Annotated in this window: 172 protein-coding genes and 1 riboswitch (1 of these 173 cut by a window edge); of the genes, 100 read left to right on the forward strand and 72 right to left on the reverse strand. The window is 70.6% G+C overall.

Annotated features, from left to right (window positions below):
* The 4 genes in view from K8625_RS27565 to K8625_RS27580 are tightly spaced (at most 49 nt apart) and all read right to left on the reverse strand, a layout consistent with a single transcriptional unit that may run on beyond the window.
* Positions 1 to 766 carry the 5' portion of an ABC transporter permease gene (locus tag K8625_RS27565; protein WP_223750021.1) on the reverse strand. 440 nt of this gene lie to the left of the window's left edge, so the window shows 766 of its 1,206 coding nt (coding positions 1-766); its start codon is at positions 764 to 766; its stop codon lies off the left edge, out of view.
* Between the two features lie 27 nt (positions 767 to 793).
* Positions 794 to 2,224, reverse strand: a complete 1,431-nt coding sequence (locus tag K8625_RS27570) for an efflux RND transporter periplasmic adaptor subunit (protein WP_223750020.1) — start codon at positions 2,222 to 2,224, stop codon at positions 794 to 796.
* 49 nt (positions 2,225 to 2,273) lie between these two features.
* Positions 2,274 to 3,008, reverse strand: coding sequence for an ABC transporter ATP-binding protein (locus K8625_RS27575; RefSeq protein WP_223784461.1), 735 nt, complete (start codon positions 3,006 to 3,008; stop codon positions 2,274 to 2,276).
* Between the two features lie 8 nt (positions 3,009 to 3,016).
* A complete protein-coding gene (locus K8625_RS27580) occupies positions 3,017 to 4,501 on the reverse strand; it encodes a TolC family protein (RefSeq protein ID WP_223750019.1) in 1,485 nt (494 codons plus the stop codon).
* Positions 4,502 to 4,991: 490 nt separating this feature from the next.
* On the opposite strand from K8625_RS27580, the gene K8625_RS27585 reads away from it, so the two are divergent.
* The gene (locus K8625_RS27585) at positions 4,992 to 6,236 is read left to right on the forward strand and encodes a sensor histidine kinase KdpD (RefSeq protein ID WP_223750018.1); all 1,245 of its coding nucleotides are present in this window, start codon (positions 4,992 to 4,994) and stop codon (positions 6,234 to 6,236) included.
* 1 nt (position 6,237) lies between these two features.
* Positions 6,238 to 7,584, forward strand: a complete 1,347-nt coding sequence (locus K8625_RS27590) for a sigma-54 dependent transcriptional regulator (protein ID WP_223750017.1) — start codon at positions 6,238 to 6,240, stop codon at positions 7,582 to 7,584.
* A gap of 16 nt (positions 7,585 to 7,600) precedes the next feature.
* Here K8625_RS27590 and K8625_RS27595 read toward each other — a convergent pair whose 3' ends face one another.
* A complete protein-coding gene (locus K8625_RS27595; RefSeq protein WP_223750016.1) occupies positions 7,601 to 8,182 on the reverse strand; it encodes a hypothetical protein in 582 nt (193 codons plus the stop codon).
* Positions 8,183 to 8,281: 99 nt separating this feature from the next.
* Here K8625_RS27595 and K8625_RS27600 point away from each other — a divergent pair, with 99 nt between their 5' ends.
* Positions 8,282 to 8,746 carry a tetratricopeptide repeat protein gene (locus K8625_RS27600; protein WP_223750015.1) on the forward strand — a complete coding sequence of 155 codons (465 nt, stop codon included), beginning with the start codon at positions 8,282 to 8,284 and terminating at the stop codon, positions 8,744 to 8,746.
* Positions 8,747 to 8,756: 10 nt separating this feature from the next.
* Here the strand turns inward: K8625_RS27600 and K8625_RS27605 are convergent, their stop codons facing one another.
* Positions 8,757 to 9,152, reverse strand: a complete 396-nt coding sequence (locus K8625_RS27605; protein WP_223750014.1) for a VOC family protein — start codon at positions 9,150 to 9,152, stop codon at positions 8,757 to 8,759.
* Between the two features lie 135 nt (positions 9,153 to 9,287).
* Between K8625_RS27605 and K8625_RS27610 the strand changes: the two genes are divergently transcribed.
* Both K8625_RS27610 and K8625_RS27615 read left to right on the forward strand, forming a co-directional pair.
* Entirely contained in the window at positions 9,288 to 10,985 is a 1,698-nt protein-coding gene (locus K8625_RS27610; RefSeq protein ID WP_223784381.1) for a phosphatidylinositol-specific phospholipase C domain-containing protein, read from the forward strand.
* Positions 10,986 to 11,043: 58 nt separating this feature from the next.
* Entirely contained in the window at positions 11,044 to 12,609 is a 1,566-nt protein-coding gene (locus K8625_RS27615; protein ID WP_223784382.1) for a hydroxymethylglutaryl-CoA reductase, read from the forward strand.
* Between the two features lie 50 nt (positions 12,610 to 12,659).
* Here the strand turns inward: K8625_RS27615 and K8625_RS27620 are convergent, their stop codons facing one another.
* Positions 12,660 to 13,427 (reverse strand): ATP-grasp domain-containing protein, encoded by a 768-nt coding sequence (locus K8625_RS27620; RefSeq protein WP_223784383.1) that lies wholly within the window; start codon positions 13,425 to 13,427, stop codon positions 12,660 to 12,662.
* A 59-nt stretch (positions 13,428 to 13,486) separates the two neighbouring features.
* A complete protein-coding gene (locus tag K8625_RS27625; RefSeq protein WP_223784462.1) occupies positions 13,487 to 15,892 on the reverse strand; it encodes an endonuclease MutS2 in 2,406 nt (801 codons plus the stop codon).
* Between the two features lie 75 nt (positions 15,893 to 15,967).
* Here K8625_RS27625 and K8625_RS27630 point away from each other — a divergent pair, with 75 nt between their 5' ends.
* The 6 genes from K8625_RS27630 (at position 15,968) to K8625_RS27655 (ending at position 21,216) form a co-directional block, all read left to right on the forward strand.
* Positions 15,968 to 16,708, forward strand: a complete 741-nt coding sequence (locus tag K8625_RS27630; RefSeq protein ID WP_223750042.1) for a tetratricopeptide repeat protein — start codon at positions 15,968 to 15,970, stop codon at positions 16,706 to 16,708.
* Positions 16,709 to 16,773: 65 nt separating this feature from the next.
* Positions 16,774 to 18,099, forward strand: coding sequence for an adenylate/guanylate cyclase domain-containing protein (locus tag K8625_RS27635; RefSeq protein WP_223750010.1), 1,326 nt, complete (start codon positions 16,774 to 16,776; stop codon positions 18,097 to 18,099).
* A 39-nt stretch (positions 18,100 to 18,138) separates the two neighbouring features.
* Entirely contained in the window at positions 18,139 to 19,320 is a 1,182-nt protein-coding gene (locus K8625_RS27640; RefSeq protein WP_223750009.1) for a DUF1343 domain-containing protein, read from the forward strand.
* 16 nt (positions 19,321 to 19,336) lie between these two features.
* Entirely contained in the window at positions 19,337 to 20,008 is a 672-nt protein-coding gene (locus K8625_RS27645; RefSeq protein ID WP_223750008.1) for a hypothetical protein, read from the forward strand.
* Between the two features lie 14 nt (positions 20,009 to 20,022).
* The gene (gene nadD, locus K8625_RS27650) at positions 20,023 to 20,583 is read left to right on the forward strand and encodes a nicotinate (nicotinamide) nucleotide adenylyltransferase (protein WP_223750007.1); all 561 of its coding nucleotides are present in this window, start codon (positions 20,023 to 20,025) and stop codon (positions 20,581 to 20,583) included.
* A gap of 30 nt (positions 20,584 to 20,613) precedes the next feature.
* Positions 20,614 to 21,216: a hypothetical protein gene (locus tag K8625_RS27655; protein ID WP_223750006.1), complete on the forward strand. Its 603-nt coding sequence runs from the start codon at positions 20,614 to 20,616 to the stop codon at positions 21,214 to 21,216.
* On the opposite strand, the gene K8625_RS27660 is transcribed toward K8625_RS27655, so the two are convergent.
* Complete coding sequence (locus K8625_RS27660) at positions 21,213 to 24,578, reverse strand: hypothetical protein (protein ID WP_370641992.1); 3,366 nt, start codon at positions 24,576 to 24,578, stop codon at positions 21,213 to 21,215. The two genes, K8625_RS27655 and K8625_RS27660, sit on opposite strands and share 4 nt — an antisense overlap.
* Positions 24,579 to 24,663: 85 nt before the next feature.
* Here K8625_RS27660 and K8625_RS27665 point away from each other — a divergent pair, with 85 nt between their 5' ends.
* Complete coding sequence (locus K8625_RS27665; protein WP_141329576.1) at positions 24,664 to 25,980, forward strand: hypothetical protein; 1,317 nt, start codon at positions 24,664 to 24,666, stop codon at positions 25,978 to 25,980.
* On the opposite strand, the gene K8625_RS44575 is transcribed toward K8625_RS27665, so the two are convergent.
* Positions 25,973 to 26,854, reverse strand: a complete 882-nt coding sequence (locus K8625_RS44575) for a Rossmann-like and DUF2520 domain-containing protein (protein WP_223784463.1) — start codon at positions 26,852 to 26,854, stop codon at positions 25,973 to 25,975. The genes K8625_RS27665 and K8625_RS44575 overlap by 8 nt on opposite strands.
* On the opposite strand from K8625_RS44575, the gene K8625_RS27675 reads away from it, so the two are divergent.
* The gene (locus tag K8625_RS27675) at positions 26,829 to 27,272 is read left to right on the forward strand and encodes a hypothetical protein (RefSeq protein WP_223784466.1); all 444 of its coding nucleotides are present in this window, start codon (positions 26,829 to 26,831) and stop codon (positions 27,270 to 27,272) included. The two genes, K8625_RS44575 and K8625_RS27675, sit on opposite strands and share 26 nt — an antisense overlap.
* 106 nt (positions 27,273 to 27,378) lie before the next feature.
* On the opposite strand, the gene K8625_RS27680 is transcribed toward K8625_RS27675, so the two are convergent.
* Positions 27,379 to 29,964 (reverse strand): AAA family ATPase, encoded by a 2,586-nt coding sequence (locus K8625_RS27680; RefSeq protein ID WP_223784385.1) that lies wholly within the window; start codon positions 29,962 to 29,964, stop codon positions 27,379 to 27,381.
* Positions 29,965 to 30,193: 229 nt separating this feature from the next.
* On the opposite strand from K8625_RS27680, the gene K8625_RS27685 reads away from it, so the two are divergent.
* The 8 genes from K8625_RS27685 to K8625_RS27720 all read left to right on the forward strand — a co-directional run bounded on the left by K8625_RS27685 (position 30,194) and on the right by K8625_RS27720 (position 39,396).
* Positions 30,194 to 30,901: a YIP1 family protein gene (locus tag K8625_RS27685; RefSeq protein WP_223750003.1), complete on the forward strand. Its 708-nt coding sequence runs from the start codon at positions 30,194 to 30,196 to the stop codon at positions 30,899 to 30,901.
* The gene (locus K8625_RS27690) at positions 30,898 to 32,241 is read left to right on the forward strand and encodes a TolC family protein (protein WP_223750002.1); all 1,344 of its coding nucleotides are present in this window, start codon (positions 30,898 to 30,900) and stop codon (positions 32,239 to 32,241) included. The genes K8625_RS27685 and K8625_RS27690 overlap by 4 nt, the downstream gene beginning before the upstream one ends.
* Positions 32,238 to 33,506 (forward strand): efflux RND transporter periplasmic adaptor subunit, encoded by a 1,269-nt coding sequence (locus K8625_RS27695; protein WP_223784386.1) that lies wholly within the window; start codon positions 32,238 to 32,240, stop codon positions 33,504 to 33,506. Before K8625_RS27690 ends, K8625_RS27695 begins: the two co-directional genes overlap by 4 nt.
* A complete protein-coding gene (locus K8625_RS27700; protein WP_141328993.1) occupies positions 33,503 to 34,258 on the forward strand; it encodes an ABC transporter ATP-binding protein in 756 nt (251 codons plus the stop codon). The genes K8625_RS27695 and K8625_RS27700 overlap by 4 nt, the downstream gene beginning before the upstream one ends.
* Positions 34,255 to 35,493, forward strand: a complete 1,239-nt coding sequence (locus tag K8625_RS27705) for an ABC transporter permease (RefSeq protein ID WP_223750000.1) — start codon at positions 34,255 to 34,257, stop codon at positions 35,491 to 35,493. The genes K8625_RS27700 and K8625_RS27705 overlap by 4 nt, the downstream gene beginning before the upstream one ends.
* A gap of 4 nt (positions 35,494 to 35,497) precedes the next feature.
* Positions 35,498 to 36,730: an ABC transporter permease gene (locus K8625_RS27710; protein ID WP_223749999.1), complete on the forward strand. Its 1,233-nt coding sequence runs from the start codon at positions 35,498 to 35,500 to the stop codon at positions 36,728 to 36,730.
* 56 nt (positions 36,731 to 36,786) lie between these two features.
* Entirely contained in the window at positions 36,787 to 37,785 is a 999-nt protein-coding gene (locus tag K8625_RS27715) for a cysteine synthase A (protein WP_223784387.1), read from the forward strand.
* A 192-nt stretch (positions 37,786 to 37,977) separates the two neighbouring features.
* A complete protein-coding gene (locus K8625_RS27720; protein ID WP_223749997.1) occupies positions 37,978 to 39,396 on the forward strand; it encodes an RICIN domain-containing protein in 1,419 nt (472 codons plus the stop codon).
* A 15-nt stretch (positions 39,397 to 39,411) separates the two neighbouring features.
* Here K8625_RS27720 and K8625_RS27725 read toward each other — a convergent pair whose 3' ends face one another.
* Positions 39,412 to 40,080 (reverse strand): class I SAM-dependent methyltransferase, encoded by a 669-nt coding sequence (locus K8625_RS27725; RefSeq protein WP_223749996.1) that lies wholly within the window; start codon positions 40,078 to 40,080, stop codon positions 39,412 to 39,414.
* 277 nt (positions 40,081 to 40,357) lie between these two features.
* Here K8625_RS27725 and K8625_RS27730 point away from each other — a divergent pair, with 277 nt between their 5' ends.
* Both K8625_RS27730 and K8625_RS27735 read left to right on the forward strand, forming a co-directional pair.
* Positions 40,358 to 41,671 (forward strand): hypothetical protein, encoded by a 1,314-nt coding sequence (locus K8625_RS27730; protein WP_223784388.1) that lies wholly within the window; start codon positions 40,358 to 40,360, stop codon positions 41,669 to 41,671.
* A gap of 7 nt (positions 41,672 to 41,678) precedes the next feature.
* On the forward strand, positions 41,679 to 42,860 hold the full coding sequence (locus K8625_RS27735; protein ID WP_223784389.1) for a hypothetical protein: 1,182 nt from the start codon (positions 41,679 to 41,681) through the stop codon (positions 42,858 to 42,860).
* On the opposite strand, the gene K8625_RS27740 is transcribed toward K8625_RS27735, so the two are convergent.
* The 4 genes from K8625_RS27740 to K8625_RS27755 all read right to left on the reverse strand — a co-directional run bounded on the left by K8625_RS27740 (position 42,848) and on the right by K8625_RS27755 (position 46,988).
* Positions 42,848 to 44,482 carry an ATP-binding protein gene (locus K8625_RS27740; RefSeq protein ID WP_223784390.1) on the reverse strand — a complete coding sequence of 545 codons (1,635 nt, stop codon included), beginning with the start codon at positions 44,480 to 44,482 and terminating at the stop codon, positions 42,848 to 42,850. The two genes, K8625_RS27735 and K8625_RS27740, sit on opposite strands and share 13 nt — an antisense overlap.
* A complete protein-coding gene (locus tag K8625_RS27745) occupies positions 44,451 to 45,146 on the reverse strand; it encodes a response regulator transcription factor (RefSeq protein WP_223749992.1) in 696 nt (231 codons plus the stop codon). The genes K8625_RS27740 and K8625_RS27745 overlap by 32 nt, the downstream gene beginning before the upstream one ends.
* 472 nt (positions 45,147 to 45,618) lie before the next feature.
* Positions 45,619 to 46,323: a DNA-binding protein gene (locus tag K8625_RS27750; protein WP_223784391.1), complete on the reverse strand. Its 705-nt coding sequence runs from the start codon at positions 46,321 to 46,323 to the stop codon at positions 45,619 to 45,621.
* A 143-nt stretch (positions 46,324 to 46,466) separates the two neighbouring features.
* Positions 46,467 to 46,988 (reverse strand): hypothetical protein, encoded by a 522-nt coding sequence (locus K8625_RS27755; protein WP_074956942.1) that lies wholly within the window; start codon positions 46,986 to 46,988, stop codon positions 46,467 to 46,469.
* 351 nt (positions 46,989 to 47,339) lie between these two features.
* Here K8625_RS27755 and K8625_RS27760 point away from each other — a divergent pair, with 351 nt between their 5' ends.
* Positions 47,340 to 48,347, forward strand: a complete 1,008-nt coding sequence (locus K8625_RS27760; RefSeq protein ID WP_223749990.1) for a hypothetical protein — start codon at positions 47,340 to 47,342, stop codon at positions 48,345 to 48,347.
* A 68-nt stretch (positions 48,348 to 48,415) separates the two neighbouring features.
* Here the strand turns inward: K8625_RS27760 and K8625_RS27765 are convergent, their stop codons facing one another.
* The 4 genes from K8625_RS27765 to K8625_RS27780 all read right to left on the reverse strand — a co-directional run bounded on the left by K8625_RS27765 (position 48,416) and on the right by K8625_RS27780 (position 52,743).
* On the reverse strand, positions 48,416 to 49,240 hold the full coding sequence (locus tag K8625_RS27765) for a hypothetical protein (protein ID WP_223749989.1): 825 nt from the start codon (positions 49,238 to 49,240) through the stop codon (positions 48,416 to 48,418).
* 350 nt (positions 49,241 to 49,590) lie between these two features.
* A complete protein-coding gene (locus K8625_RS27770) occupies positions 49,591 to 50,406 on the reverse strand; it encodes a GNAT family N-acetyltransferase (protein ID WP_223749988.1) in 816 nt (271 codons plus the stop codon).
* Between the two features lie 91 nt (positions 50,407 to 50,497).
* Positions 50,498 to 52,054: a VWA domain-containing protein gene (locus K8625_RS27775; RefSeq protein WP_223784392.1), complete on the reverse strand. Its 1,557-nt coding sequence runs from the start codon at positions 52,052 to 52,054 to the stop codon at positions 50,498 to 50,500.
* A 299-nt stretch (positions 52,055 to 52,353) separates the two neighbouring features.
* Entirely contained in the window at positions 52,354 to 52,743 is a 390-nt protein-coding gene (locus K8625_RS27780) for a hypothetical protein (RefSeq protein WP_223784393.1), read from the reverse strand.
* A 532-nt stretch (positions 52,744 to 53,275) separates the two neighbouring features.
* Here K8625_RS27780 and K8625_RS27785 point away from each other — a divergent pair.
* Positions 53,276 to 54,973, forward strand: coding sequence for a DUF692 family multinuclear iron-containing protein (locus K8625_RS27785; RefSeq protein WP_223784394.1), 1,698 nt, complete (start codon positions 53,276 to 53,278; stop codon positions 54,971 to 54,973).
* A gap of 11 nt (positions 54,974 to 54,984) precedes the next feature.
* Positions 54,985 to 55,623, forward strand: a complete 639-nt coding sequence (udk, locus tag K8625_RS27790; protein WP_074956956.1) for a uridine kinase — start codon at positions 54,985 to 54,987, stop codon at positions 55,621 to 55,623.
* A gap of 10 nt (positions 55,624 to 55,633) precedes the next feature.
* Here the strand turns inward: udk and K8625_RS27795 are convergent, their stop codons facing one another.
* Positions 55,634 to 56,668: an alpha/beta fold hydrolase gene (locus K8625_RS27795; protein WP_223784395.1), complete on the reverse strand. Its 1,035-nt coding sequence runs from the start codon at positions 56,666 to 56,668 to the stop codon at positions 55,634 to 55,636.
* Between the two features lie 51 nt (positions 56,669 to 56,719).
* On the opposite strand from K8625_RS27795, the gene K8625_RS27800 reads away from it, so the two are divergent.
* Positions 56,720 to 57,628, forward strand: coding sequence for a hypothetical protein (locus K8625_RS27800; RefSeq protein ID WP_223784396.1), 909 nt, complete (start codon positions 56,720 to 56,722; stop codon positions 57,626 to 57,628).
* Positions 57,629 to 57,668: 40 nt separating this feature from the next.
* Here K8625_RS27800 and K8625_RS27805 read toward each other — a convergent pair whose 3' ends face one another.
* A complete protein-coding gene (locus tag K8625_RS27805) occupies positions 57,669 to 59,867 on the reverse strand; it encodes a PQQ-binding-like beta-propeller repeat protein (protein WP_223784397.1) in 2,199 nt (732 codons plus the stop codon).
* Positions 59,868 to 59,965: 98 nt separating this feature from the next.
* Between K8625_RS27805 and K8625_RS27810 the strand changes: the two genes are divergently transcribed.
* From K8625_RS27810 to K8625_RS27835, 6 genes are all read left to right on the forward strand, one after another.
* A complete protein-coding gene (locus K8625_RS27810) occupies positions 59,966 to 62,158 on the forward strand; it encodes an HTH domain-containing protein (RefSeq protein WP_223784398.1) in 2,193 nt (730 codons plus the stop codon).
* A gap of 67 nt (positions 62,159 to 62,225) precedes the next feature.
* Complete coding sequence (locus K8625_RS27815; RefSeq protein ID WP_223749980.1) at positions 62,226 to 63,140, forward strand: HEAT repeat domain-containing protein; 915 nt, start codon at positions 62,226 to 62,228, stop codon at positions 63,138 to 63,140.
* Positions 63,118 to 63,771, forward strand: a complete 654-nt coding sequence (locus K8625_RS27820; RefSeq protein WP_223784399.1) for a hypothetical protein — start codon at positions 63,118 to 63,120, stop codon at positions 63,769 to 63,771. The genes K8625_RS27815 and K8625_RS27820 overlap by 23 nt, the downstream gene beginning before the upstream one ends.
* A gap of 108 nt (positions 63,772 to 63,879) precedes the next feature.
* A complete protein-coding gene (locus K8625_RS27825; RefSeq protein ID WP_255666032.1) occupies positions 63,880 to 64,905 on the forward strand; it encodes a biotin--[acetyl-CoA-carboxylase] ligase in 1,026 nt (341 codons plus the stop codon).
* Positions 64,906 to 64,936: 31 nt separating this feature from the next.
* Positions 64,937 to 65,707: a type III pantothenate kinase gene (locus K8625_RS27830; protein ID WP_223749977.1), complete on the forward strand. Its 771-nt coding sequence runs from the start codon at positions 64,937 to 64,939 to the stop codon at positions 65,705 to 65,707.
* Positions 65,704 to 66,846, forward strand: coding sequence for a hypothetical protein (locus K8625_RS27835; RefSeq protein WP_141331228.1), 1,143 nt, complete (start codon positions 65,704 to 65,706; stop codon positions 66,844 to 66,846). Before K8625_RS27830 ends, K8625_RS27835 begins: the two co-directional genes overlap by 4 nt.
* 109 nt (positions 66,847 to 66,955) lie before the next feature.
* Here K8625_RS27835 and K8625_RS27840 read toward each other — a convergent pair whose 3' ends face one another.
* The 4 genes from K8625_RS27840 to ald all read right to left on the reverse strand — a co-directional run bounded on the left by K8625_RS27840 (position 66,956) and on the right by ald (position 71,810).
* Positions 66,956 to 68,728, reverse strand: coding sequence for a response regulator (locus K8625_RS27840; RefSeq protein ID WP_223784401.1), 1,773 nt, complete (start codon positions 68,726 to 68,728; stop codon positions 66,956 to 66,958).
* A 166-nt stretch (positions 68,729 to 68,894) separates the two neighbouring features.
* Positions 68,895 to 69,776 (reverse strand): anti-sigma factor, encoded by an 882-nt coding sequence (locus K8625_RS27845; protein ID WP_223784402.1) that lies wholly within the window; start codon positions 69,774 to 69,776, stop codon positions 68,895 to 68,897.
* Between the two features lie 23 nt (positions 69,777 to 69,799).
* Positions 69,800 to 70,441 carry a sigma-70 family RNA polymerase sigma factor gene (locus K8625_RS27850; RefSeq protein ID WP_223784403.1) on the reverse strand — a complete coding sequence of 214 codons (642 nt, stop codon included), beginning with the start codon at positions 70,439 to 70,441 and terminating at the stop codon, positions 69,800 to 69,802.
* Between the two features lie 244 nt (positions 70,442 to 70,685).
* Positions 70,686 to 71,810, reverse strand: a complete 1,125-nt coding sequence (ald, locus tag K8625_RS27855; protein WP_223749974.1) for an alanine dehydrogenase — start codon at positions 71,808 to 71,810, stop codon at positions 70,686 to 70,688.
* Positions 71,811 to 72,014: 204 nt separating this feature from the next.
* On the opposite strand from ald, the gene K8625_RS27860 reads away from it, so the two are divergent.
* Positions 72,015 to 73,319: a radical SAM protein gene (locus K8625_RS27860; protein WP_223784404.1), complete on the forward strand. Its 1,305-nt coding sequence runs from the start codon at positions 72,015 to 72,017 to the stop codon at positions 73,317 to 73,319.
* 76 nt (positions 73,320 to 73,395) lie between these two features.
* Here K8625_RS27860 and K8625_RS27865 read toward each other — a convergent pair whose 3' ends face one another.
* Positions 73,396 to 74,265, reverse strand: a complete 870-nt coding sequence (locus tag K8625_RS27865; protein ID WP_223749972.1) for a response regulator — start codon at positions 74,263 to 74,265, stop codon at positions 73,396 to 73,398.
* Between the two features lie 170 nt (positions 74,266 to 74,435).
* Between K8625_RS27865 and K8625_RS27870 the strand changes: the two genes are divergently transcribed.
* Genes K8625_RS27870 through K8625_RS27895 form a run of 6 tightly spaced genes read left to right on the forward strand, consistent with a single transcriptional unit; the run spans position 74,436 to position 81,699 of the window.
* Positions 74,436 to 74,918 (forward strand): chemotaxis protein CheW, encoded by a 483-nt coding sequence (locus tag K8625_RS27870; protein WP_141332955.1) that lies wholly within the window; start codon positions 74,436 to 74,438, stop codon positions 74,916 to 74,918.
* A complete protein-coding gene (locus K8625_RS27875; protein WP_223749971.1) occupies positions 74,915 to 75,304 on the forward strand; it encodes a Frizzy aggregation protein FrzB in 390 nt (129 codons plus the stop codon). Before K8625_RS27870 ends, K8625_RS27875 begins: the two co-directional genes overlap by 4 nt.
* A 5-nt stretch (positions 75,305 to 75,309) precedes the next feature.
* Positions 75,310 to 76,566 carry a methyl-accepting chemotaxis protein gene (locus K8625_RS27880; protein ID WP_223784405.1) on the forward strand — a complete coding sequence of 419 codons (1,257 nt, stop codon included), beginning with the start codon at positions 75,310 to 75,312 and terminating at the stop codon, positions 76,564 to 76,566.
* A 39-nt stretch (positions 76,567 to 76,605) separates the two neighbouring features.
* Positions 76,606 to 78,882, forward strand: coding sequence for a hybrid sensor histidine kinase/response regulator (locus K8625_RS27885; protein ID WP_223784406.1), 2,277 nt, complete (start codon positions 76,606 to 76,608; stop codon positions 78,880 to 78,882).
* A 34-nt stretch (positions 78,883 to 78,916) separates the two neighbouring features.
* Positions 78,917 to 79,921, forward strand: a complete 1,005-nt coding sequence (locus K8625_RS27890) for a chemotaxis protein CheB (RefSeq protein WP_223750040.1) — start codon at positions 78,917 to 78,919, stop codon at positions 79,919 to 79,921.
* Positions 79,915 to 81,699 carry a CheR family methyltransferase gene (locus K8625_RS27895; RefSeq protein WP_223749968.1) on the forward strand — a complete coding sequence of 595 codons (1,785 nt, stop codon included), beginning with the start codon at positions 79,915 to 79,917 and terminating at the stop codon, positions 81,697 to 81,699. Before K8625_RS27890 ends, K8625_RS27895 begins: the two co-directional genes overlap by 7 nt.
* 24 nt (positions 81,700 to 81,723) lie before the next feature.
* Here the strand turns inward: K8625_RS27895 and K8625_RS27900 are convergent, their stop codons facing one another.
* Positions 81,724 to 82,044, reverse strand: coding sequence for a polyhydroxyalkanoic acid system family protein (locus tag K8625_RS27900; RefSeq protein ID WP_046713526.1), 321 nt, complete (start codon positions 82,042 to 82,044; stop codon positions 81,724 to 81,726).
* A gap of 107 nt (positions 82,045 to 82,151) precedes the next feature.
* Positions 82,152 to 83,615 carry a deoxyribodipyrimidine photo-lyase gene (locus K8625_RS27905; RefSeq protein ID WP_223784464.1) on the reverse strand — a complete coding sequence of 488 codons (1,464 nt, stop codon included), beginning with the start codon at positions 83,613 to 83,615 and terminating at the stop codon, positions 82,152 to 82,154.
* 182 nt (positions 83,616 to 83,797) lie between these two features.
* Between K8625_RS27905 and K8625_RS27910 the strand changes: the two genes are divergently transcribed.
* The 3 genes from K8625_RS27910 to K8625_RS27920 all read left to right on the forward strand — a co-directional run bounded on the left by K8625_RS27910 (position 83,798) and on the right by K8625_RS27920 (position 87,046).
* A complete protein-coding gene (locus tag K8625_RS27910) occupies positions 83,798 to 85,027 on the forward strand; it encodes a hypothetical protein (RefSeq protein ID WP_223784407.1) in 1,230 nt (409 codons plus the stop codon).
* A 69-nt stretch (positions 85,028 to 85,096) separates the two neighbouring features.
* A complete protein-coding gene (locus K8625_RS27915; RefSeq protein ID WP_223784408.1) occupies positions 85,097 to 86,242 on the forward strand; it encodes a DUF1015 family protein in 1,146 nt (381 codons plus the stop codon).
* A gap of 9 nt (positions 86,243 to 86,251) precedes the next feature.
* Positions 86,252 to 87,046: a tRNA1(Val) (adenine(37)-N6)-methyltransferase gene (locus K8625_RS27920; protein WP_223749965.1), complete on the forward strand. Its 795-nt coding sequence runs from the start codon at positions 86,252 to 86,254 to the stop codon at positions 87,044 to 87,046.
* Between the two features lie 37 nt (positions 87,047 to 87,083).
* On the opposite strand, the gene K8625_RS27925 is transcribed toward K8625_RS27920, so the two are convergent.
* The 4 genes from K8625_RS27925 to K8625_RS27940 all read right to left on the reverse strand — a co-directional run bounded on the left by K8625_RS27925 (position 87,084) and on the right by K8625_RS27940 (position 93,449).
* The gene (locus K8625_RS27925) at positions 87,084 to 90,344 is read right to left on the reverse strand and encodes a fused MFS/spermidine synthase (protein ID WP_223784409.1); all 3,261 of its coding nucleotides are present in this window, start codon (positions 90,342 to 90,344) and stop codon (positions 87,084 to 87,086) included.
* Between the two features lie 162 nt (positions 90,345 to 90,506).
* Complete coding sequence (locus K8625_RS27930) at positions 90,507 to 91,670, reverse strand: hypothetical protein (protein WP_223784410.1); 1,164 nt, start codon at positions 91,668 to 91,670, stop codon at positions 90,507 to 90,509.
* 1 nt (position 91,671) lies between these two features.
* Entirely contained in the window at positions 91,672 to 92,508 is an 837-nt protein-coding gene (locus K8625_RS27935) for a hypothetical protein (protein WP_223784411.1), read from the reverse strand.
* The gene (locus tag K8625_RS27940; protein ID WP_223784412.1) at positions 92,505 to 93,449 is read right to left on the reverse strand and encodes an ABC transporter ATP-binding protein; all 945 of its coding nucleotides are present in this window, start codon (positions 93,447 to 93,449) and stop codon (positions 92,505 to 92,507) included. The genes K8625_RS27935 and K8625_RS27940 overlap by 4 nt, the downstream gene beginning before the upstream one ends.
* Before the next feature lie 249 nt (positions 93,450 to 93,698).
* On the opposite strand from K8625_RS27940, the gene K8625_RS27945 reads away from it, so the two are divergent.
* The 7 genes from K8625_RS27945 (at position 93,699) to K8625_RS27975 (ending at position 100,032) form a co-directional block, all read left to right on the forward strand.
* Positions 93,699 to 93,908 (forward strand): hypothetical protein, encoded by a 210-nt coding sequence (locus tag K8625_RS27945; protein WP_141331311.1) that lies wholly within the window; start codon positions 93,699 to 93,701, stop codon positions 93,906 to 93,908.
* 64 nt (positions 93,909 to 93,972) lie between these two features.
* A complete protein-coding gene (hemB, locus tag K8625_RS27950; protein ID WP_223749961.1) occupies positions 93,973 to 94,941 on the forward strand; it encodes a porphobilinogen synthase in 969 nt (322 codons plus the stop codon).
* 74 nt (positions 94,942 to 95,015) lie between these two features.
* Entirely contained in the window at positions 95,016 to 95,519 is a 504-nt protein-coding gene (locus K8625_RS27955; protein ID WP_223784413.1) for a hypothetical protein, read from the forward strand.
* A 23-nt stretch (positions 95,520 to 95,542) separates the two neighbouring features.
* Entirely contained in the window at positions 95,543 to 96,157 is a 615-nt protein-coding gene (locus tag K8625_RS27960; RefSeq protein ID WP_223750038.1) for an RDD family protein, read from the forward strand.
* Complete coding sequence (locus K8625_RS27965) at positions 96,142 to 98,388, forward strand: ATP-grasp domain-containing protein (protein WP_223784414.1); 2,247 nt, start codon at positions 96,142 to 96,144, stop codon at positions 98,386 to 98,388. Before K8625_RS27960 ends, K8625_RS27965 begins: the two co-directional genes overlap by 16 nt.
* A gap of 104 nt (positions 98,389 to 98,492) precedes the next feature.
* The gene (locus K8625_RS27970) at positions 98,493 to 99,872 is read left to right on the forward strand and encodes a P1 family peptidase (protein WP_223784415.1); all 1,380 of its coding nucleotides are present in this window, start codon (positions 98,493 to 98,495) and stop codon (positions 99,870 to 99,872) included.
* 43 nt (positions 99,873 to 99,915) lie between these two features.
* On the forward strand, positions 99,916 to 100,032 hold the full coding sequence (locus K8625_RS27975; RefSeq protein ID WP_046713536.1) for a hypothetical protein: 117 nt from the start codon (positions 99,916 to 99,918) through the stop codon (positions 100,030 to 100,032).
* 30 nt (positions 100,033 to 100,062) lie between these two features.
* On the opposite strand, the gene K8625_RS27980 is transcribed toward K8625_RS27975, so the two are convergent.
* Positions 100,063 to 100,548: a hypothetical protein gene (locus tag K8625_RS27980; RefSeq protein WP_223749957.1), complete on the reverse strand. Its 486-nt coding sequence runs from the start codon at positions 100,546 to 100,548 to the stop codon at positions 100,063 to 100,065.
* A gap of 102 nt (positions 100,549 to 100,650) precedes the next feature.
* On the opposite strand from K8625_RS27980, the gene K8625_RS27985 reads away from it, so the two are divergent.
* Both K8625_RS27985 and K8625_RS44285 read left to right on the forward strand, forming a co-directional pair.
* Positions 100,651 to 101,820 (forward strand): AI-2E family transporter, encoded by a 1,170-nt coding sequence (locus K8625_RS27985; RefSeq protein WP_223784416.1) that lies wholly within the window; start codon positions 100,651 to 100,653, stop codon positions 101,818 to 101,820.
* A 61-nt stretch (positions 101,821 to 101,881) separates the two neighbouring features.
* Positions 101,882 to 103,639 carry a hypothetical protein gene (locus K8625_RS44285; RefSeq protein ID WP_305070924.1) on the forward strand — a complete coding sequence of 586 codons (1,758 nt, stop codon included), beginning with the start codon at positions 101,882 to 101,884 and terminating at the stop codon, positions 103,637 to 103,639.
* Positions 103,640 to 103,651: 12 nt separating this feature from the next.
* On the opposite strand, the gene K8625_RS27995 is transcribed toward K8625_RS44285, so the two are convergent.
* From K8625_RS27995 to K8625_RS28025, 7 genes are all read right to left on the reverse strand, one after another.
* The gene (locus K8625_RS27995; protein WP_223749954.1) at positions 103,652 to 104,452 is read right to left on the reverse strand and encodes a nucleotidyl transferase AbiEii/AbiGii toxin family protein; all 801 of its coding nucleotides are present in this window, start codon (positions 104,450 to 104,452) and stop codon (positions 103,652 to 103,654) included.
* Positions 104,449 to 105,645, reverse strand: coding sequence for a non-canonical purine NTP pyrophosphatase (locus K8625_RS28000; RefSeq protein WP_223784417.1), 1,197 nt, complete (start codon positions 105,643 to 105,645; stop codon positions 104,449 to 104,451). Before K8625_RS28000 ends, K8625_RS27995 begins: the two co-directional genes overlap by 4 nt.
* Complete coding sequence (locus tag K8625_RS28005; protein ID WP_223784418.1) at positions 105,642 to 106,400, reverse strand: RNA ligase family protein; 759 nt, start codon at positions 106,398 to 106,400, stop codon at positions 105,642 to 105,644. Before K8625_RS28005 ends, K8625_RS28000 begins: the two co-directional genes overlap by 4 nt.
* Positions 106,401 to 106,443: 43 nt before the next feature.
* The gene (locus K8625_RS28010) at positions 106,444 to 106,773 is read right to left on the reverse strand and encodes a Carotenogenesis protein CarS (protein ID WP_223749951.1); all 330 of its coding nucleotides are present in this window, start codon (positions 106,771 to 106,773) and stop codon (positions 106,444 to 106,446) included.
* Complete coding sequence (locus K8625_RS28015) at positions 106,770 to 107,438, reverse strand: DUF1109 domain-containing protein (RefSeq protein WP_141325045.1); 669 nt, start codon at positions 107,436 to 107,438, stop codon at positions 106,770 to 106,772. The genes K8625_RS28010 and K8625_RS28015 overlap by 4 nt, the downstream gene beginning before the upstream one ends.
* On the reverse strand, positions 107,435 to 107,980 hold the full coding sequence (locus tag K8625_RS28020; RefSeq protein ID WP_223750037.1) for an RNA polymerase sigma factor: 546 nt from the start codon (positions 107,978 to 107,980) through the stop codon (positions 107,435 to 107,437). The genes K8625_RS28015 and K8625_RS28020 overlap by 4 nt, the downstream gene beginning before the upstream one ends.
* A gap of 124 nt (positions 107,981 to 108,104) precedes the next feature.
* A complete protein-coding gene (locus tag K8625_RS28025) occupies positions 108,105 to 109,301 on the reverse strand; it encodes a metallophosphoesterase (RefSeq protein WP_223749949.1) in 1,197 nt (398 codons plus the stop codon).
* A 190-nt stretch (positions 109,302 to 109,491) separates the two neighbouring features.
* Here K8625_RS28025 and K8625_RS28030 point away from each other — a divergent pair, with 190 nt between their 5' ends.
* From K8625_RS28030 to K8625_RS28045, 4 genes are all read left to right on the forward strand, one after another.
* Entirely contained in the window at positions 109,492 to 109,983 is a 492-nt protein-coding gene (locus tag K8625_RS28030; protein WP_223749948.1) for an FKBP-type peptidyl-prolyl cis-trans isomerase, read from the forward strand.
* A gap of 155 nt (positions 109,984 to 110,138) precedes the next feature.
* Positions 110,139 to 111,335: a cyclic nucleotide-binding domain-containing protein gene (locus K8625_RS28035; protein WP_223749947.1), complete on the forward strand. Its 1,197-nt coding sequence runs from the start codon at positions 110,139 to 110,141 to the stop codon at positions 111,333 to 111,335.
* Positions 111,336 to 111,802: 467 nt separating this feature from the next.
* Positions 111,803 to 113,911, forward strand: a complete 2,109-nt coding sequence (gene fusA / locus K8625_RS28040; RefSeq protein ID WP_223784419.1) for an elongation factor G — start codon at positions 111,803 to 111,805, stop codon at positions 113,909 to 113,911.
* A 390-nt stretch (positions 113,912 to 114,301) separates the two neighbouring features.
* Positions 114,302 to 115,786: a DEAD/DEAH box helicase gene (locus K8625_RS28045; RefSeq protein WP_223749945.1), complete on the forward strand. Its 1,485-nt coding sequence runs from the start codon at positions 114,302 to 114,304 to the stop codon at positions 115,784 to 115,786.
* A gap of 225 nt (positions 115,787 to 116,011) precedes the next feature.
* Here K8625_RS28045 and K8625_RS28050 read toward each other — a convergent pair whose 3' ends face one another.
* The gene (locus tag K8625_RS28050; protein ID WP_223784420.1) at positions 116,012 to 116,545 is read right to left on the reverse strand and encodes a pyridoxamine 5'-phosphate oxidase family protein; all 534 of its coding nucleotides are present in this window, start codon (positions 116,543 to 116,545) and stop codon (positions 116,012 to 116,014) included.
* Positions 116,542 to 116,967, reverse strand: coding sequence for a PaaI family thioesterase (locus tag K8625_RS28055; RefSeq protein WP_223749943.1), 426 nt, complete (start codon positions 116,965 to 116,967; stop codon positions 116,542 to 116,544). Before K8625_RS28055 ends, K8625_RS28050 begins: the two co-directional genes overlap by 4 nt.
* A gap of 62 nt (positions 116,968 to 117,029) precedes the next feature.
* On the opposite strand from K8625_RS28055, the gene K8625_RS28060 reads away from it, so the two are divergent.
* Complete coding sequence (locus K8625_RS28060; protein ID WP_223749942.1) at positions 117,030 to 117,656, forward strand: TetR/AcrR family transcriptional regulator; 627 nt, start codon at positions 117,030 to 117,032, stop codon at positions 117,654 to 117,656.
* Between the two features lie 18 nt (positions 117,657 to 117,674).
* On the opposite strand, the gene K8625_RS28065 is transcribed toward K8625_RS28060, so the two are convergent.
* From K8625_RS28065 to K8625_RS28085, 5 genes are all read right to left on the reverse strand, one after another.
* The gene (locus K8625_RS28065; RefSeq protein ID WP_223784421.1) at positions 117,675 to 117,992 is read right to left on the reverse strand and encodes a hypothetical protein; all 318 of its coding nucleotides are present in this window, start codon (positions 117,990 to 117,992) and stop codon (positions 117,675 to 117,677) included.
* A 58-nt stretch (positions 117,993 to 118,050) separates the two neighbouring features.
* Positions 118,051 to 121,518: a methylmalonyl-CoA mutase family protein gene (locus K8625_RS28070; protein WP_141325055.1), complete on the reverse strand. Its 3,468-nt coding sequence runs from the start codon at positions 121,516 to 121,518 to the stop codon at positions 118,051 to 118,053.
* A 75-nt stretch (positions 121,519 to 121,593) separates the two neighbouring features.
* Positions 121,594 to 122,577 (reverse strand): methylmalonyl Co-A mutase-associated GTPase MeaB, encoded by a 984-nt coding sequence (gene meaB / locus K8625_RS28075; protein WP_223749941.1) that lies wholly within the window; start codon positions 122,575 to 122,577, stop codon positions 121,594 to 121,596.
* Entirely contained in the window at positions 122,574 to 124,763 is a 2,190-nt protein-coding gene (gene scpA / locus K8625_RS28080) for a methylmalonyl-CoA mutase (RefSeq protein WP_223784422.1), read from the reverse strand. Before scpA ends, meaB begins: the two co-directional genes overlap by 4 nt.
* Positions 124,763 to 126,625 carry a methylmalonyl-CoA mutase family protein gene (locus K8625_RS28085; protein ID WP_223784423.1) on the reverse strand — a complete coding sequence of 621 codons (1,863 nt, stop codon included), beginning with the start codon at positions 126,623 to 126,625 and terminating at the stop codon, positions 124,763 to 124,765. Before K8625_RS28085 ends, scpA begins: the two co-directional genes overlap by 1 nt.
* A 239-nt stretch (positions 126,626 to 126,864) precedes the next feature.
* On the opposite strand from K8625_RS28085, the gene K8625_RS28090 reads away from it, so the two are divergent.
* Positions 126,865 to 127,965 (forward strand): ankyrin repeat domain-containing protein, encoded by a 1,101-nt coding sequence (locus K8625_RS28090; protein WP_223784424.1) that lies wholly within the window; start codon positions 126,865 to 126,867, stop codon positions 127,963 to 127,965.
* A gap of 58 nt (positions 127,966 to 128,023) precedes the next feature.
* Positions 128,024 to 128,557 (forward strand): DUF2378 family protein, encoded by a 534-nt coding sequence (locus tag K8625_RS28095; RefSeq protein WP_223784425.1) that lies wholly within the window; start codon positions 128,024 to 128,026, stop codon positions 128,555 to 128,557.
* 21 nt (positions 128,558 to 128,578) lie between these two features.
* Here the strand turns inward: K8625_RS28095 and K8625_RS28100 are convergent, their stop codons facing one another.
* A complete protein-coding gene (locus K8625_RS28100; RefSeq protein ID WP_223784426.1) occupies positions 128,579 to 132,181 on the reverse strand; it encodes a M1 family aminopeptidase in 3,603 nt (1,200 codons plus the stop codon).
* A gap of 1 nt (position 132,182) precedes the next feature.
* Positions 132,183 to 133,064: an ABC transporter ATP-binding protein gene (locus K8625_RS28105; RefSeq protein ID WP_223749935.1), complete on the reverse strand. Its 882-nt coding sequence runs from the start codon at positions 133,062 to 133,064 to the stop codon at positions 132,183 to 132,185.
* 39 nt (positions 133,065 to 133,103) lie between these two features.
* Between K8625_RS28105 and K8625_RS28110 the strand changes: the two genes are divergently transcribed.
* The gene (locus K8625_RS28110; RefSeq protein WP_223784427.1) at positions 133,104 to 134,345 is read left to right on the forward strand and encodes a cellulase family glycosylhydrolase; all 1,242 of its coding nucleotides are present in this window, start codon (positions 133,104 to 133,106) and stop codon (positions 134,343 to 134,345) included.
* Positions 134,346 to 134,414: 69 nt separating this feature from the next.
* Here K8625_RS28110 and K8625_RS28115 read toward each other — a convergent pair whose 3' ends face one another.
* The 3 genes from K8625_RS28115 to K8625_RS28125 all read right to left on the reverse strand — a co-directional run bounded on the left by K8625_RS28115 (position 134,415) and on the right by K8625_RS28125 (position 137,066).
* Positions 134,415 to 135,200 carry a response regulator transcription factor gene (locus tag K8625_RS28115; RefSeq protein WP_223749933.1) on the reverse strand — a complete coding sequence of 262 codons (786 nt, stop codon included), beginning with the start codon at positions 135,198 to 135,200 and terminating at the stop codon, positions 134,415 to 134,417.
* Positions 135,197 to 136,480 carry a sensor histidine kinase gene (locus K8625_RS28120; RefSeq protein ID WP_046713561.1) on the reverse strand — a complete coding sequence of 428 codons (1,284 nt, stop codon included), beginning with the start codon at positions 136,478 to 136,480 and terminating at the stop codon, positions 135,197 to 135,199. Before K8625_RS28120 ends, K8625_RS28115 begins: the two co-directional genes overlap by 4 nt.
* 106 nt (positions 136,481 to 136,586) lie before the next feature.
* Positions 136,587 to 137,066, reverse strand: a complete 480-nt coding sequence (locus tag K8625_RS28125) for a hypothetical protein (RefSeq protein WP_223784428.1) — start codon at positions 137,064 to 137,066, stop codon at positions 136,587 to 136,589.
* Between the two features lie 117 nt (positions 137,067 to 137,183).
* Between K8625_RS28125 and K8625_RS28130 the strand changes: the two genes are divergently transcribed.
* The 9 genes from K8625_RS28130 to K8625_RS28170 all read left to right on the forward strand — a co-directional run bounded on the left by K8625_RS28130 (position 137,184) and on the right by K8625_RS28170 (position 142,649).
* The gene (locus tag K8625_RS28130; RefSeq protein ID WP_223784429.1) at positions 137,184 to 137,951 is read left to right on the forward strand and encodes a HesA/MoeB/ThiF family protein; all 768 of its coding nucleotides are present in this window, start codon (positions 137,184 to 137,186) and stop codon (positions 137,949 to 137,951) included.
* Positions 137,952 to 138,239: 288 nt separating this feature from the next.
* Positions 138,240 to 138,479: a sulfurtransferase TusA family protein gene (locus tag K8625_RS28135; RefSeq protein ID WP_223749930.1), complete on the forward strand. Its 240-nt coding sequence runs from the start codon at positions 138,240 to 138,242 to the stop codon at positions 138,477 to 138,479.
* Positions 138,480 to 138,486: 7 nt separating this feature from the next.
* Positions 138,487 to 138,759 carry a MoaD/ThiS family protein gene (locus tag K8625_RS28140; protein WP_223749929.1) on the forward strand — a complete coding sequence of 91 codons (273 nt, stop codon included), beginning with the start codon at positions 138,487 to 138,489 and terminating at the stop codon, positions 138,757 to 138,759.
* A 6-nt stretch (positions 138,760 to 138,765) separates the two neighbouring features.
* On the forward strand, positions 138,766 to 139,398 hold the full coding sequence (locus tag K8625_RS28145; RefSeq protein WP_223784430.1) for a ThiF family adenylyltransferase: 633 nt from the start codon (positions 138,766 to 138,768) through the stop codon (positions 139,396 to 139,398).
* A gap of 32 nt (positions 139,399 to 139,430) precedes the next feature.
* Positions 139,431 to 139,817 (forward strand): M67 family metallopeptidase, encoded by a 387-nt coding sequence (locus K8625_RS28150; RefSeq protein ID WP_223784465.1) that lies wholly within the window; start codon positions 139,431 to 139,433, stop codon positions 139,815 to 139,817.
* Between the two features lie 193 nt (positions 139,818 to 140,010).
* Entirely contained in the window at positions 140,011 to 140,802 is a 792-nt protein-coding gene (gene cysC / locus K8625_RS28155) for an adenylyl-sulfate kinase (RefSeq protein ID WP_141323926.1), read from the forward strand.
* A gap of 103 nt (positions 140,803 to 140,905) precedes the next feature.
* Positions 140,906 to 141,799: an ATP-dependent sacrificial sulfur transferase LarE gene (gene larE, locus K8625_RS28160; protein ID WP_223784431.1), complete on the forward strand. Its 894-nt coding sequence runs from the start codon at positions 140,906 to 140,908 to the stop codon at positions 141,797 to 141,799.
* A gap of 56 nt (positions 141,800 to 141,855) precedes the next feature.
* Positions 141,856 to 142,425, forward strand: coding sequence for a hypothetical protein (locus K8625_RS28165; protein ID WP_223784432.1), 570 nt, complete (start codon positions 141,856 to 141,858; stop codon positions 142,423 to 142,425).
* Positions 142,426 to 142,484: 59 nt separating this feature from the next.
* On the forward strand, positions 142,485 to 142,649 hold the full coding sequence (locus tag K8625_RS28170; RefSeq protein WP_074956984.1) for a ribbon-helix-helix domain-containing protein: 165 nt from the start codon (positions 142,485 to 142,487) through the stop codon (positions 142,647 to 142,649).
* 26 nt (positions 142,650 to 142,675) lie between these two features.
* Here the strand turns inward: K8625_RS28170 and K8625_RS28175 are convergent, their stop codons facing one another.
* Positions 142,676 to 143,524 carry a tRNA pseudouridine(38-40) synthase TruA gene (locus tag K8625_RS28175; protein WP_223784433.1) on the reverse strand — a complete coding sequence of 283 codons (849 nt, stop codon included), beginning with the start codon at positions 143,522 to 143,524 and terminating at the stop codon, positions 142,676 to 142,678.
* Positions 143,525 to 143,568: 44 nt separating this feature from the next.
* Between K8625_RS28175 and K8625_RS28180 the strand changes: the two genes are divergently transcribed.
* The 3 genes from K8625_RS28180 (at position 143,569) to clpX (ending at position 146,674) form a co-directional block, all read left to right on the forward strand.
* Positions 143,569 to 144,489, forward strand: a complete 921-nt coding sequence (locus K8625_RS28180) for an AgmX/PglI C-terminal domain-containing protein (protein ID WP_223784434.1) — start codon at positions 143,569 to 143,571, stop codon at positions 144,487 to 144,489.
* A gap of 27 nt (positions 144,490 to 144,516) precedes the next feature.
* Complete coding sequence (locus tag K8625_RS28185; RefSeq protein ID WP_223784435.1) at positions 144,517 to 145,173, forward strand: hypothetical protein; 657 nt, start codon at positions 144,517 to 144,519, stop codon at positions 145,171 to 145,173.
* 223 nt (positions 145,174 to 145,396) lie between these two features.
* Positions 145,397 to 146,674, forward strand: coding sequence for an ATP-dependent Clp protease ATP-binding subunit ClpX (clpX, locus tag K8625_RS28190; protein ID WP_141323921.1), 1,278 nt, complete (start codon positions 145,397 to 145,399; stop codon positions 146,672 to 146,674).
* A gap of 80 nt (positions 146,675 to 146,754) precedes the next feature.
* On the opposite strand, the gene K8625_RS28195 is transcribed toward clpX, so the two are convergent.
* On the reverse strand, positions 146,755 to 152,070 hold the full coding sequence (locus tag K8625_RS28195; protein ID WP_223784436.1) for an ATP-binding sensor histidine kinase: 5,316 nt from the start codon (positions 152,068 to 152,070) through the stop codon (positions 146,755 to 146,757).
* 180 nt (positions 152,071 to 152,250) lie between these two features.
* Here K8625_RS28195 and crtI point away from each other — a divergent pair, with 180 nt between their 5' ends.
* Together crtI and K8625_RS28205 are read left to right on the forward strand one after the other, a co-directional pair.
* Positions 152,251 to 153,747, forward strand: a complete 1,497-nt coding sequence (crtI, locus tag K8625_RS28200; RefSeq protein ID WP_370641993.1) for a phytoene desaturase family protein — start codon at positions 152,251 to 152,253, stop codon at positions 153,745 to 153,747.
* Positions 153,748 to 153,897: 150 nt separating this feature from the next.
* Positions 153,898 to 154,704 carry a hypothetical protein gene (locus tag K8625_RS28205; protein WP_223784438.1) on the forward strand — a complete coding sequence of 269 codons (807 nt, stop codon included), beginning with the start codon at positions 153,898 to 153,900 and terminating at the stop codon, positions 154,702 to 154,704.
* Between the two features lie 63 nt (positions 154,705 to 154,767).
* Here K8625_RS28205 and K8625_RS28210 read toward each other — a convergent pair whose 3' ends face one another.
* Positions 154,768 to 156,957 (reverse strand): carotenoid oxygenase family protein, encoded by a 2,190-nt coding sequence (locus tag K8625_RS28210; RefSeq protein ID WP_223784439.1) that lies wholly within the window; start codon positions 156,955 to 156,957, stop codon positions 154,768 to 154,770.
* A gap of 217 nt (positions 156,958 to 157,174) precedes the next feature.
* Here K8625_RS28210 and K8625_RS28215 point away from each other — a divergent pair, with 217 nt between their 5' ends.
* Entirely contained in the window at positions 157,175 to 159,196 is a 2,022-nt protein-coding gene (locus K8625_RS28215) for a response regulator (protein WP_223784440.1), read from the forward strand.
* A gap of 21 nt (positions 159,197 to 159,217) precedes the next feature.
* Here the strand turns inward: K8625_RS28215 and K8625_RS28220 are convergent, their stop codons facing one another.
* Positions 159,218 to 160,741 carry an Hsp70 family protein gene (locus tag K8625_RS28220; RefSeq protein ID WP_141323915.1) on the reverse strand — a complete coding sequence of 508 codons (1,524 nt, stop codon included), beginning with the start codon at positions 160,739 to 160,741 and terminating at the stop codon, positions 159,218 to 159,220.
* 318 nt (positions 160,742 to 161,059) lie between these two features.
* Here K8625_RS28220 and K8625_RS28225 point away from each other — a divergent pair, with 318 nt between their 5' ends.
* The 6 genes from K8625_RS28225 to K8625_RS28250 all read left to right on the forward strand — a co-directional run bounded on the left by K8625_RS28225 (position 161,060) and on the right by K8625_RS28250 (position 169,508).
* Positions 161,060 to 163,309: a PrkA family serine protein kinase gene (locus tag K8625_RS28225; protein ID WP_223750033.1), complete on the forward strand. Its 2,250-nt coding sequence runs from the start codon at positions 161,060 to 161,062 to the stop codon at positions 163,307 to 163,309.
* Positions 163,310 to 163,434: 125 nt separating this feature from the next.
* The gene (locus K8625_RS28230) at positions 163,435 to 164,310 is read left to right on the forward strand and encodes a serine protease (protein ID WP_223784441.1); all 876 of its coding nucleotides are present in this window, start codon (positions 163,435 to 163,437) and stop codon (positions 164,308 to 164,310) included.
* A gap of 77 nt (positions 164,311 to 164,387) precedes the next feature.
* Positions 164,388 to 164,840, forward strand: coding sequence for a cytidine/deoxycytidylate deaminase family protein (locus K8625_RS28235; protein WP_046713582.1), 453 nt, complete (start codon positions 164,388 to 164,390; stop codon positions 164,838 to 164,840).
* A 246-nt stretch (positions 164,841 to 165,086) separates the two neighbouring features.
* A complete protein-coding gene (locus tag K8625_RS28240; RefSeq protein ID WP_083560397.1) occupies positions 165,087 to 165,737 on the forward strand; it encodes a HAMP domain-containing sensor histidine kinase in 651 nt (216 codons plus the stop codon).
* A 78-nt stretch (positions 165,738 to 165,815) separates the two neighbouring features.
* Entirely contained in the window at positions 165,816 to 167,252 is a 1,437-nt protein-coding gene (gene nla6 / locus K8625_RS28245) for an enhancer binding protein Nla6 (RefSeq protein ID WP_141323913.1), read from the forward strand.
* A 288-nt stretch (positions 167,253 to 167,540) separates the two neighbouring features.
* The gene (locus tag K8625_RS28250) at positions 167,541 to 169,508 is read left to right on the forward strand and encodes an ArsA family ATPase (protein ID WP_223784442.1); all 1,968 of its coding nucleotides are present in this window, start codon (positions 167,541 to 167,543) and stop codon (positions 169,506 to 169,508) included.
* Positions 169,509 to 169,535: 27 nt separating this feature from the next.
* Here K8625_RS28250 and K8625_RS28255 read toward each other — a convergent pair whose 3' ends face one another.
* Positions 169,536 to 170,222, reverse strand: coding sequence for a tetratricopeptide repeat protein (locus K8625_RS28255; protein ID WP_370640405.1), 687 nt, complete (start codon positions 170,220 to 170,222; stop codon positions 169,536 to 169,538).
* Positions 170,223 to 170,322: 100 nt separating this feature from the next.
* Here K8625_RS28255 and K8625_RS28260 point away from each other — a divergent pair, with 100 nt between their 5' ends.
* The 3 genes from K8625_RS28260 to cmk are packed head-to-tail and all read left to right on the forward strand — an operon-like array spanning position 170,323 to position 173,122.
* Positions 170,323 to 171,291: an acetyl-CoA carboxylase carboxyltransferase subunit alpha gene (locus K8625_RS28260; protein ID WP_223749915.1), complete on the forward strand. Its 969-nt coding sequence runs from the start codon at positions 170,323 to 170,325 to the stop codon at positions 171,289 to 171,291.
* A 47-nt stretch (positions 171,292 to 171,338) separates the two neighbouring features.
* Positions 171,339 to 172,430, forward strand: a complete 1,092-nt coding sequence (gene hisC, locus K8625_RS28265; RefSeq protein ID WP_223749914.1) for a histidinol-phosphate transaminase — start codon at positions 171,339 to 171,341, stop codon at positions 172,428 to 172,430.
* Positions 172,427 to 173,122, forward strand: coding sequence for a (d)CMP kinase (gene cmk, locus K8625_RS28270; protein ID WP_223784443.1), 696 nt, complete (start codon positions 172,427 to 172,429; stop codon positions 173,120 to 173,122). Before hisC ends, cmk begins: the two co-directional genes overlap by 4 nt.
* A 40-nt stretch (positions 173,123 to 173,162) precedes the next feature.
* Here the strand turns inward: cmk and K8625_RS28275 are convergent, their stop codons facing one another.
* Positions 173,163 to 175,301 (reverse strand): transglycosylase SLT domain-containing protein, encoded by a 2,139-nt coding sequence (locus K8625_RS28275; protein WP_223784444.1) that lies wholly within the window; start codon positions 175,299 to 175,301, stop codon positions 173,163 to 173,165.
* Between the two features lie 352 nt (positions 175,302 to 175,653).
* On the opposite strand from K8625_RS28275, the gene K8625_RS28280 reads away from it, so the two are divergent.
* Complete coding sequence (locus tag K8625_RS28280) at positions 175,654 to 175,887, forward strand: hypothetical protein (RefSeq protein WP_046713590.1); 234 nt, start codon at positions 175,654 to 175,656, stop codon at positions 175,885 to 175,887.
* Positions 175,888 to 175,968: 81 nt separating this feature from the next.
* Here K8625_RS28280 and K8625_RS28285 read toward each other — a convergent pair whose 3' ends face one another.
* Positions 175,969 to 177,552, reverse strand: coding sequence for a CAP domain-containing protein (locus K8625_RS28285; protein WP_223784445.1), 1,584 nt, complete (start codon positions 177,550 to 177,552; stop codon positions 175,969 to 175,971).
* On the reverse strand, positions 177,549 to 177,893 hold the full coding sequence (locus tag K8625_RS28290; RefSeq protein ID WP_370641994.1) for a DciA family protein: 345 nt from the start codon (positions 177,891 to 177,893) through the stop codon (positions 177,549 to 177,551). The genes K8625_RS28285 and K8625_RS28290 overlap by 4 nt, the downstream gene beginning before the upstream one ends.
* A gap of 134 nt (positions 177,894 to 178,027) precedes the next feature.
* Here K8625_RS28290 and K8625_RS28295 point away from each other — a divergent pair, with 134 nt between their 5' ends.
* Positions 178,028 to 180,646 carry a carboxypeptidase regulatory-like domain-containing protein gene (locus K8625_RS28295; protein WP_223784446.1) on the forward strand — a complete coding sequence of 873 codons (2,619 nt, stop codon included), beginning with the start codon at positions 178,028 to 178,030 and terminating at the stop codon, positions 180,644 to 180,646.
* A gap of 96 nt (positions 180,647 to 180,742) precedes the next feature.
* Positions 180,743 to 181,618, forward strand: coding sequence for a GGDEF domain-containing protein (locus tag K8625_RS28300; protein WP_046717966.1), 876 nt, complete (start codon positions 180,743 to 180,745; stop codon positions 181,616 to 181,618).
* Between the two features lie 45 nt (positions 181,619 to 181,663).
* Here the strand turns inward: K8625_RS28300 and K8625_RS28305 are convergent, their stop codons facing one another.
* Both K8625_RS28305 and K8625_RS28310 read right to left on the reverse strand, forming a co-directional pair.
* A complete protein-coding gene (locus tag K8625_RS28305; protein ID WP_223749909.1) occupies positions 181,664 to 183,322 on the reverse strand; it encodes a lysophospholipid acyltransferase family protein in 1,659 nt (552 codons plus the stop codon).
* Positions 183,323 to 184,113: 791 nt separating this feature from the next.
* On the reverse strand, positions 184,114 to 185,079 hold the full coding sequence (locus K8625_RS28310) for an SDR family oxidoreductase (protein WP_223749908.1): 966 nt from the start codon (positions 185,077 to 185,079) through the stop codon (positions 184,114 to 184,116).
* 101 nt (positions 185,080 to 185,180) lie between these two features.
* Here K8625_RS28310 and mutL point away from each other — a divergent pair, with 101 nt between their 5' ends.
* The 5 genes from mutL (at position 185,181) to K8625_RS28335 (ending at position 189,807) form a co-directional block, all read left to right on the forward strand.
* Positions 185,181 to 187,046, forward strand: coding sequence for a DNA mismatch repair endonuclease MutL (gene mutL, locus K8625_RS28315; protein ID WP_223784447.1), 1,866 nt, complete (start codon positions 185,181 to 185,183; stop codon positions 187,044 to 187,046).
* A gap of 128 nt (positions 187,047 to 187,174) precedes the next feature.
* Positions 187,175 to 187,333: a hypothetical protein gene (locus K8625_RS28320; RefSeq protein ID WP_170300476.1), complete on the forward strand. Its 159-nt coding sequence runs from the start codon at positions 187,175 to 187,177 to the stop codon at positions 187,331 to 187,333.
* 18 nt (positions 187,334 to 187,351) lie between these two features.
* A complete protein-coding gene (locus tag K8625_RS28325) occupies positions 187,352 to 188,080 on the forward strand; it encodes an outer membrane protein (RefSeq protein WP_223784448.1) in 729 nt (242 codons plus the stop codon).
* Between the two features lie 154 nt (positions 188,081 to 188,234).
* Positions 188,235 to 189,203, forward strand: coding sequence for a tol-pal system YbgF family protein (locus K8625_RS28330; protein WP_370640404.1), 969 nt, complete (start codon positions 188,235 to 188,237; stop codon positions 189,201 to 189,203).
* A gap of 88 nt (positions 189,204 to 189,291) precedes the next feature.
* On the forward strand, positions 189,292 to 189,807 hold the full coding sequence (locus tag K8625_RS28335) for a hypothetical protein (RefSeq protein WP_223784449.1): 516 nt from the start codon (positions 189,292 to 189,294) through the stop codon (positions 189,805 to 189,807).
* A 7-nt stretch (positions 189,808 to 189,814) separates the two neighbouring features.
* Here K8625_RS28335 and K8625_RS28340 read toward each other — a convergent pair whose 3' ends face one another.
* The 7 genes from K8625_RS28340 to K8625_RS28370 form a co-directional block, all read right to left on the reverse strand.
* On the reverse strand, positions 189,815 to 191,443 hold the full coding sequence (locus K8625_RS28340) for a carboxypeptidase-like regulatory domain-containing protein (RefSeq protein ID WP_223749903.1): 1,629 nt from the start codon (positions 191,441 to 191,443) through the stop codon (positions 189,815 to 189,817).
* Positions 191,440 to 191,973 (reverse strand): hypothetical protein, encoded by a 534-nt coding sequence (locus K8625_RS28345; protein ID WP_141331004.1) that lies wholly within the window; start codon positions 191,971 to 191,973, stop codon positions 191,440 to 191,442. The genes K8625_RS28340 and K8625_RS28345 overlap by 4 nt, the downstream gene beginning before the upstream one ends.
* Before the next feature lie 80 nt (positions 191,974 to 192,053).
* The gene (locus K8625_RS28350; protein WP_223749902.1) at positions 192,054 to 193,949 is read right to left on the reverse strand and encodes a sigma 54-interacting transcriptional regulator; all 1,896 of its coding nucleotides are present in this window, start codon (positions 193,947 to 193,949) and stop codon (positions 192,054 to 192,056) included.
* 30 nt (positions 193,950 to 193,979) lie between these two features.
* Positions 193,980 to 194,993: a tetratricopeptide repeat protein gene (locus K8625_RS28355; RefSeq protein WP_223784450.1), complete on the reverse strand. Its 1,014-nt coding sequence runs from the start codon at positions 194,991 to 194,993 to the stop codon at positions 193,980 to 193,982.
* Positions 194,990 to 197,023: a serine/threonine-protein kinase gene (locus K8625_RS28360; protein ID WP_223784451.1), complete on the reverse strand. Its 2,034-nt coding sequence runs from the start codon at positions 197,021 to 197,023 to the stop codon at positions 194,990 to 194,992. Before K8625_RS28360 ends, K8625_RS28355 begins: the two co-directional genes overlap by 4 nt.
* A 32-nt stretch (positions 197,024 to 197,055) precedes the next feature.
* Positions 197,056 to 198,153: a 6-phosphofructokinase gene (locus K8625_RS28365; protein WP_223749899.1), complete on the reverse strand. Its 1,098-nt coding sequence runs from the start codon at positions 198,151 to 198,153 to the stop codon at positions 197,056 to 197,058.
* A gap of 141 nt (positions 198,154 to 198,294) precedes the next feature.
* Positions 198,295 to 198,777, reverse strand: a complete 483-nt coding sequence (locus K8625_RS28370; protein ID WP_141330997.1) for a hypothetical protein — start codon at positions 198,775 to 198,777, stop codon at positions 198,295 to 198,297.
* Between the two features lie 173 nt (positions 198,778 to 198,950).
* Here K8625_RS28370 and K8625_RS28375 point away from each other — a divergent pair, with 173 nt between their 5' ends.
* Positions 198,951 to 199,634, forward strand: coding sequence for a hypothetical protein (locus K8625_RS28375; protein ID WP_255653529.1), 684 nt, complete (start codon positions 198,951 to 198,953; stop codon positions 199,632 to 199,634).
* 165 nt (positions 199,635 to 199,799) lie between these two features.
* Here K8625_RS28375 and K8625_RS28380 read toward each other — a convergent pair whose 3' ends face one another.
* Complete coding sequence (locus K8625_RS28380) at positions 199,800 to 200,219, reverse strand: acyl-CoA thioesterase (protein WP_223749898.1); 420 nt, start codon at positions 200,217 to 200,219, stop codon at positions 199,800 to 199,802.
* 125 nt (positions 200,220 to 200,344) lie between these two features.
* Positions 200,345 to 200,583: riboswitch (cobalamin riboswitch) on the reverse strand.
* Positions 200,584 to 200,701: 118 nt separating this feature from the next.
* Between K8625_RS28380 and K8625_RS28385 the strand changes: the two genes are divergently transcribed.
* From K8625_RS28385 to K8625_RS28400, 4 genes are all read left to right on the forward strand, one after another.
* Positions 200,702 to 202,042 carry a S1C family serine protease gene (locus tag K8625_RS28385; protein WP_223784452.1) on the forward strand — a complete coding sequence of 447 codons (1,341 nt, stop codon included), beginning with the start codon at positions 200,702 to 200,704 and terminating at the stop codon, positions 202,040 to 202,042.
* Positions 202,030 to 202,998, forward strand: coding sequence for an FHA domain-containing protein (locus K8625_RS28390; RefSeq protein WP_223784453.1), 969 nt, complete (start codon positions 202,030 to 202,032; stop codon positions 202,996 to 202,998). The genes K8625_RS28385 and K8625_RS28390 overlap by 13 nt, the downstream gene beginning before the upstream one ends.
* A gap of 88 nt (positions 202,999 to 203,086) precedes the next feature.
* Positions 203,087 to 204,190, forward strand: coding sequence for a DUF4130 domain-containing protein (locus K8625_RS28395; RefSeq protein ID WP_223784454.1), 1,104 nt, complete (start codon positions 203,087 to 203,089; stop codon positions 204,188 to 204,190).
* Positions 204,191 to 204,344: 154 nt separating this feature from the next.
* Entirely contained in the window at positions 204,345 to 205,151 is an 807-nt protein-coding gene (locus K8625_RS28400; RefSeq protein ID WP_223749894.1) for a hypothetical protein, read from the forward strand.
* Between the two features lie 16 nt (positions 205,152 to 205,167).
* On the opposite strand, the gene K8625_RS28405 is transcribed toward K8625_RS28400, so the two are convergent.
* Entirely contained in the window at positions 205,168 to 206,148 is a 981-nt protein-coding gene (locus K8625_RS28405; RefSeq protein WP_223749893.1) for an aldo/keto reductase, read from the reverse strand.
* 316 nt (positions 206,149 to 206,464) lie between these two features.
* On the opposite strand from K8625_RS28405, the gene K8625_RS28410 reads away from it, so the two are divergent.
* The 3 genes from K8625_RS28410 to K8625_RS28420 form a co-directional block, all read left to right on the forward strand.
* Positions 206,465 to 211,735 carry a non-ribosomal peptide synthetase gene (locus K8625_RS28410; RefSeq protein ID WP_223784455.1) on the forward strand — a complete coding sequence of 1,757 codons (5,271 nt, stop codon included), beginning with the start codon at positions 206,465 to 206,467 and terminating at the stop codon, positions 211,733 to 211,735.
* The gene (locus tag K8625_RS28415) at positions 211,728 to 223,085 is read left to right on the forward strand and encodes a non-ribosomal peptide synthetase/type I polyketide synthase (protein WP_223784456.1); all 11,358 of its coding nucleotides are present in this window, start codon (positions 211,728 to 211,730) and stop codon (positions 223,083 to 223,085) included. Before K8625_RS28410 ends, K8625_RS28415 begins: the two co-directional genes overlap by 8 nt.
* The coding region (locus K8625_RS28420; protein ID WP_223784457.1) for a non-ribosomal peptide synthetase at positions 223,082 to 229,110 on the forward strand (6,029 nt) is incomplete at its 3' end. The genes K8625_RS28415 and K8625_RS28420, both read left to right, overlap by 4 nt.

Below are 229,110 nucleotides of genomic sequence, written 5' to 3' on the forward strand. Positions count from 1 at the left end.
AGTCCGCCTGCTCCTCGGGGCGCAGCCGGTGCTCGCGGCGCAGCTTGAGGTCGATCTCCGCCATCGCGTCATCCATGGCGCCCTCACCCGAGGCCTGCACGGCAATCGAGCGGATGCGGTTGCTGCCCATCACCCGGAACTGCGCGGTGGCCAGCGGGATGTAGAGGCTCTCGTCCGGGTTGGAGAAGCCCTGCGAGCCCTTCTCTGCGAGCACGCCGATGACCTCGAAGGGGATGCCGCGGATGCGAATCGTCTCGCCCACCAGCGCCGAGGAGTCCCGCACCCCCAGCTGCCCGGCCGCCAGCGCGCCCAGCACCACCACGCGGCGCCGGCCCTTGTCCTCCGCCTCGGTGAAGAGCCGCCCCGAGACGATGTTCGACTCGTTGATGTTGAAGTACGCCGGCCACGTACCGACGACGGACAGGTTCGCGTTGCCTGCGCCGTACTCCACCTGGAAGCGGGACTCGATCTCCGGGGCCACGTTCTGGATGTGCTTGGGGTTGGCGCGCAGCGCCTCCGCGTCGTCGATGGTCATGGTGGCCTGACCTCGGCCGAGACCGCCGGAGAAGGACTGTCCAGGGCGCACGGTGAGGACGTTGGTCCCCAGCGTCTTGAGCCGCTGCTCCACCGAGCGCTGGGCTCCCTCGCCCAGCGCCACCATGGTGATGACCGCCGCGATGCCGATGACGATGCCCAACATCGTCAGCAGGGAGCGCAGCTTGTTGGCGAGGACCGCGTCGAACGCGACCCGGATGATTTCTCCCATGACCTGTCCTCCTCCTCCTGCCGCCGACTACCGTCCGCCGCGCATGCCGCCGCCGCCCGCACCCGGAATCATGCCGGCCGACTGACGCATGCGCTCCGAGCGCTGCTGCTGTTGCTGCTGGAGCTGCGCCACCGACACCAGCATCACCTGGTCGCCCTCCGTCAGGCCGCTCAGCACCTCGGAGCTCTCCCAGTCGCTCAGCCCCAGCGTCACCCGGCGCGGCTCCGGTCCGTTCGGCCCCTTCACGAAGACGATGCCCGGCCGCGTGTCCCCGGTGCCCTGACGACCCTCGCGCCCACCGCCCCGGTTGCGACGGCCGCCACCCTCCGCGCCCGGCTCCGCCGCCTGCGCGCTCACGTTCACCGGCGTCGCTCCACCCGGCGCCACCGCGCCCTTGTCCGCCGCGCCCTCGGGACGCGCCGCCGCGTCACCGCCCGGCGCCCCCGCGTTGCCGCTGCCGCCCGTCGGCCGCATCAGCGAGCGCACGGACTCCTCGGTCAGCCCCACCGCGAGCGCCGCGGCGCGCGCGTCCCGCAGGCCCACCACGGCGGAGTTGGGGACGGTGATGGCGTCACGCCGGCGGGAGATTTCAATCGCCACCTCCGCGTTCATGCCCGGCCGGAGCAGGCCCTCCGGGTTGTCCAGGCGCACGAGCACCGGGAAGAGGGTGACGTTCTGCTCCACCAGCGCCTGCGGTTCGATCTTCACGACCTCGCCGATGAACGTCCGGCCCGGGTAGGCCTCCATCGTCACGCGCGCCTTGAGGCCCGCCTTGAGCTGGCCCACGTCCGTCTCGTCCACCTTGGCGCGCACCTGCATCACCGACAGGTCCGCCATCTTGAACAGCGTGTTGCCGCCGGACACGTTGGAGATGGCCGAGGCGATGATCTGCCCGGGTTGGATCTGCCGCTCCAGCAGCGTGCCCGAGCTGGGCGCGCGGATGGTGACGTCGCGGCTGCGCTCCTTGGCGAGCTGGAGGTTGGTCTCCGCGCGCACCTTGGCCGCCCGCGCCGTGGCGAACGCGTCGATGGCGGACTCGTACTCCTGCTGGGTGACGTAGCCGGACTGCCGCAGCGACTCCATGCGCTGGCGCTGGGCGTCAGTCGTGTTCAGCCGCACCCGCGCGGACTCCACGTCCGCCTGCGCCTGCGCGAGCGCATTCTGCACGTCGCGCGGGTCGATCTCCGCCAGCAGGGCGTCCTTCTCCACCTTGTCGCCGGTGTCGAAGAGCACGCGGAGCACCTCGCCGGAGGCCTTGGACTTCACCTCCACCACGCGCAGGGGCTCCACCAGGCCCGCGGACTCCGCGACGACCTCCATGTCCCGGCGCTCCACGACGGCCACCGCCGCCGAGCGCTCGGGCGTCTTCGGCTGGCTTCCCTGCTGGGTGGCGTACACGCCCGCGCCAATCAGGACCGCCGCGACACCCGTGATGACCACCTTCTTCACCTTGCTCACGACGACCTCCAAATCTTCGTGGCCTTCTCCATCCAGGAGACGGACCTGCTCAGTGCTTCTTCAGCTCGTCCCGCTCGATGACGCCGTCCTTCAGGAACAGCACCCGCTGCGCGTGCGCCGCGATGTCCGACTCGTGCGTGACGAGCATCAGCGTCTGTCCCTGCGAGTGCAGCTCCCCGAAGAGGGCCATGATCTCCTCGCCCGTGCGACTGTCGAGCGCGCCCGTGGGCTCGTCCGCGAGCAGCAGCGCCGGCTGCGTCACCAGGGCGCGCGCGATCGCCACGCGCTGGCGCTGGCCGCCGGACAGCTCGTTGGGGCGGTGGTCCTTGCGGCTGCCCAGGCCCACCTTGTCCAGCATGGCCGCGGCGCGCTCCAGGCGGAGCTTCTTGGGCACGCGCGCGTACACCAGGGGCAGCGCCACGTTGTCGAGCGCGGACGCGCGCGGCAGCAGGTTGAAGCTCTGGAACACGAAGCCCAGCTCGCGATTGCGGATGCGCGCCAGCGCGTTCTCCGTCATGCCCGCCACCGGCTGGCCGTTGAGCCAGTACTGGCCCTCGCTGGGCACGTCCAGGCAGCCGATGAGGTTCATGAAGGTGGACTTGCCCGAGCCGGACGGGCCCATGACGGCCACGTATTCGTTGCGGCGGATGGTGAGGTCCACGCCGCGCAGCGCGCGCACCACCTCCGAGCCCATGGTGTAGTCCTTGCGAAGGCCCTCCACCCGGATGACCACGTCCGCGATGTCGCGCGCCTTGTCGGCCGGTGCTCCCGTCGTGTCGTTCATGGGTGTCGTCACAGCTGCCTCCCGGCGAGCGCCTCCAGCTCCGCGTGCGCGATGCGATAGTCGAAGCGCGAGGACACGAGGTTGATCTCCGCCTGGACCAGGTTCTCCTGGGACGTCAGCAGCTCCAGGATGGTGGTGGCCCCCAGACGGTAGCGCTCTTCCTGCACCTTCAGGTCCTCGCGCGCCACCTCCACCGACTGCTCGGAGAGGCCGATGCGGTCGGCGGACAGGCGCAGCTGGTTGAGCGCCTGGTGGGCACCGGTGCGCACCGCGCGCCGCGTGTCCGCGAGCTGCACCTGCGACACCACCTCCGCCGTCTTCGCCCGCTGCACGCGCTCCTCGCGCAGGAAGCCGTCGAAGATGGGGTAGGAGAGTCCCAGCCGGACGTTCCAGCTCGTCCTGCCGCCATTGAAGCTCGGGTCCTGGTTGAACCAATCGTAGCCGGCGGACAAGCGCACCGTCGGCAGGTAGGTGGCCTTGGCCACGTCCACGCCCGCCGCGGAGGCGCTCAGCGTGGAGGCCGCCGCGAGCACCGCGGGGGCCTGCGCCTCCAGGTCCGACACCAGCGTCTCATCGGAGACGGCGAGCGGCTTCGGGTCCAGGTTCTCCGTGCCCTTGGCCTCCACCGCGCCCTCCGCGCCGATGAGCCGTCCGAGCGCCAGGGCCGCGGAGGCGCGCTGCGTCTCCGCCGTGCGCAGGGCATCGCGCGCCGTGGTGTGGTCCAGCTGCGCGCGCAGCAGGTCCGAGCGCGTCGCCGAGCCCACCGCCAATCGGCGCTGCGCGGCCTCCTCGTTCTGCCGGGCCCGTTCGATGCGCGAGCGCGCCACGTTCTCCAGGCCCGTGCCGCGGAGGACCTCGTAGTACGCGCGCTGCACCTCGAGCACCGCGCTGGCGCGCTGCGCCCTCAGCTGCGCGGAGGCCGCGCCCGACTGGGCCTTGGTCTGCTCGCGCGTGGCGCTGCGCTGGCCGCCGGTGAAGACGTTCCACCCGGTGGACAGGCCCGCGCTGTAGTTGTCGGCCGAGCCGTTGATGACCGCGCCCGTCACCGGCTCGACGCGCTGGGTGCTGGAGAGCGAGCCGCTCGCGCTCGCCGACAGCGTGGGGATGTACGCGCCCACGGCGCTGCGCTCGGCCGCCGCCGCGTTGGTGACGTTGCCCTCGGACTGCGCCACCGCCGGGTTCGTCTTCAGCGCCCGCGCGATGGCCTCCTCCAGCGAGACGCTGGGCACCTCCGGCTGGGCCTGCCTGGTGACGCCCAGGTCCGTGGGCACCGCCTCGCTCGGAGCGCTCGGCTCCTTCGGAGGCGCCGCGGTCTCCGCCGGCGCGGGCACCACGCCCGCCTGGGCGAGGCCCAGGAGGGCGACCTTCGTGGGCGCATCACCCGGCAACAGCGCGGCGCCCTTCGTCGCGCCCGCCAGACCCGTACCGGGCACCACCACCACGCCGAGCATCCCCAGGGTCAGCGCCGTCAGCCGCTGGGGCCGCCTCTTCAACCACGCTTTCCGGAGCATCGTCATCGCCGCCATGTCCCGTTGCAGGCCGGTGCGCTCCTGGCGCTCCGGCGTTCCCAGGCGGGGTCGATTGCATGCACCTTGCCACACTTCAACCCTGCGGAATCACATGGAGAATGTCTCCAGGGACTGCGGGAGTCGCCGGTGGGGTGCGGATTTCGCATGCGCTCGACGCGGCTCGTCATCGAGGGATGGGGCCATGGGCCTCGTGCTTGCACAACGGAGTCTCGAAGAGAGGTGGTGACCCGGCTCGGGCGCCACCCCCAACCCTCGGGGAGAGACAGATGGGCTCGGCAGCGTTCAAGCAAGGAGGAGCCCACGCGGCGCCACGTCGTGACGGAAGGGAGTGCGGATTCCGCATCCTGGATGCAGAGTTCGCAGCGAGTGGAGGAGCCGCATGGAGTGGAAGACACCCGGAGCGAGGGCCGCGTCGATGAGTGGCCCGGCCCGTTGGAGACCGCGGGGTCCCTGGATGCCCTGGGTGGCGGCCGGGCTGATGTGCGCGGTGCTGCTGTCCGCCGTCGTGTTCATCCGTCGCTCGGCGCTGGAGTCGTCCTCGCTGGTGGTGCGCGGCATGGCGAACGTGCTGATGCTCGCCGGCGTGGAGGCCTTCCGGGAGGGCACGGGCGTGCCGAGCCAGCAGGCGCTGGAGGCCTTCCTGAACACCCACCAGGAGGGCGGGCTGCGCTACGTCGCCATCGTCGAGGACGGGCAGGTGCTCGCCTCGGCGGGTGTCGGCTCGTTGGGGAAGATCGAAGACGGCACGCAGCTGCGCTTCGAGGAGGGGCGGGGCCGCTTCATCCACCGGCTGCGCAAGCCGAGGCCGCCGGACGGCCCGCCCGCCGTGAGCGGGACGCCGCCGATGGTGGAGCCTCCTGTCTCGCAGGAGCCTCGCCGCAACCTGCGCATCGGCTACGACTTCGAGCCCGTCACGGCGCTGGAGTTGAAGGAGCGCTCACAGCGGCTGCTGTTCGTGGCCGCGGTGTCATGCATGGGCATCCTGGGGCTGGCGTTCGCGTTCTCGCGCTCGCTGGCGCAGCGTGAGGCGCTGGCGGCGGAGCTGGAGCGTGGGCGTCGGCTGGCGGCGCTGGGCACCATGTCCGCGGTGCTGGCGCACGAGCTGCGAAACCCGCTGGCGTCGCTCAAGGGGCATGCGCAGCTGCTGGCCGAGCGCGTGGAGCGCGACGAGGTGCTGCGTCCCAAGGCGGACCGCATCGTCGGCGAGGCGGTGCGGCTGGAGCAGTTGATGAACGACCTGCTGAACTTCGTGCGCAGCGGCGAGCTGCGCCGCTCGGGCACGGACCCCAACGAGGTGCTGCGCGCGGCGGTGGAGGCCACGGGTGAGTCGAGCGTGGAGGCGCGGTACCTGCCGGGCCACGAGACGGTGGAGCTGGACGCGGGCCGCTTCCAGCAGGCGCTGGAGAACGTGCTGCGCAACGCGGTGCAGGTGAGCCCCGCGGGGCAGCGCGTGGAGGTGGGGGTGGCGCAGGAGGGGCCGGCGCTCGTCTTCACGGTGAGGGACCATGGTCCGGGCATCCCCAAGGGCGACGAGGAGCGCATCTTCGAGCCCTTCGTCACCGGGCGCCTGCGGGGCGTGGGGTTGGGGCTGGCCATCACCCGCCGCATCGTCGAGCTGCATGGGGGCTCGGTGAGCGCGAGGACGCACGCGGAGGGAGGCGCGGAGTTCCGCCTCACCGTGCCGGCGAGGGGGACCTGAGATGGCGCGCATCCTGGTGGCGGATGACGAAGAGGGCGTGCGCTCGTTCATCGCGGAGGCGCTCGAGGTGGAGGGCCACGCGGTGACGACGGCGGCCGACGGCGAGGAGGCCGCGCGGCTGTTGTCGAAGCAGGGCGTGGATCTGCTCGTCACGGACCTGCGCATGCCGGGCATGGACGGGCTGACGCTGTTGCGCAAGGTGCGCGAGGAGCAGCCGGACGTGGAGGTCATCGTGCTCACGGCGGTGGGCTCGGTGGAGAGCGCGGTGTCGGCGATGAAGGCCGGCGCGTTCGAGTACCTGCTCAAGCCCGTGGGCAGTCCCGCGGAGCTGCGGCTGACGGTGGCGCGGGCGCTGGAGCGGCGCGCGCTGCTCAACCTGAAGACGGAGGCGCGCCAGTCCACGAGCGAGGTGGTGCTCAGCTGGGGCGCGCCGACGATGGGCCCGGTGGTGGAGGCGCTGCGCAAGGTGGCGCCCACGCAGGCCACGGTGCTGCTGGTGGGGGAGAGCGGCACGGGCAAGGAGGTGGCGGCGCGCGCGCTGCATCAGTGGAGCGAGCGCTCCGAGGGGCCGTTCATCGCGGTCAACTGCGCGGCGTTGACCGAGACGCTGTTGGAGAGCGAGCTGTTCGGCCACGAGAAGGGCGCGTTCACGGGCGCGGTGGCGCAGCGGCGCGGGCGCATCGAGCTGGCCCAGGGTGGCACCTTCTTCCTGGACGAGGTGGGCGAGCTGAAGGCGGAGCTGCAGGCGAAGCTCTTGCGTGTCTTGCAGGAGCGGCGCTTCGAGCGCGTGGGTGGGACGCGGACGCTGGAGGCGGACGTGCGCTGGGTGGCGGCGACCAACCGTGACCTCAAGACGATGATGGCGCACGGCGAGTTCCGCGAGGACCTCTACCACCGGCTGGCGGTGTTCCCCATCCGGCTGCCCTCGCTGCGCGAGCGACGCGAGGACCTGCGGCCGTTGGCGGAGCTGCTGCTGCGGCGCATCGGCGAGGAGCTGGGACGTCCGGGGTTGAAGCTGTCACCGGAGGCGTCGGAGCGGCTGGAGTCGTTCGCCTGGCCGGGCAACGTCCGGGAGCTGCGCAATGCACTGGAGCGCGCGGCCATCCTCGCGGACGGCGCGGTGGTGGAGTCGCGTCACCTGTGGCTGGACCCGACCAGCGCGCCGACGTCCACGCCGACGCCGGCGGTGGGAGCGCGGCTGCCGGACAAGACGTTGGAGGAGCTGGAGCGGATGGCCATCGAGCAGGCCATCGCGGACGAGGGCGGCAACCGCAAGCGCGCGGCCCAGCGACTGGGCATCGGCCTGCGGACGCTCTACGACAAGCTGCGGCGCTACGGGATGCAGTAGCGCCGCGGGGCGCGGCTCACGGAGGGCCGTAGCCCTGCACGCGGGAGTTGAGCTCCACCGCGGTGGCGTAGATCTGCGCCCACGTGCGGTACTTCAGCCGGTCGCCGAAGCCCTTCTGGTCATTGGCGTAGTCGAACAGGTCCTTGCGGAAGAGCGCGTCGGCGGCCTTGCGCGCGTCGCCGCTCAGGGGCGTGCCCTTGCGGTCGAAGTAGCGCAGCAGGTCGTACCCGTAGTCGTGCGTCTTCGCCGCGGGGTCGAACTCCTTGTCCGGTCCAATCTTGCCGGGCGCGGACGCGGAGCCGTGCGGGTCCTGCATGCGCTGACCGTGCTTCGTCTGGATGGCGAAGGGCTTGTAGCCCATGACCTTCTCGAAGTCGGCCGGAGGAGGACGGGCACCCGTGAGGTACTCCGTCATCAGCTTGCCGTGGTCTCCGGCGGGCGCCTTGCCCACGCGCGCCGTGGCGGCCGTGCCCTTCGTGAAGGTGTCCTCGGTGTTCGGACGGACCAGGGCCGTGTTCTGGGCCTTCTCCGAGGCCGGAGCCTCCGAGGCGGAGGGCGTCTGGCGGCGGGGGGCGACGGGAGCGTTGCGAACGAGCATGAAGGGACCCGGGGGAAAGCTTCTCTCGGGTTGTCGCAATTTGTAGGGTGGAAGTTGCGCGGGTGGGATTGACGCATCGCATTGTGAGAAGGAGAGCACGTGGGCGCGGACCTGTATCGAGACGGAGTGGCTCGGCTGGAGGCGGGGGATGGGCGGGAGGCGGCGCGCCTGTTGGAGGCCGCGCTTCGCGAGGCCCCCGGAGACGTGAAGGTGATGCATGCGTTGTCGCGGGCCCTGGATGTGACGGGCGAGCGGGAGCGCTCCGTGCAGCTCCTGGAGTTGGTTCACGCGAAGGCGCCCTCGGACCCCGAGGCCGCGTGTGAGCTGGCGATGGCCCTGCTGGAGCGCACCGAGGACGCGCGCGCGGCGGAGGTCCTGGCGCCGGTGCTCGCGGCGCAGCCCGACCACCCCAGGGCGAACCTCTGCATGGCCATGGCGCTGGCCAAGACGGACCCGGAGCGGGCGAAGGCTCACCTGAAGCCCGCGAGCCGGAGCGCGGACGCGGACCAGCGGGAGCAGGCGGCGGCGCTGGAGCGCGTGTTGTCGGGACAGTCCCCCGGCTGAGGCCAGGGCCTCACGTCAGCCGGACACAGGCCTCGATGTTGTTGCCGTCCGGGTCCAACAGGAAGGCGGCGTAGTAGGAGAAGCCGCCCTCGCGGACACCGGGGGCGCCGTTGTTCCGTCCTCCCGCGGCGAGGCCCCGCTGGTGGAAAGCGTCCACCACCTCGCGCTCCTTCGTGGAGAACGCGAGGTGGAGCGGGCTGCGCGCCGGCGCGTGCTCGGCCGTCCAGGTCGATGGCCGCAACGTGCCCACCCAGAGGAACGGCGACTTCGCGTCCGTGCCGAAGATGACGAAGCCCTCCCCGCGCTCCAGGACGCCCAGGCCAAGCGGTTTCAGGCACGCCTCGTAGAAGCGCACGCTCGCGTCCAGGTCCGTCGTCACGAAACCGAAGTGGTCGAGCTGGAGCATGCCCGTACGGTGTGGACCCGCCCGTTCCCTCGACAAGCTCCTCCCGGAGTGCCGGGCGCCTGCCTTCCCGCCTGGATAGCGTTTTGAGTGTTATGCTGCTTTTGCGGCTTATCGCTCATCCTTGTCGAGGGCTTCATGTCAGTCCTGCGTCTGCGTCACATCCTCGTGTCCCTGGCGGTGGGGCTGGTGGCGGCGGCCCCCTCCGCGCTCGCGCGAGGGCGCTACTACAACGACTCCGGCAGCATCGAGACGACCCATCCTTCGTGGATGAGCTGGGTGTCGAACTCGACGAGCCTCGCGTCGTTGTCCATCCCCGGCACGCACGACACCATGGCGTATCAGTCGTATGGCGGGAGCCTGACGCAGACGCAGTCGTTGGACCTGCGCAAGCAGTTGGATGCGGGCGTGCGCGCGTTGGACATCCGGTGTCGACACATCGGCGACCGGTTCACCATCCATCACGGTGTGGTGTACCTGCACGTCAACTTCGATGACGTCCTGCGCACCACCATCCAGTTCCTGAACGACAACCCCACCGAGACGGTGGTGATGCGCGTGAAGCGCGAGCACACCGAGGAGGACATCACCCGGAGCTTCAACCAGACCTTCGAGTGGTATCGCGACCAGCCGGCCTACAGCCCGTATCTCTGGCGAGGCTCGCATGTGCCCACGCTGGGCGAGGTGCGCGGGCGCATCGTCGTGTTGGACGACTTCGCGGGGGGCGCTTACGGCATCCCCTGGGGGGCGCTGGAGCTCCAGGATGACTGGACCGTGTCGCAGCTCGCGGACATCGACGACAAGTGGAACAAGGTCCGGGCGCACCTGGACCGGACGCAGGGTGGCGCGCCGTCGAAGCTGTTCGTGAACTTCCTGAGCGGCGCCTCCGCCATGGCGCATCCGCTCCACGTCGCGGGCGGCATCAATGTCCTGGGCATCGGCTATCGCGGGGTGAACGACTTCGCCATCGACCACGTGGTGGGCGGGTACGCGCAGCGCGCGGGAATCCTGATGATGGACTTCCCCGGCGCGGGCCTGATTGACGCCATCCTCGCGCTCAACGTTCGGCTCCTGCCGAGCAGCGCGGCGCTCCCTCCGGACTTCGGAATCATCTTCCGGAACACGGCGCACACGGTGGGCGGTGACGCGGAGGCCCGGTGGCGCGGGACGCGGGCGTTCCTCCAGAACGCGGCGCCGGGGCGGTACTGGCACATCCTGGCGCTGAAGCGGGAGTGGGGCGGCTGGATGCACTACGAGGGCGCGTTCCTCCAGTCCGACTCCATGGATGAGTACACCCACCTGGCCTTCACGACGCGCACGGTGACGAGCGTGGTGGGGCCCTCGTATCTCGCCAGCTACGTGAACGGACAGCTCGGGAGCCTCTCTGGCGGCGCGGGAGATCGGGCCACGCAGCTCCATGGCCGGCTGAGTGCGCGCTTTCCGTTCCAGCTCTGGTCCGTGGTGGTGAAGCGCTCACCGGGAGGCCTGAGCAACTGGGCGTACTCGGACTACGGTCGTGGTTACAAGACGTCGTCGGGTGATTACACGTATGCGGTGCAGGGGTACTCGGCGGGAGACGGCGTGTACCTGCACGAGCACGGGGGCCACGAGGGCAACGTGATGCGGCTCACGTCGAGCGTCGGCAACCTGGGGGACTTCGGCTTCAACGACGTCACCAGCTCCGTGACGGTGCTCGGCTCGTATCAGGCGACGCTGTGTGAGCACGCGTTCATGTCTGGACGGTGTTTCAGCACGTCCTCCAGCATCGACAGTGTCGACTCGGTGGCGGGCGGGCCGTGGAATGATCGCATCTCCTCGCTCGCTGTCTCACGCTAGGGACCCGGGGCCGTGGTCGGAGGTGAGCACGTGAATCATGTTCCCGGTGGGAGGGGACATGAGCAACGAAGGCACCGGCTTGGATGGGGCGGCCCCGATGGTGTTGGGGCCGTGTCTCAGGAATCGACGTGGAGCCGTGGAGGTCTCGCTGACGAACCAGGTCGCGGACCTCCAGCTCATCCGGGTGGGGGTGGTGCGGGTGAACGGGCGGGAGGTTCCGCTGGAGGACATCGTCCTGGTCCCCGAGGAGGGGGCCGTGTGGCCCGGTGTGGACCTGTCGTCCCGGTGTCCGTTCCTCTTCGAGCGACAACGGCGTGTGTGGCTCCGGGTCGGTATTCCGCCGCTCGCGATGGGGGAGCACCGCGTCGAGCTGGAGCTCGAGTGTGGGGTTCATGGCGTCATCCGCGCGGACGTGACCCAGGTCATCGACGAGCCGCATCCGGAGGCGGATGGGCGGATTCCGCGCGCCCCGGATGACGACTTCGCCGAGGGGGTCGTCCGCGCGCGGCGGGCCCACGCGGAGCAGTGGGCTGGGACGCGGCTGAGCCATGTGTCGAGCCCCTCGTTCGAGCCCGCGCATGCGAGGAACGCGTGTGAGCACTTCACCGGGGTGGCGCAGGTCCCGCTGGGCCTCGCGGGACCGCTCATCATCCAGGGAGAGTACGCCCACGGTCCGTACCTGATTCCGCTGGCCACGACGGAGGGCGCGATGGTGGCGAGCTACAACCGGGGCATCAAGCTGCTCAACGCGTGTGGCGGAGCCCGCTGTACGGTGCTGGAGGATGCCATGCAGCGCGCGCCGGTCTTCGTGTTCGACGATGCGAGGGCGGGGCGTGATTTCTCGCGGTGGCTGCGAGCGAACGAGTCCGCCATCGCGGAGCAGGCCGAGGCGACGAGCCATGTGGCGAAGTTGCTGCGCCTGGAGATGTATCAGCTCCACCGGTTCGTCTTCGTGCGGTTCAACTTCGCGACGGGGGACGCGGCGGGCCAGAACATGGTGGGAAAGGCCACGTTCGCGGCGCTGCTCTGGATTCGCGAGCAGTATCCGCACATCCGAGCGAGCTTCCTGGATGGGAACGTCTCCACCGACAAGAAGTCGTCACGGCTGAACATCCTCCAGACGCGGGGCAAGCGCGTGACGGCGGAGGTGGTGGTGCCCAAGGCGCTGTTGCTGGAGAAGATGCGGACCTCCGTGCAGCAGGTCGTCCTGTTGCAGCGGGTCAGCGCGGAGGGCTCCAGCCTCGCGGGGGCGCACAACAACGGGTGTCAGTCCGCCAACGCGCTCGCGGCGTTGTTCATCGCCACCGGCCAGGACGTGGCGACGCTGGCGGAGTCGGCCGCGGGCGACCTGTACATGGACGAGACGCCGGAGGGCGACCTGCATGCCTCCATCACGCTCCCGTCGCTGGTGCTGGCAACACACGGAGGTGGCACGGGGCTGCCCACGCAGCGCGAGTGTCTGGAGCTGATGGACTGCTTCGGGCGAGGCAAGGTGCGTCGGCTCGCGGAGATTGTCGCTGGCGTGGTGCTCGCGGGGGAGCTGTCGCTGGCCTGCGCGGTGGCCTCCGCGTTGGGCTCGGAGGAGTGGGTGACGAGCCACGAGAGCCTGGGGCGACATCACTGAGGGCGCGCCGGCCGCTCGCGAGAGGCCGGCGCCTTGCTGTCTCCATCGTCTCAGAACGGCATCGACTCGATGGCGTCGACCATCTTCCCCACGTCGTAGGCATAGAAGCCCGCGGCGTTGAGCGTGTTGATCTCCCCGACGTGGGGCCGGTGCTCGTGGACGAAGATGTCCAGGGCATAGGCCCTGTCCGGCCCCCACCGCGCCGCCATCCGCTGCGCGAAGGTCCATACGTCCGGCTCCACCTCCGACGAGGAGAAGACCCGGTCACCCAGCTTGTAGCGCGTCCCGGTGACGACGCGGCCATCCACGACCACCATCCGGTACTCGCTCTGGATGCGACGAGGCTCGCTCACGGCGACCCAGGTCTCCGCGGTGAGCTGCGGCGTGTCGCCCACTCGCAACACCTGCTCGCGCCAGGGCTCGAAGTCCTCCCACCGCGCCACCATCCCCGAGAACGCCTTGTCATCGAGGCAGGGGCGGATGAAGAACGCGCACTCCTGGCGAGGCACCTCGGCGAACCGGCAGACGCGCGCGTCCCCGTTCAGGAGGAACTCCCCCAGGTGCTCGCGCCAGACGCGGAAGTCGAACCGCTCGTTGATGAACGCCCCTGGCGTCCATCCGCGCCGCCGCGCGTACCGGGCCAGGCTCAACGAGCCCATCACCATGACGTGCCCGTCCACGTCGACGGTGGGCTCGACGCCCCCGTCGAACGGAATGACCTTCACCAGGGTGTGCGGAATGCCGCCGCGCTCCAGGACCCGCAGCAGCTCGTGGAAGCCGCGCTCGTTGAACAGGTTGTCCTGAACGACCCAGTGCATGACATGGCCCTCCGTGGAACCGCGAGCGCCGGGGACGCTCGGGCTCCACGGGGCCTGACTCAGGAGCGCAGCGCGACCACCGTGACGCCGTCGCCGCCCTCGTGGCTCTCTCCCGGGCGATACATCCGGATGTAGGGCGAGTTCGCCAGATAGTCCCGCAGCGCCTGCTTCAGCGCGCCCGTGCCATGTCCGTGGACGATGAGCGCGGCCTCTTCACCGCTGCGCATGCCCTGGTCCAGGAAGGACTCCACCTCCGCCAGGGCCTCGTCCGCGCGCATGCCGCGCACGTCGCAGCGGAAGTTCATCGCGTCCACCGGCGCGCCCGCCGCCGTGGACGCGCGCTTCAGCGCCGCATCCTGCTTCTGCCGCTCCGGGAACTTCGCCTGCTGCGGCTTGCGCGTGCGAGAGCCCGACAGCTCCGAGGTGGGCACCCGCATCTTCATCGCGCCGCCCGCGGACACCACCGCGTGCCCATCCGCCAGCTCGAGGATCTCCACATCCCGAGCCAGCCCCGAGTGGTGCACCCACGCGCCGACCTTGAGGTTCACCGGCGCCGGAGCCTCCACCTGGAACAGCTCCGCCCTCGCGGCCAGGGCCCGCTTCTGCGCGTCCTCGGCCCGCTGCAGCAACTGCTGCCGCGCCTCCGACAGCGCCTTCTCGTTCTGCTCGGCGCGCAGCTTCGTGAGCAGCTTCTGGACCTCCGTCGCCGCCAGCTCGCTCGCCGCGTGGACGTCCTCGTTGAACTGCATCATCTTCGCGCGGCGCTCGCGCTCGAAGGTCTGCTTCTGCTTCTCCAGCTCCACGCGCAGCGCCTCGGCCTCCTTCGCCGCCACCCGCGCCTTCTCCAGCTCCTCGGAGAGCTTGCGCCGCTCCTCCTCGGCCGCCGCCAGGGCCTGCGACAGGGGACCGCCCGCGTTCATCGTCAGCTCACGGGCGCGCTCGCACACCCTCTGGGGCAGGCCCACCCGCGCCGCGACCTCGATGGCCGAGGACTGTCCCGCGGCGCCAATCTGGAGCCGGTACGTCGGCGCCATGCGCTTCGAGTCGAAGCCCACCCGCGCGTTCAGGAAGCGCGGGTCCATGTGCGCCAGCGCCTTGAGCTCCTCCAGGTGCGTCGTCACCAGGGCCACGGCGTTCTTGGCCAGCAGGTCCTCGAGCACCGCGATGGCGATGGCCGCGCCCTCGCGCGGGTCCGTGTCCGCGGCGATCTCATCGATCATCACCAGCGAGCCCTCGCCGACCTCCGCGATGATGTCGCGCAGCATCACCACGTGCGCGCTGAACGTCGACAGGCCCTGCGCCAGGTCCTGCGAGTCGCCCACCGTCGAGTGCACCGAGCGGTACAGCGGCATCCGCGAGCCTTCGCCCACCGGAATCGGCAGGCCCGCGCGCAGCATCAGCGCGCACAGCCCCACGCCCGTCAGCGTCACCGTCTTGCCGCCCGCGTTGGGGCCGGACACGATGAGCGCCTTCGCCCCGCCGTTGAGCGTCACGTCGTTGGCCACCACCTCGGTGCCTCGCAACACCAGGCGTGGGTGGCGCAGCATCCGCAACTGGAGCTCCGTGACGCCCGCGAACTCCGGCGTCGTCGCGTCCAGGTCCGAGGAGAGGATGGCCACCGCCTCCACCTCGTCCAGCTCCGCCACCGCCTCCAGGCCCTCCAGGATGCGGTCCGCCTCCCGGCCGAGCAGCTGGCTCAGCTCCTGGAGCACCCGCCGCTCCTCCTCCAACACCACCGACTGCGCGATGGCCAGGTCGTTGCCCAGCCCCACCATGGCCTGCGGCTCCATGAAGAGCGTCTGGCCCGTCTGGCTCGCGTTGTGGACGATGCCGTCCACCTCCGCGCGGTAGTTCGACACCACCGGCACCACGTAACGGCCATTGCGCAGGGTGTAGTAGTTCTCCCGCAGCTTGGCGACGAAGCCCTGGTCGTGGAGCATCTCGTCCAGGCGCGACTTGATGCGACGGTGCAGGCCGCGCGCCCTGTCGCGGGCCTCGCGAAGCTCCGGGCTCGCCCGGTCCGAAATCTCACCGTCCGGTTCGAAACACTGGTCGATGCGCCGGGCCAGCGACTCCAGCAGGGGCAGCCGCCGGGCGATGTCCATCAGCCGGGGCACGCGCTCCTTGCGCTCGTCCAGGGCCTCGCGGGTGCGCACGAAGGCGAACAGGAGCTGGGCGCCGTCGATGAGCTGCCGGGGCTCCAGGGTGCCGCCCTTGGCGGCGTGGCCCACGTGGATGCGCAGGTCCACCACGCCGCCGAGCGGGAGGGAGAACTGCTCCTGGGAGAGGGTTCGCGCCTCACCCACCAGGGCCAGCGCCTCCGAGACCTGCTCGGCCGTGTCGAGGAACGGGCGGGCGAGCACGCGCTCCCGGCCTGGCTCCGTCCGACACCGCTGCGTCAGCGCTCGGAGCACATCCGCGAATCCGAGGTCTTCCAGCGTCTTTTGGGATATCTGCACGGTCATGGGTTTCATGCGTGGCCGTCCGGCCGTCAAGAGGATCTATTGAGGCGCCCGGCTCGGCTCTGCTATCTGCCGCGCATGCACTGGGTCATCCTGGTGGCGTGCCTGGCGGGCGCCTCTGACGCCGCACAGCCCTCCGCCCTGACGGGAGCGCGAACCCCGGCCGCCGCCCCCTCGCCCGGCACGCTGTCGGACGCGCTCGCCCTGGAGGCGGGTGGGGACGACGCCGCCGCGCTCCAGGCCGTGGAGGCCCTGGTTCTTAGCCAGCCCCGGTGGGAGCTGCCACGGATGGAGGCAGCCCGGCTGCTCCTGAAGCTGGGAGGCTCCATGGAGCAGGCCGAGGCCCACCTGGAGGTCGCCACCCGCGAGGCCCCCACCAACCCCCGCGCCTGGTACCTGCGGGGGCTCATCTGGGAGGAGCGCGGCAACCCCATGCAGGCGGCCCGCGCCTATGAGACGGCGGTGCAGCACCGGGGCTCCTACGAGGAGGCCCGCTTCCGGCTCGGGGGCCTGTGGGTGGCGCTGGGCGACCTGCTCAAGGCGGAGCTCCACTACCGCTACCTGGCGCGCGCGAAGCCCGAGTGGGTGCAGGTGCGCCTGCAACTGGCGGACGTGCTGGAGAAGCAGGAGCGGCTGCTGGACGCGGAGACGGAGCTCTTGGCGGCGAGGAGCTTCCAGCCGGACAGCCCGTTGGTGCTCCGGCGACTGGCCGACTTCTATGACCGCACGGAGCGGCCCCAGCTCGCGGCGAAGGTGCGCAAGTCCATGGAGCCGCAGGAGAAGCGGCGCATGCGAGCACTCAAGCCGTCGCGTCGCTGACGGTCGACGTCGCGATGCGTCGTTGCGATTGCACCCCAGAGCGTGGCGCATAGACTGCGCGCGCTTTGAAGACCGCCAACCTCGCCATCGTCTTCACCGACATCAAGGGCTTCACCGAGCGGACCAGTCGGCAGACGCTGGAGGAGAACCAGCGGCTGCTGCGCATCCACGGTGCCCTGCTGTCGCCGCTCTTCAAGGCGTTCGGTGGCCGCATCATCAAGTCCATCGGTGACGCGCTGCTGGTCACCTTCGAGTCGCCCACCCAGGCCGTGCTCAGCGGCGTCGCCATCCAGGACCGGCTGTGGCACCACAACCGGGTGTCCCCGGAGGCGGACCAGCTCCACGTGCGCTTCGCCATCAACGTGGGCGAGGTGCGCCTGGATGGCAACGACATCTTCGGCGAGCCGGTGAACATCGCCGCGCGCGTGGAGGGGCTGGCCGAGGCGGGCGAGGTGTACTTCACGGAGGCCGTCTACCTCGCGATGAACCGGGCCGAGGTGCCCGCGCGCGAGGTGGGGGCCTTCGAGCTCAAGGGCATCCCCGGGAAGATCCGCGTCTTCCAGGTGCCGCGTGCGCCGTACCGGGTGGAGGCGCCGTCGGCGGGCGCCATCGCCGAGGCGCCGGGCAGCGAATCGAATCCGCCCTACGGCAACCTGGCCCTGTCGCGGGTGCCGGAGTCCGCGCTGGAGGCGCCCGGCGGAGAGCTGGCGCAGCTGGGCGTGAAGGCGGCGGCGCTGGGCCAGAAGGCCGCGGCGGGCGCGGCGGTGCTGGGGCAGCACGCGGTGGTGTTGGGGCAGCAGGCGGTGGGACTCGGGCGACATGCCACCTCCCGCTTCGAGGAGGTGGGTGGCGTCTCGGGGGCGTTGAGGGCGCTGTCTTCCCAGCGCAAGGCGCTGGTGGTGGCCGGCTGCGTGTTGCTGGCGGTCGCGGTGGCGGGCGTGGGCATGGTGGCGCTCGGTGGCGGCCCCGCGATGCGGGCCATCTCCGCGGTGGAGAAGGCGCCCAAGGCGGAGCGCGACCCGCTGGTGAAGGAGGCGCGCAAGGTCATCGCCGAGGAGCAGGACCCGGGCCAGCGGCTCTACCTGCAGGGGCGGCTGGACGAGGCGATGGAGAACACCCGTCGCTCGCTGGAGGACTACGGGCGCTCGGCGAAGGTGGGCAACCGCGACGCGGAGAAGCGCATCATCGAGTTGCTGGCGCATCCGACCTGCAACGTGCGCGTGGCCGCGGTGGACACGGTGCGCTCGCTCAAGCTGACGAGCGCGGTGTCGGCGCTGGAGGACCTCGCCGAGGATGGCGGCCCGGATGATGGCTCGGGCGGCTTTCTGGGCATGGGGAAGTGTGACTCCCGGGCGTATGCCGAGCACGCGCTCAAGAGCTTCAAGGATTAGGCCCGGGCCCGGATGGGCTCGCGCGAGGAAGGAATCACCGTGACGAAGGTGAAGACGGGACTGGATGTCTGGGTGGAGCAGGGCTTCTGCGCGCTGAAGGGCAAGCGCGTGGGCGCCATCGTCAATCCCACCAGCGTGGACTCGCGCTTCCGGCACCTGGCGGACCTGTTGTCCCAGGCGCCGGGCGTGACGCTGGCGGCGCTGTTCGGCCCCGAGCACGGCGTGCGCGGAGAGGCGCAGTACATGGTCGCCGTGGACGAGGCGAAGGACCGGCGCACGGGCGTGCCCGTGCACAGCCTCTATGGCTCCACCTTCGAGTCGCTGTCCCCGCGCGCCGAGTGGCTCAAGGGGCTGGACGCGCTCGTGTTCGACATCCAGGACGTGGGCAGCCGCTACTACACCTACGTCTACACCATGGCCCTGGCGATGAAGGTGGCGGCGAAGGCGGGCGTGCCCTTCTACGTGTTGGACAGGCCCAACCCGCTCAACGGCGTGGCGATGGAGGGCAACCTGGTGGGGGAGGGCTTCCGCTCCTTCGTGGGCCTGTATGCGCTGCCCAACCGTCACGGCATGACGGCGGGGGAGCTGGCGCGGCTCTTCAACGCGCAGGAGGGCTTCGGCTGCGACCTGACGGTGGTGCCGTGCGAGGGCTGGCGCCGCGAGCAGTTCTGGTCCGAGACGGGCCTGCCGTTCATCTCCCCGTCGCCCAACATGCCCACGCCGGACACGGCGCTGGTGTACCCGGGCATGTGCCTGGGCGAGGGCACCAACGTCTCCGAGGGGCGCGGGACGTGCCGCCCGTTCGAGCAGTTCGGCGCGCCCTGGGTGGACACGGACGCGCTGCTGGCGCGGCTGGCGAAGGAGCAACTGCCGGGGGTGGCCTTCCGCGCGGTGGGCTTCACGCCGACGTTCGACAAGTACCGGGGTGAGTCCTGCAACGGGGCCTTCATCCACGTGACGGACCGGCGGACGTTCCAGCCGCTGCGCACGGGCATCGCCATCTTCCAGGCGTTGCACGACATCGGCCCGGGGAGGTTCGACTGGCGGGCGGACGCGTACGAGTTCGTGGAGGACGTGCCGGCGTTCGACCTGCTGTGCGGGACGGACCAGGTGCGCCGGGGCATCCTGGAGGGGTGGAGCCTGGACCGGCTGATGGAGGGGTTCCAGGCCCAATCCGAGCGCTTCGCCGGGCACAGGGAGCCCTACCTGCTGTACGCTTGAGCGTGGGACCTTCCACGTGATTGGTGTCTTCTCCGACAGCCACGGCGACCTTCAAGCCTTCGATGCGGCCTACGAGCTGCTGCGCTCCCTGGGGGCGCGGCGGTTCCTGTTCACGGGCGCGCGCTACACGGACCTGGACGAGTGGCTGCTCTGGCGCCGGCAGAAGTCGCGCGGCGGCCGGGAGTACTCGGACGCGGACTTCCTGGCGGACGTGAGCCAGTGGCTGGGCAGCCAGGACGCGCTGCCCCGCACGCCGTCCCGGGGCGAGGCCCCCGCGGACGTGGCCTCCGAGGAGGACCGGCGGCTGGTGATGGAGCGCTTCGTGCGCGTGCCGGAGCGGGACTCACTCCAGTATCGGGACCCCGCCATCAACAACAAGGCGATGGACCTGCTGGGCGACACGCTGTGCTGCGTGGTGCACGACAAGAACGACCTGACGCGTGAGGACCTGCTCAACGCGCTGGTGTTCATCCATGGCAAGGACCCGGAGCCCAAGGTGGTGCAGATTGGCCCGCGCTACTTCCTGACGCCGGGGAGGCTGGTGGGCGCGGCGGAGCAGACGTGCGCGCTGTTGGACCGGGTGGACCGGGAGCTGCGCTTCTCCGCGTACCGGCTGGATGGCCACGTGGTGCTGGAGCCCCGCGTGCTGACGCTGGACAAGAAGTCCCCGAAGCTGACCTTGAAGTGATGTGAGGCCCTGACGTGCAGGTCGCGCTGCTTGGAGGCTCGTTCAACCCGCCGCACGTGGGGCACCTGATGGCCGCCTCGTATGTGCACGCGACGCAGGGCGTGGACCAGGTGTGGCTGATGCCGTCCTGGCAGCACCCGTTCGGCAAACAGATGGAGGACTTCGACCACCGCATCGCGATGTGCAAGGCGATGTGTCGGGAGACCTCGGGCTGGCTGAAGACGACGCGCATCGAGAGCGAGCCGGGGTTGACGGGGCGCACGGTGGACACGCTCGAGCTGCTGGTGGCGCGTCATCCGGACGTGCGCTGGTCCATCATCATCGGCAGCGACATCCTGAGGGACCTGCCGCACTGGAAGGACTTCCACCGCATCGAGGCGATGTCGCGCGTGCTGGTGCTGTACCGCGCGGGCTATCCGGCGCCCAACACCGTGGGGCCTCCCTTGGCGGAGGTGTCCTCCACGGAGATTCGCGAGCTGCTGGCCCGAGGCAAGGAGCCCTCGGACCTGGTGCCCTCGGGAGTGCTGGCCCATGCCCGCGCGGCGGGGCTGTACGGGCTGGGCCGCGCGCGGTAGGTCGTGGCGGTTCGCCAGGAATCAGGGCCCGTGCTTGATATGACCGTGGGCATGTCGCTGACGCGTGCCCTGTGCTCCCTCGTGCTTCTGCTGTGTCTGACGAACTGCGCGTCGCGTGCCGTGGATGTGAAGCCGTCGTCGTCCTCCGATTGCGCGAAGGCCTCGCTGTTCGAGCGCTTCGCGCGCGGCGGCATGGTGGCGTCGCTCGCGGGAGGCGACGTTCGCCTGTCGGTGATGGCGGATGTCCACAGCGCGGACTGCGGGACGCCCGACTGCTACTTCACCCGGCTGCAGGCGGTGTTCCGCTTCGAGGCGGGGCAGGGCTGCCGGCTGCGTGAGGTGGACGTCTTCACGGAGGACGGTGGCTGCAACGTGGGCGGCGCGTTCGAGCCTCCGAAGCAGGAGACGTTCTTCCCGGACGGTGCCGCGGACCTGTCCGCGCCGACGCTCGGCCAGCTCACCCTGCGCACGCGTCAGGGAGACCGCGCCCTCGTCCTGGTGCCTCGGAACCTCTTCTACTTCGCGGACGTGAAGCCGGGCGCCCCGCTGCACACGTCGCTCCCCGCGGATGCGGAGGGCGAGGACGCGTGCTGCTGGGGCGCGTCCGTGGCGGAGTCACACTTCCGCGATTAGAGGCCGAACCCCACGAGGTGCAGGTCTCCCAGCCCATCGTCGTAGCGACGGGCGAACTGGTAGAAGATGGAGAACGGCACCGACTGGCCGATGGTGGACTGCAGCGACAGCGCGGTGCCGAAGGCCCCGTGGTTGTCCCGGTTGTCCGTGCGCGCCAGCGTCCCGAAGACCTCGAGCTGGAGGTTGCTCACGAACAGCGACGGGAACAGCCACAGCGCGGAGGCCCAGCCGTAGTCGATGGGCATGCGGTAGCGATACGTCGCCGTGCCGACCATCGCGTTCTTCGCGCGGAGGGTGATGTCCTCGTAGCCGCGCACGTACTCGCTGAAGGCGATTCCGGGCTGGAGCTGGAGGGGGAGGGGGCGCGTCTCCGTGGAGCGGCGGCTGCTGTACCAGGTCTGCCCCGCGGTGAGACCGCCGACCTCCAGCAGGCCCTCGGGCGCGCCGGGCAGATAGCGGCCCACCGCGGAGAGCTGGAGGTGATCCCTCCCGATGAAGAATCCCGCGAGGAACGCGTCCAGGCCCACGCGCAGATCACCCACCGTCGAGTCCAGGGCGAAGGCCCCCGGATAGATGGCGGCGCTCAGGTTGATGCCCAGTCCGCGCTGGAGACCGCCGTAGGACGTCGCATCGCCCGCGAAGTAGGACGTGGAGACCTCCGGACCGAGCAGCCGGGTGACGAGGCCGGGGAAGCGGCCCACGGCGTCGTACTCGCGCCGCAGGGCGAGCACGCCAATCGTCACGGGCGTCGTCCAGAACGTGCGGGACGCGTAGGCCAGGGCCTGCAGGTCCGTGCGCTCGTTCTCGCGCAGGCGCGAGACGGAGGCCTGGAGATACCAGGGCGCCAGCTGCGCGTTGCCGTACGCGAGCGCGACGTTCGGCTCCTTGTCCTGCGTGCTGTAGGCGAAGGACAGCGCGTAGGCGTGGAAGCCGAGCCGGTCCTGTCCCGCGAGCGCGAGGCCGCCGCTGAAGATGAGGTCGTCCGAGTCCTCGCTCTCGGTCGCGAGCCACACGTAGGGCAGACGGAACTCGGGGATGAGGAAGCCCTCGAGCGTCGAGTAGGGCTCATCGCCGAGGACCGTGACGGCCTTGCCGGGGTCCGGAGGCGGCGCGACCACGGGCGCGTCCAGGTCTCCCAGGTCCGCGACGGGCACGGTCGACGGCGGCACCGCGATGGGCGGCGGCGCGGTGGGAACGGTCTCCGCGAGAGGGGCATCGGGCGCGGCGGGGAAGGGCGTTGGCGTGAAGTCGCTCGGTGGTGGCTCGCTCCCCGCGGGTGCCTGTTCGTTGGCGACGGGCGTGTTCGCCGGACCGGGCGGGCTCGTTGCCTCGGACGTCACGTTTCCCGTCTCCGGGGTCGACGCGACCGCTCCCGTTGGCGGCGCTGCATCCGGTGGGGAAGGAGCCGGTGCCGGTGTGACCTCTTGCCCCGGCATCGATGACGCGGCGCCCTGCTCCGACGGCGACGTTCCGGTGGGGGCGGCGGTGAGCGGAGGGGGGCTCATCGGCGAGTCCTCCGAGGTCGCCTCGGCGTGCGAGGACGTCGTCCCCGTGGGGGCAATGACGGGAGCCACCGTGGCCTGTCGCTCGGGGATGTCCACCATGGGCGCGTGGTCGATGGTGAACGCGGTGCCATCCCTGTTCAGGAACGTCACCTCCTTCGTGCCCACGGGATTCACATCCAGCACCAGGAAGGGAGCGTCGGTGATTCGCTCGAACGCTCGCGTGTCGACGTTCATCACGTGCGCCTGGAGGCGCGTCTCGTACTCCCGCAGGAACACGATGCGTTCCGCGTCCAGCCAGCGCGGCGAGTAGTTGAACTGCCCATCTCGCGTCAGCCAGCGCAGTCGGCCATCCTCCTCGCGCATCACCAGGTCCCAGCCCTGGCTCCCGCCGAGCGGGAACACGATGCGCTTCCCATCCGGAGACACGGAGGGCGGCCCCACCGGGGCGCTCGCCTCGAAGCTCGTGAGCGGCTCCTGCTTCCCCGTGTCCAACTCCAGCCGCCGCAGGTTGGCGGTGTCCCCCTCGACGTGGACAAAGACATACGCCTTGCCGTCCGGGGTGATGCTCCCGCCCATGCCCTTCAGGCCATCCCAAACGCGCACCACGTCGCCCGAGCGCGCGTCCACGCGCCACAGCTTCGCATCGTACGCGCCCACCGCGTTCAGGTCCGCCATGACCAGGTACAGCCACGCGCCATCCGCGCTGAACGACATGCCGCTGACCAGCGTGGACGTCCCCAGCACCCAGCGGCGGAAGGGCAGCAACTCCACCAAGGGCCGCTCGAAGCGCACGCGCCCGTCCTTCTCGCGCACCGTCAGCCGCGAATACTCCGTGCGCCCCACGCTCACCAGCGCTGTCGTCCCCGAGTCCGGATGCGAGGCGAGCCGCGAGAAGTAGCCCGCGTCGCGCTGCCACACCGTCTGCGTCGGAGGGCGCTCGCGGACGATGAGCTGCTCACGCAGGTTCTTGGTGAACTCGGCGAACAGCGAGCCGATGTCCCGGCCGTATACCCGCTTGAAGCGCAGCGTCACCGCGATGGGCGGGATGATGGTGCTGCCCTGGTCATCCACCAGCTTCCAGAGCTTCTCCTCGCCGTACTGCGAGGCCAGGTACTCCACGAAGTGCATGCCCGTCAGGTAGTTGCCGCCGAACGGATCCAACGCGCGGTTCTCCGGCGACAGGAACCCCGGGTCCATCCTGCCGTCACGCACCTGCACCACCGATTCGAACCAGCCACGCCACACCGGGCTGTGCGGACGCCCCGTGTCCTTGCCGAAGCGGCCCTCGTAGTACGTGGCCAGGCCCTCCAGGAACCAGGACTCCGTGAAGGTGTTGGGTTGGAACAGGCCCCCCGTGAAGGTGTTGAGGAAACCCCAGAGCCCGTCCGCCTGCTGGAGCTGCACGTAGTGCACGGCCTCGTGGCAGGCCACGTCGCCCACGTCCACCTCGCCCAGCCCGAAGAGGTGGAACAGCTCCAGCGTCATGTGCGCCGGCATCACCATCTGCTGGGGGACGCTGGCGTAGTCCGGGACGACGTACGCGTTGTTGAAGTTCGCGCTCGTCAGGTAGACGAGGACCTTGTCCCTCGGCTTCTGCCGCACGGTGTGGCCGCGCAGCCGCTCCACGCAGCCCTCCAGCCTCGCCGCCATGCGCAACGCGGAGGCGCGCAGGTGCTCCGGGTAATAGAGCTCCAGTGACTCCGTCGTCAGCTTCCGCATCGAGTCGCGCGCGAAGGACGTCTGGATGTCTTGGGGAAAACGGGGTGTGACGGAAGCGCACCCCCAGCATGTCAGCAGGAGACAGACGACCCAGGCGTGCCAGCGGAGGGGCCGGCGGGTAGCAGGCATGGGAGCCATCCTACTGGCCACAATTCGTAGCCACGAACGCGTTTTTCACGGTAAGGGGAGGCCCTCCGCTTCCCTTACGATTTCGGATTCCTCCATGTCCCAACCGGATACCCAGGCGCATCCTGTTCCCCAGCATGTCCACCAGGCGCAGCTCCAGGTCGCCGCGGCCCTCGAGAAGGCCGAGGGCAAGCCGATCGATCTGCTCAAGGCGCCCTGGGCTGATGTGGAGAAGGCGGTCGCGAAGGTGCTCGGTGGCCCGTTCCAGGTGAACCAGCCCGAGCACCAGACGCTGGCGCTGGGCCTGGCAGGCGCCTTCGCCATGCGCCTCATCATGGAGCACCAGGCGTTCTGGTTCCCCAACCGGGACTCGCCCGAGGGCGCCACGCTGGGCTTCCCCGAGGCCATCATCATGCTGTCGCCGTTCGGCGCGGCGATGGACGCGCTGGGGCAGAGCAAGCTGAGCCGGCTGGACGACCTGGCGGGGGACATCCGCCGTTCGCTGGGCCAGGCCCGCTTCGGCACCAACCCGGCCCAGGCGCTGGGGGGGCAGGCCCCCAAGCTGACGCCGGTGGACTACCAGCGGCTGTTCGACCCCGGCTTCCTGCAGTTCGTCGTGGTGGACCCGGCGAAGGCGAAGACGGCGCTGGAGACCAAGCCGGATGTGCTCGCCCGTGACGTGCGCGCCGCCCTGGGCCGCGCGCAGGACCTGCCGGCCGAGGCTCGCCAGCAGTTCGAGGGACAGATCGTCCAGTCCCTGCAGCGATTGGATCCCAGCAAGTCGCTCATCGAGCAGGCCGAGCGCGCCCCGCGTCTGGCGGAGCTGATGGTGCACCTGTTCGCCACGGTGAACGGCACGGGTTCGGCGCCCGAGGACTTCTGGCACGACATCGTCCTGCCGCTGCTCTTCATCGGCGCGCCGACCACGTTCCCGCCGCTGGATGACGAGGAGCTGGAGCTGTTCCGCAACGGCGCGGACCCGCTGCCGCTGTTCGTGGACGTGGTGCCGCACGCGCACAGCGCGCCGGACGAGGGCCTGCTGGGCGCGTTCGAGATGAGCGACATCGGCCTCTTGCACCCGGGCTTCGCTCGGGTGGGCGCGCTGCGGCTCATCCGCATCGACCCCACGCGCATCAAGCCGCTGCTGGCCAGCTTCGACGCGCAGAAGCTCGCGACGAGCATCAAGACGTTCGGCGAGACGGTGGCGACGGCCGCGGGCAAGCCGGTCAACGACACGCCGCAGGGCAAGGAGATGCTCCAGGCCTCGCTCACGCTGCTGTCGGACCTGAAGCGCGGCGTGGGTGAGGGCAAGGGCGAGCTGTGCCTGCGCCGCCTCACCGAGGCCGAGGCCGCCTCCGAGCGCGCCCTGGGTTCGGTGCGCAAGGGCCTTCAGGGCTCGCTCATCATCACCTGAGCCGCTTCTCCAGCGCGGCGCGCGATTCAGGACTGAGTCTCTCCGAGACGAGCTTCAGCGCGCGCCGCGACAGCAGTCGGTAGATGGGGGCGAGGTCGTCCGGGAGCGCATCCAGGTGCGCGCCGACCACGCCCGCATCGCCCCGGACGATGGGACCGGTGAGGCTCCCGGCGAGGCCGCGTGCGTCCATGCCTCGCAGCGCGGAGCGCATCAGGGGCAGCAGGGCGCGGAGTGCTGCGTCGGGCGCGATTCCCGCGGTGCCGAGCGCCGCGACGGCCGCGTCGGCGAGCGCCACGACGAGCCCCGCGCTCATCACCGCGCCCGCGTGGTAGGCGGGGCGGTGAGCCTCGGGGACCTCGATGGCTTCGAGCTTCACGTCCTCGGCCATGTGGCGAAGCACTTCGCGCAGGGGGCTGGAGCGCGTGCTGATGGACGCGGTGTGGCCGGCGAGCGAGTCGTGCGCGGACGACACGGCGCAGAGCGGATGGAACGAGCCGAGGGCGCGGCCTCGTGGCTCGCCGAGGGCTTGGAGTGACAGCGCTCCGGCCGTGTGCACGAGGGCGACGGAGCGGGGCAGGGTGCTGGCGAGCTCTTTCGCGACGCGGGGGACCTCCGCATCCGGGACGCAGAGGAGGATGAGCCGCGCGCGCCGCAAGTCCTCGGGTGTCGATGGCTTCAGGCCGAGTGCTGCGATCCGCCGACGACCTTCGTCACCGCGTGAGTGGAGCGTCACGGGCCAGCCCGTCGCGCTCAGCGCGAGACCGAGGGCTCCGCCGAGGCGACCTGTTCCGACGATGACGACGGGGGGACGCTTCGCTGAGCGTGTGGCTCGTGGAGTCGGTGCGCTGGTGACGCTGCCGGGTGCCGGGCGGATGTTGGTGGTGTGGCTCGCGGAGGTGCTTCGTCGCGGGGGCTTCACGCGCTTTGCGCTGGTGGCGACAGGAGGCGTAGCGGGCGGTGTGACGCGGTTCGCGACGGGGAGTTCCTGCGCTGCCTCCGTGGGCTCGACGCCTGAGGGGGCTGACCGCTTCGCGGTGGCGGTAGCTCGCTTCGCGCCGGGTTTTCTCGATGATGCTTCGGCCTGCGCGGCGCCGGCGGATGCGGACCGCTTCGTGGTGCTGGTAGCTCGCTTCCCGCCGGGTCTGTTCGATGAGACTTCAGCCTGCCCGGTGCCAGTGGATGCGGACCGCTTCGTGGTGCTGGTAGCTCGCTTCCCGCCGGGTCTCTTCGATGAGACCTCGACCTGCGCGGCGCCGATGACGGTCTCGAGGGTCGTCGGAGAGCTCTCCTGATGAGGCTCTATCCCCCCGTCGCTGGCGGACGCGGGGCGCTTCGCGGTCGCGCGGCCCCGGGAGGATTCCTTCCTCGGGGCACTTCGCTTCCGCGAGGCGCGCTGACTCATCGCTCCCGCTGGAACGCGAGCTGTCCGGCGTGGAGCGCGACGCGCACGCGGTCTCCCGCGCCGAACTCACCGGACAGGATGCGCTCGGCCAGCGGACCTTCCACCAGCCGCTGCACCATCTGCCGCATGGGACGCGCGCCGAGCTGCGGGTCGAAGCCGCCCGACTTCAGCAGGTGCCCCACCACGTCGTCGCCCGCCACGTACTCGATGCCGCGCTCGGTCGACAGCCGCTTGCTGCTCTCCTCCAGCAGCAGCGTCGCGATGCGCGCGACCTCCTCCTCCTCCAGCGGACGGAAGGGGAGCCGCTCGTCGATGCGGTTCCACAACTCCGGCGGAAGCGCCCGACGCGCGGCCGACGCCGCGTGCTCCAGCGCGCTCGCCGCGCCCGAGCTCTCCTGCCCGAAGCCCAGCGGACGACCCGTGCGCGAGAACGCCTCCGCGCCCAGGTTGGTCGTCAGCACGATGACGGTGTTCGAGAAGTCGATGTGCCGACCCTTGCCATCCGTCAGCCGCCCCTCCTCCAGGACCTGGAGCAGCAGCAGCTGCACCTCGCGGTGCGCCTTCTCGATTTCGTCCAGCACCACCACGGACGAGGGACGCCGACGCACCGGCTCCGTCAGCTGGCCACCCTCGCCATGGCCCACGTAACCCGCCGGCGAGCCGATGAGGCGCGACACCCCGTGCGCCTCCGACATCTCGCTCATGTCCAGCCGCACCAGCGCGTCGCGGTTGCCGAAGAGCACCTCCGCCAGCCCGCGCGCCATCTCCGTCTTGCCCACGCCCGTGGGGCCCAGGAACAGGAAGCTGCCCATGGGGCGCCGCGACGCGAAGCCCGCGTAGTTGCGACGGATGACCCGCGCGATGCGCGCGATCGCCTCCTCGTGTCCGATGACCCGCTCGCCCAGGTCCTGCTCCAACCGGAGCAGCCGCGCCGAGTCGTTCATGAGCAGCCGCTCCTCCGGAACGCCCGCGAGCTTCGCCACCACCCGCGCCACGTCCGACGGCTCCACCACGTCACGCCCCTCGCGGTGGCACCGGCTCCCCGCCAGGTCCACCACCGAGATGGCCTTGTCCGGCATGAACCGGTCCGTCACGTAGCGGCTCGCCAGCGACGCCGCGGCCTCCAGCGCCTCCGGCCGATAGCGCAGCGCGTGGTGCTCCTCGTACCGGCCGATGATGCCGCGGAGGATCTCCACCGTCTCCGGCACCGACGGCTCGTGCACCACCACCGCCGTGAAGCGCCGCTCGAGCGCCGGGTCCGCGCTGATGAACTTGCGGTACTCGTCGTGCGTCGTCGCGCCGATGCAGGGGAACTCACCCCGCGCCATCGCCGTCTTCAGCTCGTTGGCCGCGTCCTGCGGCCCGTCGCCCGTGGAGCCCGCGCCCACCAGCGTGTGGATTTCGTCGATGAAGACCATCACGCGCCCCTCGGCGCGGCGGACCTCCTCCTTCAACGCGTTGAGCTTCTCGGAGAACGAGCCGCGAAGCTGGGTGCCCGCCACCAGCGAGGCCATGTCCAGCTCCACCACCACCTTCTCCGCCAGCCCGCCACGCAGCCCCAGCAGCCGCTGCGCCACGCCCTCCACCACCGCCGTCTTGCCCACGCCCGCCTCACCCAGGAGGCAGGGGTTGTTCGTGCGGCGCTTGCCGAGGACGTCGATGACCTCCTCGATTTCGCGCGCGCGGCCCACTACCGGGTCCAGCTTCCCCTCACGGGCCGCCTGGCTCAGGTTGCGACCCAGCGACGTGAGCAGCGGGAACGCCTTGGGGTCCAGCGCCATCGAGGGGCCCTTCGCCACCGCCACGGCCGCCTGGGCGGGACGCGCCGCCGGAGCGGGCGCGGGGGGCAGCGTGGGACGCGCCACGGGCGCCGACGTCGGCGCCGGGGGCGTCACGGTGGGCGTGACGCGCGCGGTCGGAGCGGGAGCCGGAGGAGCGGCAGCGGGGGGCGCGGCCTTCTCCTGCGGCTCCTCGTCCACGTCGATGAGGTCGCGAGGCGACAGCGCGGGCGTCGTCGCGCGCGGGGGGGCGGGGGGAGGAGGCTTCGGCGGCGCGGCCGGCATCGGGCGCGGCAGGCTCACCGCCACCGCGGAGAAGGGCAGGGGAGACGGCGGCGCCCCGAGCGGTCGGCTCTGCACCGGCCGCGAGGTGGTGACGTGCGTGCGCCCCGGCTGCAGCTTGCGCGGCATCCGCCCGCTCACGAAGTAGGAGACCGCCGTGGTGCGCAGCGTCGCCAGATCCAGGCCCGCGTGCATCAGCAGCTCCTGGGCCCCGCAGCGCACCCGCGTCACCGCGATGAGCAGATGGAGGCAGTCCGCCTCCTGGGAACCGCAGCTGACCGCGATTTCACGGGCCTTCTCCCGCAGCTCGCGGACCAGGCCGTCGTGCTCGGCGGGGGCGGCGGTGAGCAGCTGGAGGAGGGCATCCTCGTCCACGCCCCGCTCCTTGAGGAGCAGCTGCGCCCGGTTCTCCACCGTGAACAGCGCCAGGAGCACGTGGGCCGAGGTAAGCTTCTGGGCCACGCTCCGGGCAATGTCGTTGGCTTCTTGGAGGACCTGGGCGAGATCCGTGCTTTCGACCATTCGAGCTCCGGCAGGCGTGCAGCCGAGCGGAATACACCCTCTCGATCCCGACGGCAAAATTTCCGCAACAGGTTGCTACAGGTCTGCGGAATCCTTGAAGTAGAAAGCCGCCCGACCTTCCATGCGGATGGAATTCGGCCGGCTGGCTGCCCGTTCACCGCGGAATTTCGACTGGCCGAGCAATTGCCTGAGGGGGACTGCCGTACTTCCCTCCGAGACCACCCACCTTATGACCTCACTCGTCCAACCCGTGCGCGTCTTCATCGACCCTGTCGAGGGGACGCCCGCCGCCGTCGAAGCCCGCCGTTGGGTCTGGCCCCTCCTCATCCTCGCCCTCTGCGTGTCCGCCTCCGGGACGCTGTTTTCCCTGCGCTGGGACGCGACCCCGGATGTCATCCGTGAGCTCCAGTCCTCCGGGGAGATGGCGACCATCTCCGAGGCGGACCTGAGCGACAAGATCCAGACCGCCTCCCGCAAGGCGCTGGTGGGCGGCATCGCCAAGGGCGTCTTCGTGATGCCGTTCATGGCGCTGCTGCTGGCCGCCATGCTCTGGGTCGTGTCGTGGCTGTTCGACCGGCCCGTCCACTTCGAGAAGCTGATGTCGGTGGCGGCCATCGCGCTGCTGCCCATCGCGCTGTACCACCTCATCCTCACCGGCTGCCTCGCGGCGCAGCACACCGTCTCCGTCTCGCGCGTGCTCCAGCTGGTCCCGTCCCACCTGGGCGCGTTCCTGGGGGAGCTGAGCCCGAAGATGGCGCGCGTCGCCTCCACCGTGGACTTCTTCAACCTCTGGAGCACCGCGCTGCTCGGCCTGGGATTCTCCGCCGCCACCGGCATGCCGCGCACCCGCGCGCTGCTGCTGTCCCTGGCGCTCTACGCGATGTTCGCGGGCGTCATGATGGTGGGCTTGCCCGGCTCGGCGGGAGGTGGCCAATGAACGCCCTCATCGTCGCGACGCTCCTGTCCGCGTCCCCCGCGCCCACGCCCATCACCCTGCAGCAGGCCCGCGAGGAGGGCCGCCAGAGCACCACCGCTCTCACGGCGCTCCAGGACCTGGAGGTCAGCCAGCAGGACGTGAACATCCGCCGCTCCGCGCTCCTGCCCCAGCTCTCCATCAATGGCTTCGTGGGCAAGCGTTGGCTGGGCCGCCGGCAGCAGTTCGACCTGGTGCCGGATGTGAACAACCCCGGCGAGTTCGTGCAGATCTCCGTCGAGTCCAAGCCGACCAGCACGGGCGACTACGACCTGGGCGCCGTCCTGAGCCAGAGCGTCTATGACCGCGCGCTCTGGAAGCAGCTGGAGCAGGCCGGAGTGCTGCGCGACGCGCAGGCGAGCCAGGCCAAGGAGGAGGCGGACACCGCGGAGCTGGAGGCCATCCGCCGCTTCTTCACGCTCTTCCGCACCCAGGCCACCCGCCAGGTGCTGGACGCCACCGTCAAGCGCAGCGAGGAGCAGCTCGAGCGTGCCCGCTCCCTGTTCCTGGCCGGCCGCGTGGGCAAGGTGGAGGAGATCTCCGCCCTGGTGAACCTGGGCAATGATCGCATCTCCTTCGTCCAGTCGCTCAGCCAACTCGTCACGGACCAGGGCCAGCTCGCGGTGTGGCTGACGCGTCCGGGCACCCAGCCCGTGGAGGCGGTGGACCCGGGCGTGCTCCAGTCGGAGCCCGGCCCCGCACCCACCATCGAGCAGGCCATCAGCGTGGCCCGCGAGCAGCGCCCGCTGCTCAAGGCGCTCGAGGCGCGGGTGAGCGCGGCGGAGCTGGAGCGCGCCATCGCCCGCGCGGACTACATCCCGAAGCTGTCGGCCCAGGGCCTCTACACCCGCCAGGGCCCGGACGCCGGCCAGGTCTTCACCGAGCCGCGGCTGCAGAACAACGTCATCGCCCGCCTCAACCTGGACTGGAACATCTTCAACGGCTTCATCACCCCCGCGCAGACCAAGCGGGCCGAGGCCAACATCCGCAAGGCCCAGCTGCAGCTGGCGCAGTCCGCGCGGGAGATCGAGGCCGAGGTGCGCACCGCGCACCAGTCGCTGGAGGCGCAGATCGTCGCCGCCCGGCTGGCCGCGGAGAACCGCGAGGCCGCCGTCCAGGGACTCAACCTGGCCGAGGAGCGCTTCAAGGCCGGTGCGGGCTCCACGCTGGAGGTCCGTGACGCGCAGCTCAGCCTCACGCAGGCGGAGCTCAGCTTGTTGGAAAACAGAATCGATGTCGAAATCGCCCGCTTCACCTTGATGCGGGCCATGGGCGCCCTGATGAGCCCGGGAGAGACGAAATGAAGTGGTGGAAGGGTGTGATCGCCGGTGCGCTGTTCCTCGGTGCCGCGGCCATCACGGCGGGAGGCCTGAAGGAGCGTCCCCCGCCGTCCCAGGAGGTGCAGATCGCCAAGGCTCGCAAGGGCACCATCACCCGCACCATCACCGGCGCGGGCAAGGTGCAGGCGGCCACGACGGTGAAGATCTCCTCCAGCCTCTCTGGAGACCTGGTGGAGCTGCTGGTCAAGGATGGCGACGCGGTGAAGAAGGGCCAGGTTCTGGCCCGCATCGACCGGCGCGTCTACGAGGCGGCGCTGAAGCAGGCGATGGCCTCGCAGAACGCGGCGCGCGCCGACGCCCAGGTGGCGGAGGTGGAGGTCAGCCGCACCACGCAGGAGCTCGGACGCGTGGAGGGCCTGGTGACCAAGGGCCTGGCGTCCGGCGCGGAGCTGGACGTCGCCAAGGCGAGCAAGAACACGGCGGAGGCCCGACTCGCGTCCGCCAGGCAGCTGCTCGCGCGCAACGTCGCCGTCGTGGAGCAGGCGCAGACGGACCTGTCGCGCACGACGATGTTCTCGCCCATCGACGGCAACGTCATCGAGCTGTCGCGCGAGGTGGGTGAGCGCGTGCGCGGCTCGGAGCTGGCCGAGGACGTGGTGATGACCATCGCGGCGCTGTCCGCCATGGAGGTGAAGTTCGAGGTGGGTGAGCACGAGGTGGTGCACCTCAAGCCGGGCCAGCCCGCGGACGTGACGCTGGACGCGCTGGAGGGGCAGACCTTCGCGGGCTCCGTGGTGGAGATCGCCCAGAAGGCGCTCATCAAGAACGAGGGCACGGAGGCCGAGGTGACCAGCTTCCCCGTCACGGTGGCGCTGGACATGCGTCCGCCGGGCGTGCTGCCGGGCATGAGCGCGGAGGCCCGTATCTCCGCGGAGACGCGCAACGACGTCGTCCTGGTGCCCATCCAGGCGGTCACGGTGCGTGCGGAGCGCACGCTGCCCGATTACAAGGAGCCCATCGAGGGTGGCGCGCTCAAGGCGCGGCGCACCGAGTCGCTGGCCAAGGTGGTGTTCGTGGTGGACGCGGCGAACAAGGCGCAGGTGCGGCGGGTGCAGACGGGCATCGCGTCCGACACGGAGCTGGAGATCCTCTCCGGGCTGAACGATGGCGACCGCGTGGTGGAGGGCCCCTACCGCACGCTGTCGAAGGAGCTCAACCACGGGGACAACGTGCAGGAGCCCGAGCAGGGCGGCGGTCCGGGCGGCATGAAGGGCGGGCGGAAGTCGTGAGCCACGGCAGCGGCGCCGGCGATGGCCGGCTCATCCAGGTGGACAACATCACCCGCGTCTTCCACGTCGGTGGCGAGGAGGTGCGGGCGCTGCGAGGCGTCACCTTCGGCGTGGGCCGGGGCGAATGGGTGGCCATCATCGGTCAGTCCGGCTCCGGCAAGAGCACGATGATGAACGTGCTGGGCTGCCTGGATACGCCCTCCAGCGGCCGCTACATGCTCAACGGCAAGGACGTGTCGCGCATGAGCGACGACGAGCTGGCCGTCATCCGCAACGTGGAGATCGGCTTCATCTTCCAGACGTTCCAGCTGCTGCCGAAGGAGACGGCGCTGGCCAACGTGGAGCTGCCGCTGGTGTACCGCGGCATGCCCGCCAAGGAGCGGCGGGAGCGGGCGAAGGCGGCGCTGGACAAGGTGCAGCTCACGCACCGCATGCACCACCGGCCCAACGAGCTGTCGGGCGGTCAGCGTCAGCGCGTGGCGATTGCCCGCGCGCTGGTGTCCGAGCCGTCCATGCTGCTGGCGGACGAGCCCACGGGCAACCTGGACTCGGCCACGGGCGAGGAGATCGTCCGGCTGTTCGAGCAGTTGCACCAGGCCGGCCACACGCTGGTGCTCGTCACGCACGAGCCGAAGCTGGCGGCCCGGTGTCCGAGGGCCATCCGCCTGAGCGACGGTGAGATCGTCGCCGACGGGCCGGGGCGCGAGGTGGCGCTGGGCAACGCCGCGGCGATGGCTGCGGGGGGCGCATGAAGCACTGGGCGGGTTTTCGGGTGGACATCCTGGAGGGCGCGCGCATCGCCCTGTTCTCGCTGCGCGCCAACCGCCTGCGCACCGTGCTGACGACGATGGGCATCGGCATCGGCGTGGCCACGCTGCTGGCCATCGTCGGCATCATCCAGGGGCTCAACACGTCCTTCCACCGGCAGCTCGCGAGCTTCGGGGCGAACACGCTCTACGTGAGCAAGTACCCGATGATCATCAAGGGCGACTGGTGGAAGTACCGCGGGCGCAAGAACTTCACGCTCGACCAGGTGCAGCGGCTGCGCTCCATGGCGCCCTTCATCAGCGCGATGTCGCCGTCGGTGTCGCGGCTGGCGGACGTGTCGTACGCCAGCGAGCAGATGTCCACGGTGCGCATCCAGGGCGTCAACCACGAGTACCTGAGCATCTCCGGGTTCGACATCACCAGCGGGCGCTTCCTCACGGAGGCGGACGAAGAGGTGACGCGGCCGGTGGCGGTGCTGGGCGCGGACGTGGCGGACCGGCTCTTCCCCGGCATCAGCCCGGTGGGGCGCACCATCCGCGTGGACAACCGCTCCTTCCAGGTGGTGGGCACGCTCAGCCGCAAGGGCAAGGTGGTGAACCAGAGCATGGACCTGCTCGTCATCATCCCCTTCAAGACCTTCTACAGCAGCTTCGGCAAGGGGCGCCCGTTCGAGATCGCCATGGCGGTGGCGGACGCGGGCCAGGTGCGCGCGGCCGAGGACCAGCTCATCGGCATCCTCCGGCGCATCCGCGGCACGACGCCGGGTGAGCCGGACGACTTCAACATCAACAAGCCGGAGGCCATGGCGCAGACGTACGCGCAGCTCACGGGCGCGCTGTATGGCGTCGCGGTGGGCGTGGGCCTCATCACGCTGCTGGTGGGCGGCATCGGCATCATGAACATCATGCTGGTGTCGGTGCGCGAGCGGACGCGGGAGATCGGCGTGCGGCGCGCGCTGGGGGCGCGCAAGCGCACCATCGTGGTGCAGTTCCTGATGGAGGCCGCCAGCGTGTCCGCGGTGGGCGGCCTGCTGGGGACGACAGTGGGGCTGGGGACGGCCAAGGTGGTGTCGCTGATAACGCCCCTGGCGGCGGACGTGCAGACGGGCACCATCCTGGGCGGGGTGTTCTTCGCGGCGCTGGTGGGCCTCTTGTTCGGCATCTGGCCGGCGGCGCGCGCGGCGAACCTGGACCCGGTGGAAGCCCTCCGGTACGAGTGAGCCGATGCGAGCCTTCTTCGACAACCTCCGGCTGGCGCTGGGCACGTTCCTGGGCAACCCGCTGCGCTCGCTGCTCACGCTGCTGGGCATCGTCATCGGCGTGGCCACGGTCATCACCATGATGGGGCTCATCGAGGGCCTGCGCACCAAGGTGAACCGCGACCTGGGCCGCCTGGGCGCGCACACCTTCCAGCTCACCAAGTGGCCCGCGGGCGGCTTCGGCCGCTTCAACTGGGCCAAGTTCGCCAAGCGTCCGGACATGACCCTGGAGGACGTGCGCGCCCTGGAGCAGTTCTGTCCGTCGGTGGGGCTGGTGGCGCCCTCGGACGACCAGGGCGGGCAGAAGGTGTCCACGGTGAGCAAGGAGACGCGGCCCGCGGTGCTCATCATGGGCGCGTCCACGACGTACCCGGCGGTGAGCGGGGTGTCCGTGCAGTCCGGCCGCTTCTTCAACGAGGTGGAGGGGCTGGACGGCCGCAACGTCATCATCCTGGGCGTGGACGTGGCGGACGAGCTGTTCCCCGGCATCGACCCGGTGGGCTTCGAGGTCCGCCTGAAGGGCCGGCCGTTCCGGGTGATTGGCGTGCTCCAGCGGCGCGGCAGCTTCCTGGGCATGGTGAGCCTGGACAACCAGGCCATGATCCCGCTGCGCGTGTTCCAGCAGCTCTATGGCAAGGAGCGCTCGCTGGACATCGACATCCAGGCGAAGGACCCCGGCCTGTTCCGCAAGGCGCAGGACGAGGTGGCCACGCTGATGCGCCGCCGGCACAACCTGGCGCCCGACGAGGCCAACGACTTCGAGCTGCACACCAACGAGTCGGTGACGGCGTCGTTCAACCAGCTCTCGCAGGTCATCACCATCGCCGGCGTGGGCGTGTGCCTGTTGTCGCTGGTAGTGGGCGGCATCGGCATCCTGAACATCATGTTGGTGTCGGTGATGGAGCGCACGCGGGAGATTGGCGTGCGCAAGGCGCTGGGCGCGAAGCGGCGGCGCATCCTGGGGCAGTTCGCCACGGAGGCGGTGCTGCTGGCGCTGCTGGGCGGCGCCATGGGGGTGGGCCTGGGCTTCGGCCTGGTGTTCCTGGGCGACTGGATGGTGGGCTTCCCCATGTCCGTGCCGCCGTGGGCCGTGGCCCTGGCGCTGTCGATGAGCTGCGGGGTGGGCCTGTTGTTCGGAATCTACCCGGCCGCCCGCGCCGCGAAGCTGGACCCCGTCGAGGCGATGCGCAACGAGTAGCCGCAAGCGGACCTGTCCGGTTGCCTCCCTCCCCGGACTCCATTAGGGGAGGGGGCATGGCGTCTCGCATCGGCTCGCTGTGGGACTCGGTCGGCAACACCCCGCTGCTTCGCATCGGCTCGCTCAGCCGCGTCACCGGCTGCGACATCCTGGGCAAGGCGGAGTTCATGAACCCGGGCGGCAGCATCAAGGACCGCGCCGCCAAGGGGATGATCCGCCGCGCGGAGGAGCAGGGGCTCTTGAAGCCCGGCGGCACCATCGTCGAGGGCACCGCGGGCAACACGGGCATCGGCCTGGGGCTGCTCGGCCGCGAGCGTGGCTACCGCGTCGTGGTGACGATGCCGGACAACCAGGCGCGCGAGAAGTACGAGTACCTGGAGGCCATGGGCGTGGAGGTCCGCAAGGTGCCGCCCGTGCCCTTCGCCAACCCGGCCCACTTCTTCCACCAGGCCCGCGCGCTGTCGGAGGCGCATGGCTGGTTCTGGGCCAACCAGTTCGAGAACACGGCCAACGGCGACTTCCACTACGAGACGACCGGGCCCGAAATCTGGGAGCAGTGCGAGGGGCACGTGGACGTGCTCGTCGCCTCCGTGGGCAGCGGCGGGACGATGTCCGGCGTCAGTCGCTTCCTCAAGGAGAAGAACCCCGCGCTGCGCGTGGTGCTCGTGGACCCGGCGGGCTCGGGCCTCTACTGCTACGTGCGCGAGGGGAAGCTGGAGTCGTCGGGTTCCTCCATCACCGAGGGCATCGGCATCATGCGACTCACCGCCAACTTCCAGGCCGCTCGCGTGGACGAGGCGATGCGGCTGGGCGACGGCGAGATGCTCGACATGCTCTACCACCTGGCCCGCGAGGACGCGCTGGTGGTGGGCACCTCCGCGGCGCTCAACGTGCGCGCCGCGTATGAAATCGCGCGGCAGCACGCGGGGAAGGGCCTGCGCATCGTCACCTTCCTGTGCGACCACGGCAGCCGCTACGCGTCCAAGGTCTTCAACGCGGAGTTCCTCGCGTCCAAGCAGCTCCAGGTGAAGCCGCTGCCCACCGACGCCCGCTGAGGCCCGGCGTGCAGTCCCCGCCGAAAATACGGACGCCCCCGCAAGGGGCTCCAGGCCCTCGCCAAACGTCCGACAGGACTGGATAGTCTTTCTTCGGTTTCTGGAAAAACCATTGTTGCGGGTTTGCGGCGGCGCTACAGGTGCGCGACCCATCCGTCCCGCGTCGGGGCGGGGGCTCACGAGGGAGTCCGCATGTCGCGCACGGGATTCACATCCAGGGCCTTGGTCCTCGAAGCGGTGTTGGCGGTGGTGCTGATGGCGTGTTCAGGGCCGCCGGACGAGGCGGCGCCGAGGGACGCATCGCTGGAGCGACGGGAGGACGCGGCGCTCGCGACGCGCGTGGTCGGCTACTTCCCGACGTGGGCGGGGGACGTCAACGCGATTCCCTACGAGCGGCTCACGCACATCAACTACGCGTTCGTGGTGCCCACGGCGTGGGGTGGGCTGACGGGCCCTGGGGCGACGGATGCGCGGCTGCGCTCGCTCGTCACCGCGGCGCACGCGCGTGGCGTGAAGGTGCTCATCGCGGTGGGCGGGTGGAACAACGGCGACGACAGCGCCTTCGAGCAGCTCGCGGCGAGCGCGGGCACGCGGACCACGTTCGTCAACACGCTGGTGAGCTACGTCACCACGGCGGGTCTGGACGGGGTGGACATCGACTGGGAGTACCCGGACCCGGGCGCGTCCGCGCAGAACTTCGCGGCGCTCATCCGTGAGCTCGGCGTGGCGATGCGCGCTCGCGGCAAGCTGCTCACCGCGGCGGTGGTGGCCAACGGCTACTACGGTGACGGCGTCCCCGCGTCGACGTTCACCGACTTCGACTTCCTCAACATCATGGCGTACGACGGCGGCCAGCCGCATTCGACGTACGACTACGCGGTGCAGTCGCTGAACTACTGGAAGGGGCGGGGGCTGCCCGCGTCCAAGGCGGTGCTGGGCGTGCCGTTCTACGGGCGCTCGCCGTCGTCGTATGTCGGCTACGCGGACCTGGTCGCTCGCGACGCGCAGGCGCCGTACAAGGACAACGTGGGCGACGTCTTCTACAACGGCATTGCCACCATCCAGGCGAAGACGCGGCTGGCGTTGCAGCAGGGCGGCGGGGTGATGATCTGGGAGCTGAGCCAGGACACGCGCAACGACACGTCGCTGCTGCTCGCCATCTACAACGCGGCGCAAGGCAGCCCGACGCAGCGCTACCGCATCGTCAACAAGAGCACCGGGCGGTGCCTGGACATCGACGGGCCCAGCACGGCGGACGGCGCCACCATCCACCAGTGGGATTGCCATACCGGCGCGAGCCAGATCTGGGTGGTGGAGCCCACCGACAGCGGCTACTCGCGCTTCGTCTCCCTGCACAGCGGCAAGGCGCTGGACGTGCGGGACGTGAGCACCGCGGACGGCGCGGGAATCCAGCAGTGGGGTTATGGCGGCGGCGCCAACCAGCAGTTCCGCGCGGTGGCGACGTCCGGCGGCTACGTCCGCATCGAGGCGCGGCACAGCGGCAAGGTGCTCGACGTGACGAACTGCGGGTCGAGCACCAACGGCACCGTGCTGCAGCAGTGGACCTGGTCCAACAACGACTGCCAGCAGTTCCGACTGGAGCCGCGGTAGCGCACGTCCGCGCGCTCAGTGCGGTGCGGAGAATCGCCCGGGCTCCTGGGTCGAGGGGCCCGGGTGTGTCTTGCGGAACACGTAGTAGTCCGCGTGGCGCGTCCACTCGGGGCGGCCCTCGGAGCGTGACGCGCGAGGCCCCCGCGTGGCCTGTCGGGGGACCAGGTACGTGTCGAGTTCCTGGTCGCTGAAGGTGAACTTGCCGCGCAGCTCCTTCACCACCGCGACGAGCGCCAGGTTCTCCTCGGCCGCGGCGTCGGCCGCGTCGCCGTGGTGGTCGTTCGTCACCAGCAGCCCGCCCACCTTGAGGTACTTCCCGCACGCGCGGGCGATGCCTCCGGCGTAGAGCGAGAGCACCAGGTCGAAGCTCTCGTCCAGGATGGGGATGGGCTGCGTGAAGTCCTGCGCGACGAAGCGCACGTAGGCCTTCTGCGCGTACTGCTGCCGCGAGCTGATCTTGCGCAGCACGCCGTCCTTGTTCGCGAAGAAGCCCTGCGCCAGATCGTTGCGGTCCACGTAGACCACGTGCTGGAAGAAGAACGACGGGGTGATGTGCACGAAGCACCCCGGGTACAGCACCGTGTCCACCGCCACGTAACGCTCGCGGAGCACCTCGAAGAGGCCCGCGCGCTCGAGCTGATGATCGACCACGAAGCCCTGGTAGATCTCCTCGACTCTCTCCATTTCCTGGATTTGAGCCCCTTCCTGGGGCGGCTGACAACTTTGTGACAGCGACGGGCGCGGTGCGCGCGACGGGCGCGGAAAGTCACAGTCGGGGCGGCCGGTGTGGTCCGAGAGGACTCCGTCGCGAGGTGTGCTCAGCCGCGTTCGACGCGTGCGGGTCGACGCGCACTCACCTCCGTGCCTGTGACGAGGGCTTGCATGAAATCCGCACGAACATTCCTTGGGAAGCGCACGGGGGCGCCATCCGCGTTGCACGGCGGAGGGAGAGTCTGGGTGCATGAATCCTCCTGCCTTCCCGCCTCGTGCTCCGAGGACGTCCGATGGCCCCATCCGCGGGGCGTTCCGGTGGCTCGTCGCGCACCACGTCTTCGGCAGTCTCTTCATCGTCGTCTTCGCCACCGCGGTGATTGCCGGTCAGGTGGCGGGGCGGACGGACTTCGCGAACTCGGAGCTGGCGGCCGGGGTGGAGGACCGGTGGGGCGCGCCCGTGGTGCAGCCCGCGCCATCGCTGCGCTACGTGCACAGCGGCACCATCTTCACGGAGCTCAAGCCGTTGGCGTTCGACCGTCAGCACGTGGAGGTGCTGGCGAAGATGAACTACCGCAAGCGAGGCCTGCGCTACTTCTCCGGCTTCGACTTCAACCTGGGCGCGGAGTACGCGGTGGTCAACCGCGAGGGCCACGACATCGACGTGGCGTTCATCTTCCCCATGGAGATGGACAAGTCTCAGGTGCTCCTGTCGGAGCTCCAGTTCCTGGTGGACGGCAAGGAAGCCAGCCTGGACCTGGGCGAGTCCGGCAACCGGCTCGTCTGGACGGGCCGCATCGCCAAGGGGGCCACGGCCCGCTTCGTCATCCGCTACCGCGCGCGAGGGCTCGACTCGTTCATCTACAAGTTGGATCCGGCGCTCTCCGCGCGCGACGTGCGCGTGCACCTGGCCGTCGAGGGCGGGGACAACTACGACTATCCGGCGGGCGTGCTGTCCGCGTCGTCCGTGCAGGCGGGCAGCGACACCGTCACGCTGGACTGGGCGTTCCAGTCGCTCGAGTCCGGCGTCAACCTGGGCGTCATCCTCCCGTCGGAGAAGACGTTCGACTCGATGGTGTCGCGCATGGCGGGGCGCGCGTGGGTGCCGTTCCTGGTGCTGGTGGCGCTGCTCGCGGCGCTGGGCTTGAGGCACAAGCGGCAGCTCGCGCTGCATGAGTCGTATCTGCTCGCCGCCGTGTACGGCTTCTTCTTCGTGCTGCTCGCGTACCTGGCGGCCTTCATGAACTTCTACGTGGCCTATGCGGTGAGCGCGCTGGGCCTGGGCGCGGCGGTGGTGGCGTATGCCCGGTGGCTGTTCCCGAAGGAGCGCACGTCGGTGCTCGCGGGGCTGTGGGCCGCGACGCTGCTGGTGCCCACCGGCGCCGTCATCCTGGAGGGCTACACGGGCCTCATCTACACGCTGGAGATCCTCGCCGGCCTGCTCGGGCTGATGGTGCTCTCCACCCGCGCGAGCGTGCGCGCGTTCCTGTCGGACCTGTCCCAGCCCGGCGCGGCCCCGAGCGCGGCCCCCGTGTCCACCCCTGTCACCCCGGAAGCGAGCTGAGCCCATCATGCGGACCTTTTCCCTCGTCGTCGGAATCCTGCTGCTCGCTCCCGAGGCCCTGGGCGCGCCCGAGTCCACTCCGGCTCCCGCCGGCACCGCCACCGTGCCGCTGGAGCAGCTCATCCCGCTGTATTCGCAGCGACAGACACCACCTCCCGCGCCCCCCACCGAGGCGCTGGTGAAGACCGAGCTGAGCGGACGGTTGTCCGCGGACGCGCTGCAAGTGGAGGCGAGCTTCGAGGTGGAGGTGCTCGCGGATGGACGCTGGACGCAGGTGCGCTTGCTGCAACTCGACGCGGACACGTACCCCACGGCCCTGCCCACGCTGGAGGGCGCCACGGTGGGCGTGGTGGATGGCTTCCTGTGCCTGCTCACGCGGAAGGCGGGGCGTCAGAGCTTCGACGTGAGCCTCACCGTGCGCTCGTCGGGCACGGGGCCGGAGCGTCGCGCGCAGCTCCGCTTCGGTCCTCATGCCTCGCCGGTGCCGCTGGCGCTGGAGGCGGACACGTCCGTGTTCACGCTGCTGGAGTCGCTGCCGTCCTCGGGTGAGGGCTATGCGCTCTATCCGGTGCAGGGCGCGCTGCGGGTGGGCTGGAAGGCGGCGTCCCAGGTGGCGCAGGCGACGAAGCCGCAGGTGCGTCCTCCGCTGGAGCCGCGCATTTCCGAGGCCACCGCGACGTGGGTGTCCACGCTGGAAGGCCGCGCCACGCTGCGCGTCGGCTACACGTTGAGCCTGGACCGTGAGCAGGCGCTGGAGCTGAGCATCCCGGAAGGGCACGCATTGGAGCGCGTCACGCTCAACGCCATCCCCGTGCCCGTGGAGGCGGTGACGGATGGGGTGCTGCGACTGAAGGTGGCGCCCGCGCGACTGGGCGAGACGTCGGGTGCGCTCGAGGTGGTGATGACGCGGGAGCTGGGCGTGTTCCACCTGTCCGGTCGGTTGAAGCTGGCGCTGCCGCGCGTCTCGTGGCCGGTGGCGGAGCTGCGAGCCCGCGCGCACTTCCCCGCGGTGTTCAACTACCGGCGGGAGGGCGGCAGCCTGGAGCAGTTCGAGGCGGCCGAGGCCACGAGCCAGGGCGCGACGTTGCCGGGCAAGGTGCTGCACTTCCGTCAATACCTGGTGGCCGCGTCCTCGCCCACGCTCGAGCTGGGCTACTCGGTGGACATCTCCAACAGCTACTTCCGCTGATGCACGGCGACGGCGAAGGCGGAGCCCTTCGTCTCCGGGCTCGCGGGCAGGAGTTCCAGGGTGGAGCCGAACGCGCGCAGCATGGACTGGGAGATGGTGAGACCCAGGCCCGTGCCTCCGCGCTCGCGCGCCGTGGTGAAGAAGGCGTCGAAGATGCGGGCGCGGTTCGACTCGGAGATGCCTCTCCCGTCGTCCCGCACCACGACGCGCACGACGCCGTCCGCCTGCGTCTCCACGGCGAGCGACACGCGCACGTCCTCGCCACCGTGCTGGCGGGCGTTGGTGACGAGCTGCCAGAGCACGTCCTCCATCACCTCGGAGGGCAGGGCCACGGTGAGGCCCTCGGGAACGGGGCCCACGTCCACGCGCTCCAGTCCCTCCGCGTGGGCCCTCGCGGTGACGGCCTTGAGCAGCGGGGCCAGCTCCACCTGGGCGGGCGTGGCGGTGATGGAGTCGGCGCGGGCCAGCTCCAGCAGGCGTTGCACCAGCCGCGTGAGCCGGCGCGCGTCGGCGTCGATGTTGGAGAGGAAGCGCGTGCGCTGCTCGGGTGTCATCGCGTCCGCGCTGTCGCGCAACAGCTCCACCGCGCCCTGGATGGAGGCCAGTGGCGTCTTGAACTCGTGCGAGACGTTGGCCGCGAAGGAGCGGATGTACTGGTTGCGGTCCCTGAGCGCGGTGGCCATGCCGGCGAGCGACTCGGACAGCTCGGCCAGCTCCGCGACGACGGGACGGGCCAAAGGCTCGTAGCCCTCCGGTGCGCTGGCGGCGATGGCGCGCGTCTGCTTCACCAGGGCCCGCACCGGGCGGCCCAGCAGCGCGGCGGCGGCCAGCGACATCAACCCAAGCGCGCCGAGCAGCACCAGGCCCGTGGCCGTCAGGTTCCAGCGGTCCGCGTACGTGGCCTTGGCGAAGGTCATCGGCGTGCGCGCCAGCACCACCACGCCCCAGACGCGCTCGCCTTGAAGGACGGGCAGCGCCACCGAGACGCGGATGCCGGTGTCTCGACTGAGCGAGGCCAGGGGTGTGTCCTCGGCCTCGGAGTGACGACGGCGCAGCACGCTCGCGGGCTCTCCTCGCAGGGCCTGCTGCACCTCGGGTCGGTCGGCCAGCGTCGTGCCCAGCACGGCCGGGCTGCTGCTGGCCACCACCACGCCGCTGGTGTCGACCACGCGGATGCCCGCGAGCGTGGCGGCACGCACGTTCTCCAGGAGCGGGTTGAGCTTCAGGCCCGTCTCCAGGGCCCACGGCTCGCCGGGCACGAGCGCGCGCGGCGGCTCCTCGTCCGCGGGGAGCGGCTCGTCCGAGGCCTTGAGCGAGGGGAGGATGGGCCGCAGCCGCTTGTCATCGGGGATGGGGAAGGGCCACTTCGCCGTGCGAGCCCGTCCATAGTCGCCCTCGCCGACGCGCTCTGCCAGCGTGGCGCGATAGAGCTCCACCACCACCGCGCCCTGCGTGAGCAGCTCCATCTCCGTCTGGCGGATGAGCTGGTTGTCGTAGACGCGCACGAAGGCGAGCCCACCCAGCGTGAGCACGAAGCCGGCGAGCCCCACGGCCGCGAAGACCATCCACAGCCGGGGCTGGGGGCGGCGGCTACGGGATGGCGAGCCGATAGCCGAGGCCATGCACCGTCTCGATGACTTCGCCGCCGACGCCGGCGAACTTCTGCCGCACCCGACGCACGTGGCTGTCGATGGTCCGGTCACTCACCACGCCGTCGTCGTAGACGCGCGTCATGACCTCGTCCCGGGTGAAGACCTTGCCCGGCACGCGCAACAGCGCCGCGAGCAGGTGGAACTCCGTCACGGTGAGCACCACCTCCCGCTCGCCCCACCAGGCACGGAAGCGCTCCTCGTCCAGCTTCAAGGGACCGCGCATCAACGGCTTCGACGCCGCGGAGGCCGGGTTCTCGGGCGCGGGCCGCGCGCGGCGCAGCACCGCCTTCACGCGCGCCACCAGCTCGCGCGGGCTGAAGGGCTTGGTGAGGTAGTCGTCGCCGCCCAGCTCCAGGCCGAGGATGCGGTCCACCTCGTCGTCCCGCGAGGAGAGGAAGACGATGGGCAGTTCGTGCGTGCGCCGCACCTCGCGGCACACCGTGAGCCCGTCCATCTCCGGCATCATGATGTCCAGGACGATGAGCGCGGGGGGCGAGCGCTGGACGTGGGCCAGCGCCGCTCGCCCCTCCGCGGCCTCCTCCACGCGGAAGCCGCCTTGCTCCAGCGCGAAACGGACGATGTCCCGCAGGTGCGGATCATCATCGACGACCAGGACGGTGGGACGTTCAGCCACGCGGCACTCGGGTTGGGGAGGGCGTGGAGTCTACCTCCGACACGCCCGGACCTGGGCGTACAGTCACCTTTCCATTTTTTATTCGGGTCGGACGCAACCCGGTGCGGGCAGGACCGATAACCCCAAGGAATGCGGTCGTCTGGCTTCGGGGGAAGTCAGCGCCACCTGATTGACGGAAGGACGAGCGACCTCGGGGGAGGGGCTCGTCCGGTTCGAGCCGGGGCGGCTGCCTGCGCCCCGGCTCAGCCTGTCAGTGGGCTTCGCGAACCTTCAGTCGCCGCGAGCGCCGTCGCGGGCGACGGATGGCCACCGCCGCCGCGAGCATCAACACCACCGGAACGAACACCAACAACGTTTGAGCCGTCACCGTCTCCCTCCTCCATGCACTATGGCGGAGGGGTCTGACGTTCCTTCTCCGGAAAACCTGAAATACCCCGGACTCCCGGTGTCAGGAGAGGTGTGACGCTCCGGCTCAGGGGATGCTCAGGTCGGCGGGTTCCCGGGGGGCGACCTCGTAGGTCGTTTCGTACTGGGCGGCGAGCCCCACGACGGTGATGCTCTGGCCGAGGGGCAGGGCTCGCAGCGTGTCCGGGTTGAAGCCGGCGGAGGCGTGGACGAACACCTGGACCTCTCCGGACCCATCGTCGATGTAGAGCTTGTACCCGTAGGGCGAGTCATCCTCGAAGGTCTTGGTCACGGCGCCGGTGACGCGGATGAGCTGGCCTTCGACGGGCTCCTTGACGGAGCCGGTGCCGATGTTCTTCGGGGTGGGTGTCTGGGTTCCACTTCGCGTCGACACGTCCGCGGGCACGGCCTTCAGGATGCGGAGCTGGTTCTGCTCGTCGAGCGTCCCGGTGACGCGAACGCGGGCGCCCACGGCGAGCGACAGCTTCTCCTCCAGCTTGACGTAGACGCCGCCGGTGTCGTCCTGCACCGCGAAGCCCTGATCTCCGAGCGCTGAGCTGAAGGCGCCAGGCGGGACGGTGACGTGGCCTTCGACGGTGACGGCCTCGCCGGTGGCGCGTCCGCGCGCCTCGCCGATGGGCGTCGCGGGTGAGGGGTCGTCCGAGTCGTCACACGCCGGAGCGACGAGGGCGAGAATCGCGAGCAGCACCCAGCTCTTCGCGCGGAACACGGAGCGCGAGCTGGTACGGAGCCTTCCAGGGGAATCGAGCATCCCACCTGTCTAGAGCCTTCCGTGCCTCGCATTCAATCCGGGGAGCGCGTGCGCGGTGGCTCGTCGACACCTCGCGGAGGACTGGAGGTACAGCGGGGCAGGGGCTCCGAGGAGCAGCCCTGCCCGGAGGACGTGGCGCGGGACTACCACCGCTCGATGGAGGTGATGGTCAGCGCGAACGGGGGGCCGGAGAAGCTGGAGTTGTTGGTGCAGGGCCGCTCGGCGATGTCACCCAGGTTGGCCGAGTAGAAGCCGAAGGTGGAGCCGTTGCCCTTCTCGTAGAACACGCTGCCGCCGGGCAGGGTGACCTTCCACACGAAGTTGAAGCTGTCGTACCACTTGGGGGACGTGCGGTGGGAGATGAAGCTGCGCACCGTCACCGTCCAGGTCCACGGCGCGGACGCGGGCGCGGCGACCGTCTGCGTGTTGTCCCAGTCGAAGGCGACCCAGTTGTCCAGCCCGCCCCAGCCGTGGATGAGCTCCACCGACGTGCCCCACGGCAGGGAGAGGTTCCGGTACGACATCCGGATCTCCGCCTCGTAGGAGCTGGCGTACAGACAGGAGTGCAGCGACGCGCGGCCATCCGCCCAGTGCTCGATGGCGAAGGACGACGAGGACGCGAGGAACAGCGCGAGGGCGCAGAGCTTTCGGACAGCCGAGGTCATGAAGAGACTCCCAGGTGATTGGTTCGGCGCGTGTCTCTATCACGAGGGTGGGTTCTCGTGAACTCCCTGTATGTCTGTTCACTCCTCCTTTCCCCGGGAGTTGTCGGGTCCGTGAAACATCGTCTCGTGACGTGGGGCGCTTGCGGAGGCATCCGGAATGACCCATCCCTCCCTGGGGCGTGGGCCGGGTGGGCGGTCCAAAACCGACGCGCATGATTTGCGCACGGGTGTCGACCTGGCCCCGGTTGTGATTGTGTCTGATTCCACTTCCGGCGTGTCTGTCATTGTTGCAGGCTGGGGCTCCGCGCACGGCCAGGCGATTCGCGACTGCGTGCGAGAAGGGGAACATCCATGCGCATGGCGAAGAGTGTCTGCGTCGTCGGCTTCCTGCTGGCGATGGTGGTGGGCTGTGGCTCCGGTTCGCAGTCGGGGGCCGTGCAGTTGGTGATTGGCGACCAGGAGGCGGCGGCGACGGAGGCGAGCGTCGTCCGCATCCAGGTGGTCGTCTCCGGCGCGGACTTCGCGGACATCCAGCAGGACCTGGTGAAGACGGGCTCGGTCTGGGGAGGCACCATCGCCGGGATTCCCGCGGGCACCGACAGGACGCTCACGGTGTCGGCCTTCGCGGCGAACAACGGGCTCGAGTACCAGGGCCAGGCGACGGGCGTCACCATCGTCGGGGGCGAGACGGCGCTGGTGGCCGTCACGCTGCATGACATGACGTTCGGCCATCACGACGACAACGACGTGCCCATCATCGACTCGGTGTCGGTGTCGTCGAGCACGGTGGTGGTCGGGGAGCAGCTCACGCTGGGCGCCACGGCGCATGACCCGGTGCCGAACGACCTGCTGTCGTACTCGTGGGGCGCCACGGCGGGGCAGCTGAGCAGCACCACGGTGGCCAACCCCACGTGGACGGCGCCGACGTCGCCGCAGACGGTGACGCTCACGCTGACGGTGCGCGACCAGCGCAATGGCGTCAGCACCGCGCGCCTCACGGTGGAGGTCGTCGGAGCGCCGCCTCCCCCGGGCGGGAGCGCGGAGGTCCACGTGAGCTTCAACAGGCCGCCGCTGGTGCTCTACGTGCACGCGAGCGAGGGCCGGGTGGTGCTCGGACAGAGCACGGCCGTCATCGCGAACGTGTTCGACCAGGAGCGCGATGCGGTGACCTACCAGTGGACCGCGTCCTGCCCCGGCACGTTCAGCACGCCGACCGGGCAGTCCTCGAACTTCACGCCGACGGAAGTGCCGTCCGGCGCGTGCAACAACTGCAGTGTCACCATGACGGCTCGGGACAGCCGCGGTGGCGTCCGCTCCGGCTCGGTGAAGCTGTGCGTCGTCTCCACGCCCGCGCCGTGACTCCGGGCGTCCGCGGTTGAGCGGCTTCACGGGGGCAGGGGATTCCGCCGCTGCCCCCGCGCATGCCTTCAGCGGATGAGCGGGGTGGTGCGCTCCGAGCCGGTCCTCGACACGCGGCGGGTCTCCCGGCCGTTGAAGTCCACGGCCTCGCCTTCGCCCACCAGCGTGCGGATGGTGATGCGCGACAGGCACTGGCTGTCATCCACGGTGTGCGTCACCACGTAGCGCGGCACGCTGGAGGCGGGCTCACCCAGGCGCAGGCGCATCTCCCGCAGGGCGTCGATGTAGCCCGCCAGCGGCTCCATCCTCGCGAGCGCGCGCCGCAGCACCTTGTCCGAGCGCTTGCTCATCACGCGATCCCACACCAGGTAGCCCGCGCCGAGCGTGGCGGAGCTGGTGAAGAACATCACGAAGTTGAGCATCCCCCCGAGCAGCCGGTTGCGGGTGAAGCCCTGCTCGCCCGTCGCTTCGGTGAGGATGTCCTTGAGCGTCTCCACCGCGGACTGGTTCGCCATCCCCAGCCACTCGCGCGCGTCCTTCGGGCTGCCCAGCAGCAACCGGCACAGGCCCAGGTGCAGGGAGATGAGCGAGACGCGGGCCGTGTCGCGCTCGGCGCCCAGCGCCTCCGTGAAGCGGTGGCCCGCGGCCCTGATCTGCTCCAGCCGCTCGTCGCGCGTACACGAGGGCCGGGTGGAGGCCTCCAGGTGCGCGCGCCCGGCGTGGAATGCGCCCTCGCGCAGCAGGTGCGGCTCCCGATGCAGATGGCCCAGCAGGACCAGCTGCTCTCCCTCCGTCCCAAGCAGCGCCTCCTGCAGCGCCACCGGTCCCTCTTCCTGATGCCTGCCGTTCACCTGTCGAGGTGTGGCCAGGATGAGGTCATTCCACGTCGCCATTCGCGGACTCCCGTGTGCTGCGGCGCCTCTTGTCTCCGGCGATCCCCCTGGAGACCAAGTCTGCCACAGCCACGCGGTTTCACGAGCCTGGGTCAGCGCTTCCGCCACCGCCTCTCGCTCTCTCATCCCTGGATGGCCGCGCGCTTTCAGGCCCGGCAGAAAATGGTGCCCGTGTTCTCGTGAGGTCACGTTTCTTCGCGAGGCTGTCGCGCATTGCTGGATTGGTACCGCGAGAATGATGAGGCCTCGGGCCCATGGGTCCTTCGTGCCCTCCAGAGTGGGATTTCGTGCAGAGCCCTCGTTCGCGAGGGAGGGGTGAGGACGTCCTCGTGGCGGGAGCCGCGTGCGTGTCAGGTGCTCCCGGGCGCGGGGGCCTCGTACATTCGGAAGCGCGTCACGGGGCGATAGCCCATGCGTTGATACACGGGCGCGCCGGCGTCGGTGGCGTGGAGCACGGAGCGCTCGATGCCCCACGTGTCGCGAGCCTCGCGCAGCGCGTGCCTCATGACGAGCTCCGCGGCGCCGAGCCGCCGGTGGCCGGGGGACGTGGCGACGAGCGCGATGTACGCGAGGCCGTCCACCCGGAGCACCACGGTGCTGCTCGCGGGAGCGCCCTCGCGGCAGGCCACGAAGCCTCGGATCTCCTCGTCGTACAGGGCCTCCGCGTCCAGGGCCTCGCGCCCCGACTCGCGGCTCACGTCGTAGGCGAGCGAGTTGATGTCGGCCACGGCCTGGCGTCCCCAGGTGTCCTTCACGGGGCGCACGTCGAGCGAGGGCAGGGCGCGCACGGGCTCCGAGAGCCGCTCGCACACCATGCCGGTGACGGTGGTGAGCGGGCGCAGCTTGTACCAGGCGAGGATGGATTCGGCGCGCTCGCGCACCTGGGGCGCGAGCCAGTCGTCCGAGATGACGAACGTCCACGGATGACGGCCGGTGGAGAAGTAGCGGGCCGCGGACGCGACGGCGGCCGAGAGCGCCTGCTCCGTCGTGGCGGGCGCGCGCAGGAAGGCCGCGTTCATCATCGCCCAGGAGACATGGCTCGACGCGATGAAGACCTCGGGGCGCTCCACCACCTCGCCCGCCCTGCCGCCCAGGGCCATCTTCCGCCAGGCGCCTCGGAATTGCGCATGGGACTCGTCGATCTCTGCCTGCGTCGCGGAGTGCATGGAGGGCTCCAGGGGCGAGGGGTGAAGGATCGATTGTACCCCAGGTGCTCCGTCTGGAGGCGCGGTGCCCCCGGTGCCCTCTGTTCCTGACTCAACGCGTGGCCACGTCGCGCAGCAGGTGATGCGCCTCGCCCAGCAGCGCGAGGAACTCCTCACGCTCCTCGTTGCCCGAGGGCGTCGCGGAGCGCGCGATCTCCCGCACCTGGTCCAGGCTCCATTTCTCCGCGTGGGGGCTGCGTCGCAACAGCTCCGCCGCGCCCATCACCGCGGTCGCGAAGCGCAGGTCCGAAGGGGCCTGCTTGAACGAGGGGGAGAGCGCGCTGGCGGGGAAGGGGAAGGCGCGCTCGGAGGCACTCTCTCCACGAGGGCGCTTGGCGCGCACGCGCACCGTGGCCAGACCCTCGCCCGCGCCGGGCATGAGCTCCAGCTCGTACAGCGCGGTGACGGAGTGGCCCGAGCCCAGCTCTCCCGCGTCCACGCGGTCATCGCGGAAGTCCTCGTCCGCGATGTCGCGGTTCTCGTAGCCGACGAGGCGATAGCGGGACACCTGCTTGGGGTCGAACTCCACCTGGAGCTTCACGTCCTTCGCGATGACCTCCAGCGTGCCTCCGAGCTGCTCCACGAAGATGCGCCGCGCGGCCATCAGCGAGTCCACGTAGTGGTGGTTTCCGTTCCCCTGGTCCGCGAGCTGCTCCATCATCGTGTCCTGGTAGTTGCCCATCCCGAAGCCCACCGTGGTGACGGTGATGCCTTCCTTCACGTGGCCTCGGATGGTCTTCAGGATCTCCTCGTGGGAGGTGCTCCCCACGTTGGCGTCGCCGTCGGACAGGATGACGACGCGCGACACCGACTCGCCATCCATTGTCTTCATCGCCTCCTGGTAGGCCAGCTGGATGCCGGAGCCCATCGCGGTGCTCCCGCCCGCGGTCAGGTCCTCGATGGCGGCGTGGATCCGGGCCTTGTGCTCCATGCCCGTGGGCGGCAGGACGCGGCGCACCGCGCTCGCGTAGGTGACGAGCGCCACGGTGTCGCCGTCGCGGAGCTGGTCCACGAGCATCCGCAGGGCGCGTTTCGCGAGCGGCAGGCGGTCCGGCGACTGCATCGACCCGGAGATGTCCACGAGGAAGGTGAGGTGGGCGGGCTTGCGCTCGGAGACGCTCAGACGCTTGCCCTGCACGCCGACGCGCAGCAGGTGTCGTCCGGGCGTGAAGGGGGAGGGCGCGGCGTCGAGGTGCACGGCGAAGGGGCCCTCGTCCGGTGCGGGCGCGGGGTACGTGTAGCGGAAGTAGTTGAGCATCTCCTCCACGCGCACGGCTTCACGCGGCGGCAGGGTGCCTTCCTTGAGCTTGCGCCGTGCCAGCGTGTACGAGGCCGTGTCGACATCCGCCGCGAACGTGGAGAGGCGGTCCTTCTCCGTGGAGACGAAGGGATTCACGCCGTGGTCGCGGTAGCCCTCCTGGCTGGAAGTGGCGTCGGCAGCAGGACCTCGGGACGAGCCCGCGAGGCGTCCGCTGCCGCGACCCATGGTGCCGATACCCGTGATGCCGCTGCTCTTGCCACCCAGTATCGCGACGCCACCGCCACCGGAGCCGCTGCCCTTGACCCCCAGTCCGCCCTGGCCATGGGCCGCGCCGGCCGCTCCGAACATGTTGCCCATCGCGGAGCGCAGGCGCGCGGAGTTCCCGGAGGGCGGGGGCGCCGCGCTCGGTGCGGGGGCAGGTTTTTCGAGAGCGGCGACGGGGGAGGGGGCATCAGGGCTCGTGGTCCCGGCGGCTGGCGCCAGGGCCGTGTCTGCCTGGGAAGGGGGGGACTTGGAGGCCATCTGTCCCGCGTGCGCGTCACGAGGGGCCAGGTTCTTCGTGTCCACGTCCGATGACCGGCACGAGAACACCACTCCGCTCAACGCGAGCGCACACACGACACCCGTGACGGCCTTGAGGTTCCGCCTCATTCACTGCCTCCCTGTTCCTGGATTCGCCAGTGCTCCGACAGCGGTCCGTGGAAAAGGTTCCGCGGATTCACCCGAGGCCTCGCGCTGGTGTCATCCATCCCCAGCTCAGGTCCGCCGTGTAGTTCGGTCGAAGTATTCGCCAGCCTCCTCGCGGAGGACCTTCCTGGCGTGTTGCTCACAGCGCCAGATGGCATGCCTGTGGTCGGAGGCCTGCTGTGGTGCTCGCCGCCCGACATGTCCACGGTGTATTCGACGTAGAAGCCATAGATGAGGGTGGCCAGGTAGTCCTGCCGCCAGTCCCCGAACTCCCCCGTGCTGAGTTCGCCGAGCACCGCCACGGCGAACGTGGGGTAGCCCGCTGTGCCTCTCAGGCCCTGTTTGTTCATCGTCTGCTGTCACAGCGGATGCGTGCAGCCGGAGACCTCCGAGGACTTGGTGCTCCGGCCCTGGTTGGCGCCTGCTCGCGCGCGTTGGAGGACCTCCCGGACGAGGCCGTCCTCGTCATGGACGCTCACCCTCCAGGCCAGGTCTTCCTTTGACGGCGCTCCCTCCGCGGTGCCTCGCAGGCGGACCCTGGTCCGCGAAGGGCGAGTCCGCGCTGGCCTTCCTGGCGTGGAGTACGTCTTGCGCGGACTCGTCGAAGCGGGGACGCGCTTCGTCTCCGTGCAACGCTCGCTCCGGATGGATGCGCTCGAGAATGGAGGGCAGGTTGACTTCAAGGCTGTCTGATTCGTCGACACGGGCCATGTTCGATGTCTGTGAACCCGGCGCTGGGTTGTCATCACGATGAATCACCGAGGGGCCGCTCGATGTTGTTTTTCAAATGCCCACGGAGGGTGTGCGGGCCTCACGCGGGCTCGCCCGGTCGCCCGCAACTCCGAGCACAACAGACGCGAGCGGTGGACTAGGTTGCGCCGCATGACGCAGGCCGTTTCGGACGCATGGACGTTGCCCTGGCGGGGTCTGGGGCTGAGCAGCAACCTGAGCACCGCGGATGTCCCGCAGCCGTACCGGCTGTTGGACGCGTCGCCGGGGCTCTTCGACTTCGTCGAGTACAGCGCTCCGTTGGACCTGGAGGAGGCGCGTGCCCAGGCCTCGCTGTTTCCGGAGATGTGGCGCCGCCGCGCCGACGTGCCCGTGCTCTTCCACCCCGTGCACCTCAACCTGTGGGGGCCGGAGCTGGAGCCCGCCGCCACGCTGAAGGCCCTGGACGCGCACGCGCGCGCCGTGGGCAGCCCGTGGGTGGGCAATGACGTGGGGTGGTGGCACGTGCAGGGCCAGCCGTTCCCCGGCTACCTCTACATCACGCCCCCGTTCAACGAGGCCGGGCTCGCGGACTGCGCCGCGCACGCGCTCCATGTCCAGTCACACCTCTCCATGCCGCTCGTGCTGGAGAACCCCGCGGTGCTGGCGCGCCGAGGCGAGCTGCACGCGCTCGACTTCCTCGCGAAGCTGCACCAGCGCACGGGGCTGCCGCTGCTCCTGGACCTGGGCCACCTGTTCAGCCACCAGCTCTCCGCCGGGCTGCCGCTCGAGGCGGGCCTGGACGGCTTCCCGCTGGAGCAGGTCGTGGAGATCCACCTCGCGGGCGGTGTGGTGACGCGCCGGGGCTCGCGTCGGTTCTACGTCGACGACCACACGCAGCCGGTGCGCGAGGAGCTGTTCAAGCTGTTGGAGTCCTTGCTACCGCGTTGTCCGTCCCTGCGCGCCGTCACCTTCGAGGGCGACGGCCATCCCCCGGAGGTGGCCCGGCTGTCCCTTCGGCGGCTGCGCACGCTCATCCCCCAGGGCCCTCGCGAGCCGTTGACCCTTCGCGCGCCGGATGTGAGCGCGCCTCCGGTGCTCTCGGGCGACAGCCGGCCGTGGGAGCTGTTCGACGCGGGCCACGGTGTGTCGGCCCCGGACGCGAGCGAGGACCCGGAGGGCACCGCCGCCGACCAGGACTTCCGCCTCGCGGTGGTCGCCGAGGCGCTGGACAAGGACTGGCCGCTGACGCGCCTGCTCCTGGCCGGCACGCGCGAGGCGCTGCTCGACTTCACCCGCTCGCGCGAGTACCGCAACCTCTTCGGCGGGGGAGGGCGCTCGCTGCCGCAGGTCTTCTCCGCCTGGGCGATGCGTCGGCTCCGGGAGCAGCCCGACGAGGGCGCCTCCGCCGCGCTGAGCCTGGAGATGCTCGCGCCCACCACCTTCCTCAAGGCCGCCCCGGCTCCGGGCCCCGGCCAGGTGGGGCTCGCGGAGGACGTCCGGCCCGGCAGCTTCCCCGTGGACCTGTCCGAGCTCGTCTTCGCCGCGCGCGCCGTCCGGCGCCACCTCACCGCCCGTGCGTGGGCATGTGGGGCGCTGGAGCTGTCCGGGCTGGAGGCGCTGGCGCAGGTGGCTCGGCGGCCGGGGGGGACCCCCTGGAGCTTCGCCGTGCGACGCAAGGCCCCGGGATTCGAGGTGTCGGGCGTGTCACGAGGGCTGGCCGTGCTGCTCCGGGAGCTGGGCTCCAGGCCCGTGCCGGTGGAGTCGGTGCCCCCGGAGGTGCTGGCGGAGGGGCTGAATCACCGGATGATCCGCCTGGGGGATGCTTCCGGGTTGGACCGAACCCTTGCGCCTGTGCGTCCGGTAGGGTAGGTCGCGCCGCAATGACGTCGTCACCCCTCGTTATCGGCATCGCGGGTGGCACCGCGTCCGGCAAGACCACCGTCGCCCGAAAGGTTCGTGAGGCGCTTGCCGACTGCCGCGTGGCCTTCATCGATCAGGACTCGTACTACCGGGACCTGAAGGACCTCCCCATCGCGGACCGCCGGGAGGTGAACTTCGACCATCCCGACGCGTTCGACACCGAGTTGCTGGTGAGCCACCTCCGGGAGTTGAAGGCCGGGCGGCCCATCCAGAAGCCCGTCTACGACTTCGTCACCTCGTCGCGTCAGCCCCGCACCATGGGCGTGGACCCGGGGGACATCATCCTCATCGAGGGCATCCTCGTCCTGCACATGAAGGAAGTGCGCGAGCTGATGGACGTGAAGATCTACGTTGACGCGGATGATGACCTGCGCATCCTTCGTCGCCTCACCCGCGACATCAAGGACCGCGGCCGCGACTTCGACCACGTCGTCAGCCAGTACCTGCGCCACGTGCGCCCCATGCACATGGGCTTCGTCGAGCCGTCCAAGCACTTCGCGGACATCATCATCCCGCACGGCGGCAACAACGAGATCGCCATCAGCATGCTGGTGGGCGCGCTGCGCGGGAAGCTCTCCGCTCCGCAGCCGCGCGAGTAGCCCCAGCGCCTCAGCCCACGCGCCGCAGGAAGTCTCCGAGTGGCGCGCGCAGGCGCTCGGTCTCCGTCAGGAGCGCGCCATGGTCCCCCGGGCCGGGCAGCTCCACCAGCCGGGCGCTCACGCCCGCGGCGGACAGCAGGTGGTAGGTGTCCCGCACCCGGTTCACCGGCGCGAGCACGTCCGAGCTCCCCGCCACCAGCAGCACCCGCGCCCGGATCTGCGCGAAGCAGTCCGCCACGTCACAGCCCGAGTAGGCCGAGCACAGCGTCGCCCATGACGAAGCGTCGAACGACTCGGAGAAGGCGTCCGCCTCCGCGTCCAGCGCGAGCCTCGCCGCCTCGGCGTCGGCGAAGCGCTGCGACAGGTACTCGCGGCCGTAGAGCAGCTTCTGGAAGTCCAGCCTCAGCCGCCGCATCGTCTTGCGAGGCTGCGCGTCCGGCTCATAGAGGCCCTCGCGGAAGTCCGGGTCCGCGCGCAACAGCTGCCACGCCAGGCCCAGCTTCTCGCGCACGCCCTCCGGCAGCGCGCGCGCCGAGCCGATGGCCACCACCGAGTCGGACAGCTCCGGGAACAGCGCCGCCAGCCGCAGCGCCACCTGCGCGCCCAGGCCCACGCCCACCAGCGCGCGCACGTGGTTCAGCCCCCGGGCTCGCAGCAGCGCGGACACCCCGCGCGCCATGTCGAGCACCGTGAGGGGAGGCAGGCTCAGGCCCAGTCGCTCGCCCGTCTCCCGGTCCATCGACGCGTTCGAGGTGCTGCCGAACGGACTGCCCAAGAGCCCCGGGACGATGACCGGCATGATGTCCGGGTCCAACGGCAGCCCCGGCCCCACCAGCTCACGCGCCCAACCCGACGGCTGATACGCGGAGTCCTCCGCCGGCCCCACCGCCCGGTGCGAATGCGACAGGTCGTGCAGCAGCACCACCGCTTTGCCGTCGCACGGTTCTCCGTACGCCTCCCACGCCACCTGGGGGTTGCGCAGCAGCTCGCCTTCCTCCAGAGGGAGCAGGGAGGTGAACAGGTGGGTGCCGGTGGCCTGGATCACGTTGGGGAATTTTCATATCACTGCCTGCTCCACCGCACAGGAGACTGCCGCTTGAAGCGCTATTTCGGAGTCATTGTCCTCGTCGCTGGTGTGCTGCTGGGCGCCATCATGAGCTACCGCAGCGCCAGTGCCCGCACCAAGGAGGCGCAGCGCGAGGCAGACGTCCAGCGCATCCGCGCGGACTATCTGGAGCGCGTGGCCTGGCTCCGGGTCAATCCGGACGAGAACGCCTATCGCGAGGAGCTCAAGCCGTTCTTCAAGACGTACTTCGAGCAGGTGGATGACCACCTGAAGGCGTTCAACGGGAACAAGAACTTCGACGGCTATCTCCAGGAGCTGGAGAAGCGGGCGGAGAAGGACGAGCGCGCCGGGGACCGCAAGGCGTTCTACGACTACACGCGCAAGGTGTTCGACAGCCTGCGCGAGGGTCGCTACCGCCCGGTGTGGACGGCGACGGACAAGGGCATGCGCCTGGACGTGGTGTCCTCGGACACCATCATGGTGATGGGCAAGCCGCAGATCCGGCTGCAGCTCGCGCTGTGGGGCGCGCAGCGGCAGCTCAAGGACGAGGGCAAGGTCCTCAAGATGCTGACCAGCGCCACGTTCGACACGGTGTGGAAGCTCACCGACGCGAAGGGGAAGCTCCTGGGCGAGATGCGCGGTGGGGATCCGTCGATGAAGATCGACCACCCGGAGCGCTTCATCGCGGAGTTCCCGCCGCAGCTGGTGCTGGGCCACTACGACCTGGACCTGATGCCCAACGAGGTGGCGAAGCTGGACATGACCATCACCGTCTCGTCGCGCTCGCCCTCGGGCGGGGACGCCACGGCCACGTACGTGTGGAAGCTGGACGTGCCCTCGGAGTGGAAGCTGGGCGCGGGTGAGACGTGGGAGGGCGCCACGCAGGAGGAGCGTCCCGAGGAGGAGATCGACCCGGCGAAGAAGGCCGCCGCGAACTAGCGGTGTGTCGGGTGGGGGAGGGCGAAGCGGGTGTTCGCCCTCACTCCACCACGGTGAAGTGGGAGCCCAGCCGGTACGCGGACAGCGCGCCGGTGTCGTCCAGGAAGTAGAGGTTGAGGCGCACGTCGGCCTGGAGCGCGACGAGCCCCGCCCCCGCGCGCACCTCGGCCAGCACCTGGCCTCCTCGAGGGTCCACCGCGCGCACCCGCTCACCCGGCACCAGCGTCACCCCGCGCGCGGTGCGTGCCGGCAGTGCGCCGATGAGCGGCTCCCCCGCGGCGCCCACGCGCCAGTCCACGGTGCCCGACGAGGCCACGCGCGCCGCGGCCCCCGAGGCGCTGGTCACCACCACGGCGCGAGGCAGGGGCGAGAGCGCGTACGGCCCCGGCCCCAGGTTCAGCGGCCGCTCCCACACGCGCTGGCCCTTGGCGTCCAGGCACAAGAGCATGCCTTCGCGCTCGCGCTCCCCGGCGATGAAGACGCGCGAGCCCACCGGCAGCGGCGCCGACGGGTGGGTGAGGTCCGGCTCGTGCGTCCACGCCGCCTCGCCCGTGTGCGCGTCCGCGAGCAGCAGCGCCCAGTGCGAACCCCGACCGAGCAGCGCGAGGAACCGACGACCCCACGGCACCGGAGCGCCGTGGAAGGGCAGGGGCGCGCGCATCCGGTAGCGCACCTGTCCATCCTCCAGGTCGAGCCCGTAGACATAGCCGGAGTCCGTGGTGACGAGGGCGCGGTGGCCCTGCGTCGTCAGCCAGCTTCGCTGCGTGCGCGGAGGGGCCAGCCGCCACACCTCGCGCCCGGTGGCCTCCGCGAAGGCCACCACGGTGCGGTCCTCGGACAGCGTGAGCAAGAGCCCGTCCTTGCGCAGGAGCAGCGGCCCCAGGGGGATGCCGTCGTGGTCATGCAGCCAGCGCGCCCCCGCGCCCCGGCCCGTGAAGCCGTACACGCGGGAGAGGTCCGCCGCCACCGCGTGGCCGTCCGCCGAGGCCGCCACGCCCAGCGCCGCGGCGCGGCGCCACAGCCGAGACCCGTCCTTGCGCGAGAAGGCCACCGCCGCTTGAGGCGAGCAGCACACCGGCCCGTGACGTCCGAGCAGCAGCCGCGACTCCTCCGCGTCCTCGAGCCCGCGCTGCTCCCACAGCCGCTCGAAGCGCAGCCGTCGCAGCCGGCCGGGGACCTTGAGCGGCTTGGAGGCGCTCTCCGTCGTCCGGGTGCGCTTCTCCCGCGCCGCGCCGGACTGCTCGGGGGGCTCCACGGGGCCGCGCAGATGGGAGAGGCCCTCCCGGCAGCGCTCCGCCAGCTCCACCAGGTAGGGGTTGCCCACCTGCGTCCGGTCCTCCTCCGCGAAGGTGGCCGCGAGCGCCTCGCCCAGGTGGAAGAGGCTCGCCGCGAGCTGCATGCCGGTGAGCGGGAAGGGCACGCCCGCGCGGCCCACCCGCGCCTTGCCGGCCTCCAGGTCGAGCAGCAGCGGGGAGCGGGTGCCCGCGGGCTCCAGCTGGAACCGGGGCTCCTTGAGCTCCACCGCCCGAGCCAGCTCCACCGCCTGGCGCGACAGCTCCAGCACCGTGAGGAACGGCGGCGCCTGGACCTTCCACGCCTCCGGCTTGCCGGGCAGGGCGAGCCACACCTCGCCTGGGCCCAGCAGGGGGGCCAGCGTCCCGGACGGGCTCCGCTTGCCTCCGGAGCAATGCCCCCGGGCGCCGGCGTCCCGGAGCTCGAAGCCGAAGCCGGGCGTCTGGGGCGGCTCCACGCGCTTCACCGAGGGGCGGGCGGGCTCCTCATCCGGGGGACGGGAAGGCCTCGCGAGCTGCTTGAGCGGCTCCGCCAGCGCCTGGGCGAGGGGGGCGGAGACGCTCTTGGGGGCCACCTGGGTGACGTCCGCGAGGAAGCGCGCGCCGGTGGCCTTCACGGCCTCGGTCAGCTCCTGGGCGTCCACCCTGACGGGGGGCCGCATCAGCCGGGCGGGGCGGGCCAGGCTCACCACGAGCAGCTCCACCTCGGCGCCCACCCGTCTCAGGACCAGCTCCAGGTGGGCCTCCGCCAGGGAGACCTGGGCCATGGGCCGGCCCCCCGTGCGAAGAGAGGCCACTGCGCGCACCAAAGCGGGCACCACTTCTGCTAAGGACTCCTCCACCGCTCCGGACAGCAGGTCCACGCCGTCCAGTTCCAGTGCGATGGAATCCAGCGGGGAGGCCGAGGGTTCGCGTTTCCAGCGCTGTCCGATGCGTATGCGGGTCATCTTCCGTTCGTTGACAAGCCAGTTTAGCGATGGCTAGCATCCGCCGCCCATACGGACCTACATTTTTGTAACCGTTCGGAATTCTTGGGGAATACTCGATGACATTTTACGAGGCCGCGCTCCGCATCCTGGAGAGCGAAGGACGTCCCCTCCACTTCCTTGAAATCACCGAGAAGTCCATCCAACAAAGCCTGCTCTCCCACGTCGGCAAGACGCCCGAGGTGACGATGCTCTCGCGCCTGGCCGCCATGGCGCGTCGCACGAGGGATCGCAAGGTGATTGTGACGGCGAAGGACACCTTCGCCCTGGTGGATTGGTCGATTCCCGAGGACGTGGAGGCGCTGGCGCAGACAGGCGTAATCGAGCCGAATCCGGAAGAGGACCTGCCGCCGCTCAGGCCGGCGGAGCGCCATCCGGAGCCGCGCACGGACAACGTGCGAGCCGCGGGCCGGGGCAGTGAGCGCAAGCGCCGCCGGGACGAGGACGAGGAGCGGGGTGGAAAGCGCAAGCGCTTCCCGCCGCTGCCGGAGGTGGTGTTCGAGATCCTCAGCGACGCCGACGGTGGGCTGCGCACGGAGGCCATCATCGAGCGCGCCCGGAGCAAGGAGCTGTGCGCCGAGGACCTCACGGTGGAGGCGGTGCTCACGGCGCTCCTGGAGGACAACCAGCGTCGCATCGACGCGGGTCGCCGGCCGCAGTACGCGTTCAACAAGGACTCCGGCGAGGTGACGCTGGAGCGCGCGGGCTCGCCGAGCGAGGCGCCGTCGCTGGAGCTGCAGGCCGCGTTCGCGCAGGCGCTGGGGATTCCGCTGGAGGCGGGCCGGCCGGTGCTGGCGCGCTCCTCGGCCGCGGCGGTCGCGGGCGAGCCGGTGGTGGACGCGGCGCTGCTCACCACGCTGCGCACGTCGCTCAAGGACGCGCGCCGCGCGGTGGCGCGAGGGCTGCGCAAGCGCCTGGGCGACGCGGACGTGGGCACGTTCGAGAAGTCCGTCGTGAAGATGATGCACGGGCTGGGCTTCCGCGAGCTGAAGGTGGCCAAGCGCTCCAAGGAAGGCCCCCTGCTCACCGCGCGCAAGCGCGAGGGCAGCGTGGAGCTGCGCTACGCGGTGCGGATGCTCAAGGGCACGCCCGGCATCGACCGCAAGTGCGTGCAGGAGCTGCGGCGCGACCTGAGCCACTACTCGGCGCAGGTGGGCCTGCTGGTGAGCGCGGGCGACGTGCGCGGCGACGCGCGCACCGAGGCGCAGGCCAGCGGCTCGCTGGTGATGCTGTGGTGCGGCGACGCGCTGGGTGAGAAGTTCCTGGAGGCCGAGACGGCCGTCACCGTCACCCGGGTGGAGCTGTACGAGATCGACGAGCGCTTCTTCGAGGCCGCCAAGCTGGACGCCGAGGAGGCCCAGAAGCGCCGCGAGGAGCGTCAGCGCGAGAAGCAGTCCCGCGAGGACGAGTCCCCCGAGGTCGCCGCGTCGTCGGAGCGCCCGCGCGAGAAGCGTCGCCGCGAGCGTGGCGAGAAGCGCGCGTCCGCTTCGCCTTCGTCCGACGAGGTGGAGGTCTCCTCCGAGGGCGGTGAGGCTCGCGCCCAGGGCGACGTCGCGGTCGAGGCCGCTCCCGCCGTGTCCGCGCCCGCGCCCCAGAACACGGGCTCCGAGGACGAGGAGGGCGAGGACGACGACGAGGGTGATGACGACGACCTGGAGGCCGCGAGCGCCTTCGTGGGGGCCCGTCCGGAGGGCGCCGAAGCGAACGGCGAGCCCGGCCAGGGAGACCGCAAGCGCCGCCGCCGTCGCCGTCGTGGACGTCGGGGTCGTGGGAACCGGGGTGCCGAGGCTGGCGCCACTCCGGCGGGTGGCACTCCGGCGGAGGCCGCGAGCGGCGCCGCTCCCACGGGCGAGGCCGCGAGCGCGCCCCAGGCGCAGGCGGAGGGCGCTCCCGCTCCCGAGGGTGAGGCGAGCATCGCCGCGCCCCAGCCCCAGGCGGAGGGCACCCCCTCTCCCGACGGTGAGGCGGGCATCGCGAAGCACCAGGACCTGGTGGCCGCGCCCGAGGTCAACGTGAGCGAGGCCACCGCGCCGAGCCCGGAGGCCGTCCCCGTGGCGGGTTCCCTGGCCGAGGCGCTGGAGGCCAGCACCCGGACCGAGGGCATCACCGAGCCCGAGGCGCCGGTCCGCGAGGCGCAGGTCCAGCCGGAGGCGGTCGTCCCGTCCGTGTCCGGTCCGGAAGCGGAGTCGCACGAGGTGCGAGAGGATGCGCACCGTCCCGCGAAGAGCCCGTCCGAAGGGGGAGAGGGCTGACACCGTCTGGCGCGGAGGGTGGGAATGGCCGGCGCGGGCCCGCTTCGGGTGTTACCCTGAGGGGGCGATGAAGCCGGCCCTGATTCTCGCCTTCTGCGCCGTCCTCCTCGGCGCCTGCCGCTCGCAGGCGCCGCGCTACCCCGTCTCTCCGGTGGATGTCTCCGGAGCGACGGTGAAGGACAACGCCCTCCTGGGCCTGGCGCCCGAGGGCGTGGCGACGTTGTTCACCCAGTCCCTGAAGTCCTCCGGCCGCTTCGAGCTGAAGGGCGACGAGGTGACGAAGGACGTCCGGCCCTGGCGCCTGACGTTGGACGTGCCCTTCACGCGCGAGGTCCTGAAGGACGGGGATCCGCGCAGCTTCGCCGAGGTGGGCGCCAACCTCGTGCTGGAGCGCTTCGGAGGGGAGCTGCCCCAGCACTACGAGGTGGTGGGACTGGGCGAGGCGCCGGTGATGGAGGACTCGCCCGCGGGCCGGCAGGCCGCCATGCGCGCCGCGCTGGACGCCGTGCTCAAGCAGGTGACGGACTCCGCGGTGATGCAGCTCAACGCGCTGGAGCGCACGGACGACGTGCTGGTGCAGGAGCTGCGCGCGGACGATGCGCGGCTGCGTGAGTTCGCGCTGCGCACGCTGGCCGAGCGCCAGCACCCCGCCGCGGCGCCGCTGCTCATCGAGCGGCTCAAGGAGTCCTCGGACGGGGACGTGCTGCGCAAGACGATTGGCGCGCTGGTGGAGATGAAGGCGCGCGTGGCGGTGCCGGCGCTCATCGACCTGGCGCGCGGCAAGGACAACGGCTTCGTGCAGGAGCTCGTCTTCGCGGTGGGCGAGATTGGTGGCCCGGAGGCGGAGGCGTACCTGTATACGGTGGCCCAGGGGCATGACGCGCCCGCCGTGCAGGCCGCGGCGCAGCAGGCCCTGGAGACGCTCTACGCTTCACGCAAGCACATCACCGCGGAGGCGCGTGGCCGGGACCACGCGGACTGACATCGAGATGAACCGTTCGTTCGGAGTGGGCGCCGCCGCCCTGCTGGCCACGATGATGCTGGGGAGCGGCTGCTCCAAGCGCGTGGAGTCGGAGTCGCAGACGTCGGCCGTGGCCGGGAGCGTGGCGGACTACTACCCGCTCGCGGTGGGCAACAGCTGGACGTACCGGCAGAACGGCCGCGCCGACAAGCTCGTCACGGTGGAGATCCTCAAGCAGGAGGAGGGCTTCTTCCACGACAACCAGGGCGGCCAGCTCGCCGTGGATGCCTACGGGCTGAGGGACCCCAAGCGCTACCTGCTGCGGGGCCCCCTGGAGACCGGGCACGCGTGGACGAACGTGGTGTCGGTGTCGTCCACCGAGCGCTATCGCATCGTCCAGGCGGGCAGCGCGTGTGACACCCCCGCGGGCACCTTCCCGTCCTGCGTGCAGGTGGAGGGGCGCAACCGGGTGGATGCCCAGGCCACGCTCGTCAACGCGATGACGTTCGCGCCGGGCGTCGGGATGGTGCGCATGGAGATCTTCCTGGAGACGGCGAGCCAGCAGCGCATCCCCCAGACGCACCTGGAGCTCACCGCCTACGAGGTGGGTGGGAGTCGTGCCCCCGGGGCGAGCACCCCACCGGCCGGCTGAAGGCCGGGACGGAGGGCGAGGAGGGGCCGCCGAGGGCCCCGGCCCGGCGAGTTGAAAGCCCGGCCGCCGCTCCGTACCCTTGCGCTCTCGTGAGGTGTCGCCGTGGCCCTGGAATCGACCGAGCAGACGCAGGAGGAACTCATCCTCGGGTTCCTCTCCGAGAGTGGTGAGGACTACACCTCCGGGGAGGCCCTGTCGGGCAAGCTGGGGCTGTCCCGCACGGCGGTCTGGAAGCGGGTGGAGGCCCTGCGCATCAAGGGCTATCGCATCGAGGCCATCCCCGCCCGGGGCTACCGGCTGGTGGAGGTCCCGGACCGCCTCACCGCGCTGGAGGTCGCGCCGCTGCTGGAGACCCATGACCTGGGCCGGACGGTCCATCACCACGCGGTGCTGGGCTCCACCAACGAGGTGGCGTTCCGGCTGGCGCAGGACGGCGCCGAGCACGGCGAGGTGGTGGTGGCCGAGCAGCAGACCTCTGGCAAGGGCCGCCGGGGCCGCGCCTGGGTGTCGCCGCCGGGGCTGAACCTGTACTTCTCCGCCATCCTCCGCCCGGAGCTGCCGCCCCAGCGCGCGCCGGAGCTGACGCTGGTGGCCGCCGTCGCGCTGGCGGAGACGCTGCGCGAGTGCGGGGTGGACGCCGCCATCAAGTGGCCCAACGACGTGCACATCGACGGGCGCAAGGTGGCGGGCATCCTCACGGAGCTGTCGGCCGAGCCGGAGCGGGTGCACTTCGTCATCGTCGGGGTGGGGGTCAACCTCAACTGCCAGGACGAGCACTTCCCCGAGGAGCTGCGCGGGGTGGCCACCTCGCTGTCGCTGGCCCGGGGCGAGAAGGTGCACCGCGCCCGGTTCGCCGCCTCCCTGTGGACGCGCATGGAGGAGTGGCTGGACCTGTACCTGGAGACGGGGTTCGACGCGGTGCGCGCCCGGTGGAAGGAGCTGTCGTCCACCCTGGGGCAGGACGTGCTGGTGCGCACGGACCGCAGCGAGTTGCGGGGCCTGGCCGAGGACATCGACCCGTCCGGCGCGTTGCTGGTGCGCACGGAGGGCGGACAGCTGGAGCGCGTGCTGGCCGGAGACGTGGAGCAGCTGCGCCCCAGGCAGTCGCCGCGCTCGCGCCAGACGCCCCGCTGAGCGGCGCCTTCGGAGTAGAGTGCGCGGGGTGATGCTCCTGGCCATCGACGTTGGCAACACCAACACCGCCCTCGGGGTGTTCGAGGGCCGACGGCTGCTCGACCACTGGCGCGTGGAGACGAGCACCCGGCGCACCTCGGATGAGTACGGCATCCTGGTGCGCCAGCTCTTCTCGCACAGCGGCATCGACGCGGCGAAGGTGGGCGCGGTGGCGGTGTCCAGCGTGGTGCCGCCGCTCCAGTTCAGCCTGGAGAAGATGAGCGAGCGCTACTTCCGCATGCGGCCCATGTTCGTGGGGCCTGGCGTGAAGACGGGCATGCCCATCCTCTACGACAACCCTCGCGAGGTGGGCGCGGACCGCATCGTCAACGCGGTGTCCGCGTACGAGAAGCACCGCTCGGCGCTCATCGTCGTGGACTTCGGCACCGCCACCACGTTCGACGCGGTGTCCGCGCGGGGCGAGTACCTGGGCGGCTGCATCTGCCCGGGCATCAACATCTCCATGGAGGCCTTGTTCCAGAACGCCTCCAAGCTGCCGCGCGTGGAGTTCGCGCGGCCGCCGCATGTCATCGGCCGCAACACGGTGCACTCGATGCAGTCGGGGCTCGTGTACGGCTACGTCGGGATGGTGGACGGCATCTGCGCGCGCATGCAGGCCGACCTGGGCCACCCCGTGAGGGTCGTCGCCACCGGAGGGCTCGCGCCGCTGGTGGCCAGTGAATCCAAGGCCATCCACGAAGTGGACGAGTTCCTCACGCTCGAGGGCCTGCGCATCATCTACGGAAGGAACCACGCGACATGACCACCGCCGCCCCCAGCAACGTCCCGGCGCCTCCCCCGGGCTGCCCCTTCAACGCGGAGTTCCTCCCGCCCAACCTGCGCAAGCACGTGGACCCGGCCGCGCCGGTGCCGCTGCGGATGATGGCCGCCAAGTCGCTCGTGCCGCTCAGCCCGTCCGACATGCTGGGCGCGCTGTACATGCTGACGTACGACCCGGACGCGGGCGTGCGCGAGACGGCGGCGAAGACGTCCGCGGGCCTGCCCGAGAAGATCCTCGGCTCCGCGCTGCGCGACGAGGAGGTGCAGCCCCAGGTGCTGGGCTACTTCCTCGGGCTGCTCAAGGACAAGGATGCCTACGCGGAGATGCTCGTCCTCAACTCGAACACGCCCGACGAGGCCGTGGCCCAGGTGGCGCGCGAGTGTGGACCGAAGCTGGCGGAGATCATCGGGCAGAATCAGCTGCGCCTGTTGCGCTACGAGGACATCCTGCGCGGCCTGTGCGCCAACGCCCAGGCGCCGGTGTCCCTCATCGACAGCGTCTGTGACTTCGCGGTGCGCAGCGGCCTGCAGCTGACGGACGTGCCGCAGATGAAGGCCGCGCGCGTGCGCCTGTTCGGCCCCGAGGCCGCCGAGGCGCCGCCGGACCCGGGCCCCACCGCGCAGGAGGTGCTCCAGGAGATGGGCGGCGAGGTGGCGGACGAGAACGCCGCGCCCATGGAGGAGGGCAAGCGCCTGACGCTGGCCCAGCGGCTGATGAAGATGTCCATCGCGGAGAAGATCAAGCTGGCCACGCTGGGCAACAAGGAGGCCCGCGGCGCGCTCATCCGCGAGACGAACAAGCTGGTCGCCGTGGCCGTCATCCGCAGCCCGCGCATCACCGACGGCGAGGTGCTCGCGTGCGCCTCCAACCGCGCGATGATGGATGACGTGCTGCGCGTCATCTACAACAACCGCGAGTGGACCAAGAACATGAAGGTGAAGCTGGCCCTGGTGAAGAACCCCAAGGTGCCGCTCACCGTCACGATGAAGTTCCTCAACGCCCTGCGCGACGGCGAGCTCAAGGACCTGAGCCGCGACAAGAACGTGCCGGCCGCGGTGCAGACGTTCGCCAAGAAGCTGCTGGAGAAGAAGACCGCCCCCAAGAAGACCGACGACAAGTAGACGGGGCGGGGTGGGGGAGCCCTCTTTCAAAGAGGGCTTCGACCCCGGGTTCCACCGCCGCTCCAGCGCCTTGCATCGAGCCAGTGGCGGGAGCGGCGTGGGGGCTGCCTCAGGCCGCCGCTTCGTCGGCGTCGTCGGCCACGGAGGAGGCGTTCTCCTCGAGCAGCTGCTGGGCGATGGCGAGCGCCTTCTTCGTCTTCTCGCGCAGCTTCTCGTCGTTCTTGATGCGCGCGTAGAGCTTGGTGACCCGCTCCTCGTTGCGCACGGCGGTGGCCTCCAGCTCGGCGATGCGGCGGCGCAGCTCGTCGGCCTCCTCGGCCGCGCGGGTGCCCTGCTCGGACAGCTCCGTCTGCGTCTGCTCCAGCTGGGAGCGCAGCTCCTCGGCCTCGCGCTGGGCGCTCTCCACCTGTCCGCGCAGGGTGTCGGCCTCCTCGCGCGCCGTCTGCACGTCGACCTCGAGCTGACCGGTGCGGTTGCGCAGCTCCTCCAGCTCCGCGTTGAGGCCCGCCGTCTGCGCGGCCTGCTGATCCAGCTCCTCCTGGAGCGTCGTCACCTGGGCGGCGGCGCCACGCGCCTCCTCCTTGGAGGTGGCGAGCTGCTGGTCCACGCGCTTGCGCTCCGCCGTCAGCGTGTCCACGCGGGTGGTGAGCGTCTTGATCTGCGCGTCGCGCCGGGCCATCTCCGACTCGGTCGTGCTGGACGCCTGCTCGAGCTCCAGGTGCTGGTCCTTGAGCTCGACGATCTCCTGGTCCTTCTGGTTCAGCTCCGTCTTGAGTCGGAGGATCTCCTTGTCGCGCTTGTTGACGGCGTCGCGCAGCGCGAAGGTGTCCTTGTCGTTCTTGCCGGTGGCGGCGCGGGCCGTCTCCAGCTCGGTGGCCTTGCCCTCCAGCTCGGCCTCCAGCTCACGCACCCGGTCCTCGGCCTGGGAGGCGGTGCCGCGCGAGTCCTCCAACGCGGCCTGCAGCTCGGCCACCTTCGCGCGCAGGCTGCGCAGCTCGGCGGCGTCCGCGGCGGAGGTGACAGGCGCCGCGGCCACGGGCGCGCTGGTGGCCACCGCGGGCGTGCGCGCGGGCGGCGTCGGCGTGCGCGCGGGGGGCGGGGTGGTGGCCTTGGGCGGCTCGATGACCTTCAGCGGGGCGGGCGCCACCGGCGCGGTGGCGACGGGCATGAAGCCCACGACCGTCTTCTCCGAGTCGTCCAGCGAGTCCAGCGCATCGTCCGCGTCCGAGCCGAGCGCGTCCAGGCCGGAGAAGTCCTCCTCCACGCCCTCGACGACGGCGTCGGGCGGGGCCTCCACGGGCTCCTCGACGATGGCGGCGGGCTCGGGCTCCGGCGACGACATGTCGCTGAACGCCGCGTCCAGGTCCAGCTCCTCGCCGGCGACCGCGGGCTCCTCGTCCTCGCCGGTGTCGACGGAGATCTCCTCACCGAAGTCCGCCGTCATCGGCTCGTCGCCGAGCGCGTCCAGCGTGAGGCTCTCGTCGACCACATCCTCGGAGACGGCCACTTCGGGGAAGCCGATGATGGCGCCCACGCGCTCGGTGAGCAGGTTGGCGTCCACCGGCATGGGCACGTACTCGTCCGCGTGCGCCTTCAGCTTGCGGTGCTGCGCGAAGCCATCCGGGTTGCCGACGATGACGATGGGGACGTTCTTGAGGTCGTCGTCCTTCTTCAGCTTGCCGCAGATGAGGTAGCCGTTCTGTCCGGCGGACAGCTCCACCGCCAGCACGACGAGGTCGGGCCTGTCGCGGCGAATCTGCTCCACGCTGCCCTTGCCGTCCGCGGTGTCCTCCACGGTGAAGCCCCGTCCCTCCAGGACGGGCCTCAGGGTGGCTGCGAGGGCGGTGTCGCTCTTTTCGACGATCAGGATTTTCTTGGACATGTAGGAACGGCCCGACCTGGGTGCGGCGCGCGCGGGCGCCACGGGTGACGGTGGCGCGCGAGGAAAGAAGCGCCGTCGAGGCTATCGGCCATGTCAGGGACCGTCAAATGTTCGGGCCGTACGAAACTCCGCCCGCAGGGCAGTCGGGCAGGCGCCACAGCACGCTTCAGGGAAACGACGCGGGCTCGACGGAGACGGCGGGGCGCGAGCGCGCGGGCATCGGGAGTGTCTGGTACGAGTAATTCCCGTCCGCGGACTCCATCGCCCGGGGCGTGCTGGCCAACGCGGCGCCGTGCTCGCGCTCCTCGAGCATGCGCAGGATGTCACGCTCGTCCATGTCGGTGACCATCTCGTAGACGACCTCGTGATCCCGCCAGGTCACGATGTTGAAGCCCTGCGCGGAGTCGACCTCCACCGCGGGCAGCGCCTGGGGACGGGGGCTCGACTCGTCCGGCACCACGAACACGCCGAGCCGCCGGCTGGGGCCACCCTCGTCGGGGAGCGTCTCGTAGCTGATGTACGCCACTTCGCGGCCGTTGAGGATGGAGATGCGGCCGCCCAGCGGCTTGGCGCGAGGCAGCTGTGGCAGCGCGACGCGAGGGTCCACCGTGCCCTTGAACCACGTCTCCAGCTGCTCGGAGTTGGACGCGGTGACTTCGTACGGCAGCGGACGCTTGAAGCGCAGGACCAGCTCTTCCTTCGCCAGCCGCTCGCGCTTGCCCGCCTGATACGCGGACCAGCCGCTCGTCACCGTTACCACCACCAGGGCGACGGCGCCCGCGCGCAGCCAGACCCCATATTGCGCGCGGCGGTGCTCCTGGTGGAGCCCCTGGGCGATGCCCGCGCGGAGCGAGGCCGGGGCCTGCATCCGCTGCACGGAGTGTCTGGCGGCCCGCCGCAGGGCGAGCTGCATGTTCCGCTCTTCCTCCACGCGGCGCTGACATCCAGCGCACGCGGAGAGGTGGGATTCGAGGTCGACCCGCTCCTCCGGCTGGAATTCGCCGTCGAGGTACGGATACAGAAGCCGTTCGAGTTCCTGGCAGGTCATGGGCGCGCGGTAGGAACCTGTTTCTACCCCGTCTTCTTCCTTTGACGATACTCTTCGAGGTTCGCCGGGGGCTCCGCGCCCTCTCCCTCGTGGCGGAAGACACCCTGGCCCACCGCGTACTCGCGCAGCGTCTTCTGCAGGAGCTTGCGGCCTCGGAACAGGCGGCTCATCACGGTGCCGACAGGGCACTCGAGGATCTCGGCGATCTCCTTGTAGGAGAACTCCTGCAGGTCCGCGAGGATGACCACCAGCCTGAAGTCGATGGGCAAGGAGTCGATGGCTCGCAGCACGTCGTCCGACAGGAGCCGGTCGAAGAAGTACTGCTCCGGGTTGGCCGCGAAGTCCGTCGCGTCCCGGCTCACGAAGCGCTCGTGCACCGCCTCGCGCTCGACGCCCTCCACCACCGTGCGCTCCTTCACCTTGCGCCGGTAGCGGTTGATGAACGTGTTGGTGAGGATCTTGAAGAGCCAGGCCTTGATGTTGGTGCCCCGCTCGAACTTGTCGAAGAAGCGGTAGGCCCTCATGCAGGTGTCCTGCACCAGGTCCTCGGCATCGCGCTCGTTCTTCGTCAGGCGCAGGGCCGCCGAATAGAGCGGGTCCAGGTGGGCCAGCGCCAGTTCCTCGAATTCCTGCTTCGTCCGGTTGGGTTGTCTGAAATCCAACATGTCCCGCCTTCCAGAGGCCCGAAACAATTGGGGAATGAGTTGTCGCCTGCCCATCAATGTATGCACGGGAACAGAACTGGCAACAACGGCTTCCCAGTCACACCCGCCCGTCCGGTCGCTTCGGGTACGCCAGACTCCCGACGGGGAACTTTATTCCCCATTTTCAATAACGAAGGGGAGACGGGATGTCGCCATCCACGCCTCCCCCTCGGGAAGTGCCCTGCCTGTCAGGCTGCTGGGCGGGCTACTTGCGCGCGAGCGCCTCGGAGATGGAGAGGTACTCGTACCCCAGGTCCTTGGCGACGGCCTCGTAGGTGACGTGGCCGTTGTAGGTGTTCATCGCACGGGCCAGGGCGCGGTCCGACTTCACGGCCTCCACCAGGCCCATGTCGGCGATCTTCCGCGAGTAGGGACGGGTGGTGTTGGTGAGGGCGTACGTGGACGTCTGGGGGACGGCGCCGGGCATGTTGGCGACGCAGTAGTGGACGACGCCGTGCACCTCGAACGTCGGGTTGTCGTGCGTGGTGGGCTTGCAGGTCTCGATGCAGCCGCCCTGGTCCACCGCGACGTCGACGACGACGGAGCCCGGGGTCATCTCGGAGATGAGCGACTCGGAGACGAGCTTGGGGGCCTTGCCGCCGGGGATGAGCACCGCGCCCACGACCAGGTCGGCCTCGCGCACGGAGGCGGCGATGCTCTCCGTGTCGGAGGCGAGCACGCTGACGCGGCCGAGGAACACGTCGTCCAGGTAGGTCAGGCGCTCCAGGTTGACGTCGAGGATGGTGACCTCGGCGCCCATGCCCACGGCGACCTTCGCGGCGCACAGGCCGACGACGCCGCCACCGATGACGGTGACGCGGCCGCGGCGCACGCCGGGCACGCCGCCCAGCAGGATGCCCTTGCCACCGTGCGCCTTCTCCAGGCACGCGGCGCCCACCTGGATGGCCATCTTCCCGGCCACCTCGGACATGGGCTTGAGCAGGGGGAGGCTGCCGTCATCCAGCTGCAGCGTCTCGTAGGCGACGGCCGCCGCCTTCTTCTTCACGAGCGTCTTCGTCAGCTCCGGGTCCACGCCGGCCAGATGGAAGTACGTGTAGATGATCTGCCCGGGCTGGATGCGCTCGTACTCCGGCGCGATGGGCTCCTTCACCTTGACGATCATCTCCGCGCGCTTCCAGACCTCGTCCGCGCTGGCGACGAGCGTCGCGCCCACGCGCTGGTACTCCGAGTCGGGGATGCCAGAGCCGACGCCGGCGTTCGTCTCGACCAGCACCGTGTGGCCCGCGCTCGTGAGCGCGCGCACGCCCGCAGGCACCATGCCGACGCGGTACTCACGGGTTTTGATCTCCTTGGGAACTCCGACGATCACGACTTGCCTCCGAGAGGGGGACTGAAAAAGCGCGCGGACCCTAACGGGGCGTCTAGAGGGAATCAAGGCGTCCGCCCAAGCGGTGCACATGTCACCGGTGAGCCTTTGTTACCTCGGAGGGATGACGCGCGGCGTTGAATGCAGTGCGTCCGATGACGGTTCGCCATCGAAACAGAAGGGGGGCCGGTGGTAGTTAGCGTCCCCATGACGTCCGCGCCGAAGCTGCTGTTCGCCGACCCCAAGGGCCGGGTGATGGAGCATCCCTACCTGCTGGCCACGCTGCGCAGCGGAGAAGAGCTCGTTCCTCCCCAGGACAAGCCCATCCCGCTGCCGTCCGCCGGGCGGCTGGTGCACTTGCCGGGCAGGCTGCCCGTGGGCCTGCACCCCGACACGGGGGAGCTGGAGCTGGTGCGGCAGATGAACGTGGGTGGCAAGACGTTCGTCCCCAACGCGGTGGGCGCGCTGCTGCCCCCGGGCTACACGCGCACGTTCCTTCCGGGCGAGGTGAAGGGAGACGGGCCGGTGCTGCCGCAGTGGGCATACACGGCGGCGGCGTGGGGGAAGGATGGGCCGGTGGCGTGGGCCATCCACACGGACCGCCGCTCGCATTGGGATCCGGAGCGCTACTCCACGCCGGACATGAAGGCGCTCGTGGACGCGCACATGAAGCGCTTCCCGGACAACCGCGTGCTCAAGCAGCTCAAGACGTGCGCGCTGTTGTACCGGTGCTTCACGTCGCAGAACACGTTCTATGTCCGCGACGAGGCGGCCATCCCCGCGTCCGTGATGTGCAACGCGCGCTGCGTGGGCTGCATCTCCGACCAGCCGGCGGACGGACCTCCCGCGTCGCACGAGCGCATGGATGACGGGCCCACCGCGGAGGAGATGGGCGCCATCGGCCTGTTCCATCTGGAGAACGCGCAGGGCCGCACCATGGTGAGCTTCGGCCAGGGCTGCGAGGGCGAGCCGCTCACGCGCTGGAAGTTCATCGCGGAGTCCATCCGCTACATGCGCGCGCGCACGCAGAAGGGCTCCATCAACATCAACACCAACGCCAGCCTCACCCAGGGCCTGGAGGCGCTGCTCGACGCGGGCCTGGACGCCGTGCGCGTGTCGCTCAACGCGGCGACCAAGGGCCTCTACGAGGCGTACTACAAGCCGGTGAAGTACGGCTGGGAGGACGTGGAGGCGTCCATCGCCCTCGCGCGCGAGCGCGGCGCGTACCTGGCGCTCAACCTGCTCCTGTTCCCCGGCGTCACGGACCGCGAGGGCGAGGTGAAGGCGCTGGAGCGGCTGGTGAAGAAGTACCGCGTGGACCAGGTGCAGACGCGCTCCCTGGCCATCGACCCGCTCCAGTACCTGGAGGCCGCGCGCGACGTGGGCGCGGGTGGAGAGCCGGTGGGCGTGCGCACGCTGCTGCAGCGACTGAAGGCGGCGCGGCCCGGCATCATCATCGGCAACTTCGCGCGGGGACTCGAGGAGCGCGAGAACGCCGCGGGGCGCGGGTAGGGCGCTCGACTCGGGAGGATGGGGCCCGGTGAGGAGGGCCCTTCATCCAGCAGGACGGGACGACGTGGGCGGAGGGCTACTCGCCGCCGGGGGGCATCAGCTCCTTGGCCACCAGGTTGCCCATCACGGCGTCCTTGGGGATGTAGCCGTCGGCGCCAGCCTCGCGGCAGATGCGCTGGAGCTCCTCGACATTCTCGCCGGAGCACAAGAGCACCTTGATGCCCTTGAAGAGGCTGTTGCTCTTGATGAAGCGGCAGAACTGCTCGCCGTTCACGTTGGGCATGCGCACGTCCAGCAGCACCAGGTCCGGACGCGTCTGCTTCTTGAGGATGATCTTCGTGGCCTTGTCCGCGGTGTCCGCGACGTGGACCTCGAAGCCCTTGGCGACCAGGTCCGCCTCGATGATCCGCGCGGTCATCTCACTGTCGTCGACGATGAGGATGCGCGGCTTGCGGCCGCCCGTGCTGGGCGCGGCCTTGAGGCCCGTGGAGGCGATGGGCGCGGGCGCGGCGGGGGCCGCCTGGGGGGCCTCCGTGGGGGCGGGCGCGGCGGGAGCGGGGACGGCGGCGGGGACACCCAGGGCGGGGGCGCCGATGAGGTTCATCACGCCGCTGATGACGGCCTCCAGGCCGCCGCTCTTGAGGATGTAGCCGTCCGCGCCGGAGGCCTTCGTCTTGCCGGCCAGCTCCGCCTCCGAGATGTCGGAGTAGAGCACCAGCTTGGAGGTGACCTTCTTCTGGCTCCGGAGGTACTCGACGACGTCGTCGCCGAACATCTCCGGCATGTTCACGTCCATGAGGATGAGCGCGAACGGCCCCTCGGAGAGCTTCTGGTTGAGGCTCGTCAGGTCCTGGGCCCCGCTCACCTGATAGCCGGCGGCGGTGAGGGCCCGGACGGTGAGCTCCACCAGCATCGGGCTGTCATCAATGACCAGTACGCGCGACATCGTCCTCCTCAAAGGATTCGGGGTGGAACCCTACACCTTTGGTTCAGCGCGGACCATCGAAACGGCGAGCGGCCGGCCAGCTTGATGCCGACACTTGACCGGTTTTCGTCCCCTCCGGATACTCGGACGCCTTGACCACGACCTCGACTCCCCTCCAGCGAGCACTCCGGATGGCTCCGGACCGCGCCGTGGCCGTCCAAGCCCGACCGGAGCAGGAGTTCTTCTGCTTCCGGGTGGGAGACCTGCGGCTCGGCGTGCCCAGTGAGAACGTCCTCGAGGTGTTCCGCGCCGGCCTGCTCACCCCCCTGCCGAGGACGCCCTCCTTCATCATGGGCGTCACGGGCCACCGCGGCGAGGTGCTGCCCGTGGTGGACCTCCTGCGCTTCCTCTCCAAGGGCGAGGCGCGCATCGGTCCCCGCACGCGCCTGTTCATCGGCATCACCGGGAGCATCGTCGCCGGGGTCGTCGCCGACACGGTGCTGGGCCTGCGCCGCATCCCCGTGGCGGACATCCTCCCACCGCCGCTGGGCGGTGACGCTGCGGCCGAGCACCTGATGGGCGTGGTGCCGGGCGCCACGCCGCAGGACAGCATCAACCTGCTCAACTTCTCCAAGCTCTTGCAGACGGCCAGGCAGCGCGCGGTGGCCCGATGAACGACGAGTCGCTCGACCTGGAGGAGAAGGTGGAGGAGGTGGACATCCTCTTCTTCGAGATCGGCGGGGGCGTGTTCGGCACGGACGCGTCGCAGGTGCTGCGGATCGATCGCTCGTTGCCGGAGGACATCACCCTGCCGGAGCTGGGCCTGTTGCACCGGGGCAATCGCGCGCTGGTGTTCGACACGCCGGAGGGCGAGGGCCACCTGAAGGTGGACGCCGTCCGGGGCGTGCGCCCCATCCCCGTGACTCAACTTCGCCGCATGCCCCCCACGGCGGGCGCGGCCGCTTATGCCGTCGGTGTGTGCCTGGAAGAAGCCCGCACCGTGTTGCTGATTGACCTGGTGGAGACCGCCAGGACCCGAGGAACTCAAGGAAGGCACTGACCGCAATGTCCCTGGACACCCCCAACGAGAAGCCCACGTCCAAGGCCCGTTCCGCCCGGAAGGCCCCTGCCTCCAAGGCGGCCGGTGCCGCCGCGCCCGCGGCCCCCATCCCCCACAAGGCCTTCACCGACACGCTGTTGACGGTGCTCGCCGGCAACCTCCAGGCCCGCGTCCCCAAGGAGCTGGTGGGCGAGGGCGGCGAGGAGCTGGCCCACCTGCTCAACCAGGTGCTGGACAACTTCGCCAGCTCCGAGCACCGCAAGCACGTGGCGGCGCAGGAGATCGACCAGGCCCTGGACGCGCTCATCAGCCTGGTGCGCGAGGGCGATTTGTCCCGGTGGAACACCACCACCGAGGACCCCCAGCTGGGACCGCTGCTCGAGGGCTTCGGCAAGGTCATCGAGACGCTGCGCACGTTCGTGCGGGAGATCAACGAGGCGGCGCTGAGGCTGTCCTCGTCCGCCAACCAGGTGCTCGCGGCGTCCACGCAGCACGAGACGTCCTCCACGGAGCAGGCCGCCGCCATCCACGAGACGACGGCGACCATGGAGGAGCTCAAGCACGCCTCCGCGCAGATCGCCGAGAACGCGGGCAGCGTGGCGCGCGTGGCCGAGGAGACGCTGGGCGCGGCGCGCGCGGGCCGGGGCGCCATCGGTGAGTTCATCCAGGCGATGCAGCAGATCCGCAGCGACGGCGTCGCGGTGGCGGACTCCATCGCCAAGCTGTCCAAGCGCGTGGAGCGCATCGGCACCGTGGTGGAGGTCATCGACGAGATCGCCGACCGCTCGGACCTGCTCGCGCTGAACGCGGCGCTCGAGGGCAGCCGCGCCGGTGAGGCGGGCAAGGGCTTCTCCATCGTCGCGGCGGAGATGCGCCGCCTGGCGGAGAACGTCCTGGACTCCACCAAGGAGATCAAGAACCTCATCACGGAGATCCGCGAGGCCACCGCCGCGGCCGCGGGCGCCGCCGAGGCGTCCAAGTCCGCCACCGAGTCGGGTGAGAAGCTGGGCGCCGTCGCCGCGCAGGCCGTCGAGGGCATCCTCGCCGGCGTGCAGGAGACGAGCGACGCCGCTCGCGTCATCAACCTCGCCACGCAGCAGCAGCGCACGGCCACCGAGCAGGTGGTGGCGTCCATGGCGGAGATCGAGGACGTGACGCGTCAGACGACGCAGGCGTCGAAGCAGGCGACGGGCGCGGCCGCGGAGCTCACGCAGCTGGCCGCTCGTCTCGCGGAGCTCATCAAGCGCTTCAAGGCCGACTAGCTCTTCCGGGAAGGGGAGGGTGCGCAGCACTCACCGCCCATGGACACCGAGGCTCTCAAGAAATCCCTCCTGAAGAAGTTCCAGGAGGTCACGGCCGACCGCCTCCAGAAGATTCAGCTGGGCGTGTTGGACCTGGAGAAGGAAACCGCGGACCAGGCCGCGGACGACGTCGCGCGCGAGCTGCACACGATGAAGGGAGAGGCCCGCATGCTGGGCCTCGCCGCCATCGGTCAGCTCGCCCACGCGGCGGAGGACGTCCTGCGCGCCGAGCGCGAGGGACGCACGGCCACGGAGATCGCCACGGACGTCATGCTCCGTGCCTGCGACGTCCTGTCGGACCTCATCGAGGACCTGTCCGGTGCCAACACCGGCACGCCCGCCAGCGAGGACATGGTCCGCGCGCTGGCGGAGGTCTCCGGTCAGGCCGCGCCCGCCATCCCCGGCGCGAAGCCCCCGCCGCCCGCGCCCGCCCCCATGGTGGCCGCGCCGGTGCAGGCGCCCGTGGTCCGGGCTCCGGCGGTGGAGGCGCCCGTCATCGCCGCGCCCGTGGCCCATGCTCCCGCGCCCGCGTCGGGCCGCGCGGAGGAGGAGGCCCCGAGCGCCGCCAAGTCGGCCATCGCCGACCGCACCATCCGCGTCAACGTGGAGGTGCTGGACTCGCTGGGGCTGCTCGCCGGCGACCTGCTGGTGGAGAGCGCCCGGGGGCGGCTGCGCAGCTCCGAGACGGAGGAGCTGTTCGAGCGCTTCAGCCGCATGGGCGACCGGTTCCTGCGCCTGGCGGAGGCGCTGGACATCCCGCTGGAGGTGCGCGCGCAGCTGGACCGCGTCGAGAGCGACCTGCACATGCTGCGCGACGATGCGTTCCGCTTCGTGCGGCGCAACGACGACGGCATCAACACGCTGCACGGCAACCTGTCGAAGATGGCGGACCACGTGGCCGAGGCCCGGCTGGTGCCGCTGTCCACGGTGTTCGACGCCTTCCCGCGCGCGGTGCGCGACATGGCGCGCACGCAGACGAAGGAAGTGGACCTGCTCATCGAGAACGCCGACATCGGCGTGGACCGGTCCATGCTGGGCGACGTGCGCGACGCGCTGGTGCACCTCTTGCGCAACTCGGTGGACCACGGCCTGGAGTCCCCGGACACGCGCCAGGCGCTGGGCAAGCCGCAGACGGGCCGCATCCGCATCCGCGTGCGCGTGGACGGCGACATGCTGCACATCGAGGTGGAGGACGACGGGCGCGGCATCGACCCGGAGCGCCTGCGCCAGGTGGCCATCAACAAGCGCCTCATCACCGCGGTGCAGGCCGCCTCGCTGTCGGAGCGCGAGGCCATCGAGCTCATCTTCCGTCCGGGCTTCTCCACCCGCGAGCAGGTCAGCGAGCTGTCCGGCCGCGGCGTGGGCATGGACGTGGTGAAGCGCAAGGTGGAGACGCTCGGCGGCTCCGTCGGCGTCAACAGCCGCATCGGCCGTGGCACCACCATCACCCTGCGGCTGCCCCAGTCGCTCGCGTTGATGAAGGTGCTGCTGGTGCGCCTGGGCGACGACGTCTACGGCATGCCCGCCGCGGACGTCGAGGCCGTGATGCGCGTCAAGCCGGAGGACCGGCTGGAGATCTTCGGCACCCTCGCGGTGCGCCACCGGGGCAAGCCCACGGCGCTCGTCGCGCTGGGGCCGCTGCTCGGCCTCAACGGCGGCAACCGCTTCGACAAGCCGCCGGCCGTCGTCGTGCGCCACGGCGAGGACCACGCGGCGCTGGTCGTCGACGGCTTCGTGGACGAGCGCGAGGTGGCGGTGAAGCCGTGCGGCGGTGAGTTCCTCAAGGGCGCGCCCTTCATCGCGGGCACCGCCGCGCTGGAGGACGGCCGCATCGCCGTGCTGCTGCACGTCCCGGACATCATGGCGGAGGTGCGCCGCATGGCGCGGCCCGTCACCCAGGCTCCGGCCGCCAAGCGGCTCCGGGTGTTGCTGGTGGACGACTCGCCCATTGCCCGCGCCACCGAGGGCGCGCTCGTCAAGGCGCTGGGGCACATGGTGGAGGAGGCGCAGGACGGCGAGGAGGCCTACGGCAAGGTGCAGAACAACACCTACGACCTCATCCTCACCGACGTGCAGATGCCGAAGATGGACGGCTTCTCGCTCGCGCGCAGGCTGAAGTCGACCCCCGCCGTGGCACGCATCCCCGTCATCATCCTGTCGTCGCTCGCCTCGCCCGAGGACAAGCGGCGCGGCCTGGATGCGGGCGCTGACGCGTACCTCGTCAAGGGAGAGTTGGGCGTGGAAGTGCTCGCCCAGGCCATCGATCGGCTGACCTGAGGAGCGGCGTTTGGGCGGACCGGTCGCGGCGGCGATGGCGTTCAGGGTGCTCATGGTGGGCAAGGGGCTGCGCGCGCTCGCGGCCCGGGGCCTGTTCGACGGCGAGTCGCTCGTCCCGGTGGGGCCCGCCGAGGTCGACTTCCCTGGCGCGCTCGTCGCCGTGCAGCGCCACTTCCCGGACGTGGCGCTGGTGGACCTCACCGGCCTGGAGGCGCTGGAGGCCATCGAGCAGGTGATGGCGGGGCGGCCCGTGCCCGTGCTGGCGCTCCACCCCGGGGCCCTCACCGGCCAGGAGGCCTTCCAGGCCATGGCCCTGGGCGCGCTGGACGTGATGGAGCGCCCCGCGATTCCGGGCCCGGAGTTCTGGGCCCACGTGTCGCGCAAGCTGGTGATGCTGGCCCAGGTGAAGGCCGTGCGGCAGACCCAGACGCGCCCCTCGGCGAAGCTGCCCAAGGAGGACCTGCCCGCGCCGCCCTATCCCCTGGTGGCCATTGCCGCCTCCCTGGGGGGGCCCAAGGCGGTCGCACAGGTACTGCGGAAGATTCCACGAGACTTTCCCGCGCCCATCGCCTACTGCCAGCACATCAGCGAGGGTTTCACGGAGGGCCTCGCGCACTGGCTGACGATGGAGACGGCGCTGGGAGTGACGGAGGCGGAGCACGGCATGGTGATGGTGCCCGGGACGGTGTACATCGCCCCGTCGGGCAGTCACCTGTTGGTGCGACCCGAGGGCAGGTTGGAGCTGGACTCGGGGCCCGCGCTCCGTGGATTCCGGCCCTCGTGTGACATGCTGCTCACTTCGGCCGGGGAGTCCTTCGGCTCGCGCTGTGTCGGAGTCATCCTGACGGGAATGGGGCGGGATGGGGCTCGGGGGATGAAGGAGATCCGGGAGCGGGGAGGGCGGACCATCGCCCAGGATGAGAGCACGTCCGCGGTGTGGGGCATGCCTCGCGAGGCGGTGTTGCTCGGGGCGGCGCAGGAGGTGCTGCCGCTGGAGCGCATCGGCCCCACGTTGGTGCAGTGGGTGGAAGCGTGCTGAACGTGAGCAACAAAGTGCTTCAGCAACTGGCCGCGCTCCTCCTGGAGCGCGCGGGGCTGAAGATCACCCCGGATGGGTTCCACAGCCTGCGGCTGGCCCTGTCCACCCGCATGCCCGTGCTCGGCATCGAGGAGCCGGAGCGCTACCTCCAGCGCCTGACGGGCGTGGGAGGCGAGGAGGAGCTGCGCTCGCTGTTGCCCCTGGTGACGGTGGGGCACACGGAGTTCTTCCGCGACGCCAAGCAGTTCCGCGCGCTGGAGAAGAGCGTGCTGCCGGACCTGCTCGCCCGCGCGCGGCGGGAGATGCGCAAGGTGTCCATCTGGTCCGCGGGCTGTGCGACGGGCGAGGAGCCCTACAGCATGGCCATGGTGCTGGCGGAGCTGGGGGCGCTGTCCGCGGAGGTGGACCTGTGGGCCACCGACCTGAACCTGGCCGCGGTGGAGGCCGCCCGGCAGGGGAGGTTCTCGACGCGCCGGAGCATCAGCATCCATCCGGAGCGGCTGGCCCGCTTCTTCCGCCCCGTCGAGGATGGCCACGAGGCGCTGCCCGCGCTGCGTGAGTACATCCGCTTCGATGGACAGAACCTGGCGGTCCCCGTCTTCGACAAGGTCGCGCTGAACTCGCTGGACCTCATCCTCTGCCGCAACGTCATCATCTACTTCGACCTGCCCACCATCCGCGGGCTGATGGACCGCTTCCTGAGCGCGCTCCGGCCCGGGGGGCTCTTGTTCCTCGGGTACTCGGAGAGCCTCTTCAAGGTCTATGACCGCTTCGAGATGATCGAGGTCGACGGCGCCTTCGTGTACCGGCGCCCGCCCAGCGACAAGGGCTACCGTCCGCCGCCCCTGCGCATCCACCCGTACCCCGTCTCCACCGAGCCGCCGGCCCGCGCGCCGGAGCCCGAGCCCTTCTCCCCGGCCGTCTACGCCCGCCCCGCGGTCGAGCTGGCCCAGGGCGCCCGTCCTCGCGCGAGCACCCCGGACACCGCGTCCACCCGAGGTCCCGGCGCGCTCTCCGGTGCCTTCCCGGCCGTGCGCCCGCTGCCCGCCGCGTCCACGACGCAGGCCTCCGGCACGCATCCGCCCGCGACGACGAAGACCAACGACCTGGGCCGTCCCCGCGTCACCGTGGAGCTGCCGGCGGTGAGCGCCGCGGACGCGGTCCGCACGCGTCCCACCGTGGAGCTGCCGGCGGTGTCCGCGCCCGCGCGCACCGTCACCGGTGAGCTTCCCGCCGCCACCGCGTGGCCCAAGCTGCTGCCTCCCGCGGAGCGGCTGGCCATGGCGGTGCGGAAGATGACGCAGGGGGACTTCCCCGCCGCCATCCAGGGCGTGCAGCGCCTGCTGGTGGACGAGCCGAGTGATCTCGACGCGCTGCTCACGCTGGGCAATCTCTACTCGCTCACCGGCCGCATCACCGAGGCGCGGGAGGCGTTCGCCCAGGCCATCCAGCGCGAGCCGCTGTGCGTGGAGGCGCGCGTGTTCGGTGGCGTGGCCGCGCTGCAGGCCGGGGAGCTGCGGGAGGCGCGCTCGGAGCTGGGCAAGGCGCTCTTCCTGGAGCCCACGCTCGCCATCGGCCACTACCTGCTGGCACAGGTGCAGGAGCGCAGCCACGACTCCGAGGCGGCCCGTCGCAGCTACCGCAACGCGATTGCGCAGCTGCGCTTCCCCCAGCGCACGCTGGCGGGGCACTACCCGGAGATGCTGGACTCGGCCGAGGCCATCTCCCGCGCGGCGCGCTATGCGCTCGCCGCGCTGGAGGAGCAGCCTCCGCACTGAGTGTCGCGCGGAGGCGGAGGGCCCTCAGTCCAGCGAGGACTTCACCTGGTCCAGCGACTTGCTGGGGTCCAGCACGGCGCCGAACTTCTTCTGGAGGTAGGACTTGGCCTGCCCGCGCAGGAGCATGCCTGGGTCCGTGCCCTCGCCCTCGACGGCCTTGTCGGTGATGACGAACGAGGCGTCCAACTGGATGCCCATCACCTTGCCGACAATCTTGGCGCCCTCGCCCTGCCAGTCGGCCTTCACTCCGTACTTGCCACCCCAGTACCGGAGGAGCTCCTCGACGCGCTGCTTCACCTGGTCCTTCGGCAGGGAGTGGGGGATATCGAACTTCAGCATGCCCATGGCACGGCTCCTGATTTCAGTGTCCTGGCCATTCGTTTATCGACGCCGGGCCGAGAAGGGAACCGCCGAGTCGCCCTTGAGCGCACGAATGTCAACGGCCCGGCGCATCACTCCTGGACGCGGCGCGAGCGCTTGAGCTTCACCGGCGGATCTCCCGGCCGGCCCCAGCGCGTCATGTAGGGCGCCAGGTTGAACTTCTCCGCCGTGCGCGGCGAGCTCATCGGCCGCACCTTGCCCAGCACCTTGCGCTCCTGGAACGGCCTGTCGTGCAGCCCCAGGACCCACATGAAGTTGGCCACGCTCGCGGGGTCCCTGCCGTCCACCGCGTACTTGTCGTTGAGGTGGGCGATGCGCTTCAGGCCCTCGTCGGGCGTGGCGCTCCACTCGAGGATCTTCTTGCCCCACAGCATGCGCAGGTAGTTGTGGATGCGGCCGCGCTCCAAGAGCTCGCGCTGCGCCGCGTTCCACAGGCCGTCCGCCGTGCGCGCGTGCTCCAGTTGTTCCAGGGAGTACAGGTGCTCGCGCGGGTCCTTCTGGTGGGTGGACAGCGTCTCGCGCGCCCAGCCCGGCAGGGACTCCACGGAGAGCTGCTTGTCCTCGGGCGTGTGGAAGCAGAAGTTGAAGCCCAGCTCGCGCCGCACCAGCAGCTCCTCGAGGAAGCTCCTCACCGCGGGGTGGTCCGTGCCACGCGCGCGGATGGCCGCCCGGGCCGCCTCGCCCGCGAAGAGGTTGCCCCAGTGGAAGAAGGGGGACAGGCCGGACTGGTGCGCGCGGCCGGGGTCATTGCGCTCGGTGTCGTAGCCCTCGAGCTTGCCGTGGAGGAAGGCCTCCAGCGTCTTGAGCGCCGCCTTGCGTCCACCGCGCTCCTCGAGCGCCGCCACCTTGTGGTCGATGTGGAAGGCGGACAGCTCCTGCCGGGCCTGCTTCGCGTCGGCCAGCTCGAAGTCCGGCTCCAGGGCGCGTCCCGCAGCCGCGGCCTTCACCGGACGCGCGCGCAACGTCCGTCCAAGGTACTCGGGCCACAGCTTCTGGAGCTTGGGGCGCAGCGTGTACGCGCCGGCCTGCACCGTGGGGATGCGCTGCATGGGCACCACGCACGAGGCGTCCACCGCGAACAGCGGCACATCCAGGGCCTTGGCCGCGCCTCGCAAGTGGCCGGGGATGATGTATGTGGGGAAGAGGTCGGACACCACCGCCGCCGCGCGCCGTCCCAGCTCCGCCAGTCGGGGGTGATGCTGCTTCGTCGTGCGCGGCAGCTCCAGCCAGTAGGGCAGGCCGCGCGACGCGAAGGCCGACGCGAGGTCCGCCATGCCCTCCAGCGCCCACGCGTGGAGCCGGTCCGATGCATGGGGGTAGTCCGGACGCAGCGCTTGATACACGACGACGGGCAACCCCAGGTGGTTGCCCAGCGCGATGGCCGCATCGAGCGCGTGGTTCTCCTCGGCGCGATGGTTGACCATGCACCAGTACAGGACGAAGTCCCGACGTGAGGAGGGCAGGGGGACATCCTTGATGACGACCACACGAGCGGAGTCGACATCGAGCTCGGACCACGAGAACCCGTTGGGCATGATGTGCACGGATGCCCGAGGTCGCTCCGGGTCGCGAGGGAATTGAAGCAGCCGTGCACGAATGCCGTGCCCGTGACGCTTCGAGCCACCGAGACACACTTCCACCCGCCCAGGTGCGCGCAAAAAACACCACCCGGGCCTGGGTTGTGGTCTTGTGTCGTTTGGACCCAAGGAGTCCTTGCGTGTCACCTCTGCGAAACTGGCTCTGTCTCTGCTCCGTCTTCACGCTGCTGCTCGCGACGCCCGAAGGCGCGCGCGCCCAGGTGGGCTCGTCGTACCCGTCGGAGCCGGCTCCGGCGCAGCCCGCGTATCCTCCGCAGGATCCCGCGCCCTCGACTCCGCCGGAGCCGTCGCCGCTGCCGCCCGTGGACCCGTACGCCGACCCTCGGATGGCCGAGCCGCCGCCGTCGAACACCGTGCCGGCCTCTCCTGCGGACCCGGCGACGATGCCACGCGTGGACAACCCTCCACAAACGTCAGACGTGCCGCGCGCGGACGCGCCGGACCTGCGCCAGTCACCGCTGACGCAGGACGGCACGCCCGCGTCGCTGACGCCGTCGGCCTCGGCCACGCCGCCGCCGTATGTGGACAGCGGCGCCATCCTGGATGGGCGTCAGCGCCTGGGGCCCTTCCTGTCGGGGCCGGGCAGCTTCCGCTTCATCGCGCATCACACCGCGCTGGGCGCGCTGGGTGGCTTCTTCACGCAGGCGTTCGCCAATGACTTCGACTTCGACCAGAGCTCGCGCGAGGCGATGCTGGCCGGCACGTTGATTGGCGCGGGCCTGGGCTTCGGCGCGTCCTCCTGGTGGCAATTCAACAACTGGGTGGACAAGCCCATGGCGTCCTTCACCATCATCAACTCCGGCGTGGGCGGCGCCTTCATGGCCGGCTTCATGGACCTCTTCACCCAGGACGCGGGGGTGCTCACCTGGTCCGCGTTCCTGGGCGCGGAGCTGGGCGCGTGGCTGACGGCGGGGCTCGGCGGCGGGCAGCTCCCGCTGAACGACGGCCTGTTGATCTCCTCCGGCGCGGGGTGGGGCGCGGCCTACGCGGCGCTGCTGCTGGCCGTCATCCACTTCTCCGGAACGGACATCTCCTCGAAGACGTGGCGGGACACGCTGCTGCTCGCGCCGGGCATCGGCGCTGGCGCGCTGGCGCTGGCCACCATGCGCTACAACCCGACGCCCTCGCAGATTCTGCGCGCGGACCTGTTCGGCGCGGGCGTGGGCGCGGCGGTGCTGCTCATCTCCGGCCTGGTGCTGGGCGGCTTCGACCAGTCGACGCCGTACGTGCTGTCCTTCCTCGGCTCCGCGGGCGCCATCACCACGGTGAGCCTGCTGTGGGAGGAGAGCGTGGACCGCTCCGCGCTGAAGTCCGCCAAGGACCGGCCCTACCGCAACGTCTGGTGGTAGACGGCCCGGGGGGCGGGCGAGCATGCGTCGTGGCACCGAGGGGAGGCAGACACCACCTTTCCTCGCGACATGGCGCGCGTCCATCCCTTCACGGCCCTGCTGACCCCGCTGGCTCGGACCCTCGAGCCCAGCGGCTACGTGCCGCGCAGCAACGCGGTGCCCCAGCCTTCCCACGTCCGGCCCCTGCTGGAGGCCGCCAACCCCTCGGCGGAGCTGCGACGCCAGCGGGAGTCGGGCACGTTGCTGCGCGACGCCCGGCCCGCGCTCTACGTGGTGGAGGTCCACAGCCCGGCGGGCAAGCTGGGCGGCCCACCGGTCCGCTACCTGCTGTGCTCGCTGCGGCCGGACGCGGGCACCCCGCTGGAGGATGACCCGTACCGGCCCCGTGCGTGGGAGGCCGAGCCCGCCGTCACGCTGACCGCGGACGACCATGGTGTCTTCCGGGGCCTGCTGGCCGAGGCGAGCGAGCGCTCCACCCTGGTGTGGGAGGGGGACTACGACGGCCACCCGCTGTCGCTGCGCCGCATCGAACCTTCGCCCGTCTCCAAGCGCATCCAGGCCGTGCTGGACGAGGCCCCCATGCGCCCGCTCAGCGCGCTGGCGGAAGGCGGGCCCACGCTGGCCGCGGTGGTGCCCCTGTCGGACCCGGGGCTGGAGGTGCTCCCCATCCACCGCGCGCTCAAGGGCGTGGAGACGTTCAAGGAGGAGACCTTCCTCACCCTCGTCACCGCGTACGCGCGGGTGTACGAACTGGACGAGCCGCTTGACACACCTCGAGGGCTCATCGCCGCGCGGGAGCGGCTGGCGACGCTCATCACCGGGCACCACGCGGTGCTGCTGGTGTTGCCGGGCGGCAGGGGGCGCATCCTGCGCTTCCGACAGGGGTTGGACCTGGCGCACCTGAAGGGCGCGCCGCGCAACCCGACGCTGCGCAGCCTGGACCTGGCGCTGCTCAACGCGCTGGTGCTGAGGACGGTGCTGGGCATCCGCGAGCCCGAGGCGGCGGGACATCCCCAGGTGTTCCCGGTGCAGGGGCTGGAGACGCTGGTGAAGGGGGTGGAGTCGGGCACGTTCCAGGTGGGCTTCGCGCTCAATCCGCCGCCCATCTGGGAGGTGCGCGCGGTGATGGAGGCGCAGGCCACGCTGCCGCCGAGGACACTCCGTGTGGAGCCGTTGCCTCCGGCGGGCCTGCTGTTCCTCGACACGGAAGCGTAGTCCGCCCGCGTGAGGGTGCTGACGCACAGCGCGCCGGACGAGTCGGGGCGCTCGGCGCCGGAGCTCCAGGTGGGGCCCGGCGAGACGTTGGACGCCATCTGTGGCGGAGCGGTGCGGGTGCTCCAGCGCCGGCTGGGCTATCGCTTCACGTTGGACCCGCTGTTGCTGGTGCACTTCGCGGTGTCGGTGGGCGGCGCGGGGCGCGGGCGGCTGATGGACCTGGGCACGGGCTGCGGCATCATCCCGCTGGTGCTCGCCTGTCGGTGGCGCGGCAAGGACCTCCTCGGGCTCGAACTGCAGCCGGGCCTGTTCTCCCTGGCCCGACGCAACGTGCTGCTCAACCACTGCGAGCGCGAGGTGTCGCTGGTGTTGGGGGATTTGCGGCGCGTGGACGAGCAGTTCCCGGCGGGCGGCTTCGCGCAGGTGCTGTGCAATCCGCCCTACCGCGCGCGGGCGACGGGGCACACCAGCCTGTCCACGGAGAAGGCGCTGGCGAGGCATGAGCTCGCGTGCGAGCTGTCGGACGTGTCGAGGGCCGCGGCGCACCTGCTCGAACCCCGGGGAGGGCTGTGCATGGTGTACCCGGCGTCACGCTTCGCGGAGCTGGTGACGGTGCTGCGCGTCTTCGGGCTGGAGCCGCGCGTGGTGCGGTGGGTCCATCCGCGCGCGGACCGGCCCGCGAAGCTGGTGCTGCTGCACGCGGTGAAGGGGGGACCCGCGGAGCTGACCGTCCTGCCACCGTTGGTGGTGCACACCGAGGACGAGCACGCCTTCACGGACGAGGTGCGCGCCATGGTGGTGTGAGGGCGGCCCGGTGTGGGCCGCCCTCGGTGCGTCCGTGCTACGGCGCCGTCTCGGTGGCCTGACCCGGGGCGGTGGGCGCCGCGGGCGTGGGGGCCGCATCCGAGGACTGCTGCACGGGCGCGGGAGTCTCCATCGTCTGGCTCATGAACACGGCCGGGGCCTGGGAGATGAGTCGTTGCAGGTCCGCTTCCGCGTTGAGTGCCATGGGGTGGCCGTGGTGCTCGTAGCAGCGCCGCCGGTCATCCAGCATCTTGCTGTCCCAGACGGTGAAGGGCTCGGTGGGCTCCAGCACGGAGACACACAGGCCCATCCAGTCCACGAGCTTCGCGAGCTCGATGCGGGTCTCCTCGCGCGCCACGGTCAGCGAGTCCGCCGCGAACGGCACGGCCAGCACGTCCACCAGCTTGCGGCCCAGGGCCTTGTCCGTGCGGGCGATGACGGCCAGCTCCGCGAAGATGGAGGAGGTCACCTCGCGCGCCGGCCATGGATTCGTGCGCAGGGCGATGAGTCCTCGCTCGAACAGGGCGGCGGCCTCGGGCAGCTTGCGCTGTCGCATTCGCAGCACACCCTCGAGCAGGTCCGCCTCCACGGGGAGCGTCGCGCGCATGGGCTCGAGATACTTCAGGGCCTCCTCGTCGCCGACACTCGCGAGCACCCGCGCCAGCACCAGCTGTTCGCGCGGGCCCACCGGCTCCCACCGCTCCTTCTTCCAATGCGCGTGGATGGCGCCCAGCTGCCCCTTGTTGAACGCATCGATGATGGGAACCCAGCCCTTCACGACGGAGCTGTTGGCCTCCTCGCGCGACAGCGGGATGGTGTACCAGGCGCGGTTGATGGCCACCCGGTCCCAGTCCACCTTTCCCTTGATGTCCGGACGGCCCGTGCCCAGCACGTTCGTCATGGACCACAGCGTGCGGATGGAGAATCCGGTGTCCCGGCCCAGGCTGCGCGCGAAGGCGAACTCCATGAACGACACGTCGTCCGTGTTGATGAGCTCCTGGCTCTCCTCCGCGACCTTGGCGGTGAAGGCCGGACCGGCCACGAAGCGCGCGAGCACGCCCTCCACCTCGTCCGTGCGCCAGGTGGCGCGCAGCGCGCTGCGGTAGGGCTCTTCGGCGATGCGGGTCCGCATCCTGTCGACGTCGTGGACCAGCGGCTTGCGCGTCGCCACCAGCAGCAGGTCCCCGGAGTGGACCTGCCACGTCTCCACGGCCTCGAACTCCGAGGAGAGCGTGGCATAGGCGCTCTGCACCGTGAGCGCGTCCACTTCATAGGCCTGGAGCCACTGGACGAAGATGCCGCCCTCGGCCAGGCGCTCCTTCACGGCCTGATAGAAGTCGCGCGTGAAGAGGCTGGAGATGCCCGCGCGGTAGGGATTGGACGGCTCGGAGAAGATGATGTCGTAGCGCTGCCGCGTGGTGAGCAGCACCTCGCGCGCGTCGGCGATGAACGTGTGGACCTTGGGGTTGTCCATCACCTTCTGGTTGACCGCCTCGCATCGCCGCGCGACGTCGAGGATGGCGGGCTCGATCTCCACCACGTCCACGCGCTCCATGCCCGGCACGGCGCCCAGCCATCCCGCGGTGCTGCCGGTTCCCAAGCCGATGACGAGCGAGTTGCGGGCCTCCTGATGGAGCAGGGCGCCCAGCAGCCCGCTCATCACCTGGGTCGGCGCATCACCGATGGCGTTGCCGTCCGACTTGCCGTTGACGATGAAGGACAGGCCGTTGTCGGAGTTGAGCGCGACGCTGCTCTCGACGCCATCCTTCTCCCACACGATGCCGCGCGACTTGCTGCGCACCCATGCATCGATGTGGTTGAGCGTCGGGTTGGCGAGCGCGGCGCGTCCGGCGCCCACGCTCCCGTGCCGCCACGCCGCGGTGGGGCCCTGGGTCGACAGCAGCACCAGCGCGAGCACGGCGACGGAGACGGGAACGAACAGCGCCGGCACCTGGCGCTCCAGCTTCAGCGACAGCACCGCGGACGCGAGGCCCAGCACGGCGAGGATGCCCGCGACGAGCTGCCAGGTGACCGGCGCGCTCATCAGCGGAATCACACCGAAGCCCCCCGCCAGGGAGCCGACGATGGAGCCCACCGTGTTCCAGGCATAGACCTGGCCCACCTGCTTGCCCACGTCCTGACTGCCCTTGCCCACGAGCGCGAGCAGCAGCGGGAACTGCACGCCGGAGATGAACGCGGCGGGGAGGATGACCACCGAGCCCACCAGCGCCCAACCCAGCATCATCCCGCCGAAGCCGGCGCCGCCCAAGGGGCGTAGCAGCGCGGCGAACACCGCGAGCCTGTCTCCCAGCGCGAAGGGCAGGGCGATGAACGCGGCCTCCAGGGCACACGTCAGCGCGAAGCCCGACAGCGTGGCCGGCCGATGCCGGAAGACGATGGAGTAGGCCGCGCCACCCAGGCCGATGCCGAGCAACGCCATGGCCAGGATGAGGCCGAAGGTGAAGGTGGTCCCGCCCAGGATGGGGCCCAGCATCCGGTACCAGACGAGCTCCATCAGGAGGAACGAGAAGCCGACGAGCAGGGCCGCCACCAGCGCGAACATGGACGACGGCGTCGCGCGCGCCACGGAGCTCGAGGGCTGCGCCACCGGTGCGGCGACGACGTCAGCAGCGACGGGCGCGGCGGAGGGCTCGGACGCGGCCTGGGGCTTCGCCGTCGCGGCCTCCGGCTCCATGGAGCGGCTCACGCTGCGCGCGCAGATGGCGACGGCCGCGTTGAGGAGGCAGGCGATCCACAGCGTGGTGCGGTTGCCGTACACCTCCAGCATGAAGAAGGTGGACAGCGTCGCGCCGGTGACGGCGCCCAGCGTGTTGACGCCGTAGAGGATGGCGAGGTGTCGACGCGCGGGGTCCTCATCCGACTGCACCGCGCGCGCGGCGGCCGGCAGCGTGCCGCCCATCAGCACCGTCGGCACGGCGAGCACGAGCGTGGAGAGCACCAGCCGCGCCACGCTGCCGCCGAAGAGCCCCAGGCTGGGCGTGCCGCCGACGCCGATGTAGGCCGCGCGCGCCAGCTCCACCAGGAACGGGCTCAAGCCCGCGCTGGCCGCGATGAGCAGCTCCAGGTTGGCGTAGTAGTTCAGCGGGCGTGGGTTCCGGTCCGCGCGCGCGCCGAGGAGCACACCGCCCAGTCCCAGCCCCGCCATGAAGATGGCCAGCACGGCCGCCGACGCCGCGGTGCTGGCGCCGAAGATGAGACGGAACTCCCGCAGCCACACCGTCTGGTAGACAAGGGCGCAGAGCCCCGAGCCGAACAGCAACGGGGCGACCCTCGACACACGTGAAATCATCAATCGGTTCTCTCGTCGGGGGACTGTCTCGAGGGGGGTGAGACAGGCCTTACGGCGCGAGAGTGTCGCAGAGATCCCCGCGACTTGGCCATGGCGCTCGGTCCTCCGGACGCTCGGAGAGCATGCGCCCACCGGGCGTCCGGCCGTGGATCAGGGCGCTGGGGCCTGCTCGACCCCCACCTTGGCCTCGCTCCCGGTGGGGACAGCGGCCTCGGCGGCGCGGCGCTCCTCCTTGCAGAAGGCCAGCCGCTCCTGGATGACGGCCAGGGGGACGGCCATCTCCAGGGTGAAGGAGTTGCCATCCGGCTTCACCTTGGCGAAGTCGAGCAGCTGGGCCAGGTCCTTGTCCTCGCCCGCCTGGGCCTTGATGCGCGCCAGTGACAGCGCGGCGCCCAGGGACTTGCCCAGGTCCGTCACGTCGTCCGCGTTGGCGCCCTGGATCTCCGCCACCAGCGCCACGTCCGAGCTGGCGTCCAGGTGCAGTTCCACGTTCTGGGCCACGTCACGCAGCCGTTGCGCGAGCGCCGCCTGCTCCTTCGGCAGCAGCCGGGCGATGTGCTCCACGGACAGCACACCGTACATCTCTCCGTACGTGCTGTTCTCGGAGATGGCGGGCGGCTCGTCCGGCCCGCGCCCCTCGACGCGGTCGATGGCGGCCTTCACCTCGTCGGGGGACCTGCCCATGACGAGCAACTGGTTGTTCCACGTCCCGATGGAGGGCCCACCCCGTCGCGTGACGGTGGTGCCGTCCTTCAGCGTGTCGGTGGACTCGCCCGGCTCGTACACGCGCGCGCCCTGGCCGTAGTCCGCGGACACGCGGTCGCCCAACAGCTCCTGGTAGCGCGCGTTGCTGAAGTTGCCCGACAGCATCATCCCCTCGTCGGTGATGACCAGCCGGTCCAGGTCCTGGAGCGGATCCACGCCGCTCTTCTGGCGGAACTGCTCCAGCTGCTTGCCGCCGTCGCGCATCATGCAGTCCAGCAGCAGCGCGCCGATGGGCGAGTGCCTCAGCGCGTTGGCCTCGATGACCACCGCCGTCTTGCCCGGACCCCGGGGCAGCGCCGCGAGCAGTGGATCCCTCGGCTTCGCGGGCACCGCGGCCTGCTCGCCCGCGTCCGGCGCGACGGGCGTCGGCTGCGTCCTGCGCCGCTCCGCGCGCTCCCGCTCCGGCGCGCGCATCCGTCGGGGGAACTCCACCTTGGGCTCCTCGGTCTCGGTCTTGTCGCCCTGACCCAGGAACATCAACACCGCCGCGGCCACGAACAGCAGCGCCGCCATCGCCAACCACGCCCCTCGCTTCTGGCGCCTCTCCATCTCAGTAGTCCTTTCCCTCGAACCGCCAGAATCCCACCACCAGCGCCGCCATCCCGAAGACGAAGACGCCCAGCAGCAGCGTCCCCAGCGAGCGCACCTCCAGGGGCAGCGACGCGGCCAGGTCCCCGGCGGCCTCCGCCAGCGCGGACAGCCGGGGGAGCAGCAGCGTCACCCCCAGGAACGCGTCGCGGCTCAGCCCCTCCTCGAAGAACCGGGCGATCTGCTGCCGGTTGCCCGCGATGATGCCGCCCACCATGAAGGCGAAGCCCGCCGCCGCGCACAAGGCCGCGCTGCGCACCAGCGTCGCCGTGGTCAACATCACCGCGTACACCGCCGCGAAGCCCACGCACGCCATCAACCCCGCGACGAGCGGCCCCACCGTCCAGTACCCCGCCTTCACCCCGAAGATGAGCACCAGCCCCGTGGTGCCATACAGCGTCCCGCCCAGCGCCAGCGTCATCACCCCCAGGAACGTCCCCGCGAGCAGGTGCCAGCGCTGGATGGGCAGCGCGAGCAGGTGCTCGATTCTCCCCGGCGACATCAGGCTGGGCGCGAAGTCCGAGCACGCGACGATGCCGAACAGGATGCCCCCGTAGAACACGATGAACGCCGACGCCTGGTACACCGGCCGCAACGCCACGTCGACGGACTGGATGTTCGCGCGGATGTCCTGACCGAACAGCCGCGACGCCGCCAGCGCCCCGTCGATGACCTCCAGCCTCAGGCTCAGCGCCACCACCGCCAGCACCAGGGTGATGCCCACCATGAAGGCGAGGATGAACTTGCGCGACACCGCCTCGCGCAGCACGTAACCCGCGATTCCCACCACCGGCCTCATGCCGCCACCTCCGCCCGCCCCGCGCCGGCGCCCATCGTCCCCAGCAGCACCGACTCCAGATCCATCCCGTCCCGCCGCAGCTCGACCAGCAACGCCCCGGTGGCCCGCGCCCGGTCCAGCGCGCCGTTGAGCGCCGCCGGGTCCTCGGCCTCCACGTGGTACACGCCGTCCGCCCGCGCCTGGGTGAAGCCCGCGACGGCCAGCGCCTCGGCGCTCGTGCCCGGCGCGAAGCGCACCACCCACCGCGAGCCGCCGCGCACCAGCTCCTCCAGCCGCCCCTCGCGCACCACGCGGCCGTCCGCGAGGATGGCCACGCGATCGCACACGCGCTCCGTCTCCGCCAAGAGGTGCGAGTTCAGGAAGAGCGTCGTGCCGCGCCGGACCTCCTCCTGGAGGATGCGCCGCACCTCCATGCGCCCCATCGGGTCGATGCCGTCCGTGGGCTCGTCCAGGATGAGCAGCTCCGGCTCCCCCACGAGCGCCGCCGCCAGCCCCAAGCGCTGACGCATGCCCTTGGAGTACCCACCAATCTTCCGGCCCACGGCGTCCGAGAGGCCCACGCGCTCGAGCAGCTTCAGGTGGCCCGGCGCGTCCGGCTTCAGGCCCTTGAGCTGGCGCACCATCGCGAGGAACGCGGTGGGCGTCCACGAGCCGGGCAGGTGCAGGCGCTCGGGCAGGTAGCCGATGCGCGCGCGGATGCGGGCATCCTCGGGCGTGCCGCCCAGGACGCGCACGGTGCCCTCGGTGGGCTGGACGATGCCGAGCAGGCTCTTGATGAACGTCGTCTTCCCCGCGCCGTTGGGGCCGATGAGGCCGAAGGCACTTCCTTGGGGAACCGACAGGTCCATGCCCCGCAGGGCGATGTTCCCCGTCCTGCGGAAGGCGCGCTGGTACGTCTTGCGCAGGTTCGTCACTTCGATGGCGGGCGTCTGGGATGTCACGGTCGAAACTGTAGACGAGCCAGCCGTGCGGCGATTGCCTGTGTCGGTCCTCCGGGGGAGGGGCGTGCGGCCGTGCACCCGCTTCGAATCCCCGCGACCTCGTTTTCGCGGCCCTGGGAAATCGGTTTCGCACGCCCGAGGTCGCTGCCGCGCCGCGACACCTCGTCGTTTCGCCCCCTTGCGATGTGGCCCTCCGCTGGTCCGTCCCGTGCAATCCCCGCCGGCACACCCCAAGGCAGGAGGAAGTGGATGACGTACGCGGAACGCGTCGAGCAGCAGCGTGAAGAGGCCCGTCGGGAGCTGGCGGCCGCCGAGCAGGAGCTGGCGTCCGGCGGGGAGGCGGCGCGCGTGCGCTACGCCCGGGCGCTGCACGAGGCGGACCTCGCGGAGGCCCGCGCCCAGCGCCACGCCCGGGAAGGCCGGCGTCATCAGCACAGCTGGAGGCTCGTCGCAGGGTGAGCGGGCGGGCGCCCGGACGGAAACGATGAAGGCGTGGGCGCGCCGGTTTATACCGGCGAGCACCATGGCCCATCCCGTCCACCGCCCCCGCCGCCTCCGTCGTTCGCCCGTCCTGCGCGAGATGGTGCGCGAGACGCGCCTCGACCCGGGGAACTTCATCTACCCCCTCTTCGTCGTGGAGGGCCGGGACGTGCGCCGTCCCATCGCCTCCATGCCGGGCATCTTCAACCTCTCGCTCGAGCACGCCGTGGCCGAGGCCCGCCTGGCGAAGTCCCTGGGCGTCCCCTCGGTCATCCTCTTCGGCATCCCCGACCACAAGGACGCTCAGGGCACCCAGGGCTACGCGCGCGACGGAATCGTCCAGCGCGCCATTCGTGAAATCAAGGCGGCCGAGCCCGACCTCCAGGTCATCGCGGACGTGTGCCTGTGCGAGTACACGGACCACGGCCACTGCGGGGTGCTGGAGGACGGCCACGTGGTCAACGACGCCACGCTGCCGCTGCTCGCGCAGATGGCCGTCACCTGCGCCCAGGCGGGCGCGGACATCATCGCCCCCTCGGACATGATGGACGGCCGCGTGGGCGCCATCCGCAAGGCGCTGGACGAGGTGCGCCTCATCGACGTCCCCATCATGTCCTACGCGGTGAAGTACGCCTCCGGCTACTACGGCCCCTTCCGCGAGGCCGCCCAGAGCACGCCCAAGTCTGGAGACCGCCGCGGCTACCAGATGGACCCGGGCAACGTGCGCGAGGCGCTCAAGGAGGCCGCGCTGGACGTGGAGGAGGGCGCCGACATGCTGATGGTGAAGCCCGCCCTGGCCTACCTGGACGTCATCCGCGCCGTGCGCGAGCGCTTCGACCTGCCGCTGGCCGCCTACAACGTCTCCGGCGAGTACGCCATGCTCAAGGCCGCCGGCCAGAATGGTTGGATTGACTACGAACGGGTGATGCTGGAGACGCTCACCGGCATCAAGCGCGCGGGCGCCGACCTCATCATCACCTACCACGCGCTGGAAGCCGCGAAGCTCCTGTAGCCAACACCACCAGGGCCCGCGCGCGGGTTGCGCTTGATCCGCCGCGGGCGTTGCGTCCAAATAGCCGGCGCACGATGCCCACCAAGAAGAAGCGTCCCAGACGCAAGTCGGAGAAGCCCCCGCCCCAACGTCGGCGCGGTCCGGCGAAGCCGAAGCGCTCCCGCACCCGGCGCGCCCCCGTGATTCGTACCGGGGCTTCGTTGCAGTACAAAGTGGTCGAGCTGTCCACGGTGGACGAGGGGGCGCTGGAGCGCGCCCTGAACGAGTGGACGGCGAAGGGCTGGAACCTGGACGGCGTGCAGTTCGCGATGCGCGAGTCCTCCAAGCGGCCGGCCATGGCGTTCATCTTCTTCACCCGGGAAGGCGTGGCGGCGGCGCCGGACGAGGACGCCGCGCGGGCGAAGCTCTTGCGCCTGTCCGAGTCGGGGCCGACGTCGGCGGGGAATGCGTGGACGCCGGGCGAGGGTTCCCATCCTCCGTTCCATCCCTTGAGCGCGCATGAGCGGCTGGCGCGGCTGGCGGGGTTGGACGAGCCGGAGCCACCCGAGGAGGGTCTCACGTTGGAGCCCGAGGAGTGAGCGCGCCCCCAGAGCGCATCCTGATGGCGGCCAGCCGTGGCGGTGGCCGCGCGTTGAGGCTCGTCGTCGAGGACAGTGAGCCGGGCTCGCCGTACCCGAAGGCGTCGCTGTGGCTGCGCCTTGGCGCGCGCGCGGTGGACGTGGCGGTGGCGTGGGGCCTGTATGTCGTGTGCGGCCGCGCGGGCTCCGTCGTCGCGCTGCTGTTCCTCCTGCTCGCGGACGGGATGATCCAGGGCCAGAGCGTGGGCAAGCGCATCTTCGGCGTGAAGGTGATGCACCTGCCCACGCGCTCGGCGGCGCGACACCGCGACAGCACGCTGCGCAACGCGCCGCTGTCGCTCATCGTCTTGTTGGGGATGATGCCGGAGCCGCTGGGGCCGGTGGCCGCGGTGGCGGGGCTGGTCGTCATCGGCGGCATCGAGGCGTGGCGCGTGGTGAGGGATCCGCTCGGCTGGCGGCTCGGCGACACCTGGGCGCAGACGCAGGTGGTGGACGGGAAGGTTGTGGCGGGCGCAACCGTTGCAGCCCGCGACCCGGTGGCGCATCAGCGCGCGCCGGGCAGACTCATGTCCGCGGCGAAGGTGCGCCGCGGTCGCTCGCTCAAGAAGAGAAGGGGGCTACCGTGCGCATCGCGCTGACCCACAATCTCAGGTTGTCTGATTCGGAAGAAGAAGCGGAGTTCGACACCCAGGAGACGGTCAACGCGCTGGCGGCGGCCATCGAGCGGCTGGGCCACCGGCTGGAGCGCTTCGAGGTCAGCGGCCCCGCCTCGCGCACCGTGGCGCGGCTGGAGGCGTACAGCCCCGACCTCATCTTCAACACCGCCGAGGGCCGCCGCGGCCGCTTCCGCGAGGCGTTCTATCCCGCGCTCTTCGACGAGCTGGGCTTCCCGTACACGGGCTCGGACGCGTACGCGCTGGCGGTGACGCTGGACAAGCAGCTCACCAAGCTCGTGTTGTCCAAGCAGGGCATCCGCACCCCGGGCTGGCAGTACGTGGAGAAGCTCAGCGAGCTGACCGCGGAGAACCTGCGCTTCCCCGTCATCGTGAAGCCCAACTTCGAGGGCTCCTCCAAGGGCATCACCCAGGACTCCATCGCGGAGACGCTGGACGAGGTGCGCGCCAAGGTGTCCGCCGCGCTGGAGAAGTACCCCGCCGGCGTGCTGGTGGAGGAGTACATCCCGGGCCGCGACCTGACGGTGCCGTTCCTGGCCGCGGTGGACAACGACTACGACGGCGTGCTCACGCCCGTGGAGTACGTGGTGGACCCGGCGGTGACGGCGGGCCGGCGCTACGCCATCTACGACTACGAGCTGAAGACGAAGAAGGAGAGCGCCGTCTCGGTGCTCGCGCCCGCGCGCATCCCGGCGCGCACCGCCGAGGACGTGCGGAAGATGGCGCAGAAGATCTACCAGGCGCTCGACTGCAGGGATCTGGGCCGCATCGACTTCCGCCTGAGCGACGCGGGCGTGCCGTACTTCCTGGAGATCAACGCGCTGCCCAGCCTGGAGCCGGGCGCGGGCATCTACGCCTCCGCGGAGCTGGACGGTCTGCACCTGGACGGGGTCATCAACTCCATCATCCAGAGCGCGGCCAAGCGCTACAAGATCAAGGACTCCTCCCGGCGCCAGGGCAAGCCCGCGCGCAAGACGGGGCCGCTTCGCGTCGGCTTCACGTACAACGTCAAGCGCGTCAAGCCGAGCGCCCACGGCGAGGCGGTGGAGGACAGCGAGGCGGAGTACGACTCGCCCAACACGCTGCAGGCCATCCGCGAGGCGATTGCGTCCTGGGGTCACGAGGTCATCGACCTGGAGGCCACCGCGGAGCTGCCCACGGTGCTGTCGAGCACGCCGCTGGACATCGTCTTCAACATCGCCGAGGGCTTCAAGGGCCGCAACCGCGAGAGCCAGGTGCCGGCCATGCTGGAGCTCCTGGACATCCCGTACACGGGCAGCGATCCGGCGACGCTCTCCATCGCCTTGGACAAGGCGCTGGCGAAGAAGATCGTCCGTCAGGCGGGCATCCTCACGCCCAACTTCCAGCTGATGGCCACGGGCAAGGAGCGGCTCAACAAGGAGTTCACCACCTTCCCGCTCATCGTGAAGCCGGTGGCGGAGGGCAGCTCCAAGGGCGTCGTCACCAAGAGCGTCTGCCACAGCGAGGCGGAGCTGCGCGAGGTGGTGCGCGAGATCGCCAGCAAGTACCAGCAGCCGGCGCTCATCGAGGAGTACATCGGTGGGCGTGAGTTCACGGTGGGCCTGCTCGGCGAGCGGCGCCCGCGCGTGCTGCCGCCCATGGAGATCGTCTTCCTGGACAAGGGGGAGAAGAACCCCGTGTACAGCTTCCAGCACAAGCTGGATTGGACGGACCGCATCCGCTACGACGCGCCGGCCAAGCTGGAGCCCGCGCTGCTGGAGAAGCTGCGCACGGCCGCGCGCAGCTCGTTCATGGCGCTGGGATGCCGCGACGTCGCGCGCATCGACTTCCGCATGGACGACAAGGGGCGCATCTACTTCATCGAGTGCAACCCGCTGCCCGGCCTCACGCCCGGGTGGAGCGACCTGGTGCTCATCGCGCAAGGCGCGGGCATGGACTACCGCGCGCTCATCGGTGAGATCATGGCCCCCGCCATCCGCCGCTACAAGGAGCGCGCGTCGCGCCGCGCCGCCAGCGAGCACCCGCATCCCGTCGTGCAGCCAGGGCTGCACAAGGGCCCCGCGCTCGACGAGCACGCCGCGCCTGTCGCCACCTCGGCTCCGGTCGCGCCCGGGAGCAGCGCTGCGCCGAATGGCTCGAACACTCCCGTGAATGATGCCAGCACCGCGCCCGCGTCGACGGACGGCGTGCCGCGCATCGAAGCCAAGGCGTGATGCTCGGCCTCTCGGGGCCCTCCGAGGAGGGCCTTTCGAGCGCCTGAAGATATTACGCGGTCGGAGTGGTTGACGGTGGGTGATGGTCCGCTAGTGTGGCCGGCATGGTGCACATCCCCGAGTACATGGGACCGCGGGTTCGCGCCCGCGAGCTGGGACTTCCGTTGGGCCGGTTCAAGCCCGGCAAATACAACGCCATCACCGACGTGGAGGGCGTGCTCGTCGGCCACTGCACGCTCATCCAGGGCGACGGTCCGCTGAGGCCGGGGCACGGCCCGGTGCGCACGGGCGTGACGGCCATCATGCCCAACAAGGGCAACATCTTCATGGAGCGGATGACGGGAGGCGGCTTCGTGCTCAACGGCGCGGGCGAGGTCTCCGGCATGACGCAGCTCATGGAGTGGGGCCTCGTCGAGACGCCCATCCTGCTCACCAACACCATGGCGGTGGGCGCGGTGTCGGACGGCGTGGCCCGCCACCTGGTGGAGCGCTACCCGGGCATCGGCGACGAGCACGACGTCATCATCCCCGTCGTCGGAGAGTGCGACGACTCGTGGCTCAACGACATCTCCGGCCGGCACGTGCGCGAGGAGCACGTCTTCGAGGCCATCCGCAACGCGGCGTCCGGCCCGGTGGCCGAGGGCAACGTGGGCGGCGGCACTGGCATGGTGACGTGCGACTTCAAGGGCGGCATCGGCACGTCGTCCCGCAAGCTGCCGGAGGTGCTGGGCGGCTACACGCTGGGCGTGCTGGTGATGTCCAACTTCGGGAAGATGCACAACCTGCGCGTGGGCGGCCTGCCCATGGGCGAGGTGCTGGCGGAGAAGTTCAAGGGCGCTCCCAAGCGCGGCACCACCTACGGCTCCATCATCGCGGTGGTCGCCACCGACGCGCCGCTGCTCAGCCATCAGATCAACCGCCTGTGCAAGCGCGTGGGCCTGGGCATCGGCCGGGTGGGCAGCTACGCGGCGCACGGCTCGGGCGAAATCGTGGTGGGCTTCTCCACCGCGAACATCATCCCGCGCCGCACGCAGAAGATGGTCTACAAGCTGAAGCTGCTGCTGGATCAGCGCCTGGACCCCCTCTACGAGGCGGTGATGGAGGCCACCGAGGAGGCCATCCTCAACGCCATGTGCATGGCCACCTCCATGACGGGCGCCAACGGCAACCACTGCCCGGCGCTCCCCCTGGACGAGGTCCGCCGCTTCCTGGACGCGTTCAAGCCCATCTTCGCCTCGGTCAAGAAGCGCCCCCAGCAGAGCAGCGCCCCCGCCTCCCGGGAGAAGCCCACCGACGAGGACCGGGAGGGGGAGGTGACGGTGTCCGCCGCCAGACCCACCCAGGTCCGGGGGGCGGAGGGCATTCCCTACCCGACGCGCCCCGCTCCCGAGGTGGCCGAGGGGGCGGCCCCAGGCCCCGAAACGGCCTCCGGACCCCCTCCGGAGGGTTCCTCTTCCGGGAGCCCTTCAGGTTCTGATAGTTAAGCGCCTCTTTTCACGTCTCCGTCATGGAGCACAGGAGTCAACGATGGCCCGCAGCAAGAGCAAGCACCGCCGCGTGCAGATGAAGATCAAGCAGGCCTGGAAGAAGCGGGCCAAGAAGAACAAGGCGGAGGCCAAGGCCGCCGCCGAGAAGAAGAAGTAGGCAGGTCCGCCCCGTTGGCGGCCCGTGGCGCTACTCCCGGGTCGCCGAGAACGGGGTGACGAAGCTGCACCGCTGGGGCGGCTCCACGCCCGGGCGCGAGAAGTTCCCCGTGAACGTCCCGTCGAGTCGCGCCGTGCCGCCGTCCCCCTCGGGGGACGTGTAGCGACCGGCGAGGCTCAGCGTGTCCATCCTCCCGCCGTCCTGTCCCGGGCCCGTGCCGGCCATGGAGAAGGAGCCCTCGGCGGAGATGGTCCCCAACAGTCCCACGCCCTCCAGGTTCCCGATGAGTCGGTCCGCCGAGCGGGTGACGTCCAGGGGCCTGTTGCGCGGCAGCTCCACACCCAGGTTGAGGCATTCGGCGGGCACCCCCGCGTCGCCGAAGGCCATGCGATAGCGGCCCTCCATCGCCGGACAGTCAGTGCACGGCGCGGCGGAGTCTCCGCAGCCCGGGGCGCCGAGTCCCAGGGCAGTGGCCAGTACCGCGAGGCCCGTCAGCGTCAAACGTCCAGTAGTCATGGGTGGTGTCCTCATGTGGGGGATGTCGGACTTCCCGGCGGGAAGCGCGATTCCTAGGTTGGAAGCGGGCAGTGGGCTCGTCGGGCGGGGTGGGGTGGGGCGGTGGCTGATTCGCGGCGGTGGTCGAACTACGTGTTCGCGGCGCTGTTTGCGCTGGCGTTGATTCTCTTCTCCAGGATTCTGTTGCCGTTCCTGATGCCGGTGTTGCTGGGCGGCTTCCTGGTCGTCCTGTTCATGCCGGTGCAGGACTACCTGTGTCAGAAGCTGCGGGGCCGCAAGCCCTTGTGCGCCGGGTTGTCCACCCTCACGGTATTCCTCCTCATCCTCGCGCCGCTGGCCCTCGTCGGGTGGATGGTGGCGCGTGAGGTGTTCCAGTTCGTCGGCCAGGCGCAGGACCTGCTCGAGCGGGTGGACCTGCGTCACCAGTTCGCCTCCAGCCTGCCCCGCGGCCTGAGCCGCTACATCCGGTTCGACCTGGAGAGCGCGCAGACGGAGCGCTCGCTGATGGCGGCGGTGACGGGCGGCGCGGCCCTGCTCAAGGACCTGGTGGGCGCGGGCACGGAGCTGGTCATCAACATGTTCCTGATGACGGTGGCCATGTACTACTTCTTCCTCGACGGTCGCCGGCTCGTCGCGGAGGTGACGCGGCTGATTCCGTTGGACCGTCGCTACTTCGAGGCCTTCTCGCGCGAGTTCACCGACGTCGCGTACGCCATCGTCTACGGCAACACCGTCACGGCGCTCATCCAGGGCGCGGTGGGCTTCGTGGGGTTGCTCATCGCCGGGGTGCCGCACGCGGGGGTGTGGGGCGCGGCCATGGTGCTGGTGGCGCTGGTGCCCGTGGGCGGCACGGCGCTGGTGTGGGGCCCCATCGGCGTGGTGTTCATCGCCATGGGCAAGGTGAGCGAGGGCGTCTTCCTGCTCGCGTGGGGCACCTTCCTGGTGGGGACCATCGACAACGTCATCCGCCCCCGGCTGTGCGGCTCGCGCATGGCGCTGCACCCGCTGCTCGTCTTCCTGTCCATGTTCGGCGGTCTGGCCGTGTTCGGGATGATGGGGCTCCTGGTGGGGCCGCTCATCGCGTCCATCTTCATGGCGATGGTGCGCATCTACCGTCGCGACTTCCTGGGCATCGGTCGCGCGGCCTACGTGGCGGAGTCCACCGGGTCGGCGCGGCAGGCCCCCGACGAGGAAGGGAACGAGCCTGAGTCGGAGGGGCGGCCCGTGTCCGCTCCCTCGGTGGTGGGAGCCCCGGCGCACCTCAACGCCTGAGAGCGGACCGCCGGGCAAGCCTGGACATCGCGTGCGGGCTGGGTGAACCTTCCAGTCCCGAATGATGAACTCCCAACACGCGATGGTCCGCTGGGGCCTGGTGCTCTTCACGGCGGTGACGCTGGCCTCCCCGGGAGCGCTGGCGCAGGTCGTCAAGAAGAAGCGCGCGGTGCCCGCCCAGGTGGTGGCGCCCAAGGCGAAGGCGAAGCCGGCCAAGGCGCGGGAGGCGAAGTCCAGGAAGACGGCCACGCCCAGGGAGGCTCCCAAGCAGCTCGTCGTGTTGACGGTGGAGGGAGATCGCGGCGGGAAGGTCCGGGCACAGCTCGAGTCGGCCCTGCGCCGCGCGAAGCCGGTGAAGGTGGCGTCGCTGAAGCAGTACGCCACCCTCGGCAAGAAGGAAGGCCTGAAGGGCAACACCCTGTTCACCGACGCGCCCCTGGCCCGGGTGGCGCCGAGGATGAAGCTGGACGCGGCCGTCACTGGCACCGTGAGCGGCTCGAGCCTGACGGTGCGCGTGCTGGACGCGAGCGGCACCGTGCTGGGGGAGCAGGACGTGAAGCTGACGCGGGGCAGGCTCGCGCCCGCGGACGTGAAGCTGGCGGTGGCCGCGGTGGTCGAGGCGCTGAGTGGCGCGACGCGTCCGTTCGAGGAGCCCGTCACCCCGTCCGAGCCGCTCGCTCCCGTCGAGCCCGTGACGCCTCCGACGCCCGTCGCCGAGGCGCCCCGGACGCCGACGCCTCCGTCCGAGAAGCCGATGGAGACGCCGAAGCCGCTGGAGCCCGTGGCGGAGCGTCCCGTGGAGAGCCCGAAGCCGCTGGAGCCCGAGCGCCCGAAGCCCGCTCCGAAGGCGCCCGAGATGGTGGCCATCGGCCCCCAGCCGAAGGACGGACCTCCGCCGATGGACGAGGAGCCCGAGTCGCACACGACGACGGACCCGTTCCTCGAGGTGGAGCTGGACACGGGCTCGGGTGGCACCGTGGGCGAGGAGCCGCCGCGTCCGCCGCTGGCCCGGCTCACGCTGGGCGGCACGACGACGTGGCGGAAGTACTGCACGCGTCCGGGCGTGAAGTCCTGCGGCGAGTTCGACCGCAAGCCCGAGGAGGAGCAGGTGGGCGATCGCGCCGACTACGAGTCCTCCGTGCCGTACCTGGGCATCTCCGCGGAGCTGGAGCTGTTGCCCTTCGCGCGCCGTCCCTCCGCGTTGCGCGGCCTGGGCGCGGTGCTGGGCTACCGGCGCGGGTACGCGTCCACCAACGTGACGCTGTTCAACGACGTGGGCCAGTCCGCCACGCGTGAGGTGGTGGCCACCGACTCGGTGCTCACCGCGCAGGCGATGTACCGCTACTTCTTCGGCTTCGGCTCGTCGCGCCAACTGCTGGGCTACGCCGGGGTGAAGGCGGGCCTGCTCACGCGCGCGTTCGACGTGGAGGAGGACGCGGACAGTCCGCTGTCCAGCACGCATCGCTTGTACCCGGCGGTGGGCCTGGAGGTCTCCGTGCCGCTGCTTCGCCAGGTGCGGCTGGAGGCCGCGGGGCAGCTCTTCATCAGCCCGAAGCCCGGCCAGGGGTTCGATGACGAGGGCGGCGCGCTGGACCTGGAGGTGAGTGACTACGGTACGTCAGTGTCGACGTTCGGCTGGGAGGCGGAGCTGGGCGTCGCCGGCGAGCTGTGGGGCCCGTTCGGCTACCAGCTGCGCTTCAAGCTGTCGCACTACAAGGACACCTTCAGTGGCCCCGGTGCTCGCATCGGCTGGGACAACGGAGGCGTGGCCGAGGACACGTACTCCAGCATCCACTGGGGACTCACGGCCTCGTACTGACGCCCAGGCAGGTCACGGGCGCGAGGATGGAAGCGCTCGCGCCGCGGCCCACACCGGACGGATGGCGACGGACACCGCCGTCACCACCTCCGAGAGTCGCTCGGGGCGTCCCTCGGCCTGACTGGCCCGATAGCGCGCCCACTTTTCCAGGCTCCACGGACTCTGGCCCAGCTCGCCGGACACCAGCCGCTCCATCACGTCCAGCGAGTCTCCGCGCGAGTCGAACGCGAGCCGCAGCGCCGCGGGCAACAGCGCGGACTCCAGCGGCGCGTGACGCGTGAGCAGGTACACGTCGAACAGGTCCTTGGGGCGGAAGCGTCCCTTGCCTCGCTCGAAGAGGCCGTGGAGCTTCCACGCGAGCAACGTCTCGGGACGACACGCGAGCACGCGCGCGGTGGTGCCGTCGTCCGTCGCGTAGTCCAACCAGGCGGGCGGCGGATTCATCGGGTCGCCGAAGCCGGTGTCGATGCGCAGCAACTGAGGGGACTCTTCGCCGGGCAGCCAGGTCTCCACGTGGATGCGCACGCCGGGGAATGGTGTCTCCGCCCAGATGACCTCCGAGCGCAGGGCGCCGAAGACGAAGCCATCTCCGACGTCCACGCCCAGCACGTCCACGAACCGGTCCACCGTGTCGCCCTCGTGGAACGGGAAGGCCGCGAGGAAGTCCAGGTCCTCCACCGGGCGCGGGACGGGGCCGCTCCACAGCCGCATCATCAGCCCGCCCCGCAGGATGAGGTGAGGGGCCTGGGACGTGCGCGCGAGCCGACGGAGCGCGGCGGCGCTGGCGCGGAGCGGGAAGGGCAGGGGGCTCATGTCGAGGTCTCCAGCCAGCCCCGGTCCAGCGCGTGGTTGGAGTCGTAGACGGTGTACTCGCGCAGCCGCTGCGTCAGCGGCAGACCCAGCCCCGCGAGGTCCTCGAGGAGCGCGTCGAAGCGCGCGTCCGCCTTCACCTTGCCCAGGCCGTGGACGCGGAGCGTGACGAAGCGCTCGGAGGCGCCGTCCTCGCGCACCTTGCGCGCGTTGCGGGACAGGTGGGCACCATGGCTCGCGCAGCGGGCCTGCAGGGCCTCCAGGTCCGCGCCGTGCGCGGGGAGCAGGACCTTCACGTGGAACTCGAAGTAATTGGACGGCTGGGCGAGCGCCGCGGCGTCGTCCTCCGGCATGTCGCGGTTCTTGCCCAGGGCCTCCAGCTTCATTCGCGTCACGTCGAAGCCATCGCTGGCGAGCGCGCGCGCCATGTCCCTGACCTCCTCCAGCGCATGACGGAGCGTGCCGTGGTGGTACGAGGCCGTCATGGGTTGGAACGGCTCGGCGCCTCGGCCCAGCTCGATGAAGATGCACTTCACGGAAGCCGCGTCGCAGAACGCGCGGAAGCGCCGCAGGTCCTCCTCCGAGCGGGCGGAGACGGTGAGGTGGGCCTCGTAGGCACCGCCCGGGGACGCGGGGCGCAGCAGGTCGGCCAGCTCCAGGTAGGGCCGGTGGCGCATGTTGAGGAAGAACTTGTTGCGCTCCATCTCCGCGAGCGTGCGCTGATAGCCATCCGGCAGCCACGCGTTGTCCCAGCCGAAGCCGCCGCTGCCACGCGGCTCGGTGAGCAGCATGCCCTCGATGGCGTCCTCGAAGATGCGGACGTGGTCCGGATGCCCGTCCTCGCTGAAGGCCACGGCCACGCGCGTGCGCCCACGACGGCCACCGTGCTCGGAGAGGAAGTCCTGCATGCCCCGCTCGAGCAGCTCCTTCTTGAAGCGAGCGCCGGTGAAGCAGGTGCCGTCATCCAGCTCCAGGGCGGTGGTCTCCACGAAGCATGGCGCGCCCAGCACGGCGGAGGCCGCCAGCACCTTGCGCTTCGCGATGCTCGCGAGGTCCAACGGGCCCGGGCCCTGGAGCTCCGCGTCGGAGAGGCCGGGCAGCGCGAGCTTCCTGGGCGAGACGTCGAGTCCCGCCAGCAGTCGGCCGACCTCGTCGGCCTTGAAGCGGTTCCCGGTGACGAAGATGGCCCGGCTCATGGAAGCACTTCCCGCGCAGAGGGCGCCGACGGGCGCCAGTTCCAGTGGGCGGGTCGCCCGGTGTTCTCGGGCAGGAGGCTCCCGTCCACCTTGTCGCGACGGACATACTTGGTCAGCAGCTCCACCCTGACACCCTTGCCGACCTGTCGCTCCAGGCGCCACACCGCCCCCTCCACGGGGTCCTCTGCCCCATGGAAGCCTCCCGACGCGAGGCGGCCCAGGGCGGACTCGATGTCGAGCGGGCCGCCCTCGTGGATGAGCCCTGGCGTGACGAAGCCGCCCGCACCGACTCGGGCGGTGAGCTGCTCCCACGGCAGGCGCTGTCCCTGGTGCATCAGGTCGAACACGACGAACGGCTCGTGCGGCAGCGCGTAGCGGGTGCCATGGGCGAGCGCGAGCCACTCGCCGACCATCCACTCGCCGGGTTGGAGCACGGCCCTGAAGCGCTCGGCATGGAGGGAGACCCAGTCCGCCCACATCCTACGGGCCTCGTTGGGGGAGCTCGCGGCGAGGCGCCCCTCGCGACCGAGCGCGACGACTTCATCTCCGAGCCTCGCGGCGGCGACACACGAGCCGTCCAGCTTCTCCAGGACGATGACGCGGTCCTTCTCGTCGCGAAGGTGCTCGGTGCAGACGCGGGCCAGCGCGGTGCTCAGGTGGTGGTCGGCGGGACCCGTGCGCGAGCCGGGCAGATGGGGAATCGAGCCGTAGGCCTTGCGACCCAGCGGGCGGAGTGGAGCGTCGGGCGGTGTCACCACCCCGGAATCATGCCCTGCTCCGGTGCGCCGTGCCGGGCGCTCACTGCACGCGCCACACGGTGGGGCGGGGCCGCTCGGCCTTCTTCTCGCGAGGCGGGCGCGGCAGGGGCGCGGAGGCCCACTCCGGGACGAGCTCGTCCATGAAGAACAGGTCCTCGCCCAGGCCGTCGACACGCACCTGGATGAGCGGGTCCGCGGGGTACTGGGCCACGGGGTCGTCGTACACGAGCGCCACGACGACGCCGGTGTGGCCCAGGAAGCCGGCGCTGATGGTGCCGTCGGACGAGTGGGCGACGACCTTCACGCGCTCGCCAATCCTCACCGGCGCGCCGTCCACGTTCGTGCTCACGATGAGGGAGGGGTCGTTCATGGGGCGTAGGAGCGGGGCTTGAGGGTGCGTGAAACGACGAGGGCCACCACACAGATGAGCCCCCAGGCGAACAGGTGGTAGCCCGCGACGTGGCGCCAGTCCTGCTCGCAGGCCAGCTCACCGACGAAGGCGCCCGTCGTGCCGACGGACAACCCAGCGCACAGGGCGCGCAGCGGCTGGAACGCGGCCCCGCGCAGCACCACCACGGCCATCACCAGGGGGATGATGCCCACGGCCAGGTGGCTCGCGGTGCACACCCAGCCGGGCAGGGACGGAGGCGTCGTCGGAGAGCCGCGCGCGAGCACCAGCGTCGCCGCGCAGGCCATGGCCAGTCCCACGGCGGCCCGACGCAAATCCCGTCCGCGCGGAGACAGCGCGCCCCAGGCACACACGCCGCTCGTCACGAGCAACAGGAGCAACAGCGGCGCACGCGTCCACAGGGCCGCCGCGCTGACCGCGCCCACCGCCAGCATCACCCCGGCGGCCAGCAGCGCGATGCCTCCCGAGGACGCCATCATCCACGTGGCCAGGGTGCGCCAGCTCCGCACGGGCTTGCGCAGCGCCAGCTCGCTCCGGGCGCTCGCGAGGGCGCGCTCCAGCGCCGCGGTGTCCGGCGGGCGGGGCTCCTCCTGGAGCAGGGCGTCGATGTCCATGGGCGTCTTCATCGCGCCTCTCCCAGCCCTCCGAGCAGCTCCCGGAGCTTCTCGTATCCCCGATGCGCCCGCAGCCGCGCGGCGCCCGCGCTGATGCCCCGGAGCGCGGCAATCTCCTCGAACGACCAGCCCTCCACCTTGCTCAGCACCACCGCCTCGCGGTGGTCGGGAGGAAGCTGTTGTAACGCGTCCAGCAGGTGCCGGCGCAGCGACGGGTCCCCGGAGGGTGGGGGCGCGGATGTAGGAGCGCCTGTGCCCTCTCCGGAGGAGTAGGCGTCCACGTGCTGACGGTGGCGCAGTGCATCGCGCGCGGCGTTGGCGGCGATCGTCATCAACCAGGGCGAGAAGCGGGTGCCGCGCTCATAGCGGCCGCGGGCCCGGACGACGGACAGGAAGGTGGTCTGCAAGAGGTCCTCGGCGAGCGAGCCGTCGCGCACCATCCGCGTCAGGAAGCCCTGCACCCGCCCCGAGTGACGGGCGAAGAGGGCCTCGAAGGCGTCTTGTGCACCAGCGCAGAACCGTTCCATGAGCTCTTCGTCCGAGGGACTCCCCATCACCCGGCTCATGGACGGCCCACCCTGAAATGTGTTTCCGGAGTCCCCCAGGCCCCTCGGAGAGTCTGTGTCGGGCACCCGATGCTGGGATGCCCGACGAGGCGGCGCGCCAGCCGGCCAGGGCCTACCCGGGCATCAGCACCAGGCGGGCGATCTCGGGCGGGGCCCCCACGCGCATCGGCGGGCCCACGAAGCCGCAGCCGCGGCTGACGTAGATCTGCGAGTCGCCCGTGCGGCTGAGCCCCGCGTTGCGCTCCCGCCAGATGAGGTCTCCCACCACGTTGCCCGGGAACATCTGGCCACCGTGGGTGTGGCCGGAGACCTGGAGTCCCACGCCTCGCCGGGCGACCTCGTCGAAGTTGGAGGGCTGGTGCGCCAGCAGCACCGAGGCCTGGTCCGGGCTCACCTCGCGCAGCGCCGCGTCCAGGTCGTATCCGGGCAGACCCATCCGGTCCGCGCTCCAGTCGTCCACGCCCGCGAGCATGAACGATGCGCTCGCGTCGCCGATGGACACGGCGCGATTGCGCAACACGTTGATGCCCAGACGCTCCAGGTAGGCGACCCATGACGATGCGCCCGAATAGTAGTCATGGTTTCCGGTGACGAAGTACACCCCATGTCGCGCGCGCAGGGCGCCGAAGCCGGCCACGTAGGCCCCCAGGTCCGCCACGGTGCCGTCGACCAGGTCCCCGGTGATGGCGATGACGTCCGGCTTCAGCGCGTTGGTGCGCGCCACCAGCTCGTCCACGAAGTGGCGCTGGAGCACGTCCCCCACGTGGATGTCGGTGAGCTGCACCAGGGTGAAGCCGTCCAGCGCCCGAGGCAGCCGGGGCAGGCGCACCGGGGTGTCGCGTACGTCGGGCGGATGGAAGGCCCGCCAGGCGCCGAACGAGGTCGTCGCCACGCCCGCCAGGCCCGCGCCCAAGGCCAGGCCACCGGTGATGATGGCGCGGCGCTCGGGAGACGGCGGACCCGAGGAGGGCTGCTCGGCGGGCGGTGCGGCACGGCGCGCGAGCCTGCGCCTGCCACGCTCGAGCAGCTCCGCCCCCAGCGTGAAGAAGAGCAGGTACATCACCAGGCCCATCCACGCGAGCAGGCCGATGCCCACCGTGCGCATCAGGTCCGAGGGGAACAGGCTCCCCAGGAAGCGGAAGCCCACCGCGCCGAAGAAGCCGAGCGTGAAGAGCACCTGCGCGGCGCGCCGTGGCGCCTGGCGCGGGATGAGGTCCCTCACCAGCCGGCGGTACAGGTAGACATGGGCGCTCGCCATCAGCGCGAGCACGGGGACGAAGAACAAGAGGAGGCTGAGCCAGCGGGGCATCGCGCTCCTGAATAGCGGAAGCCCTCGGCCGGTGCCCGTGCATTTCGCCAGGGGTCTCTCCACTGGCTCCAGACGCCCCTGGCGGCAGGCAGGCGGTCGCACTTCCGCTTTCGCGAAAGGACGCATCGGGGCAGGCTTGGGGTCGTTCATCGCCGGCCTCGCGGCCCGCGCTCCTTTCCGAGGACCTCCAATGCTTCGTCGCTTCGTGCTGCTCTGTGCCCTGGTGCTCCCGCTGGTGGGGTGTGGAGATGACCCCAAGGAGCCCACGCCGCCGGTGGGCAACCCGGACGACGGTGATCCGACGAAGGTGACGTACGCGGCGAGCCTGAACGTGGACCTGGCGGCGATGACGCGCCTGGACAGCGGCCTGTTCCTCCTGGACCAGGAGGTGGGCACGGGCCCCGAGGCCGTCGCGGGCAGGCGCGTCCAGGTGCACTACACGGGCTGGTTTCCGGACGGCACGCGCTTCACGACCTCCGAGGGCGGGCCCGCGCTGGCCTTCGACCTGGGGGCGGGGTACGTCATCAAGGGGTGGGATCAGGGCATCGTGGGCATGCGCGTGGGGGGCAAGCGCCGCCTCATCCTCCCGTATGACCTGGCCTACGGCGCGGAGGGCAACCCGCCGAGGATTCCCCCCTACGCGGTGCTCATCTTCGACACGGAGCTCGTCTCGGTCCGCTGAAGGCCGCGCCTCGTCCTCGCGTCCACTTGACGGGCGCCCCGGAGGCTCCTCGGTGAAACAAGGGGTGATATAGCCGCCCCACGTCTGCCGGGGAGTCGGGTCGTCCGAGGAGGAGTCCCGACTTGGGGGTTTCATCCTCCGGCGAGGGGGACGCAATGTCGGGTTCCGAGTCGGAAGTGGTCGAGGGGAATGGGGAGAAGGCCGGGGCGGAGGGAACGCTCCAGGCGCTGCAGGCCCTGATGGGGCTGGAGTCCGCCGCGACGGCCGCCCGGCTCTATGAAGAGCTGAGCGCGGCCCAGCGCGAGCGGCTGCTGCGGGACGCGGCGCTGGCCCCCGCGCGAGAGCGCCAGCAACTGTCGGAGGTCCTGTCGTGGGCGCGTGACTTCGCGGGCGCCGCGCGGCTGTTGCAGGGCTGTGGCGAGGAGTCGCGGATGGCGGCGCTCTACGTCCAGGGCGGCCAGTACGTGGACGCGGCGGAAGCGTTCCTGCGCGCGGGCGAGCCGGAGCGCGCGGCCGCGGCCTTCGAGCGGGGTGGCGCGCTGGAGCGGGCCCTGGAGGTGTACCGGGGGCTCGGCTCGCGCGAGCAGGTGGCGCACTGCCTGGTCCGCCTGGGGCGTCCGCACGAGGGCGCGCTCCTGTACCGCGAGCTGGGCCAGCCCCACGCGGAGGTGGAGGCGCTGGGGTGCGTGCCCGCGGGGGACGCGCGCCACATCGAGTCGGTGCTGCGCATGTGCATGCTGCTGGACGCGGAGGGCTTCACGCGTCGGGCGCTGGCGCTGCTCGCGGACACGCTGCGCGCCTCGGAGACGGCGCGTGGAGACCCGGCGCTGGCCGCGGAGAAGGCGCGGCTGCTGCGCCGCATGGGCATGGACGCGGAGGCAGAGGCCGTCATCGCCCGGCTCCCCGCGCAGAGCTCGTCGCCGGAGGCCAACGGGTACAACTACCTCAAGGCCATCCCCATCTTCGGCGAGCTGTCGCTGGAGGACATGAAGGACCTCTACCGCGTGGCGCGTCAGGTCCTCATCCCGGCGGGCGCCGTCATGCTGGAGAAGGGCGCGGCGGGCGTGGGCCTCTTCGTGCTGCTGGAGGGCACCGTGGACGTCTACACCGGCACGGAGGACGACGCGCGCCGGCTCAACACGCTGGGGCCGGGGGCCTACCTGGGGGAGATCTCCCTGGTCCAGGACGCGCCCGTGTCGGCGCGGGTGAAGGCGCGCACGTCGGTGCGCGCGCTGCGCATCACCCGGGCGGGCTTCCAGCACTACCTGGACACGCACGAGGGCGCCGCGCTGCGCATCTTCCGGCTGTTCACGCAGAACCTCGCCGCGCGCGTGCGGGCCCTCAGCACCTGACGGCGCCCTCGCGGATGCCTTGCTCCTCGGGACGTTGCGCGTGCCCGCCTGGACGCGTGTATCAGGGGGGGCGAATTGACAATCACAGTCGTCTGCTTTATCTCAATCCCATCATGAGGCCCGTCTCCTTCACAGCCCTGCTGATGCGCGTCCCCGCGCCGGCGGCGGACGTGTGCCTTGCCCCCCGTCACGAGGTTCTGCTCGACATTTGAGCAGGCGGGCCGGAGTCCTTCCGGCGCGCGGGTTTGCTGGTTCCCGTGTGTCGTGAAGTCCGGTTCCGCCCTGGCTCGATGAGGGCCGTCGTGTGCCTTCGTTCCATGCGTCCCTGAGCGGGCTTTCACGCCCCTCCGGCGCGTCGCGCGTGGACGGGCACCTCGACGGCGCCTCGTCCGTCGTCCCTCACCAACCGGCTCCTCACTTCATCACCCCCCGCGGGCCTCGCTGCCCGACGGGAACGGGAGTCCTTCATGCCTCGCAGCACTCGCATCGAGCGGTATCGCAACATCGGCATCATGGCGCACATCGACGCGGGCAAGACGACGCTCACCGAGCGCGTCCTGTTCTTCACCGGTCGCATCCACTCCACGGGCGAGGTGCACGACGGCTCCACGGAGATGGACTGGCTGCCGCAGGAGAAGCAGCGCGGCATCACCATCACCTCCGCGGCCACCACCGCGTTCTGGTCTCCTCGCACGGGGCCCTCGGCGGGTTTGCCCCACCGCATCAACATCCTGGACACGCCGGGACACGTGGACTTCACCATCGAGGTGGAGCGCTCCCTGCGCGTGCTGGATGGCGCGGTGGCCGTGTTCGACGCGAGCCAGGGCGTGGAGCCCCAGTCCGAGGCCGTGTGGCGTCAGGCGGACCGCTACGGCGTCCCGCGCATCGCGTTCATCAACAAGATGGACAAGGTGGGCGCGGACTTCGTCATGAGCCTGGAGTCCATCCGGGAGCGGCTGGGCGCTCGCCCGGTGGCGGTGCAGTGGCCGCTCATGGGCGCGGGCGCTGAGTTCCAGGGGCTGGTGGACCTGGTCCGGATGAAGACGGTCCTCTTCGACGGCGACGGCGGTGAGTACCGCGATGGCATCCCCATTCCCGAGGAGGCGCGCGCGGAGGTGGAGCGCTGGCGGCTGCGGCTCATCGAGGCCGCGGCGGACCTGGACGACGCGGTGATGGAGAAGTTCGTGGACGGACGGCTGGAGGAGATTGGCGAGGCGGAGCTCGTGCGTGCGTTGCGCGCGGGGACGCTGTCGCGCGTGCTGGTGCCGGTGCTCGCCGGTGCGGCGTTCAAGAAGAAGGGAGTGCAGATGCTGCTGGACGCTGTCGTCGACTACCTGCCCGCGCCGTCGGACCTGCCGGCGGTGGAGGGCTCCGTGTACGGCACGGAGCAGCGGACCACGCGTGAGCCCGCGGACGACAGTCCTCCCGCCGCGCTGGCGTTCAAGATGATGAGTGACAAGAACGTGGGGAACATCGTCTTCCTGCGCGTGTACTCGGGCACGCTGCGCGCGGGCACCGTCCTGCTCAACTCCGCCACCGGCAAGCGGGAACGGGTGGGCCGGCTGATGTTCATGCATGCCAATCGCCGGGAGGAGGTGGAGGAGGTCCATGCGGGAGACATCGCCGCGGCGCTCGGCCTGAAGGGCGTGCGCACCGGAGACACGCTGAGCGACGTGGAGGCCCCCGTGGTGCTCGAGTCGCTCGGCTTCCCGGAGCCCGTGGTGCACCTGGCCGTGGAGGCGAAGTCACCGGCGGAGCTGCCGAAGCTGGAGGAGGGCCTGCATCGTCTGGCGGCGGAGGATCCGTCGCTGCGCGTGGGCGTGGACCCGGAGAGTGGCCAGGTGCTGCTGTCCGGAATGGGTGAGCTTCACCTGGAGGTCGTCGTGGACCGCTTGAGGACGGAGTACGGCGTGGAGGCGCGCGTGGGACAGCCCAAGGTGGCCTACCGCGACACGCTCCAGCGCGCGGTGCGCCAGGAGTACCGCCACGTCCGTCAATCGGGCGGGCCGGGTCAGTATGCGTACGTGGTGCTGGACGTGGCTCCGGCGGCGCGGGGCGCGGGGCTCGTGTTCGTGGACGACACGAAGGGTGGCTCCATCCCGAGGGAGCTGGTGCCGGCCATCCAGAAGGGCGTGGCGGGGGCCATGGAGAAGGGCGTGCGCGACGGCGTGGCGCTCGTGGACGTGGAGGTCCGGCTGGTGGATGGAGACACGCACGTGCGTGACTCCACACCCCAGGCATTCTCCACGGCCGGCTCCCTGGCGCTGCAGGAGGCGGTGAGGGCCGCTGGCGTGCGGGTGCTCGAGCCCGTGATGGCGGTGGAGGTGACGACGCCCGAGGCGTACCTGGGCGACGTGCTGGGTGACCTCGCCGCGCGGCGGGGCAGGGTGTTGGGGATGGAGGAGCGGGGCAACGCGCGAGTCGTCTCTGCGCGCGTCCCCATGGCCAGCCTCTTCGGCTACGTGACGAGCCTGCGTGGTCGGACTCAAGGCAGGGCCCAGGCGAGCATGCGCCTGGGTGAGTACGAGCCTCTGCCGGACGCGCTCCAGCCGTCCTTGGCCGTGACTCACGCATGATGCAGGAGGCCCCGGGGCTCGTATCGGCCCGGGGTCTCGTTGTTTTCGAGCGCGAGCGATTTCTCTTGCTTGAACGTGGGTACAAGCCGCGAGCCTTCTCGTCAGACAGGAGACCAGGCGGGCGTCCTGGCCCCCCCGAGGGGAGTGGCGCAAAACGTACACCCCGCCGTTGATTCCGCGGGACTTTGGCCCGGGGAGCGGGCAGGGTCTCGCGCCAAGACGTCGGAATGGGTGGGTCAGCCTCCCTGTTCCCTGACGTTCCCCGAGTGGTCCGGACCCAGTGAGGTCCGGCCGCGCACCGCCAGGCGCCTCCGGCATGGGTCGGAAGAGCGCGCTGCGCGGGCTTGCTCACCACCGCAAGGCGGTGAGCTCACTGTTTCCCAGGAAGACATGACTTTCGACGAACTGCAGCTTCACGACACCCTCCTGCGCGCGGTCAAGGCGGAGGGCTACACCACCCCCACGCCCATCCAGGCGAAGGCGATTCCCCACGCATTGCTGGGCAAGGACGTCCTCGGCGTGGCGCAGACGGGCACGGGGAAGACGGCGGCGTTCGCGCTGCCCATCCTCCAGCGGCTGTCCGCGAAGGCGCCCGCGGGCGGGCACCGACCGATTCGTTGCCTGGTGCTCACCCCGACGCGCGAGCTCGCCGGTCAGGTGGGCGAGAGCTTCATGACGTACGGCAAGAACCTGCCGCTCAAGCACGCGGTCATCTTCGGCGGCGTGGGGCAGGCGGCGCAGGTGCAGTCACTCCAGCGGGGCCTGGACGTGCTGGTGGCGACGCCGGGCCGTCTGTTGGATTTGATGGACCAGGGCTACGTGTCCCTGCGCTCGCTCGAGGTGTTCGTGCTCGACGAGGCGGACCGCATGCTGGACATGGGGTTCATCCACGACGTGCGCAAGGTCATCAAGGCGCTGCCGGCGAAGCGTCAGACGCTGTTCTTCAGCGCGACGATGCCGCCCGAGATCGTGGACCTGTCGCGCAACCTGCTGACGGACCCGGTGCGCGTGGAGGTGACGCCTGTCTCCAGCACCGCGGAGACGGTGGCGCAGCAGGTGTACTTCGTGGAGCGCGAGCAGAAGCGCGGCCTGCTGACGCACCTGCTGAAGGACGGAAAGATCTCGCGGGCGCTGGTCTTCACGCGCACCAAGCACGGCGCGAACCGCGTGGCCAAGCAGCTCGAGGGCTCGGGTGTGACGGCCGCGGCGATTCACGGCAACAAGAGCCAGAACGCGCGTGAGCGCGCGCTGGACGAGTTCCGCTCCGGGACGCTGCGCGTGTTGGTGGCCACGGACATCGCGGCGCGCGGCATCGACATCGACGGGCTGAGCTTCGTCGTCAACTACGACCTGCCGAACGTGCCGGAGCAGTACGTGCACCGCATCGGCCGCACGGGCCGGGCGGGTGCGACGGGCACCGCGGTGTCCTTCTGCGACGGTGAGGAGCGCGCGTTCCTGCGCGACATCGAGCGGACCATCCGGCGCAGCGTGCCGGTGGTGGAGGACCATCCGTACCGCTCGGGCATGGCGCCGCCGCGTCCGGGGGCCTCGGCCACGGTGGAGGCGCCGGTGTCGCGCGGTCCGAATCCTGGCGCGCAGGCGCGAGGCGGGCAGGGCGGCGGTGGTGGCCGCGGTGGCAACGCGCCCGGTGGTGCCTCGCGTCGTCGTCGGGGTGGCCGCGGTGGCGGCGGTGGCCAGGGTCGGTCCGAGGGCGGCAATCGCTCGGCGCGTCCGGGTGGCTCGGGTCCGAACCGTGGCAATGCGCAGGCGCCGCGTGGACCGGGTGGCTCCTCGCCCAGGCCCGCGGCCTCCGCGGGGCCGTCGAAGCCCGCTGACGCGCCTCCCGCGCGTCGCGAAGCGCCGAAGTGGCTGTGAGGTAGTGGCTCCGTGGCATCCGTGACTCCTTCCTGAGAGGCGACGGGTGCCGCGTGGAACGTCGCCTCCCGCGTCATCGCGCTGGAGGCGCCTCCCTCGTGCAACGGTGCGAGCGCTCGTGGCGCTATCGCCTTCGAGCCTCGACGCTGAGCCTGGGTGCGGCACGGACTCACGCTTGAGTCCGCGCGCAGGGCTCGGCGGTTGTCGGGTTCGGGCCGGACCTGCCTACTCGAGGGGGGCCGTCATCCCGCCGAGGTGAACGGGCTCGATTCGTTCGACCGCGAAGTCGCGGACGAACTCGAGTCGGCCCCACAGCAGGTCATGCCCCTTCATCCATCGGATCGCGCTCACCCGTCTCGCGAAGCGCTGCTGCTCCTCGTTCGTGGCGCGACGGGGCGACCCGAGGACGCGGCCGACGAGTCGCACGGCGGGCACCCGCGCGAAGTGTCCCCTGAACAGCGAGCGGAGCCAGAACCCCCTGCCGCTGTCCACGGCGAGGATGCTCAGCCGCGCATCGCGCGCGAGATTCCTCGAGAGCCGTCGGGTGAAGACCTCGAAGAACACCCCACGGCCAGGTTCACCCAGCAGCACGGAGCCGATGGGCGTGACATGGGGTGCTCCATCCTCATCGACGGTCGCGATGGAGAAGTGGAGCGAGCTGGCGAAGGCCCGCGAGAACAGCTGGCGCGTTCGCGTCCACTGCTCCCCGATATCCCGGGGCAGGGTGGTGCCGAGGTCAGCAGGTGCCAGGGCGCTCATGACTCCTTGCTGCTCCCCATCACGACGATGGTGCCCTGCGCCACGGCGACCAGCGTCTCCCCCTGGTCGTCCACCGCGAAGATCTCGCACTGGCACACCGACTGTCGTCGTCCCGTGTGCACCGCGCGTGCCCTGGCGACGAGCTGATGGCCGAGCGCCGGCCGCACGTAGTTGATCTTGAACTCCGACGTGATGATGGGCACGTCGAGCATCGCGGTGCCACCGGCGAACGTGAGCGCGTTGTCGGCCAGGTAGCTCAGGACGCCGCCGTGCGCGAAGCCATACTGCTGGCGCAGCTCCGGGCGCATGGGCAGTTCGAGCTCCACCTCGCCCTTCGTCAACCGCGTCAGCCGGGTCCCCATCAGGTTGCTGAAGCCCTGCCTGGCGAGGAGCTGCTGCCCAATCTCCATGAGTGAGTCCACGGTGCCCTCCCGGGCCGATTAGAACATCGTTCTAGAATGATGTTCTAATGTAGGGTGCGGCCATGCGCAACCCGGGTCACCGGAGAGAAGAGGTCCTCAAGGCGGCGCTCGAGTGCTTCCTGGAGCGAGGCGTGGAGGGCACGACGATGGCGGCCATCCGAGAGCGCTCCGGGGCCAGCACGGGGAGCATCTACCACCTGTTCGAGAGCAAGGAGGCCATCGCGGCCGCCCTCTACCTGGAGGTGCTCGGCGAGTACCAGACGGGCCTCTTGAAGGAACTGGAGCAGCATCCCGGCGCGCGCGAGGGCATCGAGGCGCTGGTGCGCCACCACCTGGACTGGTCCCTGTCGCGTCCCGACGCCGCCCGCTTCCTGGTGGAGGCTCGAAGTGGAGCCGCCGTCACCGCGGCGGAGACGCGCATCCGCGAACAGAACAAGGGCTTCTTCCGTCAGCTCAAGGACTGGTGGCAGGGCCACGTCCGCGACGGCACGTTCGACGAGATGCCCTTCGAGCTCTTCCTCGCCATCCTCCGGGGACCGGCGCAGGAGATGCTCCGGGAGTGGCTCGCTGGCAGGACGAAGACCGACCCGCGCACCGCGATACCCGTCCTGGCCCGTGCGGCCTGGCAGTCCGTCGAAAAGCGCCCCACGAGCGCACGGAAGGGTGGGGCGACACCGCGACGACCTTGAGTCACGCGGCTCCGAGCCTCAAGGCCCGGAGGTCCGCGGATGAATCCGGGCCACCCGTCCGAGCACATCGGAGCGCCGTGCCCACCCGTTGAGCCTCCCCAGCGCGTTGCCAATCAAGACGCGCTCGGGCGTGGCGTCCTTGACCAGGTGGAGCAGCGCGCCGCCCTTCCAGCGCACGAAGACGACATCTCCCGCGCGCACCTCCAACGGATTCACCGGAGCCAGCGTCACGGGCTGGTTGTCCTCGATGACTCCGCGCATCGAGCCACCCCTGGGGCGTACGGTGATGTCCTTGCCTTGTGTCAGCGCCTGAAGTGCGTCCGTCATCCATCCCATGTCACGTCTCCTCGAGAAGTTCCTCGAGGAGACGTGGGGCGCTCAGCGCGCTGACAGACTACATGTTCCGCCGGTACTGCCCGCCGACCTCGTACAGGGCGCGGGAGATCTGCCCCAGCGTGCAGACCTTACAGGCGTCCATCAGCGCGGCGAAGATGTTGCCGTTGTCGAGCGCCGCGCGCTTCACGGCCTCCAGCGCGGCCGGAGCCACGTCCGCGTTGCGCTTCCAGAACGCGTCGCGCGAGGTGATGGAGTAGTCCTTCTCCTCCTTCGTCGCGCGAATCACCTCCGGCGGCGTCACGGTGGGCGAGCCCTTCGGGTCCAGGAATGTGTTCACCCCGATGATGGGCAGCGAGCCGTCGTGCTTCAGCGTCTCGTAGTACAGCGACTCCTCTTGAATCTTCGAGCGCTGGTACATGCGCTCCATCGCGCCCAGCACGCCGCCGCGCTCGGAGATGGCGCGGAACTCGGTGAGCACCGCGGCCTCCACCAGGTCCGTCAGCTCCTCGACGATGAACGAGCCCTGGTTGGGGTTCTCGTTCTTCGACAGGCCGAACTCCTTGTTGATGATGAGCTGGATGGCCAGCGCGCGCCGCACGCTCTCCTCGGTGGGCGTGGTGATGGCCTCGTCGTAGGCGTTGGTGTGCAGCGAGTTGCAGTTGTCGTTCAACGCCAGCAGCGCCTGCAGCGTGGTGCGGATGTCGTTGAAGGCGATCTCCTGCGCGTGCAGGGAACGGCCCGACGTCTGGATGTGGTACTTCAGCTTCTGCGAGCGATCATTGCCGCCGTACTTGTCGCGGATGGCCTTGGCCCAGATGCGACGCGCCACGCGGCCGAGCACCGTGTACTCGGGGTCCATCCCGTTCGAGAAGAAGAACGAGAGGTTGGGCGCGAAGTCGTCGATGTCCATCCCGCGCGACAGGTAGTACTCGACGAAGGTGAAGCCATTGGCCAGCGTGAAGGCCAGCTGGGAGATGGGGTTCGCCCCGGCCTCCGCGATGTGGTAGCCGGAGATGGACACCGAGTAGAAGTTCCGCACCTTCTTGTCGGTGAAGTACTGCTGGATGTCGCCCATCAGCCGCAGCGCGAACTCCGTGGAGAAGATGCAGGTGTTCTGCGCCTGGTCCTCCTTCAGGATGTCCGCCTGCACCGTGCCACGCACCTGCTGGAGCGTGGACGCGCGGATCTTCTCGTACACCTCGCGCGGCAGCACCTCGTCGCCAGACACGCCGAGCAGCAAGAGCCCCAGCCCGTCATTTCCCTGCGGCAGCTCACCCTGGTAGCGCGGACGCGGCACGCCACGCTTCTGGTAGAGCGCGTCGATCTTCTGCTCGACCTCCTCCACCTTGTTGTTGGCGCGGATCCACTTCTCGCACTGCTGGTCCACCGCCGCGTTCAGGAAGAACCCGAGCAGCATCGGCGCGGGGCCGTTGATGGTCATCGACACCGACGTCGTCGGGTCCGCCAGGTCGAAGCCCGAGTAGAGCTTCTTCGCGTCGTCGACGTTGGCGATGGACACGCCCGAGTTGCCGACCTTGCCGTAGATGTCCGGCCGGTGGTCCGGGTCCTCGCCGTACAGGGTCACCGAGTCGAACGCCGTGGACAGGCGCTTGGCCGGCAGTCCGCGCGACACGTAGTGGAAGCGCTTGTTGGTGCGCTCCGGGCCGCCCTCGCCGGCGAACATGCGCGCCGGGTCCTCGCCCTCGCGCTTGAGCGGGAAGACGCCCGCGGTGAACGGGAACGCTCCGGGCGCGTTCTCCCGCAACAGCCACATCAGGATGTCACCCCAGTCCTCGTAGCGGGGCAGGGCGATCTTCGGGATGCGCAGGTGCGACAGCGACTCGGTGAACAGGTCCAGCTCGATGACCTTGTCGCGCACCTGGTACTGGTACTTGGACGCCGCGTAGCGCCGCTTCGTCGCGGGCCACTCGCTCAGGAGCCGGCGGCAATCCGGGTCCAGCCGCGACTCCAGGTCCTTGTACAGCTCCACCAGCTCGCTCAGGTACGCGGGCTCGCCCTCGACGCGCTCGGTGACGTGCACCACGTCGGACGCGTCCTTCGGCTCGACGATCTCCAGCCGCTTCTTGCCGACGTTCTGCCGCAGCGCCTCGATGGTGCCGTGGAGCTGGTACATCCGCCGGGCGATGGCCGCCTGCGCGCGGGCGAAGGCATCGTACGCCTCACACGTCTCGACGATCTCCGCGAGGTAGCGGGTGCGCTCGGGCGGGATGATCCACTTCTTCTCGCTCATGCCCGGCGTCTGGGCCAGGTGCGACTGGAGCGGGGCGCCCGTCTTCTTCACCACCGCGTCCATGATGGCGCGGTAGAGCTGGTTCATCCCCGGGTCGTTGAACTGCGACGCGATGGTGCCGTGCACGGGCACCGCGTCATCCGCCGTGGTGAAGGCGTTGTGGTTGCGCTTCCACTGCTTGCGCACGTCGCGCAGCGCGTCCAGCGAGCCGCGCTTGTCGAACTTGTTGATGGCGATGACGTCCGCGAAGTCGAGCATGTCGATCTTCTCGAGCTGCGTCGCCGCGCCGTACTCGGCCGTCATCACGTAGAGCGACACGTCCGAGTGCTCGGTGATTTCGGTGTCGGACTGACCGATGCCGGAGGTCTCCACCACGATGAGGTCGAAGCCCGCGGCCTTGCACACCTCGATGGAGTCGCCCACGTGCTTGGACAGCGCGAGGTTGCTCTGCCGCGTCGCCATGGAGCGCATGTACACGCGCGGGTTGTCGATGGCGTTCATCCGGATGCGGTCGCCGAGCAGCGCGCCGCCCGACTTGCGCTTCGACGGGTCCACCGACAGCACCGCCAGCGTCTTGTCCGGGAAGTCCGCCAGGAAGCGCCGCACCAGCTCGTCGACGAGGCTGGACTTGCCCGCGCCGCCAGTGCCGGTGATGCCCAGCACGGGCACGCGCGGCTGCTTCGAGCTGAGCTTCGTCATCGCGTCGCGGAGCTGGTCTCCCACCGACGCGAAGTTCTCCGCGATGGTGATGAGCGAGGCGATCTTCATCGGCTCGCGCACCGGCATCGCCGCCGCCGTCGGCGCGAAGTCCGCCGGGCGCTTCTCGAAGTCACACTCCTGGATGAGGTGGTCGATCATCCCCTGCAGGCCCATGGCCCGCCCGTCATCCGGGGAGTAGATGCGCGTGACACCGTACGCGTGGAGCTCCTCGATCTCCGTCGGCAGGATGGTGCCACCGCCACCGCCGAAGACCTTGATGTTCGCCCCGCGCTGCTTCAGCAGGTCGATCATGTACTTGAAGAACTCGACGTGACCGCCCTGGTACGAGGTGATCGCGATGCCCTGCGCGTCCTCCTGGATGGCGCAGTCGACGATCTCCGCGACCGAGCGGTTGTGTCCCAGGTGGATGATTTCGGCGCCCGAGGCCTGCATCAGGCGGCGCATGACGTTGATGGCCGCGTCGTGCCCGTCGAACAGGGAGGCGGCCGTCACGATTCGCACGTGGAATCGCGGCTTGTAGGGCCCGGGGACCGGGGTCAACTGGACGTTTCGCACGGCGCGTACAGTAGGAGCGCGGTGGATGTCGGGCAAGCGATTGAAGCGGGGCCCGCCGGGGCTCGACGCGGACTGTCAAGCCCTCGATGTCGGGAGGAAGGATTCCAGCACCCGCAGTGCGGCGGACGTCGGCGTGGCGCGTCCCTCGCGGACCTCCGCCTCCAGCACCGGCACCAGGGCGGCCACCGTGGGGTTCGCATGCAGGGCCGCTCGCAGACCGTCCTGCACCATGGACCACATCCAGCCCACCTGCTGCGCGCGCCGTCGCTGCTCCAGTGTCCCGGAGGCCACGCGCTTGCCCACCTGCGCCTCCAGCGCTTCCCACAGCTTGCCGATGCCCTGGCCCTCCAGCGCGCTGCACGTGGTGACCACGGGCTCGTTGCCCGGACGCATCAGGTGGAGCGCGGCGCGCAGCTCGGAGCGGGCCCGCTCGGCCCTCGGCAGGTTGTCGCCGTCCGCCTTGTTGATGGCGAGCATGTCCGCCACCTCGAGGATGCCGCGCTTGATGCCCTGCAGCTCGTCGCCCGCGCCCGCGAGCATCAGCACCAGGTAGAAGTCCACCATGTCGGCGACCACCGTCTCCGACTGGCCCACGCCCACCGTCTCCACCAGCACCACGTCGAAGCCCGCCGCCTCGCACAACAGCAGCGTCTCCCGCGTCTTGCGCGCGACCCCGCCCAGCGTGCCGCTGGACGGACTGGGGCGGATGTACGCGGCCGCCTCGCGCGACAGCCGGGCCATGCGCGTCTTGTCGCCCAGGATGCTGCCGCCGGAGATGGTGCTCGACGGGTCGATGGCGAGCACCGCCACGCGCCGTCCCGCCCCCACCAGGTGCATCCCCAGCGCGTCGATGAAGGTGCTCTTGCCCACGCCGGGCACACCGCTGATACCGATGCGCCGGCTGCCGCCCGTGAAGGGGAGCAGCCGGGTGAGGACCTCCTGCGCGAGCGCCTGGTGGCGCGGATGTCCGCTCTCCACCAGGGTGATGGCGCGCGCGAGCACGGAGCGGTCCGCCGAGCGGACGCCGTCCACGTAGGCGTCCACCGTCAGCTGCTTCACGCCTCCTCCTGCGCCGCCGTCAGCTTCTCCAGCAGCTCCAGGGCCGCCTTCGAGATGACCGTGCCGGGGCCGAAGATGGCGGCGGCGCCCGCGGCGCGCAGCTCGTCGTAGTCCTGCGCGGGGATGACGCCGCCCACGACGACCATGATGTCCTCGCGGCCCAGCTCGCTCAGCGCGCGCTTGAGCTGCGGCACCAGCGTCAGGTGTCCGGCCGCCAGCGAGCTGGCCCCCACCACGTGCACGTCGTTCTCCACGGCCTGGCGCGCGGACTCCTCGGGCGTCTGGAACAGCGGGCCGATGTCCACGTCGAAGCCCAGGTCCGCGAACGCGGTGGCGATGACCTTCTGTCCTCGGTCATGCCCGTCCTGGCCCATCTTGGCGATGAGGATGCGAGGCCGGCGGCCGAAGCGCGCGAGGAACGCGTCCGCCGCGGCGCGGGCCTCGGTGATGCCCTGGGCGTCCTTGCCCGCTTCGCTCGAGTACACGCCGGACACACTCCTCACCGTGGCTTCGTAGCGCCCGAAGACCTTCTCGAGCGCGTCGCTGATCTCTCCCACCGTCGCCTTCGCGCGCGCCGCGTCGATGGCGAGCGCCAGGAGATTCCCCTCGTTGCGCCGGCCCGCCTCGGTGAGCGCCTCCAGCTTGCGGCGAACGTCGTCCGCGTTGCGCTCCGCGCGCAGTTCCTTGAGCCGGGCGATCTGCGCCTCGCGCACCGCGGAGTTGTCCACCTTGAGGATCTCGATGTTGTCGGGACGCTCGGGCGGGTACTTGTTCACGCCGATGATGGCCTGACGGCCGGAGTCGATGCGCGCCTGCGTGCGGGCCGCGGCCTCCTCGATGCGCAGCTTGGGCAGCCCCGCCTCGATGGCCTTCGTCATGCCGCCCAGCGCCTCGACCTCCTGGATGTGTCCCCACGCTTTCTGCGCCAGCTCGTGCGTGAGCCGCTCCACGTAGTAGCTGCCGCCCCACGGGTCGATGACGCGCGTGGTGCCGCTCTCCAACTGGAGATACAGCTGCGTGTTGCGGGCGATGCGCGCGCTGAAGTCCGTGGGGAGGGCGATGGCCTCGTCGAGCGAGTTGGTGTGCAGGCTCTGCGTGTGGCCCTGCGTCGCGGCCATGGCCTCCACGCACGTGCGCACCACGTTGTTGAACACGTCCTGCGCGGTGAGGCTCCAGCCGGAGGTCTGCGAGTGGGTGCGCAGCGCCAGGCTCTTGTCGCTCTTGGGGCTGAAGCCCTTGATGAGCCGGGCCCAGATCATCCGGGCCGCGCGCATCTTCGCCACCTCCATGAAGAAGTTCATGCCGATGGCCCAGAAGAACGACAGGCGCGGCGCGAACGCGTCCACGCCCAGTCCCGCCGCGAGCCCCGCGCGCACGTACTCCACACCGTCCGCCAGGGTGTAGCCGAGCTCCAGGTCCTGCGTCGCTCCGGCCTCCTGCATGTGGTAGCCGCTGATGCTGATGCTGTTGAATCGCGGCATCTTCTCCGCGGTGAAGCGGAAGATGTCGCCGATGATGCGCATCGACGGGCCCGGCGGGTAGATGTACGTGTTGCGGACCATGAACTCCTTGAGGATGTCGTTCTGGATGGTCCCGCTGAGCTGCTCCGGCTTGACGCCCTGCTCCTCGGCCGCCACCACGTAGAGCGCGAGGATGGGCAGCACCGCGCCGTTCATCGTCATCGACACGCTCATCTGGTCGAGCGGGATGCGGTCGAACAGGATGCGCATGTCCTTGATGGAGTCGATGGCCACGCCCGCCATGCCCACGTCACCGGCGACGCGCGGATGGTCGCTGTCGTAGCCCCGGTGCGTGGCCAGGTCGAAGGCGATGGACAAACCCTTCTGTCCGGCCGCGAGGTTGCGGCGGTAGAAGGCGTTGGACGCCTCGGCCGTGGAGAAGCCCGCGTACTGGCGCACCGTCCACGGCTGCTGCACGTACATGGTGGAGTAGGGGCCGCGCACGAAGGGCGGCAGGCCCGGCAGCGAGCCCAGGTGCTCGACGTCCGCCAGGTCCTCGGGCGTGTACACCGCCTTGACGGGGATGCCCTCGGGCGTGTCCCAGTGCTCGGCGTCCTTCAGCGTGGCGCGGGCCTTCTCGCGCTGCGCCTCGAGCGCGGCGGCGGTCGGCTGGGTCTCCGGCGCATCGAAGGCGATGCCGGAGAAGTTCGGGACGTGGGGACTCATCAGGCCACTCCGAGCTGCGCGTGCAGCGAGTTCAGGAGCGCGAACAGGTCCGCTCCCGCGAAGATGAACAGGTCCACGCCGGCCGCGCGGAAGGCGGCTTCGTGCTCACCAGGGCGTCCCGCCACCGCCACCGTGCGCGCGCCCTTCGCCTTCAGCGCCGCCGTCAGCGCGGGCACCCACTCGGGATACATCGCGTCCGGACCGGAGATGACCGCGAGCGTCGCGCCCGACTCGGCGAAGGCCGTCACCACCGCCGCCGGGTCCGCGAAGCCGTGCTTCTCCTTCGACTCGATGCCGCCGGCCGCCAGCGCGTTGACCACCCACGTGGAGCGCGCCGTGTGCTCGGCCACCGTGCCCAGGCTCGCCAGGAACGCGGTGGGCCGCTGTCCGTGGGCCGCGACGTACCGGTCGCTCGCGTCACGCAAGGACTCGAAGGGCTCCGCGATGCGCGTGGGCTTCAGTCCCTCGCTGCTCGCGACGGTGCTCCGTGTCCGGGCCTCGCGGCGCACGGGCGCCTCGCCCAGGAAGGGGAACTCGCTCACGCCCACGATGGGCTGCTTGCGGCTGCGCACGGCCTTCTCACGCGCGGCCCGCGTCTCCGCGAGCACCTTCGCGATGTCGCCCTGGGCCAGCGCCTTCTCCAGGCCGCCGAGCGATTCGATGCGCTGCAGCTCCGTCCACGCCGCGCGCGCCAGCTCCGAGGTGAGCTGCTCCAGGTAGTAGCTGCCGCCCGCGGGGTCCGCGACGCGGTTGAGGCTCGACTCGTCGCGCAGGATGAGCTGCGTGTTGCGCGCGAGCCTGCGCGCGCCCTCGTCCGGCGTGCCGAGCGGCTCGTCGAACGGGGAGGTGCTGACACTGTCCGCGCCCGCGACCACGGCGGCGAAGGACTCGGCCGTGGCGCGCAGGATGTTCACCCACGGGTCTCTCTGCGTCTTCGTGCCGATGGCGGTGCGCGCGTGCAGCCGCATCGCCTGCGCCTCGGGCGGGCCACCCGACGCGGCCACGACCTTGGCCCACAACAGCCGCGCGGCGCGCAGCTTGGCGATCTCCGGGAAGAACTGGCCGCCGACGGACAGCGCGAACTGCACCGAGCGCGCCGCCACGTCCACCGCCACGCCCGCGCGCTCCATTCCGCGCAGGTACTCCACACCCGTGGCCATGGCCCACGCCAGCTCGTGCACCGACGTGGCCCCCGCGTCCGCGTAGGCCCGCGTCGACACCAGCAGCACCCGCAGCTCCGGCGCGCTCTGGGCCCGCGACGTGACGAGCGGCGCGGCCTCCGCGAGCACCGCCGCCACGCCCTCCGGCAGCGCGCCGGTGCGAGCGAGGATGCCCAAGGGGTCGATGCCCAGCGAGCCGCTCGGCTTGACGCCCGCCTTGTCGGCCACGGTCATCAGCAGGGACGCCGTGGTGAGCGGCGCCGAGTCCGGCTCCAGGTGCACGGGAGTCCGGTCCAGCGGCACGTGGGCCAGCAGTCGGGCCAGCGTGGCCTCGTCCTTCACCGGGATGCCATGGGCCTCGCCCAGGCAGAGCCAGACACCCTGGGTGCCTCGCTCCAGGTCCGTGCGGAGGGCCTCGGCGGCGAGGGTGACGTCCGGCTCGGAGTACTCCTGGCACAGCAGCCAGCCGCCCTCGGTGTGGCCCAGAGGCTGGGTGCCCCGGACGTAGGGGGCGACGCCTGGCGGCTGCGGCGCGGCCGTGTCCGCCTGCGCGTAGAGGGGCTGGAGCGCCAGTCCACCTTCCAGCGGCGACTGGAGCACCGTGAAGGGCTTGCCCTTCAGGTCCTTGTCCACCAGCCGGCGCCACTCCTCGAGAGTGCGGGCCGGGAACTCGGCGGCGATGTGAAGAGGCACCTGCGACATGCTGTGTCCTCGCGGGGGGGATGTGGCCGATGACAGGGCGGCCGTCCCCGTCCCATAGGCGCAAAAACGCGCCCGTTCAATGGCGGTGAGCGGGGGAGGGCCTTGTTGGCATCGCCCCGGCCGCCGGGGTGTCAACAAGCCGGGAGTCATGGGCCGGTGGGGCTCCGGGCGGGCAGGGGTTGCTTTCACCCGCGAGGCGCGAGAATGCTGCCCCAGACGATCCACCGGGTACGCGCGCCATGACGGAACAACAGTACGAGTTGCTGAAGCTCATCAGGAAGGTCCAGAGCCACAACTTCATCGAGGACCACATCCGGCCCTGGGACCCGGCTGACTACGAGCGGCGACTGGCGAAGGAGCAGGCGGAGAACGAGGTCACGCTCGAGGAGATCCGTCAGGTGCTCGCCTCGGGGCTGAGCCTGGACTTCGCGGACCAGAATCACCACACGCCGCTCCTGACCGCCGTCACGCAGAACAACGTGGCGCTCATCCAACTGCTCATGGCCCACGGCGCGGACATTCGCGTGGCCCATGGCAACGAGATGCCGCTGCACCGCGCGGCGGAGTTCGGCGCGGACCGCGTCGTGCGCTTCATCATCGAGCAGGGCGTGGACCCGCGGACCCCTTCACCGTTCGGCAGCAGCGCGCTGCGCATCGCCCGGAGCTCGCGTCACAGCCGCGGTGTCCCGGCCATGCTGGTGCAACTGCTGCTGCCCACCAAGGACCAGCGCCCGCCGCCGCCCAAGAAGCTCAAGGGTCTCTCCGAGGAGAAGGTGATGAAGTACCTCTCCAGCGAGCCGCCCGCGGGTGTCGGCGCAGCGTCCTGGGAGATGCTCCGCGGCATCATGGAAGCTGTCTTCGTGGAGGCCCACGCCGTCTCGCTGGAGGAACTCTACGCGGGTATCGAGGACCGCTCCTCCATGAACCCCGACCTGGTCTTCGCCGCCATCGGCCTCATCCAGGCCGTCAGCGCCGAGGCGCCCAAGAACAAGTCGGTGAAGAAGCTCTCCAAGGACTCCCATGCCCACCACGGAGACCTGGAGCTCAACGGTCCGCTCACCGTGAAGTCGCTCCTGGTGACGGGCAACCTGACGGTGAAGGGCAAGGCCGCCAACCCTGTCGGAGCCTCGCTGTTCGTCGGGGGCTCCTTCCAGTGCGAGAGCTTCCACACCGAGGGGCCCGTCATCATCGGCGGCGACCTGGACGCCTCCCTCGTCGAGGCGAGGAACAACGACTACGCGCTCGAGGTCCGGGGCACCCTGCGCACCCCGAAGCTCGTGGTGAAACAGCATGTCGTCAAGGCGGGGCATTTCGAGGTCCAGGAGCGCGTTGACTCCTAGTGCTTGAACCAACGCGTCATGACCGGATGATGCGATTGCCCCTAGGGTGACGGCCCGAATGCCGACTGAAGTCAAAGTCCAGTCCACGTTGTTCGAGTCGCTGATTCGCTGCATGAACCCCGACTCGGCCCAGCGCGCCGAGCTCCTCGCGGCGGGCTACGACGTGGACCGGCCTCGCGCCACCTATCCCGCGTCCGTGTTCGCCGCGTGTCAGGCGGTGGCGCTGCGCACGACGTACGCGGGGCTCGCGCCGAAGGCCGCTCAGCGAGAGCTGGGGCGAGACCTGGTCCGCAAGTACTTCGACACGCTGGTGGGCCGCGTGGTGGGCATGGCGCTGAAGGTGGCGGGACCCGAGCGGGCGATGAAGCGCGTGGCGCTCAGCTTCAGCTCGGTGATGGAGCCGGTGGACATCACGGTGGAGAACCTGGGTCCGCAGGTCTGGCGCGCGAAGTTCCGCGGCTACGTCTTCCCCGCCGAGGCCGCCGCGGGCACGTGTGAGGTCGCGCTGAAGCAGGCAGGCGCCTCCACGGCCACCGTGGAGGTGGAGCGCTACGAGGGCTCCGAGGGCTTCGACCTGCGTCTTCGCTGGTGAAGCCCCCGGGGCACTCCGGGCTCAGGGCTGGGGCGTGCCCAGCGCCACGGCCGCGCCCTCCGTGGGCTCCGTCACGTTGTCCTGTGACGTGCGGTCGATGAGCTTGTTGAGCGGATCGATACCGACCTCCACGGGCTTCACCGGCACCGTGAAGCTCAGCTCGGATTCACCCGGGCCCACCTGGCGCTTCTCCAGGAACACCGCGTTGCCGTCCTCGTCGAGTGCGCCCACGTCCACCCAGTCGGAGAACTTCAGCTCCGTCTGCTCGCCCTTGTCGTCACTGCGGTACTTCTTCGCGAGGACCTTGAGCGTGACGTCCCAGCCGCCCTGCGCGTTCTGGCGCATCGTCGCGGACACCGCCCGGTTGTCGTAGAGGGTGATGGTCTCGAAGAGGTCCTCCAGCAGGTACTGGTACTCTGGCGGCGTCTCCTCGCGCAGGAAGCCGATGAGCTCCGCGGAGCCCGTGTACGGAGGCCCCTGGAAGCGGACCTTCTCCACGTAGCGCTTCAACGCGCGGTTGACGCGCTCCTCGCCGATGAAGTCCTGCAGCGCGTACATGGCGAGGCTGCCCTTCTGGTAGTGGATGTACGGCTGGTTCTCCACCCGCGACAGGGGCACCTCCTTCTTGCGCTCCATCGCGCGGCCCATCAGGTAGCTGTCCAGCTCGAACTTGAGGAAGCGCTTCATCTTCGTCGCGCCGAAGCGGTGCTTCATCACCATCAGCGCGGCGTACTGCGCCATCGTCTCCGACGTCATCGTGGCGCCCTGCGCGCGCCCGCCCACCACCTGGTGCGCCCACCACTGATGGGCGATCTCATGCGCGGTGATGTAGTACGGGTAGTCGACGTCGTCCGGGCTGCCGTCGCGCACGCGGGCGATGAAGCCCACCGCCTCCGAGTACGGAATCGTGTTGGGGAACGACTGCGCGAAGCTCCCGTAGCGGGGGAACTCCAGGATGCGCGCCTGGCGGTGCTGGTACGGCCCGAAGTTCTCCGAGCAGTACGCCAGCGCGTCCTTCATGCCGCGCATCATCCGGTCCAGCACGTACGTGTGCGTGGGGTGGTGGTAGATCTCCAGCGCCACGCCCTTCCACGTGTCGCGCATCACCTCGTAGCGCGCGGACAGCACCGAGTAGAACTTCAGGATGGGCTGGTCCATCTTGTAGCGGAAGAAGCGCCGGTCCCCCACGGTCCACTCCTTCTCCAGGTAGCCCGGGGCGATGGCGATCTGGTCCGGCGACGTGCTCACCGTGGCCTGGAAGGAGACGAAGTCCGCGTCGGGCGTGATGTAGTTGTTCGCCAGCGCCTTCGGGTCATCCCGGTCCGGCAGCCGCTCCTTGGGCGCGAGCCCGTACTCCTTGCGGTCCTTGTCCTCGGACAGCTCCGAGTCCTCCTGGTAGCCGAGCGTCGGCAGGTTGCCGCTGTTGAAGAAGGTGCCGTTGCTCACGATGTCCGTGCGCGCTGCCCCGTGCTTCAGGCGCTTCGCGTGGAACTCCAGGTCGAAGACCAGCTCCGCCTCCGCGCCCGGGGCCAGCGGCGTGGGCAGCTCCAGGACGAACAGGCCCAGCTCCCGGTCCGTGGGCTCCGTGCGCTCGGCGCCCGCGAGGCTCAGCTTGCGCACGCGCACGTCGGTGGGCATGTCGAGCAGCACCTTGGCGATGGGCTCCTGCGTCTTGTTGCGCAGCCGGTAGGTGCCGAGCGCCTCCAGCCGCTGCTCCTCCGGATGGATGTGGAACGTCACGTCCACGTCCGTCACGCGCGGGTGGGGCAGGGCGAGGAAGGACTTGTACTCCTTCTCGTAGCGGGCCCGCGCGCGCTCCATGTCCTTCTCGGTGACGAACGGGTTGACCACGCGGGTCTGGTACGTGATGAAGCCGCCCAGCCCCAGGAACGCCAGCAGCGCCACGCTGGCGCCGGCCGTCCACGCCCAGCTCTGTCGGGCCCGCGCCTCGCGCAGCCGCTCCTTCCACCGCGTGGTGCGTCCCCGCACGATGAGCAGGTAGCCCACCGCGACGAGCAGCACCGCGAGCGCGTACCAGTACAGGCGGAACCACACGAGGTTGGACACGAAGTGGCCGTAGCCGTTCATGTCCGAGTACAGCACGCCCGTGTCCGAGCCGTAGCGCACCAGCCGGTCCTCCACGCCGAACAGGCCCAGCGCGGCCTGCGAGGCGAAGTGGATGACCATGACCAGGTACGCCAGGTACTTCTGGTGGATGAGCACCTGCGCGAAGAAGGCCAGCACGCACAGGAGCACCTCGTGCGTGAAGTCCACCAGGACGATGTCCGTGAAGTACAGGCCCCACTCGATCTGGAAGAAGCCCCGGCTCACCTGCGTGATGAGCACCGCGAGCGCGACCACCACCTTGAGCGAGAGCACCACGAGCAGCAGCGCGCCGAGCTTGGACGCATAGCCCACCCACGTCGGGGCCCGCGTCGCGTCCACGATGTCGCCCAGGCCCGCGTCGCGCTCCTTCCACACCAGCTCACCGGCGTAGAAGGTGAGGGTGATGAGCACGAAGGGCTTGAAGGTGCCCGTCGCCACCTCCAGCGCCTGCCACGTCACGGGCCACGTCGAGGTGCCGTAGAGCTGCTTGGACACCAGCGCGCCCAGCGTGACGAAGATGAGCCCCGCCACCACGAAGGACCAGTACACCGGCGAGCGCAGCACGTCCCGGAAGGCCAGCCACGCGGACGCCGCGGCGGTGCGCGCCCAACTGCCAAAGGTCGGCGCGGCCCGAGTGGTGGGGATGCCCACGGGCGCCTGGGGCGGCTCCTCCGCCTTCGCCGCGCGGCCACCGCGGTGCTCCTCCACCTCGGGCCGGAAGCGCAGCACCGTGAGGCCCAACAGCAGCGCGCCCACGGTGGACCACAACAGCCGGTTGACGAGCAGCACCCCGCTGAACGGAATCAGGTCGCGGTTGCGCTCGGCGGGGGTCCAGTAGCGCGTCACGTTGTCGACGGTGATGAACCCGAACGGGTCCAGGATGGAGCCCAGCGGCCGGTTGGCCACGTCGGACATGGCGGAGCTGAGCGCCAGGTAGCCCAGCACCAGCACGACGACGCCCACGTACACGGGGGCCATGCGGCGCGTGAGGGCGGCCAGTGAGAAGAACACCGTGCCCGCGAAGAACAGCGTGGGCCACACGCCCACCACGTACGGCCACAGGTAGGCGAGGGACTGGTGGGGCGCCAGCTGGGTCTTGTCGATGAGCCACACGACGCCGGCGCCCACCAGCAGGCCCGGGATGATGGACAACATCAGCACCGCGCTGAAGACGAACGCGCCGAGGAAGCGGCCCAGCAGATACGGCACCTTCTTCACGTTCTTCGTGAAGATGAGCATCCACGTGCCGTGGCCGAAGTCCTGGTATGCGGCCTGGCCGAAGACGGCCGCCACCATGAGGAGGGCGAACAGGCCCAGCACGGTGATGAAGTTGAAGAGCGTGTACGGGCTGTTGGCCAGCACGCGCTCGGCGCCGGAGCTGGCGCTGATGTTCCTGAAGACGCCGCCGGTCGCCAGCATCAACAACAGGCCGGCGCCGGCGAGCACCGCCGCGTACACCCAGGTCGAGATCATCTTGACCCGGCGACGCAGCTCGAAGGTCACGAGTGCGCTGAACATGTCACGCCGCCTTCGACGCGCCGGACAGCGCGTGGAAGTAGACGTCCTCCAGGTCGGGGCTCGCCGCCTCGAAGCCCTCGGGCGCGCTCGGGGCGTGCACGTGCACCAGCCGCTGGCCCGCCACGCGCCGCACGGCGATGACCTCCATCTGCTTCGACAGCGCGTCGAGCTCCTCCTGGCTCGTGACGAAGCGCTTCCACACCCGGCCTCGCAGCTGGTCCACCAGCTTCAGCGGGTGGCCGCTCGCCACCACGCGGCCCTGCGCCAGCACGGCCATGTCCTGACAGAGGTCCGCCACGTCCGACACGATGTGCGTGGACAGCAGCACCACCACGTCCGAGCTGATCTCCGCCAGCAGGTTGTGGAAGCGGAAGCGCTCGGCGGGGTCCAGGCCCGCGGTGGGCTCGTCGACGATGAGCAGCTTGGGGTCTCCGAGCAGCGCCTGGGCGATGCCGAAGCGCTGCTTCATGCCGCCGGAGAAGCCGCCGAGCCTGCGGTCGCGGTGCTCCCACAGGTTCACCTTGGTGAGCAGCGCCTTCACCGCGTCGTGGCGCGCGCGCCGCTGGGCCAGGCCCTTGAGCTGCGCCAGGTGGTCCAGCATGTCCCAGGCCGTCACCTTCGGGTATACGCCGAAGTCCTGCGGCAGGAAGCCGAGCACGTCGCGCAGCCGGTCCTTGTCACGTCGCACGTCGATGCCGTCGAAGGTCATCGTCCCACCGTCCACGTCCTGCAGCGTGGCGATGGAGCGCATGAGCGTCGACTTTCCAGCGCCGTTGGGCCCCAGCAGCCCGAACATCCCGCGCGGGATGGTGAGGGTGACGTCGTTCAACGCACGCGTACCGTTGGGGTACGTCTTGGACACGCCTTCGAGTCGGAGCTCCATGTCGGGCATCAACCTAGCCCATCCGTTACCATGGGCTCCATGTCTTCACGGCGCTGGCTCCTGTGTCTCACGCCCCTCTTCCTGCTGTGCGCGTGTGGCGAGGGAGAGCCCGTGATGCTCGAGGCCGCGGCGGCCGACTGTGGGAGCGCTCCACCGCAGCGGCTGGGGCGGCTGCCCGCGACGAGCATGGTGCTCAACGCCTACTTCCTCCAGGAGGAGGCCGCGCGCGACGTGCGCCGGGGCCTGTCCGACTCACCCATCGTCGAGGAGGTGTTCGCCAAGGCCGCCGCGATGGGCGTCGTGGCGCTCCGGACCAACGGGCACAACGAGGCGCCGGAGAAGGTGGGGGACAGCACCATCCAGGTCGCGCCGCTCCAGTACGACGAGGTCGCCCTGCGAGGGCTGGACCGCGTGCTCGCCCGGGCCCGGGCGCATGGGGTCCGGCTGGTGCTCACGCTGGGCAACTACTGGGATGCCTATGGCGGCACGCGCCAGTACGTGAGCTGGGCGGGGCTGCCGAACCCGGTGCAGGGGGACCCGCGCTTCTTCACCGCGCCCGTCGTCCGGGCGCTCTACAAGGAGCACCTGGCGCGGACGTTGGAGCGGGTGAACACGGAGGACGGCATCCGCTACGGCGACCATCCGGCGGTGCTGGCGTGGGAGCTGCTCAACGAGCCTCGGGGGCGGGGGCTGGATGCGCGCGGCGAGAAGCTGCGCGCGTGGGTCGACGAGATGGCGCGCGAGGTGAAGTCGCGAGCCCCGGGGCACCTGGTGGGCACGGGCGAGGAGGGCTTCGAGCCCTCGTCGGAAGGGTACGACGGCGCCTACTGGTCCCGCCTGGGGACGACGATGCTGCGCACGCCGGGCTCCAGCTTCACGCGCAACACGGCGTCGCCGTACATCGACTTCGCGTCGGTGCACTTCTATCCGGAGTCGTGGGGGCTGGATGGCGCGGGCACGGCGGAGGCGGGGGCCCGGTGGATTCGCGAGCACGCGGCCATCGCGCACGGCCTGGGCAAGCCGCTGCTGGTGGGGGAGCTGGGCCTGCGCAACGCGGGGGATCTGGATTTGTCCCAGCGTCGCGCGCTGTATCGCGGCTGGCTGGAGTGCATGCGCGGCGTGGGCGTGGGCGGCGGCGCGCTGTGGATGTTCGCCAACGACGCCCGACCCGACGCGTGGGATGACCACACCTTCTACTTCCGCGACGGCACCTCGCCCGATGACCCGGTGAACCGCTACGCGGACCTGGTCATCGAGGCCGCGGGTTCGACGAGGCCCTGACGCACGAAGGCCCGGCGCGGCGCGCTTCGCGCCACTCCGGGCCACGGGCCACGGTGGATTCGCGACGGCTCAGACGGAGATGAGGCCCTTGCGGATGCCCTCGGTGACGGCCTCGACGCGGTTGGTCACCTCGAGCTTCCGGTAGATGTGCTCCAGGTGCGTGCGGATGGTGGCCTTGCTGAGGTTGAGGAGCCGGGCGGCCTCGCTGTTGGAGACGCCCTTGGCGATGAGCTGGAGGATCTCGCGCTCGCGGTCCGACAGGGGCTTGAGCAGCGGCTCCTCGGCGGAGGCGCTCTCGGCGGGCGTGGGCGCGGGGGCCTCCGGACGCGGGGCGGCGGGGGCGGCGGCCAGCGGCTCGGAGGGGACGGGCGTGGCGTCCGGCTCCACGCGGAAGTGCCGCAGGAGCCTGCGGGCCAGGTTGGGCTGGATGACGGTGCCCCCCGCGCGGACCTCCTTGATGGCCTCGATGATCTTGTCGACCGGAGAGCCCTTGAGCATGTAGCCGGAGGCGCCCGCCTTCACGGCCTCCAGCACTTTGTCCTCCTCGTCGAAGATGGTGAAGATGAGGATCTCCATCTTCGGGTAGACGGCCTTGATCTCCCGCGTGACGTCGATGCCGCTCATGCGCGGCAGGCCGAGGTCGAGCAGCAGCACGTCCGGCATCAGCCGGGGCACGTCCTCCAGCGCGGCCTCGCCGGACAGCGCGGTGCCGACGATGTCGATCTCCGGGTGGCCCTCGAAGAGGCGCAGCTGGTTCTTGAGGATCTTGGTCTGGTCCTCGACGACGAACACGCGGATGGGCGGCTGCGCGGGAGTGGAGGGAGGCTGCGGGGCGTCCACGGGGGCTCCGGTCATGTCGGGGGGCAGGGAAGGGAGAAGGCCACCTGGGCGCCCGAGCCGGGTGACGAATCGACGATGAGCTGACCACCGAGCTTCATGGCGCGCTCGCGCATGTTGAGCAGGCCGTAGTGGCCCCGCGGCGTGTGCTTCGGGTCGAAGCCCTTGCCGTCATCCTGGACGATGAGGTGCACGCGGTCCTCGCCGTAGTCGAGCTTCACCTGCACGAGCTTCGGCTCGGCGTGCTTCACCGCGTTGGAGAGGCACTCCTGCAGGATGCGGAAGAGGGCCAGCTGCACGTCGGGGGACAGCTTGCGCTGCGCGCCCGTGCGCTCGAAGCGGATGGGCAGGCCCGTGCGCTCCTGGAACGTCTTGGCGTAGTCCTCCAGGCCCTGCGACAGCTCGAAGTCCTCGCGCATCATCCGCAGGTTGCGCCGCAGCTCGTCGATGGACTCCTCCGCGGTGGCCTTCAGCTCGCGGATCTCCTCGCGCAGCCCGTCCTCGCGCGCGAGGTTCAGGATGTACTCGGCCTGGATGATCATCGAGGAGAGCGACGCGCCCAGGCCGTCGTGGATCTCCCGCGCCAGGCGGTTGCGCTCCTCGACGACGGCCAGCTCCTTGAGGTCCCCCTGGAGCGCGACGACCTCGCGGTGGGCGGCGGCCTCGCGCTCGTTCAGATACACGAGCACGTAGACGATGATGAAGTTGAGCGCCAGGTACCAGAGCAGCGTGAGCAGCTCCACCGCCGTCACGTTGCGGTTGAGCAGCAGGTCCAGCCGCGTCGTGATCGGCAGCGCGAGCAGCGGCGGGAGGATGGCGAGCGGCTTGGGGTAGAGGATGGAGAACAGCGTGGTGAAGAGCAGCTGGGTGGCGAGCAGCGGGCTCTGCAGACCGCCGCCCACCTGGGGCTTGGCGATGAGCACCACGAGGATGACCAGGTCCAGGCACAGCGTGGTGTACGTCACCCAGCGGCCGGCCTTGGGGTGGTCGATGACCAGCAGGTTCGCGACGCTGTAGAGCAGCATCGTGAAGTAGCCCAGGAAGGAGAGGGCTCCGGTGAGGCCGAAGTAGCCGCTCCACGTGGGCACCGCCAGGATGAGCAGTCCCAGCGTGAGGAACATCATGCGGGCGTAGAAGAGGGCGCGGGCCCGGGCGACGAACCGGTCCTGCTCCCAGGACGCGGTGGCCTGCTCCGTGGAGACGCTGTCCGTCAGCTTGCGGCGCGAGAGGACCTCGCGCACGCGCGCACGCAGGTCATTGGCCGGGGTCTCCTCGCCCAGGGCGAGATTCGAATCCATTGGGCCGGCAGCTTACGAGAGCCGCCGGGTGTGCGGGAATCCCTGGGGTGGTCCGTTCACCTTCTCGGCGAGCGAGAAGGCGGACGGGTGTCCCCGCGCGCCTCCGTCATCGGGAGGATGGCTGCATGCAGACCTTGCGGGCCTCGGGCCTGCTCCGGAAGATGAACTCCAGCCGGTCCGTGGACTCGCCGGTGCGCTCGTCGAAGAGGGGCGTGCCGCCCGCGTACATCGTGCCCTCCTTGTTGCCGTACGGGTCCAGGTTCTGCTTCTTCAGCCAGCGGTCCACGCAGGCCTCGAGCGCGGCGCGGCGGGACTCGGGAGCCCCCGCGTCCTTGAGGTTCGTCCCCTCGGCCGGGATGGAGGCGTCGGGGGACCCGGCGACGAGCGTGCCGGAGTCCGTCCCGGTCTTCTCGGCGCCCGCGACGGGGGCCTCGAGGGTGGAGCCGCTGTCGACGAGCTTCGTCGCCTCGGCGGGGGCCGTGGCCTCGGTGGAGGGCTGGGTCGCCGCATCCGCGGGGCCGGCGGTCTCGCCGGTGTTCTTGTGGCACCCGAGCATGAGCAACAGGGTGGTGGAAAAGACGAGCACGCCGGTCAGGTTTTTCATATGTGTGGCAGCTGGTAGGGGCGCCTGCGCCCAACGGTCGCCTGATGCGACGCAGGGGTCCGCACGTTATTCGCATCCGCCTTCGCGGAGCAGCATTCGATGCACGGCCCAGAAGAACACCACCATCCCCGCATTCCCCACGCGTCCCGGATAGAGCGCGCGAGGGTGCTCGTCGTGGGAGCAGGCGGGCTCGGCTGCCCTGTCTCCCTGGCGCTCGCCCAGGCCGGTGTCGGCCACCTGACGCTGGCGGACCCGGACCGCGTGGACGTGACGAACCTGCCCCGGCAGCTGTGGCACCGCGCCGAGGACGTGGGCCGCAACAAGGCGGAGTCCGCCGCGGGGGGGCTCTCCCGGGCGTTTCCCGGGCTGAGCACGGAGGTGCTGCCCGAGCGCGTGGACGCGGACAACGCGGAGGGCCTGTTCCGCTCGCACGACGCGGTCATCGACGCGACCGATGGCGTGGCGACGAAGTTCTTCCTCTCGGACGTGGCGGTGCTGACCGGCGTGCCGCTCGTGTACGGCGGCGTGCTGCGGATGCAGGGGCAGGCGATGCGCGTGGAGCCGGGTGGCCCGTGCCTGCGCTGTCTCTACGAGGCTCCGCCTCCGCCGGACTCGGTGCCCACGTGTGCGCAGGCGGGGGTGCTCGGCTCGCTGGCGGGGCTGGTGGGCTCGGTGCAGGCGCTGCTCGTGCTGGAGCTGCTGGCGGGCGCCGCGCGGCGGGTGCCGGGTGAGACGGCGCTGCATGTGCTGGACGGGCGGACGATGCTGGGGCGCGTGACGCGGGTGACTCGCGCGGAGGAGTGCCCGGGCTGTCAGGTCACCGCCGTTCCGAGCTTCCCGGACGAGGCCTCGGCATGCGCGCGATGAGTCGGTGCGGGGCGGGGGCGATGGGGCGCGTGGTTGGATTCGAGGCGAGGGTGAAGGCGTGTCCGAGCCTGGCGTACGCGAAAGGTGCGCGGGAGAGGACACGTTCGCGGCTGGCTGGGAGGTGGTCGGACCAGGACACGCGTCGCGGTGGAGCGACGGTGTTTCGTTCCTGGCCCCGAGTGAACGGCTGCTCGAGGCGACGTTCCCTGCACCCTCGTGCAGCCGGTGACGCGTCGACGCCGCGGGAAGGCGCTGGCGCTCGTGCCCTCACGGAGTCGGGGCACTCGCATGGGTGACACGACGGCGACGCTGGACATCACGCGCGAGGTCTGTCCGATGACCTACGTGCGCACGAAGCTGCGGCTGGAGTCCCTCGAGCCGGGCGCGCTGCTGGAGGTCCTCCTCCGAGGCGCCGAGCCGCTGAAGAACGTCCCCCGCAGCGCGCGGGAAGAGGGGCACGAGGTGGTGTCACTCGAGGCTCGCGACGACGGGACGCATCGGCTGGTGCTGCGCAAGCAGGGAAGGTGAGTGGTTCATGGCGACGATTCGGATTCCCTCGACGATGCGCACGCTGACGCGCAACCAGGCGGACGTGGTGGTCCCGGGCACCACCGTGCGCGAGGTGCTCGCGAACCTGGATGCGAGCTACCCCGGTATCGGCGCGAAGCTGCTCGACGAGCGCGGCGCCGTGCGGCGCTACGTCAACGTCTTCCTCAACGAGGACGACATCCGCGCGCTTCGCGAGCTGGACACGCCCGTGAAGGACGCGGACCGGCTCACGCTCATCCCCGCGATGGCGGGAGGGTGAGGGCGCATGGCTCTGCGTGAAGATCAGATCCAGCGCTACTCGCGGCAGATCCTCCTGCGCGATGTCGGCGGTCGAGGTCAGGAAGCGCTCCTGACGGGCCCCGCGCGCGTGGATGCCACGGGCGCCTCGGGGATGACGGCGACGGCGTACCTGGCGGGAGGAGGAACCCCGGTCGCGGGCGTGGGCTCGCTGACCCTGGGCCCGTGGGCTCCCGGCTTCCTGGTGTCGGCCGGGGACGTGGGACAGCCCGTCCCGGAGGCCCTGGCCCGCGAGGTCCCCGCGCTGAACCCGGACGCCGCGAACCCCGAGCGTCGGGGAGGCCTCCTGGCCGAGCTGCCCACGGCCTGGAGCGGCGAGGCCCCCTGGGTGGCCCTCTGCGGCGACGGCGCGAGGGCCGGCGTCGTGTTCCGAGGAAGCGAAGGCTGTGTGTGGTGCTTCGGCGAGACGGTGCGGCACCTGGGCTCGCCGCCGGATGGCGCGCTGGGCGTGGCGCTCGGAGCCCTGGGCGCGATGATCTTCCAGAACCTCCGCCTGGGCCTGGCCCCCCCGCTGGGAGGGCGTTGGCTGGTGCCTCCGGGGGGCCTGGAGGAGATGGCGCTGCGTCGCTGCTCGCGCTGCGCCGCTCGCGCCGAGCCGTGAACCCCTGGGTGGATCCGCGCTGGCCGGAGCCGGTGCGCACGCAGGTGCTCCGTCACCTGGAGGCGTCCTATCCCCTGGAGGGCTGTGGCGTGATCCTGGCGTCGTCCAGCGCCGCCCGCGTCCTGCCCCTGCGAAACGTGTCTCCCAGGCCCTCCGTGGCGTACGCCTTCGAGCCCCACGAGTGGTTGAAGGTGTGCCTCGAAGCGGGGTCGAGTGGCGAGCGGATCACCGCCGTCTTCCACTCACATGTCGACAGCCCTCCCACCTTTTCCCCGGAAGATCGGGCCTGGGCGGCCCCGACAGGGCATCCGCTGCTGCCGGGAGTTTCCTACCTCATCGCATCCGTACACCGAGGCTGTGTCACCTGCGTGTGTGAGTACGAGTGGAGCGGGGGAGAATTTCGAACGCGACAGGTTTGAATCCCGCATTGCAAGAACGAAAAAGCCGAGGAGGTGCAGGCACTTGGCTGCCCGTTACCCCTACCTGCGGAAAGGTGCGCGTGAATTGTCAAGTGCGTGGGTTTTCGTCTATAACCACGCGCATCTTCTGGATCTGCGGCGTCCCAACGCGGCGTGCAAGAAGCGCTCCGGACGCAGGGAGTTGAAAATCCTTATGGCCTCCAACACTGGATTCACCCTTTGGCTGACCGGCATGTCCGGTACGGGGAAGACCACCACTGCCGCGTACATCGCGGCGCGGCTCCGTCAGGTGGGCCGTCACGTGGAGATTCTCGACGAGGGTGAGCTCGCCGATGAGCTGTGGGCGGGGCTGGGCGACTCGAAGGACGAGCGCAATGTCATCGCGGGCCGGCTCGGCTTCGTGGCGAACGTGCTGACGCGCAACGGCGTCGCGGCGCTGGTGCCCTGCGTGAGTCCGTACAAGGCGAAGCGCGAGGAGAACCGCCGCGCCATCGGCCGCTACGTGGAGGTCTACGTCGACTGCCCCACCGAGAAGCTGATCGAGCGTGACAGCACGGGCCGCTACAAGAAGGCGCTCAACGGGGAGATCCCCAACTTCATCGGGATCACGGAGCCGTACGAGCCGCCCACGTCGCCGGAGGTCACCATCCACTCGGACGTCGAGTCGGTGGAGGACGGCGCCGCGAAGATCTTCCAGTCGCTGCTGGACCTCGGCTACATGTCCACCGAGGAGCTGAAGATCATCACGGGCAAGAAGATGAAGGCCAACCCGCTGCCGGCCAAGGGCGAGAGGGCCGAGAAGCCGGAGAAGAACGGCGGCGCGAAGGCGCGTCGCGCGGAGGAGCCGAAGCCGGCCGCCGCGACGAAGGCCAAGCCCGCGAAGGCCGACAAGGGCGCCAAGTCCCGTCCCGCCACGCGCGCGGCCCGGGTGGCCAAGCCCTCCAGCCCCGCGAAGAAGCCGGCGGCGAAGAGCAAGGCTCGCTGAGCAAGGGGGCCGACACCCGGCCCCGTCAGTGTCCATGACAAGGGCTCCTGGTTGCCGCGCGATGCGCGTGCAATCCGGGGCCCTTCCGTTTTAGGAGTCCAGCATGCTGAGCCCCGAGCGAATCCAAGCCCTGTGTGAGTCGTCGCGCCCCAAGCTGGAGGCCATGCGGGCCGCGCTGCGCACCCACGGCAGCGCGCTGGTGGCGTTCTCGGGCGGCGTCGACTCCACGTTCGTGCTGAAGATCGCCGTGGAGGAGCTGGGCGAGAGGGCGCTGGCGCTGACGGCGCTGTCGGCGTCCGTGGCCCCCGAGGAGGCGGAGGAGGCGAGGGCGCTGGCGACGAAGCTGGGCGCCCGGCACGTGGTGGTGAGCAGCAACGAGCTGGCGAACCCCTCGTACGCGGCCAACCCCACCAACCGGTGCTACTTCTGCAAGACGGAGCTGTACGACCTCTGCGAGGCGCGGCGCCAGGAGCTGGGGCTGGCGGTGGTGCTGGATGGCTTCAATGCGGACGACTTCAAGGATCACCGTCCGGGGCACAAGGCGGCGCGGGAGCACGCCGTCGAGTCTCCGCTCGCCGCGGCGGGCCTGACGAAGGAGGAGATCCGCGCGTGGAGCCAGGCGCTGGGGCTGCCCACGTGGGACAAGCCGCAGATGGCGTGCCTGGCGTCGCGAATCCCGTATGGGACATCGGTGACGCGCGAGCGGCTGTTGCAGATCGCCTCGGCCGAGTCGGAGCTGCGCAAGCTGGGCTTCCGGCAGTTCCGCGTGCGCTACCACGGCGAGGTGGCGCGGCTGGAGGTGGCGGCCGAGGAGTACGAGCGCTTCCTCGCGGCCGACGTGCGCCAGAGGATCAACACCGCGTTCCTGGCGCTGGGGTTCAAGTTCGTGGCGTTGGATCTGGAGCCGTTCCGCTCGGGCCGGATGAACGAGGCCGCTGGCGTGACTAGGCCCGCGACGCCGGGAGCCCCGAGCTTCGCGCTGCCCGTGGTGAGCTGATCCCTGACTCGCTTCTCCGCCTGGCACCCACGGCTGCTGGAGCTCCGGAGCAGATCATGACGGTCGAGCAGTCTTCGCGGCGCGAGCGGTCCTCCTGGCTGCCGGGCGCCGCGGGCGTGGTGCTCCTGGGACTCACCCCTGGCCTCGCCCACGCCGCCGAGTACGTGGACTCGCCGTACCGGGACCGGCGCTCCTTCTCGCTGATCCTCGGTCCGGGGTTGTCCTACACGGAGCTGATCGGCGAGTCGGACGCGGACGTGGTGAAGGGGCTGGATGCCCAGCTGGATCTGGGGGCCAGCCTCTCGGTGGGGCACGGGGGGGACGAGGTCTTCGTGTTGATCCGAGGGAGCCTCCGGGGGCCGGATCTCTCCGTGGTGGGGGGCTTCCGGAGCGTTTTCGGAATGGAGGCGTGGCAGTCCTTCGTGGATCTCGGCGCTGTCGTGCGGCCGTTTTCTGGGCCGTGGGTGGGGCCTCGCGTAGCTTTCGGTTTGCGACACACCTTCTCGGAGCGGATCGCGGTGTACGGGGGACTCGGGCTCACGCTCGGGTTCGGATCCGGACTGCGCGCCGACGCCGAGGGCTTCACCGGGGTGCAGTGGATCTTCCCGGTCAGCGGATCCGAGTGAAAATCTTGCGATCAGAAAGGGCTGTGAGATGGTGTGTGCATCTGTAGGAGGTTGCGCACTTGGAACTGAATCCCCGCCTCACCTCGGTGGTCTTCCGGCTGAACCGCGAGAAGCTCGACGCCCTGAAGGAGCTGTCGCGCTCCACGCGCATCCGCCAGAGCGAGTACCTCCGGGAAGCCATCTCGGATCTGCTGGCGAAGTACGAGGAGCGGCTCGTCGATTGACGGCGGCTCGTGGATCCAGCCCCGTGTCACTCCGAGAAGGGTGACTCCGGCGGCAACCCCGGAGGTTGGAGACGCTCTGGGGCCGTGAAGGGATCCACCTTCGGAGGGTAGTGGACCTCCCAGAGCATCAGGCCGTGCGCGGGCGCCTTGAAGCCCTCCATGGCCGCCCCCGTCTCCAGGGCCGCGTGCCATGCCTCCTCCGGCAACAGCCCCGCCGCCACCTTGAGCGCGCCCCCCACCAGATAGCGCACCTGGTAGCGAGCAAAGCCGTCCCCGACCAGCCGCACCTCGTACAGCCCTCCGCCCCGCTCGTGCAGGGTGGCGGACTCCAGCGTGCGCGGCTTCTGGGGACTGGACTTCTCATGGAAGGCGATGAAGTCCCGCGTCCCCTGGGCCCTGGCGAGCAGCGCCGCCACCCGCTCGGGCGTCACGGCGCCACCTCGTCCCAACAACCCTGGCTCGCCTGGAACGTCGAGCGAGTAGGGTGCCCAGTCCTCCGTCTGGGGCCCCCCCAGCCGCAGCCGGTACCGGTACACCTTGCCGCTGGCGCTCCACTGGGCATGGAATCCCTGGGGCCGGCGGACCAGGCACAGCCCGAGCCCCGGCGGCAGGTGCTCCGGGAGCCTTTTGGCCAGCGACTCGGGCGAATCCCCGGCCTCCAGCCGGACGCTCACCACCTGCATGCGGGCATGGACGCCCCGGTCCGTCCGCCCCGAGGGCATCACCGAGGCCGGGACGCCCACCGCCCGCAGCGCCGTCTCGAGCGCCTCCTGGACGGTGGGGCCCTCCGTCTGACGCTGGAAGCCGCGGAAGTTTCCGCCGCGGTACCAGATCCACAGTGCGACGGGAATCCGCTTGGAGGTCGAAGTGAGCACGGCGTTGCGAGGTCGCGGGGTTACACGGGATAATCGCGCGCGAAATGGCGGCTGGACAAGAACTCGCGGCGGACGTGGATGGGCAGTGGCTCTTCCGACATGGTGACCTGGTCCTCGGACCTGTCAGCGGCTCGGTCATCGTGGAGAAGCTCAAGACAGGAGAGCTGACCCCCGAGTCCCCGCTGGCCCTGGCCGGCGAGCGGGACTTCCATCCGATGCGCGAGGTGGAGCCCTTCAAGGTCCACGTGGCGCTCTCGGAGGCGCGCGCCCGCGTGGACGCGGCCGTCCTGGTGGAGCGGGAGAAGAACCACAAGCGCGTGCTGGTGCTCGGCGGCGTGGCCGCGGGCCTGGCGCTGGTGCTCGGCACCGTCGGCATCTACGTGGCGCGCAACGCCGCGGTGCACGGCTGGTTCGGCGAGGACGAGTTCGAGGGCATCGAGATGGAGGCCCCCGTCATCCGCGTGGCCCAGGCCCGACAGGACGACGAGGAGCTCTTCGACTACCCGACGCAGGGCGCCGTGAAGCCCGGTACTCCCGCGGGGACCAAGCCCACGGGCGCTTCCACCAGCAAGCCCACCGCCGTGGCCTCCGCGTCCCGGACCGATGACCGCCGGCCGCCGCCGCGCCCCGCGGGCAGCGTGGGCACGGACCCGGACGGCATGGAGGTGGCGCAGCAGTTCGACCAGTCCGCCATCAACCGCGTCGTGGCCGGCAACAAGTCCACGCTCTTCAAGTGCTTCAAGGAAGAGGCCGAGCGCAGTCCGGGGCTCGCGGCGAAGATTCCGCTCGAGTTCGTCATCGGCAACGACGGCAAGGTCAACAAGCTCTGGGTGGACAACCCCCAGTTCAAGAAGGGCCCGCTCTACGAGTGCCTGTTGACGGAGCTGCAGAAGTGGCCGTTCCGGGCCTACGAGGGGGAGCGGGCGACCGTCGGCCTGTCCTTCAACATCGGCAAGCGGGGCTAGGGCCACTTTCTTGCCCACCTCCCGGGCATGCCCCATACCGGGGCCATGTCCGCCGCATCCGTTGCCGAGACCGAAATCGCGAAGAAGGCGCTGAGCGTGCCGCCGGGGACCTTCCGTCACACCGTGCTGGTCGCCGCCAAACGCTTCAAGTCCACCTGGGCCGAGCTGGGCAAGCTGCTCGTCACCGTCCGGGACGAGGCGAAGTTCGAGGAGTGGGGCTACCCCACCTTCGAGGCCTACTGCCTCAAGGAACTGCACATCAAGAAGCAGACGGCCCTCAAGCTCACCCGCTCCTTCAGCTTCCTGGCCAAGCACGAGCCCGAGGAGGAGCTGCGGGCCCAGGAGTTCCCGGAGAAGGCGCCCGCCTTCGAGGTCATCGAAGTGCTGGCCGACGCCGAGGAGCGTGGCCAGTTGTCTCCCACTGAATACAAATCCCTACGTGACAGCATCTGGAGCCCGGAGAAGAACCCGACGGAGCTCAAGAAGGAGTTCACGGAGCGCTTCCCCCGGCCGCCGCCCGAGCCTCCCCCCGAGAGCCTCCAGGTGCGCAAGCTGGCGTCCATGGCCCGGAAGCTCGCCAGCGAGCTGGCGGGGTGCCGCAAGATTCCGAACGCTGTCGCCGAGCGGGCAGCCGCCCTGGCGGACGACGTGGAGGAGCTCGCCTCGGGCGTGACGGACGCCTGAGCCGCTGTTACTGAACGCTCACCCGTTGCGGCCGCTGTACGGTCCGTAACGGGCCCGCACCGTTGGGCTTCCTGCCCAGGTGACAGGGCCCTATAGTGGTTCAGGGCCCCGGTGTAGGTGGGCCTGACGGCTGTTCGAGACGTGGGCAGGCCGTGTGGGTAGGGGAGCGGTGGACGGCGAAGTGGCTCCGGCAAGTCTGGGGTCGGCGAACTCGGAGGCGGCAGTGAAGAAGGAGCACCACGTCAACCTGTCCTGCTCGTTCTGCGGAAAATCGCAGCGCGAGGTCCGCAAGCTCATCGCGGGACCGACGGTCTACATCTGCGATGAGTGCATCAAGCTGTGTAACGACATCATCGCGGACGAGAACGAGCGAGAGGAGGGCAAGCCCCAGGTCAGCTTGCCGACGCCTTCGGAGATCAAGGCGTTCCTCGACGACTACGTCATCGGTCAGGACCAGGCGAAGAAGGTCCTGTCGGTCGCGGTCTACAACCACTACAAGCGCATCTACCAGAAGAAGCCCACGTCCCGACCGCGCCCCGGCGTGAAGAGTCCGTCGGGCGAGGAGGTGGAGCTGAGCAAGAGCAACATCCTGCTCATCGGCCCCACGGGCTCGGGCAAGACGCTGCTCGCCCAGTCGCTGGCGCGCTTCCTCAACGTGCCGTTCACCATCGCGGATGCCACCAGCCTCACCGAGGCCGGCTACGTGGGTGAGGACGTCGAGAACATCATCCAGAACCTGCTCCACAACGCCGACTACGACGTGGAGAAGGCGGCGCGCGGCATCGTCTACATCGACGAGATCGACAAGATCGCCCGCAAGGGTGACATGCCCAGCGCCACCCGCGACGTCGGCGGCGAGGGCGTGCAGCAGGCGCTCTTGAAGATCATCGAGGGCACGCGCGCCAACGTCACCCCGCGGGGTGGCAAGAAGTACAACCAGCAGGAGTACGTCCAGGTCGACACGACGAACATCCTGTTCATCTGCGGCGGCGCGTTCCACGGCATCGACGGCGTCATCAAGCGCCGCGTGGGCGAGAAGGGCCTGGGCTTCGGCGCGAAGATCACCCACCGCGAGGAGCGCAGCGTGGGCGAGCTGCTCGCGCTGACGGAGCCCGAGGACCTGATGAAGTTCGGGATGATTCCCGAGTTCATCGGTCGTCTGCCGATGATCGCCACGCTGAACGACCTCAAGGAAGAGGACCTGGTCACCATCCTCGCCCAGCCGAAGAACGCGCTGGTGAAGCAGTACCAGAAGCTCTTCGAGATGGAGAAGGTGAAGCTCACCTTCACGAAGGAGGCGCTGCGCGCCATCGCCCGCGAGGCGATGCGCCGTCACTCCGGAGCGCGCGGCCTGCGCGCCATCCTCGAGGACGCCATGCTGGAGATCATGTACGACGTGCCGTTCCGCGAGGGCGTCAAGGAGTGCAAGATCACCGAGACGGTCATCACCCGCCACGAGCCGCCTCAGCTCGTGATGGAGAAGGAGAAGAAGACGGCCTAGCGGCCCTTCTGCTCCGTGCCGTTCCCCTCGGCCCCTCCTTCCCTCACGGGAGGCAGGGGCCGAGTCGTGTCCGGCGCCCGTTACGCGGCGGCCGTCGTGGGCAACAGCGACGGCAGGGAGATGACGAACTCGGAGTACTCGCCCATGACGCTCTCCACGCGAATCTCGCCCTGGTGCTCCTGGACGATGTCGTGGACCAGGGACAGGCCCAGGCCCGTGCCGGAGCCCGCGGGCTTGGTGGTGAAGAACGGGTCGAAGAGCTTCTCGCGAATCTCCAGGGGGATGCCCGGCCCGTTGTCGCGCACCCGCAGCTCCACGCGCGCGGCGAGCCGCCGGGTGGAGACCAGGATGCGGGGCGTGAAGGCCTCGCCCTCGCCGCGGCGCTTGGCCAGCGTCGCGTAGAAGGCGTTGTCGAGGATGTTGATGATGAGCCGGCTGATGTCCCCGGCCACCACCTCGACGGTGCCCACGCGCGGGTCCAGCTCCGTGTCCGTCTCCACCAGGGTCGCGCCTTCGCGCACGCGCAGGCCCTGGACGGCCAGGTTGACGCTGTCGCGAATCAGCATGTTCAGGTCCACGCGGGTGCGCGAGCCCTCGGAGCGGCGCGAGTGCCGCAGCATCGTCTTGATGATGTCCGAGGCACGCCGCCCGTGGGTCTGGATGCGGCGGGCGTTCTGCTTCAGGTCCTCCAGCGTCTCGAGGATGTCCTCGGCGGTGGTGGACTCCAGCTTCCCCGTCTGGGCGCGCAGCGTGGTGTCCAGCTCCGCGGCCAGCCGCGTGGAGAGCTCCGAGAAGTTGTTCACGAAGTTGAGCGGGTTCTGCAGCTCGTGCGCGATGCCCGCCGTGAGGGCGCCCAGCGACGCGAGCTTCTCCTGGGCGACCAGCTGACGCTGCATCTCCTGGATGCGGGTGAGCGTCTCGGCCAGCTCCACGTTCTTGCTCTGCAGCTCCGCGGTGCGCTCGTCCACGCGGCGCTCCAGCGTGTGGCTGTACTCCTCCAGGCTCGCGTACAGGCCGGCGTTCTCCAGGGAGATGGCTGCCTGGAAGGACAACAGGCGCAGGACCTCCAGTCGCTCGGGCGTGAAGGCCCCGCGCGTGGCGTCGTTCTCCAGGTAGAGCACGCCCGTGAGCGAGCCCTGCTTGAGCAGCGGGCTGCACAGCACGGACTTGGGATGCGCGGTGCGCACGTACGGGTCCTCGGAGAAGGGCTCCTCCGTCGCCGCGTCGTCCAGGATGACCGTCTCTCCGGTGCGCACCACGTAGTGGACGATGGAGGCCGGCAGCGCGGTGGAGGACTCCACCGGCACGCCCTGGTCCAGCAGCACCCGCGCGCCGTCCACCGAGCCCTCGGCCTCGATGTAGAGCCCCTCGGGCCGCATGAGGATGAGGAAGCCGCGCCGCGCGCCCGCGTTCTCGATGAGCAGCGTCATCAGCTTGCGCAGGAGCTTGTCCAGGACGATTTCGCCGGACAGCGCGCGCGCCGTCTTGAGCACCGATTCGAGGTCCAGCGAGGCCAGCGGCGTGCCCGCGGACTCCTCGGCCCGCACGGGCTCGGGGGTGGAGGGGAGCAGGTGCGGGTACTCGCGCTCCAGCCGGGTGGCCACCGCGCGCGCGCCCCAGCGGACATACGCGGCCCGGGAGTCCTCCAGGTAGCCATGGGCCACGCGCTCTCGGCGCTGGTCCAGGTGGAACCTCGCCGCCAGCTCGCAGCCGACCGCCTCGTCGAGCGACAGGCCGTGCTCCCTCGCGAGCCGGATGGCCCGGTCATAGCCATCCGCGGCCTCGGTGGGCTTGCCGTCCACCCGGGCCCGCTCCGCGTCGAGCAGCTCCGCGCGCGCGGCGTAGTTCATCGGGGCGATGCGGGCCCAGCCGCGCATCTGCTTGCGGAGCGCGTCGATGGTGCGGGACGCGCGCAGGCGCTCCAGCGGCCCTCGCGACGTGTGCAGCTCGAGCAGGGCCAGGCCCTGGAAGAACTTGTACCAGGGCAGGTAGATCTGCCCGGTGATGAGCTCCGCGCGGGCATCCACCGCGGCCGCGCTCTCCAGGGCGCCCTTCGCGTCGCGCCACAGCCAGCGGCGCATGGTGCGCATGACCTCGCAGGTGGCGATGCCGTTGGAGTAGCCGGCCTGGTGGTACGGCGCGACGATGTCCCGCTCCCGGGCCTCCACGTCGCCGGTGAACGCGCCGGTGAGCACGTCGAGGGTGTGCCGCGTGTATTGGAGGAACGGCACGTTCGTGTGCCGGTGGCTCGCGAGCGCGTCGCGGAAGCGGTCGACGCGGGGGCCGTGCTCCAGGAGCCCGTCCCGGCCGATGAGGGACACGGCGCAGCCGGCGCTCGCGTTGTAGGCGAAGTACTCGATGTCGCCCGTCTCCTGGCCCTTGCTCGCGCCGGCGAAGAAGTCGTCCAGGCACGTGCCCAGCGGCTCCTTCCAGTGGCGGATGAAGAGGTTGAAGACGAAGTGCACCATCGAGCGCAGGCTCTCCGCGCCGAAGCGGTCCAACGTCTTCAGCGCGAGCCGCCCGTAGCGATAGCCCTCCTCGGGGTTGCCCAGGTGGACGCTGAGCATCAACCCGTAGCCCACGTAGCCGAAGGCGGCCGTGCCCGTGGCGCCGTGGCGGATGGTGAGCTGGAGGTTGCGCAGCACCACGAGCGGGAAGAGCAGGGGGCGGGCCATGAACGCGGCCGTGGCCAGCTTCATCATCACCCGCAGCGTCGCGACGAGCAGCGGGTCCCTCAGCTCGGGGAGCGACTCCAGGTCCTCCGGCTTGCGCAGGCCCAGCAGCACCTTCGTCTTCGCGACGCCCGCCAGCACGTGCGCCTGGATGGGGCGCGCGGGCAGGTGCTGGCCCAGCATCCCGAGCACCTCCAGGCCCAGGTCCACGGCGCGCTCGTGCTCGCCGCGGTGGGAGTGGCACTGGATGCGCACCAGGTGCACGCGCACCTGCTCCAGCCGGTCCTGGGCGTGGTCCAGGGCGGCGGTGGCCAGCCGCTCCATCTGCTCGAAGTCCGCCGCGAGATACGCGGCCTCGGCGGCCTCGACGTGCAGGTCGAACGCGAGCGCGCGGTTGGCGCTCCAGCCGTCGTCCCCGAGCAACTGACGGCCTGTCGTCAACAGGCGCAGCGCCGCGGACCACGCGCCGCGTGACTTGGCGCCGCGACCCGCGCGCAGGTCCAGGGCCGCCACCCGGTGCCGCTCCTGCGCGTCCTTCAGCACGGGAAGGGCCAGGTGGAAGTGGCTGACGATGTCCGCGAGCTGCTCGTCCATCAGCTCGGGCGGCGTGTGCCGCAGCAGCAGGCGGCCGATGCGCGCATGGACCTCCGGGCGTTGCTCCGGGGGCGTCAGCTCCAACGCGGCCTGCTGGACGCGGTCATGCGCGAACTGGAAGCTGTCGGAGGGCTCGGTGTCCGTGAGCCGCTCGCCCACGGGCGCGACCAGGGCCGCGTGGAGCACCTCGTCCAGCACCTCCGCCGTCTGCTCGGGCGTCTGCTCCAGCACCGTGGAGAGGTTGCGCAGGGTGAAGGCATGACCGAGCGCGGCGGCCACGGGCAGCAGCGCCTGGGCGCCCGGGCTCAGCTCCCGGATGCGCGCGGTGAGCAGCGCCACCACGCCGTCGCTGAAGTCCTGACCTCGCAGGGCGCCGCCGTCCCAGCGGAAGCCTCCACCCTCCGCGTCGAAGCGCACGAGCCCGCGTTCATAGAAGGCGCGCAGCAGCTGCACCGCGAAGAAGGGGTTGCCCTCCGTCAGCGACAGGACCACCGCGTCGAGCTGCGTGTCGGGCTGTCCCGCCGCCGCGGGGAAGACATCCGCGACCAGTCGTGACAGCTGCTCGGGGGACAGGGGCTCCAGGTCGATGCGCTGCACGGGGGTGCCCGCCTCGCGCAGGGCCTGGGTGAGCCCCTCGACGGGGTGCTCGGCGTCGAGGACTTCGGTGCGGCACGCGGCGACCACGAGCAGGTTGCCCAGCTCCCGGTCCGTCAGGAGCTGGCGCAGGAGCTGGAGGCTCGCGCTGTCCGCCCACTGCAGGTCATCCAGCACGATGACGAGCGGATGCTCGGGCGTGGCGAGGACGCCCACCAGCTTGCGCAGCACCAACTGGAAGCGCAGCTCCGACTCGGCCGGGTCCAGCTCGGCCACGGGCGGCTGCTCTCCCAGCACCAGCCCCAGGCGCGGCACCGCGTCCACGACGAGCTGGCCCATCCCGCCCAGCGCCTCCAGCAGGCGCTGCCGCCACAGGTCCAGGCGCTCTTCGCCGAGCAGGCTTCGGGCGACCTCGCGGAACGCCTCGAAGATGCCGGAGTAGGGCGTGTCGCGCAGGAGCTGGTCGTACTTGCCGCGCACGAACAGGCCGTGCTTCTCCGACACGGGACGCTTGAGCGTGCCGGTGAGCGCGGACTTGCCCATGCCGGCCGCGCCGGTGACGAGCACGAAGCCGGAGCGACCGGTGGCGGCCCGCTCGAAGGCGTCGCGCAGCGCGGCCTGCTGGGGGGCCCGACCATAGAGCCGCTCGGGGACGGCGAAGCGCTCGGGGACGTCCTTGGTGCCCAGCTCGAAGTCGGGCACGCCATTGCCAGTCTCCAGGCCATCGAGACAGCGCCGCAGGTCGGCCACCAGCCCGTAGGCGCTCTGGTAGCGGTCCTCGGGGGACTTGGCGAGCAGCTTGAGGATGAGGGCCGACAGCGTGCGCGGCAGCTCGGGCACCAGCGACTGGGGCGGCGGCGGCGGCAGCGCGACGTGCGCGTGGACGAGCCCCAGCGCATCGGTGTCCGCGAAGGGACGGCGGCCGGTGAACAGCTCGAACAGCATGACGCCCAGCGAATAGAAGTCGCTGCGGGAGTCGACGCTGCGATGCGTGCGGCCGGTGGCCTCGGGGGACAGGTATTCGAGCGTGCCCTCGAGCCGGTCCGGAGCGACGGGGGCCACCTCCGCGCGGGCGCGCCGCGTGGCGAGGGTGAGCCCGGTCAGCTTCACGGACACGCCGTCCGCGCCCACGAGCACGGACGCGGGTTGCAGGTCCCGGTGCAGGATGCCGGCGGCGTGGAGCTGGCCCACGGCGCGCGCGAGGGCGACGGCGAGCCGGCAGCCGGCGAGGACCTCCATCCGCCCCACGGCCAGCCGCTGGGCGAGCGTCGTCTCGCCGAAGCCCTCGAGCACGAGCACGGACATGCCGGGACGGAACTCCTCCAGGGCCAGCGGGTGGAGGACGCCGTCGAGGCGCAGGGGATGGGTCAGCTCGAATTCGTGGCGGAGCCGCTGCGTGAGGGCTCCGGGGCGCGAGGGCTCCGCGAGCTTGAGGTTGACGGTGGCTCCATCGTTGGCGCGGGTGGCGCGAACGAGTTGGAAGGAGCCGGAGCTGGAGAGCGCTCTGTCGCTTCGGTAGCCAGGGACATCAATCATTGCTCGACCCGTGCGCGCAGGGGCGCGGCACCCCCCTTGGGGCCGGCAGGCTAGCTGTGCCCGCCCGCGGCTCGCAACCGAACCAGGCCCACTTCACGGGGCGGCTGCCTGCTCACCGGAGTGGTGGTCTGGGGCCGGGTGTGCCATGCAACCTCCACGGTGATGAGAGCGACGGCCAGGGTGGAACAGGACACACGGCGGGACGGCAGGCGCGTCCTCATCATCGGCAGTGGTTTCGGAGGGCTCGCGGCGGCGGTGCGACTGGCCGCGCGTGGCTGGCGAGTCACCGTCCTGGAGCGTCGCGCCGTCCCGGGTGGCCGCGCCCATGCCTTCCAGCAGGACGGCTTCACCTTCGACGCGGGACCCACGGTCATCACCTGTCCGCACCTGCTCGAGGAGCTCTGGGCGCTCGCGGGACGGAAGCTCTCGGAGCATGTCGAGCTGCGGCCGGTGGCGCCGCTCTACCGGATGCGTTTCCCGGATGGCTTCACGTTCGACTACCACACGGACCGGGAGCGGATGCTCGAGGCCGTGCGGCGCGTCTCGCCTGGGGATGAGGCGGGCTACCTGGCGCTGTCCGCCCGGGTGGAGCGGATGTACGAGGCGGGCATTGGCCCCTTGATGAGCGCGCCCGTGCCGCATGTGCTGAGTCTGGCGCCCTTCACGGCGGCGTTGGTTCGCGACGAGGCCTTCCGGACGATGTATGGCCTGGTGTCGCGGCACGTGAAGGACGAGCGGCTCCGGCAGGCGCTGAGCTTCCACCCGCTGCTCATCGGCGGCAGTCCGTTCTCGGCCGCGAGCGCGGTGTACACGTCCATCCAGTTCGTCGAGCGTCGCTGGGGTGGGTTCTTCCCCGTGGGGGGAACGGGTGCGCTGGTGCGAGGCCTCGTGTCGCTGCTGGAGTCGCTAGGCGGTGAGGTCCGCTACGACAGCGAGGTGTCGGAGATCACCGTGGAGGGGCGCAAGGCCACGGGGGTCCGACTGGGCTCGGGCGAGTGGCTCCCCGCCGAGGCGGTGGTGTCCAACGCGGACGCGGCGTGGACGTACCGGTACCTGCTGCCGCGGCACGTGCGCAGCCACTGGACGGATGACCGCATCCAGCAGGCGCGTTACTCGATGAGCGTGTTCCTCTGGTACTTCGGCACACGGCGCCAGTACCCCGAGGTCGCACACCACACGCTCCTGTTTGGTCGGGACTTCCGAGGCATGTTCTCGGGCCTGTCGGGCTCGGGTCAGCCGTCGCAGGACCCACTGTTGTACCTGCACCGTCCCACCGCGACGGACTCGGGCCTGGCGCCGCCAGGACATGACGCGTTCTATGTCCTCGCGCCGGTGCCGCATCTGGGCGAGGGCTCGAACTGGAAGGCGAGGGCGGAGACGTTCCGTCGCACGCTGGCGGAGCGACTGTCGCGCACGGTGTTGCCCGGGCTGGAGTCGGAGTTGATGACGTCGAGGGTGTTCACGCCCGAGGACTTCCGCGATGACCTGCGCTCGTTCCGGGGCGCGGCGTTCAGCTTCGCGCCCACGCTGTTGCAGACGACGTTCTTGAGGGCGCAGGCGAAGAGCGAGGACGTGGACCGGCTGTATCTGGTGGGCGCGGGGACCCATCCCGGCGCGGGTCTGCCCGCGGTGCTGTGCTCGGCGAAGATCGTCGACACGGTGATGGCGGGGGCGTGAAGGGGGGGGCCTCGGGCGCGGGCTCGCGACGAAGAACGGCGCGCGCCAGAACGCCGGAGGTGTCACGCTCTGTCGTGCATGGCGAGCGTGGGCTGCACGAGCGCCGGGGCGAGGTGTGACATTGCCCATGCCGTGCGGAGGTGAAGGGACATGGCGGAAGTCGCGGGACTCGAGCGCTGTCACGTCATCCTCAAGGCCGCGATACTCGCGGCGAAGCCCGAAGACCGGCCCGCGATTCGTTGGGCGCTAGGCGGCCCGCGTCCCGTGTGCCCGGCAGCCGGTCAGGTGGAGCTGGGATTGTGGTTCTCCTCCCTCGTGTCGCCGTTCCTCGCGGACCGCTTCGAGGAGGCCGTCGCGCACCGCATCGTCGAGCGCGTGCGGGACTTCCTGTCGAAGCCCCTGCGCCTCACGCCCCAGGAGTCACTCTCGCTGGGGCATGACAAGAAGCTGACGAGCAAGGCGGGCCGCGCCTATCACGCGCTCATCGCGGACTCGCGCTCCGAGGCTGACGAGTCGGAGGCGCTCGCGGTGGTCCGGCGGACGGCAGGTGCTGCGGCGGCGCTGTGTCGCGGCAAGGACACCTTCGTGCACCTCACCGCCGCGGTGGCCCGTGTCGTGAAGTACCTCGACGAGGAGCCCGGTCGCGCGGGGCTGAGCGTGCAAGGGCTGCTCATGGAGCTGGATGCGCGCATCCTCCGACTGGAGTGCCACGCAGCCATCGCACCGCTGCTCGCGGGGAGCGCGCCTCCGGACCTCGAGGTTGTCCTGTGGCGCGCTGACGGCGGCAAGGGGACCGCGAGGCACTTCATCGCGAGGCTTCGCGGCGGGAAGCTCGGACTGGTGACGAAGCTGGGCGCGAGGTGGACCTGGATTCAAGGAGGGAAGGACGAGGTCCTCGCCTCCGTGCCGGATGCCTGCTTCGAGGAGGCGACCCGCGCGGTCATGGCGGGTGACTGAGTCGCGCGAGCCCGTGCCTCGGAGAACCCATGCATCCTCCGAGGCACCACCGCCGTCATGCCGCTACTTCTTCCGAGGCGCTCTCATCGTGAAGCGCGGGTACACGTCGTTCTCGAACACCTCGCGCAGCTTCGGGAAGTTGAGCACCCAGCGCACGCCCATCCGCCACGGGGCGAAGAGCGCGCGCGGCACGCGGGGGAACAGGCCCGGCAGCCAGTCCTCGTAGGCCTTCTGCATCGCGCTCACGTCGTAGTCCTCGCGCACGTCCACGCAGTAGGGCGGGTCATCCGGCACGTGGCCATCGAGGATGTCCCCCAGGCCCGGCGGCAGATACGTCGTGTGCAGCGTCATGCCGATGTCGAAGTTCTTGCTGCCCAGCCGGCAGATGGGTCCCTTGGCGATGTCCTCCGAGTCGAAGATCCACACCTCGTCCCCCGTCGAGTCCGGCGGCAGGTTCGGCGTGGGGTCCGACACCACCAGCGCCACGACGTAGCCCTTCCAGTACGGCACCATCGGCAGCTTGATGCTCGGCACGAACTGCGGCGCGAAGCCGAACCAGCCGGTGGGCAGCACGTAGCCCTCGAAGCGGCCGGAGTTGACGAAGAACTTGAAGAAGCTCGCGGCCCGGCCCTCGCGGATGGGCATGCCCTCCCGGTCTCCGACGATGGGCTTGTACATCTGGTAGATGAACTCGGGGACCATGTCCGCCGTGAAGCCATCCGAGTTGAAGTAGATGGCCAGCTCGTCCTCCGGAATGCCCCAGTTGATGCCGCCGGGGGGCTCACCGCCAGGAGGCGGCTCGCGGGGGACCTCGTCGAGGTACAGCTTCAGATTGGTCTCGAGCTCGCCGTTGATGAGGCCCGTGTTCGAGAAGACGGTGAGCCCCCACGTGTAGTCATCGTGCGAGTGCAGCTTCGACTCGATGGTCCGCCGGCGCATGTCGATGTGGTGCACGCCCAGCGAGCTGCGCGTCACCGGCACCGCCGTGGGCATGCCCTGCTGGTACGCCTGGGCCCGGTTGCCGTTGATGAGCAAATCTCCCTCCTGGATGGTGTGGGAGAGGTCCTCGGTGGGAGAGTGCCCCACGACAATCGTGATGACGTCGTCCGGGTTCTCGTAGCGCGCCGCGAAGTGCAGACCGCCACCGCCGGACTGGAAGCGGTACGCGGGGATCCTCGGCGGGTCATCGGGCAACAGCGTGCCGGGCGAGGGACGCAGGTCCGAGCGCTTCACGACCCAGAACACCGCCTGGGGATAGGAGGGCTCGGAGGTCAACCGGCTCACCAGCCGCTGCAGCCGCGTCATGCCCGGCAGCGCGGACTGCACCGCGATGCTCCAGAAGTTGACCGGGAAGTTGCTGTCCAGCAGGACGACGTAGTCGCGCGTGACGGCGATCTGATGCAGCGACTGCGTCACCACCGGCTTGCCCGTGGCCGCGTCGATGAGCGACCAGTGGTGCAGCCGGTTCTCCCACGTGTCCCAGCTCACCAGGTGCGTCCAGCCCTCCCCGAGCGGCCACTTGGGCGCGTGATTCGTCAGGAACAGGCGCGGCTTCTGCCCGGCGCCCGGCGCCTCGGAGATGGCCACCGGGTGCTCGAACGCGAAGGCGGGGTGCGCGGTGCTCTGCAGCAGCGGGAACGTCCACGGCGTGCCGATGGCCGGCTTCCACTCGCGCAGGTAGCCCAGCGGCGTGTACGCCTCCAGCGTCATCGGATGGATGGCCCACGGACGGCCCGCGTCCGTCGTCACCAGCATCATGTTCTCGCCCTGCACCAGGAAGGGCGCCGTGTTGGGGGCCTCCTGCGCGCCCAGGGCGATGGACACGTCCGACAGCGTCGTCTCCCGGAACTCGTTGAGGTAGCGCGTGAGCGGCCCGCGCGACGTCTTGCCCGCGTTGACCGGCTCGCGCGCCACGTACGACGGCGTCTCCATGATGGAGGAGCTGAACGTTGCGTGGGCCCCGTCGAAGTCGAGCCGCAGCACGAGCCCGTCGGAGGCCAGCGCCGGTGAGCCCTCGGACACGCTGGGGCCGGCGACGAAGACGTGGCCGTGCAGGTCCGGGGGAAGCTTGCCGGCGAGCACGTGCAGCGGCTCGCGCGTGAAGCGCTCCCGGTTGGATGTCATCGCGTTGCGCGGCATCCCGGGTCTGAGACCCGGCGGGACGGCGACACCAGGGTACGTCGTCCCATCCGGCAGATGGGGCGGCGCGGGCGGCGGCACATCCTCCGCCGAGGGGGAAGGAAGGGGAGACACGGCGCTTCGAGTCACATCAGGCATGACTCCTCCACGGGTAGGGAGCTGCGGAACAGGTCGGGGAACGGGGCCAGCACGGTAACACGTGCGACGCCCGCGACTCGGACGAGGTGGCACGTCCGCCAGGGGAGGGAGGGGGCGGGATGGTGTTCCGGCGCGTGGACCCGATGTGCCATCATCGCGACGCCCGGTGCGACCAACCATGAACCAACACGACATGTCTGAGCCGCGCATCATCGGCGGGCGATACGTCCTCGAGCGGGTGCTCGCGGGCGGTGGGATGGGCACGGTGTGGGTGGCGACGGATCCCAAGCTCCAACGCCGCGTGGCCCTCAAGCTCATGGCCACCCACTGCGCGCCCACCCCGCACGCCTTGCGCCAGTTCGAGTGGGAAGCCCAGGCCATCGCCCGCTTCCAGAGCCCGCACGTCATCCAGATCCACGACTGCCATCTGGAGGGAGACACCCCCTACATCGTCATGGAGCTGCTCGAGGGCGAGGACCTGGAGGCCCTGCTCAACCGGCGCGGCCGCCTGTCGCTCGCCATGGTGGAGCGGCTGCTCACCCAGACCTCCCGCGCCCTCACGGCCGCCCACGCCGCCGGTGTCATCCACAGAGACCTGAAGCCCGCGAACATCTTCCTTTCCCGGAGCGCGTCCGGAGAGGTCGTGAAGGTGCTGGACTTCGGGCTTGCCCTGTTGACCCAGGGTGGCACGGCGCATCCGCACCCCGAGGAGGAGATGGCGGGGACGCCGCGCTACATGAGCCCCGAGCAGCTCCGGGGGCTGTCGCCCAGGTTGGACCACCGCTGCGACCTGTGGGCGCTGTCGGTGGTGGCGTACCGGGCGCTCACCGGACAGCACCCGTTCCCGTTGGAGTCGCTGCGCCAGTTCCGCCTGGGCAACGTGCCGCCGCCGCCGGTGGCGCCGTCCTCGCTGGCGCCCGAGCTGGGCACGGAGGTGGACGCGTTCTTCGCGCGGGCGCTGGACGTGGACCCCTCGAAGCGCTTCCAGTCCGCGCACGAGCAGTCCTCGGCCTTCAGCGCGAGGGTGGAGGCGGGGCGGCCCGCGCGTCCAGCCAAGGTGCTGGTGGTGGACGACGAGCCGGATGTCGCGGTGCTGATGGAGCAGGTGTTCCGCAAGCAGGTCCGCCGCAACGTCTACCAGTTCCTGTTCGCGGCGGATGGTGAGGAGGCGCTGGAGGAGCTGCGCCAGCACCCGGACACCGAGGTGGTCCTCTGCGACATCAACATGCCCAGGATGGACGGGCTCACGTTCCTGTCGCGCATCGGCGAGGTGACGACGCTCACGCGCGTGGTCATCGTCTCTGCGTACGGGGACATGAGCAACCTGCGCACGGCGATGAACCGCGGCGCGTTCGACTTCATCACCAAGCCCATCGACTTCCCGGACCTGGAGGCCACGCTCGTCAAGACGCTCAAGCACGTGCGCGAGCTGCGGCGCACGGTGCGCTACACCGAGGAGAACGGCCTCTTGCGCATGTTCGTCCCGGGCGGCGTGCTGGAGCGGCTGCCGCCGATGATGCAAGGCACGGAGGCCATGGCGGGCGAGTGGGTGGAGGGCACCGTCGTCTTCGTCGACGTGCACGGCTTCACCCCGGTGCTCAAGGACGAGGCGCCCCCGGAGTCGCTGCGGCGGCTCAACGCCATCTTCGAGGCCATCGTCCCGGAGGTGCTCTCGCGCGGCGGCACGGTGGACAAGTTCGTGGGGGACGCGGTGATGGCCGTCTTCCGCGGCCCCGGCCACGTGGACCATGCGCTGGAGGCGTGTCTGTCCATCCGACAGCAGCTCGAGGTGCTGGCCATGCGAGGAGGCGAGGGCGCCCCGTATGCCCATGGGGTCTGCATGGGGTTGGACTCCGGCGACGTGGTGTCCGGCAGCATCGGCGCGAAGGCGTCCGGGCGGCTCGACTACACGGTGCTGGGGGACGTGGTGAACACCGCGGCCCGGCTGTCCACCCTGGCGCGGCGCGGGCAGGTGCTGCTCAGCGAGCGGACCAAGGAGCGCGCGCAGGAGCCCTTCGACTACGCGGCGCTGGGACCCCAGGTGCCTCCAGGGGCCTCGGTGGAGCTGCTGGTGTACGAGCTGCTCCGGGCGGAGGGGGCACGCACGCCGGTGTCGGAGGACTCGACGCCGTACATGCCCTCTTCGGGGGGCCACGAGGAGCCCGGGGAGGGCTCGCACGAGGCGGCGGGGCTGGTGGCGCAGCCGTCCCGATGAGCGGGGACGGCGCGCGGCGCTTCAGCTGCTCTGGGTGACGCGCACCGTGGTGTTCATCTCCCGGCCGGTGGCCGGATCCCGGGCGCGCATGGTGAGGATGCCTTCGATGTTCACGTCGAAGGTGATCTCCACCTGCACTCCGCCGGCGCGGGCCTGCTGGATGCCGGAGAAGGTGAACTCACCGAGCATGTCGTTGCGCGCCACCATCTCGTGGTCGCCCTGGAAGATGCGCATGGCCAGCTCGGTCTGGTTGTCCATGCTGGTGGTGGCGAGCAGCTGCTTGGCGTTGGGGATGGGCGCGTTGCGCGGGAAGACGACGTGGAACGCGCCGCCGGCCTTCTCCAGGCCGATGGCCATGGGAATCACGTCCAAGAGCTGGATGCGCAGGTTGGTGTCGTCCTGGAGCGAGTGCGCGTAGAGCGCCGCGCCGATGGCGACCGCCTCGTCCGGGTGCACGGCCTTGCTGGGCGCCTTGCCGAAGAACTTCGTCAGCCGGTCCTGGACGATGGGCATGCGCGTCTGGCCGCCGACCAGCATCACCTGGTCCACGTCCTTGGTGGACAGGCCCGAGTCCACCAGCACGCGCGCCACCATCTGCAGGGTGCGGTCGACGAGGTGGTTGGTGAGCTGCTCGAGCATCTTGCGCGTGAACTTCATCTCGATGTTCAGGGGCTGGCCCTGGGACGTCATCGTGATGAAGGGGATGTTGAAGGGCACCTCGTCGCGCGCGGACAAATCAATCTTGGTGCGCTCGGCCAGGTCCTTGATGCGCTGCATGGCCACCGGGTCCGTGGCCAGGTCGATGCCCGTCTTGGCCGCGAAGTCCTTGAGGACGTGGTGGATGATGGCGTTGTCGAAGTCGATGCCGCCCAGGAACACGTCGCCGCCGGTGGACTTCACCTCGAAGACGCGCTCGCGGATCTCGATGATGGAGACGTCGAAGGTGCCGCCGCCCAGGTCGTAGATGACGACCTTCTCCTTGAGGCCCTTGCCCACGCCGTACGCGAGCGCCGCCGCGGTGGGCTCGTTGATGATGCGCACGACCTCCAGGTCGATGAGCTTGCCCGCGTCCTTCACCGACTGGCGCTGCCGGTCGTTGAAGTAGGCGGGCACCGTCACCACCGCCCGCTTGATGGGCATCTTCAGGTAGTTGGACGCGACCTCGCGAATCTTGCCGAGGATCTTCGCGCTCACTTCCTGGAGCGTGAACTCACGCTTGCCGACGTCCAGCGTGACGTCGTTCTTCTTGCCGGGGCGCATGTTGTACGCCACGACCTTCTTCATCGTCTCGACGACGTCGCTGCCGAAAGGACGGCCCACCAGACGCTTGGCGCCGTAGACGGTGTTGCGCGGGTTGAGCTGCCACTGGCGCTTGGCCTCGTAGCCGATGAGCTCGTTCCCCTTGTCATCAATCGCGAAGATGGAGGGGATGGTGTACTCACCGCCCTTGTAGGGGATGAGCTTGACGTTCCCGCTGTCCTCGACAATCGCCGCGCACGAGTTGGTCGTGCCGAGGTCGATGCCGATGATGGGCTCCTTGTGCATCGTGTCTGGGCTCCGGGTGGCCACCGAAGAGAAAGGCTGGACCGTAGCGCACCCCGGCCCACCACGCGAGTAAGCTGACACCCACCTGCGACAAAGCCCTGCAACCCCGCACCATGTCGGGCGAAAAGTCCACCTGGGCTACTCTCCCCCCTGGAGGACGGCCGACGGCCCGAGCACGTGGGGTGGACGACACGGCGCCAAAGGGCCCTGGACTTTCCGGAGGGTGGGCGGGAAAGGTCGAGGAGGGCAGAGGACGGCCTGCGGCGCGCTGGTGCCGTGGCTAGATCAACGGACCTGGACGACGACGAGGAGAGCCACGTGGACGCGAAGGGGTATCTGCAGGAAGTGGGCTCGCAGGTGAACGCCGACTTCGTCAAGAACCGTTCGATCCTGTCCTTCGAGGAGTACCTGTCGCTCTTCCTGAACGACCCCAAGGCCCAGGCGCGCAACGCGGCGCAGTACCTGCGGGACGTGATGGACCACTTCGGGACGGAGACGGTGCCGCACCCGACGGGGAGCATCCGGCGCTTCAAGGTGTTCGATGCGCAGCACAACGAGCGCGACGGGCGGGTGGCGGGGCAGGAGGAGGTGCAGAACGCCATCTACCGGGTGCTCGGCAACTTCGTGCGCGCCGGCCGCATCAACAAGCTCATCTTCCTGCACGGCCCCAACGGCAGCGCCAAGTCCTCGCTGGTCAACGCGCTCAAGTCCGGGATGGAGACGTACTCGCGGCTGCCGCAGGGGGCGCTGTACCGCATCGCCTGGGTGTTCCCCTCGGAGAAGCTCATCAAGGGCTCCATCGGCTTCGGGGAGCGGGCGAGCACCGGGGACGGGGAGCTGACGACCTTCGCGCACCTGGACGCGGAGTCCATCGACCTGCGCATGCCCTGCGAGCTCAGGGACCATCCGCTCTTCGCCATGCCCGCGGTGGACCGGCGCAAGGTGCTGGAGACGGCGCTCAAGAAGAAGGGGCTGGGCAACGGGGACGGGGAGACGGGGGACTTCATCCTCTCCGACTACGTGCGCGACGGCGAGCTGTGCTCCAAGTGCCGGCGCATCTACACGGCGCTGCTCAACTCGTACAACGGCGACTGGCTGAAGGTGATGCGCCACGTCCAGGTGGAGCGCTTCTACGTGTCGCGGCGCTACCAGGTGGCCACGGTGACGGTGGAGCCGCAGATGAGCGTGGACGCGGTGGTGCAGCAGCTCACCGCGGACCGCACCCAGCTCAACGTGCCCGCGCCCCTGCACAGCACGGTGCTCTTCGAGCCGCACGGCCCGCTGGTGCACGCCAACCGCGGGCTCATCGAGTACGCGGACCTGCTCAAGCGGCCGCTGGAGGCCTTCAAGTACCTCCTGGGCTTCAGCGAGACGAGCGAGGTGCCGCTCGAGCCGTTCGTCCTCCAGTTGGACGAGGTGCTCATCGCGTCCTCGAACGAGAAGCACCTGGGCGCGTTCAAGGAGCTGCCGGACTTCGCGTCGTTCAAGGGCCGCATCGAGCTGGTGCGCGTGCCGTACCTGCGCCGCTACCGCACCGAGCAGCAGATCTACGACGCGCAGGTGTCCGCGACGACGGTGGGCAAGCACGTGGCGCCGCACGCGACGGCGGTGGCCGCGATGTGGGCGGTGCTCACGCGGCTCAAGAAGCCGATTCCGGACCGCTACCCCGGCGACGTGAAGGAGCTCATCGACCACGTCACGCCGGTGGAGAAGCTGCACCTGTACGAGGAGGGCGCGCCGCCGGACCGGCTCAGCCTGGCCAACACCAAGGAGCTGCGCAAGCTGCGCGAGGAGCTCTTCACCGAGTCGGACGCGTACCCCAACTACGAGGGGCGCATGGGCGCGAGCGCGCGGGAGATCAAGACGGCGCTGTTCAACGCCGCGCAGAACCCCGACTACAAGTGCCTCAACGCGCTCGCGGTGCTGGAGGAGCTGGAGGCCATCTGCAAGGACAAGAGCGTCTACGAGTTCCTGCTCCAGGAGGTGGTGGACGGCTACCACGACCACGAGGCCTTCGTGCGCGTGGCGGAGGCCGAGTACCTGGACCGCGTGGACACCGAGGTGCGCGAGTCCATGGGCCTGGTGTCCGAGGGCCAATACCGGGAGCTGGTGGAGCGCTACATCCAGAGCGTGAGCCACTGGGTGCGTGGCGAGAAGATGCGCAACCGCGTCACGGGCGAGATGGAGAAGCCGGACGAGCAGCGCATGCAGGAGGTGGAGGCCATCGTCATGCCCCGGGGCGAGGAGGTGGCGGACTTCCGTCGGGGGCTCATCGCCTCCATCGGCGCCCACCGGCTGGACAACCCGGACGTGGTGATGGACTACGCGCGCGTGTTCCCGGACATGTTCAAGCGCCTGAGGGACCACTACTTCGAGGAGCGCAAGCGCGTCTTGCGCAAGAACAAGGAGAACGTCCTCAAGTACCTCTCCGAGGACCGGGCGCAGCTGACGTCGCGCGAGCAGACGCAGGTGCAGAGCACGCTCAAGACGATGGCGGAGCGCTACGGCTACTGCGAGCACTGCGCGAAGGACGCCATCCTGTTCCTGATGAAGAAGCGCTACGCATGAGAAGCGGGCGAGCGGGCTGACGGGGCCTGCTCGGGCGCCTGCTTTCCATTGGTAAGCGGGCTCGGGAAGATGGGGGCGTCGAGCGAGTTCGCAGTCCTACGCACTTCCTTCCTCCCGGAGAGTCGATGACCCGCTTCCTCCTGGGCGCCCCCGTCGCCCTGCTCGCCCTCGCGTCGTGTGCCGGCGCCTCGTCGCCCCACGCGAGCGCCCCCGCGCCCAAGGCCGCTGCCGAGGTCGTGCGCGTGGTGGCGATGCCCGAGCCCGCGCGGCCGACGCGCAAGGAGATGGTGCGCCGCATCCTCCCGCACAACGTGCGGCTGCAGATCGCCGAGGGGGACAGCGTGCGTCGCACGGCGTCCGGCGTGGTGGTGGGCTCGGAGCGGGGCGAGGACGGCGTGGTGGCGTGGGTGGTGACCAACGCGCACGCGGTGGTGATGGAGGACCTGAAGGCCCCGGAGCTGCGCGTGCTGGTGGACCGGCGCGGGGACGTGGAGACGCACGTGGGGCAGGTGGTGGCGCGGGGAAAGGTGCCGGAGATGGACCTGGCGCTGGTGCGCGTGCCGGGGCTGGGGCTGCCCGCGGTGGAGCTGGCGGAGGAGGCCGAGCTGGAGCTCGGCGAGGACGTCGTCGTGGCGGCGTCTCCGTTCGGCCGCGCGCTGTCGCTGTCCGGCGGCATGTTGTCCCAGGTGGAGTGGGACCGGGAGTCGCGGCGGCCGAAGCTGGTGAAGACCGACGCGCCCATCGGCTACGGGGCGTCGGGCGGTGGCATCTTCAGCCTGGAGACGGGCCGGCTGCTCGCCATCGTGGAGGGCTACCGCACCGCGCAGGTGGGCTTCGAGGTGCAGCAGGAGAGCTTCAGCTTCGATGTGCCCATGCCCGGAGAGACGTTCGCCGCGCCGAGCACCAAGGTGCGCCAGTTCCTCAAGGCCCAGGGCTTTGGCCGGCTGCTCGAGCGCAGCCTGCCTGGTGAGGGAGGCGTCGCTCACGCCGCGGGTCGCTGACCCGCCTTTTTGTCGACAGGCGCCCCGTCCGCGCTACATCCGTCCCGCTCTTTTTCGCGTCACCAGGAGGCGAGCGCATGTCCGGACGGGTTTCGTGGGATCAGTACTTCATGGACATCGCGAAGCAGGTGGCCACCCGGGCCACGTGTGATCGCAAGCACGTGGGCGCCGTCATCGTCCGGGGCCGCACCATCCTGTCCACCGGCTACAACGGCTCCATCCGCGGGCTGCCCCACTGCGACGACGTGGGCCACATGATGGAGAACGGACACTGCGTGGCCACGGTGCACGCGGAGGCCAACGCCATCATCCAGGCGGCCACCAACGGCGTGGGCATCGACGGGGCGACCATCTACACCACCGCCAGCCCCTGCTGGCCGTGCTTCAAGCTGATCGCCAACGCGGGGCTGGTGCGCATCGTCTTCGGGGAGTTCTACCGGGACCCCCGCATCTTCGAGGTCGCCACCCGGCTCAACCTGGAGCTGGTGGGCCTGGGCGAGGCCTCGCGCCCGCCCGCGTCGTCGACCTGAGCGGGAAGCCCCCGACTCACGCGGACGGAAGCGCCACGGGAAACGTCGCCCGGAGAACACTCGGGAGCCTGCGCAAGTAGGCGTCGCTACACGGGAATTTGCCGGTTCCGGCAAGAATTACCGACCCAGGGTTGACGTTGTGGAACACGCTCCCTAACTCTTGGCCGCGGTGGGGTGGCGGCGGGGGAGGGAGACGAAAAACCCGAGGAGTTTCCGTTGGTTAGCTCGACGGCTGTGTCCAGCAGCATGGTGCGTGTCCAGGAGTCGACGGATCCGGTGGTGGGCGCTGCCCGCTACGGCGCCGTGCAGACGCTGATGGACAGCCTGCTGCACGACGTCCGCAACCCGCTCAACGCGATGGCCATCCATCTGGAGGTGCTGTCGGAGAAGCTGAAGGCGGAGACGGGGCAGGTGCCCCCGTCGCAGGAGAAGAACCTCAAGGCGCTGCGCGAGCAGATCCAGCGCGTGGACGGCATCCTGCGGCAGTTCTCCGACTTCATCGTGTCCAAGGGCGGCGCGGCGGGCGAGGTGGACCTGTCGGACGCGACGACGCGGGCGATGAGCGTGGTGGCGCACGAGGGCCGCAAGCGTCGCGCCACGATGCAGGTGGCCGTGGAGGCTGGGGTGCGGGTGCGCCTCTCGGACACCTCGGAGCTCGGTTTCTTCGTCATCCAGGCGCTGCTGCGGGGAGTCCGGCGGGCGGAAGGTGGGGGTTCGGTGCGCGTGACGGTGCGCGCGGACGGCCCGGTGGCGGTGCTGGAGGTCGAGGACACGGGAGGGGACGGCGCGCCGGAGCTGGCGGACGCCGTGGCCGCGCTGGGGCTGCGCTGTTCGCAGCTGGGTGTGGACCTCCATGTCCGCGGCGGCTCCTGCCGTCTCATCTTTCCTCGCGCTTGAGGGCTGTACCGAGCAGCGGGCTTCTCATTCAGAGTCATCCCCAATCCGCGTCACGACGCAGTACCGGAGGTCTTCATCTTGGGTAGCGCACGAATCCTGGCCGTGGACGACGAACGCGACACGTGCGAGGCGCTGGCAGAGATGCTCAGCTCCTGGGGGCACAAGGTCGAGACGGCCTTCGACGGGCACGATGCCCTGCGCAAGGCCGGCGAGTTCCGCCCGGACGTCGTCCTGTCGGACCTGGCGATGCCCGAGACGGATGGACTGTGGTTGCTGCGCAACCTCAAGGAGGAGCTGCCGGACTGCCCGGTGGTGTTCCTCACGGGGCGCGGCACCATCGACGCGGCGGTGGAGGCCATCCGCGAGGGCGCGTATGACTTCATCGTCAAGCCGCTCGACACCGCCCGCCTGAAGGTCTGCATCGACCGGGCGCTGGAGAAGAAGGAGACCCTGCGCGAGGTGCAGACGCTGCGCCGGCGGCTCAAGCAGCTGGGCTCCTCGGACCTCATCGCCCAGTCGGCGGGCATGCGCAAGGTCATCGAGCTGGTGGAGAAGGTGGCCCCGTCCAAGGCCAGCGTGTCCATCAGCGGTGAGTCCGGCACGGGCAAGGAGGTGGTGGCGCGCGCCGTCCACAACCTGTCCCTGCGCCGCGACAAGCCCTTCATCGCCATCAACTGCGCGTCGATCCCCGCCACGCTGATCGAGTCGGAGATCTTCGGCCACGAGCGCGGCGCCTTCACCGGCGCGGATCAGCGCCGCCCGGGCGTGTTCGAGCTGGCCCACGGCGGCACGCTGTTCCTGGACGAGCTGGGTGAGATCCCCATCGACCTGCAGGCGAAGCTCTTGCGCGTCCTGGAGGAGGGGCGCCTGCGCCGGCTGGGTGGCAAGGTGGAGATCGAGGTGGACGTGCGCGTCTTGTGCGCCACGAACCGCGACCTGAAGCAGGAGATCAAGAACCAGCGCTTCCGCGAGGACCTCTACTTCCGCCTCAACGTGTTCCAGATCCACCTGCCGCCCCTGCGCGAGCGGCGCGAGGACGTGCCCATCCTGGTCCAGCACTTCGTGGACAAGTTCCGGGGGGACTCGGCCAAGCGCGTGTCCGGCGTGCACCCGGAGGCCATGGAGGTCCTGAAGAACTACGAGTGGCCGGGCAACATCCGCGAGCTGCGCAACGCGGTGGAGCGCGCGGTGATCCTGTGCGACGGGGAGCTCATCACCCGCGAGCACCTGCCGCCGGACATGGCTGGCAAGGGCCCGGAGCGGCATACCTTCCGGTTGCCATTCGGGTTGAGCCTGGACGCGGTGGAGCGTGAGTACATCCTCGGCAGCCTCCAGCGCAATGGCAACAACAAGGCGCGCACGGCGGAGGTGCTCGGGGTGAGCGAGAAGACGCTCTACAACAAGCTCAACCGCTACGCGGCGGAGGCTCGCACCCAGCAGTCCGGTCCTGGAGGGCCGTTGGGCGGGCAGGGGAGCGATGGTCCGCTGAGCGCCAGCAACCTGCTGGCGCGCTGACCTGACGGGTAGGAAATCCGCTCCGGATTCCGCGCTGTTGGAGCGGCTCGGAGACGGTGCGACGGGGGCCTCGGCAGGAGGGGTCGGCAGGGGCCGACCCTCCGCGAAACCCCGCGTCAATTCTTGACTTTTGACCTCTGGACAAGGGATTCTGCGGTCGCCTCCCACCCACAGGGAGGGCCCGGCCGTACAGGTCGACGCTCCGGGCGACTCCGAAGCCTTCAACTCGGCAAATCAGGAGTGTGCATCAGGGTGCCGCCGGGGGGGCACAAGGAAGGCCACAACGCAATGAGCGACGCGCGAGTTCTTCACTTCTTCGGCGGCAAGGGCGGGGTCGGCAAGACCACGCTCGCGGCGGCGTACGCGTTGCGATTGTCGGAGGAGGCCCCGAAGGAACGGGTGTTGCTCGTCTCGCTGGACCCCGTGCGCTCCCTGTCGGATCTGCTCAAGAAGAAGCTCGGCGCGAAGCCGACAAAGCTCGTCGCCGGCAAGGGCGAGGGCGGCGTCTGGGGCCTGGAGCTGGAGCCCGCCGCGCTGCTCAAGCCCTTCCTCGCGGAGTACCTGCCCGCGCTGAAGAAGGCCGCGGTCAAGGGCACGCACTTCACCGAGGAGGAGCTGGGCTCGCTGTACCAGCAGGCCATCCCCGGGCTGGAGGAGCTGGTGGCGCTCTTCCATGTCGTGGCGCTGATCGACGACAAGGATTTCGACCGGATCATCGTGGACGCCTCGCCCACGTCGCACACCCTGCGGCTTTTCGATCTGCCGGTGGGGCTGCGCAAGTTCCTGGGCCTGGTGCGCGCCGGTGAGAAGCCGGCCGCGACGACGGGCAAGGGCAAGAAGGCGCAGGAGGCCGCGGCCGCGGAGCCGGGCTACCTGGAGGCGCTGGGACAGAAGGCGGAGAAGCTGCTGGCGCTCTTGAAGGACCCCGCGCGCACGGCCTTCCACCTGACGGCGCTGGCGGAGCCGGTCCCCGAGGCGCAGACGCGCATGCTCTTCACGCAGCTGCGCGAGCGCGGGCTGCCGGTGACGGAGATCGTCGTCAACCAGGTGGAGGACCGCGAGGGTTGCCCCGCGTGTCAGGGCCGCCGGGGACTGCAGGCGCCGCACGTGCGCAAGTTCCAGGCGCTGGACAAGACGGTGCCGGTCCACCTGCTGGGTCGCCGCGAGGTGGCGCCGCGCGGGCTGGACGGCGTGGGTCTGTTCGCCAAGGCGTGGGCGGGTGGCAAGGAGACGAAGGCGCTGGAGTTCGCCGCCGCGGAGGGCCCTCCGGCCCTGGTGCGCGCGCCGTCCATGCCGCCCATCGCCGCGCCGCCGCTGCCTCCCACGCGGCTCATCTTCTTCGTGGGCCAGGGCGGCGTGGGCAAGAGTTCCTGCGCGGCCGCGGCCGCCGTGACGCTGACGGAGAAGGAGGGGCCGGTGCTCCTCATCTCCACGGACCCCGCGCACTCGCTGTCGGACGTGCTGCAGAGCCGGCTGACGGACACCGAGACGCAGGTGAAGGGCACCAAGGGCCTGTACGCGCGCGAGCTGGACATGGCGGGCTGGTTCAACGCCCTGCGCAAGCGGCTCAAGGAGAAGGCGGAGAAGGCCTTCGAGGGCGCGCCCAAGGCGGGCAGCGAGGTCCCGGCGGATCTGCTGTACCTGCGAAATCTCCTGGAGTGCGCGCCCCCGGGCATCGACGAGCTGGCGGCGATGAGCGTGCTGACGGACGCGCTGGTGCAGGAGCGGTTCAAGCGCATCGTGGTGGACTCGTCGCCGGTGGTGAACTCGGTGCGGGTGGTGGAGCTGGCGGAGACGGCCAAGACGTGGCTGGGCGCGCTGCACACCGTGCTCAACAAGCACCGCGCCAAGGGCCTGGGCGAGCTGGCGGACGACATCGCCGGGATGATCAAGCACGCCAAGCGCTTCGAGGAGGCCCTGGCGTCCCCGTCGGAGGCGCGCTTCGTGGTGGTGACGCGCGGCGAGGACCTGGCCGCGGCGCGCACCGAGCGCGTGGTGGAGTACCTGAAGGAGAAGAAGCTCCCGGTGGAGCGCATCCTCGTCAACCGCGTGGGCCCGAAGTCCACGTGTGAGAAGTGCGAGAACCGCCGCAAGCTGGAGCTCAACGCGGCGAAGGCCATCGAGAAGAAGCTGGGCCTGCCCGTCACCATGGCCCCGGCGCTCGGTCGTCACCCGGCCGGCCTGCGCGAGCTGAAGGCGTTCCGCACGGCGTGGTACGCGCTGTCGCCGCCGGCCGCGAAGATCAAGGCCGCCTGAGGTCCCACTGGGGCGGCTCTGGCCGCCTCAGGCGTCACACTCGGACGGCGCGTCGGTGAAGGTTCCCCACTGGGGGAACGTCAGCGCGCCGGTCTCGGTCAGCGTGCCCGTCACGGGCGCCTCGCCGCGCAGCCTCAGCTCCACCTGGCGCCCCTTCACGGAGTACGTGCCGGAGAGCTCCGAGCGGTGGGGCTTTCCCTCCGCGTCCACGTCGCGATTCCAGAGCGTCACGCGGCCCTGGGTGCGGAAGCGCAGGCCCCGGGTGGTGCCGTGGACACCCACGCCCGGGCCGTACCAGCTCACGTTGCGCAGGAGGAAGGGGACGTCGGCCTCCTTCTCCGGGACGCGGCCCTGCAGGCGCTGCCAGCCGAGGGTGTCCCGGATGCCGTCGAAGTCCGCGTCCTGGCGGGCGCGCGTCAGCCGGCGGGCGTCCCGCTTCACGGCCTGGGTGAGGTGCTCGACGATGACGTCCCGGTGGGCACCGTACTCGCAGACCTGGCCCTGCTTGCGGAGCACGCCCAGGGTGGCGGCGGTGTTGTAGCGGGGCAGGGCGTAGTCCGGGGCCGCTCGGACGGCGGCCTGGAACTTCTCCAGGGCCTCTGGATAGCGGCCGGCCTGGTACAGGCGGAAGCCCTCGGTGTTGAGGGCCCTTGCGGGGGCCGGGACGGGGGCGGCGCTCAGCGCGAGGACGAGCAGCGGCAGGGCATGAAGCATGGCGTCCGGAGGGGCGTGGGGTGTCCGGCACCGTGACACGGTGCGGTGCGTAAGTGCTTGCGCGTTGAAAGGTGCCATACCCTGGTGCTAGTTCCGCGCCATGGCAACCGGCATCAGTTACGCGCTCGACTTCGAGCGCCCGCTCATCGAACTGGAGAAGAAGATCGATGAGCTCAAGGCGTTGTCCACGGGTGGATCCGCGGACTTCACCTCGGAGATTTCGAAGCTCGAGAAGAAGGCGAAGAAGCTCCAGACGGAGATCTTCAGCGACCTGACGCGGTGGCAGGTGGTGCAGATGTCCCGCCACCCCGCGCGGCCCTACTTCCTGGATTACGTCCGCTTCCTCTTCACGGACTTCGTGGAGCTGTGCGGAGACCGGCACTTCGGCGAGGACCCGTCCATCGTCGGCGGTTTCGCGCGCTTCGACGGCAAGCCGGTGATGGTGATGGGGCACCAGAAGGGCCGCAACACCAAGGAGAACATGGCGCGCAACTTCGGCATGCCGCGCCCGGAGGGCTACCGCAAGGCGCGCCGGCTGATGGAACTGGCGGAGCGCTTCGAGAAGCCCATCCTCACCTTCGTGGACACGCCGGGCGCGTACCCGGGCATCGGCGCGGAGGAGCGCGGACAGGCCGAGGCCATCGCCGTCAACCTGGAGGTGATGAGCCGGCTGCGCGTGCCCATCATCTCCACGGTGGTGGGTGAGGGCGGCTCGGGGGGCGCGCTGGCCATCGGCGTGGGCAACCGCGTGCTGATGCTCCAGAACAGCGTCTACTCGGTCATCTCACCGGAGGGCTGCGCCTCCATCCTCTTCCGCGACGCCAGCAAGGCGGACAAGGCGGCGGACGCGATGAAGCTGACGGCGAGCGACCTGGTCCAGATGAAGATCGTCGACGAGGTCGTGCAGGAGCCCGCGGGTGGCGCCCACCGCGATCCGGCGAAGATGGCGGAGGCCTTGGGCAAGACGCTGCGCAAGCACCTGACCCAGCTGGCCGAGCTGACGCCCGACGGCCTGGTCAAGGACCGCTACGCGAAGTTCCGCGCGCTCGGTGTGTTCTCCGGGCGCTGAGCCAGCCACCGCTCATTCGAGCCACCACTTCCAGGGCCCCGTCTCCCATGCGACCTCTCGTTCCTTCCTACGTCGAGACGCTCAAGCCGTACGTCCCGGGCAAGCCCATCGAGGAGACCGAGCGCGAGTTCGGGCTCTCCGGCGTCATCAAGCTGGCCTCCAACGAGAACCCGCTGGGGCCCTCCCCGCGGGCGCTCGAGGCGATGCGGCACGCGTCCGCCCAGGTGCACCTGTATCCGGATGCCACGTCGTTCCACCTGGTGCGCCGGCTGGCCGCGTCCCTGGGCGTGCAGCCTCAGGAAGTGGTGCTGGGCAGCGGCTCCAACGAGCTCATCGAGCTGCTCATCCGCACCTTCACCACGCCGGAGGATGAGATCCTCCTGTGCAAGAACTCGTTCGCCGCGTACCGCATCTCCGCGCAGGCCCACGGGCGGCCCTTCGTGGAGGTGCCGATGCGCGAGGGCTACCAGTACGACTTGGAGGCCATGGCGCGCGCGGTGACGCCGCGCACGCGGCTCATCTTCCTGGCCAACCCGGACAACCCCACGGGCACGGCGTTCGGCCGCGAGGCGCTGGAGAAGTTCCTGGCGGCGGTGCCGTCCGAGGTGCTGGTGGTCTACGACGAGGCCTACTTCGAGTTCGTCGACTGGCCCGAGTACGTCAGCGGGGTGGAGCTGTTCCGGCGCCACCCGAACCTGGTCGCGCTGCGCACGTTCAGCAAGATCCACGGGCTCGCCGGCATCCGGCTGGGCTACGGGGTGATGGACGCGAAGCTGGCGACGTACGTGCAGCGCACGCGCATGCCCTTCAACCTCACGGTGGTGGCGCAGGCGGCGGGGCTCGCGGCGCTCGAGGACACCGAGCACGTGAAGCGCACGCGCGAGAACAACCGGGAAGGGTTGCGCTACTTCGAGGCGGAGCTGCCCAGGCTGGGAATCACGCTCACGAAGAGCCACGCCAACTTCGTGTTCGCCGACTTCCGCCGCTCGTCCACGGAGCTGTATGAGCTGCTGTTGCGCAAGGGCGTCATCGTCCGGCCGTTCGCGGGCGGCGGCTTCCCGACCTGCCTGCGCATCTCGGTGGGCACCGCGTCGGAGAACGAGCGCTGTGTGCGCGCGCTGAAGGAGGTGCTCGCGTGACGGGCGCTCGCTGCTTCATCGTCGCCATCGATGGTCCCGCGGGCGCGGGCAAGTCCACGGTGTCCAAGCTGCTGGCGCGCCGGCTCGGGTTCAGCCTGGTGGACACGGGCGCCATCTATCGCTGCGTGGCGCTGCTCGCGCGGCGTGAGCGCATCGCCTACGACGACGATGCCCGCCTGGGCGAGCTGCTCGGCCGCGTGCACATCCACTTCCAGGTGGTGGGTGAGGAGAACCGCGTGTTCCTCGGCGACGAGGACGTGTCGGGGGAGATCCGCTCGCCGGAGATCTCCATGGCCGCCTCGCAGGTGTCGGGCCGCCCGGTGGTGCGCGCGGGACTGCTTCAACTGCAGCGGCGGCTCGCGCTCGAGTCGAGCAAGGGCTCCATCCTGGAGGGGCGCGACATCGGCACGGTGGTGTTCCCGGACGCGGACGCCAAGTTCTTCCTGGAGGCCAGCCCCGAGGTGCGCGCGCGTCGTCGCTTCGAGGAGCTGTTCCAGAAGGGCGTGGAGAGCAGCCTGGGCGACGTGCTCGCGGACCAGACCAAGCGCGACAAGGACGACTCCGCGCGCGCGGTGGCCCCGCTGAAGGCCGCGGACGACGCCGTCCGCGTGGACTCCAGCAGCCTCCCGCTGTCGGAGGTCGTCCACAACATGGAGGCGGAGATCCTCCGCCGCATGGCCGCGCGAGGGTAGGGGACGGGCCCGGAGCGACGGGCCCGCCGCCGCTCGACTTCTAGAAGGTGACGCCCTCCTTCGAGGGGGCGGGCACCACGAGCGACAGCCGGGGCTGCTGGGTTCCCTGGGCGCCGTAGAAGCCGTGGTAGAGGAACAGGTCCGCCACCACCTGCTTCACGTAGCCGCGCGTCTCGCGGAACGGGATGGACTCCACGAAGAGGTCCAACGGCAGGTCACCGCGCTCCTGGGCCCACTTCGCCGCGGCGGTGGGGCCCGCGTTGTAGGCGGCGGCCGCGAGCACCGGATGCGCGAAGCGCTCCATCAGCCGTGACAGATACCAGGCCCCGTAGCGGATGTTGCGTTCGGGCGAGAAGAGGTCCGCCGGCGCGGGAGCCGGCTCGGCGAGCTTCTGCGCGATCTCCGTCGCCGTCTTCGGAATGATCTGCATCAGCCCGCGCGCGTCCGCCGCGCTCATCACCTCGGGCTTGAACGCGCTCTCGCGGCGCATGATGGCCCAGACGAGGAACGGGTCGACCTTGTGCGTGGTCGCCGCCTGCTCCACGGCGTTGGAGAACGCGCGGGGGTAGAACGCCGCCAGCGCGTCCGGCTCGCGCGAGCCGAAGGCCCGGCCCCACAGGTGTCGCGCCGCCACGGTGTGCGCGTGGCCAAACTCGCCCAGGCTCAAGAGCGCGTGCGCGAACGGCAGCGCCTGGTCCGCCGAGCGCAGCCTCGCCACGTGGGTCTCCACCTCGTCCGCCGCGTCCCGGAAGAGCCCCGCGCGCGTCAGCTCCACCGCGAGCGCCAGCTCGGGAGGCCGTGGCAGCTCCAGCGCCAGGGGCGGCTTGGGGAAGCGCGCCGGAGCCGGCCGTCCCAACTCCTGGAGCCGCTCCGAGGCGAGCAGCGCGTAGAACGACGCCGGAGACGAGGCGATGAGCCGCTCGTACTCCGGCCCCACCACGTCCGCCGTGGCGCCGCCCAGTTCCTGACTGCGCGCCATCCAGTAGCGGGCCTGGGGCGCGAGGCTTCCTCGGGGATAGGCCGTCACCAGCGCGTCCAGCGCCTCGCGCGCCTTGGCGTAGTCCGCGAGCCGCAGATACGCGAGCGCGCGGAACCACATGCCCTCGTCCCGACGGCGCGAGCGCGTGTAGCGGTCCGCGTGCGAGGTGAAGGACTTCGCGGCCTCCTCGAAGCGGCCCGCCTGTAGATCCAACCAGCCCGCGAAGAAGGCGCCTTCCTCACCCGCCGACTGCGCCGCGTACTTCTTGGCCAGGCCCGCCATCAGCTCCCGGGCCCTGTCGTTGTCATCCGCCCGCAGGGCCCGCCGCGCGACGACCAGCTCCGCCTCCGCGGCCGTCTCCGCAGAGCCCTTGCGCGCCAGCGCCAGCGCCTTGTGCGCCTCCTCGTCCCGCTTCTGCGCGAACAGGCCCTTGGCCCTCAGGAGCGACACCTTCGCCGACTGTTCCTTGCCGAGCTTCTCACCCGCGAGCGCGTCCAGCTCCGCCAGCGCGCGCTGCGAGGCACCTCCGGACAGGAAGCCCTCGGCCCGGCGCGAGCGCTCGGCGAAACCCAGGCGCACCGCCGGGCGACGCTCGGAGAGCGCCTTCAACGCGTCATCGGCATACGGGTGTGTGGGAAAGCGCAGCGCGACCTCCAGCAGGTCCGCCTGCTGGCCCGCGCGGTTGCCCGACTCGCCCCGCGCCTGCGCCCGCTGGAACAGCAGCTCCGGCGTGGGCGTGGCCTTCACCGCCGACTCGAGCACCCCCACCGCCTGCTTCGCCTTGCCCGCCTTGAGCAGGGCTTCCCCCAGCCGGGCCCGCGCGCGGGTCACCAGGTCCAGCGGCGCCCCCGGGAACTCCAGCACGCGCGCGAAGTCGAGCGCGGCGCCCGGTGCGTCCCCGGCGTAGAAGCGGGCCTGGCCCAGGTAGAAGGCGCGGTAGGGCTCCAGCAGGGCGGGGGCGGGGTTGGCCGCCAGCATGTCCCGGGCCTCGGCCGCGCGTCCCTCGGAGAGGGCCAGCGTGCCCGCCAGGAGGCCCAGCCGTCCCGCATCCGCGCAGCGCTTCGCCGCGCACTCGGTCCACTCCCGCTCGGCCAGGGAGGTCGCGTCCGCCTGGTGAAGCCGTACGGCCTCCAGGGTTGTCGGGGATTGTCCGAGGGAAACCCCCAGTGCACACCCCGCGACCATCCCCATCCAGCTCATGTGGTTCTTCCTTTCACGACGCGGCTTTGCGACCAGCCAACGAGATGCATCCGTCAGGCATTCCCCTCTCACACCAGGGGGGTGGTTTGACAGCCGGCCCGACAAGTCCTAAATCCGCGCGCCATCGGGCCGGTCCGAACTGTTCTTCATCCGCAGCATTCGCTGAAAGCGTTCAGGCGATTACGTGCTCTTGGGTCCGTCGAGTGGACCCATTGCGTCACCCGGGGTGCATCACTACGTTGCGCGGCCGTTGCGCGCTACCCCGGTCCGTCGAAGCCTGGCGGGACCTGTCGTCCGGTAACACTGCTCGTTCACAGCGCTCGGGGGGGAAACAGCACAGAGGGAGGGCTCCATGAAGCCGTGTCCAGCCGATCTGCCGCAAACCATCAATCCCGAGGCCGGGCCGAAGCGTGCCGGCGTCGAGACGCATCGCAATCTGAATTGCCATCAGTACGACAACTGCCTGGATGAGGCGGTGCGTCGTGGGTGGCAGTCCTTCACCTGCATGAAGTGCCCGATGTACCAGCACGTCGCGCCCCCGCAGATGGGGCTCGAGGCGTACGCCACCCAGCGTCGCCCCGTCTGATGCCGCACCGGAGTCGCTTCACCGTGTGAGGGGATGCCCCGTTATGGAGAGGGGCGCCCCACACGGAGGTTCCGCCCGTCGTCACTGCACGGCGGCGTAGATGACGGCGACCCAGTATTGCTTCGCGCCGAAGCGCTTCGAATCCCCGCGCACCACCCCGACGCCCACCCGGTTGTTGGTGGCCTCGGCGACGCTGCGGGACTCGGGGAGCGAGGCCGGGTCCGACACCACGAAGAAGTCCACCGACGCCGTGCCCGCGTCGGGCAGCACCTGGAACACGCGCTCGTGCAGCGGGGCCTCGCCCGGCTGCGCGGCCGGTTGGTCCATCTCCAGCGCGTGCCGGGCGTGCGCCTGCGCGAGCGACTCCAGCACCTCGCTGCGCGCCATGGGCGGCAGCTTCTTCGCCGTGCGGTGGCGGGCCAGCGCGTCGTAGGCGTCCTGCCTGGGATTCTCCGGGTCCGCGGACGCGGGAGACGCGGCGGTGAAGACCTCGGTGACGATGGCCTCGTTGCGTCCGCCGACCTTCTGGAAGGTGACGCCCACGCCCATGAACCGGAAGCCCGGGTCCAGCAGGTTGCGGCGGTGGCCGGGGCTGTGCTCGATGCCGAAGTGCGCCGCGAGCGGCCCGGCGGCCTGGCCCAGGTTCTCACCCGCCCGCACGTAGCGGGTCCCTGGCGGGAGTCGACGGGTGAGGGTGCTGCCATCCGGGGCCACGTGCGCGAAGAAGCCCTCGGCGGACATGCGCTGGCTGTACGCCTGGGCCACGCGCTCGAGCAGCGGGTCCGGCGTCAGCTCCACCAGGCCATGCGCGCGGCGCAGGGCGTTGATGCGCTCATGGAGCGCCACGCGCGCGGTCTCCACGGTGGTAGGCTCCACGTTGCTCTCGCGCAGGCCGCGTCGGCGCACCTCGCCAATCTGCGTGAGGAACAGCGAGGTGACCTCCGGTCCCGCTTCGCCTCGCGCCACCACCTCCACCGTGTAGGTGCCGGGGGTGAGGAAGTCCAGGCGCGAGCAGAAGTCGGAGCCCTGGGTGCCTCGCCGCGTGAGCGGGACGATGATGACCTCGCCATCGGGACGGGTGACGTAGATCTCCGGCTGGCTCAGCGAGGGGCCCAGCCGTCCGCAGAGCGTCTGGACCGCGCGCTCACCGGGCATGACGCGCGGGAAGGGGCGCAGCTCCGCCTTGCGGTCCGACAGCAGCGTCACCAGCGCGGCGCGCTTGTCGACGAACGCGACGCCCACGCCGAAGTGGGTGGCCCGCTCCGTGTTCAGGTCCGGCCGGGCGCGCAGGGACTCGAGCGCGTGCTGGTGGGCCCACGCTCGGATGACGAGCGCCCGGGGCGCGGGGTCCGCGGCGCCCGCGTCGCTGATGGCCTCGGTGAGCGTGAAGAGGTCCGGCGCGCCGGTGAAGGCCCCGCTGAGCGCCTCGCGCGCCAGCCGTCGGGCCGCTTCGACGAGCGAGGCGTCCTCGGCGGGGGCGCGGCGGCCCACGCGCTCGAACTCGCGCACCACGTGCTGCGCGGCTTGCTGCTCCATGGCCTCGGTGGGTGTCAGCGGCACCTTCGGCCTGGGCGGGGGCGCCTGTTGTTGTGCGGGCGGCGCGGCCGGGCCACGTGGCGCGGGCGCGGCGGTGAGCAACAGGGAGAGGGCGAGCGCGGCGATCATCGCCCCTCCCAACGGAAGGCGAGCGCCTTCACCGTGTCCGCGCCCAGCCGCTCGTTCAAGCGGGCGCAGAGCGACGCGGCCTCGGGCTCCAGCGTGCGCGCCCACTCGGGGCTCGTCACCGACACGAGCAGGGTGCCACCCTCGAGGGCACGTGGGGTCGCATGGCGGGCAATGTGCGCACCCACCACCGAGGCCCACACCGGCGCCAGGGGATGTCCGCGCCCGGACTCACCGGCGAGGCGACCCAGGACTCGGGGGAGAAGGCTTTCAAGTGACTTCGGCTCGCCGCGGGCCATCGCGCGCGATGATGATTCGTGAGACCCTGAAAGCCAACCTTCCATTGCGTGGTGGAAGGGCGAGCGGGCGGCCGGGTCCGACGAAGTCCAGTGGAGGCAGGTCGAGCCTCCACGACGTCGCGCGTCGGTCGTCGTCCCTGTAAGGTCGAGGGTGTTCCGCCCCCCGGGAGCCGCATCGCATGAGTCGCTCGCTTCGTCCCTACCTGCTGTCGGCCCTCGTGTGTGTGCTGGGGATGCTGGCGGGCTGTGGTGACGCGTTCGACTCGACCCCTGGCATCCCCGCGGAGCCCAAGCCCAAGCCGACGGCGTGCGCGGTGGACCAGGACTGCCCGGACCCCGCGCTCTTCTTCTGCAACACCGCGCAGTCCCGCTGTGAGCCCGCGTGTCGCACGCGCGCGGACTGTGGCTCGGCCCGGCGTCAGGAGTACGCGCTGCCCATGTGCGACGCTCCAATGGGGTGCGAGTGCGACATGAACCGGTGCATGGCGGCGCTGTGCGCGGCGGACGCGGACTGCGAGGTGGACGAGGTCTGTCGCGATGGCGCCTGCGTGGCGCCGCCAGCGCCCGTGCTCGCGGCCTCGTGTCAGGTGACGCCGGACGTCGTCATCGGGCGCCCAGGCACCTCCGTCGTCTTCAACGTGTGGGTGCGTGACGCCGCGGGCAGGCCCGTGGTCCCCCTTGACGGAATCGCGTGGGAGGCGCGCGCGCCGAGGGTGAAGGGGGGCGGCTCCGGGCCCCGGGTCGCGCTCGTGCTGGGCGAACCCGGTGTGGATCGCGAGGCCGTCACCGTCCGCGTCGGCTCGGCGGTCTGCTCCGCGAATGTCACCGTGCTGAGCCCCGAGGTCCCCGACGGCGGGCTCCGCGTGCTGGTGGTGGATGAGCTGACGGGACGCTCCCTGCCGCTCACCACCATCGCCATCTCCAATGAGAAGGGCGAGGTGCTCGACACGGCGCTGACGGGGCTGGACGGCGCCACCTGGGTGCCCGCGTCGGGGACGGTGGGCGTGACGGCCTTCCACCCGGACTTCGGCTACCTCACCCTGGCCCGCCATGAGGTCGAGGAGGGGCGCGACCTGCGACTCGCGCTGCGGCGCAATCCGTTGGACCTCTCGGGTGGACTCCAGGTCGACTTCGTCGAGCCGCGCGTCGTCACGCCGCCTCCGTTGACGACGCGGTCGCGGCTGCGGCTGGGATTGACGGGCCTGTCGGTGCCGGGACTCTTCTCCGAGGTCTCGACGGAGACGTTGCTGGGGTTCGAGCGCGAGGTGGAGGTGGATGCGGGCGGCACGCGCAGGCTGTCGCTGCCGTCGGGCACGGCGTTGTGGGTGGAAGGAGGGGTCGCGCCGCGGGTGTCCGCGCCGGGCGTGGCGGGGGTGTGTGACTTGTCGCTGTCGGGCGTGTTGGAGCCGGAGCTGTCCATCGCGATGGGCACGTGCGGCACGCGCTCGGCGTGGGCCGTGACGGGAGGCCTGCCGGTGGCGGAGCTGCCCCTCAACGCGTTCGACCTGGGCATGGATCCGCTGCTGATGCTGGGTCGGCTGCTGGTGCTGTCGCCCGACTTCCACTCGTCGGTGGTGCGCGACGCGTCCTTCCGCCTGGTCCCCACGCCGGGCCTCGTCGAGGGCGGGCCCCGACCGGACGCGGTGACATATCCGGAGGGGGTGTCGCTCGACTTCGAGGGCGTGCGGCTGGCGTTCCCGTTCGCCGTGCGCGTCCCGGCGCTGCCTCGCTACCGGGGTGCGTATCTGGACCGGGCCTATGTGCTGAGCACCGTGGCCGCGCCGGGTCGAGGGCTCGTGCCGCTGGGCCTGGGCGCCGCCGCCAATGTCGCGCCGGCGGATCCGAACACGGACGCGGACTCGCGGCTGGGACAGCCCGGCGTGATGTTCGTGCGCATGGCCCCCGCGCACCACGGGCTGGAGGGGCAGCCCTACCGCCTGCTCATGGGCGCCTCGTCCCGGGCGGCGCGGGATGATGCCTCGGCCGGCGTGGCGACGAGCCTGGTGGTGGCGGACCTGGCGGGGCCGCTGTTCGACCCGTCGGGGGAGCACCCGGTGCAGACCTGGTCGGGCTTCCTGCCCATCCCCGAGGACGTCCGCTACAACTTCGATGGCGCGGCGGAGGCCCGGGGGCTGGGGCCGCGTGAGCTGCGCGGCGAGGTGGACGGGCCCGCGACGTTGATCCGCGTCGTCTTCACCAACCGCCTCGGGCGCAGGTGGACGGTGCTCGTCTCTCCCGATGACCTGGAGGACGGGGTCCGGGTTCCCCGGGCGCCCATGGGCATCGAGGACCGGACCTTCTTCGGGGACCACCAGGGCTCGCGCTCGCTCTTGCGCACGGAGGTGTTGCAGGTGACGGGGCGGGACTCGCGGGATGAGCTGGGGCCCTCGCGACTGGCCGCGGCCGATGGGCCCGGGCTCGACCATGTGGGGGACCTGACCCAGGCCGCGTCGTCCCTGGACGTGGGACGTCCCGAGGTGGCCTGGCTCTATCCGGAGCTGGAGGGACAGCGGCTCACCCGGGGGAGCGCCGTGCGGGTGCGGGTCACCGGTTTCCGCCTGGGGACCAGCGCGGAGGCGGACGGCCGCGTGCGCATCGTGGTAAGGGGCGGCGCCAAGGGGTGCGAGGAGGTCCTCGTGAGTGACACGGCCTCATCTCCCACCTCGGGCGAGGTGGAGCTCCGGCTGCCGGCGAGCTGCTCCGGCCTGGGGGTGTCACTCATCGCGTCACTGGAGGACCCCGAAGGTCGCCTGCTCCGGCCCGCGGTCTCGGCCCTGCGAGGCGTGGATATTCCCTAGGTCAGGCGCGGATTCCCTACCCGGAGTCACGTGCTCTGACTCGCTTTCTTGTTTTGCAGGGTGGTAGCGTCCCGAGGGTCGTTCGCTGGAGGAGTGGTGCAGAACGAGACGGTCGTCACGGTCATCTCCAAGATCTCCGACCGGCCGGTCAACCTCGACGCGGCGCTGGTCGTGATCTACGGATTGGACCTGGGTCGGAAGCACGATTTGACGCGCGAGGAGACCCTGATTGGTCGCTCGTCGAAGTCGGACATCCAGATCGACCAGGAGTCGGTGAGTCGCAACCACGCGGCCATCTCCAATACCCGGGAGGGCGTGCGGATCCGCGACGCGGGCTCCACCAACGGCACGTTCATCAACGACGAGCTGGTGGAGGGGGTTCGCGAGCTGCGCAACGGCGACCTGGTGAAGATCGGCCGCACCATCTTCAAGTACATCGCCGGCGGCAACATCGAGGCGGCGTACCACGATGAGATCTACCGGCTGACCACGATGGACGGCCTGACGCAGATCTACAACCGGCGCTATTTCGACGAGCAGCTGGACCGGGAGCTGTCCCGCAGCCGCCGGTACGAGCGCGGGCTGTCGCTGGTGTTGATCGACATCGACCACTTCAAGAAGGTGAACGACAAGTTCGGCCACCTCGCGGGGGACTCGGTGCTCAAGCAGCTGGCGTCCACGGTGCGCACGCGCATCCGCCGCGAGGACGTCTTCGCCCGCTACGGCGGTGAGGAGTTCGCCGTCCTGTTGCCCGAGGTCGCTCTGACGGGCGCGCGTCAGCTCGCCGAGAAGGTGCGCCGGCTGGTGGAGAAGCAGCGCTTCGAGTTCGACCGTCAGGCCATCCCCGTCACCATCTCCCTGGGCGTGGCGGTGCTGGAGCCTCGCCACCGCGAGCCCGGAGACCTGGTGCGCGCGGCGGACGAGAAGCTCTTCGAGGCGAAGACGACGGGCCGCAACCGCGTCGTCGGCTGAGGGCTCCGCGCGGAGGCTTCGCGCGAAGCGGTGGGGTCCCCCGCTTCAGCCCGCGAAGACGGAGCGCCGCTCGCGCAGCAGGGAGTGGAGCATGCCCTGGATGGCCTCGCGGGTGCGCTCGGTGAGTCGTCCCACCTCGCCCAGATCGTCCGCGGCCTCGGGGGGCAGCCCGTCCATGGCGATGGGCTCGCCGAAGCGGATGCTCCACTTGGCGGGCAGGGGCAGGGGACCTGGCATCAGCGGCAGGTAGGGCAGGCCGAGGAAGCTCGCGGGGATGCGGCCGAGCATCGGCGATGTCTCCTCCGCGCCGACGATGGCCACCGGGACGATGGGCGCGCCCGTGCGCAGCGCGAGCTTCACGAAGCCGCCGCGCCCGAAGCGCTTGAGGCGATAGCGCTCACCGAAGGGCTTGCTGAGGCCCTGGTAGCCCTCGGGGAAGACGACGAGGGGGCGCTGCTCGTCGAGCAGCCGCAGCGCGTTCTCCGGGCACGCGCGCACCGCGCCCAGGCGGTTGAAGAGCGTGCCCAGCATGGGCGCGTGGAAGACCTGGTCCTCCACGAGCCAGCGTGACTCGCGCAGGTCCGGCCGCTCACGACCGAGCGTGAGCGACATCACGAGGCCGTCGTAGGGCAGGGCACCCGAGTGGTTCGCCACCAGGATGACGGCGCCGCCGGGGATGTGGTCCGTCCCCTGCGCGGAGACCCGCCAGTACTGGCCGTAGAGGAACTCGAGCACCGGCTCCAGCCGTTCGACGAGGGACGGGTCCTTGCCGTACTCGTCCAGGTGCGCGCCGCCGCCCGTTCCCAGGCCCGCGCGCACCGCGTCCAGCATGCCGTTCATCGCGCCCCACGCGCGTCCCAGTCCCTCGCTGGCCAGCGCCTGTCCGGCGATCTCCCGGGCCAGGGCGAACATGCCGCTGGCGCGCTGGGCGAGGGGACGGGGGGACCCGGCGTCGTGAGCGGGCTCGGAGGAGGCGCCGTGAAAGGCGTCGTCTCGCGAGGGGGGCACCAGGGACAGCGGGCCTCGGCGACCCGGGGGGAACTCGTCGCGCGTCGTGTCTGGCATTTCCACCTCGGGCGCCTGGAAGGTGCTGTCCACCACGGGCCTGGAGATGGTCCGCTCCCAGCCGTCCTCGACCTCCTCGGGGGTCTCGTCGAGGTCCTCGAGCTCCAGCACGGCGCCGGCCATGGCCAGGTCCTCGCGCAGCTCCAGCGTGGAGACCTCTTCGTCCTCGGCCAGCTCGTCGAGGAAGCCCACCGTGGCGCGCTCCTCGAAGGAGTCGGTGAAGGGCGGCTCGGCGGAGCGGTGGACCATCACCTCGGCGACGGCGAGCTCGGCGGCGCTCTCGGCGACCTGCGCGGCGACGGTGGCGGCGAGCTCGCGCTCGTGCTCCGGCTTGCGAGTGACGGGGCTGTGGTCGAGGACCTCCTCCACTGCGGCCTCCGCCAGTCCGGTGGCCATCTCCGTGGCGAGCAGCCGGTCCGTGGCCTCCTCGCGGCCGGCGCGTCGGTCCATGGCTTCGTCCACGGCGTGCTTCGCGGTGACCTCGGCCACCTCGGCGGCCAGGGCCTCCGCGAGCGCGTGGTCCACGTTGCGCTGCTGGGGCGTCCGCTCCGCGGCGCGCTCCTCGAGCACCGCGGGGGGCCGAGACGGTGGGGCTGCTCGCGGCGTCACCGGCGCCGCGGGCTCGCGCAGCGGCTCCACTTCGTTCTCCGTCGCGGCGAGCGGGCTGCTGGCGGACGTGCCGGTACCACGCGAGGAGTGGCTGGCGGCGACCGGAGCCTGAGAGCTGGCCGCGTGAGATGGGTCGAGCGGAGGCGTCGAAGTTCCACGGGAGTCGCCCGCAGCGGTGGTGGCTTCTCCACGCGGCCTGCTCTCACCCGGGGTGGCGCCCGCGTGGAGCGCGCGCTCGCTCGTATCGGAGGCGCCCTTGTTGGTTTCAGAGGGCGTGCCACGTGCTGTGGTGGTGAGGGGCCGCTTCAGGCCATCCCTTTCGCCAGCGGAGCCTCGTGAAGGCGAGCCCTGCGTGGAGGTGGACGGCGGCTTCCCCCGGGCCGGGGCGCCGCGTGCGGCCTTGTTGTTTCGCGACGTCGAGGCAGGCCTCGTGTTGGCGGGGCGCTGCTCTCCATTCGACTCACCTTTCGCGCCCTTGTTGTTCCGAGCCGCACTCCGCGCGGCCGTGCTGTTCCGGTTGTCGGCGTCGCGCGCGGAAGAAGGCGCGGACTTCTTCGCGTCCTTCGGCTGGACGCGCCCGTTCTGCTCCGAGCCCCGGGCCTCGGGACCACGGGACTTCGCCTTCCCGGATGCGGGCTTTCCACGAGCGGGCTGCTTCTTCGCATCGGCCCCGTTCTTCGAGTGGGCCTTCTGCGTCGCCGTGCCCTCGCGCTCGGAGGGCGGGCGGTCCCGCGGAGGGGTGCCGGGTTTCGTGCGCTCACCCTCGCGGGAGGCGGCTCCGCGCTGGAAAGGATCGTTCCCGAGGACACCCTTGGCCATCTCTAGCTCCTCTTGAGCGCCGCCGCGGCGTCCCTGACGTGGTGGAAGGGGATGAAGCCGAGGGCAGTCTCCGCGCGCTCGCCGTCGGCCACCCACGAGTAATGGATGTAGTCGAGAAGGGCTACGGGCAACGTGTCCGCTCCAACCACATCCAGCGCATGGAGTGCGCCACGGAACAATGGGCCGGGCAGGGGGAGCGGCCGGGCACCCGCCTGTCGGATGAGGCCGGACAGCGGGAGTACGCCTTGGCCAACGATGTTGAACTCCCCGGACGCCTCCGCCCGCAGCGCCAGGTGCAGCGCCCGCCCCGCGTCCTCCTCGTGCAGCCCCTGCCACAGCGGGTCGAACCCCAGCAGGGTGGGAACCACGGAGGTGCGCGTCAGCAGCCGCGTGACGGGGCTCTCGAACGCGGCCCCCAGCACCGGCGCGAAGCGCAGCACGAGCACCTTCATCTCGGGGTGCCGCTCACGGAACGCGCGGACCTGTCCCTCCACCTCCACCTTGTCGGTGACGAAGCGGCTGTGCGGACAGCCCTGCAGCGGCGAGTCCTCGCGCAGGAGCGCCGGGTTGTTCCCCCGCGCTCCATAGACGGCCGTCATCGACGGCACCACCAGCCGGGGGATGCGCGCGCGGCCCGCCGCGGTCAGCACGTTCATCGTGCCGATGACCTCCAGCTCGTGCGCCAGCGAGCCGTTGCGGATGGGGCCGAACAGGAACGCCAGGTGGTAGAGCGCGTCCACGGGGCGCTCGGTCAGCGCGTCGGTGAGCTCGCTCTCGGCGTCGTGCCGCGTGAGGTCCACCCGGTGGAACTCCACCTTGGCGCCCTCGGGACGGTTCACGTCCAGCACGACGATGCTCTCCACCTCCGGATCGCGCTCGAGCCGGGGCAGCAACAGCTTCCCGTACTCGCCGCTGGCTCCCGTCACCGCGACACGCAGCCGTCCCTTGCCTGGTCGTGACTCGTCCATACGCGAGGTCTCCTGTTAGCCCAGCCGCTCTCGAATGTCAGCCTGCACGGCTCTGTCTTGCTGGACAACGTCGTCCGGGTGGCGGAGGGTGGACGATTGCCATGGCACGCATCGCCCGTCTCAGTGACGTCCTCATCAACAAGATCGCCGCCGGCGAGGTGGTGGAGCGGCCCGCGTCCGTCGTGAAGGAGCTGGTGGAGAACTCGCTCGATGCCGGGGCGAGCACCGTGCGCGTGGACCTGTCGGGTGGGGGCGTGGACCGCATCATCGTGTCCGACGATGGACACGGCATGGGCCGCCAGGACGCCACGCTCTGTCTGGACCGCCACGCCACCAGCAAGCTGCGCGAGCTGGACGACCTGTTCCACATCGACTCCATGGGGTTTCGCGGTGAGGCGGTGCCCGCCATCGCCTCCGTGTCCCGCTTCAGCCTGCACACCGCGGAGGTCGGCGCGGACGTGGGCACGCGGGTGACGCTGGAGGGTGGGGTGGACGTGGTGGTGGAGGACGCCCCGCCGCGCACCGGCACGATCATCACCGTGGAGGACCTGTTCTTCAACGTGCCCGCGCGCCGCAAGTTCCTGCGCCGGGGCGACACCGAGCTCAAGCACGCCGAGGAGGCCGTCGTCCGGCTGGCCCTGGCCAACCCGGACGTGGGCTTCTTCGCCACCCACGAGGGCAACGAGCTGTTCTCCAGCGCGGCCTGTCCCGAGGACCCGCGCGAGCGCATCGCCGCGGCCCTGGGGCCCGCCTGTCACCCGCACCTGTTCCCCGTCGAGGAGCGCCGGCTGGGCGTCAGCGTCACCGGGTACGCGGCCTCGCCCGAGTTCACCTTCCCCAACGCGCGCGGCCTCTACACCTTCGTCAACCGCCGCTTCGTGAGGGACCGCGGCCTCATCGGCACCATCCAGCGCGCGTACCAGGACTTCCTCGCCGCCGGACGTCAGCCGGTGGTGGTGCTGAACATCGACGTGGACCCCGTCGCCGTGGACGTCAACGTCCACCCGCAGAAGCTGGAGGTCCGCTTCTCCGATGCGCGCGGCGTGTACGAGGCCATCAGCGCCGCGCTCAACCGCATGCTGCGCGCGGCCCCCTGGCTGGGCACCGGCGCCGACGCCCAGGCCGCCCTGGGCAACACGCCGCGAGACGCCGCGCACTACGCGCACGCCGTGGAGCGCTTCCTCACCCGCGCGCAGGAGGCGTCGTGGGGCGGCCCGCTGCCCACCACGCTGGACGCCGCCTCGCCCGGTCCGGGCCCCGCGCCCCTGTCCGGCGCCCCCGGCCCCATGGCCGGGATTCCCGCGCCGCTGCCCTTCGCCCACACCGGCATGCGCCCGCCCGCGTTCGGCGAGGCCCAGCCCCAGCTCAACGAGGCCCCTCCGCCGGGCTACTTCGCCGCGCTCAGGCCCATGGGCCTGCTGGGCGGCCGCTTCCACATCTGCGAGGGACCGGGCGGCACGCTGGTGGTCCTGGACCCGCACGCGGCGCTGGAGCGGGCCCGGCTGACGACATACCTGCGCGCGCTCGAGGACGAGAAGGGCCCTCCGGCGCCGTCGCTGTTCGGCACCACGCTGGAGTTCCCCGTCGCGGTGGCCAAGTCGCTCGTCGAGGGCCGCGAGGCGCTCTGCCGGCTGGGCGTCGACGTGGAGCCCTTCGGTGGCACCACCGTGGCGCTCAAGACGGTGCCGCCGGGGCTCGAGGGCGCCGATGCGCGCTCGCTGCTGGAGGCCCTGGCGCGCGCGCTGCCGCCTCGGGGCGCCACGCTGGACGCCGTCACGCTGGCGGAGGCGGTGCGGGTGCTGGCCTGTCACGCCGCGCGCAAGGCGAACACCGTGCCGCTCACGGACGCGCAGCTGCGCGCGCTGCTGGGCGAACTGGACCGGGCCGACTTCCATCCCCCGTGCAGCCACGGCACGGTGGTGGTGCTGGAGATGCCGCTGCTGGAGCTGGAGCGCCGCGCCCGTTGACCTGGCCGGAAAGTTGACCCGTGGGAGGTCACTGCTACGGTGGGCCACACGCCTGTAGCACCGGGCGTTCCCCGGCACGGACGTCCAGGACGAGCACCCCTCACGGCAACGCACACGGGAGCGGCCACATGCGCGGTGTCATCACCCTGCGAGACGTGGTGTCCAACCTGGGCGTGGTGCTCCGCGAGTTCGGGGCCTTGTGTGTCGTCCGCTGCGTGGTCGCGTCGCTGTGTCGTCAGCGGACGACCTTCCTGGAAATCGCCGTGCGCTGCTCCAAGCGCACCTGACCTTCGCCTCCGAGTCCGATGCTCCGTCGCCTCCTGCCGCCCCTCGTCCTGCTCTTCGCCACTCCCGCCGTCGCCCAGGACGAGGAGGAGCCCCTCCCCACGTCGCTGGCGGGAGTGGGGCGCATCACCGTGCAGGGGGGCTGGCGCGTCACCTCCAACGAGACGCTCTACAAGACCTGGTACGACGTCGGGGCGAACAGGGGCCTGCCACGGGCGCGCGAGACGGACGGTGGTCCGCTCGGCGTGGCGACCTTCGCCTACTCCATCTCCGACCTGGTGGAGCTGGGCATCGACCTCTTCTTCACCGGCTCCAAGCTGTACCTCAACAGTCCCGGCCTGGAGGGCGCCGCGCCCGTCGAGCGCAGCCTGGAGACGCTGGGCTACGGCGCGCTGGTGGGCGTGCGCTTCCAGACGGTGCTCCCGGAGATCGGCCCGTATGGCCTGGTGCCCTTCGCGGGGCTCGCCACGGGGCCGGCCATCGCCAGCTCCAAGCTGTCCGGAGAGAAGCTGGAGGACAAGACCACCCAGGCCTGGGCGGGCTCGCTGGGGGCCACCTGGCGGCTGTCCCCCCGCTGGGGCCTTTCCGCCGAGTACCGGTTCATGTTCCTTCGCGGACCCGTGGGCCCGGCGCTGAACGACCAGGACAAGCGCATCGCCTCGTTCAGCCTCGGAGGCAGCTGGATGTCCCTGGGTGTGACGTACACTTTTCCGCCCGAGCCATCCCGCTCGTTGACGGGCGGCCTGTAGCCCGAGCAGGCATGCGCCGAGCCGGTTGAACGCTTCCGGAAATGCGGTGGAACGATTGCGGTGTTCCGCTGCGGAAATTGTCGCCGTATGACCGGGAGAACTCCTTACGATGCGTGAGTCGGCCGAGATCGTTACCGGGCCCAGGAAGATGTCCATGCCAGAGCAGGCGAAGACCGAGATTGATAAGGAACTGGCGGACCTCCGCCGCGAAGTCGTCGAGGCCCGCAACCTCGTCATCAAGAGTGACAACCTGCTGAAGAACCTCCACGCGGAGGTCAAGGCGGTAGGCAAGCGTCACGAGGACTTCCAGAAGCGTCAGTGGATTTCTTCCGCGGCGGCGTATGTGCTGTTCGCCGTCATCGCGGTGGGCGCGGCGGTGATGATCACCAGCGCCCGCTCCTCCAGTGCCACGAACGAGCGCGAGCGGCTGGAGAAGATGGTGGCGGACCTGACGGGCCAGCTGGAGAAGCAGCGCGCGGACACGTCCGCGCACCAGACGGCCCAGCGGGGCGCCGCGGAGGTCTACAAGATGATGACCTCGCTGCCCGGCGACGAGCGGCTCAAGGGCATCGACGCGCTGATGAAGCTGGACACCTCCCGGCTCAGCTCGCTGGAGCGTCAGGCGCTCAACGACCGGGCCTCGTCCCTGCGTCGTGAGACGGGCGACGTCGCCTTCGAGCGCGGGAAGATCGCCTTCCGCAAGAACGAGATGGACCAGGTCGTCGCGGAGATGGAGCGCTTCCTGGCCATGAACCCCCCGAACGAGCAGGCGCTGGACGCGTCCTTCTTCCTGGGCACCGCCTACAACCAGCTGCGCAAGCACGACAAGGCCGTGCCGCTGCTGGCGCGCTTCGTCGAGGGCGACCGCACCTCCAAGACGCGCGACTACGCCATGCTGCTGCTGGCCCAGTCGTACCAGGAGGTCGGGCAGATGGAGAAGGCGCTGGAGACGGCGCGTGACGCCGCGGGCAGCTACCTCAACAGCCAGTACCAGCAGCAGTTCCGCAGCCGCATCGCCATGGTGAAGCGCGCCATGAGCGGCAACACGGAGGCCGCGGGGCCCGCCCCGGTGGCCCCCGCCGCGGCGCCCGCCCAGCAGGTGGCGAGCCCCGCCGGTCAGTAGTCCCGGCCGCACCCCCGCCCGCTCAGCCGGGTGGGGAGACCACGGAAGCGTTGCCACGCGGGGTCCACGGTCGTAAGACCTGGACCCCGTGTCCGCTCCCGACCCCCGCAAAGACCCTCGCTTCCGCCGCTACCGTGGTGCCGCGTATGGGCTCTACATCGCGCTCACCTCGCTGTTCTCGGTGTGGATCATCGTGAACGTGAGCCGCTCGGTGGCGGCCATGACGCCGGAGAAGCTGCCGCCCGCCTCCGTGACGCTCGGCTTCCCGGAGTGTCTGGCCGGCGCCCGCGCGCTGTGGGACGAGCTGGAGCTGGGCCGCGAGAAGCTGGTGCGCGTGTCGCCCGCGCGCGACGTGGACCAGGAATGGATGCGCTTTCGCACCGAGTGGCTGACGCGGCTGCGTGAGCGCGAGTCCCAGTGTGACCTGCAGACGCGCGAGCGCGCCCCGCTGCGCACCGTGTACCGCCGGCTGGAGGCGGTGCTGGACCTCTACACCACGCACGCGGTGCAGTACGCGGACGAGGTGGGCGGCACGGTGGACTCGTTCCACGCGGCCTTCAAGGCGGCGAGCGCGAGCCCCGCGGCGAGGTCCTCGGCGCCCTGAGCGGCCTTCAGCGGATGGGCAGCAGCGCCGTGTAGCGGCCCAGCGTGTCCGTCACGGACTGGGCCAGCAGCACCGAGGTGGGACGGCCCTCCACGTTCACCACCCGGTAGAAGCGGATGGACGCGAAGGCCAGGCCCGGGGGCACGCCCGGCTCGCGAGCGAAGGACAGCGCGCGTCCGCGCAGCGTGCGCCCGCGCTGGAGGGAGAAGGTGGACACCGCCTGCTCGACGCCGTCGCTGCCGGGCACCACCGAGACGAAGCGGGCGATGCGCGGCAGGTTCTCCCCGGGCACGGCGTCCAGCCGGTACAGCGCCGGGTCCAACCGCAGCGTGTATTCGCCGTTGCCGTCCGTGATCGTCTCCGTGGCCAGGTCGGGCGGCAGCCGTCGCCCCGAGACGGTGTCCACGGGCTCCACCACCAGGCGCACGCCGGCCGCGGGCGTCGTGTCATCCGGCAGCCGCAGCAGGCCGCGCACCAGGCGTCGCTCGGCGCAGACCACGTCCGGCAACACCGTGTCCGTGCGCGGCACCACCGCGTTGGTGATGGTGAGCCCGGAGGCGGCGCCGGGCGGCGGCACCACCACCAGCTCCAGGGGCGCCTCGGCGGGGCTGGGCAGTGAGCGCAGCTCGAAGCGGCCCTCCAGGTCCGTGGTGGCCAGGGGGCTGGCGAAGGTGCCGCCTCCGCTCACGCGCCCCTGGAGCGACACGGTGGCGGAGGCGACGGGGCGGCCATCCTGCGCCACCACGCGGCCCGTCACGCGCACCGGCGCGCCGAAGTCTCCCAGCTCCAGCTCCACCGGAGCCGTGAGGTCCACGGGGAAGGTCTGCTGGGGGATGAGCGCGTCGTCGTGCAGCGCCGTCACCCGGAGGAGCACGGTGCTGGCGCTGGCGGCCTCCGGGGCCAGCGCCAGCGAGAAGGCCCCGGTGGAGGCCGTCACCGGGATGCGCTGGGACAGCGGACGCAGCTGGGCGTCCAGGGCCTCCACCGCGAGCCCCGCGGGGACGGGGGCGCCATCATGGAGCGCCACCTGGCCCTGCACCCGCACGACGGCGTTGGAGGCGGGCAGCAGCCACTGCATCGCGAGCGTCTCGCCCGGGGACACGGTGCCGGTGTTCGTCACGGGCGGCACGTCCGGGTCCTCGGCCAGCAGCGTCACCGCGTACTGGCCGCTGGCGACGGGGAGCGTCCACTGCCCGTTGTCGGGCACGAGCAACGCCTGGTGGTAGCGGGCCACGCCCGGGATGAGGGCGCTGGTGCCGACGGCGCGCACGAAGAGCGGATCCGAATAGGGGCGGGTGGCGCTGCTCGACGGCGTGGGCGGCGTCACCGTGGCGCGCGTCACCAGGCCCCGCACGGACGCCTCGCCGAAGAGCTGCAGGTTCTGCTCGGCGCGCAGGCGCCCCACCGGGAAGTCCTGGGCGTACAGGCCCAGCGCCGGGTTGGGCGTCACCTCCACCACGATGTCCTGGCCCGGGTCTCCGCAGCCGTCGACGAAGCAGGTCTCGTTGGCGGAGCAGTCCGCGTCGGAGGTGCAGACGAGGAGCGAGTCCGCCGGGGGCTCGTCCAACAGGGCACAGCGGGTGTTGCCCGACAGCAGCACCAGCGCGGCCAGGAGCCGGGCGGGAGCGCGGGTCATCGGCAGTCTCCCTGCACCGTGTTCACCACCCAGGTGTAGCTGATGACGAAGCCCGGGTCGATGATGGTGCCGCCGTCGGGCAGGTTCACCACGCGCGACTCGGGCTGCCGGTCCGTCAGCTCCGCGTCGCTCACCAGGGCCTCCACCAGGTGCTGGCCCGGCGCGCTCAGCTCCGAGTTCGCGGAGGCCAGGTTGATGCGCAGCGTGCCCCGGTCCGGCCGGCGCGCCTCGCCGTTGTTGGTGAGGGCGATCTCCCGGTAGGGCCCGCGCGGGTCCTGCGGGTTGTAGTCGATGAACCAGTGCACCTTGATGCGGTCATCGACGTCCGGGTCCTCCACGGCGACCTCGAACGTCAGCTCGCACCGCGTGGCGCCGAAGTCCCGGATGATGCGCTCCTCGGGCAGCACCAGCGACTCGATGATGCGCGGCGAGCGGTTCATGAACCGGGGCACGTCGTCGAGCAGGGTGTCGTCCTGGGGCAACAGACAGCCGACGAGCAGCAGGCCCAGGGCCGAGGCCAGGACACACATCGCCCGTCCCTGGCCGGGTGGCCTGTCCCTGGGTGCTCGCGCCGTCGTCGAATCCATCCGCGGTGTGTCGGGCGCCGCCGTCAGAGCAGCTCCTCGCCCTCCTCGGGGGGCAGCGGCCGGCCGGTCTTCTCCGCCTCCAGCTTCTCCAGGTGACGGAAGATGGTGCGAGGGTCCACGCCCAGGTCCTTGGCCGTCTTGGTCCGGTTGCCGTTGTTTCGCGCCAGCACTTCGTTGATGTAACGCTTCTGGAACTCTTCCTTGGCCTGGAGCAGCGGCATGATGGGGTCCAGGTTCTCCGGCTTGAGGTCCAGGTCGTCCGGGCCCAGCAGCGGCTTGTCGGACAGCACGACGGCCTTCTTGATGCGGTTCTCCAGCTCCCGGATGTTGCCCGGCCAGCCGTACTTCTTCATGGCCACCGCGGCGGACGGGGTGAAGCCCTTGGCCCGGGAGCTGAACTCACGCGAGTACTTCTGGAGGAAGAACCGGCCCAGCACCACCACGTCCTCGCCGCGCTCGCGCAGCGGGGGCAGCTTCAGCGTGACGACGTTGAGGCGGTAGTAGAGGTCCTCGCGGAAGGTGTTCCGCTTCACCTCGTCCTCGAGGACTTTATTGGTCGCGGCGACGACGCGGATGTCCACCGGCTCGCCCCGGTTGTCGCCGACCTTGTAGACGATCTTCTCCTGGAGCGCGCGCAAGAGCTTCACCTGGAGCTGCAGCGGCATCTCGCCAATCTCGTCCAGGAAGAGCGTGCCGCCGATGGCCGCCTGGAACTTGCCCGCCTTGGTGGCCACCGCGCCGGTGAAGGCGCCCTTCACGTGGCCGAACAGCTCGCTCTCCAGGAGGTTCTCCGGGATGGCGCCGCAGTTGATGGTGATGAACGGGCCCTTCAGGCGCGGCGAGCGGCGGTGGATCTCCCGGGCGATGAGCTCCTTGCCCGTGCCCGTCTCGCCGGTGATGAGCACGGAGATGTCCGTGGGCGCGATTTTATCGATGCGCTTGTAGACGTCGCGCATGCCCTGGCAGGCGCCCACGATGTCGCCGTAGCGCTGGTCCTCCAGCTTGCGGCGCAGCTCCGTGTTGTCCAGCTTGAGGTCGTTGACCAGCATCGCGTTCTGCAGGACGAGCGACGCCTGCGCCGCGAAGATGGTGAGCATGTCCGCGCTCTTGGGCTCGAACCGGTTCACCAGCCGGTCGTTGCCCACGTAGATGACGCCGAACAGGTCGCCCTTGTGCATCAGCGGCACGCACATGACCGAGTGCACGCGCAGGTTGACCACGGACTCGCTGGCCTTGAACTCGGGGGCGTCCACCGCGTCCGCGACGATGAGGGGCCGCTGCTCCTTGACCACCTTGGCGATGATGGAGTCGGACAGCTTCTCCACCGCGTCCTCGATGTTCTCGCGCGCCACGTTGCGCGCCACCTTCACTCTCGGGTCTCCGCTCTCCATCAGGATGAGGAAGCCCTTGTCGGCGCGCGTCACCTCGATGGCCTCGTCCATCAGGCTCTCGAGGATGCGCTCCACGTCGTAGAGCGCCAGCAGCCGCTCGCTGAAGGCGGTGAGCCGGCGCAGCATGGCCAGCTCGCGGCCGGGCACCCCGGGCAGCTCCGTGGTGTGTGAGTCCGACGTGTCCCTGGTCGCCGGCGCCTCGCGCTGCGCCGGGGCGAGCGTGGAGGGCGGGGGCGCGCGCGGGGCGTCCTCGCGGGAGAACTTCAGCTCCGTGTTGCCCACGCGCAGCACGTCGCCGGTGGCGAGCGCGTGGGTGTCGCGCTTCTTGCCGTTGACCTGCACGGTGGCGCCCAGGGTGCCCACCTCGTAGCGCGTGCCGTCGAAGGTGACGTGCAGGGCGCTGTCGGGGACACCGGGGTCGTCGAGCGCGATGTCGTTGTCCGCGCTGCGGCCGATGCTGGTGATGCGCTTGTGCAGGGCGATCTCGCGGACCTTGCCATCAGGACTGCGGACGGTGAGGCTGGCCATAGGGCTTCACATACCTGGAGGTTGAGGGGCTCAGAAGGTGAGGGACAGGGCGACGCCGCCGCCGCCGGAGGTGGGGTACACGCCCACGCGCGCGGTGGTGCGCGGCGGGGTGGCGCGGGGAGTCAGGACCTCGGTGCGCGGCGTGGTTCGCGCCGGAGGCTCGCGCGTCTCCACGGTGGTGCGCACCACCTGGTCCTCATGGTGGTACAGCGCGTCCACCACGCCCAGGGCGTAGATGGTGTAGAAGCCCGCGGCCGAGGCCAGCTTGAGCAGCTGCCAGGTGTCTCGCTGGCGCTCGCGGCTGGTGGGGATGAAGCGGATGGTGATGGAGGCCTTGCCGTCGTCATCGAGCACGTTGTCCAGCTCGAGCGTGCGCTCCTCGAAGAGCGACTCGTAGGCGAAGTAGGAGATGACGCTCGTCACCGCGAGCACACCCTCGGTGGCGGCGAAGACGATGCCCAGGCTGTTGCGGCCCTGCTGGAACTGGCCCGCGCCGAAGGGGACGAAGTTGACCAGGAAGTTGCGCTTCTCCACGGTGCGCACGTTGACCTGGCTGGCCAGCTCCTCGGCGCGGCGGCGCAGCACCTCCGCCTCCACGCGCTCGCGCTCGCGGCGCTCGGTCTCCGCCTTCTCGCGCTCCTGGCGCAGCCGGCGCTCCTGACGCAGGAACTCCAGCTCGTTGGTCATGTCGTCCTTGATGCCCTCCAGGAAGGCCACCGCGGGGGGCGGGACGACGAACGGGTCCAGGCTGAAGTCGGGGTCCAACCGGAGCAGGGCGCGCAGGTGGCGCGAGGCCTCCTCGGTGCGGCCCAGGTTGAACGCGGCCAGGCCCGCCAGCTTGTGCAGCTCCACCAGCTCGTCCTCGCCCAGCCCGCCCCGGTCGATGCGCGCGCCGGCGCGGTCCAGGACCTCGGCGTACTTGCCGTACTCGAAGCTGGCGCGCAGGGCCGTCACCTCCGGGTCCCCGGTGTCCTCCTGCGCGAGCGAGGCGGCTGGCGTCCACAGCACGAGCCAGAGCGAGATGAGCGCGAGCCCACGGTTCATTCGGGGGACAGGCTCCCGGCCACGAGCGTCGGCTCTCCCGGGCGCAGCTGCACCACGCGGCGCTCCGTCTTGTAGCCGGGGTGGGAGATCTCCACCGCGACGGTGTGGAGGAAGCCCGCGGGGCCGCGCGGCGCGCGAATCTCGAACGGGTGCTGGACGCTGTCGCGCGCGGTGCGCACCTGGTCGCCCACGCGCACGGTGGCCTCGGCGGGCGTGTACTCGAGCGAGAGCGGTGACGGCTTGGGCTGGGCCCCCAGGTGGAAGCGGTTCTCGCCGTCGGACTGGACCTCGATGTCCTCCTTCACGTCCAGGCAGTAGTCGCAGGAGATGGTGACGGTGTGGCGCCCCGGGGACAGCTCCACGTCGTGCTTCGACAGGGCCTGGGCGCTCGGCGCGCCGTCGCCCACGCGGATGACCCCGAAGGGCCGCACGAGGATGGTGGCGAAGACCTTCTTCGCCCCGGGCTGCCGTCCGGCGACGCGCTCCTCACCGGGGCCGCCCACCGCGCGCGCATCGTCCGCGGCGCGAGGTGCGCCGCCCACCGCGCGCGGACCGCCCGTGCGCGGGGAGGGCCCGCCGGGGACCAGGGACAGCGCGTCGGCGCGGGTGCCCGGCGCCTCGGTGGGAGGGCTCTTCGACGCCATGCCGCGCGAGCCCTCGCTCCGGGGCGACGGCGTGCGAGTGCCTGGACCCTCGGGGGCTCGCGGCAGCGCGCCGGGGGCCACGCCGGTGCCCGTGGGCGCGGCGGGCCCAGCCCCGGTCGGGTCGGTGGAGGAGGGCGCCGTCGCCTCGGGGCCGCTCGGCTCGCGGCCTCCGGACGTCATGGACGGGGGCGTGGAGGGCGTGCTCGCCTCGGGCGGATGGAACGCGGCGTCGGCGGGCGCGTGGTACAGCTTGTAGCCGCCGAGGCTCACGGCCGTGAGGGACGCGAGCCCCACCGCGAGCCGGATGCCGCGCCGTCGCCACTTCCGCGCGCGCTGCGCCCGCTGGATGCCCTTGAGCAGCCCCAGCGCCCGCGCGTTCTGCGCGTCCAGCGCCAGCACCTGGTTGAGGCAGCCGAGCGCGCGCGGCGTGCGCTTCTCCGCGAGCAGTCGCTCACCGCGCTCCAGCAGCGACGCGACGATGCGCTGGCGCGCGAGCTTCCGGTACGACGGCGGGTCGGCGAAGAACGACACCAGCTCCTCGCCCACGCGGGCGAAGCCCAGGCCCGCCAGGTAGTCCGCGAGCGCGTCGCGCAGCTTGCCGGCGTCAGGGTAGCGCTGGTTCGGGTCCCTCTGCAGACAGCGCGCGCAGATGTCCGCCAGCTCATCCGACAGACACGGGACGCGGCGGCGCGGGTCCTCGTAGTCGCCGTCGAGGATGCGCTTGAGCGTGGCCGTGGTGTTGGGCGCGGAGAAGGGCAGCCGGCCCGTCATGGCCGCGTAGAACATGATGCCCACGCTGAAGACGTCCGCCTCGGGGCCGGCCTCCAGGCCCTCGATGATCTCGGGGGACATGTGCGCGGGCGAGCCCACGAGCGTGCCCGTCACCGTCATCCGCTCCTCGATGTCGAGCAGCCGCGCGATGCCGAAGTCCATGAGCTTGAGGATGCCGTCCTCGCGCACCATGACGTTCTCGGGCTTCAGGTCGCGATGGATGACGCCCGCCTCGTGCGCATGCGCGAGCGCCGCGGCCAGCTCGTGGATGACCATGGCCGCCAGCTCCGGCGGATCCATGGGCCCCTCGTCGAGCACCGTCTTGAGCGTCTGGCCGCGGATGTACTCGGTGACGATGAACGCGTCCTGCGCGTCCGCGGCGGAGAAGTCGAACACCTCGAGGATGTTGGGGTGGTGCAGCTTGGCCACCGCGCGGGCCTCGCGCGCGAGCCTCCGCCGCGACTCGTCCTTGCCCGCCAGGTGGGGATGCAGCACCTTCACGGCCACTTCACGGTCCAGGGCGGTGTCGAGCCCCTTGTACACGACGCTCATGCCCCCCGAGCCGAGCTGCTCGAGGATGCGATAGCGACCGATATGGCGGCCGACGAGCGTCATGACGTGTGCGGCGAAAGTGCCTTCCCCCTCCCTCAGTCCCCGAAGCTGATGCCCATGCTCTTCGCGAAGCGCACCAGCTCACCGGAAGGGTCCACCCGGCGCTCCTTGCGCGACTCGCTCAGCGGTACCGCGACAATCTCTCCGGCGCGCAGGGCCACCATGTGGTCCCACTGTCCATCGCGCACCAGGTCCAGCACCTTGCAACCATAGCGCGTGGCGAGCACGCGGTCCGCCGCGCTCGGGCTCCCGCCACGCTGCAGGTGGCCCAGCACGTTCACGCGGATCTCCGCTTCCACGTGCTGCGCCAGCAGGTCCGCGCACACCTTGCCGGAGCCGCCCAGCCGCACCACGCCGCGTCCGGGCACGTCCTCGGCCTTGTCCAGCACGGCCAGCGTGCCGCCCACGGGGAAGGCGCCCTCGGAGATGGCGATGATGGAGAAGCTGCGGCGGCGCGTGGCCCTGCGGCGCAGCTTCTCCACGATGGACTCCACCCGGTAGGGAATCTCCGGGATGAGGATGACGTCCGCTCCGCCAGCAAGCCCGCTCTCGAGCGTGAGGAAGCCCGCGTGCCGGCCCATGATCTCCACCAGCATCACCCGGTCGTGCGCCTCCGCCGTGGAGTGCAGCCGATCCAACGCCTCCGTCACGATGAGCCGCGCGGTGTCGAAGCCGAACGTCTGGTCCGTCCCGCTCAAGTCGTTGTCGATGGTCTTCGGACAGCCCACCACCTTGAGGCCCTTCTCACTGAGCCGGTGGCCGATGGACAGCGTGCCGTCGCCGCCCACCGCGATGACGCCGTCGAGCTTCAGCGCCTCGCAGCGGCGCAGCACGGCGTCGGACACATCGCGCTCCACCCAACGTTCCCCCTCCCTGAAGGCGTAGATGAACGGGTTGGCGCGGTTGGACGTGCCCAGGATGGTGCCGCCCTTGGGGAGGATGCCGCGCGTGTCCTCCTCGGTGAGGGGACGCGTGAGGTCGGGCTCCACCAGGCCCATGTAGCCGTTCTCGATGCCGACGAACTCGTGGCCGAACTCGTGCGTGCCCCGCTTGACGAGGCCGCGGATGAGCGCGTTGAGCCCGGGGCAGTCTCCGCCACCGGTGAGGACTCCGAGTCTCAGTGAACGGGCCATAGGGGTCGGACGCGGGTGTCAGAGGCAGGAGTGCCCACCATGACAGCGACGTCGGACCTGATGATAGGAGGCCCCCGCGCTGGGGTGCAACGCGCGAATCACCTCACGGATCGGATTTCCGAGTGGAAACGCGAGCTTCCATCAGTCCCGCTTGAGGCGGCGACGAGAGGCGACGCGGTCCAGCAGGGCCTGCAGACGGGGCTGGGGCGCCTTGGGCAGCGCCTTGTCTGTCGGAGATTGTAGGGGCATCTCCTTCGCCATCCGGTAGACCTCGATCAACCGCTCCTTGAAGAGCTCGTTGTCGGGGCGCTCCTGGACGGCGCGGCGGTAGGCGGCGGCCGCTCCCACGTAGTCCCCGAGGGCGAACAGGCGCTCACCCTCCTGGGCGGGTGAGGAGGGGCCGAGCGGGAGCTCAGGCTCCTCGGGCGGTCGGGAGGCCTCCAGCTTCTGGAGCTCCAGGGGCTGGAGGGACTCGCGGAGGTTGGCGAGCTTGTCGGCGAGCGCGCCGTCGTCCGGGAAGGCCAGGAGGAGCGCCTCATAGAGGTCGAGCGCCTCGACCAGCTCTCCACGGCGCAGCGCTCGGTCGGCGCGAGCCTCCATCTCCACCCGGGCTGCAGGATTCATCTCGGCGCGAGGTTACCCGTGCCCGACGGGGATGTCACAACGAAGGCGCGCGGGCCTGACTTCACGGTGAGCCGGGCCGGTGGGCCTCATGCCCGTGAAGCCGTGTCTTCTGGGTATCCATGGGTTCATGCGGCCTGGCGCGTGAGTGGCCGCGTCCGGGGCTCGGGGGGCCTATGCTGCGCGGTGTGAGCCTCTCGTGGGTGGCAGGCGGGTGGTTGTTGCTGTCGGGCGCGCTCGGGACCGAGCTGCGGCGCGACGGCTACGTGCTGCGTCCGCCCGAGGGCTTCCACATGGTGCGGTGGGAGCCGTACACGGGCTCGGTGGCGGGGGCGGTGACGTTGGACGCGGAGACGCCGAGGTCCTTGTCCGCGGCGCTCGCGGATGGCGAGGGCCCGGAGGCGGCGACGATGTTGGTGTCGGTGGTGGAGCGCGGCTTCTCCGCGAGCCCGTCCGAGCGTGACGACTTCGCGTCGGCGGTGATGCAGCACTTCCAGCGGGAGCTGGGGGTGGTGCTGTCGCCGGAGCGCGTGGACCGGATTGGAGGCGATGCGCCGCGCGTGGAGGTGCTGGGGACGCTGCGGGACGCGGGGCAGACGCGCACGGTGCTGGTGGCGGGGCTCGCGTCCGAGGGGCGGCACGCGGTGGTCGTCGTCAGCGCGCCCGCGGTGCGCTGGGAGGTGCTGGCGCCGAGCGTCCGAGCCTCGCTGGAGACGTTCCGCCTGGAGCCGACGACGACGCCTGGCGTGGTTCCCCGGCGCTTGTTGGGCGCGCTCGCGGGGGCGCTGGCCGGTGCGCTGGTGGCGTCATACGCGGCGTGGCGCCGGGGGCGCGCGGGGCGGATGGCCTCCGAGTCGTGACGACCGCGCGGCTCGCGCACGAATGAATCCCCGGTGGCGCCCTGGGCGGCGCCGCGAGCGGGCCGCCTCGGAGGCGGGCGGGTCCCCGCGTGATGCCATCTGCTGGAGTGCGCGCCGGAGCCCGAGGAGCCGGCCCCGGCGCGGATTGCGTTTCAGGGCTTCACGTCACTGCGCACCCGGCTCGGGCAAGAGCGGGGGCACGGCGGTGGGCTTGCGGTGCTCATCCAGCGCCACGAGCACGAAGCGCCCGCGCGTGCACAGCTCCCGCGCGCCCGTGAGCAGGTCCTCGGCGAACATCTCCACGTCCACGGTGACGGAGGTGCGGCCCGTCGCCGTCACGCGGCTGACCAGCTCCACGAGCTGCCCCTGCTGCACGGGCATGTGGAAGTCCACGCGCTCGCTGGACGCGGTGACCACGGTGCGGCGCGTGTAGCGGCTGGCGGTGATGAACGCGGACATGTCCATCCACCTCAGGGCCTGACCTCCGAAGAGGGTGCCGTAGTGGTTGGTCTGATCCGGGAACACCATGTCCACCATCCGCGTCTCGGTGGCGGAGGAGGGGAGGGACGGCTGCATGTGACTCATGGACGGACTCCTGGCCCACGGGCCTCCCCGGACATGAAGACCTCCGAGGGCGGCGGTGGGCCGCGAGGGATGGCCTGACCTTCCCGCGAAGGCCGGGGGCGAAGCGCCACCCGGGGCGCTGTCCGCGTCCCAGATGGGCTCGAGGCAGGTTTTCGGGCTCCGTGGGCCTCCCACCACCCGCCCCTCATCGCGGCGCGTGCTGGCGTCCTAGGCGCCGCCCCTTCCCAGCCCTCGTCTGCCGAGGACCAGTGCGTTCGACGGCGTTCGTTCCCACTGACCGCTGCGGGGCAGCTCCGGATTCACACCGGATTCCCTTGCTAAACCTCGTGGACCCCCACGAGGCACCTCGGGCGGGGCGGACCCTACCCGCTGCCCGGCGCGTCGCCAACAGGGCAGGTGGGTCGACGAGCGCACCGGAGGCCTCATGCCCCGCCACTCGGTACCCCCGCGCGCGCGGCGCTGGGATAGCGTGCGCCGCATCCATGTTCGTCTTCCTCCTCGTCGCCGTGCTGGGGCAGGCGCCGGCCGTCGCCCCATCCGAACCGGGCGCGCCCTCCGCCGTCCGAAGCCAACCCGACGTCGTGCCCGCTCCCGCGCCCGAGCCGCCTCCGGCCGTGTTGCCCCCGGCCACCCACGAACTCTTCCAGCGCATCCAGAACCGCGTCGCCCAGGTGCGCATCATCGAGCGCCGCTCGGGCACGCGCTCCTCCATCGGCTCCGCCTTCTTCGTCTCGGGCGACGGGTACGCCATCACCAACTACCACGTGGTCTCCGACGTGGTGCTCCACCCGGAGGACTACACCGCGCAGCTCGTGCTGCGCACCGGCGGGGAGCCCGTGCCCGCGCGCCTGGTGGACGTGGACGTGGTGCACGACCTGGCCGTCATCCGCATGGATGAATCGGTGAAGGACTACTTCGTCCTGGAGGACCGCGAGCCGCCCCAGGGCGCGCGCCTGTTCGCCATGGGCAACCCCCATGACCTGGGCACCACCATCGTCGAGGGCACGTACAACGGCTTCATCCAGGACTCGCTCTACGAGCGCCTGCACTTCAGCGGCGCCATCAACCCGGGCATGAGCGGCGGCCCGACGCTGACGGGGCAGGGCACCGTGGTGGGCGTCAACGTGGCCACCATGGGCAACCAGCTGGGCTTCCTGGTGCCGGTGCACCGCGCGAGGACGCTGCTCGGCCGGGCGCTGAAGATGGCGCCGGACGCGACGCCCGCGCTGCTGGAGACGGTGCGCGCGCAGCTCATCGAGAACCAGCAGCGGCTCACCGAGCAGATGCTCGCGGCCTCGCTGCCGAAGCAGGCCCTGGGCAGCTACCACGTCCCGGGGCGGTGGATTCCCTTCCTCAAGTGCTGGGGCGACACGCCGCATGACCCGGAGGTGCCGTACACCGTGACGAACTACCAGTGCTCGTCCGAGGAGGACATCTACCTGTCCTCGCGGCACCGCACCGGCGTGGTGGCCTTCCTGCATCAGCAGGCCTCCAGCCAGGAGCTGGGCGCGCTGCGCTTCTCCGCGCTCTACACCGCGCTGTTCTCGCAGGACCCGGACACGGTGGAGGCCTCGCGCGAGGACGTCACCAACTTCCGGTGCACCTCCGAGTTCGTGGACGTGGGCGGGCTGCCCGTGCGCGCGGCCATGTGCCTGCGCGCGTACAAGCGCTTCCCGGGGCTCTATGACCTGGTGCTGCGCGCCGCCGCGCTCAACGCCAGCACCAGCGGGGTGGACACCAGCCTCACGCTGGGCGGCTTCACGGCGGACAACGCGCGCAAGCTGGCGCGCCGCTACCTGGAGGGGCTGTCGTGGACGAAGTGATCTTCCTGGAGGTGTTGGAGGGTGACTCCGTCCACACGCGTCACCGGCTGGAGCGCTTCCCGGCCACGGTGGGCCGCGCGTACTCGAACGACGTCATCCTGGATGACCCGAAGGTCTCCGCCGAGCACCTGCGCATCGACCGCCGCGAGGACGGCGCGCTCGTGCTGCGCGACGTCGGCAGCGACAACGGCACCTGGCGCGTGCAGCCCTGGACGCAGCTGGCGGAGCTGGAGCTGGCGCCCGACACCCGCGTGGCGGTGGGGGACACGGTGCTGCGCTTCCGGGCCCGCAACCACGCGGTGCCGCCCACGGTGGTGAGCACCGTGTCCGGCGAGCCCCGCGAGCGCGTGTTCGAGCACCCGCGCGCCTTCCCCGTGGCGATGCTGTCCCTGCTGCTGTTCAGCGCGCTGGCGTCCTACCTGGGCAACTACGCGCGCACGGACTGGGGCGAGCTCACGGTGGCCCTGGTGATGCCCCTGACGCTCACGCTCCTGTGGGCCGGAGGCTGGGCGGTGGCCAGCCGCATCTCCCGTCGCCACTTCCACTACCGCGCGCACGCGACCATCGGCGCGCTGGTGCTGCTGGGCGCCGTCGCGCTGCCGCTGCTGGTGGCCGCGCTGGGCTTCAGCCTGGGCCTGGGCGCGAGCCTCTCCTGGGTGTACCACGCGACGTTCCTGCTCCTCATGGGCTGGGGGCTCTTCTGGCACCTGCGCTACGTGGCGCGGTGGGAGCCGGCGCGGCTGGTGCGGGTGCTCGTCGTGGTGACGCTGGCCTTCGGCGCCGTGTCGCGGGCGAACGATTTGCTGGGCAACGAGCCCTTCAGCACGTCGCTCGACTTCTCCCGCACGCTGCTGCCGCCCGTCTTCCGGGTGGCCCGCGCCCAGCCCGTGGAGTCCTTCTTCGAGGACCTGGACGGGCTCCAGGAGCAGGTGGACGCGCTCGCCAAGGAGGAGTAGCGCGCGACGACGCCCTGGGTGGGCTGGCGGTGTCAGACCTGGAAGGTAGCCTGCGTCGCTCGGGTGGTCGAGCGACCAGGAGGTCCAGGTGCGAGTGAGCGTGGCGCCGGAGCTGTCGTCGTTCCGGGAGGTGGCGCGTGGGTTGTTGGTGCGCGGCATGCCTCCGGACCGGGTGGAGTTCGAACAGGGGCAGGGGGCGTGGACGCAGTGGGTGGACCCGCTCCTGTCCGGTGGTGGCGCCCGGGCCGTCCCGGCGCTGCCCGCGGACTTCCTGTCCCTGGCGGAGAAGGTGGTGTGTCACCGGGATCCGGAGCGCTTCGCGCTGCTGTACCGCGTGCTGTGGCGGCTGACGCACGGTGAGCGGCGCCTCCTGGAGAAGGACGCGGACCGGGACGTCCAGCGGCTGCGGCGCATGGAGCGCGCGGTGCGGCGGGACCTGCGGGAGCTGGTGATTCGCGTCCGGTTCCATCGCGCCGCCTCGGATGGAGAGGCGCGCCATGTCGCGTGGTACCGGCCGGAGCACCTCGTCGTCCGGCTGGCCGCGCCCTTCCTCGTGGGGCGCTTCCCCTCGCTCCACTGGAGCCTCTTCACGCCGGACGCCAGCGCGCATTGGGATCGGGCGAGGCTGTCCTTCGGCGCGGGGCTCGTGTTCCCGGAGCCTGGGCCCTCCCCGGCCCGCGCCGCGTCGCCGGACCCGGTCCACGCGCGGCCGCGGGTGTTGCTGCTGGGGGACGTGCCCGGCACCCGGGAGGAGGGAGACGCGGCGTGCTTCGTGGGGCCCTCGGGCCGGCTGCTGGAGCTGGTCCTCTCGCGCGCGGGGCTGCGGAGCTCGGACCTGCGGGTGTCCCGGGCCCGCTGGCCGGGGCGTCGCTCGGGCGCGCTCAGCTGGCCGGAGACCCGGGCCCTGCGGGAGGAGCTGGCCTCGGAGGCGGCGCGGGTGCGTCCCCGGCTGCTGCTCGCGTTGGGCGGCGCCGCGGGGCAGGTGCTGCTGGGACCGGGCTTCCGGCTGGACGTGGGGCGGGGGCGGCTGGTGCCCTCCGAATGGGCTCCCGGCGCGCTGGCCACCTTCGCGCCGTGGGACGTGCTGCGTCGGCAGGACCCTCGCGAGCGCGCGGAGGCCCGCATCCACTTCGAGGCGGACGTGCGCGCCGCGGCGCAGTGGCTGAAGAGCCCGGAGGCCCTGGGCTCCTGAGCGGGCGCACGCGGGCGGCCTCGACAACGCGCGAAGCCGCCCTCCATATCGACAGGGCTCCTGGATGATTGCCTTCCGGAGGGCACTGCAGCCGGGCGCGTGAGCGCGGTGCTAGCCTCGACCTGGCCCAGGTGCGCTTCTCGGAGGGGACGCCATGCGTCGTTCAGCCCTGACCCTGTTGTTGCTGTTGTGCGCCGCGTGCGCGCGGACCTCGTCGGTGGTGCCGCGCCGCGGCCCCCCCGTCACCGTCGTCCCACCGGAGCTGGCGCTCGAGTCCGGTGACTCGCCCTGGGCCATCTCCATGCCCTTCGGCCTCGCGCAGGATGGCAGCGCGCTGGTGCTGCGCTTCCTGGAGCGGGCCGAGGCGTCCGGCGCGCGCTACCTCAGCAACGTGCAGGTGGTGTTCGTCGCGGACGACGCGGGCACGTCCATGGAGTGCCGGACGAACCTGATGCCGGAGGGCACCATCCCCCCGTGGAAGCCGCTGATCCGCACCGCGATGGCCGCGGGCGAGTACGCGCCGCTGAAGCTCGTCAGCCGTCCCGTGCCGGACGTGGTGGTGAGCTGCCAGGAGACGTGGGCCGTCACCATGGTTCCCCAGGCCGTCCGCGTGTCCAACGTGGGTGGCGCGCACCCGGGAGAGCTCACCATCGGCGGCAACATGGTGCGCCGTCCAGAGGTGCGCTGCGGGCCGGTGGCCACCCTGCGCCTGCTCACGCGCTACGCCTTCGAGGACGCCGTCGGCTACGTGCCCCCGCGCATCGAGCGGATGGGCGAGCACCGCCCGGAGCTGAAGCTCCAGGAGACGGAGGCGGAGTGCTACCCGAGGGACCCGGCCTCTCCCGGCGTCAACCGCATCGAGGCGATGGCCTATGGCGGCGCCGGACCGCGCGCCGCGTTCCTGGACGGCCCCATGACCCCGATGGAGGCGCCCAGGTCCGCACCTCAGATGGACCTCTGAGGTGCCCGCGCGCGGCTCACATGCCGCGCAGCGCGTGGGGCTGGTATGGCGCCTCGAGCTGCTGAAGCTCCTCCGCCGTGAGCTTGAGGTCCACGGCGCGCACGGCGTCCTCCAGGTGCTCCGGCTTCGTGGCGCCGATGATGGGCGCCGTCACCACCGGCCGTGACAAGAGCCACGCCAGGGCCACCTGCGCGGGCGGCACGTTGCGCGCCTCGGCCACCTTCCGGTTGGCCTCCGCCACCTCCCAGTCACCCGGCTGGTCATACAGCACGGGCGCGTACGCATCCGTCTTCGCGCGCGTCGTGGAGCTGCGGTCCGTGAGCGACTTGCGGGAGCCCGCGAGCAGCCCGCGCGCCAGGGGAGACCACGGGATGACGCCGATGCCCTCCGCCTCGCACAGGGGCAGCATCTCCCGCTCCTCCTCGCGGTAGACCAGGTTGTAGTGGTCCTGCATGGACACGAAGCGCGACCAGCCGTGCAGGTCCGCCACGCCCAGCGCGCGGGCGAACTGCCACGCGAACGTGGACGACGCGCCCAGGTAGCGCACCTTGCCCTGGTTCACGAGCTGATCCAACGCCGCCAGCGTCTCCTCCAGCGGCGTGTGCGGGTCCATCCGGTGGATTTGATACAGGTCGATGGTCTCCACCCCCAGGCGCTTGAGGCTCGCCTCGCACGCCTGGACGATGTGCTTGCGAGACAGGCCCCGCATGTTGGGCCCGTCCCCCATGGGGAAGTACACCTTGGTGGCGAGCACCACCTCCTCCATGCGCGCATACCGTCGCAGCGCACGACCCGTCACTTCCTCACTGACTCCCAGCGAGTACATGTCCGCGGTGTCGAAGAAGTTGATGCCCAGCTCCACCGCGCGGCGGAAGAAGGGCTGGGAGGCTTCCTCGTTCAGGACCCAGGGTCGCCAGGAAGGCGTGCCGTAGCTCATGCAGCCCAGGCAGAGGCGGGAGACACGCAGGCCGGTGCGGCCCAGCTGTGTGAACTTCATGAAGTGCTCCTCTCGTCGGTGACGCGGGCCGTGAATATGCAGCCTGCGAGCGCCGATGTGCTGGGTCATTCGTGATGACACGCCTTTTCTGGATGCCCCGAATCCATTAAAAGATAGGCGCATCCAGGGGACGCCAGTCGGTGCAGCCAAGACAACGCCCCCGGGTCGCTGGGACGCGTGTGTGCCGAGCTGAAACGGCTGGTGTCCTGCTGAAAAAATCCCCCCTCGGGACATCGACATGTATCTGCCGACTCGCGCTGCCCCCGCCTCCGCGTTCGTCCGTCCAGGTTCCGCCACGCTCGTGGATGTCTGTCGCATGCGAGCGTTCGATCAGCCCACGGACCCCATCTACACATTCGTCGATGAGGAGGGGGAGCACACCGTCACCTACGCGCAGCTGGATGCGCAGGTGCGGGCCGTGGCGGCCCGGCTCCAACGGGAGCTGGCTCCGGGAGAGCGCGCTCTCCTCATGTATCCGCCGGGGCGTGAGTACGTGGTGGGGTTCCTCGCGTGCCTGTATGCGGGCGTGGTGGCGGTGCCCGCGTATCCGCCGGACGTGATGCGGCTGGGCCGCACGCTGCCGCGCTTGCAGGCGCTGGTGGCGGATTGCGGCGCGAAGCTGGCGCTCACCACCTCCGGCATCTCGGAGCTGGTGGGGCCGCTCACCGAGGGCCTGGACGACCTGCGCGCGCTGCGCTGGTTGTCGACGGACGCGGTGCCGCTGTCGGAGGCGGACGGCTGGCGCGCGCCGGCGCTGAGCGACGCGACGGTGGCCTTCCTCCAGTACACGTCCGGCTCCACGGGCACGCCGAAGGGCGTGGTGCTGGCGCATCGCCAGTTGATGCACAACAGCGAACTCATCGCGCACGGCTTCGACGCGAGCCCGTACCCGCGAGTCGTCTCGTGGCTGCCGCCGTATCACGACATGGGGCTCATCGGCGGCATCCTCCAGCCGCTGTACCGGGACATGCATGTGTCGCTGATGTCGCCGATGTTCTTCCTCCAGCGCCCCATGCGCTGGCTGGAGACCCTCTCCCGCCATGGAGGGACGGTGAGCGGCGGGCCCAACTTCGCGTTCGACCTCTGCGTGCGCAAGAGCACACCCGAGGAGCGGGCCGCCCTGGACCTGAGCCGTTGGGAGGTGGCGTTCTGCGGCGCGGAGCCGGTGCGCGCGGAGACGATGGAGCGCTTCGTCCAGGCCTTCGCGCCCTCGGGCTTCCGGCGTGAGGCGCTCTATGCCTGCTATGGCCTGGCGGAGGGGACGCTCATCGTCACGGGGCGCAAGCGCGTCGCGGCCCGTCCCGTGGACCTGGTGGTGCGAGACTTCTCGCGCGAGGCGCTGGAGCGCGGCGAGGCGCGCCGTCCGGAGCCGGGCGCCGAGGGTGTGACGCTGGTGGGCAGCGGCGAGGTGCTGGGCACGCAGGTGCTGCGCGTGGTGGACCCGGTGACGGGGGAGCAGAAGGCCCCGGGGCAGGTGGGCGAGCTGTGGTTGCAGGGGCCGAGCGTGGCGGAGGGCTACTGGCAGCGCCCCGAGGAGACGGAGCGGACCTTCCACGCGCGCATCGCGGGCACGGGTGAAGGACCCTTCCTGCGCACCGGAGACCTGGGCGTCGTCGACGGTGGCGAGGTCTTCGTCACGGGGCGCCTGAAGGACGTGCTCATCCTGCGCGGCCGCAACCTCTACCCGCAGGACGTGGAGCTGACGGTGGAGCGCAGCCACCCGGGCCTGCGCCCGGGCTGTGGCGTCGCGTTCTCGGTGGACGTGAAGGGCGAGGAGCGGCTCGTCGTCGTCCAGGAGGTCTCCGGCAAGGCGGTGGAGGCCGGGGCCGTCGAGGAGGCGGTGGCGCGCATCCAGGCCTCGGTGGCGGAGGAGCATGGCGTGGCGGCGCTCGCGGTGGTGCTCATCGCCGCGGGCAGCCTGCCGAAGACCTCGAGCGGCAAGGTGCAGCGGCGCGTCACCCGGCAGACGTTCCTGGAGGACGGGCTGGAGGTGGTGCACGCCTGGCGGGAGGGGAGGGTGGATGCGCACGCGCCGGACGCCGGTCCGCGCGAGCCCATGTCGACGACGCAGGATGGAGACGTGCTCGCGTGGCTCCAGGAGGAGCTGTCGCGCAGCCTCGGTGTCGCGCCGGGTGGGCTGGATGCCGACGAGCCGCTCACACGCTACGGCCTCGACTCGTTGCGCGGGCTGGATGTGATGCACGCCGTGCAGCAGGCGTGGAAGGTGTCGCTGCCGCCCACGTTGTTGCTGCAGGGGCCCAGCCTGCGCGAGGTGTCCGCGTGGGTGGAGCGCATGCGGGGCACGGCGGAGGCGTCGTCCGCGACCGCGGGTGCCGAGGACTCGACGCCCCACGTCTCGGACGGGCAGCGAGCGCTGTGGTTCCTCCAGCGACTCGCGCCCGGTGCCACCGCGTACCACATCACGAGGGCCGTGCGGCTCTCGCCGCGGGTGGACCTGGCCGTCCTGGAGCGTTCGTTCAACGCGCTCGTCGCCCGTCACCCGGTGCTCGCGTGCGCGTTCCCCGAGGAGAAGGGCGAGCCCGTGTGGCGCGCCGCGACGGCGCCGGTGTTGGAGCAGGAGTCCGCGCGAGGCTGGACGGAGCAGGTGCTCCACGAGCGACTGGTGTCGGAGTCACATCGGCCGTTCGACCTGGAGCGTGGGCCGCTGCTGCGGCTGCGTGTCTTCACGGACGTGGAAGGGGGGCCGGTGTTGTTGATGGTCCTCCACCACCTGGTCACCGACTTCTGGTCGCTGGAGGTGTTGGCCGAGGAGCTGGGCGTGCTCTACACGGCGGGGAGACGCGGGGTGCCCCCTCTGCTCCCCGCGCCTGCTCCCGCGGTGGGGCCCATCCTCCGGGCGGAGGAGGCCCGATACACGGGGGCCCGGGGCGAGGCGCTCCAGTCCTGGTGGCGTGAGCGGCTGAGCGGCGAGCTGCCCGTGTTGGAGCTGCCCACCTCGCGTCCCCGGCCCCGGCTCCAGTCGTTCCGTGGCGGGACGGTGTCCTTCCGTGTGGAGGCGGAGACGGCGTCGCGGCTCGTGTCATTGGGACAGGCGAAAGGCGCCACGCCATTCATGGTGCTGCTCGCGGGCTACCTCGCGTTCCTGCGTCGCTACACGGGACAGGAGGACCTGGTGGTGGGCACGCCCACGGCGGGCAGGTCGCGCGCGGACCTGGCGCGACAGGCGGGGTACTTCGTCAACCCGGTGCCCCTGCGCGCGCGGGTGGCACGCGGGGTGTCCTTCTCCGGCTTGCTCGCGGAGGTGCGAGGCACGGTGCTGGAGGCACTGGAGCACCAGGAGCTGCCCTTCGCGCGCCTCGTCGAGCGGCTCCAGCCGAGACGTGATGCGTCCCGTCCACCCGTCTTCCAGACGATGTTCGTGCTGCACTCGGGACGTCCGGGGCGCGAGGCGCTCGCGCCGTTCGCGCTCGGCGGCGCGGGGGCCCGCGTGAGGCTCGGCGAGCTGGAGTTGGAGTCGGTGCCGCTGCGCAACCAGGCCTCGGCCTTCGACCTCACGCTGTCGATGGCCGAGTCGTCTGGCGGCTTCGAGGCCAGCCTGGAGTACTGCTCGGACCTCTTCGACACCGAGCTCGCGGAGCGCATGGCCCGGCACCTTCGCGGGCTGTTGGACGCGGTGTCGCGAGCGCCTGAGACGCCGGTGCTGGACCTGCCGTTGCTCGATGAGGAGGAGCGACGCGCCACGCTCGCGCTGGGGCGGAGGCCCGCGGCGACCCGGCCCCCCGAACCGCGAGGGCTGCACGAGGCCTTCGAGGCCTGGGCGGTGAAGACGCCCGACGCCGTGGCGCTGGTCGCGGGCGCCACGAGCTGGACGTACCGCGAGGTCAACGAATGGGCGGACCGGATCGCGAGCAGGTTGCGTCATCAGGGTGTCGGGCCGGAGGGGCGCGTCGCGACGTTGTTCGAGCGTGGTGGACCCGAGGCGGTCATCGCGTTCCTCGCGGTGCTCAAGGCGGGCGGCGTGGTGATGCCGTGCGAGCCCTCGCATCCTCCCGAGCGCATCTCCTGGTTGTTGCAGGACTCGGGGGCACGTTGGCTGCTCTCGCAGGACCGACTCGCGCGGAGGCTCGAGGTCCCCGCGGGGGTGATGTCGCTGCGCTGGGAGGAGTACGGCGCTCGTGACGCGCAGGCCGAACCCTCCGCCGAGCGGACCCCCTCCGTGCCGACGCTGGAGGGCGCGGCGTACCTCATCTACACCTCCGGGAGCACGGGGCGTCCCAAGGGGGTGCTGGTGCCGCATCGTGGGGCCCTGCACCTCGCGGAGGCGATGGGCCAGCGCTTCAACCTGGGGCCTGGCGCGCGGGTGCTCCAGTTCGCCTCGCCGGTCTTCGACGCCTCCGTGTCGGAGTACCTCCAGGCGCTCACGACGGGCTCGACGCTGCACCTGCCCCCATCTGGTGAGGTGCTCGCGGGAGAGGCCCTGCACCGCATCCTCCGTGAGCAACGCATCACCCACGCGACGCTGCCCCCGTCGGCCTGCGCGCTGTTGCCCGATACTCCGTTGTCCGATTTGCGGATGCTCATCTCCGCGGGAGAACCCTGTCCCGAGGACCTGGTGACGCGCTTCGCGCCGGGTCGGGAGATGGTCAATGCGTACGGCCCCACCGAGGCCACGGTGTGCTCCACCTGCGCCACGTGTCGGGCCGGGGAGGGGGCGCCGGACATCGGTCGGCCGCTGCCTCATGTCGACGCCTATGTCCTCGACGAAGCCCTGCGGCCCGTGCCCTCGGGCGTCGCGGGCGAGCTGTACGTGGGCGGTCCCCTGGTGGCCCGCGGCTACCTGGGGCGCCCGGAGCTGACGGCCGAGCGCTTCGTTCCGGACCCCTATGCCGACGAGCCGGGGGCGCGGCTGTATCGCACGGGAGACGTGGCGCGCTGGCGCGCCTCCGGTCACCTGGAGCTGCTCGGCCGCGTGGACGCGCAGGTGAAGCTGCGTGGGTTCCGCATCGAGCCGGGCGAAGTGGAGTCCGCCCTGCGTGAGCTCGCTGGCATGCGCCAGTCACACGTGCGCGTGTGGAGCCCGCCGTCGGGTGGTGAGCCTCGACTGGTGGCGTACGTGGTCCCTCCGGACGCGGGGATGCCGCCGCCGGGCGAGGTGCGCGCGAGCTTGAGGGCGCGCCTGCCGGAGTACCTGGTGCCCGCGGACTTCGTCGTCCTGGAGGCGCTGCCCGTGTTGTCCAGCGGCAAGGTGGACACGCGGGCCCTGCCACCGCCGACGCGCGCGACGCCGCAGGAGGGCGCGCCGCGCACGCCGCTGGAGGAGACGCTCGCCAAGGCCTGGGCGGAGACGCTCGGCTTCCCGGCGGTCAGCATCCACGCGCATTTCTTCGACGACCTGGGCGGCAGCTCGCTGTCGGCGGTGCGCGCGTGCGCCCGCCTGCGCGAGGCGCTCGGTCGTGATGTCCCCATCACCCACTTCTTCGAACACCCCACGGTCCAGGCCCTGGCTCGGAGGCTGTCCTCCGAGTCGGAGCCCGGGACGCAGGCCGTGAAGCACCAGGAGCGCGCGGAGGCCCGTCGTCAGGCCCTCCAGCGTCGCGGCGGAAGGAACAACCGAGATCATGGCTGACCAGGACCAGACGGGCGGTAGCGGCAACGACATCGCGATCATCGGCATGGCGGGCCGCTTCCCCGGCGCCGCGAACGTGCGGGACTTCTGGCGCAACCTCCTCGACGGCGTGGAGTCCATCTCCCTGCTGAAGCCCGAGGAGCTGGAGGTCTCGCCGTTGGTGCCGGAGTCCCTGCGGCGTCACCCGGACTTCGTGCCGATGGCCAGCGTGCTGGAGGACGCGGACGCGTTCGACGCGGGCTTCTTCGATGTGCCTCCTCGCGAGGCGCTGTGGATGGATCCCCAGCAGCGCGTGTTCCTCGAGTGCGCCCACGCGGCCCTGGAGGACGCGGCCTATGACCCCGCGCGCTACACCGGGAAGATCTCCCTGTACGCGGGCGCGGGGCCGTCGCTGCACACGATGGGCATGTTGGGGCAGGGGCAGCTGGACCCGGCCTCGCTCTACGAGGTGATGGGCACCTCGGGCGAGAACCTGGCCACCAAGGCCTCGTTCAAGCTGCGGCTGCGCGGCGAGAGCCTCGCGGTCTACACGGCGTGCTCCACGGGCCTCGTGGCCGTCCACATGGCCTGCCAGAGCCTGCTCCTGCGCCAGTCCGACATCGCGCTCGCGGGCGCGGTGCGGGTCTCGCTTCCGCAGCGCACGGGCTACCTCTTCCAGGAGGGGATGATCCTCTCCCCGGACGGGCACTGCCGCGCGTTCGACGCGAAGGCCGCCGGCACGGTTCCGGGCAATGGCGCGGCGGCGGTGGTGCTCAAGCCGCTGGAAGACGCGCTCCGGGATGGGGACCACGTCTATGCCGTCATCCGAGGCTCCGCGCTGAACAACGACGGTGGCCTGAAGGTCGGCTACACGGCGCCCAGCGTCGAGGGCCAGGCGGATGCGATTGGCGAGGCGCTCGCCTACGCGGGGCTCACCGCGGACGACATCGGCTACGTCGAGGCGCACGGCACCGGCACGGCGCTGGGTGACCCCATCGAGGTGGCGGCGCTCACCCGCGCGTTCCGTCGCGACACGGACCGAAAGGGCTACTGCGGTCTGGGCTCGGTGAAGACGAACGTCGGTCACCTGGACACGGCGGCCGGGCTCGTGGGCCTCATCAAGACGGCCCTCGTGTTGTCGGAGGAGGAGCTGCCGCCCACGCTCCACTTCACGACGCCCAACCCCTCCATCGACTTCGCGAACAGCCCGTTCACCGTCGTCGCCGAGCGCAAGCCCTGGCCCCGGGGCGAGGTGCCTCGGCGCGCGGGCGTGAGCTCGTTCGGCATCGGCGGCACCAACGCGCACGCGGTGCTGGAGGAGGCGCCTCGACGCGAGCCCTCGGCCGCGAGCACCCGGCCCTCACAGGTCGTCACCCTGTCCGCCCGGAGCGAGCAGGCGCTCTCCGCGTCCCTGCGCGAGCTGGCGGACTGGTTGGAGACCGCGTCGCCGGACGTGTCCCTCGCGGACGTGGCCTTCACGCGCAACCGGGGGCGCGGCGCCTTCGAGCACCGGCTCTCGGTGACGGCGACGGACCGCGCGGAGCTCATCAAGAAGCTGCGCGGCAAGAACACCCCGCGGGTCCTGGAGGACGTGGCCGCGGCCCGCGAGCGTCGCGTGGCCTTCCTGTTGCCGGGGCAGGGCGCGCAGTCGCTCGGCATGGGGCGGGAGCTGTACGGCGCGGAGCCGCGCTTCCGCGAGACGGTGGATGCGTGCCTGACGCAGCTGGGACCCGTGCTCGAGAAGGAGCTGCGGGGCGTCCTGCTGCCAGTCGCGGGCGAGGAGGCCGCCGCGCGTGAGGCCTTGAAGGACCCCCGCCTGTCGCTGCCCGCGTTGTTCTGCGTGGAGTACGCGCTGGCGAAGCTCTGGGAGTCGTGGGGCGTCCAGGCGCACGCGCTGTTGGGACACAGCTTCGGTGAGTACACGGCGGCGTGCCTCGCGGGTGTCCTTCCGCTGGAGGACGCGCTGACGCTGGTGGTGACGCGCGGGACGCTGATGGCCCGCATGCCTCCGGGCAGCATGACGGCGGTGGGGTGCGCGGAGGAGGTCATCCGTCCGCTCATCACGGGGACGCTGTCCCTGGCGGCCGTGAACGCGGCGGAGCGCTGCGTCGTCTCGGGCCCGACGTCGGAGGTGGAGGCCCTGGAGCAGGAGTTGCTCGTGCGCGGCATCGCCGTGATGCGGCTGCCCGCGGGCCACGCGTTCCACTCCGTGGCCGTCGAGCCGCTGATGGACGAGCTGAAGAAGGTCGTGTCGGGCCTGCGGCTCTCGGCGCCTCGGGTGCCGTACGTGTCCAGCGTGACCGGCACCTGGATTCGGCCGGAGGAGGCGACGGACCCTGCCTACTGGGCCCGCCAGATGCGCGCGCCGGTGCGCTTCGCCGATGGCATGGAGACGCTGAAGCAGGACGGCGTGGCCGTGTTCCTCGAAGTGGGACCGGACCAGGCGCTCACCGCGCTGGCGAGACTGGCGCTCACGGGCCCCTCGGGACGCGTGGTGTCTTCGTTGCCGCGCTTGAACATGAAGGTGTCCGAGCACGGCGTGCTCATGGCGGCCGTGGGCGCGCTGTGGGAGTCCGGGCTGGCGCTGGACTGGAAGCAGTTCTACGCGCACGAGCGGCGACGCCGCGTGTCCCTGCCGACGTACCCCTTCCAGCGGCAGCGCTTCGCCCTGGAGGCGCCCAGGCTGCCCGTGGCCGCTGTCGCCACGCAGCCCGTCGCGCCCGTTCCCGTCGCCGAGCCCGTCCGTGTCGAGCCCCCTCGGGAGGACGTCGCGGTGCCAGGCGACAAGGCCGCGCCGCGCACCGAGGTGGAGCGAGGCGTGCTCGCCATCTGGCGCGAGCGGCTGGGCCGCGCCGACTTCGGCATCCACGACGACTTCCTGGAGCTGGGTGGCAACTCGCTGATGGCGGCGCAGATGCTCACGCGGCTGCGCGAGGCGTTCCCGGTCCAGCTCCCGCTGAGTGACTTGTTCGAGGCGCCCACCGTCGCGGGCGTGGCCGCGCGCATCCAGGCGCGGATGGGGACGCAGAGCGCGGCGGGGAAGGCGGGCGTGCTCCCTCCGCTCGTCCCCATTCCTCGCGATGGCGAGCTGCCGCTGTCCGTGGTGCAGGAGCGCGTCTGCGCGCTGGAGCAGGCGCTCCCCGGCAACCCCGCGCTGAACATGTCGGCGACGTTGCGACTGTCCGGTGTGCTCGACGTGGCGCTGTTGAAGCGCTCCCTGGAGGCCATCGCGCAGCGGCACGAGGCCCTGCGCACGACGTATCCCATCATCGGTGGTCGCACCGTGCAGCGCGTCTCCGCCGAGCCTCGCGTCCCCCTCGTCGTGGACTCGTTGAAGGCGCTCTCCCCGGAGGCGCGCGAGACGCAGTGGCGTGAGCGGGTGTACGAGGAGATGGCCCGGCCGTTCGACCTGGCCCAGGGGCCGGTGGTGCGCGCCCTGTTGCTCGAGCTGGAGGAGCGCGAGTACGTCCTGGTCGTCTCGGTCCACCACGTGGTGTGTGACACGTGGTCCCTGGTGGTGATTGGCGGCGAGCTGGGGGCCTTCTACGGCGCGTTCCAGCGGGGTGAGCCCGCGCCGCTGCCCGCGCTGTCCATCCAGTACATCGACTACGCGGCCTGGCAGCAGAAGGCGCTGCTGTCGGGCGCGTTCGCGGAGCAGACGCAGGCGTGGCGGGAGCGACTGGTGGAGCTGCCCGGGCCGCTGGAGCTGCCCGTGGACCTGCCTCCCACCGACGGGCCCGCGCTGAGTGGTCGGCGCAGGAACGTCGGCTTCCCCGAGGCGCTGACGGGCGCGGTGCATGCGCTGGCGAAGCGTGAGGGCGTCACCTCGTTCATGGTGCTGCTCGCCTCGTGGAAGGTGTTGCTGGCCCGCTGGGCGGGGCGTGACGACATCGTGGTGGGGACACCCATCGGCAACCGGAGTCGCCCGGAGCTCGAGCCGCTCATCGGCTACGTGGCGCACGCGGTGCCGCTGCGCACGGACCTGTCGGGAGACCCGACGTTCCGCGAGCTCATCGGCCGGGTGCGGGACGTGGTGGTGGAGGCGTACTCCCAGCCGGACGTGCCCTACGAGCACCTCATCCGCGAGGTGGAGCCCACGCGAAACCCGGGACGCGAGCGCGTCTTCGACACGCTCTTCATCCTGCATCCCCGCTTCGATGCGAACCTGGAGCTGCCCGGGCTGCGAATGCGCATCGTCGAGGTGGAGGACGGGCCGGCGCAGTTCGGCAACGTGTTGTCGCCGCTGTCGGTGTCGATGGGCGAGGACGCGGGCGGCTTCACCGGCACGCTCGACTACGCGTCGGAGCGCTTCGCGCCGGAGACGATGGCGCGGCTCGTCGCGCACTGGACGTCGCTGCTGACGGCGGCGGTGGAGGACCCCGAGCAGCGGCTCTCCTCGCTCCCGCTGGAGCACGTGGCCCCGAAGCCCCTCGTGCCCGCGCGGGAGGAGCCGCGCACGCTCGCGGCGCTCTTGGATGCCCGGTCCTCGGAGGCGCTCGACCGCGTGGCCCTGTCGGTGGAAGGTGGCGCGGACGTCACGTGGCGGGAGCTGCGCTCGGAGGCGAAGCGACTGGCGTCGGAGCTGCGTGCGAAGGGCGTGAAGCCCGAGGTGCTGGTGGCCCTCTGCCTGGAGCCGTCGGTGGAGCGCGTGGTGGCGCTCTGGGCGGTGATGGAGGCGGGAGGCGCGTACGTGCTCCTCGGCGCGCCGCAGCTCAAGGAGCTGTCCGCGCTGGCGCCCGAGGGGAGCCTGCCGCCGGTGTTGCTGACGCACGAGCGGTTGCAGACGAGCGTCCCGTTGGACCCGGACCGCGTCATCCGGGTCCGGCTGTCCTCGCAGCTCGACATGCCGCGAGCCTTCAAGCTCTTCCCGGTGCTGCCGTCGCGGATGCCGCCGGAGACGATGGTCTGCCTGGAGACGCTCGTCGCGCCCTCGGGTGAGCGGCTGCGCGCCGTGCACACGGTGCGGACGGTGGACGCGCTGTTCCGACGTCTCGATGGGGACGGCGTGGCCGGGGAGGGGACATGGCTGGCCGCGGAGGAGACGGGCTCACCGGGGACGGGCCTGGAGTTGTTGTGGGCGCTGACGCGGGGCCTGCGCGTGGTGCTGCCATCGGAGCGGGCGCGCCTGGTGTTCTCCTCGGCGCGCTCCGCGGGAGAGCGGCCCGGTCCGGACTTCAGCCTGTCCTTCTTCGCGAACGACGAGGACTCGCTGGGGGGGCGCAAGTACCGGCTGCTGCTGGAGGGCGCGAAGTACGCGGACACGCACGGCTTCTCCGCGATGTGGACGCCGGAGCGGCACTTCCACTCCTTCGGCGGCCTGTACCCGAGACCCGCGGTGGTGGGCGCGGGCGTGGCCACGGTGACGGAGCGGCTGGGCATCCGCGCGGGCAGCGTGGTGTTGCCGCTGCATGACCCCGTCCTCGTCGCCGAGGAGTGGTCCGTCCTGGACAACCTGTCCAACGGCCGCGTGGGTGTGTCCTTCGCCTCGGGCTGGCACGCGAACGACTTCGTCTTCGCGCCGGACCGCTACGCGAAGCGCAAGGAGGTCATGTTCAAGGGCATCGAGGAGGTGCGCACGCTGTGGCGTGGCGGCTCGGTGCTCCGACGCAACGGCGCGGGGGACGAGGTGGAGGTGTTCCTGCGCCCGCGGCCGGTGCAGAAGGCGCTGCCCTTCTGGCTCACGGCGGCGGGGAGCCCGGACACGTTCCGCATGGCGGGCGAGCTGGGGGCCTACGTCCTCACGAACCTGATGGGGCAGAACCTGGAGGACCTGGCCTCGAAGGTCGCGCTCTACCGCGAGGCGTGGCGGCAGCACGGCCACCCGGGCCGGGGCCATGTGAGCCTCATGATGCATGCGTACCTGGGGACGGACGAGGCCGAGGTCCGTCGGCGCGTGCGCAAGCCGTTGCTCGATTACTTCCGCAGCTCGGTGGACATCCTCCAGGCCTTCGCGTCCAGCCTCGGTTTGAAGGGGGACCTGCGCACGCTGACGAACGCGGACGTGGATGCCCTGCTGGAGCACGGGCTCACGCGCTACGTGGAGGAGGGCGGCCTGTTCGGTACGCCGGACACGTGCGGGCCGGTGGTGGAGCGGGTGCGGAAGCTCGACGTGGACGAGGTCGCGTGCCTCGTGGACTTCGGCGTCGAGGTGGAGGCGACGCTCGAAGGACTCGTGCACCTGAACACGCTGCGGCGTCGGTATTCACCGAGGCCCTCCGCCGCGATTCCGGGCATGGCCATCCAGGAGGGGCCTGGGGCCGCGGCGTCGCTGCTGTCGCTGGTGCGGCAGACGCAGGCGACGCACCTGCATGTGACGGCGTCGCTGGCGCGAGCGCTGGCGGAGCTGCCGGACGCCTCCGAGGCCCTGAGCCCGGTCCGTCATGTCCTGGTCGAGGAGGCGAAGGAGGACGTCACCGCCGCGCTGGCGCACGTGCTCTCCGCCCAGGTGTCCCGGCGTGACCCGCTGCTCGGCGTGGGCGCCTGGATTCGCGCGGGCGCGATGGAGGACTCCGGCTGGGAGGTGGTCGATGCGCAGGGCCGCCCGGTGCCGGTGGGCGTCGTGGGTGAGCTGGCCGTCACGGGGGAGCGCGCGCCTCGGGGGCTCTGGAATGCACCCGCGACCTCCGCGCTGCGCGCGCTCTCCGGCGCCGTCACGGGCTTCTCCCTGGGACGCAGGGCGCGCCGTCGCCTGGATGGAACGGTGGAATTGTTGGCACCCGTCCGGGGGCCTTCACGTCGACCGAAGCCACCCCGCGTCGCCCCGCAGTCCTCGGCACCGACGAAGCGCGAGGGCCCTCCGCCCATCCCGCGCATCTCGCGCGAGCAGCCGTTGGCGCTCTCGTTCGCGCAGCAGCGCCTCTGGTACCTGGACCGGCTGGAGCCGGGGAACGTCGCGTACAACAACTCGGTGATGCTGTCGCTGAGCGGCCCGGTCGACGCGGCCGCGCTCCAGCGGGCCCTGGAGGAGGTCGTGCGGCGCCACGAGGCGCTCCGGACCACCTTCTCCATGTCCGACTCGGGCGCGGTGCAGCACATCACCGCGCCGGGCCCGCTGCCACTCCCGCTCTCCACCCTCGAGGAGGATGTGTCGGTGGAGGCCTGGGCCAGGGCCGAGGCGCGCAAGCCGTTCGACCTGGAGCAGGGACCGCTGTTCCGCACGTCGCTGCTGCGCGTCCACGAGCAGGAGCACGTGCTGCTCATCGTGATGCACCACATCGTCTCGGACGGCTGGTCCTCGGGCGTGTTGTTCCACGAGCTGGCCACGCTGTACGCGGCGAACATCGAGGGCCGGCAGGCCACGTTGCCCACGCTGCCGGTGCAGTACGCGGACTACGCGGCCTGGCAGCTCGAATGGATGCGGGGCCCCGAGCTCGCGGCCGAGCAGGCCTGGTGGCGTGACGTCCTCGCGGACGTGCCCGTGCTGCGACTGCCGACGGACCGTCCCCGTCCTCCCGTGCAGACGTACCCGGGGGCGCGTCACGCCATCCGCATCCCGCGCGCGCTCACCGAGTCCCTGACGTCCATGGGCCGACGTGAGGGCGCCACGCCGTTCATGGTGTTGATGGCCGCGTGGCAGACGCTGCTCCATGCGTACTCGGGGCAGGACGACTTCGCGGTGGGCACGCCGGTGGCGGGCCGCAACCGGCCGGAGGTGGAGCCGCTCATCGGCTGCTTCATCAACTCCATCGCCCTGCGCGCCGACCTGTCGGGGGACCCCACGCTGACGGAGGTCATCGGGCGGGTGCGCCGCGCGGCGCTCGGTGGCTTCGGGCACCAGGAGGTGCCGTTCGAGAAGCTGGTGGACGCGCTGCACGTGGCGCGCGACCTGAGCCACACGCCCATCTTCCAGACGATGCTGGTGCTGCACAACACGCCGCCCATCGAGCTGTCCATGGCGGGCCTGCGTCTGGGGAGCCAGGTGGTCCACACCGGCTTCACCAAGCTGGACCTCACGCTGGAGCTGGTGGAGTCCAAGGACGGCCTCTCCGGAGGCATCGAGTACAACACCGACCTCTTCGACGCCGAGACCATCCGCCGCCTCTCCGGTCATCTGGTGGGACTGCTGGAGCAGCTGGCCGCGCGTCCCGAACAGCGGGTCTCCCAGCTCAGCCTCCTGTCCGAGGCGGAGCGTCATCAGCTCCTCGTGGAGTGGGGACCGACGCCCCTGCCGGAGCCCACGGCGGCGGAGACGGTGTCGTCGCGCTTCGCGGCGCGGGCCGCGAGTGTGCCGGACGCCGTGGCGGTGGAGGACGACTCGCGCCGCCTCACGTACCGGGAGGTGGAGTCGCTCTCCTCGCGACTGGCCTCGGCGGTGAGCGCGCTGGGGGCGGGGCAGGGCGCGGTGGTGGCGCTCGCGTTGGCCCAGCCCACGGACGTCGTGGCCGCGATGCTCGGCGTGCTGCGCGCCGGAGCGGCGGTGGTGGTGCTGGACCTGGAGCACCCGGCGGAGCGGCTCGCGCGCATCCTCGAGGACACGAAGGCCTCCGTGGTGGTGACGTCGGGCGCCTGGCGTGCGCGGGTGCCCGAGCGTGAGGGCCTGTCGGTGGTGACGGTGGAGTCGCTGCCGACGACTGTCGGAGCGCTGCCGGCGATGCCCGAGCCGCATCACGCGGCGTGCGTCGTCTACACGTCGGGCTCGACGGGACGTCCGCGCGGCGTGGTCATCGAGCATCGCCAGCTGGTGTCCGCCACGCGGGCCCGACAGGCGGTCTACGGGGCTCCGGGCGTCGTGTTGTCCCTGGCGCCGTTCACCTTCGATGCCTCCCTGGCGGGCCTGTTCTGGTCGCTCTTCGAGGGCGGAACGCTGCGCTATCCCGACGTGGAGGAGCGCGAGGACCCGAGGCGGCTGGCGGAGCTGGTGGCGAGGGCGCGCGTCACGCACCTCATCTCCGTGCCGGCGCTCTATGCGCAGGTGCTCGCGGCGGCGCCCGCGGGTGGACTGTCGGGCCTGCGCGCGGTGAGCGTGGGCGGCGAGGCGTGCGCGGTGGAGCTGGCGCAGGCGCACCATGAGGCCCTGCCCACGGTTCCGCTGTTCAATGAGTATGGTCCCACCGAGGCGACCATCTGGAGCACGGTGCACCGTGTCCAGAAGGACGAGCAGGGCAGTGTGCCCATCGGCCGCGCGGTGCCGGGCGCGAGGGTGTACCTGCTCGACTCGCGGCGAGGGCTCGCGCTGCCCGGCGCACCGGGCGAGGTGTACGTCGGCGGCGGCGGTGTCGCGCGAGGATACCTCGGTCAGCCCGAGCTCACCGCCGAGCGCTTCGGCGTGGACCCGTTCGACGCGCGTCCCGGAGCGCGCATGTACCGCACCGGCGACGTGGCGCGCTGGCGTCGGGACGGGACGCTGGAGTTCCTGGGGCGCGCGGACTCGCAGGTGAAGGTGCGTGGCTTCCGCATCGAGCCCGGTGAGGTCGAAGCGGCGCTGCTCGCGAATCCGGAGGTCCGCGAGGCCTCGGTGGTCGCGCGAGCGGACGGTGGGCCCAAGCGACTGGTGGCCTACGTGGTGGCCTCGGCCGTCGAGCCGGGGGAGGCCGTGTCCTCGGGCGCGCTGAAGTCCTGGCTGCTCTCGCGGCTGCCGCCCTACATGGTGCCGTCGACGTACGTGACGCTCGCGTCGCTGCCTCGGACGCGGCACGGCAAGGTGGACACGCGCGCGCTGCCCGTGCCCGAGTCCCAGGTGACGAAGTCGACGAGCGCGTCGAGCACGGGGCCGCGCACCGAGGTGGAGGAGCGGCTCGCGGCGCTGTGGAAGGAGGTGCTCAACGTGGACCGCGTCGGCATCCACGATGACTTCTTCGAGCTGGGAGGCGACTCCATCCTCGGCTTGCAGATCGTCACGCGGGCGCGCGCCGCCGGGCTGGAGCTGTCACCGAAGCAGCTCTTCCAGAACCCCACGGTGGCCAGGCTCGCCGCGGTGGCGGGGACGCGGCTCACGGTGCAGGCCGAGCAGGGGCCCGTGGTGGGCCCCGTGGCCCTCACGCCCATCCAGCGCTGGTTCTTCGAGCTGGAGCTGGAGGACCCCGACCACTGGAACATGTCGCTGATGTTCCAGTCCCGCACGCCGTTGGACGCGGCGCTGCTGGAGCGCGCCCTGGCGCACGTGGTGGAGCACCACGACTCGCTCCGCCTGCGCTACGCCAGGACGGCGGACGGCTGGCATCAGACGTCCGAGGCTCCCGGGGCGCCCATCCCGCTGGAGCGCGTGGACCTGTCCGACGTGCCGCGCGAGGCCCTGGCGAGCACGCTGGAGCAGCGAGCGATGGCGCTGCAGCAGTCGCTGTCGTTGGACGGCGCCATGATTCGGGCCGCGCTGCTGGAGCCCGGGGATGGCGAGCCCGTGCGACTGGTGCTGGCGGTCCACCACCTCGCGGTGGACGCGGTGTCGTGGCGCATCCTGGTGGAGGACCTGTCCACCGCGTATGCGCGACTCGCCGAGGGCGCGCCGGTGCGGTTGCCGCCGAAGACGACCTCGTACCAGGCCTGGGCGCGGGGACTGGAGACGCTGGCGGGCTCGGAGAAGCTGGGCGCCGAGCGCACGTGGTGGCGCGAGCGTCCGTGGTCCGAGGTGCCGCGGCTGCCGCGGGACTTCCAGGAGGGCGGCAACACCGAGTCCACGGCGCGCACGGTGCAGGTGGCGCTGGATTCGGAGCAGACGAAGGCGCTGCTGCACGACGTGCCGAAGGCCTGGCACACGCAGCCCCAGGACCCATTGCTGACGGCCCTGGCGCAGGCGCTGTCCGCGTGGACGGAGCGGGGCATCGCGTTGGTCGACGTGGAGGGCCATGGTCGCGAGGAGGTGCTCCCGGGAGTGGACGTGTCGCGCACGGTGGGCTGGTTCACGCGCGTCTTCCCGGCGCTGCTGGACGTGCGTGAGGCACGAGGGCCCGGTGAGGCGCTGCGCGGCGTGAAGGAGTCGCTGCGCGCGGTGCCGACGCAGGGCATGGGCTGGGGCCTCCTTCGCTACGTGGCGCGGGACGCCGCGCTGGCGGAGCTGCCCCGGGCGGAGGTCGGCTTCAATCACCTGGGACAGGTGGACGGCCTCGTCGGAGCGGAGGGGCCCTTCACGCTCGCGCCGGAGAGCGAGGGCTTGCGGCAGCGCGCGGCGAGCTCGCGTCGGCCGTACCTGTTGGATGTGACGAGCGTGGTGCGAGAGGGCCGGCTGGAGGTGACGTGGACCTTCAGTGAGGCGGTGCACCGTCGTGAGACGGTGGTGCGAGTGGCGGAGGACTTCGTGGCGCGGCTGCTGGCCTTGATCCAGGCCTCGAGCGCTCTGGACGCGGGCGGGCATTCTCCGTCCGACTTCCCCCTCGCGAAGGTGAAGCAGTCGCAACTCGACAAGCTGGCGGCCCGGTTCGGAAAGAAGACGCGATGAGCGACAACATCGAGGACCTGTACCCGCTGTCGCCCCTCCAGGGCGGCATGCTCTTCCACGCCATCTCCGAGCCCGGCAAGGGCCTCTACTTCAACCAGCTCGTCTGTGAGCTGCGAGGCGCGCTGGACGTGCAGGCCTTCGCCGCCGCGTGGCGGGGCGTGGTGGCGGCGCATCCCGTGCTGCGCACCGCGCTCGTCTGGGACGACGTGGACGAGCCGGTCCAGGTCGTGCTGCGCGAGGTGGACCTGCCCCTGCGCGAGGAGGACTGGCGGGACCTGTCCCCGGAGGGCTTCGAGGCGCGGCTGGAGACCTTCCTGGCGAAGGACCGTCAGGAGGGCTTCGATTTGTCGCAGGCGCCGCTGATCCGCCTGACGCTCCTGCGCGCCGCGGACCGGGTGTATCGCTTTGTCTTCAGCCACTCGCACCTGGTGCTGGATGGCTGGTCCGTGCCGTTGGTGGTGAAGGACTTCTTCACGCTGTACGAGGGGACGGTCGCGGGCCGGGCTCCGAGGCTCGCGCCTCCGCGTCCCTTCGGTGACTACCTGGGGTGGCTGGCCGAGCATGACCTGAAGACCTCGGAGGACTTCTGGCGCCGGGAGCTGGCGGGGTTCCACGAGCCCACTCCGACGGGCGCGGGCGTTGGCGAAGGCGAGGGCCGGGCCACGCTCATCCGCCACCTGTCCGAGCAGACCACGGCCGCGCTCAACGCCTTCACGCGTCGCCACGGCGTCACCCTGAGCACCGTGGTGCAGGCCGCATGGGCCCTGGTGCTCGGGCGCCTGTCGGGCTCCGAGGACGTCGTGTTCGGAACCACCGTCTCCGGTCGTCCTCCGGACCTGGCGGGCGTGGAGGAGATGGTCGGCCTGTTCATCAACACCCAGCCGGTGCGCGTGCGCTGGTCGGGGGACCTCACGTGGGCCACCTGGCTCCGCCGCATCCAGGAGCAGCAGGTGGACGCGCGCCAGCACGAGCACGCGCCCCTGGTGAAGGTGCAGCGCTGGAGCGAAGTCCCCGCGGGGACGGCGCTGTTCGACACGCTGGTCGTCTTCGAGAACTACCCCCTGGACTCCGCGCTCACGTCGGCCTCGCGAGCGCTGGAGGTCCACCGCGTCCAGTCGAAGGAGGAGGACCACTTCGGCCTCACGCTGACGTCGTCCCCGGAGGCGCGGCTCCCGCTGCACTTCCGCTACGACCGGAGCCGCTTCACGCGGGAGTTCGCGCAGGCGCAGCTGGACCGCATGGTCCTCGTGATGGAGACCCTCGCGACGCGGCCGGAGAGTCGCCTGGGCGAGCTGTCCCTGGTGTCCGCCGCGGAGCGGGAGCTGCTCCTGGTGCGCTGGAACGACACGGACCGGGAGCTTCCGTGGGAAGGCGCGCTGCACGAGCGCTTGGAGGATCAGGCCGCGCGCACGCCCGAGGCCCTGGCCGTCCTCGACGACGAGACGTCGCTCACGTTCAGGCAGCTGGACCGTCGGGCCAACAGGCTCGCCCATTGGCTGCGTGCTCGCGGCGTCGGGCCCGAGTCCCGCGTCGCGCTCTGCCTGGAGCGCGGCGTCGACATGGTGGTGGCCCTCTTCGGCGTCCTCAAGTCGGGCGGTGCGTACGTCCCCCTGGACCCGGCCCATCCACCGGAGCGACTGGGCTTCGTGGTCCAGGACGCGGGCGCCACGTTCGTCCTCTCGCAGCGCTCGCTGGCCGAGCGACCGCGGAGCCAGGGCACCGAGGTCATCTGCCTGGATGACCCGGGCATGGTGGAAGCGCTCGCCTCGGAGCCGGACGCCGCGCCGCCGCGTGTCTCGCTCCCGGAGCACCTGGCCTACATCATCTACACGTCGGGCAGCACGGGGCAGCCGAAGGGCGTGATGATTCAGCACGCCTCCGTGATGAACCTGCGCGCGGCGCTCGCGTCCAAGGTGTTCGCCGGATTGAGCGGCCCGCTGCGCTTCAGCCTCAACTCGCCGCTGGCGTTCGACATGTCCGTCCAGCAGCTCGTCCACATCACGGATGGCCACGCCCTATGCGTGGTGTCGCAGACCGTCCGCCAGGACGCGGCCCTGCTGGTGGAGTGGGTGGAGCGACACCGCGTCGACGTGTTCGACGGTACGCCTTCGCATCTGCGCGTGCTGCTCGACGAGGGGCTGGGCGCGCATCGTCCGCTGCGCATCCTCTTCGGAGGGGAGGCGACGGACGACACGCTCTGGGCACGCATCGCCGCGCATCCTCACATCACCGCCGTCAACGTCTACGGGCCCACCGAGTGCACGGTGGAGGCGACGGTGCGTTTCGTGCGCGGTACGTCGGGCCCCTCGCTCGGCCCACCGCTGGCGAACATGCGGGCGTATGTCCTGGACGCGAACCTCCAGCTCGCGCCCGTGGGTGTCGCCGGCGAGCTGTTCATCGCGGGCGAGGGCGTGGGGCGTGGCTATCTGGGCCGCCCCGCGCTGACCGCGGAGCGCTTCCTCCCCAATCCCTTCAGCACCGTCCCGGGCGACCGCATGTACCGCACGGGAGACAAGGTGCACTGGCTCCCGAATGGCGAGCTCCGGTTCCTCGGGCGCATCGACTTCCAGGTGAAGCTGCGTGGCTTCCGCATCGAACTGGGGGAGATCGAAGCCACGCTCTGCCGACACCCCGAGGTTCGCGACGCCCTGGTCCTCCTGCGCGAGGACGCGGGGGCGGCGCCGAGGCTCGTGGCGTACGTGGTGTCCTCCGGCGAGCGGGGACGAGAGCCCGCCGTGCTGCGTGAGTTCCTGCTGGAGCAGTTGCCCGAGTACATGGTGCCCGCGGCCTTCGTCGCGATGGAAGAGCTCCCCAGGACGAGCAGCGGCAAGGTGGATCGCCGCAACCTGCCGGCGCCCGAGATATCGGTGGTGGAGCGCACCGACGAGGTCGCGCCGCGCGACGCGAAGGAGGAGACGCTCGCCGCCATCTGGGCCCAGGTGCTCGGACGCCCCCGGGTGAGCGTGCACGATGACTTCTTCGAGCTGGGAGGAGACTCCATCCTCGGCATCCAGGTCATCTCCCGCGCCGCGCAGGCGGGGTTGCACCTGCGCGCGAAGCAGCTCTTCGAGAATCCGACCGTGGCGCGGCTCGCGGCGGTGGTCTCCGAGGCGCCCCGGGAGGTCATCGCCCAGGGACCCGTGACGGGGCCGGTGGCGCTGACGCCCATCCAGCACGGGTTCTTCGAGCACGAGCGGTCGGGAGTGCACCACTTCAATCAGGCCCTGCGCCTCACGCTGCGCGAGCGGATGGTGCCGGAGCACCTGGGCCGCGCCCTCCAGCTCGTGCGCGAGCACCACGATGCCCTGCGGCTGCGCTTCACGAAGGACGCGGAGGGACGCTGGCAGCAGGAGCTGTTGGGCCTGGAAGGCGTCCTGCCCCTGGAGACGGTGGACCTCAGCAAATCCCAGGCGCGCGAGGCCGAGTTGGTGGCCCACGCCGCGCGGGTCCAGGCGAGCCTGACGCTCTCCACGGGAGAGGTCGCGCGAGCGGTGCTGTTCGAGTCGGGACCGGACGTGCCGCAGGAATTGTTGATCGTCATCCATCACCTCGCGGTGGATGCCGTCTCCTGGCGCGTGTTGGTGGAGGACCTGCTGTCGAGCTACCAGCGGCTCCGCGCGGACGAGCCCGTGAAGCTCCCCGCGAAGACGGTGTCCTATCAGTCCTGGGCGTCACGTCTGGTGGAGCACGCGCGGACCCCCGCCGCACAGGCGGAGGCGACCTTCTGGCTCGGGCTGCCATGGGAGCGGGTGGGCGCGTTGCCGCGTGAGGTGGAGGGCGGCCCCGCGAACACGGAGGGCGCGTCGAAGGTGGTGGAGGTGGCGCTGGAGCCCGCGGAGACGCAGTGGCTCCTCCAGGACGTGGCGAAGGCGTTGCGCGCGAAGCCGGACGAGCTGCTGCTGGCGGCGCTCGCCCACGTGCTGCGTCGGTGGACGGGGGCGTCGTGCGTGCGGGTGGACATGGAGGGCCACGGGCGCGAGAACGTCTTCGGCGAGGTGGACCTCTCGCGCACGGTGGGGTGGTTCACCAGCATGTTCCCGGTGTTGGTGGAGGCGACGGGGGAGGGGCCCGGAGCGTGGGTGCGCGCCGCGAAGGAGGCGATGCGGCGCATCCCGTCCAAGGGCGTGGGCTTCGGCGTGCTGCGCTACCTGTCACCGGACCCGGCGCTGCGTGAGCGCCTGCGTGCGCTGCCCGCGCCGGAGGTGGGGTTCAACTACCTGGGACAGTTCGACAACGTGCTGCCGGCCACGGCGCCGCTGCGGATGTCCGAAGGCTCGGTGGGGCCCACGCGTGCGCCCGAGGGCATGCGCGAGCACCTGCTCGACGTGGACTGCATCGTCAGCGGCGGCCGGATGCGGCTGATGTTCACCCACGGCCCGGGGATTCATCGGACCGGGACGGTGGAGACGCTGGCTCGCGGGTTGATCTCGGCGCTGCGTGAGCTCATCGCGCATGCGACGTCGGAGGACCCGCGCGGACTGTCACCGTCGGACTTTCCGCTGGCGAAGCTGGGCCAGGGCGCGCTGGAGGGGCTCGCGGACCGGATGGCCTCGAAGGGCCTGCGCCTGCGCGACGTGGAGGACCTGTATCCGCTGTCTCCGTTGCAGCAGGGCATCCTGTTCCACATCCTCCAGGACGAAGCGTCCCAGCCCTACTTCAACCAGATGGCGTTCGAGCTGGAGGGCGCGCTCGACGTGAAGGCGCTGACGGAGGCGTGGCGACAGGCGGCACGTCGCTTCTCCATCCTCCGGACGGCGTTCTACTGGGACGGGCTGGACGCGCCGCTGCAAGCGGTGATGCGTGACGTGGAGCCCCCGGTCCAGGTCGAGGACTGGCGCGCGGTGCCTCGGGGCGAGGTGGAGGCGCGGGTGTCGGCGTTCCTGGAGGAGGACCGTCGCCGCGGCGTGGAGCTCTCCGTCGCGCCGCTGTTCCGGCTGGGGCTGCTGCGGACGGACGAGCGGGTCTGGCGCGTGGTGTTCAGCTTCTCGCACCTCTTGCTGGATGGCTGGTCCACGCAGTTGGTGACGCAAGATGTGTTCACCCGGTACGAGGCGCTTCGGCGCGGTGTGCCGCCGCCGCGAGGAGAGGTCCGGCCGTATCGCGACTTCATCGCCTGGCTGGAGCGACAGGACCCGAGCGCCGCGAAGGAGTTCTGGAGCAAGGCGCTCGTGGGGTACTCGGAGCCCACGCGCGTGGACGTCGCGGCGGCGGCGCGGGGCCCGTCGGGTCGAGGCGGACAGGAGCTGCGGATCGGAGCGGAGGAGACCGCGGCCCTCGTGGCCTTCGCGAGGCAGCAGGGCATCACCCAGAGCACCCTGGTCCAGGGCGCGTGGGCCGTGGTGCTGGGGCGCTACAGCGGTCGGGATGACGTGGTCTTCGGCGCCACCGTCGCCGGACGTCCCGCGGAGCTGACGGACTTCGAGAGCATGGTGGGGCTGTTCATCAACTCCATCCCCGTGCGCGTGCGGATGCCCTCCGAGGCGAGGGTGGGCACGTGGCTGCGGGAGCTCCAGGGATGGATGCAGGAGGCCCGTCAGTACGAGTCGACGCCGCTGGTCGACGTGCGTCGCTGGAGCGAGGTGCCCTCGGGCGAGCCGTTGTTCGAGACGCTGTTCACCTATGAGAACTATCCGATGGAGGCGGGGCTCTCCACGCCGTCGGAGGACCTCGTGGTGCGCAACCCCATGGCGGTGGAGGCGGACCACCACCCCATCTCCCTGGTGGTCATGCCGGGGAACGAGTGGGTGCTCAAGCTGAACCATGACGCCGCGCGCTTCGACGCGCTCGCGGTGCGGCGGATGCTCGAGCAGGTGCGCCACCTGTTGTCCGAGCTGCGCGGCAAGGTCGAACAGTCCTTGTCGACGCTCGACCTGATGGGCGCGGACGAGCGGCGGCGGTTGCTGGAGGAGTGGAGCGGGCGGAGCGGGCTCTCGTCACCCGGCCAGACTCTGCACGAGCGCTTCGAGGCGCAGGTCGCGCGCACGCCCGAGGCGTTGGCGGTCCTGGATGACGAGACGTCGCTCAC

Origin of the sequence: Myxococcus sp. AS-1-15 (assembly GCF_020037055.1) — a bacterium.
GTDB lineage: Bacteria > Myxococcota > Myxococcia > Myxococcales > Myxococcaceae > Myxococcus > Myxococcus fulvus.

Excerpts from the sequence above, each read along its gene's own strand:
- K8625_RS27575 (WP_223784461.1), bottom strand. The coding sequence starts at position 3,008 with ATGAACGACACGACGGGAGCACCGGCCGACAAGGCGCGCGACATCGCG.
- K8625_RS27585 (WP_223750018.1), top strand. The coding sequence starts at position 4,992 with ATGCCCTGGGTGGCGGCCGGGCTGATGTGCGCGGTGCTGCTGTCCGCC.
- K8625_RS27590 (WP_223750017.1), top strand. The coding sequence starts at position 6,238 with ATGGCGCGCATCCTGGTGGCGGATGACGAAGAGGGCGTGCGCTCGTTC.
- K8625_RS27595 (WP_223750016.1), bottom strand. The coding sequence starts at position 8,182 with ATGCTCGTTCGCAACGCTCCCGTCGCCCCCCGCCGCCAGACGCCCTCC.
- K8625_RS27605 (WP_223750014.1), bottom strand. The coding sequence starts at position 9,152 with ATGCTCCAGCTCGACCACTTCGGTTTCGTGACGACGGACCTGGACGCG.
- K8625_RS27610 (WP_223784381.1), top strand. The coding sequence starts at position 9,288 with ATGTCAGTCCTGCGTCTGCGTCACATCCTCGTGTCCCTGGCGGTGGGG.
- K8625_RS27615 (WP_223784382.1), top strand. The coding sequence starts at position 11,044 with ATGAGCAACGAAGGCACCGGCTTGGATGGGGCGGCCCCGATGGTGTTG.
- K8625_RS27620 (WP_223784383.1), bottom strand. The coding sequence starts at position 13,427 with ATGCACTGGGTCGTTCAGGACAACCTGTTCAACGAGCGCGGCTTCCAC.
- K8625_RS27625 (WP_223784462.1), bottom strand. The coding sequence starts at position 15,892 with ATGACCGTGCAGATATCCCAAAAGACGCTGGAAGACCTCGGATTCGCG.
- K8625_RS27630 (WP_223750042.1), top strand. The coding sequence starts at position 15,968 with ATGCACTGGGTCATCCTGGTGGCGTGCCTGGCGGGCGCCTCTGACGCC.
- K8625_RS27660 (WP_370641992.1), bottom strand. The coding sequence starts at position 24,578 with ATGGCTCCCATGCCTGCTACCCGCCGGCCCCTCCGCTGGCACGCCTGG.
- K8625_RS27665 (WP_141329576.1), top strand. The coding sequence starts at position 24,664 with ATGTCCCAACCGGATACCCAGGCGCATCCTGTTCCCCAGCATGTCCAC.
- K8625_RS27680 (WP_223784385.1), bottom strand. The coding sequence starts at position 29,964 with ATGGTCGAAAGCACGGATCTCGCCCAGGTCCTCCAAGAAGCCAACGAC.
- K8625_RS27685 (WP_223750003.1), top strand. The coding sequence starts at position 30,194 with ATGACCTCACTCGTCCAACCCGTGCGCGTCTTCATCGACCCTGTCGAG.
- K8625_RS27690 (WP_223750002.1), top strand. The coding sequence starts at position 30,898 with ATGAACGCCCTCATCGTCGCGACGCTCCTGTCCGCGTCCCCCGCGCCC.
- K8625_RS27695 (WP_223784386.1), top strand. The coding sequence starts at position 32,238 with ATGAAGTGGTGGAAGGGTGTGATCGCCGGTGCGCTGTTCCTCGGTGCC.
- K8625_RS27705 (WP_223750000.1), top strand. The coding sequence starts at position 34,255 with ATGAAGCACTGGGCGGGTTTTCGGGTGGACATCCTGGAGGGCGCGCGC.
- K8625_RS27710 (WP_223749999.1), top strand. The coding sequence starts at position 35,498 with ATGCGAGCCTTCTTCGACAACCTCCGGCTGGCGCTGGGCACGTTCCTG.
- K8625_RS27715 (WP_223784387.1), top strand. The coding sequence starts at position 36,787 with ATGGCGTCTCGCATCGGCTCGCTGTGGGACTCGGTCGGCAACACCCCG.
- K8625_RS27720 (WP_223749997.1), top strand. The coding sequence starts at position 37,978 with ATGTCGCGCACGGGATTCACATCCAGGGCCTTGGTCCTCGAAGCGGTG.
- K8625_RS27725 (WP_223749996.1), bottom strand. The coding sequence starts at position 40,080 with ATGGAGAGAGTCGAGGAGATCTACCAGGGCTTCGTGGTCGATCATCAG.
- K8625_RS27730 (WP_223784388.1), top strand. The coding sequence starts at position 40,358 with ATGAATCCTCCTGCCTTCCCGCCTCGTGCTCCGAGGACGTCCGATGGC.
- K8625_RS27735 (WP_223784389.1), top strand. The coding sequence starts at position 41,679 with ATGCGGACCTTTTCCCTCGTCGTCGGAATCCTGCTGCTCGCTCCCGAG.
- K8625_RS27740 (WP_223784390.1), bottom strand. The coding sequence starts at position 44,482 with ATGGCCTCGGCTATCGGCTCGCCATCCCGTAGCCGCCGCCCCCAGCCC.
- K8625_RS27750 (WP_223784391.1), bottom strand. The coding sequence starts at position 46,323 with ATGCTCGATTCCCCTGGAAGGCTCCGTACCAGCTCGCGCTCCGTGTTC.
- K8625_RS27755 (WP_074956942.1), bottom strand. The coding sequence starts at position 46,988 with ATGACCTCGGCTGTCCGAAAGCTCTGCGCCCTCGCGCTGTTCCTCGCG.
- K8625_RS27760 (WP_223749990.1), top strand. The coding sequence starts at position 47,340 with ATGCGCATGGCGAAGAGTGTCTGCGTCGTCGGCTTCCTGCTGGCGATG.
- K8625_RS27765 (WP_223749989.1), bottom strand. The coding sequence starts at position 49,240 with ATGGCGACGTGGAATGACCTCATCCTGGCCACACCTCGACAGGTGAAC.
- K8625_RS27770 (WP_223749988.1), bottom strand. The coding sequence starts at position 50,406 with ATGCACTCCGCGACGCAGGCAGAGATCGACGAGTCCCATGCGCAATTC.
- K8625_RS27775 (WP_223784392.1), bottom strand. The coding sequence starts at position 52,054 with ATGTTCGGAGCGGCCGGCGCGGCCCATGGCCAGGGCGGACTGGGGGTC.
- K8625_RS27780 (WP_223784393.1), bottom strand. The coding sequence starts at position 52,743 with ATGAACAAACAGGGCCTGAGAGGCACAGCGGGCTACCCCACGTTCGCC.
- K8625_RS27785 (WP_223784394.1), top strand. The coding sequence starts at position 53,276 with ATGACGCAGGCCGTTTCGGACGCATGGACGTTGCCCTGGCGGGGTCTG.
- udk (WP_074956956.1), top strand. The coding sequence starts at position 54,985 with ATGACGTCGTCACCCCTCGTTATCGGCATCGCGGGTGGCACCGCGTCC.
- K8625_RS27805 (WP_223784397.1), bottom strand. The coding sequence starts at position 59,867 with ATGACCCGCATACGCATCGGACAGCGCTGGAAACGCGAACCCTCGGCC.
- K8625_RS27810 (WP_223784398.1), top strand. The coding sequence starts at position 59,966 with ATGACATTTTACGAGGCCGCGCTCCGCATCCTGGAGAGCGAAGGACGT.
- K8625_RS27815 (WP_223749980.1), top strand. The coding sequence starts at position 62,226 with ATGAAGCCGGCCCTGATTCTCGCCTTCTGCGCCGTCCTCCTCGGCGCC.
- K8625_RS27830 (WP_223749977.1), top strand. The coding sequence starts at position 64,937 with ATGCTCCTGGCCATCGACGTTGGCAACACCAACACCGCCCTCGGGGTG.
- K8625_RS27835 (WP_141331228.1), top strand. The coding sequence starts at position 65,704 with ATGACCACCGCCGCCCCCAGCAACGTCCCGGCGCCTCCCCCGGGCTGC.
- K8625_RS27840 (WP_223784401.1), bottom strand. The coding sequence starts at position 68,728 with ATGTCCAAGAAAATCCTGATCGTCGAAAAGAGCGACACCGCCCTCGCA.
- K8625_RS27845 (WP_223784402.1), bottom strand. The coding sequence starts at position 69,776 with ATGACCTGCCAGGAACTCGAACGGCTTCTGTATCCGTACCTCGACGGC.
- K8625_RS27850 (WP_223784403.1), bottom strand. The coding sequence starts at position 70,441 with ATGTTGGATTTCAGACAACCCAACCGGACGAAGCAGGAATTCGAGGAA.
- K8625_RS27860 (WP_223784404.1), top strand. The coding sequence starts at position 72,015 with ATGACGTCCGCGCCGAAGCTGCTGTTCGCCGACCCCAAGGGCCGGGTG.
- K8625_RS27865 (WP_223749972.1), bottom strand. The coding sequence starts at position 74,265 with ATGTCGCGCGTACTGGTCATTGATGACAGCCCGATGCTGGTGGAGCTC.
- K8625_RS27870 (WP_141332955.1), top strand. The coding sequence starts at position 74,436 with ATGGCTCCGGACCGCGCCGTGGCCGTCCAAGCCCGACCGGAGCAGGAG.
- K8625_RS27875 (WP_223749971.1), top strand. The coding sequence starts at position 74,915 with ATGAACGACGAGTCGCTCGACCTGGAGGAGAAGGTGGAGGAGGTGGAC.
- K8625_RS27880 (WP_223784405.1), top strand. The coding sequence starts at position 75,310 with ATGTCCCTGGACACCCCCAACGAGAAGCCCACGTCCAAGGCCCGTTCC.
- K8625_RS27885 (WP_223784406.1), top strand. The coding sequence starts at position 76,606 with ATGGACACCGAGGCTCTCAAGAAATCCCTCCTGAAGAAGTTCCAGGAG.
- K8625_RS27890 (WP_223750040.1), top strand. The coding sequence starts at position 78,917 with ATGGCGTTCAGGGTGCTCATGGTGGGCAAGGGGCTGCGCGCGCTCGCG.
- K8625_RS27900 (WP_046713526.1), bottom strand. The coding sequence starts at position 82,044 with ATGGGCATGCTGAAGTTCGATATCCCCCACTCCCTGCCGAAGGACCAG.
- K8625_RS27905 (WP_223784464.1), bottom strand. The coding sequence starts at position 83,615 with ATGCCCAACGGGTTCTCGTGGTCCGAGCTCGATGTCGACTCCGCTCGT.
- K8625_RS27915 (WP_223784408.1), top strand. The coding sequence starts at position 85,097 with ATGGCGCGCGTCCATCCCTTCACGGCCCTGCTGACCCCGCTGGCTCGG.
- K8625_RS27930 (WP_223784410.1), bottom strand. The coding sequence starts at position 91,670 with ATGGAGAGGCGCCAGAAGCGAGGGGCGTGGTTGGCGATGGCGGCGCTG.
- K8625_RS27935 (WP_223784411.1), bottom strand. The coding sequence starts at position 92,508 with ATGAGGCCGGTGGTGGGAATCGCGGGTTACGTGCTGCGCGAGGCGGTG.
- K8625_RS27945 (WP_141331311.1), top strand. The coding sequence starts at position 93,699 with ATGACGTACGCGGAACGCGTCGAGCAGCAGCGTGAAGAGGCCCGTCGG.
- hemB (WP_223749961.1), top strand. The coding sequence starts at position 93,973 with ATGGCCCATCCCGTCCACCGCCCCCGCCGCCTCCGTCGTTCGCCCGTC.
- K8625_RS27955 (WP_223784413.1), top strand. The coding sequence starts at position 95,016 with ATGCCCACCAAGAAGAAGCGTCCCAGACGCAAGTCGGAGAAGCCCCCG.
- K8625_RS27960 (WP_223750038.1), top strand. The coding sequence starts at position 95,543 with ATGGCGGCCAGCCGTGGCGGTGGCCGCGCGTTGAGGCTCGTCGTCGAG.
- K8625_RS27970 (WP_223784415.1), top strand. The coding sequence starts at position 98,493 with ATGGTGCACATCCCCGAGTACATGGGACCGCGGGTTCGCGCCCGCGAG.
- K8625_RS27975 (WP_046713536.1), top strand. The coding sequence starts at position 99,916 with ATGGCCCGCAGCAAGAGCAAGCACCGCCGCGTGCAGATGAAGATCAAG.
- K8625_RS27980 (WP_223749957.1), bottom strand. The coding sequence starts at position 100,548 with ATGACTACTGGACGTTTGACGCTGACGGGCCTCGCGGTACTGGCCACT.
- K8625_RS44285 (WP_305070924.1), top strand. The coding sequence starts at position 101,882 with ATGATGAACTCCCAACACGCGATGGTCCGCTGGGGCCTGGTGCTCTTC.
- K8625_RS27995 (WP_223749954.1), bottom strand. The coding sequence starts at position 104,452 with ATGAGCCCCCTGCCCTTCCCGCTCCGCGCCAGCGCCGCCGCGCTCCGT.
- K8625_RS28000 (WP_223784417.1), bottom strand. The coding sequence starts at position 105,645 with ATGAGCCGGGCCATCTTCGTCACCGGGAACCGCTTCAAGGCCGACGAG.
- K8625_RS28010 (WP_223749951.1), bottom strand. The coding sequence starts at position 106,773 with ATGAACGACCCCTCCCTCATCGTGAGCACGAACGTGGACGGCGCGCCG.
- K8625_RS28015 (WP_141325045.1), bottom strand. The coding sequence starts at position 107,438 with ATGAAGACGCCCATGGACATCGACGCCCTGCTCCAGGAGGAGCCCCGC.
- K8625_RS28020 (WP_223750037.1), bottom strand. The coding sequence starts at position 107,980 with ATGGGGAGTCCCTCGGACGAAGAGCTCATGGAACGGTTCTGCGCTGGT.
- K8625_RS28025 (WP_223749949.1), bottom strand. The coding sequence starts at position 109,301 with ATGCCCCGCTGGCTCAGCCTCCTCTTGTTCTTCGTCCCCGTGCTCGCG.
- K8625_RS28030 (WP_223749948.1), top strand. The coding sequence starts at position 109,492 with ATGCTTCGTCGCTTCGTGCTGCTCTGTGCCCTGGTGCTCCCGCTGGTG.
- K8625_RS28035 (WP_223749947.1), top strand. The coding sequence starts at position 110,139 with ATGTCGGGTTCCGAGTCGGAAGTGGTCGAGGGGAATGGGGAGAAGGCC.
- fusA (WP_223784419.1), top strand. The coding sequence starts at position 111,803 with ATGCCTCGCAGCACTCGCATCGAGCGGTATCGCAACATCGGCATCATG.
- K8625_RS28045 (WP_223749945.1), top strand. The coding sequence starts at position 114,302 with ATGACTTTCGACGAACTGCAGCTTCACGACACCCTCCTGCGCGCGGTC.
- K8625_RS28050 (WP_223784420.1), bottom strand. The coding sequence starts at position 116,545 with ATGAGCGCCCTGGCACCTGCTGACCTCGGCACCACCCTGCCCCGGGAT.
- K8625_RS28060 (WP_223749942.1), top strand. The coding sequence starts at position 117,030 with ATGCGCAACCCGGGTCACCGGAGAGAAGAGGTCCTCAAGGCGGCGCTC.
- K8625_RS28065 (WP_223784421.1), bottom strand. The coding sequence starts at position 117,992 with ATGGGATGGATGACGGACGCACTTCAGGCGCTGACACAAGGCAAGGAC.
- scpA (WP_223784422.1), bottom strand. The coding sequence starts at position 124,763 with ATGAGTCCCCACGTCCCGAACTTCTCCGGCATCGCCTTCGATGCGCCG.
- K8625_RS28085 (WP_223784423.1), bottom strand. The coding sequence starts at position 126,625 with ATGTCGCAGGTGCCTCTTCACATCGCCGCCGAGTTCCCGGCCCGCACT.
- K8625_RS28090 (WP_223784424.1), top strand. The coding sequence starts at position 126,865 with ATGACGGAACAACAGTACGAGTTGCTGAAGCTCATCAGGAAGGTCCAG.
- K8625_RS28095 (WP_223784425.1), top strand. The coding sequence starts at position 128,024 with ATGCCGACTGAAGTCAAAGTCCAGTCCACGTTGTTCGAGTCGCTGATT.
- K8625_RS28100 (WP_223784426.1), bottom strand. The coding sequence starts at position 132,181 with ATGTTCAGCGCACTCGTGACCTTCGAGCTGCGTCGCCGGGTCAAGATG.
- K8625_RS28105 (WP_223749935.1), bottom strand. The coding sequence starts at position 133,064 with ATGGAGCTCCGACTCGAAGGCGTGTCCAAGACGTACCCCAACGGTACG.
- K8625_RS28110 (WP_223784427.1), top strand. The coding sequence starts at position 133,104 with ATGTCTTCACGGCGCTGGCTCCTGTGTCTCACGCCCCTCTTCCTGCTG.
- K8625_RS28115 (WP_223749933.1), bottom strand. The coding sequence starts at position 135,200 with ATGACCGGAGCCCCCGTGGACGCCCCGCAGCCTCCCTCCACTCCCGCG.
- K8625_RS28120 (WP_046713561.1), bottom strand. The coding sequence starts at position 136,480 with ATGGATTCGAATCTCGCCCTGGGCGAGGAGACCCCGGCCAATGACCTG.
- K8625_RS28130 (WP_223784429.1), top strand. The coding sequence starts at position 137,184 with ATGCACGGCCCAGAAGAACACCACCATCCCCGCATTCCCCACGCGTCC.
- K8625_RS28135 (WP_223749930.1), top strand. The coding sequence starts at position 138,240 with ATGGGTGACACGACGGCGACGCTGGACATCACGCGCGAGGTCTGTCCG.
- K8625_RS28140 (WP_223749929.1), top strand. The coding sequence starts at position 138,487 with ATGGCGACGATTCGGATTCCCTCGACGATGCGCACGCTGACGCGCAAC.
- K8625_RS28145 (WP_223784430.1), top strand. The coding sequence starts at position 138,766 with ATGGCTCTGCGTGAAGATCAGATCCAGCGCTACTCGCGGCAGATCCTC.
- cysC (WP_141323926.1), top strand. The coding sequence starts at position 140,011 with ATGGCCTCCAACACTGGATTCACCCTTTGGCTGACCGGCATGTCCGGT.
- larE (WP_223784431.1), top strand. The coding sequence starts at position 140,906 with ATGCTGAGCCCCGAGCGAATCCAAGCCCTGTGTGAGTCGTCGCGCCCC.
- K8625_RS28165 (WP_223784432.1), top strand. The coding sequence starts at position 141,856 with ATGACGGTCGAGCAGTCTTCGCGGCGCGAGCGGTCCTCCTGGCTGCCG.
- K8625_RS28180 (WP_223784434.1), top strand. The coding sequence starts at position 143,569 with ATGGCGGCTGGACAAGAACTCGCGGCGGACGTGGATGGGCAGTGGCTC.
- K8625_RS28185 (WP_223784435.1), top strand. The coding sequence starts at position 144,517 with ATGCCCCATACCGGGGCCATGTCCGCCGCATCCGTTGCCGAGACCGAA.
- K8625_RS28195 (WP_223784436.1), bottom strand. The coding sequence starts at position 152,070 with ATGATTGATGTCCCTGGCTACCGAAGCGACAGAGCGCTCTCCAGCTCC.
- K8625_RS28205 (WP_223784438.1), top strand. The coding sequence starts at position 153,898 with ATGGCGGAAGTCGCGGGACTCGAGCGCTGTCACGTCATCCTCAAGGCC.
- K8625_RS28215 (WP_223784440.1), top strand. The coding sequence starts at position 157,175 with ATGTCTGAGCCGCGCATCATCGGCGGGCGATACGTCCTCGAGCGGGTG.
- K8625_RS28220 (WP_141323915.1), bottom strand. The coding sequence starts at position 160,741 with ATGCACAAGGAGCCCATCATCGGCATCGACCTCGGCACGACCAACTCG.
- K8625_RS28230 (WP_223784441.1), top strand. The coding sequence starts at position 163,435 with ATGACCCGCTTCCTCCTGGGCGCCCCCGTCGCCCTGCTCGCCCTCGCG.
- K8625_RS28235 (WP_046713582.1), top strand. The coding sequence starts at position 164,388 with ATGTCCGGACGGGTTTCGTGGGATCAGTACTTCATGGACATCGCGAAG.
- K8625_RS28240 (WP_083560397.1), top strand. The coding sequence starts at position 165,087 with ATGGTGCGTGTCCAGGAGTCGACGGATCCGGTGGTGGGCGCTGCCCGC.
- K8625_RS28250 (WP_223784442.1), top strand. The coding sequence starts at position 167,541 with ATGAGCGACGCGCGAGTTCTTCACTTCTTCGGCGGCAAGGGCGGGGTC.
- K8625_RS28255 (WP_370640405.1), bottom strand. The coding sequence starts at position 170,222 with ATGCTTCATGCCCTGCCGCTGCTCGTCCTCGCGCTGAGCGCCGCCCCC.
- K8625_RS28260 (WP_223749915.1), top strand. The coding sequence starts at position 170,323 with ATGGCAACCGGCATCAGTTACGCGCTCGACTTCGAGCGCCCGCTCATC.
- hisC (WP_223749914.1), top strand. The coding sequence starts at position 171,339 with ATGCGACCTCTCGTTCCTTCCTACGTCGAGACGCTCAAGCCGTACGTC.
- K8625_RS28275 (WP_223784444.1), bottom strand. The coding sequence starts at position 175,301 with ATGAGCTGGATGGGGATGGTCGCGGGGTGTGCACTGGGGGTTTCCCTC.
- K8625_RS28280 (WP_046713590.1), top strand. The coding sequence starts at position 175,654 with ATGAAGCCGTGTCCAGCCGATCTGCCGCAAACCATCAATCCCGAGGCC.
- K8625_RS28285 (WP_223784445.1), bottom strand. The coding sequence starts at position 177,552 with ATGATCGCCGCGCTCGCCCTCTCCCTGTTGCTCACCGCCGCGCCCGCG.
- K8625_RS28290 (WP_370641994.1), bottom strand. The coding sequence starts at position 177,893 with ATGGAAGGTTGGCTTTCAGGGTCTCACGAATCATCATCGCGCGCGATG.
- K8625_RS28295 (WP_223784446.1), top strand. The coding sequence starts at position 178,028 with ATGAGTCGCTCGCTTCGTCCCTACCTGCTGTCGGCCCTCGTGTGTGTG.
- K8625_RS28310 (WP_223749908.1), bottom strand. The coding sequence starts at position 185,079 with ATGGACGAGTCACGACCAGGCAAGGGACGGCTGCGTGTCGCGGTGACG.
- mutL (WP_223784447.1), top strand. The coding sequence starts at position 185,181 with ATGGCACGCATCGCCCGTCTCAGTGACGTCCTCATCAACAAGATCGCC.
- K8625_RS28320 (WP_170300476.1), top strand. The coding sequence starts at position 187,175 with ATGCGCGGTGTCATCACCCTGCGAGACGTGGTGTCCAACCTGGGCGTG.
- K8625_RS28325 (WP_223784448.1), top strand. The coding sequence starts at position 187,352 with ATGCTCCGTCGCCTCCTGCCGCCCCTCGTCCTGCTCTTCGCCACTCCC.
- K8625_RS28330 (WP_370640404.1), top strand. The coding sequence starts at position 188,235 with ATGCCAGAGCAGGCGAAGACCGAGATTGATAAGGAACTGGCGGACCTC.
- K8625_RS28340 (WP_223749903.1), bottom strand. The coding sequence starts at position 191,443 with ATGACCCGCGCTCCCGCCCGGCTCCTGGCCGCGCTGGTGCTGCTGTCG.
- K8625_RS28345 (WP_141331004.1), bottom strand. The coding sequence starts at position 191,973 with ATGTGTGTCCTGGCCTCGGCCCTGGGCCTGCTGCTCGTCGGCTGTCTG.
- K8625_RS28350 (WP_223749902.1), bottom strand. The coding sequence starts at position 193,949 with ATGGCCAGCCTCACCGTCCGCAGTCCTGATGGCAAGGTCCGCGAGATC.
- K8625_RS28355 (WP_223784450.1), bottom strand. The coding sequence starts at position 194,993 with ATGAACCGTGGGCTCGCGCTCATCTCGCTCTGGCTCGTGCTGTGGACG.
- K8625_RS28360 (WP_223784451.1), bottom strand. The coding sequence starts at position 197,023 with ATGACGCTCGTCGGCCGCCATATCGGTCGCTATCGCATCCTCGAGCAG.
- K8625_RS28365 (WP_223749899.1), bottom strand. The coding sequence starts at position 198,153 with ATGGCCCGTTCACTGAGACTCGGAGTCCTCACCGGTGGCGGAGACTGC.
- K8625_RS28370 (WP_141330997.1), bottom strand. The coding sequence starts at position 198,777 with ATGAATCCTGCAGCCCGGGTGGAGATGGAGGCTCGCGCCGACCGAGCG.
- K8625_RS28375 (WP_255653529.1), top strand. The coding sequence starts at position 198,951 with ATGCTGCGCGGTGTGAGCCTCTCGTGGGTGGCAGGCGGGTGGTTGTTG.
- K8625_RS28380 (WP_223749898.1), bottom strand. The coding sequence starts at position 200,219 with ATGAGTCACATGCAGCCGTCCCTCCCCTCCTCCGCCACCGAGACGCGG.
- K8625_RS28385 (WP_223784452.1), top strand. The coding sequence starts at position 200,702 with ATGTTCGTCTTCCTCCTCGTCGCCGTGCTGGGGCAGGCGCCGGCCGTC.
- K8625_RS28400 (WP_223749894.1), top strand. The coding sequence starts at position 204,345 with ATGCGTCGTTCAGCCCTGACCCTGTTGTTGCTGTTGTGCGCCGCGTGC.
- K8625_RS28405 (WP_223749893.1), bottom strand. The coding sequence starts at position 206,148 with ATGAAGTTCACACAGCTGGGCCGCACCGGCCTGCGTGTCTCCCGCCTC.
- K8625_RS28410 (WP_223784455.1), top strand. The coding sequence starts at position 206,465 with ATGCGAGCGTTCGATCAGCCCACGGACCCCATCTACACATTCGTCGAT.
- K8625_RS28415 (WP_223784456.1), top strand. The coding sequence starts at position 211,728 with ATGGCTGACCAGGACCAGACGGGCGGTAGCGGCAACGACATCGCGATC.